Here is a 181,890-nt window from a genome sequence, read left to right as displayed (position 1 = left end):
TCGAGGAACTGGACGAGGAAGAACTCGAACTGCTGGAAGACGACGAACTGGAAGAAGAAGGCGGCGCGCTGCTGGAGGAATCCGGAGGCTCGGGAGCCGAAGAACTCGGCCGGGAGCTGGAAGACGAACTGCTCGAGGAGGAAGAGCTCGAACTGCTGGAAGAAGAACTCGAGCTGCTGCTGGGCTTGGGATCAAACTCAAACGAATCTCCTCCCCCTGCCGAACTGCTCGACGAATCTCCTTCTTCCACCTCCTGGTACAGGTTGACCAGAGTCAGGACGGTTTCTCCTTCCTTGCCGGCAGGCGTGTTTTCCGCCAGCAGGTAATAGTCCAGGTCGGGCTCTCCTTCCTTGTCGCTTACCAGGGCAATGCAGAACTCCTGTTGGTCCTCCGCGGCAGGCTGGTGTTGGTGGACGATATGGCACCAGTAGTATCCCTGTTCAAACTGGATCTGGCGGCGGAGAGGCGTGGAAGAGCCCGGCTCTGTGGAGAGTTCCATATCCTTGGCGGGAATGGAAAGGGAGATGGAAGAGTGGGCGTGGAGGTGGAGAAAACAGGTGGCGGGAGCCATGACCTTGAGGTACCCGAACCATTCGTGACGGGTGGGGGAGGAAGCAGTTCGTTTGGGGATAAGGACAGGAGCGGAGAGGCCGTTGACCAGGAAGTCGCCCTGGGGCTGCCCGTTGGGGTACATGGGAATGAAGGGATAGACGGTGTCCATGGCGCCGATGTTGAAAGTGTTGTTCATGGTAATGAAATGATGTTTGTTCAATGGTTGCGACTACCATGAATCAAAAACCAGCAACGTAAACACGCCGGGAACGTTATGATATTTGGTGAGTTTTTGAGGCGGATGGCAACGTGTGAAAAGGGAGGGGATTCTTCTCCGGTGGCACGTATTTCTTTGCCATATTTCCAAAATTTACCCATTGCCAGGGTAAAAGACAGCGTGCAGGAAGAGAAATACTAGCAAAAGGTAAAGGAGATTTTTCTCTGATGAACCAAGTTTCCCGCGTTCCACTGGAGTTATTGCATTTAAAAATTACCGGTTGGATTCATGACCGCACTACCATCCTAGTGAGCATAAGAAAGGAGTTTTTATAGAACATTATTCAAGGTACAAAAAAAACTTCATCAAGTGGTAACGACTTTTATCTCTATTTTTTGCCGCTTGCGGATTTTCTGCTTGTGTTGAAGACTCAAAAAGAGGAGAAGATGGGTACATAGAATTACCCTCCTCCCATGAAAACCTGTTCTTTTGCTATTGGCTGCTTCTTAGGAATTTGCGGTATTTTTCCATCCATTGCCGACACTACGGTGCGCTATCCGTCTTCCTTTCCGTCCCATCTGGAAAAAGGGAAGCCGTTTCAACTGGTGTTTGACAAGGCCGTGGTGCCCGCTTCCGAGGTGGGAAAACCGGCGGACCCGGAACTGATGTCCTTTTCCCCGGAGGAGAAACCGGTGGAACTGGCGCTGGGCAACGGCGCAGGGACGGCCATGCCGGAAGGCGCGAAGCTGATGTTCGTTCCTCCTTCCTTGAAGTTTTCTTCCAAATGGATTACTCCCAACGTGCTGGAGTGTGTTCCGCTGGAGGAGGTTCCCTTCCGGTCCACCTATCTATGGAAACCGGCGGAGAATGTCCGTTTTCTGGACGGTTCTCCGGTGCCGTCCGTTCCGCTGCGCCTGACGGGACGCATGACCTGGAATTTCTTCCTGTCTTCCATGGACAGGGGCTGGCAGGGCAGTGAAGTTTACCCGTGGGAGAGTTTTTTCCTGGTGGTTCCCGACGCAGTTCCGGACAGGGGCAATCCTGCGAATGGCTTGTATCGCGACGGCAAGGGGTTCCTGATGCTTCCCGGTTATTGCTCATGGAAGGAGGCATTGGAAAAGAACCTCCGTTTTGCCGGCGTTTCGGATGAAGAGCAGTTGAGGTCCGCAGATTTTATGAAGCAGCTCAAGGCGGGAGCCGCGGAGTACGATGCGGGGTTCCGGCTAAGGCCTGCCACGTTGAAGGAGGTGAGAGACGCCAAATCCTACCGTGTGAGAAATATTGCGGGGGAGGGAAGGTTCAGAGGCCGTCCGGACGGCATGGTTGTTCCCGGCGTGTATGTCATTCAGCCGGAAGGAATGTTCCGGTATGGCAGGAATTATTGCCTGGTCAGTTTGGACGCTTCCTTCCTGTCCTCCCGGGGAGGAGGGCAGAAAACCGGATGGGAAGAAATCAAACTGGGGGCCGTGCCCCGTTTTTCCGCCTCCGGTTATTACCATGCGTTTTCCGGGAACGGAGGCCGGTTTACTCTGGAATGGACTCTCCCTGTCCGGATTGAGGATTTGGAACGGTTCTGCCGGGACCATGTGGAGTTTTTCGTGGAGGGCGGCGGGAAGCCGATGGCTTACGGTGATCAGGAGGGAGGCTTTACCACATCCCTTGACGGAGAGGATGCGGAGACGGCCGGGAAAATAGCAATCCGCCTGGACAGGGAACGGCTGGCGGAGATGAAGCATGCCCGGCCCCAGTGGTATACGTCCCTGCCTTTTCTGGTGAGCGCAGACGAGGCCGTTTTTAAACTGCAATGGAGGCTGAAGGGCGTCCGGTCCGTGGATGATCAGGAATTGGCGCGAAAGAATGCGGAAGGTTCCGTGGAAGTGGAGCCGGAGGATCCGTGCCTGTATCTGGATGCGGGCAACAACGGCGTCATGTACGCCGGAGCCCGCAAGTTGAAAGCCTCCGTGAGCAATTTGAAGGATTTGACGGTGCGCGGCTACCGGATCAGGGACGGCCACCGGCACCAGACGCTGGCGGCCTACCGGAAGATTTATGAACGGGACCAGTCCGTGCCCCTTTCCCGTACCGTGACGGACCGCGACCAAAGGCATTTTCTGCCTGCGGAGCTTCTTGCGGCGGATAAGACGGGCGCGCTGATACTGGACGTGCGCGGCAAAACGGAAGCGGCCATCAGCCTGGACGGCCTGTTTGGCGGAGCCGTGGAGCCAGGCATGTATTTCATTGAGGTGGAAGGCCGTGTCAGTGATCCGGTGCTGGAGGCGTACAGGCTGTTTGGCGTGCCGTCGGAAAACGGAGGCAGAAGGAAGTTCGACGGAAAGGAGGCATCCTACGCCGCGCAGGCCGTCGTGCAGGTGACGGATTTGGGCGTTCTGCATAAAAAGACGGCGGATACTATGTTTGCTTACGTGTATTCCCTTTCCACCGGAAAAGCGGTGGAAAAAGCGCAGGTCCAATTGCTGGATGCGAACGGCTCCGTTCTGGCTTCCGTTCCCGTGGAGCACGGTTCCGTGATTTTGCCCATGGCCGGGATGAACGGAAAGGCCGCCTATGTTCGCGTCCTGTCCGGGGTGGACAGTTACCTGAGCCCCCTGGAGGATTGGCCGGGGCAGGTGAGGATGTGGTCCTTTGGCGTGAAGACGCTGCCCTACGAATGGGAAGCCCTGGGGCTGAATCCCGCCACTACCGCGGAAACGAGGGTGTTCATGTTTTCGGACAGGAACCTGTACCGCCCGGCGGAGACCATGCATTTGAAGGGAATCGTGCGCTCCCTGCTGGACAACAGGCTGGGCCTCGCTCCCGTGGAGGAGGTCAAGCTGACGGTCAGGGACGGACGGGACCGGGAAGTAGCCGTCAAGCAGGTGAAGTTGTCCGATGTGGGAACCTTTGACCTGGATTTCACGTTTCCCGGGGAAGAGACGGGAACTTACAGCGTCCTTGCCAGCCTGCGGCTGAAAGGGGATTCCGCGGAAGAGGAAAAAGAAGGGGCAGAGGATGATTCCTCCGACGAATACGATTACAAGAAGTATTACCGGAAGGAGTTTGACAAGAATAACCGGGAGTTCCGGTATGAGGTGGAAGTAGCCGAGTTCAAGCGGAACGAGTTTGAAGTGGAGGAGAAGATTCATGAATTGAAGCCCGGCGCTCATCTCCTGAAGGCGGATGTGAAGGCCACGAATTTTACCGGCACGCCTGTTTCAGGTGGCAAGGTGAACTGGTCCCTGCGCAGTACTCCCTCCAACTTTTATCCTGCCGGATACAAGGATTACCGTTTCGGGGATTACCGGGATGACGATGGGGGCTACTGGGAGGCCTATTACGGTTATTCCAGCAGCCGTTCCTCCTCCCACATGAAGCAGCAGTCCTCCGTGCTGGACGGGGAAGGCAGGAATACCGTGGAGTTCTCCCTGGACGGGCAGTCCTTCCCGCGGGTCAGGAGGCTGTCCCTCCAGGCTTCCGTGGTAAACGGGAATGAGCAGTTGGTCAAGGTTTCCCGAGGCGCCGTCTGGAATCCGGCTTCCGTGTTTGTGGGCGTGAAGAACAGTTCTTCCATCTGCCGCCAGGGAACGCCCCTGGATTTGCGCCTGATTGCCCTGGGGCTGGACGGCAAGCCCTATGCGGGTAGCGGCCTTGATCTCAACATGACCGTGACGCGCACCGCTTTCCGTCCCGCGCGCTACGAGAGCGGAGATGCTACCACCGTGCGCAATGACGAGGTAAGGAGCACGGTGCTGGAAAAGGCCCTGACGCTTGCCCCGGCGGATTCCGCGGATGTCCGTACGGGAGGAAAAGCCGTCTCCGTTCCCACCCCGCAGGACGGTATTTACGAGGTGGCTTTTTCCGGCAGGGACGCGGAAGGACGGGAATTCCGCACTGCCGTAAAGTACTGGGTTTACGGCAGCGACGTTTCCCCGTGGGAGTACCATGACGGCCTGAAGGTGAAGATCATCCCTGACAAGCAGTTGTACAAGCCGGGAGAGACGGCCCGTCTCTTGATCCAGACGCCCATTGAGGGGGAGGTGATGGTGACGGTGGAGCGGGAAAAGGTGCTCCGGAGTTTTGCCAGAAAGCTGACGCTGGACAATCCCGTGATTGAGGTGCCTCTGGAAGAGGCGGACGCGCCGAATGTCTATATTTCCGTTTTCCTGGTGAAGGGGGCGGACCTGAGCAGCCGCAAGGTCCGCAATCCCCAGTTGAAGCTGGGATATGCCGCGCTGAAGGTTCAGCCTGTCCAGCATACCCTGAATGTAAAGGTGTTTCCCCCCGCCGGGATGTCCCGGCCCGGTTCCCCCGCCGTGGTCAGCGGCGTGGTGACGGATTATTCCGGCAGGCCGGTTCGGAATGCGGAGGTATGCCTGTTTGCGGAGGATGAAGGCACCTTACAGGTCATCGGGTACCAGACTCCCCGTCCCATCCGGTACTTCTATGCGGACCGCCCCCTATCCGTGGGCACGTGGACGACGCTGGAACAAATTCTGGATGAAGACTGGGGTGGCCGCTCCACGGACAACAAAGGAGTTTTCATCGGCGGCGGAGATTCCTCCGACGGCTCCCGCAAAGCGCCGGAGAACCTGGATTTAAGGAAGAATTTCAACCCGTGCGCCGTGTGGCTGGCCTCCCTCCGTACGGACGGGGAGGGCCGTTTCAAGGCCGAGTACAGGAATCCGGATACGCTGACCCGCTACCGGGTGATGGCGGTCGCCCTGGCGGGAGCTGCCGATTTCGGAACCGGGGAAAGCGCCTATGTGGTAAACAAGCCCGTGATGCTGGAACCCGCTCCCCCCTTTACCGCAACGGAGGGTGATTCCCTGGACATTCCGGTGACGGTCAGCCAGACGGGTGACAGGAAGGGTCCGTGGGTGGTCACGCTGAAATCCGGGACCGCTGCGGCTTCCGTGCCCCAGCCCGTCCAGACGCTGACTTTGAACGGGAACCAGCCGAAAACGCTGGTGTTCAACGTAAAATTCACGCAGCCGGGGGAAGCCCGGCTGACCTGGGAAATCCGCGCCGCAGACGGCAGCGGCACGCCTTATTCCTCCGGCGTTTATTCCTTGCTGAAGGATTCCGTGGAGCACACGTTTGAGGTGGTGCCTCCCTTCCCGGAGCTGAGGGAGCTGCGCTGCTTCTCGCTTTCCTCCGGTCGGACGCTGGATCTGCCGGGGTTGCTGGCGACTCCCTTCCTGAAAGGCACCCCCATCCGGGTGACGCTGGGTACGTCCCCCCTGCTGTATGCGGACGGCAGCGTGAATTACCTGCTGCGTTATCCGTACGGATGCCTGGAACAGCTTTCCTCCTCCACGCTGCCCTGGATTTATGAACCGCTCCTGGCCAAATATCTCCCCGGTTTCAAGAGAAAATCGCCGGAGGACCGTTCCAGGGCCCTCCGGAGCGGCGTTTACAAAATCATGAAAAACCAGCTTTCTTCCGGCGGCCTGTCCTACTGGCAGGGTGGCACGGAGGTGAGCGAGTACTGCGCGTATGCCGCTCTGGCGCTGACCCTGGCGCGGGAGCAGGGGGTTTACATTCCGGAACAGGGCCTCAACAAGCTGTACGCCTATCTGGGGCATTCCCTGTCCGCCCGCCCGCGGGAGGGGCTCCTGGGGGCATGGGTGCTGGCCAGAGCGGGGCTCATGCCCGCGTCCCTGCTCAACCGCCTGCTGGACCATGCCGCTGAATTGAGGGCGGAAGACCGCCTGTACCTGGCCCTGGCGGCGGCCCTCTCTTCCCGTGCGGAGGCAAAGGAGCAGGCCCGGAGCCTGATGAATGTTTCCGGGGAGGAAATGAAACAGCCCCGCTGCCGTCTTCTGCTGGCGCTGGCGGAGATGGCGCAGGCCCCCGGTGACCGGGCTGTCCGGGAAAGGCTGGAACGCCTGATCGTGGACAGGACGTCCGGATCTTTCGGAGGAAGGGCCCCCTATTCCACCTGGACTTCCGGCTGGGATGTGATTCTGCTGGGGGAATACCTGGAAGGATTGCAGGAGGCGCCCCTTTCCGCCGCCTTCCGCGTGGACCGCGGCGGCCGGACGTTTGACGGGATATGCTCCGTGTCTTCCCCGTCCCGGTTCCTGACCGCGGTTGGGGAGAAGGCCGTGCTCAGCCTTCCGGAAGCGGGAACCCGGGTATACGGCATGGCGGAGGCCCGCGGACGCAGCAAAACGCAGCAGGACGGAGCCGCCGTCAACAGGGGCTTTGCCGTTTCCCGCGTTTATGAAAGGCTTTCTCCGGAAGGAACCTGGACGCCTGCGGCGGAGTTTGCCGTGGGGGACCTGGTGAGGATTACGCTGCACGTGGACAAGTCCGCTGACCCGCTGACGTATGTGGTGATGGAGGATTACCTGCCCTCCGCTTTTGAAGCCGTCAATCCGGCCCTGCTTTCCCAGATACCGGGAGGCCGGGAGAGCGAGACGGCGGACGCAGGAAACCGCTGGTTCTACTGGAGCGGGTGGGTTTCCCACCGTGAATTCCTGAAGGACCGGGTGCGCTTTTTCGCCGATTCCTGGTCGGGAGGCCGCTTTACGGCGCGCTACCTGGCGCGGGTGACCAAGTCCGGCTCCGTTATCGCCCCGTCCGCCAAGGCGGAGCTGATGTACAAGCCGGAAACCTACGGATTGAGCATTCCCCAGAAACTGACCGTCTCCGCGGGGAAGTAAGTGCAGTGTTTTCATGATGCGGCGCAGATCTATGAACAGGGCGGTTTTCAAAAAGCTCCTTCAACGGAAAACCCTTCTTTGGACTGCCGGAGGGCTGGCCGCCGCGTGGCTGCTTGCATGGTATGCCGTGCCCTGGCTGGTTCCCCTGCCGGAAGGGCTGCTCCATCCGGAAGAGCGGGGCGCCGTGGTCCTGGACAGGGACGGCGGCAGAATCGCCACATTGCCGGGACCGGATTATTACCACACGGAGCCTGTCCGGCTCCGGGAGGTTCCGGACATGCTTCTTAAGGCTACGCTGGCGGCGGAAGACAAACGCTTTTTCAGCCACGGAGGGGCGGATTTCCTGGCGCTGGCCCGCGCCGCGGCGGCGAATGCCGCAGGCGGGGAGGTTGTGTCCGGAGCGTCCACCATCACCCAGCAGCTCGCCAAGAATGCCAATCCTCCCGCACGCAGGAACCTGTGGACCAAGGCCCGGGAGTTTTTCCAGGCCCGGCGCATGGAGATGAGCATGAGCAAGGAGGAAATTCTGGAGTCCTATTTCAACCTCCTGGATTACGGCAATCTGCGCCGGGGGCCCGCCGCGGCGGCGCGTTTCTACTTTGGCCGGGAGATGTCCCGCCTGTCCCTGGCGGAATGCGCCCTGCTGGCGGGGTTGCCGCAGGGGCCGTCCTTCCTGAACCCCCTCCGGCATCCGGAACGTGCGCTGGAACGGCGGAACCGCGTTCTGCGGCGTCTGGAGGAGGAAGGCATGTTCCCGGCGGACATGGTGAACAGGGCCTTGCAGGAACCCCTGTTCAGCGCCGGAACGGAAGAAGGGCGGCAGCCGGCGGCTCCCCATGTAACAGCCGCCCTGATGCACGCAGGACGGACGGGGGAGGTGCGCACGACGCTGGACGCCTCCCTGCAGCGCGGCGCGCTGGAAATCGTGAGGAGGGAGCTGGAACGCTTGAAAGGCCATCATGTGACACAGGCCGCCGTAATTGTGGTGGAAAACGCCACGGGGAACATTCTTTGCCTGGTCGGTTCCGCGGACCGGAAGCATCCGGCGGGGGGGCTGATGGACGGGACTTCCCTGCCGCGCTCCCCCGGTTCCGCCCTGAAGCCTTTCGTGTACGCCCAGGCATTTGTCCTGGGGGCCTATCCGGGAACCGTTCTTCCGGACGTTCCCACCACGTACCGGAGCGCGCACGGGCTGGAAGCGCCGCAGAATTACAATAGGGCCTACATGGGTCCCGTTTCCGTCAGGCAGGCTCTGGCCTGTTCCCAGAATATCCCGGCCATGAGGGTTCTGGATACCTTCGGCGGCCCGTCACGGCTACTGAAACTGCTGGAAAACCTGGGTATCCGGGGCATCCAGGGAGACGCCGCGCATTACGGCCTGGGTCTCGCCATCGGCAATGCGGAGGTGACCTTGCGGGATTTGACCGGGGCTTATGCGTGCCTGGCGCGCGGAGGCTCCTTCCTCCCCCTGAAGCTGGAGCAGGGCGCTTCCGTTCCGGAACGGCCCGTACTGCCTGCGGAAGCCTGCTTCATGGCGGCGGACATTCTGGCGGACCGGGAAGCCCGGATGGCGGCGTTCCATGACCGGGAGCTGATGAACCTTCCCTTCCGGTATGCGTGCAAGACGGGCACTTCCTCCGATTTCCGCGACAACTGGTGCGTGGGCTTCACCCGTGAAATCACGGTTGGTGTCTGGGTGGGCAATTTTGACGCCTCCCCCATGAAGCAGGTGGGGGGCATGGATGGAGCGGCCCCCATTTTTGCCGGGGTCATGAGGCTGGCTCACCGCAATCTTGCCCCTTCCTTCCCTGGTCCCCCTCCCGGCATGGTGCGCATCCGCATTGATTCCCGCACCGGAAAGAGGGCGGAGGGGCTGGATCTGCCGCAAGCCCATGTCCGGGAGGAATGGGCTTCCCCGGAAACGATGCCGCAGCCGGCCTCCCCGGCGGATTACGATGCCGCGGGACGGGCATATCTGGACAGCCGTTATACGGAGTGGTTTACCAGTCCTTCCTGCACGGTGGGGAATACCTTCTGCCTGCTTCCGCGGGCGTGGTCCGGGGAGGCTCCCCGCATCCTGGTTCCGGCAGACGGCTCGCGCCTGGCGCTGGATCCGGAACTGCCCGGCGGGGGACGCAGGCTCAAACTGCGCTCCAACCTGCCGGCGGGGGCGGTGTGGTCATCCCCCACCCTGACCGTCGTGCAGTATGGAGAAGAGGCCTCCGTGCTGCTGGAACCGGGAGCGCACGTCATTACCGTGCGCCATCCGGAGCTGAACCTGGAGCAGCGTTCGTCAATTACCGTCAGGGAACTGTAACAAGAAGCCGGGAGTTTTCCTCCCGTGCGCACGTGGAAAAAGCGTTCCGCTCAGTCCAGCGGCAGGATGGAGGTGACCAGCATCTTGAACCGTTCCTGCGCAATGACGGAATGAGGCACTCCGGCGGGAATCAGGAGAGTCTTGCCCTGCGGAAGGTTGACCTCTTCATTGCCCACGGTGAAATACGCCGTCCCGTCCAGAATCTGCACCAGGGCGGGGCCGGGCGTCTGGTGGGTGGGGAGGAGCTGCTCGTCGTCAAAAGCCAGGATGGTCATGTTGACGCCTTTGGAACGCACAAGGGCCAGGCTGGTGATTTGCCCTTCGCGGTATTCAATCAGGTCAGCGTAATTGAAAGGCGCCCGTTCGGGGATATGCTGAATTGCTGTCATGCAGGTTGGACACACTCATTTCCCCTTCCCGTTTCCGCCATGACAGGCTTCCGGGAAAAAGGTCCGCTCCAGACCCGGGAGCGGACCTTGGCATTCAGCATTCATATGGTGCTTACTTACGGGTTCAACGTCCTGAGTTCATAGGCGTGGGGTCGGGTTCACAAGTAAACAGCAACCATTTTATACATGAAAAGTACAATTTGCTTCAAGAAAATTTTGGTGAAAAAATACAGATTTGATTCTGCTGCAAGGAGAACCGGATTTAACGCCCGCATGTGGCCGTTTCCGCCTGCGGGCGTGTGCCGTCAGCGGTTCCGCCGCCTGCGGCCGGGCGTGCGCTTCTCCTTTCTGCCTGGGGAGGCTGTCTTTTCCGGCTGCCGCCGTTCCTCCCGTGAGGCGATGGTAAAATCCGCCCACTGCTGTTCCCGGTCCACTTTCACGGGAATGACGGGAATGCGCAGCCCTGCGCACAGCACGGAGCCGTGGTCGCTCTTCCAGCGGTTGGCGAATGCCTCGTACACCCAGCGGCCGCCGGGAAGCTTGTCCGGCTTGATCAGCCCCTTGATCTGGAGGCGCGGGATTTCCAGCAGCACGCCGAAGTGGCGCGTTTCCGTAATCAGGGCCTCGTGCACTTCCGGATGGTCCGCATAGCACTGGCCTTCCAGCCATTCGAAAAGCTTCATCCGGTTGGCGTCCTTTTCCGCACTGGCGGAAGTGCGCTCCGTCTCTGAAATGTGTTCCGCGTCCTCCTCCAGCCTGCCTACGCTGCCGGCGCCTTTGGCCCCCTTGGGGGGATTGGCCAGCAGGGGATTCAGGGAGCGGTGAACCACCAGGTCCGCGTAACGGCGGATGGGGCTGGTGAAGTGGCAGTAATTGGCGGTGGCCAGGCCGTAATGGCCCAGGGGCTCCGTATCGTACCTGGCCCGCATCAGGCTTTTCAGGAGCGCCAGCTTGAGCAATTGCTCGTCCGGGGAACCCTTGATGGACTTCATCAGCTCATTAAGGTACTGGCGCTGGCCGATGTCGTGGACGGGGTGCCCGTACAGTTTGCACAACTGGCCGAATTCAAAGAGCTTGGCGGAATCCGGTTCTTCATGGACACGGTAGATGGTGGGGCGGTTCCTGTTTTTCAGCGTCAGGGCCACGGCCTCGTTGGCGGCCAGCATGCACTCCTCAATGAGCTGGTGGCTCTCATCGTACTCTTCCGTGATGATGTCCGTCACGCGGCCGTCCTTGTCCATGACGGCGCGCACTTCCGGGAAGTCCAGGTCCAGGGCTCCCTTGGCGTAGCGGTTGCGGCGCAGGATGGAGGCCAGCTTCCAGGCTTCACGGACCATGGAGGGAACTTCCCCCTTGTCATGCCCTTTCAGCATGGTGAAGGCCTCCTGGTAGGTCAGGCGCGCCTTGCTGCGGATGAAGGCGTCCGCGAAGCGGGCGTGGAGCATCTTCCCCTTTTTATCAAACTTCATTTCGCATACCTTCGTCAGGCGCACGACGTCCGGCCGCAGGCTGCACAAATCATCGGAAAGGCGGGGAGGCAGCATCGGAAGGACGCGGTCCGGCAGGTAGGTGGAGTTGCCGCGGCGCAGGGCTTCCTCATCCAGCGCGCCGCCGGGCTTCACAAAATGGGAGACGTCCGCGATGTGGACGGCCAGCGTCCAGCCGGACGGAGTGGCCGTGATGGAGATGGCGTCGTCAAAATCCCTGGCGCTTGCCGGGTCAATGGTGATGACGGTGCGGTCCGTCCAGTCCTCCCGGCGGCCCAGTTCCGCGGAAGAAGGGTTTTTCCGGAAAGATTCCACCTCCTGAAGCACGGAGGCGGGGAATTCCACGGGCAGGTCATACTTTCTGATGACGGCTTCCATGTCCACGTGGGGATCGTCCGGGTAGCCGAGCACCTCCACGATTTTCCCGCGCGGGGCCTTCTTTTCTTCCCCGCGGGACACGGGTTCCACGGAAACCAGTTGGCCGGGAAGCACCTCCATGGCGGGTTTTTCCACCAGTTCAATGTATTCCGGAGAGCCTACGCCGTCCCCGAGCACGCGGCCCAGCTTGTTCTTTCCGGCGCGGAAAACGCCCAGCCAGCGGGAGCGCGCGCGTTCCGTCACTTCCTCCACGCGGGCTTTCATGCCGGTATCCGGAGAAGAAAAGCGGTCCCTGCGGACGTTTCTCCGGCCCTTGGCCGCCTTGCGTTCCACGCGCACGGCCACGCGGTCCCCGTCCAGGGCGGTTCCCAGGTGGTTGGGCTTGAGCTCCAGCTCCGGAATGGCCTCCAGATCCCACCCCAGGTCCGCCGCGGCGGGATCCCCCTTTTTGGGGAGAAAAAGAATCTTGCCGGAGCGCAGGATGCGGATCATGCCGTGCACCAGGTTCCGGCGTTCCCGTTTCAGGGCGTATCTCCCCTTTTGCAGCCGCACGAGCCTGCCTTCCTCCTCCAGCTGGTCCACAATGGCGCGGAAGTCCTGCTTCTGCCGGGAATCCACGTTCAGGGCGCGGGCCAGTTCTGATTTGCTCTGGGGTTCGTAATGTCCGTCTTCCATGTGACGGACCAGGCGGTCTTTAAGGGAATTATTCATCTTGCGGAAGTTCCGGGAAAGGAGTCTTCCATTCCCATTGATGCCATCATAAGGCGGTTTTTGCGCCGCTTCAAGGCGCGGGCGGTGCATTCTTTGTCCGCCTTTCTCCTTGCCAGGCCCGGGCTTGCGTTATCTGGGCCGGAGCGTGCCTTCCGTGGTGCCGAGCTGTTCCGCGACGTCCAGTTCCCGGATGAGCCGGGCCGCAGTGCAGGAGCCGTCCAGCAATTCCCGGTAGCGGGATACCAGAAGGCGTGCTTTTTCCGGAGAATCGTCCAGCAGTTCCACGCGGAAGCGGGAAAGGCCCTGATGGCGGAAGCTCCGGAAAAAGCCGGCTCCCGTCTGCGCGCGGCCGTTGAACAGGGTGTTCCGGCACCCGGCGTCCGCCAGCAGGGGATGGAGCTGCCCCACGCGGTCCCGCAGCTGCACGTGGTACCGTTCACAGGGGCGGCCGCAGTTCTTATAGCTGGAGCCGTCCGACAGGAAGGTGCAGAACACGCAGTGCTCCATGTGGAACATGGGCATGTGCTGGTGCAGAGTCAGTTCAAACCATTCCGGCGGCGCGGCGCGGAGCAGGTCCTCCACCTGTCCGGCGTTCAGGTCATAGGAAATGGTGAGATAATCCAGGTTCCCCCGTTCCTTCAGGATGGCCGCGCTGTACGGATTGGCGACATTCAGGGAAAAATCCCCGATGCGGTGCAGGGGGGAATGGCGGAAGTACTGCGCCGCGCCCAGGTTGCGGATGAGGACGCCGTCCGGCTCCGCCCGTTCCATGAGCTTGAAGTAACCGGTTTCCGACGGCTTCTGGATGCGGGGCGTCGCCAGAAAGACGGGGATGCTTTTCGTGTGCCGCCGGACCGCTTCCACTCCCGCCGCATAGTCCCGGAGGTCTTCAAAATCCAGATAGACGGCGTCCGCCCCGGCATCCAGAACGGAAGGTATCTGTTCCGGCCTGCGGCACAGCACGGACAGGTGCGGCGGCGCGTCCGGAGTTGCCGCACCCGCCGGAAGCGCGGGAAGGACGAAAGGTTCCGGAAGACGGGTGGGAACGGAGGCTTCCCTCTCCTGCCGGACCGTTTGAATTTGTTCCACGAGGGCGCGCCTTGTCTGGTTGAGGATGCTGAGCGGGAGCATCAGGCCCTCCGGCAGGCGGCATTCGCAGGAAGCCAGGCGGAACCCCGTTCCTCCCAGCCTGCCGAGCTGCTGTTCCAGAACTTCAGGAGTCAGCGGGCGTTTTTCCGCCGTTTGCAGGGGCTGTGCGGACTGCACGGAACACCCGTATTCCGGGCAGGAAACCGTCAGAGGCTCCCCGGCGGATCCGGTGCATGCCAAATGGAGGGGAAGGACGGCCTCCGGCAGGTGCTCCCGCATTTTTTTCAGCTCGGCGTTCAGGGCCGGATCATCCGTTTTCCAGAGCTTCTGCCCCGGCCTGACCTTGCTCCAGTCAATGCCGGAGGCTTTTCCGTGGAAGAAAAGGCGGTTTCTCTGCACTTTCCAGATGCGGCCGCCCTGTTCTTCATTGCGGTCCTCCCCGGCGTCAATGACGAAGCCGTCGCCGGGAGCGAGCGGAACGTTCCCTTCCGGCCTGATGTCCAGCCAGCCCTGGCCGCTGTCCACAATGGCGCCTGCATAGGCGCCGCGCTTCTTGCCGTGGCGGCCGTGGGTCAGGCGCGGGTGGTCCGTGCCGTCCAGCCAGCCGGTGGAAAAGCCGCGTGAAAATACCATTTGCAGTGCATAACGGTCGCGTGCGGTCACCAATTCATCCACGGGTATTCCGGCGCAGGCTGCGTCCAGGGCCTTTCTGTAGGCCGCCGTTACCGCCGCAACGTATTCCGGGCTTTTCAGCCGCCCCTCTATCTTGTAGCTCTTCACGCCCATGCGGACCAGGTCCGGAATGCGGTCAAGGGCGCACAGATCCTGCGGGCTGAGCAGATAGCGCCTTTCTCCCAGCGGAACGGCCTTGCCGTCCACGACCAGGGTATAGGGCAGGCGGCAGGCCTGCGCGCATTCTCCGCGGTTGGCGCTGCGCTGGCCCAGGCTTTCCGACGTGAGGCACTGGCCGGAGTAAGCCACGCAGAGCGCCCCGTGCACAAACACCTCCAGGGGAATATCCGTATGGCGTATGCATTGCCCGATTTCCTCCAGGCTCAATTCCCGCGCCAGCACGGCCTGCTTCAGGTCCAGGAAACCGGCGGCGAATTCCAGGCCGTCCGGGGAGGAAAGCGTCATCTGGGTGGAGGCGTGCAGCTCCAGCTTCATGGCGGGATCCTGCCTTCCCCACTCTGTCAGGCAGCGGGCAAGCCCGATATCCTGCACGATCACGCCGTCCACGCCGGCGGCATTCAAATGGCCCAGGTAGGTGAGGGCGTCCGCCAGCTCGGAGGTGAAAAGGAGCGTGTTCATCGTCACGTATCCCCTCACGCCGTGCGCGTGGAGGAAGCGCATCAGTTCCGGCAGGGAATCCAGCGTAAAATTATTCGCGCGCAAGCGGGCGTTGAAACGGTCCAGGCCAAAATAAATGGCGTCTGCGCCATTGGCTACGGCGGCGCGGGCGCAGTCCATGTCCCCGGCGGGAGCCAGCAATTCGGGGCGCAGGTCTCCGGGCCGGAGGGAGGAAAGGGTCATGTCGTCGGAAATCACGGGGAAAAACAAAAAGGATGGAGGGGTTACTGGGCGGTGCTGCGTTTTTCCGCATGGCGGAGCAGCGCTTTCAAATCCCCCAGAAGGAACAGGGAGCCTGCCGCCAGGGCCGGAAGCGGGGAGGCCAGGGCCGCATGCAGCCCGTCAGGAAGGGTGGAATGGATAAAGACGGGGCCGGTTTCCAGTCCGGCCAGCAGGACGGCCAATTCTTCCGCCGGCATGATGCGGGGGGAAGTGCAGGGAACCAGGTGCCATTCTCCGGTGATTTCCCGCAAAACGGGGATCATCTCCCGGATGTGCTTGTCTGCGGATGCGGCAAAAACCAGAGCCGCCTTCCGCCCGGGGAATTCCTCCTTCCATGTGGCCGCGAGCACGCGCGCCGCATGTTCGTTATGGGCGCCGTCCAGCACCAGCGGTGGCGTTTCAAGGCGTTCAAACCTTCCGGGCCACTGCACCTTTGCCAGGGCAGCGGCGGCTGCGGAAGGGGAGGGGAGGGCGTGGAGCTGCCTCATGGTTTCCAGCGCCAGGGCGGCATTTTCCCGCTGATGGGCTCCGGGCAGGGATGGCCGGGGCGTTTCCCCGTCCGCCCGGGCGACCGTAAGGGGGGAACGGCGGTTCCGTGCCGTCCGTTCAATGACGGCCATGGCTTCCGGGCTCTGCACGGCGGTCACGGCCGGTTTGCCGGGGGAGATGATGGCCGCCTTTTCCGCGGCGATCTCTTCCAGGGTGTCTCCCAGGTACTGCTGGTGGTCCAGGCCGATGGGGGCCAGCACGGCGATGTCCTTGGGCACGGCGTTGGTGGCGTCCAGCCTGCCGCCCAGGCCCGTTTCCAGAATGATGAAGTTCACGCCGCTTTTGCGGAAGTGGCGCAGGGCGACGGCAAGCGCCAGCTCAAAAAAGGTGGGCGGTTGTTCCCAGCCTTCCGCCAGTTGTTTCAGGAAGAAGATTTCTTCCGCCAGCGCCTCCGGGGGAATCATATTCCCGTTCACGCGGATGCGTTCGGAAAACTCCACCAGATGGGGGGAGGTGAACAGGCCGGTCACATACCCCTGTGCCCTGGCCAGGGCCTCAATCATGGCGCAGGTGGAGCCTTTCCCGTTGGTGCCAGCCACATGGACCACTGTGGCATCCGTCCGGTCCGCATCGGCTGCCGCCAGCAGCTTCCCGGTATTGTCAAGCCCCAGCTTGATCCCGAAGAATTGGGTGGAAAAAAGCCAGTCAAGGGCGGCGGACACGTTCATGGGCGGTATTCTACCACGGGAAGGCTCCCGTTCAATCCCGGTATGGGAGGGGGCGTCAATAAAATACCGCCGGGAACGGACGCGGCAAACACGAACAAGCTACCGTTGCTACCTCTCGGTCCTGGCGGGGTTTGCCAGTCGTGCCTCCACGGGGTTCCCGGCGGCCCAGACAGTAAACTAGGTTTGCGGTGCAGTGTCAACCTTCAAAGGCATCATCTCCTTCTGGTAAAGGAGAGCAAAATGGAGATCAGCAGAACCACGCCGATGACGGCGGCGGCCGTGAAGAAAATCTCTTCCTCCTGCCTGAGCTGGCTGCGCTCCCCTTCAATTTTCCCGTCCCTGATGCGCTGCAGCCCGTGCAGGACCTTGGCCTGCTCCTCCACGTCCGCCTCCGTCCGCATGACAAGCGTTTCCTCATGGCTGACGGCCTGGTCGTAAGGGGAGATCATGGTGCGGAACTCGGGGTCTTCCGAAAGGATTTCCGTCTCATCATACTCTTCCGCCAGGGGGGAGTTCATGGCGTCCCGGAGACTGGCGATCTGTCTGTCCACCTTGTTCTGGAACAGGGCCAGCTCCCTTTTGGCCTTTTCGTAGGCCGCCGTCTGGTCACTCAGCATGGCTTCTCCCTTGCGGGTGATGCGGTCCAGCTCCTGCGGCAGGCTGGCCTGGAGCTTGAGCAGGTCCGCCCGGCTCTCCGTCACCTTGAAATCCTTGCTCTTCGTATTGGACGCCTCCGCGCGCTGGATGCGGTTGATGTCCAGCCGGGTTTCCACCTGGCGTATTTGTTCCTGGAGCCGGTTCCGGGCGTTGTCCAACTGCTGCCTGGTGGTGTCCCGCTTGCCTTTGAGCTCCTCCACGTCCGCGACGCGGCGGTCATATTGTTCCAGGAGATTGGCTATCCGGGCTTCCGCGCTCCGGGCATTGGGCCTTCCCTTCACGGCGGGCACGGACTTTTTCCCGGCGTTTGCCTGGTCGATCTTCTCCATCTGGGCATCCCAATACTTGCGGATGGCCTCTTCCTTCCTCTGGATGGCCGCCTGGAGGCGTGCCGCCTGCTGTTCGTGAAGTTCCGCCGCCTCGTCAAAACGGGCCTGGGCCGCATCCAGCTCCGGATAAGGCTCCTGCTCCATGGCTTTGATGGCTTCATGCCTGGGCACGAGGCCGGTTTGGTAATAATCCCAGCCGTAATAGCCGCCGGCGAGCAACAGGATAAGAAGAAGGTAACGCATAAATTGAAGGTGGTTAGAGGCAGAAGTTTATCTCATAGTGGAAGTTCCGCCGGATTTTGCAAACCTTAAAATCAGCCATCCGGAGCTTTTTTCCTCCGGGACGGGAATGATGATAAATCCGCGGCACGGGAGGCGTAATCTTCCTTGAAGCCATACTTTCAAATCATGTCTATTTTTTCATCACGCAGACAATTTCTCAAATCCCTGGGGCTCGCGGCCGGAGCGGCTGCCGCCGGAAACGTTCTCCCCGGGCAGGCCCTGGAAATCCCTGCCGGGGACAGCCTCTGGAAATCCGGCGCCCAGGCGTCTCCGCGGCCTTCCGGCTCCATGTACATGGGGGGCTTCAAGGCTCCCGGGCTGGACCGCATCAGGCTTGCCTTCATCGGCGTGGGCGGCCGCGGCTTTTCCCATCTGGCTCAAATGTGCGTGATGGACGGGGTGGAAATCGTGGGCGTATGTGATTTGAAGGAAGACCTGGCCAAGCGCGGCGTGGACCGCGTGCTTTCCAAGATGGGGAAAAGCCCGCTGAGTTATTCCGGCGGGGACACGGAATACCTGACCATGCTGAAGGAGCTGAAACCGGACGCTGTCATCATCAGCACGGACTGGAGTACCCATGCCGGAATCGCCTGCGACAGCATGAAGCACGGCGCGCACGCCTTTGTGGAAGTTCCGCTGGCCGTCTCCCTGGAAGAACTCTGGAATCTGGTGGACACCAGCGAGGCCACCCGGAAGCACTGCATGATGATGGAAAACGTCAACTACGGACGGGACGAGCTTATGTTCCTGAACATGGTCCGGCAGGGGGTCATCGGCGATCTGCTCCACGGGGAGGCCGCATATATCCACTGCCTGGTGACGCAGTTGGGGGACACGCGCGGGGAAGGGGCCTGGCGGCCTGAATACCATACCCGGATCAACGGCAACCTGTACCCCACCCATGGACTGGGCCCCGTGGCGCAGTACATGAACCTGGCGCGCGGAGAAGACCATTTCAGCCGGGTGGCTGCGTTCGCCTCCCCTGCGCTCGGGCGCAATGCCTACGCCAAAAAACACCTTCCCGCGGACCACCGCTGGAACAATACCCCCTTCATCTGCGGGGACATGAACACGGCCATCGTCAAGACGCAACTGGGGCGCACTATTGTCGTCCAACTGGATGAAACGTCCCCCCGGCCCTATTCCCGCGCCAACCTGATCCAGGGAACCGAAGGCACCCTGGCCGGCTTCCCGACCCGCGTGGCGGGTGAAAAGCTGGGCAACGGCAACTATCACGAATGGATTGAAGGCCGGGAGAAGCTGGCCGCCATTTACGAGAAATACGACCATCCGCTCTGGAAACGCATCGGGAATCTGGCTACGAAAATGGGCGGCCACGGCGGCATGGACTTCGTGATGCTTTCCCGCATCGTGGAATGCCTCCGGAACGGAGAGCCGATGGACCAGAATGTTTACGAAGGAGCCGCCTGGTCTTCCCTGCTGCCGTTGACGGCTCATTCCATCGCGCAGGGCGGCATGCCCGTGGAGTTCCCGGACTTTACCCGCGGAGACTGGAAAACCACCGCGCCGCTGGCCGTGGTTTCCTGAGAAGGAAAATAGCAGAAGACGCTGGAAAAGCAGATGTACAGTGTTTGACTCGCAGCCATCATGGAAATGATGCCTGCGAGTCGCATTCCTGAAAAAAACAAAACTACGGCTTATCAGAAAATACAGGCTCTATATTTAACAGGCCAGCGCGCGGAGTCATTCCAGTAAAAAATCCCTCACGATGGAAATAGAAAGGGATTAAAATGAAAACCGGGGCCAGACGGCATTTATCTTATTTTCCGGTTTTTTCCGTCGTCCCCCGTTCCAGTTTTTCCATGAGTTCCTTTTCACTCATGGGGTGGTGATTATTCTTCAATTCCTTTATTTTCTCGCGCGTCTGCCTGTCTTTTGATTTGCCTAATTTCTTATACGCATCAGTCATGTCGAAATAGACCAGCTTAAGATTGTTTACCTTGTTTTCGTCTTCATCATTCGTCAAGCTGACGGTAAGGATGTAGCGGCCTCCAATCATGGTGAATCCTTCACCCAGAACACGGTAGCCGTCGTAATGTTTTCTGAGGTATTCATCTCGCGCCGATTCCAGCATGCTGTAATCCTTGACCCCTTTAAGATCAAGCACGGCGGGATTTTTATAGGAACCGGCAGGAAACTGGACGGCCCCGGCGGCCTGTTTTTGTGATTCGTCCGCTCCAAATGATGGGTTGATGGCCAGCATGGCGCTGCATCCTATGGTCAAAATGGTTATTTTTAATAATATTTTCATCTTCATTGCCCTATGTTATTGTTAATATGTATGGTTATTGTGTTGCCGCCATTATTTGCTGCATCCGTTGTCTCTGCATAATTCCATTCTTCTGGAAAGGGCTTTTTGGTGTAAAAGAAGAATCGCCTTTTCTTTTGCTCTCTCATTCCAGGGCAGGTCTTCCGAGACATCCACGACAACAGTGGCACCCTGATCCAGATTCACGATCTCTGAAACAGTGGAGCCGTCCTTGTGAGTGTAAGTTGCCATGGCAGTCGCATGAACCTTGAATTTCATTGATTTTCCCTTAACCGGTTCAACCAGCTCTGCTGTCGGCTCTGAAATATTTATGAGCTCATAGCCGCATTTTGCTTGTTTGGCATGTGCCGCTCCAACGAGGATGCCCAAAACAAGCGAAAAACAGCACAATATTTTTGGAACCATCATCATATTATCACCTATGAAATTGAAATGATAAATTGTCAATGAAAATTGATAATCCCGGTAGATGTTTTGCCGTTATTCCATCGTAAAGGAATTGGGTGGTAAAAATATTTTTCTAATTCATAATAAATAAATTATAAGCTTTACTGTTAGATAAGGCATTCCTGGAAGCTCGCGAATCAGTTTCCCCGGTGCAACTTTGCATGGCTAATATGGGTGAGACACAATGGACGCGGAATGCACGGTGAAAGATTTCGTCATGGGATTGTTCCAAGGCTGCCGCAAACAGGTGGAATGCCGTGATGGTGTACGGTCCTGTTTTTATGATTTCCGGCAAATTCTCCAGCATGGGCGGCCGGATGCCAAAAACAGGGCTCATCAAGAAAACCGGATTTTCTGACTTTCCCTCGTCAGAGAGGAAAAAATGCGTGTTAATGCATTTTTCTGTTTCCTTTCTCATCTCCCCGTTGAATTGATTTTCATCAACCGTTCCTTCAGGAGATAAAATTGGTTCAGCTCTTGCAAAGAACGTCCTTAAGTTCTTCTGCGCTCATGTTCATGAGCCACTGTTCCGGGCCGCCGGAGAACAGGTCGTCCGCCATGCGGCGCTTTTCCGTCAGCATGGCGTCAATGCGGTCCTCAATGGTGCCGCGGCAGATCAGGCGGTGCACCAGCACGTTCCGGTGCTGGCCGATGCGGTAGGCCCGGTCCGTCGCCTGGTTCTCCACGGCGGGGTTCCACCAGCGGTCCACATGGATGACGTGGGAGGCCTGGGTCAGAGTCAGTCCGGTCCCGGCGGCCTTCAGGGACAGGATGCAGAAGGGAGGCCCGGATTCCTTCTGGAAGGCGGTGACGATGCCCTGGCGTTCCGGAATGGGCGTGCCTCCGTGCAGGGTAAGCCCGGAACGGCCGAAGACCCCGGAAAGCAAGTCGTGCAGATGGGGAATGATGGAACGGAACTGCGTGAAGAGGATGGCTTTTTCCTGCCGGGCGGCGATGGAGGCGCACAATTCCTGAAGACGCAGGAACTTTCCGGAGCGTTCCGGGGCGTAGTCGTCCGTGCCCTGGAACTGCGCCGGATGGTTGCAGATTTGCTTGAGGCGCGCCAGGACGGGCAGGATCAGCATGAGGCGGGCGGCCGGGTCCGGTTCGTCCAGCATGGCGTGCAGCGTATCTATCTGCGTCTGGTACAGGGCGGCCTGTTCCGGCGTGAGGGGGCAGTAGGCGGGTATTTCCGTCTTGTCCGGCAGGTCGGGGACCAGGGCCGGATCCGTCTTCATCCTGCGCAGGATGAAAGGGCGCACCAGGCGGCGCAGCGGGGCATAGCCTCGTTCCAGGGAGCGGGTGAAGGCTTCAAAGCTTTTTCTGCCGCCAAGCAGGCCCGGATTCAGGAATTCCATCAGGCTCCATAATTCATTCAGGTTGTTTTCCACCGGCGTGCCGGACAGGGCGGCGCGCCTCTCCCCGTGCAGGGAGCGGATGGCGCGGGAACGTGCGGAACCTGCGTTTTTAATGGCCTGGGCTTCATCCAGAATGATGGCCGGGAAATGCAGCCCGGCCAGCGCAGGCGTGCGCGCGGCCATGCCGTAGGTAGTAATGACGGCGTGGCAGCCTTCCCGGCGCGGGATTTCCTCCGGCTGCCATGAATCCGGGGCGGAGGGGTGCATGATGCGCAGGGCGAGCTCCGGCGCGAAGCGTTCCGCTTCCTCCTTCCAGTTGGACAGGAGGGACGCCGGGGCCACGATCAGGGCCGGGAGGCCTTCCAGCCGGCCTTCCCTCCGCAGCGCATCCAGCCATGCGATGGCCTGAAGGGTTTTCCCCAGCCCCATGTCGTCCGCCAGGCAGGCGCCGAAGCCCCGTTCCGTAACCCGGTACAGGAAGGAAAAGCCCTCTTTCTGGTAAGGGCGCATCAGTGCGTTCAACCGGGGCGCAAGCTCCGGCACGGAGACGGGAACCTCCCCCGCCAGGATATCCAGGGCCTGCCGGAGATCCCGGCCCGGTTCCACCACGCAGTCTTCATCCGGTTCCGGGAGCTGCGCAAGCTGGTCGGAAGGGCCGTTGACCAGCAGCCTCAGCCCCTGAACCAGGGGAATGCCCAGGGAACTCATCATGCGCGCCGCCTTGGTCCACCGGTCCATCAGGTCCCGGACTTTTTGAGCGTCCACGCGCACCCATTCCCCCTTGAAGCGTATCAGGCCGTCTCCATTGCTGAGCAGTTCCTCCAGTTCCTCCGGGGCCAGGTCCCTGCCTCCCAGCGTGGCGGCTACGGAAAACCGCAGCAGGCTGTGGACGGAAAGCCCGGAGGAGTGAGCCGTTTTTTCACTGCCGGGAGCGTCCGCCGTGACTTTTACCTGTAATTTGGGAGGGGATTTTCTCCACAGGTTCACCATGCGCACGATGATGCCTGCATGTTCATAGGCTGGCGTGTCCTGTAAAAAGTCCCGGGCTTCCGCAGCGCTCCAGGCCAGCGGGGCGTAAATCTTTCCATTGTCCAGCAGGCGCTGCAGCAGGGAGCTTTCCCGTGCCGCTTCCTTCAAGGGCTGGAGCACGGCCAGCAGGGCAGTGTAGTTCCCTTCATGAAGTTTCAGGGCGGTGGAAAGGGGAAGGTGGCGCACCTGGTTGTCCGCCGCGCTTTGATGCGCAAAGGTAGCCATGAAGGCAAAGGGCCGGGAGCCCGTGGCGTCATCCCGGTTTTCCGCAAGGTGGAAGAATACCTTCCCAATCTGGTTCCAGGGGGCGCCCAGCCCGTTCAGCCACGCGGCGGGAGTGATGCTGCGGGTGCCGACTTCCTTTTTCACCAGCCTCCGGAAATCCTCAAGCCATCCGGCGATGACGCCCGGAGTGACGTATTCCGCCCCCGGCACGGGAGGGAACTGCTCCGCCAGGGCCGCTCTTTCCGCCGTGGAGGCCAGCAGGTGGTCCAGGACGGTGTCCACCTCATCCGGCCTTTCCGCGGCGGCGTGCGCCATGCGGGTGAGCGCCTGGCGCGCCATGTTCTTGATAAAAAAGGCGCCCGGGTCAGGCGCGGTTTCCCAGTTGGAGACCGCGAGGGCATATAATCCGTTTCCGGCCCCCTCTTCAAACAGGCGGTCGAAGGGGGGCGTGTCCGTCACCGGCGCTCCGGATGGAAGGATGCGGAAACCGCTGAAGTTCCGTTCCTCTTCCGGCGCTGCGTGATGGGATTGCGGCTGCATGGCTGGAAGGAATGTAGCATGGCCGCCCAGCTTGTTCAATCCATCCCGCCGCCCTGCGGCATGCGGTTCCCGTGCCGCTTACAGGGCGAACGTCGTATCTTTGATGATGGGCAGTTTGGGCGGCGGCGGATTGAAAAGCTCCTTGATTTGTTTCAGATATTCGATCAGGGCTGAACGGACGCTTATTCCCGTCGGTTTGCCGTTTCCCTTTTGAGGGAATTTGAAATTGTTGCACAGGTAGTCGCCCATCGCGACAGTGTAAATGACGCCGTTTTTCAAGGTGCTGGTGATGCTTGGCGTAACGCCGTCCATAATCTGGTAGGAGAAGCCGGAGCAGTAAACTTCCAGAATGCCTCCTTCGTCATCGGACGGGGACATGAATTTGGACAGAATCAGTTGTTCAATGTCCGCCTTGCTCATGGAGCAGGTGACGACCTTTTCCCGGAAGGGCTCCATTTCATAAATATCCTTGATCTTGATGGGGCCCTTGCAGAGATGGCTTCTGGCCCGTACGCCGCCGCAGTTGTAAATGGCAATGTCCGAATGGGAGGCCTGCTGGATGGCTTTGCAGAAAAAGGTGCCTACGGTGACGTGCGTGATATCCTCCCCGGCGACGCCCACCTGCTGGTTGAAGAACGGGTTTCCGGTGAACTGCTGGACAATCTTCTCTACTTCCGGGTCGCTGGGAATCCTTTCGTCCAGGGAAACGGCCTTCGTGGACTTGGAAAGGATGGAGGCGGGTTTTTCCGTGGAGAAGGTGATTTCCGTAACGCCTGCATGGCTCAGTCTGTGGCCCGTGTGGCTGAGCAGCGTTCCGGTTCTGAGATGGCCGTGCGGAAGCATCACATGAGTATGGCCACCCAGAATGACGTCGATATTCGGAGAATACTTCATCATTTTCAGATCGTGGTCGTATCCCAGGTGGCTGAGGATGACATTGATGGTGTTATGGTGCAGGCGGAACCTGTCCGTGATGCCCTTGTAATCCTCTTCATCCGGCAGTTTCCATGAAATGCCGCTCATCCTGCGGACGTCCGTGGTCTGCAGGTCCACCAGGCCGATGAACCCTATGGAAATCGGCGTGCCCTTGATGGGGATGCTGGCATACGGGGAAAAACAATTTTCCAGCGTGGGGGAGGGATTGACGTTGGTAACGACAAACTTGGTGCCGGGCATCCCCTTAATGTGGTCCCGCAGGGCTTCCTGCCCGTAATCCAGGTCATGGTTCCCGATGGTCACGATGTCGTACTTAAGCTTGTTCATCAGGACAGTCAGGGGTTCGCCCCGTTTTTCCCAGTCGTCCACATAGGGGTTGCCCATGAAATAATCTCCGGAATCCACCAGCAGCACGTGCGGGTACTTGGCGCGGTACTGTTTTACCAGCGTGGCCAGTTTGGGGAATTTTTCCAGATTGCCGTGCATATCGCTGGTGGAAATGATGATCAGCGTTTTGTGGGGATCCGATTTGAGCTTCTGAGCCAGGGTGAACGGGCACAGGCATGCCAGCCGGCAAGGAGAATGCGGGGCGGAATCATGGATGGAGAAAGTAGAGATACGGGAAATGATAAAAGGGATTAACGGGCGAAAACCTCGTACGGGCCGTCACCCACTGAAATGACTTCCAGACGGACCTTGGATACGCCGCGGCTGTGCAGGCCGATGCGGCTTGCGGCGGACGCGGTCAGGTCTATCAGGCGGTTGCTGTGAAAGGGGCCTCGGTTGTTGATCCTGACGACGGCTGATTTGCCCGTTGCCAGGCAGGTGACTTTCACCTTGCACGGCATCGGCAGGGTTTTGTGGGCCGCCGTCATGGACCGCTGGGGATTGATGTACTCTCCGGAGGATGTCTTCATGCTGCGTCCTTTCCCGCCATACCAGGAGGCATAGCCGGTTTCACTGTATTGCAGGGCGTCTGCGACGCTCATGGGAGTATATCTTTTCCCCCTCACCCGGTAGGGCGCATTTTTTACATGCGCCTCTGTCGCCTGTACGGCCGGGGCCGTTTTCTGGCCGCACTTCTCCGTAGTGGAGCAGCCCGGCATCAGAAAAAGCAGCAGGACGGGGAGGGACCAATTCACGCTTTTTATCTTTAACACATGTTTATAATCTTGTATAACAAAAAAGAAACAGGAATTGAAATTTAATGGATAGGGATGCCCGGAAGGAATCTTTCCCCCTGCCGTGGTTTACCAGTTGAGCGGCGCGGGAAAATGCAGTATGCTTGCCCGCATGAATCCTTCCAAGGTAATCGGCCTGGTCGCGTTGGCGGAAAAACCGGGACTGGGGGAAGCGCTGCGCATCATGCGCCGCGAGCTTTCCCGCCACGGGCTGGGGTCCTGCGTCATTGAGACGCCGGATGCCCTGGAACAGGCCATCGTCCGGTGCAGCATGCTGGTAACCTTCGGCGGGGACGGCACCATGCTGACCGTCTCCTCTCTGGCGGCTGCGCACCACGTGCCCCTGGCGGGCGTGAACCTGGGGCGCCTGGGATTCATGACCACCTGTTCCGTACAGGAGCTGCCGCTGCTGGCGTACGCGCTCCAGGAGGGTTCTTTCCTGACGGACGAGCGCTCCATGCTGGAGGTGGTCCGGATGGGCGTGGACGGTATCGCAGTCCCTCCCCGCAAGCTGGCGCTGAATGAAGTCTCCCTCATCCGCGCCCAGTCCGGCAAGATGGTGGACCTGGATGCCGAGATAGATGGAGAACTGCTGAACCGCTACCATGCGGACGGCGTTCTGGTCTCCACCCCCACCGGCTCCACGGCGTACTCCCTTTCCGCCGGAGGGCCGCTGGTATGGCCCATGTCCCGCGTAGTGTGCGTCACCCCCATCTGCCCGCACAGCCTGACCAACCGTTCCGTGGTGCTTCCGGACACCATGACCATACGCCTGCGGCCCCGCGAGCGCCGCGGCCGCTTTGATTCCATGGTTTATTCCCTGGACGGCCGTTCCGCCTATCCCATTGAAGTGGGAGAAAGCCTCGTGATCCGGAAAGCTCCGGAAACCCTCTCCCTGGTTCATCTCCGCAAACAGAACTTCGGCGCTCTCTTGAGGGCCAAGCTGCGCTGGCAGGGAGCGGAGATTCCTACGGATGATGAATAAAACCGTTCCGGCGGTTCGGAAACCGGGCCCGGCGTCTTTTGCAGGCCGGGGCGCTTCTCCATTGATCGTTCCGCATTGGCGCAGGGGCGGTAAAACGATTTTTTTAGGATGCGGGCTTGACGAAAAGGCCTATCCTATAATACTCTTCCTGCCCTACCACCAAGGGGGTGGTAGATCTTAATCGCATAAACGCGTAAGAAATAGTCATATATGAAGACCCACGTGAAAAAAGGTGATGAAGTAGAAATCATCGCCGGACGTAACCACAAGGGCAAGCGCGGCACCGTTCTCGCCGTGAATGCTTCCAAAGGTACTGTCATCGTAGAAGGCGTCCGCACCCTGAAAAAGGCTGTGCGCCCGACGGAACAGAACCCGGAAGGCGGCATTCAGGAGATTAACGGCCCGATTCACATCTCCAACGTGAAAAAAGTAGGCTAGGCCTCCGGCCTGACCCTGCGCTTAAGCCACATAAATCATTAATAAAGAGCTGACCCGCTAAAACAATGAGTACACCAACACTGCAAACATACTACCGTGAAAAGGTCGTTCCCGGCCTTCAAGCGAAGCATGCATACAAGAACGTGCATCAGATTCCCCGCCTGGAGAAGATCGTTGTCACCTCCTGCATGGGCAAGCACCCGGACCGTAAACAGGCCGTGGAAGATGCCGTCAATGAAATCGCTAAAATTACCGGACAAAAGCCGTCCGTCACCTTCGCCCGCAAGAGCGTGGCCAACTTCAAGGTGCGTGAAGGCGAACCTCTGGGAGCCCGCGTAACGCTGCGCGGCGCCCGCATGTGGGAATTCCTGGACCGCTTCATCAACGTGACGGCTCCGAACATCCGCGACTTCCGCGGCCTTCCCTACAAGTCCTTTGACGGCAACGGGAACTATGCCATCGGTATCTCCGACCAGTCCATCTTCCCCGAAATCGAACTTGACCAGATCAAGCGTCAGATCGGCTTCGACATCATTTTCGTGACTTCCGCTCCTACGGACGATGAAGGCCGCGACCTGCTTCGCGGTCTGGGCGTTCCCATGCGTGAACCGAAGAAGGCCGAAGAAACTCAAACCGCTAACGCCTAACTATTTCTTACCATGGCCGTATTAAGTGACCCCATTTCCGACTTCCTCACCCGCCTGAAAAACGCCAGCCTGGCCGGCAATGAGGAATTTACCGCTCCCTGCTCCAACATCAAGGTGGAAATCGCCCGGATTCTGCAGGAAGAAGGCTACATCTGGAACTATGAAGTGACCGGTGAAGGAACCAAGAAGCAAATCAAGGTGAAGACCAAATTTACCCCCCAGGGCAAGCCGGTCGTCACCGACGTGAAGCGCAGCTCCAAGCCGGGCCGCCGCCAGTACGTTTCTTCCGAGGACATTCCCCGCGTTCTCAGTGGGCTTGGCATTGCCATCGTCTCCACCTCCCGTGGTGTGATGACCGGTGCGCAGGCGCGCAAGCAGAGCATCGGCGGCGAACTTCTCGCCCTTGTATGGTAACCGTTAACATTTCCTAAACATATGTCCCGAGTTGGTAAAAAATCCATCACATTGCCGGACAAGGTAACGGTAAAGGTTAACGGCTCTTCCGTTCAGGTGGAAGGCCCCAAAGGCAAGCTTTCCTGGACGCTTCCGGAAGGCATCACCGCCTCCGTTGAAGGCAATCAGCTTTCCGTTGACCGCGCTGGCGAAAGCCGCCAGCTTCGCGCCCTGCACGGCACGAACCGTTCTCTGTTGAACAACATGGTCATCGGCGTTTCCGAAGGCTTCGTCAAAAACCTTGAAATCGTCGGCGTCGGTTTCCGCGCCGCCGTGAAGGGCAACATCCTGGACCTGAACCTGGGCAAGTCCCATCCGATCAACCAGGTGATTCCCGAAGGCCTCAAGGTGACCGTGACCGAAAACACGAAAGTGACGGTCGAAGGCATCGACAAACAGGTCGTAGGCCAGTTTGCCGCTGAAGTCCGTGCGTACTATCCCCCGGAACCCTACAAGGGCAAGGGCGTGCGCTTCGCCGGTGAAGTTATCCGCCGCAAGGAAGGCAAGAGCGTCGGTAAGTAATTCAGGTAATAACTATTACAACATATTTATACACGATGAGTACTATCAATCGCAAAGCCATCCGCTCCAAGGTTCGCCGCCGCATCCGCAGAAAGCTCTCCGGAACGGCTTCCCGCCCCCGCCTGGCTGTCTATTTCTCCAACCGTCACGTCTATGCCCAGATCATCGACGATACGGTGGGCAAGACCATCTGCTCCGCTTCCACGGCCGATGCATCCATCGCCGATCCTTCCAAGCTCGCCAACCGCGCCTCTGCCACCAAGGTAGGCAACCTGATTGGTGAACGTGCGAAGGCCGCCAATGTCACTGAAGTCGTCTTCGACCGCGGTGGCTTCAAGTTCTGCGGCAAGGTGAAGGCCCTGGCCGATGCCGCCCGCGAAACTGGTTTGAAATTCTAATTGAAAGATTCCCTAAATGAATAACGAAACGGAAAACACTGCTCCTGCTACGGAAGCCGCCGCTCCCGCTCAAGCGCAGCAACCCGCACAGGGCGGCCGCGACTTCCGCGGCCCCCGCGGACCCCGCCGTGACGGCCAGAATGGCCGCGGACCCCGTGGTCCCCGCCGTGACGGACGCCGTGGCCCCCAGGCTGAAGCTCCCGTGGAAGAAGGCCCCCAGCTCGCTGAAAAGGTTGTGTTCATCAACCGTTGCGCCAAGGTCGTCAAGGGCGGCCGCCGCTTCTCCTTCTCCGCCCTCGTCGTGAGCGGCGACATGGAAGGCCGCGTAGGCTTCGGCTTCGGCAAGGCCAATGAAGTGGCAGACGCCATCCGCAAGGCTACGGAAGCCGCCAAGCGCCAGCTTCGCCCGGTCTCCATCGCCAACGGCACGATTCCGCATGAAGTCTACTCCGAATTCGGCGGCGGCAAGGTGCTCCTGAAGCCCGCCTCCCCCGGTACCGGCCTCATTGCCGGCAACACCATCCGTGCCGTGCTGGAAGCAGCCGGCGTGCGTGACATCGTTGCCAAATCCCTCGGTTCCTCCAACCATGCCAACGTGGTGAAGGCTACCCTGCAGGCTCTCGCTTCCCTGCGCACGAGCGACCAGGTCCTTGCCGACCGCGGCAAGAAGAAGGAAAAGGCCATCTAATCTGACCAGGAGGCGGCCGCCCCGTGCCGCCGCCTCCACGAAATCCAACCATTGTAAATAACATGTTACAGCTTCATACGATTAAGCCCAATCCGGGAGCCAAGCACCGCAGGAAGCGCCTCGGCAACGGGGAAAGCTCCGGTCTCGGCAAGACCTGCGGCAAAGGCAACAAGGGCCAGAAGGCCCGTTCCGGCGGCTCCATCCGCCCGGGATTTGAAGGCGGCCAGATGCCCCTTCACCGCCGTCTGCCCAAGAAGGGGTTCAACAACACCCGCTTCCAGGACAAAATCCTCATCGTCAACCTCTCCCAGCTCGAACGCGTGTTTGAAGCCGGCGCTACGGTTGATGAAAACACCCTGCGTGCAGCCAAGCTCGTTCAAGGTCCCTGTGACGCCGTGAAACTTCTCGGCAACGGCACCCTGACCAAAAGCCTGAACGTAGTCGTGGACTTCGTGAGCGCCAGCGCCCGCGAAAAGGTGACTCAGGCCGGTGGCACCGTCACCGTGCTCAGCGAAGCCTAATCACATTTGGCGAACCGGGTCATGCAGCTTGACCCGGTTCGCATCATTGTGTTTACTGTTGCGGTCCCCATGGATGCCCCGGGTACAAGCCGCCGTGACATGCAAGCCAAGCTGCGCGACAACTTCTATATTACAGGACCATGATATCCGCATTTGCAAACTCCATGAAAGTACCGGAGCTCAGGCACCGGATTTTGTTCACACTGGCGATGATCGTCGTCGTCCGCCTGGGGGTACAGATACCCCTGCCGGGCATTGACGTCATGGAGCTGCAGAAAGTGATTGAAGCCTCCGCGAATGCCAGCGGTCCCGGTGCGGGCCTGGCTACCGTGCTGACCATCTTTTCCGGCGGCGGCCTGCAGCAGTGCGGCATTTTTGCGCTGGGCATCATGCCCTACATCTCCGCTTCCATCATGACCCAGCTCCTTTCCGCGGTGGTTCCCCAGTGGGCCAAGATGGTGCGGGAAGAGGGAGGCCGCCAGAAGATGACCAAATGGACGCGCGCCATTGCCATCGTCATCGCCATTGTGCAGGGCTGGTTCCTGGTCGGTACATTGGAACATCCGGACCGTTTGAAAGCCGTGGGCCTCAACATCCCTCCGGACTGCCAGCTCGTCATTGACCCAGGCATGCAGTTTGCCCTGATGACGGTGCTCATCATGGTGGCGGGCACCATGTTCCTGATGTGGATAGGCGACCAGATTACGGAGCGCGGCGTCGGCAACGGCGTCTCCCTCATTATTTCCGTCAACATTATCCATGCCCTTCCGGGCGCGGTGACCCTGGCCTGGAAAACGCTGGTGTACAAGGACGGCGCGGTCGTCCCGATGGGCGCCATGCTGCTCGTGGCCCTGATCGCCTTCCTGATTATCGTGGTGGCGCTCGTCGTCACGGTAACGCAGGCCCAGCGGCGCATACCCGTGCAATACGCCAAACGGGTCATGGGCAATAAAATGTTCAACGGCGCCACTCAGTACCTGCCGCTCAAGCTCAACTACTCCGGCGTGATGCCCGTCATCTTCGCCACGGCCATCCTGTCCCTTCCGCAGGTGCTCTTCTCCCAGATCGCCCACTACAACACCACGCTGCAGTGGATCGCCACCAAGATGAATGACTGGATGAACCCCGCTTCCTCCGGCTACTACATCATTTCCGGCCTCATGATCTTCTTCTTCTCCTACTTCTGGGTGGCTACCATGTTCCAGCCCTCCCAGATCGCGGAAGACCTGAAGCGCAACGGCGGCTACATCCCCGGCATCCGCCCCGGACCTCCCACCGCCCTTTTCCTGGACCAGACCATGCAGAGGCTGACCTTTGCCGGTTCCGCATTCCTGACCCTCATCTACTTCCTGCCTTCCCTGCTGAACATCGGGGGCAGCATCCCCTACCTGGTCACCCAATTCTTCGGGGGCACCAGCCTTCTGATTCTGGTTGGCGTGCTGCTTGACATGATGCGCCAGGTGGAAACCACTCTTCTCTCCCGCAACTACGACGGCTTCCTGAAAAAAGGCAAGCTCAAGGGCAAATACGGTCACATCCAGGGTACCGGAGCCGCCGCAGGCAGCCGCACGGTCACTGTCATGTGGGTCGTCATCGCCCTGCTGGTGCTGGCTGGTGCCATCGCCTACAATGCCATGCAGTAAGGAACGCCATTCCCTCTTCCGAAAGTAAAGACATGAAGGATCTCAAGCATTTCATCCTGGTTGGGCCTCCCGCATCCGGCAAAGGAACCCAGGGCCGGTTTCTGGCTGATACTTTCAACCTGAACTCCCTGAGCACCGGCTCCCTGCTGCGGCGGGAAGTGGAATCCTGCACGGAGCTGGGACGGAAAGCCCTGGGCTATATGGACAAGGCCATGCTGGTTCCGGACGAGATCGTCAACGATATGGTGCGCGGCTGGCTTTCGGAAATGGACAATGACGCATGGCTGCTGGACGGCTATCCCCGCACGGTTGCGCAGGCGGAAGCCCTGGACCATTTCCTGACCCAGCGCGGAACCTCCGTGGACGTGGTCGTCTGGATGGACGTAGCCCGGGAACTCATTGAACAGCGCATCATGCACCGCCGGGAATGCTCCACGTGCGGCCATGTGGTGCAGACGTCGGAAGAGGAATGCTCCAAATGCGGAGGCAAAATGGTCTCCCGCAAGGATGACAACATGGAGGCCTTCGCCCGCCGCTGGAAAGACTTTGAAGCCATGACGCTGCCCGTAGCCAGGTACTACGAAGCCCGCGGCCTGGTGGTTAAAATGACGGTAACCGAGGAACGGGAACCTGCCGAGGTTTCCCGCGACCTGGCCCGCAAGCTGGAAGAATACCGGCAATAGAAAGACGAATTCCATGGCAGAACGAATCCACATCAAGTCTCCCGGCGAGGTTGCCAAGATGCAAAAGGCCGGAGCTGTAACGGCGGAAATCTTGATGGAGATCGGAGCCGAGGTCCAGGCGGGCCGCACCACGCGGGAAATAGACGACATCGCGCGTGAAATCTTCAAGAAGCACAAGGTAGGCAACTCCTTCTACCAGTACCGCGGGTTCCCCGGCCAGCTCTGCATTTCCATCAATGAGGAAGTGGTGCACGGCAGCGGCGGTCCGCGCCGCATCCAGAACGGGGACATCGTGAGCCTGGACGTGGGCGCCATTGTGGACGGCTGGCATGGAGACAACGCCATGACCGTGCCCGTGGGCATGGTGGACCCGGAAAAGCTGCGCCTGCTGGCCGTGACGGAGGAATCCCTGTTCCGTGCCATTGAACTGGTGAGGCCCGGCGCGCTGCTGGCGGACGTCTGCGCGGCTGTGGAGGGCTTTGTGCGTCCCCGCGGGTACACCGTGGTCAGGGACTTTGTAGGCCATGGCATAGGCCGCCATCTGCATGAAGAGCCCCAGGTTCCCAACTACCGCCCCCATTACAAGCTTCCGCGCCTGAAAAAGGGCATGGCGCTGGCTATCGAACCGATGGTGAACGCCGGCAGGTCTTCCGTCAAGATTCTGGATGACGGCTGGACGGTCGTCACGGCGGACGGCAAGCCATCCGCCCACTTTGAACACACGGTCATCGTGACGGACGGGGCTCCCCTGATTGTGACGGAGCGTCCCCGCATCGCGTTGCCGGAGCAGCTCGGCATCGCCCCTTTGTAACTCCAGCCCCGCAAGGGAATGACGCCGCCGGACGCCCAGATTCCCGCTCCCGTAATTCTGGAGAGGACGGCCACGCACCGGATGGTGTGGGTGGATGTGGCCCGTGTGATTGCCTGCATCCTGATTATTGCAAACCACATGGCCTTCTATTCGGCGGAGCTCTACCGGTGGATATGGGCGGAATTCCTGGCGGCGCGCACTCCCTTTTTCCTGCTGGCGGCGGGTTACTTTGTGGGGCGCGGTTCGTTCGGTCCGCTGGACGGGGGGCGCCTTTTCCTGTGGAAGCGGAGCTGGTTTCTTCTCCGCCCGTACCTGGTGTGGGGGCTGGCGGCGGCCGTTCTGATCGGCTGGTCCCCTCTTCATGAATACTACGCCTCCTACCAGCCCATGTATGCCTGGCTGAAGGGAGAGGCGGGCAGCGGCTTCTGGTCCGCCCTCGCGGCGTTCGGCCGCTGCCTGGGCATTGCCGGGCACCCGGTGGACGCCCCCATGTGGTTTCTGCGCGACATCATCATTTATACCGCTGTAGCGCCCCTCCTGCACCGCATGGGGAACTACATGCTCTGGGTGGGAATCATCATGCTCTCCCTGAACTACTTTGCGCTGGACCTGGCGGATCATGACTATCCTATCGCCAACAGCCTGGGCTTTTTCCTGGTGGGGATGTACGTATCCCGTTACTCCCTTCCGTTCCTGACGGAATCCGTGCGCCGGTATGCGGTGCCGTTCCTGCTTGCCACGCTCGCGCTCACCTGGTGGCTGGTGGGCCACCGGGACCAGCACAACTCCATGCTTATTGCGCTGGGAATGCTGGGGCTGATGTCCCTGGCCATCCTGTTCACGGAGTGGTTTCCGCGCGCGGCCAGATGGGTGGCGGGGCTGGCCCCGGCGTGCTTCTTCATCTTCGGCACGCACTACATCGTCATCATCCTGCTGCGTGAAAGCGGCTGGATTACGTGGAAGGGGGAGGCCTGGGACGTCCTGTGGCTCTGCCTGGTTCCGGTCATCTTCGCCGTGCTGGCGGGGCTCTTCTTCTGCATGAAAAGGTTTGCCCCGCGCCTGGTTCCCCTGCTGGGAGCCTACGGGAAATAGCCGCCCTGCAGGGCCGTTCCTCCGGACCGGAAAAGGAGCCGCGCTTATCTCTTGCCGTCAAAAGGCAAATTCCTTATTCTGCCCCTTGCTGGAACGGGCGGGGATGGCGCTTTTGTCACGCCGCCATTCTTGCTCCACGGCTGGGAAACAATACATGGTATGGCAATGATTCAAGGCGAGCAGGTTCAGGATTCGGAATTATCAACGCAGGCGGTGATCTACCTGGGGCCGAGCTCCATGAGCCTGATGGTGGCTGAGGTGGTTCAGGACAGGATTCGCCTGCTGGACTTTCTCCAGCAGCCCGTGCCCATGGCGCGGGACATCTTCCGTTTCCACCGCATTTCCCGGCATACCATGGACCGCTGCGTGCAAATCATCGGAGACTATCTGGAAATTCTCAAGGAATACGGAACCGGCAGCAGGCTTTCCGTCCGGCTCATGATCTCCAACATCATTTCCGAGGCGGACAATGTGGACGTGTTCGTCAACCGCATGCACGTGGCCCACGGCCTGCGGGGACGCCGGATTGACGACGGCAAAATGACGCGCCTCATTTACGTGAAGGTGCAGGAAACGCTGGCGCAATACCCGGGATTCAGCAAGAAAAAGGTGCTCGTGGTCCATACGGGGCCGGGCAATACCCGCGTGCTCCTGTTCCAGAAGGGGCGCATCGTGCGCTATTCCTGCTACCGGCTGGGGACGCACCGCACGGGCGAGGCCGTCGGAGAAATAGAATACGGGGACGATGTGGCGGAACTTTCCCTGCTGCGGGAGCACATGCGCGGGCAGGTAGACCAGATTTGCCTGGATTACGGCGGCGTCAAGGGCCTCGCTGGGCTCATCGTCATCGGCCAGGAGATGCAGCAGCTCCGTGACCGCCTGGACCCCACGCCGGAAGGCAAGGTGGCGTGTTCCGCCCTGGTGGCGGAAGCGGAACGGATGTCCCGCACCACCCTGGAGCAGCGCATGAACGTTTACGGGGCGGACTTTGCCGGGGTGGATTCCCTTCTGCCCGCCGTGCTGATGACGGAGATGATTGCCCGCAGCCTGAACCTGAATGACGTGATCATCCCCGGAAGCGGCTATGACGAGGAATTCTCAAGCAGCCTGATCCGGGCGGAACAGCATCCGGGGGACCTGGAGGCGGAGGTGCTCCACTTCGCCGGGATTCTGGCGGACAGGTACAAGGCGGACAAGGGGCACCGCGAGCATGTGGCTCGCCTGTGCATGGAAATGTTTGACCAGCTCCAGGACCTGCACCGCCTTTCCGAGCACGACCGGCTGCTGCTGGAGGTGGCCTCCATCCTGCATGAGGTGGGGTCTTTCATCAGCCAGCAGGACCACCAGCTCCATTCCCAGTACATCATCCTGAACAGTGAAATCTTCGGCCTTTCCCGGGACGACGTGGAAACGATCGCCCTGCTGGCCCGCTACCACCGGCATGAGGTGCCCGCCAATTCCGACCCCATGTACGGGGAGCTGGAGCTGACGGACCGCATGCGCGTAGCCAAGATGGCTGCCATCCTGCGCGTGGCGGACGCCCTGGAACGCGGCCATGCCCAGCGCGTGAACGGCGTCCGGGCGCGCATCCGGGGCCGGATGCTGGAGCTGGAGCTCCAGGGCGTGCGTGAAACCGCCGTGGAAGACCTGGCGCTGCGGCTGAAGGGCGACCTGTTTGCGGACATCTTCGGTTATGACGTCGTGCTGGTGCCCCAGCGGTAGGCCGATTCAAGAAACTTCCATCCCTTATTTTCTCCATGTCTAACGAATACATCAACAGAGAGCTCTCCTGGCTGGAATTCAACCAGCGTGTGCTGGACCAGGCCGTGAGAACGGACCTTCCCCTGCTGGAACGCCTGAAGTTCCTGGCTATTACCGCCTCCAACCTGGACGAGTTCTTCATGGTGCGCGTGGGCGGCCTCCAGATGCTGCGGCATTCCGGCTCCCGCGTGAAGGACATTTCCGGGCTGACCCCAACCCGCCAGCTCAAGGACATCCGCACCCGCGTGGGCCGCATGATTGAGGACCAGTACCGCCTGTTTCATGAAGAAATCCTGCCGTGGATGGAAATCAACGGCATCAATCCGCTGGCCATGGAGGACCTCAGCACTTCCCAGAAGCTGACGCTGGAGCAATACTTCAACAACCAGATATTCCCGCTGCTGACGCCGCTGGACATGGATGCGCCGGAGGCTCCCGCGCTGCCGTCCCTCAAGCTGCTGATGGGCGTGGAACTGCGGGACAATGAAACCGGGGAGGTCCGCGCCAGCGTGGTGGCCCTGCCGGACGGCCTGCCGCGGCGCGTGCCCGTCCCTTCTGCGGAAACGGAACGCTACGTGATGCTGGAGGACCTGGTCCGGGAATGCATCGGCACCGTTTTTCCCGGTGAAACCGTTCTCTCCGCCGCGGTATTCCGCGTCACGCGCAATGGGGACATTGCCGTGCAGGAGGAGGACGCCCTGGACCTGGCGGATGAAATGGAGGAAGTGCTTGTGGCCCGCAAATTCTCCGAATGCGTGAGGCTGGAAATAGAATCCTCCGCTCCCGTCCCCCTGCATGACAGGATCATGCAGATCGTCGGCGCGGGGAAGGAGGAAACGTATGACCTCAAGGGCCCCCTGATGCTTTCCGACTTCATGGAAATGGCCTTTGCCCCCGGCAATGACCAATTGAAAGTGGAGCAATGGTCCCCGCAGCCGTCACCCTCCGTGGACCCTGCCGTCAGCATCTTTGAAAACATCGCCAACGGAGACATCCTGCTCAACCATCCCTATGAAAGCTTTGAACCCGTCCTGCGCCTGGTGGAGGAAGCCGCGGAAGACCCGGACGTCATCGCCATCAAGCAGGTCCTGTACCGGACCGCCAAAAACTCCCGCATCGTAGCCGCCTTGAAAAAGGCGGCGGAAAGCGGCAAGCAAGTGACGGCGCTGGTGGAACTGAAAGCCCGGTTTGACGAAGCCCGCAACCTGGAAAAGGCGGAGGAACTGCAGCGTTCCGGCGTGCAGGTGGTCTACGGCGTCAAGGGCCTGAAAACCCATGCCAAGATATGCCTGGTGGTGCGCCGGGAGCAGGGCATGCTGCGGCGTTACTGCCACTTCGGCACGGGGAACTACAATGAAACAACCGCCAAGATTTACACGGACATTTCCTACCTCACCTGCGACGACCAGCTGGGGGCAGACGCCTCCCAGTTCTTCAACTCCGTAACGGGACGCACCAAGCTCATGCGCTTCCGCAAGCTGTACCCCTCCCCGGTGCTGATGAAGGCGCGCCTCATTGAACTCATTGAAGGGGAGGCGGAGCGCGCGCGGCAGGGGGAACCGGCTCGCATCTCCGCCAAGATGAACAGCCTTCAGGATGTGGAAATCATTGACGCCCTGTACAGGGCCGCGGACGCCGGGGTGGACATTGAACTGAACGTGCGCGGCATCTGCTGCCTGAAAACGGGCCCCCGGCCCAACGGCAAGGTGATCCGCGTGGTCAGCATTGTGGACCGCTATCTGGAGCACGCGCGCATCTTCTTCTTCCACCACGGCGGCAATCACCAGCTCTTCATCGCCAGCGCGGACTGGATGACCCGCAATCTGGACAAGAGGGTGGAGCTCATGGTGCCCGTCACCAACGGGAAGCTGGCGCGCCGCCTCAAATCCATCCTGGACGCCTGTTTCAGGGACAACGTGCAGGCCTGCAATATTTTGCCTGACGGCACTTCCGAGCACGTCGTTCGGAAAAAGGGCCAGAAAGCCTTCCGTTTGCAGCAGTACCTGACCAAGGAGGCCCGCCGCCTGGCCAAGGACAAGGAACGGGAACGCCAGCAGATGCTGGAGCCCCACACGCCGCATTAACCCGGTCCGGAGCATTGGGCCGCATGCGTGGCATCCTCCGGCATACCTTCAACACGTAGCAGTCCGGAACATGTCTTTTCATGAGACATGTTTGCCCGCGTATGCTGTTTTTTCCTGATCGCGCTGGCTGGGGGGTACGGCTCTGTATGGGCGGAAGGTTCGGCATGGCAGGCGTCCGGGCCTGCGGGCCCCGGAGCCTCCGTAAGGGCTCCTTCCCATCCGGCGGAGGATGGCTTGTACTCCCGTCTGAAGAAGATGCCCTATCTCTATGACAACAAGGACGCGGAGTTCCTGAACCAGTTCAAGCTGCTGCTGACGGGGCAGTACCAGGGGGCTCAGGTCTCCCCTTCCGGAGCCAACCGGTTCCGCAAGGGCTCTCATGGCAGGGAAAACGAATGGCGGAGGCTCCAGATAGGGTTTGAAGCCGTTTTCTTCAAAAACCGCCTGACGCTGCACAGTTTGACCAACATGGGGGAGCTGGACGGCATGTACAAGGTGGAGGATGGCCGCTGGAGAAGAACGAAGACGGACTGGAGCATCTTTGAACTCTACCTGAAATACAAGGTCAATCCCTCCTTCTTTGCGCGCGTCGGGAAAATCACCTCCAAGATGACGGCGGAATTCCGGGAGACGGCCAGTGAACTCAAGACCCTGGAACGGTCCGACCTGGTCAACCAGCTCGGGACCATCTCCAGTTGGGGCGTTGTGCTGGAAAACCCGCGGCAGGACGTGCCCGTGGGGTGGGAGGCTTCCGTCTTCCTGAACGACACCAGCGACAGCCTGGCGCATGAAATCAGGTTTAATACGGCGGACAATGCCTTTGCCAAGGCCTCCGTCCATCTGGACGCCCGCGGCTTTCTGCCGGGGGAGAAAAGCCGCGTCTGGCTGACGTATGCCCACAACTTCACCCATTACGCGGGGCGCTCCCTGCCGGAGGATTCCTATTACTCCGGGCTTGGCGCCCGGGATGTGGCGGCGGTGGACTGGGTCATGTCCCGGGGGAAATTTTCCATGGTGACGGAACTCATGTCCGGCTTCCGCGTGGTGGGGACCTCTCTGGGAGAGAATGTTTACGGCCTGGCGGTATTGCCTTCCTACAGGTTTTCCCCGCATCTGGAAGGCGTGTTCCGCTACCAGCTCTCCCATGGGCGGGACGCCGTGAAAATGTACGCCCGCTATGTTCCCGCGGTGACCACCTATCCCAAATGGGTCAGCACGATGAACTCCTTTTACTTCGGCCTGAATTATTATTTTTTCCCGGAAGACCCGGACATGCTGAAATTGATGGCAGGGGGGGAATATACGACGACCAGCGGAGCACCGGAAGGCGCCAGGTGCTTCAGCGGATGGACCTGGTTTGCCGCCGTCAGGTTCCACTTTTGAACGGGGAAGGGCAGATTCCTTTCCTCCCGGGGGATTGGCCCTTTTGCGGGCAATCATGCGGGAGCCGTTTACAACAAATAGTTTGCCCTGGACTGTGCCTTGTGGTAGGAAGGGAGGGAGATGGGAAAGCCCGCCTTTTTCCATCTCTCCCCACCCCCCCTAGAATGATGAAATTTACATATTCTCTCTGCCTGTGCATTCTTGCCTGCTGCGTTTCTCTGGCCCAGACGGCTTCCTTGCGTTCCGTTGTTCTCCCTCCTCCTTCCATGAAAGTGGAATGCCGCGCGGATGAGAGCCCCGTTTCCATTTCCCGGGCGGAAATCAAGTCTCGCGTGATGGATTTCCTGGCGGAAACGGAAGTGACGCTGGTTTTTCACAACCCCAACACGCGTGTGATGGAAGGGGAATTGGTGTACCCTCTCCCGGCTGGAGCCATCGTACAGGGGTATGCGCTGGACATCAACGGCCGCATGGTGGATGGCGTGCCGGTACCCAGGCAAAAGGCGCGCGTGGCGTTTGAAGAAGAGGTGCGCAAACAGGTTGATCCCGGACTGGTGGAATGGTCCGGCGGCAACATGTTCAAGACGCGCGTATATCCCATTCCTGCGGGAGGAACCCGCACTGTGCGGCTGCGCTATTCCACAGTTCTTCCCGTGGATGCCGCAGGAGCGCCGTCCCTGCAGCTTCCAATGAATTTCAAGGAGAAACTGGATTCCCTCAAGCTGAGGGTGGAAGTGTTCGCCGGCCGGAAGCCCGTTGTCGTTTCCTCCCCGCTGGACAACGTGGAATTCAAGGATTGGCGCAGCGCCTTCCTGGCGGAAAAGGAATGGAAGGATCTGTCCCTGACGGAAGACCTGTTCATCTCCCTGCCGCGTGCGCAGAGAAAAGATGCGGGGAGAGCGAAGGTATTTGTGGAGTCCTTTGACGGCAGGGACTATGCCGCCGTGATTATTCCCCGGCCTGAGCGGACGGACGGAAAGAGCGGCGTGGAAGCTGCGCCCACGATAGAGCTGCTTTGGGACGCTTCCGGTTCCATGAAAGGAGCGGATGTCCGGAAATTCCTGGATTTTCTGAAACGATATCTTGCTTGCGGCAGAACGCAGGGGCGGCAAACCCGCATCAACCTGACTGTCTTCCGGGACCGGATCATGCCTTCAAAAACGTTCGAGGTCGCTCCGGACAATCTGGACGAGCTGGCCCGCGAACTGCTGGCTCTGGACTATGACGGGGCCACGTGTGACTGGAGCGCTGTTCGGGAAAAGCTGAGCGCTTGTTCCGGGGCGTCGGACTGCCTGGTTGTCAGTGATGGATTTATCAATTTCAGCTCCGTGCCGGAAAAGCGGGGGACTAGCTCCGCTAAAACCTTCGCCCTGATGGTGACACCGCGCAAGGATGCGAATACGTTCATCCGGATGGGCATTCCTGTGATCGACCTGGCCAGTCAAACGGCGGAGCAGGCGATGGAGCGCCTCGTCAGGGGAGAAATTTCCATCCGATACATTATTGACAGGGGGAATATGCCCTGGAGGACGTTTTCAAGGTATGAAATTCCTGGAATGCCATCGGATTCCGTCCTTTTGCTGGCGGAACTGGAGCCGGGTTCCTACCGCGGGACGGTGGAGGTTGCCGGAGTGGAAATTCCCGTGGCGGCGGATGCCTCCGGGGGGACGCCCGGAACCATGCTGAGGGCCTTGTATGCCCAGGCAAGGCTCCAGGAACTTCTCTGCCGTCCACCCTCTGCCGTTAGGGATGAAGCTGTGGGGAACCTGGGAATGGAATATGGAATCGTGACGCCCGGTACCTCTCTGCTGGTGCTGGACTCCCTGGAGCAATACCTGAAATATGGTGTGCGTCCTCCCGCTTCCGCTTCAGAATTGCGGGCGGAATATGACAAGAGGATGCTGAAACGCGAACGGAAGGAGGACATGGCTGAAGAGACCGCAAGATTAAACCGCTTGAAAGCGTGCCTTGCTTCCTGGAAAGAAATGCAGAAATGGTACGCAAAGGAATTTTTCAATCCGGAAGAGATGGAAAGCGTCTTGAAAGATGACCGGTTGAAACAGGCCTTGATTCATACGTGCCGGGGCAATGACCGGGAGGCGCTGGAAATCTACCGGAAAGTATTGAAGGATGAGCGTAATAACCGGACGGCCTTGAAGGGCGTCACGGTCATGGAAAGGCGCCTCCGGGAAAAAGAAGCACAGGCTGAAAAAACCTCTGGGGAAAACGCTGCCCGTGACAGGGAGCTGGCTGAGGCAAGAGCAAACTTGAACAGGGAACTGGACAGGGAGCCTGCGGACATAGCGGGAAGCCTCCGCCTGGCCTACGGCTTTTATGACCTTGGGGATTACGATAAGGCCCTTTCCCTGTTTAACAGGATATTGGAAAAGGCTCCGGAAAATGTTTCGGCAAGAAGGGGTGCGGAGACTGTGGCCCGCAGAAAAACTGCCTATTACTCCGCCGCTTATGATGAAAGAAGAAGCGCCATGCTGGCGGAAGTGGATTCTCTCTGGGAGCGTCCGGCCGGATCCTCTCCGGAGGAAGAAAATTCGGGGGAATCCGCTCCGGCGCCTGTTATAGTTCAAGGTAACAATATATCCGGAGATTCCGGTGCTGTCATCAGGGCGTCCGGAAGTTTTAATGCAGAAGCCGGGAGTTCTCCGGACTCCGCCTCCCCGGATCTGCTGGGGAACGAGAATTCCGCTCCGGAAAATCAAAAGGTGGTAGGGTCCCTGTTCCTGGGAGGGGGAGAAACATTAAATGGACTAAAGGCGCGGGAACAGGATGCCGGTTCTTCCCCCGTCATAAACGTGAAGGCGTGGGACTCCAAGGCTCCGTATCTGGCGGCTCTGGATGCGGCTGACCGGCCTTTTGCGGTCTATATGAAACTCAAGGAAAAGTATGGGGACAGCCCCGGTTTTTACATGGACTGCTCTGACTGGTTTGCCGGGAAGGGGGACAAGGCGCTGGCTGTCCAGATTCTGTCCAACCTGGCGGAGCTGGAACTGGAAAACCGTTCCCTGCTGCGCATGCTGGGCTACAAGCTGCGTTACATGGGAGAACTCCGGCAGGCCAGGTTCATTTTTGAAACCGTAAAAACGCTGTTTCCGGAAGAACCCCAGTCCTACCGGGATCTGGCGCTGGTGCTGGATGAACTGGGGGAAGCCCAAAAGGCGTTCGACATGTACCGGGAGGTGCTGGAACGCCCGATGCCGCGCCGCTTCACCGGCGTGGAGCAGATTGTGCTGGTGGAACTGAACCGGCTTGTTTCCCGGAGCAGGGCGGCGGGAGTGAAGCTGGATACCGGGGGGCTGGACCCTGCCTTTCTCCAGCCGGTGGAGGCTGATTTGCGCGTGGTCATCAACTGGGACACGGATGCGTCTGACATGGACCTTTGGGTCACGGACATCACCGGAGAAAAATGCTATTACTCCCATCGGCTGACCACTCATGGCGGCCATTTGTCCCGTGACGTGACGCAGGGCTACGGGCCGGAAGAATACCTGGTGCGCAAGGCTCTTCCCGGTCCCTATCTGGTCCAGACGCATTATTACGGCACCCGGTCGCAGAAAATGCTGGCTCCCGTTACCCTGTACGCGGAAGTGTACACGGATTACGGCCGTCCGCAGGAAAAGCGGAAAACGCTGGTATTCCGCCTGAATGGCCGGGACCAGGTGGTGGATGTGGGGAAAGTGGCGTACGTACAGGCGTGCCCGGCAGAAGGAGCTCGGGATTACCAGGTGAAGGCCGGGGAAACCCGGGCGTCCATCGCTGAAAGCCGGTTGAAGGACGGAAAGCGCGCCGGGGAAATTATCCGCCTGAATCCGGCTCTGAAAGACCGGGAACCTAAAACGGGGGAAATCATCAAACTGCCGGAGTGATTGGAGACTGCGGCTCTTCTCGAACGCCTGTTGCCGCCGGCGGGGCTATACGCCTTCAAAGACGCGCAGCAGGCGTTTCAGCAGGTTGATTCTGGCCTTGCGTTTCCGGAAGCCGTTCCCGAAGGAGAACGGCAGGTGCCATTGATTGTGGCGCAATTGCCGTCGCGTCCATTGCGTGAATTCCTCCAGCAATTGGGACAGATGGGGCCGAAGGGAGGCCGTTTCCATGGCCGGCTTCCACCAGACGGCCGCAGACACGATGTATTCCTCTGATTTTTCCGGGAACAGCCAGGGCTTTTTGGAGCCGATCATGTGGAAAAGCTTCCAGGAGCAGGTGGCGTGGATGTTGGAAACCCCGGCGAATTCCGTGCCTGCGCAGGCCTCTTCCAGTCCGTTTTTCCCCAGTTCAAATTGGAAATGGTAGTTCCATTCAACAGGCAGCGGAAAAATCTGCCGGTGGAAGACGATATTCAGCGCGTCCTGGTCCGGATGTTCCAGGAGCTCATTGTGTTCTTCAATGACGTGGAGCAGGCGGACTTCCGCATCCTCCTCCCTCATTCGGTCCAGGTCCAGGACCAGCACGCCGGAGTTGAAATAGTGGAAGGGATCGTGCAGGCCCAAAGGTTGAAGTTTCCGGAGCTGGCGCCGCGGATACCCCGCTACCAGGCTGCTCAGCACCGCCGTATCCCGTACGGCGCCCACGGCCGCCCCGCAGAGGTCCGTATCGTAAAGCTCCGCTACGTCCGCATTCAGGACCGTATCCGCATCCAGATAGACAATCCGGGAATGCCGGGGGAACAGGCTGGGTGCCAGCAGGCGCGCGTAGGCCAGGGCGGAAAAGCGTTTCACGTCCCTCCGGCGCAGCATCTGTTCCAGCTTGCCGGGAATGGTCATGAACTGAAGGGTTGCGTTCGGATAACCGGAAACGGCCTTGTCCAGTTCCTGCATGTTTTCTTCTTCCAGCCCGTCATGGACCACCCACAGCCTGTAGTTCCGTTCCGGGTTGGAATGGCGTGCCAGGGAATGCAGGGTGACGGCCAGGCACACGGTCCAGGCGGAGGTGACGGCAAACATGACGTCTATGGCAGGAGGCGCAGCGGCAGCATGGAAGGCTGTGGGCGGTGCGGCGGAAAGGGAGGAGGGCATGATGTTAAAGGATGGGATGGAATCAGGGCCATGAGCCGTCAAACACGGCCAGTTGGCGTTAAAGGGTTTTGATTTTCTCCCGGCGTTTCCGGAAATTCCGGCCCGGAGAGACGGGGAGGCTCCATTGGTGGTGGCGCAGCCGGGAACGAAAGGCGTGCGTGAATTGCCGGTACAGGGCGCGCAGCTCCCTGCGGAAAGCCGGAGTTTGCCGGGCAAGGGGCCACCAGAGGGCGAGATACAGGCGATGGTAGATTTTTTCCATATCCGGCGGCAGCCACGGCTTGTAATCACCCACCAGGTGGAAAAGCTTCCAGGAACGGCTTTCAAACAGGGCCGGGGCTTCTTCAAACTCGGTGCCGGAGATGAGGTCCGCCATTCCCGCATGGTGCAGCTCAAACTGGAAGTGGTAATTCCAGCGGAGGGGCAGCGGAGCAATGCGGCCGTGAAAGACAATGTTGATAATGTCCTGGTCCACGTACGGAAAGGAATCCGGATGGGCCTCAAGCAGCCTCAGCAGCCTGTCTTCCGTTTCCTGCTCCCTCATCTGGACCAGGTCCATGACCATGACCCCGGTATTGCAGTACAGGCGCGGATTCGTTACCCCCATGCCGCTGATGTATTCCAGATGGTCGGGAAGGCGGCCCGTACTGATGCTTTGCAGGACGGCGCAGTCCCGGACGGCGCCTATCGGCGCGCCGTGCAGGTCCGCATCGTAAAGTTCGGCCACGTCTCCATTCAGCAGCACGTCCACGTCCAGGTAAACCACCCTGTCGTGCCGGGGGAACAGGGCGGCGGCCAGCAGGCGTCCATACGTGAGAGGGGAGAACCGTCCGCAATCCCTGTGCTGCAGAATGCGAAGCAGCCTCTCCGGAAGCCTGCAAAACCCCAGCGAGACGCGGGGATAGCCGGAAACGGCTTTTCCCAGTTCCTTCATCTGCTCTTCCTCCAATCCATGATGAACGATGTAGAGTTCATAATTCCGCCGCGGATCGGAATGCACGCAAAGGGAGCGTATCGCCACGGCCAGCGGGATGAGCCAGGAGGAAGTGACGGCGAACATGACGGAAACGGGAGGTTCCGCCATGCCGGATAAGGGAGAGATAGTCGGCATAAAAGGAATTCAACAGGTCATGAAGAAGAATGGGAAAAGCTGAAAGCGTTTCCGGTGCCTGCCGGGAATTCCGGTATAAAGATAGTTGGGAGAAAGGTCTTGTTTTTCATGGCGGAGATGAATACCGGAAGAGCTGTTGAAACAGGGAAAACGGGCATCCCTGTTCCGGCGTTCCGTTATTCTCTGCATGGGACATTCCCGGCGGTGAAAACGCTCATATTTTGTTTGGGCATCATACGAATTTCAAATCCGTCATGGATTAATATGGAATGATTCCCGTACCGTTTGGAGTGCCGTAAACGCTTGCGGCTTCCGGAAGCCAAACCGTGAGGCAGCGAACTCTCTTTCCTGAAAGCCAGTGCGTCCTGACGGAATGCATGCATTTCAACGGCTGAGAGGCTTGCCGCGGTCCAGGTTTCCGTTGCGTAATTCCGGAAGGCTTTTTCCGGGGGAAAACGGTTTCCCCTCGAGGAAGGGCCACGCAACGTAAGCTCCTTGGTATGAAAATCGGCCCTTGACCCCGGATTTGAAATCCGTTTACATAGGGTTTTCTTGGTATGAGCGCGGCTGTTTCCATCATCGTCCCCTGTTATAATGTAGCTCCTTATCTGGATAAATGCATGGAAAGCCTAACTCTCCAGACGCTGGGGGACCTTGAGATCATTTGCGTGAATGACGGTTCCGGGGACGATACCCCAGCCATCCTGCGCGCATGGGCTGAAAGGGATGGCCGCATCCGGGTGGTGGACCGGGAAAACGGCGGTCTTTCTGCGGCGCGCAATACCGGCATGGCCCTGGCTGGCGGGGAATATATCGGCTTTGTGGACCCGGATGATTACGTAGAACACTCCATGTATGGCCGCCTGCTGGAAAAAGCCCGCAGGAGTGATGCGGATGTGACGGCCTGCGGCTATACCGGTTTTTCCGACCGTGACGGTTCCATACTGGAAAAATGGAGCCTGTCACCGGAAGAAGGAGTGGAAGAGAATGTACAGGCATGCGTTTTTCAGGAAAATGCCGTATGGAGAAGGATGGCCGCCGTGGCATGGAACAAGCTTTACAAGAGGGAATTCCTGGAAAGGAACGGCCTCCGCTTTGAGCCCCGCTTCAGGCAGGGGGAGGACGATGCCTTCTGGCTGATGGTGCTGGCCCACGCCTCCCGTCTGGCGGTCATTCCGGACCGGCTCTATTGGTACCGCCGCCAGAGAGAAGGGGCTATTTCCCTGCCATGGGAGGAAGAAGGTTGTCCGCTGCCTCTTGTGGCGGACCGCCTTCTATATGCCACGGCGTACTGGAAAAAATGCGGCTGGCTGGAATCCGGCCTGGAACGCGGCTGGGTTCTGCACGCCCTGTGGTACTACCTGCTGGTGCATCTGGTGCCGGCGCACAAGCCGCTTCCGCGCCTGAATGCGGAGGAATGGACCCGGCTGCACGGAAAATTCCGGGAATGGTTCTCCCTGGTGGGAGGGGCGGACCGGTTGCGGGGCCTGGACAAATGGGAAACGTCCTTCTGCCGCCTGCTGGAACAGCCTGCGGAACGTCCCGGCTGGCTGCGCCGCCGCTGGTGGAAGCGTCTTTCCCTCCGCAGGGGGCGCCGAGGGCGCTATTCCGCTCTTCGCTTGCTCCTGGCTTCCGCCGGAGAAAAAAACCATTCCTGACGCCCCATGTCCGTTTCCATCGTCGTTCCCTGTTATAACGTAGCTCCGTATGTGGAGGAGTGCCTGGAAAGCCTGGTGAACCAGAGCTTGCAGGACCTTGAAATCATCTGTGTGAACGACGGTTCCACGGACGCTACCCCGGCGCTTCTGGATGCGTGGGCGCGGAGGGATGGCCGCATCCGCGTCATTCACCGTGAAAATGGAGGGCAGGCCTCCGCGCGCAACGTCGGGATGGATACGGCTGCGGGTGAATATGTGGGCTTTGTGGACCCGGACGACTATGTGGAGCATGCCATGTATGCCCGTCTGGTGGAGGAATCCCGCAGGCATGGCGCGGACGTCACGGCTTGCGGTTACACCAGTTTTTCCGACGGTGACGGTTCCGTGCTGGAGGAATTGAGCTGGTCCCCCGCTGCGGGCGTGGAAAAGGAAGTGCAGTCAAGTATGGCCCGCGCGGGTTCCGTTTGGGAGCGGATGGACGTGGTGACGTGCAACAAACTGTACCGGAGGGATTTTCTGAACCGGCACGGCCTGCGTTTTGAAACCTCGTTCCGGTCCATGGAGGACGACGTGTTATGGCTGATGGCGCTGGCTCATGCCTCCTGCCTGGCCGTCATTCCGGACCGTCTGTACTGGTACCGCCGCCGGAGGCGCGGTTCCGTCTCCCAGATGCTGGAAGAACAGGACCGCCCCCTTCTGCTGGTGGCGGAACGCCTGCTGCATGCCACGGCGTACTGGAAAAAATGCGGCTGGCTGGAATCCGGCCTGGAGCGCGGCTGGGTACTCCGGGCTCTGAGGCATTATCTTCTGGTCCGGCTGCTGAATCCGGGGCAGCCCCTGCCGCAGTTGAGTGAAGAGGAATGGGGGCGCCTGCGCGGCAAATGCCGGGAATGGTTTGCCCTGGCGGGGGAAGCGGAGGCGTTCCGGACTCTCGGCAAATGGGACTTTGCGCTGTGCCGGATGCTGGCTTCTCCGCCGGAACATCCCGGCTTCCTGTCCCGTGCGTGGTGGAAGCTTCTCTCCCGCTGCCGCGGACGGCGGGGACGTTACTACAGGCTTAAAGGGAAGCTTTCCTCTTGCGGCGGTGGGAAATAGCTTCCCGGCGGACTGGTTCTTAACATTCTGCGCATCGTTGGGGCTTGCGGGAACGCCCGTGTTGAAGTAAGGTAGCCGTTGCGGGAAAAGGCGCGGGCATCATGAATCATGGTTTCCGCTGGTTTTTCCCATGAAAAACTGAATGATACTCCCGATTTCTCTATGGATGGTACTGTTTCCATTATTTTGCCCTGCTACAACGTTGCTCCTTATCTGGATGAATGCCTGGAAAGCCTGGTCCGGCAGACCTGGGAAGACCTGGAAATCATCTGCGTCAACGACGGCTCCACGGACGATACGCCGGACGTGCTGCGCGGATGGGCTGAAAAGGACGCCCGCATCCGGGTGATTCACCAGGAAAACGAGGGCGCCTTTTCCGCGCGCAATGCGGGGCTGGATGCGGCGGCGGGTGAATACATCGGCTTTGTGGATCCGGATGATTACGTGGATACCTCCATGTATGCCCGGCTGGTGGAAACCGCGCAGCGGCATGGTGCGGAGGTGGCGGCCTGCGGATATACCTCCTTTTCCGAAGAAGACGGCACGGTGATGGAAGACGCCGGGCACGCGCCGGAACCCGGATTTGAACCTGATGCCAAAAAATCCTGTTTCAGCGGTGAGTCCGTGTGGCTCCGGATGGACGTGGTGGTATGGAACAAGGTGTACAGGCGTTCCTTTTTTGAAGAAAACGGCCTGCGCATGAAACCGGGGTTTCGCGGCGGGGAAGATGACATTTTCTGGCTGACGGCGCTTCCCCACGCCTCTCGTCTGGCGGTCATTCCGGATCAATTATACTTTTACCGCAGGAAAAGGGCCGGATCCCTTTCCGACGTTTGGGACCGGGACGGATGGTTTTACTCCATGAACATGGACCGTCTGGAATATGTGACGGCCTACTGGGAAAAAATCGGCTGGCTGGAATCTGCCGTCAGGCAGGGCTGGCTGGCCCATATCATGAAGCGTTATCTGCTGGCTCACGTCACCTCTGCAGAGGAAATCTTCCGGCGGCTGGATGAAGAGGAACGCAGGGAACTGGCGGCGCGTTACCGCAAATGGTTGAAAGGCGTGGAAATCGGGCCCGGCTTTGCAGGCCTGAACAAGTGGGACCGCGCGTTCTGCCGCCTGCTGGGTGCGGAACCGGTAAAGCTCGGTCCCGGCGCTCGTCTTCACAGTACCCTGATGTCGGCATGCAGCGGAAGAAAAGGGCGGTACCACCGTCTTAAGCTCCTGTTATCCGGATTATCATGAAAACCGCCGTTTCCGTCATTGTCCCCTGTTACAACGTAGCGCCCTACGTGGACGAATGCATGTCCGGCCTGGCGGAGCAGACGCTGGGTCCCATGGAAATCATCTGCGTGGATGACGGCTCCACGGACGGGACGCTGGAGCTTCTGTACAGGTGGCGGGAAAAAGACAATCGCCTCCGGGTTATCAGCCAGTCCAACGCCGGAGTGTCCGCGGCCCGGAATGCCGGGCTGGATGCCGCGGAGGGAAAATACGTGGGCTTTGTGGACCCGGATGACCGGGTGGACCGGAGGATGTTCTCGCGCCTGCTTGGCGCCGCTGAAAAGAATGATGCGGACGTCGTGGTGTGCGGTTGCCGGGAATTCGTGGAAAAAGACGGTGTGGCCGTCCATGAGGGCGGCTGGTCCCCGGATGATGAATTTTATCCGGAGGAACGGGTGGAGCAATTCCGCCGCGGTTCCGCCTGGTGCCGGTGCGTGGGTCCCGTGTACAACAAACTGGTCCGCAGAAGCCTGGTGGAAGAACATTCCCTCCGTTTTGTGGTGGGCTTGAAGGAAGGGGAGGATCTGGCCTTCCTGCTGATGCTGCTGCCCTTCGCACCCCGGCTCCGGACCCTGTCGGACCGTTTTTACCATTACCGCAGGGAACGTCCCGGCTCCGCCACGTATGGACGGGACTTGCTGCTGGGCGACTTCCGCATGGACCTGCTGGGCATGGACCGGGTGGCCCGTTTCTGGCAGCGGCACGGCCTGCTGGATTCCCCCGCCGTCTTCGGGCTGGTGGACTACTACATGGAATTCATCCGCAGGCACTTCATCATGAAAGAAGGGGCCTTCTTCAAGGCGTCGCCGGAAGACCGGGAAACCCTCCTGTCCGGGTGGAAAAAATGGCTGGAACTGGTGGGCGCGGAGAAAGCCCTCTCCCGGCTGGACCGGTGGGACCAGGCGTTCTGCCGCCTTCTGCTGGACTACCCCCTCCAGGGCAATTTCTTTTCTTCCCTGCGTGCCCGCCTGATGTCATCCCGCAAAGGACGCCGGGGGGCTTATTATACCCTGAAAAGGCACCTGGCGAGGTGAGATGGAAAACCCTTCTTCCCTCGGTTTTTTGGTATGGTATGAGACCGTGAAGGAGCCGGAATGCTTTCCGGAATCCTACAGGCCCGTGTAGCACATCTGCTCCTTGAGCTGGGCTACCTGGAGGTCTTCTCCCAGGTATTCCCCGATGCAGTAGCCGAAGAGCATGGCGGCTCCGGGGCCGTTGGCGGTGAGCATGTTGCCGTCCAGAACCACGTTTTCATCCTTGACGATGTGGGCTCCGGCTTCGTTGAGTTCCCGGTAGACGTCCTGGGCCGGGTAGGCCGTGACATTCTTGTCCTTGACCAGGCCGGCTTTCGCCAGGACGATGGGGGCGGCGCAGATGGCGGCCACCAGCTTGCCCGCGGCATGCATCTTCTTGACCAGATGGATGACTTCCGGCGTATCACGGAGCACCCAGGCGCCTGCGCCGCCGGGCAGGATCAGGGCGTCCAGCTTGTCCGCATGGAGCTTGTCCAGCATGGTGTCCGTGGTGACGGTCACGTCATGGGTGCTGACCACCTTGTCAGACTGCACGCCGGCCAGCTGCACGTCAAAGTTCAGGCGGCGCAGGATGTCCAGCGGGGCCATGAGTTCTATTTCTTCAAATCCGGGGGCGGCAAGAATGGCGACTTTTTTCATGGTTAATGAGACAAGGGGAGGGAATGGAACGTTCAAGGAAAAGGGGGCAGGATGCCGGCAGCCCTACAGGAGAAGCAGGACCGGATTTTCCAGCAGCGTCTTGAATTCGGCGGCAATTCTGGACGCCTTGCATTCCGGCAGGATGTTGGCGTTCACGTACAGGGTGACGGGCAGGATGAGCTTGGACACGGGGCGTCCCGCTTCTATGCCCGTTTTCGGCGTGGTGCCGCCGATGCTGATGATGCTGTGGGGCATTTCCGGGAGCACGGTGCGCTGGGCTTCCACGTTCACGCCGCTGTCGCACAGCAGGATGTTGGGCGTGATGCTGCCCGCGGGGGGCGGCCCTGCCGCGGGGGCGGCCAGCCGTTCCATGGCGATGTTGTAAATCGTCTTGCCGGAGGCGTTTTCAATAAAGACGTATTTTTCCCCCTTGTCCAGCACCATGAGCAGTTCTGCGGCGGAGTCTCCCGCCAGCCATTCCGGCTCGCTGATGCACGCTTTCACCGCGGCGCGCACCACGTAGTCAAAGAGGCTGTAGCGGCCGCCGATGAGTTTTTCGCACTGGACGGCGATGGGCGTGCTGATGGCGGCCAGGTAGGCCATGTTCGCCTCCAGGGAGTACAGGTAGAAATTATCCACGCGCGTGGCGTGGCGCGTGTCCCGGGGCGCCAGCGGGGTCTGCACCCGGCGGGCGGGGCCGTCTGCGGGGCGTATGGAGGCGCGCACGTCCGCGGCCATGATCTTGCCGCGTGGTCCGGTGCCGCGCAGGGTTCCGGCGTTCAGCCCGGCTTCCGCGGCCAGCCTGGCGGCCAGCGGGCTGCATTTGACGGGCGGGCAAGGAGGGCAGTCACAGGAGGCGGCGCCGAATTCCGACTGAAGCAGCGCAATGGGAGCGCCCACCGCGGCGGAACCGCCTTCCGGCACCAGGATTTCCATCAGGGTTCCGTCCTCGCATGCCTGGAGTTCCACGTGGGCCTTGTCCGTCTCGATGTCGGCCAGATGGTCGCCGACTTCTACGAAGTCTCCTATCTTTTTGACCCATCTCAGGACGATTCCTTCGTGCATGGAGTCGGACAGGCGGGGCATTTCAATGGTAATAGCCATGGAGGTGAATGTTGAACGTTGGAATACGGTAAGAGGGGGATGGCGCGCCGGAAGGGTTTCCGTCCCGTCCGGCGCGCGGGCGCGCGGTTACGCGCTGTATTTTTCCACGCCGTCGATGAACACCTTGCAGGTGTTGAAGTCATCGTCCAGCAGAACCATGTCCGCCGTGAAGCCGGGGGCGATTTTGCCCAGGTCTTCCAGGCCCAGGGACTGCGCCTGGTTCCAGGAGGTGGCCTTCACCAGGTCGCTGAGGGGCTTGCCGGTCAGGCGGTGCACGTTTTTCAGGCCGTGGGCGTATTTGAGGGTGCTGCCGGCCAGCGCGCCGGATTCCTGCAGGCGCGCCACGCCGTCCTTCACGATGATGGGCAGGCCGCCCAGGTCTCCGGGGCCGTCCGGCATCCAGGAGCAGGCCAGGGAATCCGTAATCATCATCATCTGGTCCGTTTCCTTGTTCTTGAACACGGTCTTGAGCATGTCCGCGCAGAGGTGGATGGTGTCGCAGATGATTTCAATCTTGATTTCCCTGTCCAGCAGGCCGGAGCCCACCAGGCCGATTTCACGGTGGTGCAGGGGGGACATCTGGTTGCAGTAGTGGGTCAGGTGCACCAGGCCCGCGGATTTCGCCTTGTTGAAGTCCGCATGGGTGGCCGCGCTGTGCCCGGCGGAGCAGCGGATGCCGCTGGCCGTAGCTTTTTCAATGAATTCCACGGCTCCGGGCATTTCCGGCGCCAGGGAGACCAGCAGAACCTTGGCGATGGAGTTCAGGTTGGCTACTTCATCATAGTCCGGCTGGCGGACAAAGGCGGGATTCTGCGCGCCGCAGCACTTGGGATTGATGAACGGCCCTTCCAGATGGATGCCGGGCGTCTTGGCGAATTCCTGGTTCTTCATGTATTCCGCCACGGAGGCGCACACGTCTTCCAGCACCTTGGGAGACAGGGTGAGGGTGGTCGGCAGCCAGGAGGTGACGCCTTCCTTCATCTTGCATTCCGCAATGGTGCGGAGGCTTTCCAGCTTGGCGTCGCAGGTGTCGCAGCCGCCGGCGCCGTGGCTGTGGATGTCAATGAAACCGGGAAGGAGCATGCGGCCTTCCGCATCCACCACCTTGTCTGCGGCGGGGAGTTCGCTCCCGGCGGGATAGACGGCGGTGATGGTCTTGCCTTCGATTTCCACGGCAGCCCCGGGCAGGTCAATGCCGGGGGAGATGATGCGTGCGTTTTTAATGAGTGTTTTCATAAAAATGAATGGTTGGTGGATGGATTTTTAGAGTCGCTTGATGATGAATACGGGGTTGTTTCACGCCGTTTTTCTGGAAATGACGAGCCACGACCATTTGCGGCAGCGGGGACAGCGGGCAAAGTTCCTTTTCCTGCCTGCCGATTTGTAAAGGATGCCGTATTTCCCGAAGGGTTCCTCCAGGCCGCAGCGGTTGCAGCGGATGGTCCATCCGGGCGCTTTTTTTTCCCATTTGGCGACGTTCTCCGGCGTGGCCTCCACTTTCTGCGGAGTGAAGACCTGGTTGATGAACCGCCTGAGAATATTCATGCCGTTGATTGCTCCCGGTTTATTTGGCGGCGTCCAGCGCCTTGTTCCACTGGGCCACGCGGGCGGCTTCCGCCTTCAGCACGGCGGCCGCGGCGTTCTTGTCCAGAATGCGGATGTCCTTGATCTTGTCTCCCCGGACGATGGAGTTGACGATGGCCTGGCCTTTCAGCACCTTCCCGAAGACCGTATGGCGGCCGTCCAGATGAGGCGTGGCAACGTGGGTGATGAAGAATTGGGAGCCGTTGGTGCCGGGTCCCGCGTTCGCCATGGAAAGCACGCCGGGGCCGTCATGCTTGAGGTCCGGGGAAAACTCGTCTTCAAAGCTGTAGCCGGGGCCTCCCATGCCCGTGCCGGTGGGGTCGCCGCCCTGGATCATGAAGTCCGGAATCACGCGGTGGAAGGAGATTCCCTTGTAGTAGCCCCTGTTGATGAGGTTCAGGAAATTGGCTACGGTGACGGGCGCCTTGGAGGGGTAAAGGGCCAGTTCAATGTCCCCCTTGGTGGTGGAGATGACGATATTGACGTCTTTGAGGCTGGCGGTGGATGCTGCAGAGGCGGTGAAGCCCGCCAGGGCGCACAGGGAGCACAACAGAAGGGTAAGATACTTTTTCATGGCTTCTTGTTTTCCCCCCTATGTTGCCCGAATAAAAGCGGGTTTGCAAGTAAATCGCGCGCCCTGACGGGAGAATGGCGCAGGGTGCGCGGAAGGAGGGAAAGGTTTTTCTTTAAAAGGAGGATTTTTAAAGATTACTGCCTGATTGCCAGTACATTTTATCTTGCGCCCGGCGCCACGCGGGAAAAACGGAAGATCACCCACGCCATGCCGAGGCTCAGGATTCCCATGACGACGAATTGCCAGGAGGGGGGAATCACCAGCATCATGGCGTATTGGAATCCGACGGCCATCAGTCCCAGCACGCAGTCCACCAGGTTGCCGGCGGCAATCATGTCCCCGCGCTTGTCGTTGTCCGCCCGGTCCTGGAAGAAGGCGTTCAGCGGCACCAGGAACAGTGCGGCGGAGATGCCCGCCGCCATCAGCAGGGCATAAAAGACCGTGGAAGTCATGGAGACCGTAGAGAGGGCCACGCAGCTCAGCGCCATCAGCGCGCCTCCCGCCACGGAGACGTTCATCCGGATGTGGCGGCGGCAGATCAGGGAGGCCAGGATGCCCCCCAGCACGGTTCCTCCGCTCATCCAGGCCATCAGCACGGCTCCCACGGAGCTGAAATCGTCGCTGCCGCCGGAGATTTCCTTGGCCATCTGGATGGTCATCAGCATGATCGTGCCGCCGAAGAACCAGAAGTAGCCGATGCCCATCTCGCTGACGCGCAGGTTGCGGTTTTTCCACAGCTTGCCCAGTTGGTGGAAGTGTTCGTAAAACAGGGACCAGGAGAAGGGCCGGAAACCCTCCGGAGCGTACCGGGGCAGGTAGAAGCTGGAAATCGCCACGGGAACGGCCATCAGCAGGAACACCAGGCAGGGGAAGGAGGCGGCATACCAGCCGTCGTTGAGGCCGGAGGGTTTCAGCCAGGCGTCAAACCACTGGAAGAAGCCTTCCCCCAGCCAGTGGTGCCAGACGGTATCCGTGGAAGGCTCCAGCAGGTAGCGGAACCAGACGAAAACGCCGATCTGGCCGATGAGCAGGCTGAGGATGGAAGCCATTTCCACAATGCCGCTGGCGAACCCCATGCGGGAGGTGCCCACGATGTCCTTGACGATGCCCTTCTTGGACGGGCTGAAGATGGTGGCCTGCACGGCAAAGACGCAGAACCACAGGATGGCCCCGTCCAGGTTATGGGTACGCAGGCTCCAGTACATGCCCGCCAGCACGCAGATCTGGAGCAGCGCCATGGACTGGATGATGCGCGCCTTGCAGAAACGGTCCGAGAGCCAGCCGACGAACGGGGAAAACAGGATGAAGGGCAGCACGATGATGGCCCCAAGCGGGTATTCCAGGTCTCCCTGCGTGCCGTACAGCCAGACGCCCAGGGGAATGAGCAGGAATTGCGCCCCCTTTTCATTAAAGGAATTCTGCGCCTGGATCAGCACGAGCCGCCAGAAGGCTCCCCATGGAACCTTGCGGGCGTGTCCGGGCGTATGGGGGCTGGGGTTCATGAAATTACAGGTTGGGCTCCTCCGCTTTTTCCAGTCCGGAGCCGCGGAACAGGCACAGCACGCCGATGACGGCCACGAGCAGGACGCTGCAGACCAGGGAAGCTTCATAACTGAAACCGCACATTTCCGGGCTGGAGAACAGGTACTGGAGCACCACCAGGCTCAGGAAGGCGGCGGGAACGGCGGCCGTCCAGCAGCAGCGGTTTTTGCTGCGCAGGTAAATGGAGACGGCCCAGAGGGTGGCGGCGGCCAGGAGCTGGTTGGCCCAGCCGAAGTACTGCCAGATGATGGCGTAGTCCATGCTGCTTACGGCAATGGCTGCGGCAAAGAGGGGGATGGCGATCATCAGGCGGCGGCTCAGTTGCTCCTGGTTCAGCTTGAAGCAATCCGCAATCATCAGGCGCGTGACCCGCAGGGCGCCGTCCCCCGTGCTGATGGGGAGGATGACCACGCCGACCATGACCAGGATGGAGCCGACGTGGCCCATCCAGGATTCGGAAATCATCTGGATGGCCAGCGCCGGGGCCTTTCCGTTGGCGGTAGCCGCTCCCAGGGCTTCCGGGGTGCCGTAGAAGGTCAGCGCGGCGGCAGCCCATATGAAGGCGATGATTCCTTCCGTAATCATGGCTCCGCCGAAGACGGGCAGTCCTTCCTGCTCCGTTTTCAGGCAGCGCGCCATCAGCGGGGACTGCGTGGCGTGGAAGCCGCTCACCGCTCCGCAGGCGATGGTGATGAACATCACGGGGAAGAGCGGGAAATCCGCCGGGTGGCGGTTATGGAAGAAGTCCAGGTCCGGGAGCACTTCCATAGAAGGAATGTGCATCCAGTACGGCATGAATTCCGCAAAGGGAGCCAGGAGCATCACGCCCAGAATGCCCACGACCATGATGATCAGGGCGACGGAGAAAAGGGGATACACCTTTCCCATGATGGCCTGGATGGGAAGGATGGTCGCCAGAAAGTAGTAGCCGAAGATGATCCACACCCATGCAGAAACGCTCCAGCCAGTCATGGGGGCCAGGATGGCGGCGGGGCCCACGGCGAAGACGACGCCCACCAGCACGCTGAACACGATGCAGACGGCGCGGCTGATCCACTGGGCCTGGCTGCCCAGGTAGCGGCCCAGGATTTCCGGCAGGTTTTCCCCCTTGTGGCGCAGGGAAATCATGCCGGAAAAGTAATCGTGCACCATTCCGCCGAAGATGCAGCCGATGACGATCCACAGGAGCGCGGCCGGCCCGTACAGCACGCCCATGACGGCGCCGAAGATAGGGCCCAGCCCCGCAATGTTCAGCAACTGAATCAGGAACACGCGCCAGCGCGGCATCACCACGTAATCCACGCCGTCCGTGCAGGCCACGGCGGGAGTCTGCCGCGAGGCGTCCGGCCGGAAAATCTTTTCCAGCACCCGCCCGTAGGTGAAATAACCGGCCGCCAGGATCAATATCCCCAGAATGAAGTAGCAGTAACCGTTCATGTTGGAAAAAGGTCCAGCCATCTCATGGACAGGCTGTCCGTTCGGGGAACTTAACTGTTCTCCTCTCTTCTGGCAAGCCGTTAGTGAAGGAGAAAAAAATACGGAACGGATTGCCAATCCGAAGTCAACAATAAATGATAAAAACAAGATGTTTAGGAAGATAAACGCCCAGGGGCGTTTTCTGATGAGAGTTTCTTTTTTGGGAATTTTAAATCGTTGTAAAATTCCTAATGCCAGATTTTTATGCATAAAAATGGCACATCGGATTTCTTTTTCGGATTGGCAATCCGCTAAGGGATAAAGGTTGTTTTCATCCAACCTCTCCTAGTTATGAAGAAATCATTGATATTCATTGCCTCCCTGACTTTTGGAACAGCAGTTTCCCAGGCTGCGGTGTTGTGTTCCACTACTTTTAACCGGACCGGCACTTCCCTGGATACCGTCACGGTGAACACGACATCCGATGTAGGGCTCACTTCCTCCACCTCGATCAGTTCTGACGATTTCAGCAAGAGCACCTCGGGCAATGACCTCCTGGCCTCAGGTTCCATTCCGGCCTCCGTGTTTTCCCCCAATGCCAATGTGGGAGGCGCCGGAAACAATACATGGAGCGTTTCCTTCACATTCACCAATACCGGTTCTCAGGACATGCTGATTTCTTCCATTGACCTGTCCATGGTCGGGTTCACGGGTGCGGGGGCTGCCCAGAATGGTGGCAACGGTATAGCCAATAATGGTTATGTGGGCGGATATGAAGGCAATTTCAACAAGCCTGTCGATATGACTCTCTCCATTGACGGGCAGCCGGACCAGACGCTGACCTATAACGGTTCCACCGCCGCCAATGGTTCCACCGGCGCATGGACCGGCATTCATACGGGAAGCCACACGTACGATGATTTTCTGCTGAAAGCCGGGGAATCCCTGACCATCACCATCACGGCTTCCAATAACAGCGCTTATAACAAGGGCTGCTTTGCCGGGCTTTCGGGAATTCAGATTAACGGTGATTTGGTGGTTCCCGAACCTGCCACGGCCTCCCTGGGTCTTCTGGGGCTGGCTGCGCTGATGATGCGCCGCCGCAGACTTTAAGTCCATGCTCCTGAAACATTTGATCAAGCCGTCCGTTTTTTGAAATTGGCGGCTTTTTTATTTTCAGTTAGCAGAATCTAACACTTTTTAATATTTAATATCAGTAATCAACATGATTCCTCAGGCAGTTTGTTCTTTAGCCTGATGCCTCTTGAATCACTTTTCCGCCAGCTTGCCATGTTCCTGTACCGTTTCTTATCTGTTCTTGTTCCTTCTTTATTATTTCTCGCGCCAGCCAGGTCTGCCGCCGATGAATATGTCTGGAAAGGGGCGGCGTCTCCCTGGTCGAACTTGTCAAACTGGGCTCTGAACGGAAGCGCGCCGGCGGCTGCTCCCGGCGCGTCGGCCTCCGCCTACACGCATTGGATGGTCACGAACGGGACAGACTCGGCTGGCATGACCAATATAGGCGGGTTGGGGTCCGGAGGACGGTATTTGAAAGGAATCCGGGTGGCGGGAGTTAACAATCAGCCGGGAGGAAAGGTCCAGCTCTTCGTGTTGAATACTTCTTCCGGCGTATATCTGCGCGTGGAGACGGGCGGCATTACCGTGGAAAACACGAGCACGGGCGGTTATAATGCGGATTTCGGGATTGCACAGCTGCGCGTAGCCGCCGACCAGGAGTGGAATGTGGCGGAAGGCCGCTGTTTTTATGTGGGGCAGGACGATGGAGCTCCCTCCGGAGGATTGTATTCCCTGACTTCTGAAAACGATGCTCCGCGGCGCGTGACGGTGACGGGAGGGGGAGCCGTGCGCATTGGAGAAGGAATGCTGCTGAATAATATTTCCGGCCTCATCGGCTTTGTAATGAGTGCCGGGAAGGGAATGCCCACGCTGGACCTGGCGGACCGGGGCATGAGCAATACGATTACGGTGGAAGACGCCGGGCGGCTGGAGGGCATGTCCCTGTACCAGGGCTCCCTGGTGACGCAGGAGAAGGCCTCCGTGACTTTTTCCGGAACCTCTGCCAAGGCGTCCGGCCAATGGAACATCGGCGCGAACACGGAATTTGCGCTGGAAAATTCCACGCTGGACCTGGCGGAAACTGGAGTGGACGGGAATGTGACGCTTTCCGGCTCATCCGGCATTACCGGTGACAAGGGGACGCTGAAACAGACGATTCTGGATGACGCCCGGGTGACTTATACGGACCGGCACGTCAAGGCGGGGGAAATCCGGAACGTGGGCAGGAATGTAACGATTACGCTGAACAACTCCTCCATCCATTTTGACGGGGAGATTCCGGCGGTGGACTTGGTGGTGCAGGGGAGCTGCGCGCTGGGCGGCAGCGGCACGTTTCCGGGGACGATCACTTATGCGCCCGGAGGCGCTCTTTCCGTGGAGGGGGACATTTCCCTGCCCAGCTCTTCCCTGACGCTGGGGCGCGTCCATGTATCCGTGCTGGACGGCGTGCCGCAAAAGTCAGCCGTACAGCCGGAGAGCCCCTCCCTGCAGGCGCGGGAATACGTTGTCCTGTTTGATTCCTCTTTTGAAGATCTCATTGCCGCCTGGCCGGGCAGGCATACGCTGGGCGTGCAGTTCAAGCCGGAAACGACCGCCTCCATCACTGTGAAGGAACTGCCGAAAGGGGCGGTTTCATGGAATTATGATGAGGCGGCCAAATTGCTGACGCTTCAGACGGATGTGGCGGAAAAGCCGGCCATGCCGGGGCATGTTTCCGGGGCCAGGCCCAATATCATCTTCGTGCTGGTGGATGACATGGGCTGGGGCGACCTGGAAGAAAACTGGAACCATCAGGACAAGAACGGAAGAACGGTAACGAGGCGCAACAGCTTCAAGACGCCGGAGCTGAATTCCATGGCGGTGGAAGGGATGCAATTGCGGCGCCATTACAGCGCGGCGCCCGTTTGCGCCCCGGCCCGCGCCTCCCTGCTGCTGGGGGTGCACCAGGGCCATTCCCGAGTTATCCGCAACAACAGCTTTGATTATCCCATAGAAAACTCCCACACGCTGGCCACAGTGCTGAAAGGCGCCGGGTACCATACGGCGGCTGTCGGCAAATGGGGCATCGGCGGCTACGGGCAGGGGCCGTCCGGCTTGTATGCCCGCCCCAACGAACGCGGATTCGACTACTTTTACGGGATTATGGAGCACCTGACGGGGCACTACCACTACATCACGGAATCCAAGAACATTTACGAATACAATGACGGCGCCTCTTCCCCCGCCTTCGCCAATGTGACGAACAAGGTTCCGGATACGGCCTATGACACGGACCTGTTCGGCGCGCGCGCCAAGCAGTGGATCGTGGACCACCATGCCAAATCGGCCAGCCAGCCCTTCTTCCTGTACCTGGCCTTCCCCGCTCCGCACGGTTCCCTGGCGGTGCCCGCGTGCGCCTATCCCCCCAAACCGGGCCTCAAGGGAGGCTTGCAGTGGGTGGCCGGGAATGAGGACGGGTATGAAGCCTCCAACACGGCTACGGCGCAGCGGGCGGCAGCGGCCGGGGTGGAAGGAACCTTCTCCAAGGATACCTACATCCATCCGGACAATGAGGGAATCAATGACGCCTCCCCCAACCAGACGGAGAAACGCCACGCCACCATGATCAGGCGCGTGGATGATGTGATGGGGGATTTGATTCAAACGCTCAAGGATTTGGGAATTGATGACAACACGATGATCGTCTTTACCTCCGACAACGGACCTCATAATGAAAGCGGTTCGGACGGGCAGCACCAGCGGGGGGCGCAGAATCCCGCCTTCTTCCAAAGCTACGGCATGATGGACGGCATCAAGCGCGACTGCTGGGAGGGCGGCATGCGCGTGCCCACCCTGGTGCGCTGGCCCGGCGTGATTCCTGCCAACGGCATCAGCCTGAATGCCTGCCAGTTCCATGACTGGATGGCTACCTTTGCGGATGCGGCGGGCGTGGCGGTTCCTGCGCGCTGCGACGGCGTTTCCCTGCTGCCGACGCTGGCCGGCGTGCCGGAACGCCAGAAGGAGAGCCTGATTTATTCCGAATATAACTATGGCGGCAATGGCGCCTCCTATCAGGACTTCCTGTCGCACCACAAAAGCTCTCCCCGTGGTTTGCAGCAGGTCGTGTTTGTGGATGGCCTTAAAGGCGTGCGTTTCAACATTTCCGGGACGGATCAGGACTTCCAGATTTATGATACTGAAAAAGACCCGCAGGAAGCTTCCAATCTCGCCTCCTCCCGTCCGGACTTGCAGGCGAAGATGAAGGCCCGGGCCTTGTCTGTGCGGCGCTCCCTGCCTTCCACGAATGGAACTCTGAATGCCGGTGACGTGCCCGCTGCAACGGCTCCGGCCAATCTCCGGCAAGGTCTGAAAATGCGCTGCTGGAACCGTGGTTTTGACTGGGTGCCCGACTTCCGCCAGATGGAAGAGGCGCCCTCTGTCACAGGCGCTGTGGCTTCTCTCAGCGTGAATGCCGGTTCCGCCGCTCAAAAGGGGGTGGAACTCACGGGCTACCTTACCGTTCCCGTTACAGGGGAGTACAAATTCTACCTTCAGACGGATTCCAACGCGGGATCCAAAGCCTTCGTACACCTGCACGGCATGCAGCTCATTGATGCGGACTACGCCTATACGCCGGGCACGGAAGCCAACTCCAATGCCCGGCAGGGTTCGGAAGTCACGCCCAATGCGGTACAGGCCGTCCGGCTTGCGGCGGGGGTGCATCCCATCCGCATCGGTTATGTGGGCCACGCCTCCGGCTCTGCCCTCACCATGCAATGGGAGGGGCCGGGAATAGGCAGGCAGGAGATTCCCGCCAGCGCCTTCAGCTATGAATACGTAAACCCCGTCAATATCGACAAAACGGAGGAAACCGTAGGGTTTGCCGCTGCCTCCACCACGCTGACCGTGCAGACGCAGCTTCCATGGACGGCATCCTGTGACCAGGCCTGCGTCACGGTCCGGCCGGCTTCAGGCTCCGGAACTGCCACGCTGGACATTCAAATGGAAGCCAACGCCCAGCAAACGGAACGGGTGGCCGTGGTCACCGTCCAGTGCGGCGGCGAGGAAAGAACGTTCACGCTGACCCAGTCCGCGGCTCCGGCCCCGGCAGGGTACGATAAGTGGAAAAAGGACAACTTCGGGGACGGAACGCCGGAGGACCAGATGGCTCCGGATGCCTGTCCCGCCGGAGACGGGGTCACCAACCTGATGAAGTATGCAACGGGCCTGGACCCCAACAAACCGTGCGGAAGCGTGACGGGGCTGGCGATCCGGGAGGAAGGGGGCAAAAAATACCTCGTGCTTTCCTGGCCGGTAAATCCGGAAGCGGCGGATGTGGCGTTCAGTGTGGAAAGTTCGTCCGACTTGAAGGAATGGTCCGATGAAGGAATCGTCACTCCGGCCGGTGTCCGCGGGGAATTCCGTGATACGGCGGCTCTGGAGGAAAGCGCCCCGGCACGCCGGTTCCTGAGGTTGAAGGTGACGAGGTAAGGAAGAAATAAATTCCACCCCGTTTCCCGGTAACGGTTCCTCTGTGAACAAGGGCCTCCCGGCCCTTGTATCTGTTACAGAATTTCCCCTGAAAAAATCATCCTGCCAATTCCACTTCGCCGTTTTGCCGGTCCGTAAACACGGCACGGCGATTGCCTCCGTGCTTTTGGCCGGAAAAAGAAATCCTTGTCTTGCAAAAAGACAAGGAGGATTTTTTACTGTTCAGCAGGGTTTTATTCCTCGCCGTTTTCCGGATCGGCCGGAGGGGCTTTGGGAAGGTTTTTATCAATGTCTTCCAGGAGGTTGACCAGGTCAACGCCGCGCTGGGCGGAGTCGTCCAGCCGGAACGACAGGCGCGGCGTGTTGCGCAGCACCACGCGCTTGGCTACGGCGGACTGGATGAGGCCATGCCTGGAGTTCAGTTTTTCCAGCACCTGGGCGGGGGACATTTTTCCTACGACGCCTACCCATACTTTTCCTTCTTTCAAGTCGTCCGTCACTTCCACTTCAATAACGGTGACAATCGTTCCGGGGAATTCAAAGTCCCGCTGGATGGTGGTGCCTATTTCACGGCGGAGGAGTTCATTTACCTTGTCAGTGCGTCTGCTCATATGAAGGGATAGAGTGATGGATGGACCGATTGGTTCAATCGGAGAAGGAAGAATGGGGGAAGAAAGGACAGGGATGGAGCTTCTTTGAACGCCCGGAGGGGCGTGAAAGGGGCGTCCATCCCTGTTATATGATTCCTGCTTGGGGTTACAGCGTTTGCTGGATTTTTTCCAGCGTGTAGCATTCGATGATGTCGCCTGCCTCGTATTCGTTGAAGTCGCCCAGGCGGATGCCGCATTCCAGGCCGGCCTTGACTTCTTCCACTTCATCCTGGAAGCGGCGCAGGGTGGACATTTTACCGTCAAAGACGGGAGTCTTGTCGCGGATGACGCGCGCTTCACAGCTGCGGAGGATTTTGCCGTCCTCCACCATGCAGCCCGCCGCGCGGCCCTTGTTGAGTTTGAAGACCTGGAGCACTTTGGCGTGGCCGATGATGGTTTCACGCGTTTCCGGTTCCAGAAGACCCAGCATGGCATCCCTCACCTGGTCGATGAGTTCGTAAACGATGGAGTAAAGCTTCACCTGCACGCCTTCCCGCTTGAGCAGTTTCACGGCGTTGGCTTCCACCTTGACGTTGAAGCCCAGGATGACGGCGTCCGAGGAGGAGGCCAGCAGCACGTCCGATTCCGAGATGGGGCCGGCGGAGGCGTTCAGGAAGACGCATTCCACCTTGTCCGACTGGATGTCCATAATGGCCTTCTTGATGGCTTCCACGGAGCCCTGCACGTCCCCCTTGAGAAGGATCTTGAGCTGGGCTTTCTGGGTGCCGTCGCCCATCATGGCGAGCAGTTCTTCCATGCGGGCCTTGCGGGGCTGGGCCAGGCGCTGCTTGCGCAGTTCCTCCTGGCGTTCTTCGCCCAGCTTCTTGGCGGCGCGTTCGTTTTCCATTTCCACCAGTTCGTCGCCCACGTTCGGAGTTTCGGAAAAGCCGGTAATTTCCACGGGCATGCCGGGCCCCACCTTTTTGACGCGTTCGCCGTGGTCGTTGACCAGGGCGCGCACCTTGCCGGCGTACGGGCCGCAGATGAAGGGCATGCCTACGCGAATGGTGCCGCTTTCCACGATGGCCGTGGCGGAGCTGCCCGTGCCGGGTTCCACGCGGGCCTCAATGATGGAGGCGCGGCAGTTGGCCTTGGGGTTGGCCTGGAGTTCGAGCACTTCCGACTGAAGGACGAGAAGGCCGAGAAGGTCGTCGATGCCGTCGCCGGTCAGGGCGGAGACTTCCACGCATTCCACGTTGCCGCCGAAGTCCGTGGGAACCAGTCCTTCCTCCATCAGGCCGCTCTTGGTCTTGACGGGGTCTGCGGCCGGAAGGTCGCATTTGTTGATGGCCACGATGATGGTTTTGCCGGCCGCCTTGGAGTGGGCGATGGCTTCCCTCGTCTGGGGCATGATGCCGTCATTGGCGGCCACTACCAGTACCACGATGTCCGTCACGTCCGCGCCGCGGGCGCGCATTTCCGTGAAGATGGCGTGTCCCGGGGTATCCAGGAAGGTGAGGGTGCTGCCGTTGTATTCCACCGTATAGGCGCCGATGTGCTGGGTGATGCCCCCGGCTTCCCCCTTGGCTACGCGCGCCTTGCGGATGTAGTCCAGCAGGGAGGTTTTGCCGTGGTCCACATGGCCCATGACGGTGATGATGGGCGTGCGCAGGATGAGGGTGGCCTTGGGTTCTTCCACCACCGGCACGGGTTCCGGTTCCTTGACCGGTTCCTGCTGGGCCTTGACGCCGCCGCCCTTTTCCCGTTTTTCACGGGCGAAGGTGTAGCCGTGCAGGTCACAGATGGCGCTGACGGCGTCCGCGTCCAGCGGCGTATTCGGGTTGGCGAAGATGCCCATGCCCATCAGGTCCTTGATGATCTGGAAGGGCTTGGCTTGCAGCATGCCTGCCAGCTCGGAGACGGAGACGGGCGGCTTGAGGTTGATGATTTTATCGTCTGCGGAGTCCGTTTCCTGGGGGGCAGGCGCGGCAGATTCTGCGGCGGGTGCGGCCTGGGCAGGGGCGGTAGCCGGCTCGGAGGGAGCGGAGACGGACGCTTTTTTCTTGGGGCCGGAAAGCAAGTCGAGAGCTTCTTTCTTGACCGGGGCAGGACGGGATGGCGCCGGTGCGGGTTCCGGCTGGGGTGCGCGTTTCTTTTTGGGAGATCCGCCGATCAGATCCAACACTTCCTTTTTGGGTTCGTTCTCTTCTTGTTTATTAGGCATCTTAATTTAAGTTTGTTAGATATTGAGCGCCGCGCTCAACGGTTATTGGGAGATAAGGTCCCGGGCCTTGTCCAGAATCTGGGCGGCTTCCTCTGCGGGAATGCCCATGCTTTCCGCGATGTCGGAAGCTTCAAATCCGGTGAGGGCCACCAGGTCCGTCCCACCCATGGTCACCAGGCCCATGGCGGTTTCTTCCGGGATTTCCAGTTGTTCGCTGAGGGTCTTTGCGGCGGCCTGGCATTGGCGCATCACTTCCTCGGCCGCGGCCTGGTTCTGGCGTTTTTCCGCTTCCTGGACGTCAAAGACGCGCACCTGGACGTCCCAGCCCATCAGGCGGGAGGTGAGGCGGGCGTTCTGGCCCCTGCGGCCGATGGCCTTGGAGAGGTCCTTGTCGTCCTGGACGATGACGAAGATTTTTTTGGCTTCCTCGTCCACGGTGATTTCCCGCGGTTCCACGGGGCTGAGGGCCTCCCGGACGAAGATGACGGGGTCCTCCGTCCATTCCAGGATGTCCACTTTTTCGTTGTTGAGCTCCCGGACGATGTTTTTGACGCGGGCTCCGCGCATGCCTACGCATGCGCCCACCGGGTCCACCTTGTCGTCATGGCTGATGACGGCCACCTTGGTGCGGTAGCCCGCTTCACGGGCGATGCCGTGGATTTCCACGGTCTGGTCGCCTATTTCCACCACTTCCGATTCAAAGAGGCGGCGCACCAGGTTCGGATGGCTGCGGGAGAGGATGACTTCCGGTCCGCGGGCTTCCGTGCGCACTTCCACCACGTAGAAGCGCATGCGGTCGCCGACGCTGTAGTCTTCATTCGGCACGCGTTCGCGGGAGGTCATGACGCCCTCGAATTTGCCGAGGTCCACAAAGATGTCCCCCTTTTCAAAGCGGCGGATGGTGCCCGTCACCAGATCGCCGGCGCGGTCCTTGAACTCGTCGTAAAGCATTTCCTTTTCCGCATCCAGCAGCTTCTGGAGCATGGTCTGGCGGGCAGTCTGCACCGCGATGCGGCCAAAGCCCTTCGGCGTGATGTTGGTGGGCAGCAGGTCGTGCAGGACGGCGTTCCGGTCCAGCTTGACGGCCAGGGAGAGGGGGATTTGGTTGAACTTGTCGGAGTATTCTTCATCCGGCACCACTTCCAGATCCGCAAAGATGCGCACCTTCCCCTTGTCCACGTTGATTTCAGCCCTCAGGTAGTTGATGCTGCCGGAGCCGGGAACCATCTTGCGGTAGGCGGAGAGAAAAGCGGATTCCAGAGCGAGAAGAATTTTTTCACGGGAGAGCCCTTTTTCCCTCTCGTAGTAGTCAATTAAAGCTTTGATATCGTTTGTCATGAGTGTGGAGGAGTGTGATGGATAGACAAAAAAGAGCGGGTCGACAGACCCACTCTCGAGTGTCTCTCGGGGTGTTTGCCTATCTAAGTAAGCATGAGGGGGCGGTCCTGGCAAGAAAAAACGCTTGTTCTATGCGGCATGCAAAAGACTGGGGATGATTCCGGAAGAAGGGTTTTCAGCGGTCCCCTGGAAGGGTGCGGGGCGGGGGTGTTTGAGGGCTTGACGGAGCCGGCAAAAACGGGAAGTATGCGTGCATGAAACTCGTCTCATGGAATGTGAACGGATTGCGGGCGATCCTCGGCAAGGGAATGGGGGACGCCGTGGAGGCGCTGGAGCCGGACGTCCTCTGCCTTCAGGAGATCAAGGCGCGTCCAGAACAGGTGAATGACCTGTGGATTTCCTCCTGGCCGCACCAGCTCTGGAATCCGGCGGAGAAGGCCGGTTATTCCGGCGTGCTGATCCTCAGCCGTGTGCAGCCCCTTTCCACGTCCACCGGAATCGGCTGGCCGGAGCATGACCGGGAGGGGCGCGTGTGCACGATGGAGTTTGAACAGTTTTACCTGGTCAACTGCTATACCCCCAATTCCCAGAACGAGCTGGTGCGCCTCCCGTACCGGGAACAGTGGGATGCTGCGTTCCGCAAGTATGTGGCGGCCTTGGCGGAAACCAAGCCGGTCGTCTTCTGCGGGGATTTGAATGTAGCCCATGAGGAGATCGACATCGCCCGCCCCAGGGAGAACCGTTTTTCCGCCGGGTTCAGCGACCAGGAGCGCGCCGGGTTCACGCTGCTGCTTGAGGCCGGGTTCACGGATACCTTCCGCGCCCTGCATCCGGAGGAACCGGGCTGGTACAGCTGGTGGTCCTACCGCGCAGGCGCCCGCGCCCGGAACGTCGGATGGCGCATTGACTACTTCTGCGTTTCCAATCCGCTGGCTCCCAGGGTGAAGGGCGCCGCCATCCATCCGGACGTGACGGGGTCCGACCATTGTCCCGTCAGCCTGGAAATTGACTGCTGAACGCGGTCTTCCATACGGTTTTCAACTGCAAAAAATTCATGATGATGGAACAAGAATTGCCTCTGCTGGTGGTTGCCACGCGCAACGCCCACAAGACCGGGGAAATCCGCGCCATGCTGGCCGGAGAATGGGAAGTGAAGGACCTTGCCGACTACCCCCAGGCTCCGCCCGTGGATGAAACGGGAGTCACGTTTACGGAGAACGCCACGCTCAAGGCGCTTTCCGCCTCCAGGTGCATTCCCGGCGTCCTGCTGGCGGATGATTCCGGGCTGGAGGTGGATGTGCTGGGCGGCCGTCCCGGCGTTTGGTCCTCCTCCTTCGGCGGGGAGGAAGGGAACCACGCGCGGAACAACCTCCGCATGATGGAGGAACTGCGGCGCGCCGGAGTCAAGCCGGGGGACAAGCCCTCCGCGCGGTTCCGCTGCGTGATGGTGCTTGCCAGGAATGGCAGCGTGCTGGCGGAGTTTTCCGGTTCCGTGGAAGGCCACATGCTGACGGAACCGGCCGGGGAAGGGGGGTTCGGCTATGATCCGCTGTTTGTCCCGGAAGGCCATGAACTGAGTTTTGCCCAGCTTCCCATGGAGGTGAAGAATTCCATGTCGCACCGCGCCCGGGCTCTGGCGCAGGTGGTGGAATGGATGAAGGAATGCCGGGACTGATGGTTTTTCCGGGCATTTGATGGTGAACTGGCCTTGTTCCCGTATTTTTACGGGGAAGGTCAGTCCAGCCTGAACGCGCAGATCTGGAAGGGGGCCGGAGTTCCGGTATTCAGGAGCTGGTATTTGCCGGTGCGCCAGGAATGGTGCGGCAGGCGGGAAAGGAAGTCCTCCACGGCTTCCGCTTCCGCATCCCCGCCTTCGTGGCCGGGATAGCACATGACGCTGAGAAGGCCGTTCGGGGCGATGAGGGCGGCGGCCTGTTCCAGCGCCGCCAGGGTGCAGCCCGTTTTGGTGACCGTTTTTTTATCCCCGCCCGGCAGGTAGCCCAGGTTGAAGACGACGGCCTTCACGGGACCGGTGACCAGTTCCGCCAGGCGGTCATGGCTGGCCAGATGGAGGTGGACGGCGGAGGTGAGCAGCCCTTCTTTCTCCAGACGCTCCCTGGTGGCGCGAATGGCTTCCTCCTGCACGTCAAAGGCGTGCACCTGGCCGGAAGGGCCGGCCAGACGGGCCAGGAAAACCGTGTCGTGTCCGTTGCCTGCCGTGGCGTCCACGACCGTATCCCCGGGCAGGACGACGCGGCTGATCCAGTCATGCGTGCAGGTCATGGGACGGCTGAGCAGGGAACATTTCATGACCGGGTTTTATAGGAGCCGCTCCTGTATGACAATTCGTTTGTAAAAATTCCCGTGCAGGAATGATGACAGGTTGTTTTTCAGCAACGCGTATGTTAGGAAGAGGCATAAAACCTTGTACATGCCTTTGCATGCGGGGATAAACCACTGACTTTGCAACGAAGATGACTGACAGACGCACTTTTCTAAAAGGGACTGCCGCCGTAGGGGCGCTGGCAGCCATATCGGACATGGATTCCCTGTTCGCCCAGGAGGCCGGAGCTTCGGCAGCTTCCGGCATTCCGGACCTGGTGGCCGTCCGCAACGGAACCCGTGCGGAAATGGTCAGGAAGGCCGTGGATACGCTGGGAGGCATGAAGGCATTCGTCAAGCCGGGCCAGACCGTCGTGATCAAGCCCAACATCGGCTGGAACAAGGCTCCGGAATTCGGCTCCAACACCCATCCTGAAACCGTCGCCACGCTGGTGGAGCTATGCAAGCAGGCGGGGGCGAAGGAAGTCAGGGTATTCGACCACTGCTGCCACAACGGCGCCTATGAAGGCAGCGGCGTGAAAGAGGCCGTGGAAAAAGCCGGGGGCGTGATGGTGGACGGCGGCAATGAAGGGCAGTACGTGCAGACGGAAAACCCGAAGGCCAAAAAATTCACCTCCGCCAAGGTGCACAAGGCCGTGCTGGAAGCGGACGTTTATATCACCTGCCCCCCGCTCAAGCACCACAGCGGTTCCGAGATGACCGCCTGCATGAAAAACGTGATGGGCACCGTCTGGGACCGTGGAGCCATGCATAAGAACGACCTGCACCAGTGCATCGCGGACGCCGTGTATTTCCGCAAGCCGGACCTGTGCGTGCTGGACGCCTACATGCCCATGGTGCGCAACGGCCCCGTGGGGAAGGACACGAATGACCTGGTGGAGCGCAAAACCCTTCTGGCTTCCCGTGACATCGTAGCCATTGACGCCGCAGGCGCGGCCCTGCTGAACAAGGCCGGAAAGATCCGCCACGTGCAGCTTGGGGAAGAAATGGGGCTGGGCACCGCCGACCTTTCCAAGCTCAATATCCGCCGCATCAGCATGGCCTGACGCGGCGCCCCCTCCTGCGGATGACGCGAAGGGGGCCAACTTTCCGCCTCCGGCGGGTTTAAAATAAATATGTCAGTCATCAAAGCCTTTTTCGTCAGTCCGCTGAAGTGGCTCCGCGTGACGGTGGCCGTCATCTTCTTCCTCGGGATTGCGTACGCTTTCCTGCACCATATCCCCGCGTGGAACGTACCGAACATGACGGGCGGCGGAGAGGGCATGGAAGACTCCTTTTCCCTGGCGCAGTGGCAATTCATTCCATCCGTGCTCGGGGCTCTGGACGGGGTGGCCGTTTCCGCCGTGATTCTGGCGGTTCTGCTGCTGCTTACGCTGCTGTTCGGGAGGGTGTACTGCTCCTTCCTCTGTCCGCTGGGGATTCTCCAGGACATCGTTTTCAGAATCCGCCGCTGGATTGCGCCGAAGCGCTTCTTGAAGTTTGCGCGCCCCGTGCTGTGGGTGCGGTATGTGGTTCTGGTTTTGCTGGCCGCCTGCTGCGTGACGGGACTGGCCGGACTCTCCCTGAACTGGCTGGACCCGTACAGCATTTTCGGGCGCATCATGTATGTGCTGGCGTGGCCTGCCGCCATCTGGAGCAATAACCTGCTGGCGGCTGACAGTTCTTCCGCGGACCTGGTCCGGATGAATTATTTTCCCGTGGCTCTCCCGGCTCTGCTGGCTTCTGCCGGCATGCTCGGCCTGGTGGTCGCCATGAGCGCCTGGAAAGGGCGGTTGTACTGCAATACGGTATGCCCCGTCGGTACTCTGCTGGGGCTGCTTTCCCGCGTTTCCCTCTTCCGGCTGGGCTTTGATCCCGCCTCCTGCAAGAAATGCGGCAAATGCGTCAAATCATGCAAGGCCCAGTGCCTGAACCTCAAGGAATACAAAATAGACTCCTCCCGCTGCGTAGCATGCTATGACTGCGTGCGTTCGTGCAGCGAGGGGGGGATACGCTACCGCTGGTTTGCCAAAACCCGCCGCCTGATTCCCGCCAGGAAGAAAAAAACCGCTCCGGCGCCCGCTCCCGCTTCTTCTGCCGCGGTTCCCTTCATTGCCGGGAGCTCCCGCCGCCAGTTCCTGGGGGCTACGGCGGCCGGCCTGGCTACGGCGGCTCTTTCCGGATGCCGGGGCGACGCCGCCCAGAGGCTGGACCCCACCCAGTGCGTTCTTCCTCCCGGAGCCGGTTCCCTGGAACGTTTTCTGGATGTTTGCATCGGCTGCCAGATGTGCATTGCCAACTGCCCTACCCATGTGCTCCAGCCCGCCTATTTGCAGCTTGGGCTGAAAGGGTTCATGAAGCCCCGGATGGATTTTTCCACCAAGTATTGTCTGTACGACTGCCACCGCTGCGCGGAAGTCTGCCCCACAGGAGCCATTCGCAGGCTGCCCATTACTGCGGAGAGGGATACCGCGGAAATTACGAAGGATACCACGCGCATCGCCGTAGCCCGGTTTTACGTCTGCCGCTGCCTGGTTGCCCGGGAGGACATGGACTGCGGCGCCTGTACGGAGCATTGCCCCACCAAGGCCCTTTATACGGTGCCCTACATCGGGCGGGATGGCCAGGAACACCGCCTGCCCAGGCTGGACCCCTCTCTGTGCATCGGCTGCGGCGCGTGCGAACATGCCTGCCCCGTCACCACGGAACGGCCTGAGGAACGCGCGCGCCTGAATACCTGCAACCTGTGCGAGGAAAAGTGCGAGTTCAAAAAGCGCCGGGAAATGCCGCCCCGCGCGCTCGTCGTCCGCGCCGTGAATCCCCAGCAGAAAGCCGTGAAGAAGTTTGAGGAAAAGGCCGTGGACCCGGTGGGCGATGCGGACTTCCCGTTCTGAATAGGGTCCGTGAAGGCCGGATGCCTGTTTTACGCCATGGGCGCCCCCATTCCCCTGTGTTGCCTGATGCTCGCGCCGCCGGGAACAAGGGCCTCCGGGCCCTTGAAAAACCCTTTCATCATGAAAAACTCCGACCATTCTTTTACTTGCATGTGCAGGTAAATCATTGATGGTCAAATTGCGGTAAAAAAGTTAAGTCTATGTGGGAATGGATGGAAAGTGAAATTCTTGAATTCGTGATGGACAGGGTGGCGGATGCCTTCAGCCTATCGCCCCTCTATCCGGAGGAATGGAGCCTGATGCGGTTCATCAATGCTTTTCTATTGGTGTGCGCCGTGGCGTTTCTGCTGGCTGCGGGGGTGCTGGGATGGTCTCCCTTCCTGATTGCGGCGGCTCTTCTGCTGATAGGCTCCATCACCCGGCTGGCGGTGTGGAAGCTAATGGAATGAGGGCTTCCGGCGGCCTCACGCCTTCTTTTCCAGAAACACCGTGGTCATCCCTCCGGCCTCTTTCCGGTACAGTTCCGTGTAGCCCAGTTTGAGGTACAGATACAGGGTTTCAGGAGTATCTGCCGAAGTGAACAGAAGGTAGGCGGCGGCCTGTCCGCGGAAGTGTTCTTCCAGGGCAAGCATGAGTTGCTGGCCGATTCCCCTGTTCCGGCGGGCCGGATCCACAACCAGCTTGCCGACATGGCACACGTTTTTGCCGTCCAGACAGCCCCTGACGGAGCCGACGATGCGGCTGTTTTCCGTATACTTGAAGAAGACGCTGTTCCGCGCCTCTTCCCGCAAATGTTCCAGGGTTTGTTCCAGAGGCGGGATGCTGGCGAGTCCAAGCCGCTCCGCCACTTCTCCGAAGGCGAGTAATTGAAGCTTCAGGATTGCCGGAAAATCTTCCCGGGACGCTTGCCGGATCATGCCTCCATCATGGTTCCGTAGCAGGACGGAAGCCATGAAAAAAAGCGGAATGTCATTTTTCCGGAGGGTCCGGGACGATGCCTCCCAGCCCGATGCGCATGTTCAGGGGGTGGCGTATGACGGTTGGGCGGCCGATGTATTTTACACAGCAGCTTAAAGTAGCGGGAGAGTGCGGAAAGGAATAGGTGATGAGCTGCGCGGTTTCATCCTCCGGGTCCTTGTTGGACATGATCTGCATGCCCCCTTCCACATGGAAGCCGCTGAAATGCGGATTTCCATGATGACCCTTCAACTTGAAGGTGGCCCGGAATTCCTTTGCTGAGGGCTTGATGCTGAGGAGGGTGGCCTGAACCTGGAAGGGAGGATAGTCTCCGGATGCCCCCGGAACGTCGATCGCCCATTGTTTGCCCGGTTCTGCGGGAATCGTCCGGGCCGGAGTTGTCCGGACCTCTCCGGCCGGCACGCGGAGCTCCCCGGTCAGCAGCCATCCCTTGTCGCCGGGAGGCAGTGAACGGGGAAGAGGGAAAAAGAGCATATTGTAGGTGGAAGTGCCCCATGTGGGGGGATGAACCCGGCAGTGAACGGCTGTTTTTCCGCCGGGGGTGGAAAGGTTGATGTAACTGGCGCCCTGCTGTTCCATATCATTAAGCAGGGCGTGGTTTTTATCCGTATGAATGTAAATGCCGAGGAAGACGGGTTCATGGCCTTCTTTATGGAAAACCCAATTGTATAATTTTACCTGAAGAGCCGGTGACGGTTGTGCGGAGAGGCCGGATTCATGGTTGTTCACCGCTTCCCGGGGAGTGGAAGGCGGAGAGAGGGAAGGGTTCACGGCCAGGTCAATGGGAACATCCAGTGAATGTTTGCGGGGAAGGTAAACGACGCCGAGATTCAATTCACGGGGAAGGGAAGGGGATGGTTTTCCCGCTCCTTCTTCCATTTCATGCAGGCAGGAAATGCTGGTTTTACCATCTTTATGTTCTGTGATTTCCGGCGTATGGGCGCGCCGCAGGCCCGGTATGGGGAGTCCGGAGGAATCCAGAATGGCAAAGCCTTGAATGGAAGCGGAAGAGGGGAATTCCGCCTCGCAGGAGAGGGCGGTCCGCTCTTCGTTGGTTTTCAGCTGAATGGAAGCAGTGTTGCTGGCGGAATTGGCCCGGGCGATGTCGCTGTCCTCCCGGACGTCCGGTTCCGGAAGGTCCAGATAAAAAGTCTGGGGTTCTTCCGCCGGTTTGACCGTTTGCTTCAGCATCAGCCGCTGCGGTTCCGGGCAGAACTGGACGGTCCAGGTCCCGCGGATGCGCAGCCATTCCGATTGAGGGGCCGGAAGCTCCCTGAATCCGCAGGAGAATTGCAGGGTTTTGTAGGGTGAACCGGGAGAGGATGATGAGTTGGACCCGGTGACATGGGAAGGATTGAGCTTGCCGGGCGTTCCCCATGGCTGATAGGGATTGCAGGGTATTTCTTTTCCGGTGGAATCCTGCATGACCAGGCGCGTGAGCTGCCCTTCCCCGGAAGAAGGAATGACGAAGGTTCCTTTGCCTTGCAGCATGATGGAGATTCCGAGATGGACATGGCCGGGTTCGTCCATATAGGAAATGCGCCAATCATCCAGGACGGCGGTAAAACGGGGTTGGTCCGCGGATGGAGGCCGGGCGGCGGCCGCCAGGGGGGCCAGCAAGGCGGCTAAAGCAAGAATGCGGGGGAAAACCATTTGATTTTAATTGGGGAAATGCCTTAAAGGGAAAGTTTTTGAATAACATATTCTTCGTTTACGGCAAGATAAAACACTGATGCCCGATTTTCCTTGATGATGCGGAAGTTGATACGCTAGAGTAAAAGAACCATGTTGCAGGCGGACGGCATTACATATGAAATAGAAACACCGGATGGTCCTTTGAAATTATTGGACAATGTTAGTTTTAATGTGCCTCGCGGGCATTTTATGGCTGTTGTTGGCCCTTCCGGTTGTGGAAAGACCACCTTGTTAAAGGCGATTGCGGGCATGATTGCGGAAACGGACGGACGTTTTTTCTGGAACGGCCATGATTTGGCGGAAGAGGACTTCGAGCCGTCGGAAATCGGGTTCGTTCCCCAGTTCAGCATTGCCTATGACCAGTTGAGCGTGGATGAGAACGTGGAGAGCGCCGCCAGGCTCCGCTGCCGGTTCGATTCCGTGGACGATTTGGACGACAGCATTGACAATGCCCTGGAGGTAACGGGGATGGAGGGGATTGCGGACCGGGATGTGAAGATTCTTTCCGGCGGCCAGAAGCGCCGCCTGGCGCTGGCCATGGAGCTGGTGTCCAATCCGCGCCTGCTGATTTGCGATGAGGTAACGTCCGGCCTGGACCCGCGGTCCGAGCACGATATTGTGGACCTCCTGCATGAAATCTCCCGTTCGGAAGGCCGCATCGTCATTTCCGTCACGCACAGCCTTTCCCACCTGGACATGTATGATTCCATCCTGGTCATGCACCAGGGCTGCGTGGCCTATCACGGTTCTCCGAAGACGATGCTGCATTACTTCGGCGTTTCCTCGCTGGAAGAGATTTATCCGAAGCTTCAGGACCGTGAAGGCCCCTCCTGGTGCCGTTCGTGGGGCAAGCACCGGGATTCCTATTATTCCCGCCTGGAACAGGAAAGGGAGAAGAAGATTCTTTCCGGAGAATTGCCGGACCCTGATGCCGTCCGCAGCAACGTGGAGGCGGAGAAGGCTCCCGAGGAACCCGGAACGGAAAAGGGGGACGCCGTGCGGAGCGATTCCGGGGAAACTGCGCCTGCGGAAGGGAACGGGAATTCCCCGGAGGCCGCGGCGGAAGCCATTCCGGAGGTTCCGGGATTCTTCACGCAGTTCTTCTGCCTGCTGGGTCGGCGCTGGCGCATCTTTTTCCGCGACCGTTCCCAGTTGGTTCTTCAACTGGTGATGGTGCTGCTGTTCCCGGTGCTGGTAGCCATGTTCACGGACAAGGGGACCGGGCAGATCGTGGGCCTTTCCGCCACGCAGGACGTCCAGACCATCCAGAAGGACATGGAAGCCCAGCAGTTGAACATGAAGACGGGTTCCGCCGTCTCCGGCATCATCATGTTCGAGGTGATTCTGCTGGGCCTGATGGGTTCCAACAACGCCGCCCGGGAGGTGGCCGGAGAACGGGCCATCATGGAAAAGGAGAAATACGCGGGAATGAGGCCCTCCGCGTACCTGGGGAGCAAGCTGGCCTACTTGAGCGTTCTGGTGCTGGTGCAGTCCGTCTGGATGTTCGCCTTTGTGGACTTCTTCTGGGACCGCGGCGGGGGCCTGACGCACCTGCTGTTCCTGATTCTGGCGGATGCCGCCATGACCTTTGTATGCCTGGGCATTTCCTCCCTGGCCCGGAGTGCGGACCAGGCCTCCCTCCTGAGCATTTACCTGGTGGGCTTCCAGCTTCCCCTTTCCGGAGCGGTGCTGGCCCTTCCGGAACAGGTGGAGGGCTTCATACGGCCCTTCATTTCCGCATACTGGGCGTGGTCCGGCAGCATCTCCGCCCTGAAATCTGACGTGTACAACGCCGTCAAGAATGTGCTGGATACGGACCTGACGCCCGCGCTGACCTGTTACATTGTTCTGGGCGTGCATGTTGCATGCGGCATTGCGGCTTCCTACGCGGGAATCCGCCGCTCGCGCTGGGAGCTGTAATTTAATGCGTGCACTTGCACGGAGTTCGTTATATACTTTTTCCATCAAAAGTTATGGCGAGACGACGTGCAGCAAAAAAGAAGAGTTCCTCATCATCCACGCCGATGCTGATGGCCGGCGCGGCTGTTCTTGTGCTGGCCGTCATCGTGGGGTTTGTCGTGTTCCGTGCCAGGGAGAAGCCGCAGGCGGGGTCGGATATTCCGCTGGATATCCTGGCGGCGAACGCCTCCCAGCTTTCCAATAACAACTATGCGCTGGACGGAACGGTGATCGACCGTTTTCCGCGCGGCGAGTCCGAGCTGATTTCCTTTTTGTACAGGGACGCTTCCGGTCGTGAGTACATTATTCCCGTCTGTGTTTCTGCGGAAGCCAGGAACGGACTGAACATCAACCGGGACCAACAATACAGAATAGAGTTCCGGGTGGAAGACGTCAATCCGAAGGTGCGCGGCGTATGCGTAGCCACATCCATTCAGCCTAAATGAACAACCTTCCCCGCCCCATGAAAAGCTGCTTTCTCCTGACCCTGGCCTGCGCGGTTCCCGCATTGGGGCAGATGATGTACAATCCCCCCGCTTCCGGCGGCGGTGCGCCTGCCGCGCCCCCTTCCTCCCCGCCTGCCGCGCAGCCGAATGCCTACCAGCCTTCCCGGCAGGGAGATGCCAAGTCCCTGTACGGCAATGAAATTCCTTTCCTGAATCCCCAGGACGGCACCGTGACCATCAACGGAACAACGCTGAACATGGGCAGTTTCCGGGAAATTGAGGCGCGCTTCAATAAGTACCTGAGCCAGCCGGAGGAAAGCACGGAGGATGCGAAGGAATACCAGAAGATTTTTGAAAAGCTTCATGAGACGCTTTCCATGCGCAAGGAAAAGCTGATGGCGGACAACGTGGTGCGGCAGGTGGTGGATCTGCTGACCGCCGCCTCCAGCAATCCGCTGGACGGTGGCGTTTCCGATGCCCTCTGCCAGGCTATCTACACCGCATGGCAGGCCAAGAGCAATGGAAAGAACAAAGGGAAGATGCTTGAAGCGATGGAGAGGGAAATACGCAGCAATGCCCAGAAAATGAGCCTCATGGAGAGCGGCGTGACCACCAGCTCCGGCTCTCCCTCCAACCAGAAGGGCGGGAAAAAGGGCACTTCTGCCAATAATCCGGCCAAGAACAACCCACGCTACAAGTACCTGGAAAAGCGCATGGTGGAAATGGAGGCCCGCAAGCTGAAGCTGGAGAGTGAACAGGTGCTGACGGTGACGGAAGCGAAGATCGTTTTCCAGTCCACGCTGGTTCAGTTATTCGCTCAGCGGCGCTTTGACCATGTTTCCATAGGCTGCGGCATTTACAGCCGCCTGTTCAATGACGGGGATACCAAGCTGCGGCTGGACAAGAATTCGGACGCCGCCAAGATGTTCAGCGGCACGCTCGGCACCCCGCCCACCGTCGCCATTCTGGACAACCTTTCCCGGGAGCTGGCCCGTGATTCCGACCGCCACATGAAGGCCGTGAACAACCTGGTTGATTCCCATCATTACGTGGATGCCCTGGAACGGTTGAATGAGGCGCTGCTGATCGGGGAGTTCATGCCCGCCGTGAACACGTTCCCGTATGAAAAGAAGCAGAAGCTGTACGCCTTCAAGCGGGACGTGGAAAAGCTGTTTGAGCTGATGAACGGCAAGGATTACGAGGAAGCCCTCACCCTGGTGGAAAACCTCAAGAAGACCTCCCGGGATTTCAGCACGGGCCGTGCGGAATCCGCCATCAGCGCCGCCGTGTTCGCCAGTGACGCCTATATTGCCCAGGGCCAGGAAGCCCTCGCCAGAGGTGACCGGGCCAAGCTGGAGGAATGCCTGAAGAGCGCCATTGAAATCTGGCCCAAGAACCCCCGCCTTCTTCCGCTGCGGAACGCCATGATGGCCGCCGGTCAGCAGTCCCACGCGCTGGAGGACTTCAAGCGCTTTCACAAGAATAAGAATTACCGCCGCATCTTTGACAACCAGCATGAATTCGCCGTTCTGGTGAAGGATGATCCGGAACTCCAGAAGCAGTTTGTGGAGGACCTTGGCAAGATGGCCGTTATTGAACGGGCTCTGGGCGCGGCGCGCCAGCGCGAAGCCATGCAGGACGTGTACGGCGCCTGGGAGGAACTCCAGCAGCTCCGTTCCAAGGACCAGGAGCTGTTCATCAATGACCAGGAATTGAACGCCCAGTATCTGGACCTGACGACGAAGGCGAGTACCCTGGTGAACCTGCTGAATGATGCGGAAAAGTGCAGGAACGCGGGAGAAGTGGGTTCCGCCCTGGGCAAGTACATGGAGGCCAAAAAGCTGTACCTGTATTCCCGCTTTGCCAAGGAAGGCATCGAATCCCTGTTGAACGAGGTTCTTCCGCTGAACTAGGGAAGTTTTCCGTTCAGCGGTGCGGCTGCGGAGACGGAGTATTTGCTTTTTTTCCGGAGCGGCGCCGTTATGCTACGGACCATGAAGGCAGTATACCTGTGTTTGTGCATGCTGGCGGCGTTCTGTTTTTCGGCCGCGGCTCTTCCCGCGGATTGCAGCCAGGTGATTGTGGGTTCCGCGGACGGCTGGAACAGCTCCCATGTGCAATTGAGCCTTCTGGAGAAGGGGCCGCGCGGCTGGGTGATGGTGAAAGGTCCGTTTCCGGCGCGTCTGGGAAAGTCCGGTCTGGTGTGGGGCAGGGGCGTCAGCATGCCTCCCTCCGGCGGTCCGGTGAAGAAGGAGGGGGACTTGCGCTCTCCCGCCGGCATCTTTGAGCTGGGGGGCGTGTATGGCACCGTTCCCGTTCCGCAGAAGAAGCGTTCCATGCCGTACCGCCGCATCACGCCGCGGGACATGTGGGTGGATGATCCCGCTTCTCCGCTGTACAACCAGCACTTCGTGCTGAAGCATGACCCCGTCACGCCGTGGGAGTTCAAGCAGCAGATGAAGCTGAACGATTACGCCCACAGCCTGAAACTGTTCATCCGGCATAATGCCGCATCCGGACGGGAAAAACCCGTGCCGGGAGCCGGTTCCTCCATCTTTTTCCATATCTGGCGCAGGGATGGGGGAGCTCCCACGGCGGGGTGCACCGCCATGAGCGAGGAAAATTTGAGAGCCATGATCGCATGGCTGGACCCCTCCCGGCATCCCCTTTACATCCTGTTGCCCGCCAAGGAATACCTGCGCCTGCGCGGAGCCTGGGGATTGCCGTGACGGTCATGGTCCTCTTCTCATTCCGTCGCCGGGAAGGGGGGGACACGGGGCTTCAAGTTTTTCCAGTCCGTGGCGGCATAGGCGCAAGCGTATGGGCTGCATGGTTTTGCACGTTTTTGACCGGGGCGAGGCCGAAGGTTTTCCGGAAAGAGAAGGCGGAGGGCGAAAGAGGATTTTGTGAAAGAGGGATAAAACGCGTCGTCCTGTAAACGCAAGAAGCCGGCCTTTTTCCAAAGGCCGGCTTCTGCATGATAAAACGGTTATTGTTCCTGGGCCTGGGGAGCGGAAGCTTCCGGCTGGAGCAGGGGAGTGGAGGTTTCCTTCACTTCCTCCATGGAAACCTGTTCTTCCTGGGGCTCGCGGGTTTCGCGGGGCTGCCGGGACTGTTCCTGGCGTTCATTGGCGCCGCTGACCAGCAGGTTCCTGCCCATGAAGGGCTGGTTGTGGAGGATGTCCACGGAACGGACGGCATCTTCCATCTTCTTCATTTCCACAAAGGCATAGCCCTTGGACTTGTGGGTGCGGGGGTTGTAAATGATTTCCACGGAGCTGACTTCCCCGATGCCCTTGAATACGTCTTCAAGGTCGCTTTCCGTCGCTTCATAGGAAAGGTTGCCCACGTAAAGCCTGCGGTTGGAGACGGGCTGCTTGGGAGCGGAAACGCGCTCCTGCCTGTTGCGGGCCACGCGGGTATTGGTTTTGGCGGCGGCTTTATCCCTGGCGGCGGGTTTGTTGTTCTTGGCCGGGCGGATGCCGAAGAGGCCCAGGAAACGCTGCCACAAGGAGAGTTTGGCAGGTGCTTCTTTTTTATACTTGGGACGGTAGCCGCTGGAATCCCGGCGGTCATTGCCATAGGAGCGTCCGCCCTTGTTATAGCGGCGACGGGCTCCCTGGCCCTGTCTTCCCTGTGTGTTGTGCTGTGACATACTTATATTCTAAGTTGATGATTATGTTGGTGTCATGCCGGATTTATCGCTGTACGCAGTAAGTTCCATCCGGAAAATCGCCGGGACGTTCCGCTACCATGAGAAAAGCCAGGAGTAAGGATGCCCCGTGCCCCGATCAACGGTCCATGCGTGGTCTGATAGGGGGGCGATCAGGCTAGGTGCGGTACCAGTCCGGTCGATTGACGCGTATACCAATGCACAGGGAGCCGGATTCTTGCAAGCCGGTATACCGTCATTTTGGGCTTTCCGCCCGTCCGGAGACAGGAAGACCGTCCGGAAGGGCGCATTATTCCGGGCGGAAAGCGGCAGGGTGAGCATGCAACTTGACAAAAAGACCGGGACAGCGCACTTTAAGTGCCGACTAACTTACACTCTCTCTCGATGCTGATTCAAAATGCAGACCGTACTACCTACGGGATCAATAAAATTGTCGTTTCCATCCTCGCATTCGTCATCTTCTTCGTTGTCGGGTTCGTTTCGTGGCAATGGATGGGGGTGGCTCCGGAACCGTGGCGGCTGCGCACGCTGGTGCTGACGCCGCTGACGATGTCCCTGCTGCTGTATGTCTGCTGTGACCAGCTGGGCGTTTACTACCGGTGCATGACGCTGGGCGGAAGCATCCGGCGGTTTGTCATGGCGTACGCCTGTTTTGTGGTGTTGAGCGTAGTGACGTGGAAGTACTTTGTTCCCTTTTCCGCGAACATTATTGTCCAGACCCTGGCCTATCTGCTCACGTTCCTGGGCGCCCTCTGGCTGCGCATCAGCCGGTTCCGGGCGGAAAAGAGGCTGGTGGAGGAGGCCCCCACGCTGGTGGTGGGCATTCCGGACCATGTGAAGGAGTTCCGCAAGATGCTGGAAAGCGACCATGTGGACTTCAAGGATGAACTGCTGGTGATGGCTCCGGAAGAGGTGGACCGTGCGGAAGTCAGGAATTTGCTGATCAAGGGCTGCATCAGCAAGGTGGTGTTTCTTCCGGAGGAGGTGGACTCCGCCGTGGCGCGGTGCCTGGTGGAGCTGTGCGGCAAGATGGGAGTGGATTTTTACGCGAGCATGGTAGTGAGCATGCCCGACGTGCATAAAACCTATTTTGGCGTGCTGGGAGGAACCAGAATGCTGGTGTACAAGTCCACCCCCATTCCCTACACCACCTCCTGGCAGTTGAAAAAGATACTGGACTGGGTGGGCGCGCTCCTGCTTCTGGTGGGCACGTTCCCCCTGTGGGTGCTGGCGGCCGTAGGCATCAAGCTGTCTGACCGCGGTCCCGTCTTCTACCGCCAGAAGCGTTCCGGCCTGTATGGCCGGGAATTCGGCATGTGGAAATTCCGCACCATGTACCGGGATGCGGACAAGAGGCTGGATGAAGTGAAGGCCAGTTACGGCAACGACATGAACGGCCCCATCTTCAAGCTGGAGCATGACCCTCGCATCTTCCCCTTCGGCCGCTTCCTGCGCAAATTCAGCATAGACGAACTTCCCCAGCTCATCAACGTGCTGAAAGGGGAAATGAGCCTGGTGGGGCCGCGGCCGCTCCCCGTTTATGAGACGGAGGCCTTTACCAGTGACGCCCACCGCCGCAGGCTGAGCGTTTTGCCCGGGGTGACGGGGTACTGGCAGATAGCCGGGCGCAGCAACATCCGGGAATTTGAAAAACTGGTGGAGCTGGACATGGAGTACATTGACAACTGGTCCCTGTGGCTGGATGTCAAACTGCTCCTGAAAACTGTCCCGGCGGTGCTGTTCGCCCGCGGGGCAAAGTGACGCTCCGCCTTTCCCCGCATCCCTGAAATGCAGGCCGGAGGCCGTCGTTTGCAACGGGATTTGGAGGGGGCTGGCGCCTCGTGGCCGGCCGGTGCAGGCCCGTTTTTGAAAGGAATGCGGGCGGCTGGCAACGGGTGCTTGGAATATTTGGTTGAAAATGAAGAAAATTGTTGCGGGGCGGAGACTTTAACCTTGAGGTGCGGAAAGGGATGGGGCAGAATCAGCCCACTATGGATTTAGTTCAGCGAGAAATCTCTAAAGAAACGGTGACTCCGTATTTCATCGAGTATTTCGGTCAGGAGCCGACTCACGTGGCTGCGGCGCCGGGGCGTGTGAACCTCATCGGTGAGCACACGGATTATAATAATGGCTTTGTGATGCCCATGGCGCTTGATAACCACTGTGTTGTGGCTGTGGCTCCCTCCCCCGTGGGCAAGCACCGCTTCTGCGGCTCCCTGGGCGACCAGATCCATGAAATTGCGGTGGAGGACGCCCTGGTTCCCGGCGATCCGTTCTGGTCCAACTACGTCCGCGGCGTCCTGGCCAACCTGCACAGGCGCGGCATAGAAATCGGGCCGGTGGACATGCTGATTGACAGCAACGTGCCCCGCGGCGGCGGCCTTTCCTCCAGCGCCGCTCTTGAAGTTTCCGTCTGCACGGCGCTTGCCGCCTTCGCCGGGGTTGAAATTGATCCCAAGGAAGTGGCCTTGATCGGCCAGGCCGTGGAACATGAATTCGTGAACGTTCCCTGCGGCATCATGGACCAGTTTATTTCCGCCAACGGAAAGAAGGGCATGGCCCTCAAGCTGGACTGCGCCACGCTGGAATATGAACTGGTGCCGATGAACAACGAGTCCGTCTCCGTGCTGGTGCTGGACAGCGCCGTGAAGCACTCCCTGGCGGACGGAGCCTACGGCCAGCGCCGCAAGCAGTGCGAGGAAGCCTCCGCCATCATGGGCGTGCCCTCCCTGCGGGAAGCCACGCTGGAGCTGCTGGAATCCTTCAAGGAACAGCTTGGCGACGTGCGCTACCGCCGCGCCCGCCACGTCATTGGTGAAAACGCCCGCGTAAACGCCTTTGCGAACGCCCTTGCCCGCGGCGACTGGGATGAAGCCGGCGTAGCCATGCGCGGCAGCCACGCCTCCCTGCGTGACGATTATGAAGTTTCCTGCGCGGAAGTGGATACCCTGGTTTCCCTCTGCGACCGCATTCCTTCCGCATCCTCCATTTACGGCGCGCGCATGACGGGCGGCGGCTTCGGCGGGTGCATCGTGGCCCTGGTGAAGACGGAAGACGTGGACAAGGTGGCCCGCGAGCTTCTGGACGGCTACTGCCAGGAAACGGGCATTGAAACCACTTACCTTGTGACCTGTGCCGGAGAAGGCGCCCGTGTCCTGTACCAAGCTTAATCCATACTGATTATGAGAACACTAGCAACCATATTCGGGGCTCTGGCCCTGATGACGTGGGGCGTTTCCGCCCAGGAGGGCTCCGTGCCCGCACCGGCGGCTGATGCGCAGCCCGCCCTGGCCGCTCCGGCCGTGACCCCCGCTGCGGAAGCACAGCCGGCTGCGGAACTTCAGCCGGCGGCCCCCGCCGCCGTCGCCTCCCAGGCAGCTCCGGAAGCCTCCGCTGAACCCAAGACAGCCCCCCTTTCCATAACGGAAGTCATCCTGTTCTGTGTGGTTGTGGTGGGCGTAATCGCCCTGGGCATCTGGAAAAGCCGTGATCCTGAGGAAACGGAGGAAGAAAAGAAGACCAAAGGCGCTTCAGACTACTTCCTGGCCGGCCGCGGCCTGACCTGGTGGCTGGTGGGTTTCTCCCTGATCGCCGCCAACATTTCCACGGAACAGTTTGTGGGGATGTCCGGCAAGGCCGCCAACTGGGTTGGCATGGCGATCGCGGGGTATGAATGGCTGGCCGCCATCACGCTGGTAGTCGTGGCCTTCTGCTTCCTTCCCAAGCTGCTGAAGGGCGGTGTATACACCATTCCCGAATTCCTGGAATACCGCTATAATACGCTGGCGCGTTCCCTGATGGCCATTGCTACGCTGCTGATTCTGGTGGGCGTGCCGACTGCGGGCGTGATTTACGCCGGCGCCAAGGTTATCTCCGTGTTCTTTACGGGGTACACTGCCATGGGCATTGACTTCGGCAACATCACCGTGGGCTGCATCATCATTGCCTTCTGTGCTACGGTATACGTGTTCGTGGGCGGTTTGAAAGCCTGCGCCTGGACGGACCTGTTCTGGGGCGCTGCCCTGATTGTAGGCGGCGGCGTGGTGGCATATTTTGCCCTGATGGCGCTGAGCGGTGCGGACCCGAACCATCTGGTGCAGTCCGCCGCCGCCAATTCCGGCGCAACGGTCGCTTCCCTGGGAAATCCCTCGGACAGCCTCTGGCACGGGGTGACGCGCTTCTTTGAACTCAACTCCGGCGATGCGGCCAGCGGCGTGAATACCGTGGGCGGCAAGCTCCACATGATCCGCCCTGCTGACGATGCGGAAATCCCGTGGACGGCCCTTTGCCTGGGTCTCTGGATTCCCAACTTCTTCTACTGGGGCCTCAACCAGTACATCATGCAGCGCACGCTGGCCTCCAAGTCCCTGGCGGAAGGCCAGATGGGCATCGTGTTCGCCGCGTTCCTCAAGCTCATCATTCCGTTTGTGGTGGTGGTTCCCGGCATTCTGGCCTACAACCTGTACCGCAATGACCTGAAGGAACAGGCAGAAGTGAAGTATGCGGCGGAAATCCGCAAGGCGGAAAATCCCGAGGCCGTCAAGGGCCGTCCCGTCATCTACAAGCTTACGGACAGCTTCCTTGTGGAAAACGTGGAAGAAGGCTGCGCCCACGCCCTGCATAACGCGGAGGTGATGAAGGTTGGCGGCGAGGTCATGGCCGAATTGAAACAGGCCTGCGCCGATCTGAAGGCGGATGCCGCCAATGACCAGACTACTCTGGCGGAACGCGCTCCGTTCGTGGAAAAGATCGCCTCGCTTAACAGCAAGATCATCAAGCCGGCCGTAGACAACTCGGACAACTATTATTTGACGGATACCCTGGTGGGCTTTGACTATGACTCCGCCTTCGGCACGCTGATCAGGAAGCTGCTGCCCGGCACGGGCTGGACGTGGTTTGTGCTTGCCGCACTCTTCGGCGCGGTGGTGTCTTCCCTGGCGTCCATGCTGAACTCCGCCTCCACCATCTTTACGATGGACATTTACAACAAGCTGCGCAGGAACGCGAAGCCCACGGAGCTTGTTACTGTTGGCAAGATCGGCCTGCTGGTGTGCGCCGTGATTGCGCTGTGCATTGCGCCGTTCTTGGACAGCCCGGCTTTCGGAGGAATCTTCAACTTCATCCAGGAATTCCAGGGCTTCCTGAGTCCTGGCGCCCTGTGTGTGTTCCTCTTCGGCTTCTTCGTGCCCAAGTGCCCGCGCATCTTCGGCTGGCTGGGTATTGTCATCAATGCCCTCCTGTACGGAGCCTTGAAGATATGGCAGCCGGAAATGGCCTTCCTGAACCGCATGGCCGTGTGCTTTATTACGGTGGTGATCATCGGCTTCATCTTCACGGCAGTGAACGTCGCCCGCGGCGGACAGTCCATCGTGCTGCCTGATAGAGGCGTGGTGGCCCTCCAGTCCTCTTCACGCGCCAAGATATTCGGCTGGTTCGTGATTGCCGCGACGGTTGCCCTGTACATCATCTTCTGGTAACGGGCAGGGGCGTTAAGCCTGTGTTTTTCAATCCCTCCGGTCCGGACCGGGGGGATTTTTTGTGCCCGGAAAGGAGGATGAACCTGCCCTGAAGCCCTTGGAGCGGAAAAGGATGTCAAAACGGATGACAAATGCTTTCTTGTTGTATCTAAACGAATTGCGCGTTGAATTGAAAAAATGGGACTTTTTTTTCATCTATCGTGTGAACCTGGGAGGCGGGTTCGAGTCAAATCCCTTGTTGATCGTCAATCAAAGGAAAGACGTCAACAGGATATAAGCAAACGGAAAAACTCCATCTCTGTTGATGATATGAAAATGCGTTTATGTATAATGTCGCTCCTTGCTCTCCTGTGCTCCGCACCGGGATGGGGGAAAACGACAATGGTTTCGTTCGGCGAAAGTTCGAACACCTATTCCGCTCCGTGGAATTTGGCAAGCGGTACAATGACAAGTGGCAACCGCACGACCGGCAATTCCATGAAAGCTACGGACGGTACGGCGTCCGCGATTCAGGTTACGTATAACATCTCCGGCGGTCTGCTCGGAGGAGTGCAGGCTACCAACAGCAACATGTACGGTACGCACACGATCGGGACCGGCGGCCTGAACATGTGGAAGCAGGCTTACGGCTATGACCTGGATGCCGCCAAGACCACCCGCGGGTGGAATGAGACCCTGGTTCTTGGGGTGGGAGGCCTCGTCGCCCCCGGTGACGTTAGCGTCACCGGATTTCAGGCCAATAGTTCCTATACGATGTCTTCCGTGTTCACCATAAGCGGCTTGGCAAATGTGGCCACGTGGGGAACGAACAGCCCCGTGAACCTGACCGGTACTGGTATCAACGTCAAGAATATCTATCTGGCCGGCTCCAACGGGCAGGTAGTGGATCTGCTTCACATCAGCGGCGGTAGCCTGGCTACCCTGCTTTCCAGCGGTACGTTCATGCTGACCTGGCAGTTTGAAACCAATTCTTCTTTCAATCCCAGCTCTTCGGTCACGATGGACTTCTCCGACAGCCTGCTTTCCCTGGCCGGCGACTACGGAATGTCCGCCCTGGCAGTCAGGGACGGAATGCCGAGCCTGGCTGTTCCGGAACCGGCCACGGCTTCCCTCAGCCTTTTTGGACTGGCGGCCCTGCTGATGCGCCGCCGCCGTTCCCGCTAAACCTGTCCCGGTAAAAAATAACTCATGGTTTAAAGGCAGCCGGTGAAACACCCGGCTGCCTTTTATTCATCTTCCAGAAGCATGCTGCGGAGGGAGTCGAAAAAGTTTCCGGACTCCTCTTCCGTCGCTTCCGCATTCATGAGATCCTCCCATTTGGAATAATCCATCAGGTGGGGAGGAATTTCACTCAGGAAGGAGGAACGCTGGCAGGGCATGCGGTCCCCGTAGCGCAGGCGCGTGGCGCAATAGGTCAGCATGAGCTTTTCCTGGGCGCGCGTGATGCCCACGTAAAGCAGGCGGCGTTCTTCGTCACAGTTGCCGTCTTCCAGGGAACGCTTGTGGGGCAGGATGCCTTCTTCCAGCCCCACGAGGTACACCACCGGGAATTCCAGCCCCTTGGCGGCGTGCATGGTAATCAGGCACACGCCGGGCTTGTTCTCCACGTCGTCGTCATTGTCCTCCTTGTCCAGAGTGACCTGGGCCAGATAATCCCGGAGGGTTTTTCCGGGCTGCCAGAAGTTGCGGAGGGAGGCTTTCACGTCCCCGATGGATACCAGCCGCTTCTGGATTTCTGCCTCCGTCTTGCACAGGCGCGTGACGTACTCGCTGAATCCGGTTTCTTCAATGAGCTGTTCCAGGGCGTCTCCAAAATCGGTCTCCTTATCCTGGAAAAGGTCGATGTATCTGGCAATCAGGTCGTTGAACTCCAGCACGCTGTTGCGGGCGCGGGTGGAGAGTGTGGCCAGGAATTCGTCGTCCTGCAGGGCGGCCCATACGCTGTTGCCGTGTTCCCGGCTCCAGTCGATGGCCAGGTGGCTGGTCAGCTCGCTGATGCCGCGCGGGGGCGTATTGAGGATGCGCAGCAGGTATTCGTCAGCCTGCGGGTTTTCAATGGTCGCCAGGTAGGAAATGAGGTCCTTCACCTCCTTGCGGTCAAAGAAGCTCTGCGCCCCCACCATGCGGTAGGGAATCTTGTGCTCCCGGAGCGTCTGTTCAATAATGCGGCTCTGGGTGTTGGCCCGGAACAGGATGGCGAAATCCTCCCAGGGGCGCTCCTCCTGCCTGCGGACGTTTTCAATGTCCGTGATGATGAACTCCGCTTCCTCCGCGTCTCCGGGCATGGAAATCAGCCTCACTGCTTCTCCGCCGCCCTTGTGGGCGCGCAGCGTCTTGTCCCTCCGGCCCAGGTTGTGGCGGATCAGGGCGTTGGCCGCGTCCAGGATGGGGGCGGTGCAGCGGTAATTCTCCTCCAGCTTGATGACGGCGGGGTTTGGGAAAAAGCGTTCGAACTCCAGGATGTTGCTGATCTGGGCGCCGCGCCAGCCGTAGATGGACTGGTCGTCGTCGCCCACCACGCAGACGTTGTGCGCGGGCCCCACCAAATGTCCCAGCAGGCTCATCTGGAGGCTGTTGGTATCCTGGAACTCATCCACGGTGATATAGCGGAAGCGCTGCTGCCACGCCTCCCTGACGTCCCGGTGCTCCTTCAGCAGCTTGTCCGCCAGAATCAGCAGGTCGTCAAAATCCACGGAATTCTGCGCCTGAAGCTCCCGCTGGTAGGAGGCGGCGATGTTGGCCGTCAGGTTGTCTTCAATGGAATCCAGGCCCAGGCCGCTATTCTTCATCCGGCTCATGGCGGACAGCACGTCCTTGGGGGTGATTTTTTCCGTGATGCCGCCGTGGCGTACGATCAGGCGCCGGATCAGTCCGCTCTGCTCGGAACCGCTGTAAATGGTGAAATTGGTCTTGTACCCCAGCCGGCCTATGTCCTCCCGCAGGATGCGCACGCAGAGGGAGTGGAAGGTGCTCACCATGATCTGGCGGGCCGCCTTCCGTTCCACCATCTGGCCTACGCGCTCCCTCATTTCCAGGGCGGCCTTGTTCGTGAACGTCACGGCCAGGATGCTTTTGGGGCTGATGCCGCGGTCCACCATGTGGGCGATGCGGCAGGTGACGGTGCGCGTCTTGCCCGTTCCGGCCCCGGCCAGGATCAGCACGGGCCCCTGCAGGGTCTGTACGGCCTTCCTCTGGGCCGCGTTCAGGCTCTCCATGGAAAAGGACTTGGCCATTTACACGTCAAAATGGATGTCTTTCAAATTCGGGTGGCCGGCGATGAGCTGGGAGATGTTCATGCGCGTACTTCCTTCAAGCTGGACGTTCGTCACCAGCAGGCCGCCGCTTCCGCAGGCGATCAGCAGCCCCTGTTCTCCGGCGGAAAGCACCTGGCCCGGTTTCCCTTCCGCCTCCGGAACGATGGAGAAGCCGGGGAAGATTTTCATGTTGCGGATACGCTTCTTGCGGTTCCAGTAATTGGTGAAGGTGCCGGGCCACGGGTCATACGCCCGGATCATGCGTCCGATTTCCTCTGCGGGGCGCGTCCAGTCAATCTTTCCGTCCGCACGCAGGAGCTTGGGAGCGTACGTCGCCAGGAATTCCTTCTGGGGGACGCGTGTGGCGGTTCCCTTTTCAATGGCGTGGATGGCTGGGAGCAATACGTCCGGCGTCATCTGGGCCAGCTTGTCGTGCAGGGAGCCGCCGGTTTCCGTGCCTTCCAGCGGGGTGCTGATCTGGGCGATGATGTCCCCGGCGTCCAGTTTTTTGACGATATGCATGATGGTGATTCCCGTCTCGGAATCGCCGGACTTGATGGCGGACTGGATGCAGGCCGCTCCGCGGTGGCGCGGCAGCAGGGAGGCATGGGCGTTGATGCAGCCCATGGGCGCCATGTCAATCACTTCCTGGCTCAGGATCTGCCCGTACGCCATGACCGCGATCAGGTCCGGATTCAGCCTTTTAAGGTTGATCAGCGCATCCGGAGTCCGCAGGGAGTGCGGCTGGAGCACGGGAATGCCCGCTTCTCTGGCAATGTTCTTGATAGCGGGAGCCGTAAGCACCTGGTGCCTGCCGACGGGGCGGTCAGGCTGCGTGACCAGGCCTACCAGGTCCGAGTTACGGACCAGGCTGCGGAAGGCGGGAATGGCAATGTCGCCTGTGCCCATGAAGACGATGCGCATGGCTGAAAGCTTGCCCTGACGGCCTGCGCAGGTCAATGTTAAATCCGGATTCGGGAGGGGAATAATGGTGTGCAAATGCTGTTTTGCGGTCCTTTTCCGTCCGCGGGCCGCAGGGGCCTTTCGGCCCTTGCAGACAAAACCTCTTCGATTCATTCCGGATTGGATCCAATGATGAAGGCCGGGAGGCCTTCATTCCCGGCAGGGCGTTTTCACGCAGTCCGCGGGAAGGTGTTTTTCCGTGTTTCCCGCTGGCTGCCCCGCCGGGAACAAGGCTCTTCCGGCCCCTGCCGTCAAGGCAGGCGCTGCGCCGGATCTGCCGGAAGAAGCTCTGCGGGCGTGCCCGTCTTCCTGCAAGAAGTTCTTTCCGATTGACTGGAATACTGGTATATCCTGTCCCATGGAGAAGAGAAGGCTGCCGCGAATTCTGATCGTGACTGCGGGATACGGGGAAGGGCACAATTCCGCCGCCAGGGGTGTGCGGGATGCCCTCGCAGGGCGCGCGGAAGTCCGCGTGACGGACCTGTGCGCGGAGGCGATGCCCCGGATGTTCCGCCTGACGCGCGCCGCCTACCTGTGGATTATTTCCCGCCTGCCCCGCCTCTGGAAGCTGATGTACGAGGTGAGCGACAAGCGCAACCTGGCGGAAAAACCCGTCAAGGGGCTCGCTCCCGTGGAGCGTTTTCTGGAACGGCTGCTGCGGGATTGGAAGCCGGACGCCGTGGTCTGCACGTACATGGTGTATCCCTACATGCTGGATTCCCTGGCGTCCCGCACGGGGAACGCGGTGCCGTACTTGACCGTTGTGACGGATTCCTTCGTCATCAACAAGTCCTGGCTATGTTCGGAGTCCCCCCTGTGGGCCGTGACGGACCCCTGGACGCGGGAAATCATGGTGGAGAAGGGGCTTCCTCCGGACAGGGTGCGCGTCACGGGATTCCCCGTCAATCCCGGCCTGGGGGCGCTGGCGCGGGAGCGCCCCGTTTCCTGGAAGGCGGGCGAGCCGTTCCGGGTGCTTTATTTTGCCCAGCGTTCCGCACGGCATGCGCGCGCGGAGCTGCAGGCCATGCTGGAGGCGGACCCCTCCATATGCGTCACCTGCATCCTGGGGCGCCGGTTCAGGCGCATTTACCCCCATATCCGGGATTTGCGCGCCAGATACGGGCATAGGCTGGCCGTGCGCGGCTGGACGCGCCGCGTGCCCTCCTATCTCGCCGCCAGCCATGTGGTGGTTGGGAAAGCGGGAGGGGCTACCGTGCACGAGGTGCTGGCGTCTGCACGGCCCATGCTGGTAAACTTTCTTCTTCCGGGCCAGGAGGAGGGCAACGCCCGCCTGCTGGAAAAACTGGGCGGCGGCCGCCATGTGCCGGACGCCCGCGCCCTGGCTTCCGCCTTGCGGGAGATGGTGGAGGAAGGCGGTGCGCCGTGGAGGCGCATGCATGAAAATTTGGTGAAGGCGGAGAAGACCGGGGGAAGCGGCAAAATAGCGGATTTGGTCTTGAAACTGGCGGAGGAACGTACTAACTGATTTCCGTGACTTATCTGCTGATCGACAATTCCAATACGCGCACCAAGTTCGTGCTTTCTGCGCCGGACGCCCTGCTGCCGGAACGGTACATGATTCCCACCCGGGAGGTGAGCGAGGAACGGCTGGATGAAGTGCTGGCCGGCGTCCATTACGATGCCGCCGTGGTGTGCTCCGTAGTGCCGCGCGTGGGGGAGGTGCTGAAAAACTGGATAGGCAAGCCGTGCCATTTCCTTTCCTGCGATTCCCGGCTGGGCGTGGGCATCGACTACCCCCACCCGCGCCAGATAGGAGCCGACAGGCTGGCGAACGCCGTGGGTGCCGCGGCCTATTACGGCTGCCCGTGCGTCGTGGTGGACTTCGGCACTGCGGTGACCTTTGACGTGATCGGCCCCCAATGCACCTATCTGGGCGGCGTCATTGCTCCAGGGCTTGCCAGCATGGGGGATTACCTGGAGCGCAATACCGCCCTTCTTCCCGCCATCGACCCGCAGGAGCCCGCCCATGCCATCGGAACCAGTACGGTGGAGGCCATGCAGTCCGGCGCCGTGTACGGCTACCGGGGGCTGGTGAAGGAAATCCTGGCCCGGCTGGAGGAGGAGCTGGGCACGCGCCCGGCCGTGGTGGCTACGGGCGGGGACGCCGCGCTGATCGCCAGGGGCGTGGAGCGCATCGACCATGTGGACCCGGATATTACGCTGAACGGTTTGCGGATAGCTGCCGTGCTTAATCTTTGAAGAACGGGCAACGGCCTGGCCGGGAGCTTGTTACTTCCGGCGAGGGGGCCGGATGACACGTAAAAACTCATAAATAGGTGTTGCAAATTGCGTATACCCCATGTAGTATCCATGAACCTTAACAATAAATATCATGTCTGACAACAGCATCGAAGAAAAAGTAAGAAGTATCATCGTTGAGCAACTTGGCGTTGAATCCGATAAAGTGACTGCTGATGCGAAATTCATCGAGGATCTCGGTGCTGATTCGCTGGATACCGTTGAACTCGTGATGGCTTTCGAAGAAAACTTTGACATCGAAGTACCCGACGAAGAAGCTGAAAAGCTTCAGTCCGTTGCCGATGTCGTTGCTTACATCGAAAAGGTTCAGGGTTAAGTTGAACTGCTAAAAATCCTTTATTACAAAAGCGGCTTCCCTGTCCAAGGCAAGGAAGCCGCTTTTTCATGGAAAGCTCCCGGCTTCTTCTTCCATGAGTGATCTGCCCTCCTTCTCCCGTGACGATATCCGCTATGCGGCGGAAATGACCCGGGTGGTTTATGAACCGGACCGCCGCATTGATACCTTTGGCGATACCAGGTTCAATTTCCTTCTCCTCAGCGAGCTGATGGATGAAGCGGGCGTGGTGCGCGTGCGCAGCGGCTGGGTGGAGGCGGAAAAGCCGAAGATCATACGCCCTTCCGTTTACAATGAAGTCAGTACGGAGGGCTTTTCCGGAGAGGCCAAGCGCTTCTTTGACTGGCTTTCCAAGAACGGACCGGGCTTTTTGACGCTGCTGGAATACGGCTTCAGGTTCAAGAGGTCGGAAGTGAATGAGGAAATTCTGCATGAACCCCTTGATGCCGTGCGCGGCCGTCTGCTGGACCAGGTGCGCAACGGAGAGGATACGTTCATGGCCCTCATTGAAGGGGTGGATGACGCATGGGAGGTCTCCCTCTTGAAATTCACCGTGGAAATGATACAAAAATCCCATGAGATCAATATCTTTGACTTCAAGCGCAAGGGTCTTCTTTAGCCTTCTGGCGGCGGCCTGCTGCGCCCAGGGAGTTTTTGCGGACGGGGAGAACTATTCCCTCTGGCCGCGCCGTCCGGAAGCCCTGGCGGAAGCCCGGCGCCTGATGGACCGGGGGAGCCTGCCGCAGGCTCTGGAGCTGTTGCAGCCCCTGGTGGAGCAGGGCGGCGTGGTGGGGAGGGAAGCGAAGGATCTCATCGGCAGCCTGCGCATCCGGCAATTGCTGGACCCCAACGGGCCGGATGTGAAGAAATACACCGTACGGAGAGGGGATTCCTGGATACGCATGGTCAGGAAGCTGGACTGCTCCCAGGCCATGGTGATGCACCTCAACGGCCTGATGGACATTCCCGTTCTGCATGCGGGGGATGTGCTCAAGTACCGTCCCCTGGATTTTCATGTAGTGGTGAACGTGCCGGAGAAGGAAGTCTGCCTGTACGACGGGACGAATTTTGTGAAGGGCTATCCCATTCTCTCCATGAAGGACGGAGGAAAAAAGAATTTGGAGACGTCCGTCAAGGACGAGCAGGCCCCTGTTTCCATTTACAGCAAGCAGTTTCCCTCTGCGGACAAGACGCTGGTGCTGGCGGCGGGGGGCTATGTCATTGACGTTTCCCGCGGAGCTCCCCGTTCACCGGGCTTTTATTTGAGCCGGCAGGACTGCAATGAGCTGGCCATGCTGACCCGTGCGGGCACGAAGGTGACCATTCTGAGGGAGAAGGGAGCGGCGCAGTGAGGCTGGTCATTCAGCGCGTCACGGAGGCTGCCGTGCACATCGGCGGCGTCTGTGCGGGAAGCACGGGTCCGGGACTGATGATTCTGGCGGGCATTGAAGAGGCGGATACGGAAGAGGATGTGCGCTGGCTTGCCAAAAAGGCGGCGGACATGCGTATTTTTTCCGATGCGGAGGGGAAGATGAATCTTTCCGTGAAGGAAATGGGGGGGAGTGTTCTGGTGGTGAGCCAGTTTACGTTGCACGCCTCCACCAGGAAGGGCAACAGGCCCTCCTTCATCCGCGCCGCAAGGCCGGAGCAGGCCGTTCCCCTGTATGAACTGTTCAAGAGGGAACTGGCGTCCTTGCTGGAAGGCAGGGTGGAAAGCGGCGAATTCGGCGCGGATATGCAGGTTTCCCTGGTCAACGACGGTCCGGTGACCATTTTCATGGATTCCCGTAACAGGGAGTGACGGGAGAGTGGAGAGTGGAGAGTGGAGAGTGGAGCGGCCTTGCGGAATGGGGACTGCCTCCATCCGGAAGTGACAGGGCCAATAAAGGGAAGCCGTACCGCTTTTGCGTTTGGCGCGTATAAGGCGCGCTGTGACCAGCCATGAATACTTGAAAAGGGTTGAAATTGGTTGAGGAAGCTTGAAAATACAGGCTTCCGCTCCGGAATGGAAGGGCCACGGGGCAATTGAAGAAATAAATGCCTGAAAGGGGCCGTCTTGAATAATTGAAAGGGGCATTTGTCCCATTGGGGACACTTCACCCTTTTCTTTCCCCTTCCTGATCTTTTCAACCATTTAAGGGCCTATTCTTCCGTCCATTTATGGTTGGTTGCAGCGCCGTCTTGCGGAAAGCGGGAATGCTTCACTTGCCCCGGTTTCTGTCTGTTGCGCAGGTTTGCGGCGTTTCCCGGAGCAATAAAAAACTCCCGGCGGGCACGAGCGCCGCCGGGAGTTCTGATTAACGTTTTGAAAAGGGGGCCCGCCTTAGTAGGCGAGGCCTTCCTTGGTGTTGGCCACGATGAAGTCGCGGTTGAGGCGGGCAATGTTGTCCACGCTGATGCCCTTCGGGCAGGCGGCTTCACATTCATACTGGTTCGTGCAGTTGCCGAAGCCTTCCGCTTCCATCTGCTTCATCATGGCCAGGACGCGCTTGGTGCGTTCCGGCTGGCCCTGCGGGAGCAGATTGAGGTGGGCGATCTTGGCGGACGTGAACAGCATGGCAGAGGCATTTTTGCAGGAGGCCACGCAGGCACCGCAGCCGATGCAGGCGGCGGCATCAAAGGCGGCTTCCGCCTTCACTTTTTCCACGGCGATGTTGTTGGCGTTCGGCGCGGAGCCGGTGCGCACGTCGATGTAGCCGCCGGAGGCGATGATGCGGTCCAGGGCGGAGCGGTCCACCATCAGGTCCCGCAGGATCGGGAAGGCTTTCGCGCGGAAGGGTTCGATCCAGACGGTATCGCCGTCCTTGAACTTGCGCATGTGAAGCTGGCAGGTGGTTACCTGGCGTTCCGGGCCGTGGGGAATGCCGTTGATGGTCAGGGAGCACATGCCGCAGATGCCTTCCCGGCAGTCGTGGTCAAAGTGGATGGGTTCCTTGCCTTCCTTGACCAGGCCTTCATTGACGATGTCCAGCATTTCCAGGAAGGAGGCGTCCACCGGAATGTCCTTGGCGGCATAGGTCTCAATGCGGCCCTTGGCTTCACGGTTTTCCTGGCGCCAGACCTTGAGAGTGAGATTGAGTGTTTTAGCCATGTTATAATCTTTCTTTTAAGTGTTAATGTATTGGCTATCTTTACTTGTAGCTGCGGATGGCAAGGTGCACGTTCTCGAAGGTCAGCGGTTCCTTGTGAAGAATGGGCAGGCTGTCCACGCCGGTGTATTCCCAGGCGGCCACGTAGGCGTATTCTTCGTCGTTGCGCTTGGCTTCGCCGTCCGGCAGCTGGTATTCCACGCGGAAGTGGGCGCCGCAGGATTCCTGGCGGTTCAGGGCGTCATAGCAGAGCAGCTGGGCGAATTCCAGGAAGTCCGCCACGCGGCAGGCTTTTTCCAGTTCCGCATTGATGCCGTCCGCCGTTCCGGTCACACGCACGTTTTCCCAGAATTCCTTGCGGAGCTGGGGAATGCGTTCGATGGCGTTCATGAGGCTTTCTTCCGTACGGGCCATGCCGCAGTCTTCCCACATGATGAGGCCCAGTTCCCGGTGGAAGGAGTCCACCGTCTTGGTGCCCTTCACGTTCAGGAGCTTGTTGATGCGTTCCTTCACTTCGTCTTCCGCGGCCTTGAATTCCGGGGAGGCGGTGGTGACGGAGCCGGGCTTGATGGTCGTGAGGTAGGCGGGCAGCGTGGCGGGAATGACGAAGTAGCCGTCGGACAGGCCCTGCATCAGGGCGGAAGCGCCCAGGCGGTTGGCGCCGTGGTCGGAGAAGTTGGCTTCACCGAGGACGTGCAGCCCCTTCACGTTGGACATGAGGTTATAGTCCACCCACAGGCCGCCCATCGTGTAGTGGGAGGCGGGATAGATCATCATGGGCGTTTCATGGGGATCGTCGTCCGTGATTTCCTCGTACATGTCGAACAGGTTGCCGTACTGGCCGTCAATCCATTCGCGGCCCATGCGCTTGATTTCATCCGCAAAGTCCAGGAAGACGCCCTTGCCGGTGATGGCTACGCCGCGGCCGTCGTCGCAGGCTTCCTTGGCGGCGCGGGAGGAGATGTCGCGCGGAGCCAGGTTGCCGAAGGAGGGGTACTTGCGTTCCAGGTAGTAATCGCGTTCTTCTTCGGGAACGTCGGAAGGCTTGATTTCCTTCTTGCGGATTTTTTCCGCGGTTTCACGGGACTTGGGCACCCAGATGCGGCCGCTGTTGCGGAGGGATTCCGACATCAGCGTCAGCTTGGACTGGTAGTCGCCCTTGACCGGAATGCAGGTGGGGTGAATCTGCGTGAAGCAGGGGTTGGCGAAGAAGGCGCCGCGCTTGTAGGCCTTGTAGGCGGCGGTGACGTTGCAGCCCATCGCGTTGGTGGACAGGAAGAAGACGTTGCCGTAGCCGCCCGTGCAGAGCAGGACGGTGTCCCCTGCGTAGGACTGGATTTCACCGGTGATCAGGTTGCGGGTGACGATGCCCCTGGCTTCGCCGTCCACCAGCACCAGGTCCATCATTTCATGGCGGGAGAACATTTCAATGTGTCCCTTGGCCACTTCCTTTTCCAGGGCCTGGTAGGCGCCCAGCAGGAGCTGCTGGCCCGTCTGGCCGCGTGCGTAGAAGGTTCGCTTGAGCTGGGCGCCGCCGAAGGAGCGGTTGTCCAGCAGGCCGCCGTATTCACGGCCGAAGGGAACGCCCTGGGCCACGCACTGGTCAATGATGTTGGAGGAAACTTCCGCCAGGCGGTAGACGTTGGCTTCACGGGCGCGGAAGTCGCCGCCCTTCACGGTGTCATAGAACAGGCGGTAGACGGAGTCGCCGTCGTTCTGGTAGTTCTTGGCCGCGTTGATGCCGCCCTGGGCCGCAATGGAGTGGGCGCGGCGGGGGCTGTCCTGGTAGCAGAAGCACTTGACGTTGTAGCCAAGCTCGGCAAGCGTGGCGGCGGCGGAGGCGCCGGCCAGGCCGGACCCTACCACGAGCACGGTGTACTTGCGCTTGTTGTTCGGGTTGATCAGTTTGGACTCAAGCTTGTACTTGGACCATTTGTCCTGAATCGGGCCGGAAGGAATCTTGGCATCCGGCATCCAGTCGCTTACGGGAAAATTAATCATGACTTTGAGAGGAGTTGATGGTTATTTGATGATACCCAGAAGAACCGAGACCGGCACGGAAATGAAGCCCAGGCAGATCACTGCGCCGTAGGCGATGGCGACAAAGTTGTAGAAGGGCCGGATTTTGCGGGAATCAGCGCCCACCGTCTGGAAGATGGACTGCACGCCGTGACGCAGGTGGCTGAACAGCATCAGGATGGCCAGGATGTAGAAGGCGGAGCACCATACGTTGGAGAATCCGGCCACGATCATCTTGTACACGTCAAAGGTTTCCACCTTGCCGTCGGAAATGAAGGCGGTGTACTGGGCGGGATCGTAACCCACGCGCAGGGTGTACTGGTACAGGTGGTAGATCAGGAACACCAGGATAGTCAGGCCGGTGTAGATCATGTAGCGGGAGGAGAGCGTTGCCTTGATCGTGTTCTTGAACACGTAGGGTTCGCGGGCGGCGTGGTTTTCCAGCTTCAGCTGGATGGTCAGCCAGATGTGGATGATGAAGATCACCGCAAGCCCCGCGCGGATGCCCCAGAGGGCTGCTTCCGGCATGGAGTGCAGGCCGTGGGCGTAGGTGTTGATCCATTCAGGGCCTCCGAAGATAAGAAGGTTGCCTGCCAGGTGTCCCGCGAGGAACAAGACCAAACATAACCCCGTCAGAGCCACAATGATTTTGCGGCCGATGGAGGATGTCACGAATGTACATATGGTTTTTACTAGTGCATTCATAGGCGCTCTAATGAAATAAATGCGTCTCCACAGGATGCCCGGTTCAAACCCGGATGGCAAGCCTCTTCTTGAATTCCCGGCGCTTTTTGGATTTTTGAAAAGACGTGAAAAGACGTTGCAGTTCACTAGTTTGGAATAGTTATAATTTTGTTACCTGTTCCGGCTTGACGAGGCTTTCCGCATGGGCGTATCGTCTGCGTATGAAAAGGAGTAAAAAAGAGGTATTGGACGCCGATTTTGCGGCGGCGCGCGCCGGGGTGCTGGATATAGCCGCGTTTCTGGACCGGGTGGACCGGGGGGAAGGGGAGGCGGATTTCCGCTACCGCGCCCTGATGGAAGCGCTCCCCCTCCTGTCCGCCTCCGGCGCCGGGCGCGTACGGGCCATTCTGGAAGCCCTTTCCTACCGGGATGACGCCGTGCCGGAAACCGCCGCCGCCAAGGCGGCCTGCGGAGCCCCGAACTTCAGCAAATAAGAATCATGGCTTTCATAGAACCTCATATACACATGGTGTGCCGCACCACGGACGAATACCGGGCCATGGCGCAGGCAGGCTGCCTGGCGGTAGGAGAACCGGCGTTCTGGGCCGGCTATGACCGTTCCTCCGCGGACGGTTTCCGGGATTACTTCGTGCAGCTTACGGAATGCGAACCGGCCAGGGCGGCCAAGTTCGGCATGGACCATTACACGTGGCTGTGCATCAACCCCAAGGAGGCGCAGGACGTGGCCTTTGCCCGGGAAGTGATGAAGCTCATCCCGGAATTCATTGACCGTCCGAATGTCCTCGGCATCGGGGAGATCGGGCTGAACCGGAATACCTCCCATGAAATGACTATTTTTGAAGAGCATCTGGACATGGCAATACGCCTGAACCAGCTTGTCCTGATTCACACCCCCCATCTGGAAGACAAGCTGAAAGGGACCAGAATGATTCTTTCCGCCCTGAAAAACCGTCCGGAGCTGGACCCCGGCCGGGTGCTGGTGGACCATTGCGAGGAGCACACCTTCCCGCTGGTGAAGGAGGCCGGCTACTGGGCCGGGCTGACCCTTTACCCCACCAGCAAGCTGAACCCCAAGCGGGCGGCGGATATTCTGGAGCTGTACGGAATGGATCGCGTCTGGGCCAATTCCGCGGCGGACTGGGGAGATTCCGACCCCCTGGCGCTTACGGCCCTGGCCTGCGAGCTTTACAAGCGCGGTTTTTCCCGGCAGGAGGCGGAGAAGCTTCTTTTAGGCAATCCGGAGGCGTTCATGGGACAGTCCCCGAAGTTCCGGAAGGTATCGTCCGTCTAGCCGCATCCCTGGCCGCGGGCCGCTAGTCCCCGTCCGGAAAGAAGACGGTGAAGACGGCTCCCAGGATGACTGCGGCGTCATCCAGGAGACCCAGCTTGCCGATTCCGTCAAACAGGAATTCGTCAGGAGTCAGGATGTAGGCGGCGGCAATGGCGAGCAGCCATATATTCCGCTTGTTGAAAAACCGCGGTTCTCCTTTTTTGCTTTTGAAATACCGGAAAAGGCGCAGGAGCAATTGCTGTTTCTGGAGATTCATGATCAGGATGTGGGGTATGCAGGTTAAAAACGTTTCCCCCTTTCAGGCGGAAGGAGCAGCTTGAAACAGGCGCCCTTCCCGGAACGTGGGGGTGTGCTGCTCCCGGCAGAGCCTGAATGGCCGGTCTGCGCAGGGGTAGGACGGCTGCAAGGATGAGGCGCGCCGCCCGCAGAGGGAAGACGGTTTTTTCCGTATCCGGTTCCGGCTGTTCCGGCGTGGGGGAAAAGGATTTGTGCGGAAGGTGGGGTGACGCGGACGCCCCGTGAAGCGTTTCAGCCGGAGGCTGCCTTGAACATCGTTTTTCAGGGGAGGGAAGGAAGAAGTATCTGCCTCCGGTAGAGTAGGCGCGTTGTGCGGATGCAGAAAGGGCCGCCTCACGGAGTCGCGAGGCAGCCCTGAAAGAAAAACGGAGAACCAGTGCGGTTTTATGCCCTGCGGCGGCGCATCATCAGCGCAGCCAGTCCCAGCAGGCCCAGGGTTGCCGTTGCGGGTTCCGGAACGCTGGCGATTTCACTCATCAACTGGCCGATCTGCTCCTGGGAAAGAGCGGAGTCATGAACGTAGAGCTGTTCAACGGCGTCAGCCAGTCCCGCGTCCATCAGAATCTGGGTGATATCCACGCTGCCGAATTTCAGGCCGCTGGCAGTATGGTACGTGGCACTGTCGCCCAGGTAGATGCGGGTGCCGAATTCCCCGGTGACCACGGAAATGGTCAGGGTGCCTTCCGTGCCCAGAGCGGAGGTGGTAGGGCCGCCGCTGTATGCGGCATTGTCCCATAATCCCTGGAGAGTACGGTCCGTATTCAGGCCCGCGCCCCAGCTGGTACTTCCTCCCTTGGCGTTAAACAGGGCGGTATAGGCTTCCGGAGTGTTGATTTTGGACAGATCCAGAACCATGGTCACGGTCATGTTGTTGCGCGTGCTTCCCCCGGAAACGGGCTGGCTAAAGGTCGTGCCGGACAACACCAGATTGCCGCCATCGGTCGTGATGGCAACGGAATCCTTCCGGGTGCCGAAATCCGCCAGACGGGAGGCGAAGTCGGAATACCCTACGATGGAGCTGTCCAGAAGCGTGGTCGCCGCGGTGGCGCTCAGGCTCATGCCGGCTGCAAGCATTAAGGCGTATAGTATTTTCTTCATGATCAATGTTCTGGGGTGAACGGTACGCATGCGCATGCACAAGCAGGGCTTCTGCGTAAATAACTAAATAACGGATTTGGAATCCGGATTTGGAATCCGGCAAGTATGAAAAAGAGACCAAAGCAATAGGGAAATCAATGAATAACAAAGACCGCTCCACCACGTTAATAAAAGAACCAGAGGCATCAAAAAATCATTATTTCCAACGAATTATGAATGCAATATATTAACCTTTAATATTTTTAATTGTTTGCGGATTCCAAATCCGCTACAAAGCCTAAAAGGAACAGGACAATAGACATGAAGAAAACACTAACAATTTTAGCCGCACTTGGAACCTTCGCCGTTTCCTCAGAAGCCGCGACTGTTTTTAATTATTACACTCCTGGAGCAGACAATTACAACAGCACCATTCATGGGTTCTATCTGGGGCTGGATTCTTCCGCCCTGGCCCCCGTCTCTGGTTCCGGCTCTCCCGCCTCCCTGTCCGGAGATATCCGGCTGGACAGTTTTACTCTGCGCGGGCCCAGCGGCAATACGGGCGCTAACGTCACTTACGGTTTTCTGGTGCTGAACGCTTCCGACAATTCGGTCATCGGCCTGAGCACCAATATGGGAACCTCCGGCAACGGGGTCAATCTGACGTTCAATTTCTCAGCTGTGGACGGTTCTTCCCTGATTCTTGACGCCGGCACGACGTACCGCTACCTGACCGTAAGCCAGGCCGTGATGGACATGATCAACGGAGATACGTCAAAAACGTACTTGTATGCTGCGGGAGGGACAGGCGCGCCTACTTCTTCCACGGATGGAGATACGGTAACCATCAGCAACGGATTGACTGCTCCCGGCATTCGCGGCCATCATGACAGCGCGGGAGCGCCCGATGATTCCATTGTCATTACAGGAGCCAATGGAACCAATACCTTCGCTCAATTATCCCCCATTTTTACGGAGATCCGCGGGGAAGTGGTTCCGGAACCCGCTACGGCCACGCTGAGCCTGCTGGGGCTGGCTGCCCTGATGATGCGCCGCCGCAGGGCCTGAGCCCTTGATGACAGGCTTTTGACGGATAAGGGCTGTTCTCATGGAACGGCCCTTATTTTTTACCCCTGGAAAAAAGGGCTGCGAATGTAACGTATCCGGATGCGGGATTCATGACATCCGGAGGGTGCAAGGATTTCCGGTTTCAGGTTCCCGTATCCGCTTTTCTCCGCATGGCGGCAATTTTCTCAAAGCGCTTTTGCGACGGAGTTCCGGAGACCATCTCCTTTGCCGGAAAATGCAGGTCAAATTCGGCGGCGCACTTTTCATCAAGATCATACACGGCAGCTTCCACGTAACGGCCTTTCATGCCGGATAAGGCCTCTTCCTGCAGTTCGCAGACCTGGAGGGCTGCCGCGTACATGTCATCCGCCGTTCTGATGCCCAGCGTTTCCGCGGCCACGAACCCGTGGCGTGAATAGTAGTCCGGGTCGCCGTACAGCAGAATGGCCCGGAACCCCATTTCACGGGCCTTCATTTTGGTATGTTCGATCATTTGCCGTCCAATTCCCCGGCGCTGGTATTCCGGAAGAACGGAAATGGGCCCCATGCCCAGCACCTCGCATTCCTTCCCGTCATCTGTCCTGATGACGGATTTTGCATAAACGATGTTCCCGACAATGCGGCCGCCGTGGACGGCGACCACATCCAGTTCCGGGATGAAGGAGGGGCTGCCGCGCATGATATGGAGCAGGTAATGCTCATTGCAGCCGGGGGAATAATGGTTCCAGAACGCTTCCCGCGTGACATGTTCCGTTTCGGCATAGTCTGCGGGCTGTTCCGTTCTTAATTTGATGGTCATAGAAGGTCTCTCTTCACGGCTCCCCCTTGGAGAAGTTCCAGAGGCGGTGCATGGTGATGACGTCCGGAATGTTCATGGGGCGTACCACGCGGAAGCCGATCATGCCGCCGTCCGTCAGGTACCAGATGCTTTTGGGGTTCTGGGGATCCTGCCGGTTCCAGGCGGGGGAGCTGGCGCGGCGCGCGGCGCTCCGCAGGCGGTCCGGATCGTCTTCCCAGGAGCCGCCGCGAACGACGTGGGGAGCCTTGGGCGCGATGACCAGGGGATCTTTGGCGGGCTGGCCGTCCCGCTTGCCGTAGGCATCCGGAAGGTAGGAATCCAGAACCCATTCCGCCACGTTTCCGTGCATGTCCCGGAGGCCCCACTTATTCGGCTTTTTGGAGCCTGTTTTTTGGTAGCGGTCGTTGGAATTGTCCCAGTACCAGGCGTACTGGTCCAGGGCTTCCTCCCCGTTTCCGTAAGAGTAGGCTCCGGGGTTCCCGGCACGGCAGGCGTATTCCCATTCCGCTTCCGTCGGCAGGCGGTAGTAATGCCCGGTCTGGGCGCTCAGCCATTCGCAGAATTTGCTGGCGGCGTGATGGGACATGGAGATGGCCGGCAGGCCGTGTTCATAGCCGTGGCCCATGCCCAGGTTCATGGCGGTGTAGGGGGCTGTGGGCTGCGTGACGGAGTCCCACAGTTCATCGTCCGGCTGTTCCTCCAGAAGCTGGCCGTCCTTGGCGCGCGGACGTCCATTTTCCATGAAGGCCGTATAGAGCTCCCAGGGAATTTCCGTTTCCGAGATCCAGAACGGAGAGACGTTCACTTCATGCCGCGGGCCTTCGTCCGGCTTGCGGCCCGGCTCCTCCGCAGGGCTCCCCATGAGAAAGGTTCCGCCGGGAATGGCGGCCATGCGCAGGGATGCCCCCGCTGCGGGCACCGCTTCCGTATAGGATTCAAAACGTGAGGGGATCCCGGAAGCTTCAATGAGCTGGTGGATTTGGCGTGTGGTGCCGACCAGCTCCCTGGCGGGCAGATCGTCCGGAATAGGGAGGGCGGGTCCGGCGGCGCGGTCCAGCTCCCGTTTTTGCAGTGCGGAGCGGCTCTCTCCCCACTGGCGCGCGCCGGTAATGCGCGCGGCATCCTCCGTGGCCGGGCGGGGGGAGCCGTCGTCCCGGCACCCGGCCAGCAGGGCGCTTCCTCCCAGAAAGCAGGAAACAAGGAAAATGCCGCGCATGGGATGGTGAAGACCGGGAAAGCCTTACATCGTCATGCCCCCGTCACAGGCGATGACCTGTCCGGTGATGTAACGGGCATCGTCAGAGGCGAGGAAGGCCGTCAGGGCGGCGATGTCTTCCACGGAGCCCTGTTCCTTCAGGGGAATTTTCTTGACGATTTCTTCCTTGAGGTTGTCCGGAATGGCGTTGGACATTTCCGTGGAAATGAAGCCGGGGGCAATGGCGTTGCACGTCACCTTGCGCGGGGCGAATTCCAGGGCCAGGGATTTGGTGAAACCGATGAGGCCCGCCTTGGAGGCGGCGTAGTTGGCCTGCCCGATGTTGCCCACGAGGCCGATAACGGAACTCATGTTAATGATGCGTCCGGCAGGGGACTTCATCAGCACGCGCTGCAGGGCTTTCACCGTATTGAACGCGCTTTTCAGGTTGGTATCCATGACGGCGTCCCAGTCTTCCTCCTTCATGCGAAGCATCAGGGAGTCACGGGTAATGCCGGCGTTGTTCACCAGAATGTCGATCTGCGGGAAGTCCTTCAGGATGGCGGAGACGGTTTCCTGAACGGCGGCGTAATCCGCCACGTCGCAGGGATAGGCCTTGCAGGAGTCCGGGAATTCCTTGTTAATCTCTTCTGCGGCTCCTCCACAGCTTGACGGGCTGCGGCTGATCAGGATGACTTTGGCTCCTTCTGAAGCGAAGCGGCGGGCGATGGCATTGCCGATGCCGCGGCCTGCCCCGGTAACGATGGCTGTTTTACCTGCTAACTTTTGCATGCTGCCCACAGTAAACCCGTTTTTCACGGTTCCGGCAAGCTTGAAATGGAAGCGGGAAAGGGCGGTTGTTCTCCACGGCTTTTCCTGTATGGGCGCCTTTTTCCGGTCAATTCGGCGGGAGGAGGTCTTCAGGGTTGGGAGAAAGAACGTTTCCGGCTGTGGCTGGCGTATTGTCCTCCTCCGGTTCCGCCACATCTTCATCCGGTTCGACGAGATCGCTGAATTCATCCGAGTTTTCCAGGATGTCCTTCAGGGCGGCGGAGCCGTAATAGCGGGCTTCCAGCAGCCGCTGGCCTTCCTTTTCACAGCGTTCGCTCAGCATGTCCATCCGTTCCTCCATTTTTTCTGACAGAGCGTCCATTTTTTCCTTTTCCGCATCGCTCAATTTCTCCCGGAAGCCCATGAGACGCTGAATGTCCTTCTGAATGCCTTGCAATTTCTTGACGGCCTTGTCCCCGCTTTCCTTGTCCTGTACTGCCGCCAGCGTCTGCTGGACGTCAATGGCTACGGAAAAGGCCTGGTTGAGGAGGGAATCCGCGGACGGAGTTTTTTCCGCCGGGGCTGCCGGCGCGGGTGAAGCCGCCGGGGCGGCCGTTTCACCAAAGGCGAGCGGAACTCCGGCCATCAGGGCGGAGGCCAGGACGGGGACGAGGAAAGTCTTCATCCTGTCTTTCTAAGGCAGGATGAAACCCAAGGCAAGGAGAAAAGGGAAGCTGAAAAGGGGAGGACGGTTATTCCGCCGTGATGCCGCCTTTTTCGTCGTCCAGAATGCCTGACTTTTCCAGGTAATAATCGTACCCGCCCGCATAAGTGGTGATGGTTCCCCGGTTCACGTGCAGGGTTTTTTCCGCCAGGGAGCGGATGAAGTGCACGTCGTGGGAGATGAAGACCAGGGTCCCCTCATAATGTTTCAGGGCCTGCACCAGGGCTTCCACGGACAGGAGGTCCAGGTGGGTGGTCGGTTCGTCCATCAGCAGGAGGTTGGGCGGGTCCACCAGGAACTTGACCAGGCTGAGCCGTGATTTTTCTCCGCCGGAAAGCACGCTGACGCGTTTTTCCACATCCAGCCTCCGGAACAGGAAGGAGCCCAGGATGGATCGGGCCTCCTCCTCCCGGATTTCAGCGTTGCACTTCATGATTTCCTCCAGGACGGTGTTTTCCGTATTCAGGTTTTCCGTGCGTGCCTGGGAGAAGTAGCCGATGCGCGTGGTGGTGCCGGGAGTGCGTTTTCCCGAGTCAATGGGGATGATGCCCGCCAGGATTTTCAGCAGGGTGGACTTGCCCGCGCCGTTGGGGCCCACCAGCACGGTGCGTTCTCCCCGTTCCACCAGCAGGTCCAGGTTTTCATAAACCTTGTGGTCGCCGTAGGACTGGCAGATTTTTTCCAGCTCAATGACCTTCTGGGTGCTGCGCGGAGGCTGGGGAAAGTTGAATTTGAACACCTTCCTGCGGGCCACGGGTTTTTGGATGAGCTTCATCTTTTCCAGTTGCTTGATGCGGCTCTGGACCTGCCCGGCCTTGGAGTTGATGGAGCGGAAGCGGTCGATGAATTCCTGGATGTGCGCGATTTCCTTCTGCTGGTTGCGGTAGGCGGCCTGAAGCTGTTCAAAGCGCATGTCCCTTTGTTTCAGGAAATCCGAGTAGTTGCCGCGGTATTCCACCAGTTCCTCGTTGTCGATGTCGTACACGCTTTCCACCAGTTCGTCCATGAAATCCCGGTCGTGGGAAATCATCAGGATGGCGCCGGGGTAGTTTTTCAGGTAGCGCTGGAGCCACAGCAGGGAAAGGAGGTCCAGGTGGTTGGTGGGTTCGTCCAGCATCAGGAGGTCCGGTTCCAGGACGAGCAGTTTGGCCAGGTACGCGCGCATGATCCAGCCGCCGGACATTTCCCGCGCGGGGCGGTGGAAGTCGCTTTCCCGGAAGGCCAGCCCCTTGAGGATTTTCTTGGCCTTGGGTTCCAGCTGGTAGCCGTTGGCGGCGTTAAAGGTGTCAATGGCCTCCGCATACTCCGGCGTATCCGTCTTGTTGGCGTTTTCCGCCGTCCGGATGACGTGGATGGCGCGTTCCATTTCCGGCGTGATGCCCATGGCTATTTCCAGCACGGTTTCATCCTTCGGTTCGCTGGCTTCCTGCGGAAGATAGCCCACCATGGCGTATTCATCCATGTTGATAGAGCCTTCGTCCGGCGTATCTTCTCCCAGAATCATGCGGAACAGGGTGGACTTGCCCGCGCCGTTGGGGCCTACCAGGGCAACCCGTTCCCCCCAGTTAATGGTCATTTCCGTTTCCCGGAACAGGGTGCGTCCGGCGTGGGATTTCGTGAGGTTTTTGATCGTCAGCATGGTGAAGAGGGGCGGCATTCTACCGGGGAGGGAGGGGGAAGGCAAGAGCCGTCAGGGCAGGGACGGTCATTTTTGAAAGCTTTACTGGATTTTTACGCGTAATCTGCTAGCCTTGGCGCGCCATGCCGACCATGCAGACATTCAGGCTTTTGCTTGCTGCCGCCCTCCTGTGCGGATGGAGTTCCTGCTGCACTCCTCCGGCTGAGGATTATATACAGAGACCTTACGTGCAGCAGCAGATGTCCGGATTGGCGAATGCTTTCCTGGGGCTGCTGCCGCCGGAGAAGGCCGCTCTTCCCGCCGCCAGGGCGGAAGCCAAGTGGCTGGCGGACACGGCGGTAGTCCAGTCCGCGGCGATTGCCCGGAATAACAGGATTGTGCTGTTCGGCTGGCTGAACAACATCCTGGTCAATTCCAACCTGCGCGACAGGGGGCTCTGCTGGCAGGTGCAGCAGGATTTGTACCGTGACATGCGCCGCCGCCCCGTGAAGTTTTTCCGTGTGGGGCTGACCATCCGCGACCATGGAACGGGCAGGGAGCACAGCTGCGTGTACGTGAACGCCGCCGGAGGGGGATTGCAGGGTTCCATCGTCCTGGACGCCTGGAAGAACTGCGGGCATCTGGTGGTGCTGACCCAGAAGGACCGGGAAGGGGGCAAATGGGAGGAGGACTGGCGGGAACCGTTCGTGTCCAAGGCCTTTCCTGAGGGGCATTCCTACGGAATGGACCATCACCTGGTCTGGCCCGGATGGGCCAGGAAACGCCCCCTGCTGATCCAGAGGATGTTCCAGTCCGGTCAGCAGGAGGAGGCGAAGGCAAGCGGTTCCGCTGCTGCCCATAAAGAAGCTGGCGCTTCCGGCGGCGGAGCTTCCAAGGCTGCCTGAATGTAAAAGGCCGTTTAACGAGGCCGGAGCTTGTGCGCGTCCCTGCTTGATGGCGGGTGACGCCTGCATGTGCGGGGAATGCCTGCGTTTGCTACGGCGTCCGCCGTTTTTAAGGTAAATCCCGGTGAACCGGCAAATGACGGCTGAAAACCGGGTTCCGGGCAAATAAAAACGCACTCAGTGCGTACACCGAGTGCGGATTAATTGGATGATTTGCTAATGTTGCAGGGCGAGGCCCTGCTGCAAACTTACTTGCCCTTGGCCTGCACAACCGGAGCGGGAGCAGGAGCGGTGGTTTGCTGTTGCTGCTGCTGCTGGGAGCAAGAAGCGACCAGGCAAGCGGCGCCGGCGATGGCGAGGATAGCGATGTTCTTCATAATTCGAATTAAATACAGTGTTTGTTAACTACTGGAACCTCCGCATCCACGGAGGTTTGCTGGGACCAATGTAAATGGTGGCAAGTAGAAATCAAGAGATTTTCTTGTTCCATGTCACGGCATTACAGAAAAGAGCAGGACCCCCGGTTTCAGGAGTCCTGCTCTTTTTGATGCGTTATGGAAAACGGTTTGTTTCAAAACCGTTTTTTACGGTCACAGGCTGGTGCCTAGTTCAATAATGGAGTAGTCCCCGTCCGGCCTCCGGTACACGATCTGGAGCACGTCGCGTCGCGCATTCCTGTAGAGCACGAAGGGCTTGTCGGAAAGTTCCAGTTCCATGATGGCTTCCTCCTTGTAAAGCTTCTTGAGATTGTAGCTTTCTCTGTGAATGAGGAGGGGTTCCGGGTCTTCCTTGGAATCTCCGGGGTAATCCAGTACGGAATCGTCATATACCGTTTCATCCAGCTTGCGGATGGTTTCCTGGTGATGGGGGCGGAAATTTTTCATCAGGCGCGTCTTGTGCTTGCGCATGCGGCGCATGATTTTGGTGATCGTTTCGTCGATGCAGGCGTACATGTCCGTCCCTTCCGTGGAAGCGTCAATGGTGATGTGGTCCGAGCAGAACAGAATCACCTGGGAAATCTTGCGGTCGCGTTGCACATCAAGCAATACTTTAACCTCCATAATGCGTGGGAAGTCCAGGCGGATCCCCTCAATCTTTTTCGTTACGAATTCCCGAATCGCGTCTGTGACTTCCACGTGGCGCCCCGTGATCGTAATGGGTGTGTTTACGTTTACCTTTTGCATTGTCGTACCTCTTTCTAGTTGATGTTAATGCGCGGAACCCAGTCCGCACCTTTCAAGATATACAGATTTGACAATGTTTGTCGAGGAATCCTTTCTTTTTTTCCGTGTGCGGGGAAGGGGATTTTTCCGCTCTTGTTCCCTCATGCCGGGGCCGGGCAACTCTCCTACCTGTTGTGAGCCAAGCCGCCGGAAGGGGCCTGCGTTTTTCCTTTCCCTTCCGCCGCCCCCGGAAAGCGTTTCCGGACCTCTGTCATACGGTCGCAGCCATGAAAATTTTTATTTGAAAGTACTTGACATGCTGCGGAAGTAGGTTATAACAATTCCGCACTCCTCTACGGATGCTCTTTAAATCGCGGGATGGAGCAGCCAGGTAGCTCGTCAGGCTCATAACCTGAAGGTCGCAGGTTCAAATCCTGCTCCCGTAACCATTTGAAAGCCCTGCAAGTCAAAAGCTTGCAGGGCTTTTTCGTGCCCCTGCGCCATGGGGCGGAAGTAATTCTTTTAAGAAGGTCATCCTTGAAAGGGAAGTGGCGGTGAACGGGTATTTTATGGCCGTGTGGAGCAATGGTGCGCCGTTACTGCCGTCTTTGGCCTTGTGGCGATTACGGACAAAGGGTATGGTGCAGCAAGATAATCTGCGCCACTGGACGGCATGACGAAGGAAAACGGCCCGTTGCCCGGCCGGAAACGATCGTTTGCATCCCTTCCGTGGCGCCGCTCCGGCTGAATAATATAAAACACTACAATAATGGGAAACTCAATTGACCATGGCATGTTCCGGAAGTCCGTCCTGCTGGCTTTCGGATTGTCTTTTTCCTTCTCCGGTCTCGCCGTTGCCGCATCGGGAGAACTGACCCCGGAACAACAGGTCCAGCCCGTTGAAGGCGCCAGGAAAATCAACCCTGCCGCCGTGGAAGTGCTGCTTGGCAAGAACCACCGGATGACATTCGATTTTTACGGGGACAACGTTTTCCGGATTTTCCGGGATGACAAGGGCGGCATTATCCGCGACCCCAAGGCGGAGCCGGAAGCCCGCATCCTGGCGGACAATCCCCGGAAGCCGGTTTCCCGCCTGGACGTGGACCAGCAGGGAGATGTGGTCACCATCACCACAGGGAAGATCAGGATTGAAATAGACAAAAAGACCTCTCTTCTCAAGATCATCAACCTGAAGGACAATTCCGTGGTGGTGGAACAGGCGGCCCCCGTCCTTTTTGAAAAGGGCAGGACCAGCTTTTCCCTGAAAGCGAAGCCGGATGAATATTTTTACGGCGGCGGCGTGCAGAACGGCCGTTTTTCCCACAAGGGGAAGGTGATTTCCATTGAGAACCAGAACAGCTGGACGGATGGCGGCGTGGCTTCCCCCACTCCTTTTTACTGGTCCACCGGCGGCTACGGCGTCATGTGGCATACCTTCAAGAAGGGCCAGTATGATTTCGGCTCCAGGGAGAAGAACCTGGTCAGCCTTTCGCATGATGAAAATTACCTGGACGTCTTTTTCATGGTCAACGACGGGCCCGTCAGCCTGCTGGGGGATTTCTACCAGCTTACCGGCGCCCCCGTCCTGCTGCCCAAGTTCGCCTTTTACCAGGGCCACCTGAACGCCTACAACCGGGATTACTGGAAGGAAGACGAGAAGGGCATCCTGTTTGAAGACGGAAAACGGTACAAGGAAAGCCAGAAGGATAACGGAGGCATTAAGGAATCCCTGAACGGGGAGTTGAACAATTACCAGTTTTCCGGCCGCGCCGTGGTGGACCGCTACAAGGCCCATGACATGCCGCTGGGATGGCTCCTGCCGAACGACGGCTACGGAGCCGGCTACGGCCAGACGGATACCCTGGACGGCAATATCGCGAATTTGAAGAGCCTGGCGGACTACGCCAGGAAGAACGGCGTGGAAATAGGCCTGTGGACCCAGTCCGACCTGCATCCCAAGCCGGAAATCAGCGCCCTGCTCCAGCGCGACATCGTGAAGGAGGTGAGGGACGCCGGAGTGCGCGTGCTGAAGACGGACGTGGCCTGGGTGGGCGCCGGCTATTCCTTCGGCCTGAATGGCATTACGGACGTGGCCCAGATCATGACCTATTACGGTAACAACAGCCGACCGTTCATCATTTCCCTGGACGGCTGGGCCGGAACACAGCGTTATGCCGGCATCTGGTCGGGCGACCAGACGGGCGGCGTCTGGGAGTACATCCGTTTCCATATTCCCACCTACATCGGCTCCGGCCTCTCCGGCCAGCCCAACATCTGTTCGGACATGGACGGCATTTTCGGCGGGAAGAATCCGCTGGTGAACGTCCGCGATTTCCAGTGGAAGACCTTCACTCCCATGGAGCTGAACATGGACGGCTGGGGAGCCAATGAAAAGTATCCCCACGCCTTCGGGGAACCCTATACCTCCATCAACCGGTGGTACCTCAAGCTCAAGTCGGAATTGCTTCCGTACGCCTACAGCATCGCGGAGGAATCCGTTTCCAGCCTGCCCATGATCCGGGCCATGTTCCTGGAATACCCCAATCCCTACACGCTGGGGAAGGCCACGCAGTACCAGTTCCTGTACGGCCCCTATTTCCTGGTGGCGCCCGTTTACCAGGAAACCAGGGCGGACAAGGAGGGGAATGACGTGCGCCACGGCATTTACCTGCCGGAAGGACAGTGGATCGATTATTTCACCGGGGATTTGTATGAAGGCGGCAAGATTTACAATGACGTTGACGCTCCCCTGTGGAAACTGCCCGTGTTCGTCAAGAACGGCGCGATCATTCCCATGGCCAATCCGAGCAACAATGTCTCGGAAATTAATCCGAACCTGCGCATTTACGAGCTTTATCCGCACGGCAACACTTCCTTCACCGCGTATGACGACGACGGCGTGACGGAGGAATACAGGGCCGGCAAGGGCGTCCGCACCCTGGTTGAATCCCGGGCGGACGACAAGAACAACGTGACCGTCACCGTTCATCCGGCGGTGGGGGATTTCAACGGCTTTCAGAAGAAGAAGGCCACGGAGTTCCGCATCAACGTAACGCAGAAGCCGTCCAGCGTTTCCGCCAAAGTCGGGGAAAACAGCGTCAACCTGGCGGAAGCGAATTCCATGGAGGATTTCAAGTCCCGGGAGAACGTGTATTTCTATGACCAGGCTCCCAACCTGAACAGGTTTGCGACCAAGGGAAGCGATTTTGAGAAGAAGGTGATTGCCAAAAACCCTCAATTGCTGGTGAAGCTGGGCGCGGCGGATATTACGGCAGCCCCCACGGTGCTTTCCGTGGAAGGGTTCCGGTTTGAACCCGCTGAAAAGTACCGCCTTTCTTCCGGCGCGCTGACCGCTCCCTCCAATGCCGTGGTGACGGAGGAAAACGCGGCGGCCTATACCCTGAAGCCCACGTGGGACGCCGTTCCGAATGCCGATTTTTATGAAATCGAATTCGGCGGAATGCTGTATACCACCATCAAGGGGACGGAGTTCCTGTTTGAGGATTTGGAGGCGGAAACGCCCTATTCCTTCAATGTACGCGCCGTCAACAAGGACGGCCATTCCGCCTGGACGGCCATCAGCGCGAAGACCAAGGCCAACCCGCTTGAGTTCGCCATTCCGGGAATCGAAGGTGAAACGAGCGTGGAGAACCAGGGCAATTCCCTGACGAAACTCTTTGACTTCAAGGAAAAGGACGCGTGGCACACGAAGTACAACGAGAAGGCCGTGCCGTTTGACTTGGTTCTGGACCTGAAGACCATCAACAAGCTTGAGAAGTTCCATTACGTTCCGCGTGAGGACGGCGGCAACGGAACGCTCCTGAAGGGCTCCATTTCCTACAGCATGGACCGGGAAAACTGGACGAAGGCCGGAACGTTCCAGTGGGACAAGAATGGCGACGTGAAGATCTTCAACTTCAAGGACGCCCCCACGGCGCGCTACATCAAGCTGAATGTCACGGAAGGCGTGGGCGACTACGGCTCCGGCAGGGAAATCTACGTCTTCAAGGTGCCGGGTACGGAAAGCTATCTGCCGGGCGACATCAATAATGACGGCAAGATCGACCGGAACGACCTGACCTCCTACATCAACTACACGGGCCTGCGGAAGGGCGATTCCGACTTTGAAGGCTACATCAGCAACGGAGACATCAATAAGAATGGCCTTATTGACGCTTACGATATCTCCGTGGTAGCCACCCAGCTGGAAGATGAAGCCGACCAGCCGCAGGAAGAAGCCGACAAGAAGGATGAGGAAGGGGATAAGAAGGAGGGGGACGGCGAGAAGAAGAAAGCCGCCGAGGAGGCAAAGAAGAAAGTCCACGTGGACGGAAAGCTCCTGCTCAGTGCCGATAAGAAGAGGTACGCCAAGGGAGACACCGTCAAGGTGACCGTGAAGGGCCGGAACCTCCGGCTGGTGAATGCCCTGAGCTTTGCCCTCCCGTACGATCCCAAGGATTTGGAATTCGTGGGCGTGGAGGTTAAGAACATGAAGAAGATGGAGAACCTGACGAACGACAGGCTTCATACGAACGGAACCAAGGCCCTGTATCCCACCTTCGTCAATATCGGGGACAAGGAACCTGTGGAGGGAACCTCCGAGCTGTTTGTGCTGAAGTTCAAGGCCCGTCGCGACGTGAAGTTCCAGCCGAAGCTCACGGACGGCATGGTGGTGGATAAAAAGCTGAACACCAGGAAATTGTAATTTTAACATCCTGATGCGGCTCCATGCGCGGCCGGACAGCGTCCACGCATGGAGGCCGCCGTTTCCGGCGGGGCGCCCCCACGGCTTTCACCGCCGTGGAACGGCGCCCTTCCGCATGTTCCGGAGGCTTCCGGACGGAGCGGCGGAGGGGTGACGCAATGAGGCTCCCTTCACGGGCGGATGAACCGTTTTTTTCTGGAGCGCCCGGTCTTTTCACTTATGTTGGGGGTGTCAGACAGGCGCCCACGATGCCATGACCGGCCCCGGACTCATCTCCTTGTTCTGCTTTCTGATGACGGCCGCCCATTTTTTGCGCGGCGGGATGCATGCGGGCGTCATTTTGTGCATGGGGCTGGCGGCGCTTTCGTTTTCCCGGCGCGGCTGGCTCCGCAGGAGCGTCACGTTCCTGCTGCTGGCCTCCCTGCTTTTCTGGGGGGCGGAAACCTGGCATCTGGCCAGGCTGCGGATGATGGAGGGACTGCCGTTTCTGCGGCTGGCCGCCATTCTGGCGGGCGTGCTGCTGCTTCATGCGGCGGCTATCCTGTGGCGCAGGCGCGGGGAGAAGGATTTGCCTGTTCCGGAGCTGGCGCGCAGCCGCGTGTTTTCCGCCTCCGTGCTATTTCTGTTTCTGCTGGATGCGCTGGCCCCTTTCCGCCTGCTGCTGGGAGAGCGTGTTCTGCCGTGGCAGGGCGTCAACGGACTCGTGATTCTTCTTCTGGCCTGGTGGGGAGGCTATTGTGCGGAGGGGCTGCTGAATCCGCAGGCGTCTCCCCGCAGGCGGCGGCTGATGTGGACCGTATTCGCCTCCGTGTTTTTTCTTCAGTTTCTGCTGGGCGTGACGGTGGCTTCCTCCCTGCTGATGACGGGCAGGCTGCATGTTCCCGTGCCGTTCATGATGATTTCCGGCCCGGTTTACCGGGGAGAAGGCATCTTCATGCTGGCGCTGTTCAGCGTATCCGTCCTTCTGGCCGGGAGCGCGTGGTGCAGCCATCTGTGCTACTTCGGGGTGTGGGACTGCCTGTCCGCCGCCTCCTCCCGCAGAAAGGGGCGTCCGGTGAAGGGAGGCAAGGGCCTCCGGGACTGGAGATGGGCGGCCCTCGCCGCAGCGGTGGGAACGCCGCTGCTCCTGTCCCTGTGGGGACTCCCGGTGGAATACGCCCTGGCGGTTGCGCTTGCCGCGGCTTTCCTGGCTCCCCTGGCCTGGAGAATGAGCGCCGCGGGCGGCGTGAGGGAATATTGCAGCAGGTTTTGCCCCATGGGGCTGGCCGCCGGTTTGCTGGGCAGGCTGTCCCCCTGGCGCATGCGCGTGAAGGAGACGTGCACCGGGTGCATGCAGTGCGCCGCCGCCTGCCGTGACCTCGCCATCTCGCGCGAGGGCGGGGCCTGCCGCATTTCCAGGCGCTGCACCCTTTGCCGGGACTGCATTTCCCGGTGTTCCCACGGCGCTCTGGGCCTCGGCATGGCCGGTCCCTTCTCCTCTGTGCCGTCCGCGCGGGCGGACATGTATTTTGTAACGCTGGTTTCCGTCATGCACGTGGTGTTCCTGGCGACGGCGCGAGTCTGATTTTATTCATCATGAGAAATACCTACACCATGGAATATCCGTTTTGCGGAGGATGGATGGAACCCGCCCAGTGGCAGGCCGTTCTGGACGCCGTGGACGGCGGATGCCGCCTTGTTTCCTTTTCCACCCTGTCCATTCCTCTGGACGGGGTGGATGAGCGGGAATGCGTGGAGAAGGGCATTGCCCTGGCGGAAAAGCTTTCCCGCCTGGTTCCCTATACGGAACAGGCCGTGGATGTAGGTTCCTCCCTTTGCTGGGGGGAAAACCGGGACGCATGGCTGGAGTTCGCCGGAAAGTTGAACAGGTTTTCCGCTCCCGTTTCCTTCCCCGCGTATGAAATACGCAAAAACCGCGAACGTCTTTTTTCCTCGGACCCGCAGCCTGAAGAACGTTTTTCCGCCCTGCACAAGCGCGCCCGTATTTGTCTGGAAGAGGCTCCGCACCATGAATTCGGGCTGTTTTCCTGTGACCTGGGCTTTGTGGTTCCCAAGGGAGGCCATCCGGAGGGCGGCGTGCATTTGTTTGCCGGAGGCGGGGGCGGCATTCAGGGGGGCAGTGCGGCCCTGGCGCCGCGGGCGGCATCCTGGCTGGGGCGGTATTCCCTGCCGGAGGCCGTGAAGGCGGCGGGGGTGCTGACGGCCCTGAATGAACAGTTCGGGGAACCGGACAATCCGCGCAAGAGGAGATTGAAGTCGCTGTTCGCCTCCCGCAGCCTGGACTGGGTTCTGAATGAATTGAAAAACGCCGGCTTGTACCCGGGAGAGGGGGAGCAACCTGAGTTTTCCTCTTCCGGGGAGTGGAGCCGCAATGATTTCTATAACGGGCTGCTGGTGGCGCTCCCTTCCGGCAGTCTGGAGGATACGCCGGAATATGCCGTGGCGTCGGCATGGCGGCGCGTGGTCCCTTTTTTGACTTCTCCGGTGCGCATCACGCCGCGGGGCAATTTGAGGCTTCATCCGGCGGACAGGTGCGTGGCGGAACGCATCAAGGTACTGCTACGCGGGTCCAGGCATTTTTCCCCGCTCTCCATTGAATCCTGCTCCTGCCGCGGCTTGCCGGGCTGCCGCCGCGCCCGCGCCGCTTCTTCCCTGGTCCACCGGGAGCTCAACGGATGGCTGGAAGAAATTCTGCATGAATTCGGGCTGGATGACGAACCCGTGGTGTTCCGGATTTCCGGCTGTCCCAACGGCTGTTCCCGCCCCCTGTTTGCAGAGCTGGCCATGGTTGGCCGCAGCGAGGGCGTTTACGATGTTTTTGCCGGAGGGCGCGCCCAGGGCGACAGGACGGCGTTCCTGCTGCGCCGCGCCGTTCCCCTTGGCGAAGTGAGGGAGCTGTTCCGGGAACTCTTCCGGCAGTTCGCCCTTGCCAAAGGGGAGAATGAGGAGTGGACGTTCGGGGAGTGGGTCTTTGACCGCCTGCTTTCCGGAGAGACAGAGCCGTGACGGCTGCACCGTCCGTGTATTCCACGGGAAGCTTCAGGGGGCGCGCCGGGACCTCCCTGTTTTTTCATGGGCATGCATCAGGAGGCGCGAAGATGAAAGCCGCGTTTTTCCTTTTTCCGGTATGTTGTTGTGTGGCGATTTTTTGACCTGAAAATGGTTCAGGCGGGTTCCGGAACGGATATGGTGGGGAATCATGTCCCTGGCCTCTTTTTTCTATGCCGCCTGTTTTGGCTGCGCCGCCAGCTTTGCGTGTGGCGCGGAAGGTTTTTCCTCCTGGAACGGAACGGCGGCCGGCGTGTCCTCCCTGTCCGGACTCTGGGCGCAAAGCTACGGAGACCGTCCCGGCAACGTGCATTTGTACAGGAATGACGCGAATCCGTGGCTTCAGGAGTTCAACGTGTCCCTGCGTGCCCAGTACCAGGCGGCGGCCGTGGCTCCCAACGGTTCTGAAACGTACCCCGGCTCCCACGGGCGCACGGAGGAATGGCGGCGGCTGAGGCTGGGCTGGAACGCCAGGGTGCTCCGGGACCTGAAAGTGGCTAATATCTGGAACATGGGCGGCGTGGACAGCCTGGGCTATTACAAGGGCGGACGCTGGAACGACCACAAAATGACCCGCGGCAACCTTTATGAGGCCAATCTGGAATATTCCTTGCCGGGCGCTGTTGTGGGTGCGGGGAAGGTGCTTCCCGTCATTCTGGCGGAGAACCGCATTTCCAGTTCCAAGTATAAGCTGCCGGAGATTTCCGCCGTGGAAAACATGCTGGTCAGCGACAGTTCCTTCGGCGTCTGGAGCTATAATGACGAAAAGAAGGAGCCGCTGGGGTATTACGCGGGCCTGTGGTCCAACACGGACGAGAGGAGCCGCGGAACCTGGGGCACTTGGGAGTCCGTGAACATGAGCCTGGGCCTGTCCGCGCGCGCGGACGGCCTGCTGCTGAAGGAAGGGCGGCTGTACTGCGACTGGATTTACAATTGGGGGGACATGAAGGACCGCCCCTACGACGGCAATTACACGGGCACCGGGGCGCGGAACGTGCTGGCGCTGTATTATTACGGAAAGCAGGGCGCATTTGAGCTGATGGCCCAGGTAGTCTGGGCTTCCCGGCTGCGGGAGTATTCCTCCGGTGGCGTGATAGCTCCGTCCGGCCTGGCGGGGCTGACCGTCATGCCGTCCTTCAATCTGACGGGGCATGTGCAGGCGGTCGCCCGCTACCAGCTCGCATTCGGTCCGGACGCCGTGAAACCGAACAAGCGCTATGCCTCCCTGGCGGAAAGGGGAGGGAACCGCGTGGATTGCTACCAGGCCGTGGTCGCCGGGTTGAATTTCTTTGTGTACCGGGACGATCCCGCGCGGCTGAAGATCATGACGATGGCGGAGTACGGGCATTCCCGCGGAGGCCGTTCCGCCGGGTTTACGGGGTGGACGTTTATCTGCGGCGCGTACACGAATTTCTGACCGTGTCCAGCGCCGTTTATGTGACAACATTGCAACCAGGCGGCTCTTGTCCGGCGGCGGGGAAGGTTTTAGGTTGGCTCCGTTCCCGGAGGAAAGCCGCCGCTGCTGCTCCTTCAACGACCAGACATTACAGATTATGAATAAAGTCAGTTGCATCATCATGGATTGGGCCGGTACGGCCGTGGACTTCGGCTGTTTCGCCCCTTTGAACGTTTTTTTGAGCGTGTTCAGGGAAAAGGGCCTGGATATCACCTACAGGCAGGCGCGGGAACCCATGGGGTTGCTGAAAGTGGACCACATCCGCGCCATTCTGGAAATGGAGCCGGTTCGCGAACAGTTTGAGAGGAAGTACGGTCGTTCCTGGAATGAATCCGACGTGCGGGAGCTTTACGCCGGTTTTGAAACGCACCTGTTCGCCTCCCTGAAGGATTTCACCACACCCATTCCCGGCGTGGTGGAAACGCTGGAGGGACTGAAGGCCCGGGGCATCAAAATCGGCTCCACGACGGGCTACACGGCGCGGATGATGGACATCGTGCGTCCCGGGGCCGCCGCCCGGGGTTATGTGGTGGACAACCTGGTGACGCCGGACGAAGTGCCCGCGGGGCGTCCCGCGCCGTACATGGTTTACCGGAACATGATTGACCTGGAGATCCCCTCCGTGGACCAGGTGGTGAAGGTGGGCGATACGATGGCGGATATCCGGGAAGGATTGAGTGCGAAAGTGCACACCGTGGGCATCATCACGGGCAGCAATGAACTGGGCCTGAGCGAGGAGGAATATGAGGCCATGCCCGCCGCAGAATTGAACAGAATGAAGGAGGAAGTGCGCCGCCGCATGCTGGACGCGGGAGCGCATTACGTGCTGGATTCCATTCGTGAACTGCCCGCCTGCATTGAGGAGATCAACGCCTCCATGAACCGCTAGCCTTTCAACCATCCATTAACCATGAGAAATTACCTTCTTCTTACCCCCGGCCCGCTGAGCACTTCCGAATCCGTCCGCCAGGCCATGCTTCAGGACTGGTGCACCTGGGACAAGGATTACAACGAGGGCGTGGTCACCGTCATCCGGGAACAGCTTTTGAAGCTGGCCGGGCTGGACGGCGAATACACCACCGTTCTTTTACAGGGCAGCGGCACCTATGCCGTGGAAGCCACGCTGAGCTGCGCCGTCAGGCCGCAGGACAAGCTGCTGATCGTCGCCAACGGGGCGTACGGCAAGCGCATGGGGGACATCGCCCGCCGCCATGGCCTGAATCACGTCCTCGTTTCCCTGAAGGAGACGGCGCCCGTAACGCCGGAGGCCGTGCGGCGCGCGCTGGAGGAACACCCGGACATCTCCCACCTGGCCATGGTGCACTGTGAGACCACCACGGGCATTCTGAATCCCGTGGAGGTCGTCGCCAGGGCGATCCGCGGGCGCGGGCTGACGTTCATCGTGGACGCCATGAGCAGCTTCGGCGGCATTCCCATTGACATCCGCAAGCTGGGAATCGACTTCCTGGTCAGCAGCGCGAACAAGTGCATCCAGGGCGTTCCGGGTTTCGGCTTCGTCATTGCCAGACGCTCCTCCCTGTCCCGGTGCGAGGGGGTCTCCTGCTCCCTGTCCCTGGATTTGTATGACCAGTGGGCGGAGATGGAGAAGGGCCATGGCAAGTGGCGCTTTACCTCTCCCACGCATGTGGTGCGCGCCTTCTTCCAGGCCATGAAGGAGCTGGAAGATGAGGGCGGCGTGGAAGCGCGCCATGACCGGTACCGGGAAAACCATGCGGCGCTGGTGGAGGGGATGCGCCGGAGCGGGTTCCGGACCCTGCTGCCGGACGAACTCCAGTCCCCCATCATCACGTCCTTCCTGTACCCGGAGGAGGATTTTGATTTCCAGAAGTTTTACGAGGCCTTGAAGGAACGGGGATTCGTCATTTACCCCGGCAAGATTTCGGAAGCCCCTACCTTCCGCATCGGCAATATCGGGGACGTGTTCCCGGACGATTTCCGCCGCCTGGCGGAGGCCGTGGCGGATATCCGCCGGAACAAGTAGTTCCCTTCCCATCCATCAATCCCAGCGGGCCGCTGCGGCGGCCAGGAGGTTACCATGCTACAGTTGAAAAACATCAAGAAAGTCTATAACGGAGTTCCCATTCTGAACGGCATCAGCCTGGACATCGGGAAAGGGGAGATCGTCTCCATCCTGGGGCCGTCCGGCAGCGGAAAGACTACGCTGCTGAACGTCATCCTGGGGCTGGCGGAACTGGACGGCGGCCAGATCCTTTTTGACGGGGAGGACGTGAGCGGCACGCCCATGCAGCGGCGCGGCTTCAACATCGTGTTCCAGGATTACGCCCTGTTCCCCAACCTGAACGCCTACCGGAACATCACGTACGGCCTGAAGAACAAGCCGGGGGTCAGCTCCCCCCGTGAGGTGCGGGAGCTGGTGGAGCTGCTGGGCCTGAGCGAACATCTGGACAAGCGCATCGACCAGCTTTCCGGCGGCCAGAAGCAGCGCGTGGCCCTGGCCCGCACGCTGGTGATGAAGCCCCGCATCCTGCTGCTGGACGAACCTCTGAGCGCCCTGGACGGCGTCATCAAGGAGTCCATCAAGTACCGCATCAAGACGATTGCCCGGGAGTACAACCTGACCACGATCATCGTGACGCATGACCCGGAGGAGGCCCTTACCCTGTCCGACCGGGTGCTGATCCTGAACGAAGGAGGCATTTCCCAGTATTCCACGCCGCGGGAAATCATTTCCAGCCCCAGCAACAGCTTTGTGAAGCAGTTCATCCTGAATCAGCTGGAGATCAAGAGGAATAACATTCTTTCCCTCTTTGAGGGTTCCTATGCATAAAACCCAGATAGAAATCCGGGGCGTGTTCTGGGCGGTTGCCCTGGTGTTCTCCGTCTTCCTGGTCCTGCCCATGGCGCTGCTGCTGGGCAAGTCCTTCCTGGTAGGCAGGGAATCCGGCCTGGGGAATTACACGGCCATGCTGGCCAGCCCGGCATTCCTGGAATCCTTCCGGAACAGTTTTCTGATTTCCGGGGTTTCCGCGGCGCTGACCACCGCGCTGGCCTTTTTCCTGGCGTATGCCGTGAACAATACGGGACTGCCGCCCTTGTTCCGCAAGTTCATCGCGGGAATGACGGTGGCGCCCATGTTCCTGCCCACCATCACGTACGGCTTCGTCATCATCTATTCCTTCGGCAGGGAAGGGCTGCTGACGCGGCTGCTGGGGTTCCAGGTGCTGGACATTTACGGGTTCCAGGGAATGCTGCTGGGCTACACCATTTACACGCTGCCGGTCGCCTTCCTGCTGATTAACAACACCTTCAAGTATGTAGACAAGAACTTCGCCATCGTTTCCAAGGTGATGGGGGACGGCCCCGTTCGCACTTTCCTGGGAACGGCCGTGAGGCCGCTGGTGGGTACGCTGGGGGCGGCGCTGATCCAGTCGTTCACGCTGAGTTTTACGGACTTCGGCATTCCCGCCTCCATCGGAGGCAGTTTTGACGTGGTGGCCATCCATTTGTACAATGAAATGCTAGGGGCCATCCCGAACTTCGGCGGCGGCGCGGCGGTCGCCGTCTCCATGCTGCTGCCGTCCATCATCAGCATCCTGCTGATCAATTACCTGGAAAGGTACAATTTCCGGTATAACAAGGTTTCACGCCAGGACATCGTTAAAAGCCCGCTGAGGGACGCCGTATGCGGCGCCGGGTCCCTGGCCGTCATCGGAACCATTGCGGCGGTTTTTGCGGTCATGTTCGTGGTGCCTTTCGTCAGAAACTGGCCTTATGAGGTGGAATTTTCCCTGGAACGCTTCATGCGCATCCTCTCTTCCCGCGGCCTGCTTTCCATTTACGGCAATTCCCTGTGGGTGGCGCTGCTGACCGCGCTGCTGGGCACCCTGCTTTCCTACGGCGCCGCGCTGGTATCCGCGCGCTCCGGGCTGGGGCGGGTGGCTCGCGGCGCGATTGATGGGATAGCCGTGGTGACCAACACCATTCCGGGCATGGTGCTCGGCCTGGCATTCCTGTTCGCCTTCACGGGCACCAGCCTGCAAAACACCTTCCTGATTCTGGTGCTCTGCAACGTGGTCCATTTCTTCACCACGCCCTACCTGATGGGCAAGAGCTCCCTGGAGAAAATGAACAAGGGCTGGGAGGCCACAGCCGCCCTGATGGGTGATTCCTGGCTGAAAACCCTGTGCCGGGTTGTGGTGCCCAATTCGCTGGGAACCGTGCTGGAAATGTTCAGCTATTATTTCATCAACAGCATGATCACGATCAGCGCCGTCATCTTCCTAGTGGGCGCCAGAACGGCCGTGCTGACCACCAAGATCAAGGAATTGCAGCATTACGCGCAGTTTGATTCCATCTTTGTGATGTCCCTCCTGATTCTGGCCACGAATATCCTGGCCAGGGTCATTCTGGGCGGCATTGCCGCCCGATGCACCAAAAAACAATAAGATACCGTCATGAAAAAACAGTCCACCATGATTGCCTGCGCGCTTGCCGCCGTTTCCGGAGTCCTTCTGTGCCTGGGCGGCTGCAATCAGAGCCCGGAGGTAGTGATTTACTCCAACGCGGACGAAGAATCCCGGCTAGCCATGCAGGACGCCCTGGACAGGGCCGGATTTTCCGGACAGTACATTTTTTCCTCCTTCAGCACCTCGGAGCTGGGCGGAAAGATCATGGCGGAGGGCGGCAACATTGAGGCGGACGTGATTACCGCCTCCACCTACTACCTGGAAAGCGCCCAGCAGGCCCACCGGATGTTCGCCCCCCTCTCCTTCACGTTCCATGCCCTGGAAAAGACGCCCGGTTTCTGCGCGCCCCTTACGGCGCAGGAAGGGGCCATTTTCATCAATACGAGGGCGCTTCAGGAGAACGGGCTGCCCCGGCCCGCCTCCCTGAAAGACCTTGCAAGCCCGGCGTACAAGGGATTCATCTCCATTCCCAATATCCGCAGTTCCTCCACGGCATGGCTGATGGTCCAGGCCCTGGTCAGCGCGTACGGGGAACAGGAGGCGGGGCGCCTGCTGCACGGCATGATGGAGAACGCGGGGCCCCATCTGGAAAATTCCGGTTCCGGACCGCTGAAAAAGGTGCGCGCCGGGGAGGTGGCGATTGCCTTCGGCCTGCGCCACCAGGCCGTAGCGGACAGGAAGGCCGGCCTCCCCATTGATTACGTGGACCCGGCGGAAGGCAATTTCATGCTAACGGAGTCCGTCTGCGTGACGGACAAGGGCGCGGGGGGCAATCCCCTGGCGATGAAGATGGCGGAGACGCTTGTCCGGACCGCCCGCCCCGGCATCCTCAAGGTCTACCCCGTGCCGCTGTATGAGGGGGAAAACTTTAGGGAGGATGCCAGGTCGTCCAACGTGAAGGCCTTTCCCGAACCGCTGACGGTGGAATTGCTGAAAAGGCACCAGGCGCTGATGAATTAGGTTTTTTCCCGGCAGAGACGGGTGCCATTCAGGCCGCGGAATACGGTTTCCGCGGCCTGAATGCGTTGGTAAGGCACGGTTTCCAATGGCCGTTCAGAAGAGATAAATTTGGTTTCAGAAGGTCATTTCTGCTGTTCATTGATGAATTTATTGAGTATTTAAAGTTTTTGCTATGATTTTTGAATGACCATTAAATTTATTAAAGTCACTAAAAAAGATAGGGTCTGTTATGCCCCGGCGCCGGAACCGGTGGAGCACGGAGACAAGCTGGAAATCATGGAAATGAAGGATGACTCCCTTACGCCGCTGTTGGGGAGGCCCGCCGGATTTTCCCTGTCCAGAAACCCCATGGTGTTCGTCAAAATGAACGACGGGTTCCAGCGCATCCTGATGAAGCATATCCTGTATGTGGAGGCGGGGGGAAGCTACTGCACGCTGCACGTGCACGGCATGTCGTCCATTCTGGTATCCGCCCCGCTGGCGCGGGTGGCCGAACACCTGGACGGGGAATATTTCATCCGCGTGCACCGTTCCTATCTGGTTAACAAACTGCATATAGAATCCATTGCGGGCAATTTCCTTCAAGTGGGGAATGTCTCCATCCCCGTCAGCAAGTTCATGAAAAAGAAAGTGCTGGGGAGCCTGAACATGCTGTCGTTTTCCAAATAGCCGCCAGCTATGCCCCGCCGGCGCTCCGGGAAGGCGGAACCGGCATTCCGGACAGGCGGGATGGAAACGGCTCCGGAATGGCTCCATCATTACAACGTCGCCAGAAGGCGGCACATCATATTAACCTCAACCAGAAAATAAAATAATATGGCAATTGACAAATCAGCAGCAGACGTGGCGACCGCCTCCCTCAAGTCGCTGCCTTTCGGCAACATCATCGGCGGTCCCCTGGTCGCCTGCGTGGAAGCCCAGGCCCAGGCGGCCCGGACCTCATGGGAGTTCATCCAGAACGTAGGCCTGTACACAGAGGGAGAAGAGAAGAAGACGGTGAACGTCTCCTTCCAGTTCATCAAGGACGGCCACATGGCCCAGATCACGGTTCCCCTTCTGACCATCGTCCCCATCCCCTACATCGCCATCAACTCCATTGACATCAACTTCAAGGCGAATATCAGCGCTTCCGCCGCCAGTACGGAGACGGAGAATTCCTCCAGCTCCGTAGATACCAGTGTTTCCGCCTCTGCAAGATGCTTCTGGGCGCGCGGCAGCATGAACGCCAGCTATTCCAGCAAGAAGGACTCCTCCGCCACGAAGGACTCCAAGTACAGCGTGGAGTACACGATGGACGTGGCCGTTCATGCCGGACAGGACAGCATGCCCGCCGGGATGGCCAAGGTGCTGGAAATGCTGAACAACAGCATTTCCGTGGTATCTCCCACCGGTTCCCTGGAGGTTCAGCATGCCATCCAGGACGATGGAAGCGTGAAGCTGATGACCTCCTACAAGAACAAGGAAGGCCTGTTTGAGCCGGATGCCATCACCCTCCGGATAGGGGACGCCACGGACCCGTTTGATAACGGTGCGGGGAATGAAGCCAAGATTGTGAAAACGGATTCCGGCAAGGAATACACGATTTCCAAGGAAGACGCCAGGAACTGCACGGTGAGCGCCGGAGAGCTCAAGAGGAAGGTGGCCGTGGCCGCCACGCCTGCACAATAACCGGAGCATAACGATTTCTTCTCCATCCCAGAGCCATGTCTCGTCTGAATCTGATTGTCGAATCCCTGCTTAGGGACATTATCGAAGCGCAGCACGCGGCGAACTGCCATGCGGCGGGGCTGGCGCGCCAGTACGGGAAGCACGGCGGTGTGCGTGGCTTCCAGCTTCCCAGCGCCCAGATAGGGTCCCTGGAATTCGATTTGAAGTATGCGGTGACGGGAACCTCCGGGGTGGAGGAGAGGCAGGTGCTGGATGCGGAGCAGTGCAGCCTGTTCCAGCAGGAACTGGCGGAGCGGGTGCCTGCGTATGCCATCCGTTCCATTGTGATGGCCGTGGTGCACTCCAATCTCCCGGCGGATGAGGCGAGAAGTGATTTTTCCTCCCTGCTTGCCAGGGAGGAACAGTGGAAAAGGAATTTCTGCCTCTACCTGGGGAAGAAGATCACTGCGGCTGTTTCCGGCCATGAGGGGGCCCTCCTGCGGGCGGACTCCGGACTGGACAAGGGATTGCTGGCGGAGCTTCTGGCGGATGTGGCGGAGAAGGAATTCATGGACAATCCCGATCTGGCCGACCTGTTCCAGGGTGCCCAGGGGGACGCCCTCAGGCAGGAGTGCCGCACGAACCTCCGGGAAGGCCTCTCCTCCTTCATTGACGTGCTTGCGGAAAAGTATGCGTTCACCCGGCAGGTAAGCAATGTGGTGGTGGACGTGGAGGTGGAGACGGAAAAGCTGAAAAAGATGCCGGAGAACTCCATCCAGACGCTTCACCTCAACATCGCGCCCGCCGCCGTTCCCGCCGTCCTGGCGGAGCAGAATGACGTTTCCGGACTGGCCGCACAATAGTGATATTATTATGAGTGATTCTACAAACAACAAGGTGAACGGGCACATCATGAGCCTGCAGCAGTTGATCTCGGCCCCGCTGGTCGCGACGATTGATGCGGACGCGATGTCCACGGAACGCTACATGAAGCATTTCATGTCCCTGGCTTTTGAGTCCTACAATCCTGCGGACGGTTCCACGGGGGCGCTAAGGCTCATCAGCTTTAATTTTACGGACAGCGACGCTTCCGGCGGAGCGGAGAAGAAAGTAAGCGTGCCGCTCATCAGCCTGGTGACGCTGCCTCTGCTGCAAATCAAGCAGGCGGACTTTGACTTTGACATCAACATCATTGACGCGGTCGCCTCCGCTCCGGATGAACGCTTTTCCCTGAACAAGGGCGAGGTGGATTCCTCCGCCGGAAAGGGGCAGGATGACGGCCTGAACTTCCGCGCTTCCCTGGCGCCCCAGTCCGGGAGGGGTTCCTCCTCTTCCTCCCTGCAGGCGAACATGAAAATCCATGTCACCATGCAGCAGGCGGACATGCCTTCCGGCCTGTCCCAATTCCTCCAGCTGACCTCCAGGCCGCATTATGAAGACTCTTCCTCCCGGGAAAAAAATAACTAATTGAAAGAACAAACATGGACCAGAAAACCACTTATTCCTACCAGCGCACTCCGGGGCTTGACTGCCCCAAATGCGGAGTGTATTTCCCCACAACCATTCCGGACCTGTTGTCCGGCGGCATTGAATGCCCCCACTGCGGGCTGAAGCTTTCCATTGACCGGAAGGCTTCCGACCACGCCATGCAGGCCCTGGAAAAGTTCCAGGCCACCATTAACAAGCAACTCCCCGCCGCCTCCCTGTCATGAAGAGACTATTGATCATGCTGTCCGCCGTGCTCTGCATGGCTCTGCCCCCTCTTTCCCGGGCGGAGATGCAGCAGCGGGAACCGCGCCAGCTGGCCGCCGCATGGCAGGAGGTGAAGAAGCAAATTTCAGGCGACGGCCAGACCATCCGTGTGAGGGACGGCGCCAGGGCGCTTGAACTGCTGGAAGAGCTGGGCGTTTTCTCCGTTCCGGAGGATGGCGTGAAGCTGTCCCGCGGCAGCCTGACCATTACCGTCACGCGCGGGAAGAAGGAGGACCGGGTGTTTTATGTGCTGGCCGTCACGGAAGAGGACGGGACAAGGCGGGAAGTGAAGCTCGTTCCCGCCTCCTGATGACGCGGGAAGAATGCGTTCCTTCCGGGGGGAAGGTTATTCGCTCTCAAAATCCCACACGCGGCGGCGGGCGTTTTTCTTCGTCCGTCCGCCGTTGGCCTTGCGGAAGGGGTCAAAAAGCGGGTCCAGCCCGTTACCTTTCAGCAGCAGGCACTGTTCCATCAGGCGGCCAAGTTTTCCCTTGGGAAAGCCCTTGGCCTGGAACCACGCCAGGTATTCCTGGGGCACGTCCATCAGCGGGCACCCCTTGGGCGGGTACTTGGCCGGGCCGTACATGCCGAAGGGGACGTGGGTCTGGGCGATTTCCTCCACCAGTTTTCTCAAATCTTCCGCGTCCGGTATTTTGGGATCGTTCATGGGTTTTGCAGGATGAATTGTTGAAGGCTTTCCGCCAGCCGCGCCGGAGCTTCCAGGGGGAGGCGGTGGCCGGCGCGGGGAATGATGACGGCTTGTTCCCCCGCCGCCCGGCGGGCCAGGGCAGTGAATTTGGGATCACGCTCCCCGGCTATCCATAACTGGGGAACAGGGGACTGCTTCAGGAGCGGAGCCAGGTTTTCCTGGACGCCCACGGACCAGTCGATGAAAGCGCGGGAGATGGATTTGCGCCACGGTTTCAGGGAAGAACGGTCCGGAGGCGGCGGGCCGCCTTCAAATACGCCCTGCGCGTCCCATTCCTTCAAAAAATCCTCCCATGGCGCGGAGAGGCACTTGACGGCCCATTCTGCGTCCTTCGCGCGCCGGGCCGCTTTTGCCGTTTCATCCTCCATGCCGGGATTGGCGCTGACGAATACGGCGCCTTTCCAGAGGGGGGGATGGGCCAGAACGGCCTGCATGGCCAGCCTGCCTCCCAGGGAATAACCGCAGAGCCAGGGGTGCTTGTCCTGGGCGGCTATTTCAGAGCACAGCACGCGCCCCATGTCCTTCAGGCTCTTGGGGCAGCATTCCAGGTATTTCCAGAGGTTCAGGGCGCGGGCTTCCACTTCCCCGGCGCGCAGGACTTCCATGACGGGTTTCCAGTCCGCCGGAGAGCCCAGGTTACCGTGCAGGAGCCAAAGCATGGTCGGCGCGCCTTCCTATTTCACGCCGTACCCGGCGAGTCCGTTCATAAACATCTGGACGGAAATCATGATGAGCACCATGCCCATCATACGTTCCAGGGCGATCGTCCCTTTTTCCCCCAGCAGGCGCAGGAACTTCTGCGCGATGAAAAGCACCAGTCCGGAGAGGAACCAGGCAGTCACGATGGCGCCGGCATAGGTCATCTGGGAGATGCTGTCCGGGCTCTGGGAGGCGTGCAGCATGATGATGGCCAGGGAGGAGGGGCCGGCCATCAGGGGCATGGCGATGGGAACGATGAAAGGTTCGTCCTGTCCGGTCGTGCGTCCGGCGGAAGAGAGCATGTCCTTGGCGGGAAAGACCATGCCCAGCGCCACGAGGAACAGCAGGATGCCCCCGGAAATATTCAGGGTGGACGGTTCCAGTCCCAGCAGGTCCAGCAGGAATTTCCCGGAGAAGAAGAACAGGAGCAGCAGGCTCAGGGCAAACACAAGCTCCCGCATCAGAATGGCCTTCTGCTGGGCGGGCGAATATTTCTTCAGCATTCCCTGAATCATCGGGGCCAGTCCCACGGGATCAATGACGATGAACAGGAGAATAACGGTGGAAAGGAAGTCCTGCATGGAGTAAGCCCGTTGTAAACGATACGGGCGTGCACGTCAAAGAGAACCGTCGGCAGCGGAAATTTTCCCCGTCCGGATGGCCGTTTTCTCCACCAGTTCCGGAAATGGGTTTTTATATCTGGAAAGCGATTTGAGGGACTTTGGGAGGCTTTGCGCAGGAGACCATGGGATTTTTAGGAGAGGTAATAAGTGTTCTAGAATGACGGTGTACAAGTCGAGCATGTGCCCGAAATGGATTGTATAAGCTACTTCCGGCATCAGGAGGCAGTATTTTTACCGCCTCCAAGGCGATTGATCAACCAAAGAAAAATCTGCCCTCCCTACATATTTTCTCCGAACACCCCGCTCTCCGAATCCGTCCCAGAAGTTTACTTCCAACTCGTATCTCTTGTCATTGCGGAGTAAGTCGAGATATGTCAATAATAAATAGGCATTTTGGATAGGCACTTCATGTTTCTCTCCGGGTTCCAGAGTAATGAAGTGTATGGAGTTCGCTCTACGTTCTATCAGATATGGGGCTCCATACCAAGCTATGGCTTTTTCCATCTTTTTCCCGTTTCCCAGTTTTAAGTAGATATATATGGAAATATTCGGGCCATTATCCTTGAGGGGATAGAAGTCGTCAAAAAGGCGAACCGTCTTTTCGCCCTTGTTCGTGAACACCAGCTTGAAGTCCGGGAAAGCCTCTCTCGCGTCAAACCGGTTTTTTTCCATCACAACGGAGCATTCCACTCCGTTGTCAGCCGTATCCCCCCATGCCGCTGCATGGAGGGACAGGCAAACCAAAATTCCTAAATACCGGAAGATTTTTTTCATCACAGCGAGAGTTTGGCCGTCGCCCGGAGAGTCCCCAGGAAACAATCCTTACCCTGCTGATTATAGTAGCGCGTTTCGAGTTCACAAGAACATTGTTTCCAATCTTCCAGCTCGACTTCATCGAGGAACACCGGAATCGTGACGCTGTATTCCTGGCCGGGGGAAAGCTCCCGGTAGTTCAAGGGACGGTTGAAGGTGATTTTTCCCGTTTCAGCATTCAGGATGCGGACGTTCCCTTGTTCGCTCCTCAACACCGTCAGGAAGAAATAATCAGCCGTTTCGTCGTTGATTTCATCGGGAATGCGGACAGGCTCATTTCCTTCGTTGCGGAAGCACAGCGTAATCCTGCCTTCCGCGAACCGGGAAGTATCCGCAATGGAGAGCTTCAGGGGGGACGGTTCCTCCGCAACGGCCATGCTGCGGGTTTCCCCTTCGCTGACCGGAGGCATGAAACAGGGCGGCTCAATAGCTCCCGGTTCCGTGATTTGATCGGGTACGTTGCTCCATCCATTGGCTTTCGCCTGTTGTATGACTTGGCGGGTAGCTTCATTCAGAGCTTGTTGTCCGGCACAGTAGGGACGGTCATTGGCATCGTCTGGTAATCCTCTGACATAATTATCAACTTCAAACCAGAAGCGCTCCGTCCAAGTGTTGGCATATTCTTGCGCGAATTGGATGACAGTATCCATGTCGGGGACATTCTCAATATTAAAAGTCTTTTCTTCAATTTTTTCTTGAATCTTCATGTGCTTCCAGAAAAACTTGCCTGCATCTTCGTATTGTCGGCAATGGTGATTCTCATGAGCCGAGGAAGCCTCCTTTGTATGCCATGCTCCTACCCCTGGACGAGATTGATAGCCGTTCATTGAGTTAACTGCTGTAATGGCTTCTGCTTCGGTCTTGGGAGGGTTAAGCGTAGCGTCCCTGTAACCTCCAGTGCGTATAACAACGTCAGCACCCCCAGAAACAGCGACAACACGCGTCCTCCAAAGTTTGGCCGCCTCATCCTTGCAAACCGTTACTACGGTAGAGGGTTTAGTTCCTCGTGTTGTGCAGGCGTTATCTTCATCAAGATAGGTAGTTTTCGGTTTTTTAAATTCATATTCGACTTCCTTGGATTCTTCGCATTTGATGTCGGATTCCCTTTCAATCGTCCACAGCTTGATTTTGGGAGAAGGCGAAAATTCACGCTTCATCGTGGAATCTCCTTCATATTTCCCTTCCTGAATCGGTTCCTTGTCCATCGTGACGTTGAACGCGATCGCGTTGTTGCTGGTAGGATCATAGGCGTTGTTGGTCCACGACAAGGCAACCTTGTAATAACCAGCTTTCAAATATCTGGAAGCCGTTTTGATATTCAGCTTGCCGTTGGGTTTATCTCCCTTCTTTTCGCAAAGCTTATCACCAGTTATTGTAATACTGCCGGAGTCGTCGGCCTCTACGCCGAAGTAATACAGGCCGTCTTCTTCGACCTTGATGAACATTTCCGGAGCACCGGGACAAGTGGCGTGTTCACACGCCGACCCGTCAAAGTTGAACGTCATCGCATCGACTCCGAGCTTCTGAGGGATGAGAGCCTGGTACCCGTCGCAGATGACCTTCGGGCCAACAGCCTTGTTTAGAGGAATATAGTTATTCATTTTCCTGATCGTTTCTTGTTTCTGAACCAAACGTTTAGTTCACCGGGAATCATGAAGAGTTCCTGGGCCAGCAACAACACGCCTCAGACGTGATAAGAAGACGAACTTCGACCGCCTTCACGAAAAGACTGCCAAATGAATATTCTCTGATCTATGCCAGAAACCACCCCGGTTCAATCCGAAGGTTTTTACAGAACAAAATGGATGCTTTGACAATCGATTCAAGGAAGAAAAAACAGGAAGCAATCCGAAGAGAGAATTGCAAATGCTCTACCGATTCCAGGGCGATTGATCGACCACGGAGAAATTTTCTCTCCCTACATACTTCCTCCAAATACCGGGATCTCCATACCCATCCCGAAAGATTACTTCCAACTCATAGTTCTCACCATTGCGAAGACGGCGTAAAGGCCCAAAATAGTGCATCAACAGATAAGCATCCTTAATGAGCACTTCATGCTTTTCTCCGGGCTTCAGCGTAATAAAATTCAAGAAACGTCCTCGTTCAATGCAATAATGAGGGTAATATGCTGCTACCTTTTTCCTTTTCTCTTTTCCCAGTTCCGAAAAAATCTCTATGGAAATATGCGGCCCGTCATCCTTCAGGGGATAAAAGTCGTCGAACAGGCGCACGGTCTTTTCTCCCTTGTTGGCGAACACCAGCTTGAAGTCAGGGAAAGCCTCCCTCGCGTCAAACTCGGTTTTTTCCATCACTACGGAACATTCGATCCCATTGTCGGCCATGTCCCCCATGCCGCCGCATGGAAGGACAGGATTGCCAGACATCCTAAAAACTGAAAGATTCTTTTCATCACAGCACAAGTACCTCTCATTCTAGTAACTATAGTAAATTGTTTTGTGTTCACAAGAACATTGTATCAATTTTTCAAGTATTCCCTGTTTCAGCGTTCAGGACAAGGCGGCTCAAGGGCGCCTTATTCTGTGACCTGATCGGGTACCGTGCTCCATCCGTTGGTTTTTGCTTGGGCGATAATCTGGAGAGTCACTTCATTCAGGGCTTTTTGGCCGGCACAATAAGGACGAGAATTGACCTCATCCGGTAACCGTTTTATATAGTTTTCCACTTGATTCGAAAGATCGCTCTCAAAACCCAGAGCAAATTGTTCCATCCTTCTTACAGAGTTCTTCGCCAGCAATGGAAAGGCTTCCGGTGTCGTCGGTTTCCGCTCCGAAATAATACAGACCATCTTCCTCGACCTTGATGAACATTTCGACGCGCTGGCGCAAGTGGCATGTTCGCATTCCGAACCGTCAAAGTTGAACGTCATTGCATCGACTCCGAGCTTTTGGGGAATGAGGGCCTGGTAACCGTCGCAGATGACCTTCGGGCCAACAGCCTTGTTTAGAGGAATATAATTATTTATTTTCCTGATAGTTTCTTGTTTATGAACTAAACGTTTAGTTCTTCAACGGACATGAAGAATTCCTGGGACAGCAGCAACAAGCCTCATGCGAGATAAGAGCCGATTCCTGGAAGAATCGGCCGCCTTTGGATATCTGCCGTATCATCCGGCCAGAACGCTCGAAAGAAAGGGAAAAATCTTTGCCCGTCTCATATGAAAAATTGGCGTATGCCATTCATTACCATCTAATATATGTTATTGTAGTTGGATGTATTTCTTCGCAAATAGGTTAATTGGTGCAGCAGCTACCGGGCCTGATAGCTGCGCCCTTCCTGCCGGATAAATCCCCTATTCCAGATGGCCGTTTTCTCCACCAGTTCCGGGGCCAGGTAGAAGGTTTGGAAACTCTGCCTTCCGTTCCGGATGGAGACTGGAAAGACCGGGGGAGGCACAGCCATGGCCGGAAGAGAAAAGGCTTTATAACAGTGGGGGCCGGGGCAACGCGGCGTTCCTACGGTTCCGGTGTCCGGTGTTCCCGTTTGCGGAGAAAACCGGTTTTCAGGAAGGCGGATTCGGGACGGGGAGGAAAGAAATCCGGTTTGCCCGGCGAAGAGTTTCCGCTCCCTGGGCCGGGAACGAAGAATGCTTCCGTTTCCAGAGTTACAGAAGGAGGTCCTGGATGTTGTCCGAGGAGATGACGCCCGTTTCCGTGGAGGACAGCACGCAGAGAGCGTCCACCAGGTTTTCCTGGCCCAGAGCCAGACCGGCTTCTTCCACCAGCACATCGTCAATGTTCAGGGTGGCGATGGAGAGGGGGGGCGTTTGCGGAGCAGAGGGTTCCATCAGGGCTGCAATGCCGATGACGGCAGCCACCAGGGCCGCCGCCGCGGCGCCCCAGATGCGGAAGGAGTTCCGCTTGAAGTGGTGGATGGATTCCGCCGGAACGGCGGTGGCGTGTTCTTCCCCGGCAATACGCATCATGACCCTGCGGGCAAAATCATCCCCCGGCGCAGGCTGGGAGGCATGGCCCAGAATCTGCCAGAGTTTTGTATCGTCCTGTTCGTTCATTGTGGTGTTTCTGCTGAGGTTTCCATGAATAAAAACACCGGAAAGCGGGTCCGGTTTCTTGGCGGCGTCATTTTTTCCGTTCCGCCGCCTGCCTGATGACGGGGGCCAGCACGGCGGCGATGCGCTCATAGCCGGCCGCGGAGGGATGCAGCCCGTCGCTGGAGAGTTTTTCCGGAACGTGTCCTGCGGCGTTCGCCATGACGCGTCCCGGTTCCGTGTACAGGAAGCCCTGTTCTGCGGCCAGACGGTTCAGGAGGAGATTGATGGCGGCAATGCGTTCCGCGGTATCTTTACGGGCGCTGTTGCGCGGGTAGAAGCCCTGGAGGATGATGACGGCCTTTTTCAGCCTTCCGGTAATTTCCCCGCAGACGGCGCGGATGCCCTGGAGTATTTCCCCGTCCGTGTTTTCCGCGAGGTTGTTCGTGCCGAGGAGCACCACGCAGACGGCATCGTCCGCCGCTCCGTCCAGTTCGCCGTGGCGGAGCCGCCACAGGGCGTTTTCCACCCGGTCATAGCCGAAGCCCAGATTGACCGCCCTCATTCCCTCCGTGCACAGGCTCCAGGTTTCCGGAGATTTCTGGAGGATGTCCCGGTGCGGTTCGTCCACGGGAGGCCCTCCCCAGAAATGCGTGATGGAGTCTCCGATGAAGAGGAGGTCCGGATGCGTTTTCCTCACCGCGCGGCAAGCGGCTTCGTGCCGGGCCGCCCAGTCGTAAATCATGAAGTCCCTGTTCTGGGTGCAGGGAATCAGCGTGGAAGGAACGGGCTGGGCGGGAGGAGCTCCGGGCATGATGAAGGTTTCCGGGGCCGTCAGCCCGCGCTTCCCGTGGAACAGGCGGAAGCGGATGCGCGTGCCGGGCGGGGCCTGCACCGGAGCCAGGTAGCGGCCCTGCGTGCAGAGCATGCGGGGGGAAGTCGCATTAACGTCCATCCGGATGACGGCTCCCGCAGGGGCGTTCACCATGGTGAGTTCCAGTTCTCCCGCGCCGTTCAGGGCGGCGCGGATGCCGGGGGTTGGAGATGGTTCTGTCATGAGACGTCGCGCATGTGCTGGCGCATCTGCCTGCGGCCGATGGAGTCCGGTCCACGGCCGTCCTGCATGCAGTAGTTTACGGGACGGCTCTGGGAGGCGCCGTGCGGAGCGCCCAGGCGCTTGTCCGGTTCCGACGGCAGCAGACGCACCACTCTTTTGTTTTTCCAGACCAGCCAGAGCGCCACTACGGCCACCAGTGCGGAGGCGTGCAGGATGATGCCGGCTACATTGGCCAGGGCAAAGGACATCCAGGCCTTCATCATGGCGTGCAGATGGGATTCACGCGCTTCCTCCGGCTCCTGGATGGTGATGTTGGCTTCCGGGATGCTGGCGGGGTTGTCCGGGTCCAGCGCGGGCAGGGAAGGCTTGGGGGCGGAGGCCATGTCCGCCTCTGTCCTCCGCGCCAGGGAAATCATGGCTTCAACAAGCTCGTCCTGCGGGTTGGTGAACCGGGAGGCGTCCTGCTTCACCTGGTACAGGAGGTCCCGCCGCCCCGCATCCCCGAGCTGGGCGCTCAACTCCGGATCCAGCGCGATCTGGGCGCTTTTAATGTCCCCCATGTGGAAGTGGAGGAGCAGGTTCCGTTCCTTGTTTTTGAATATCTGGCGGGCGATTGTGGGGGCGTTGACGGAAGGGGGGACTTTCTGCCCGGCCGCGAAGATGCTGACGAACAGGTTGACGTTGTAACGGGATTTGATGAGCTTGATGAGTTCAATGACGTCATTGCTCTCCACTTCCGTGAGAAGCTTCTGGGGGTCGATCAGGCCCGTGGAGGTGCGGATGTAGTCCGGAAGGAAGTATTCGTTGACGTCCGTGAAATCCTCCGGAACAGGGTCCACAGCGGGGGAGTCTGCATTGGCGGAGGGTTCCGGGACGGAGGCGGAAGGGGCCACAGCCGCATCCACAGGGGGCAGAAGGGGTGCGTTGGCTTCCCACCAGGTGCCCTTCATCAGGGATTGCTGGTCACGGGCGTTCCATTTAAGGGCGGGGAATTCCTGCGCCGGGGCCACGCACATGGCCGCCGCCAGCATGAAGGGGAACAGCAGGAATCTCATAGGCCGCCTCCTTTCCGGTTTGCGGGGGGAGGGGGCGTCAACCCGTAGCGCATGGGGTGCCTGACCTTGGAGCGCGCCTTCCGGGCCACGAGCTGGACGGCGTCTTTCATGATGGAGCCCACGGCCTGGAGCAGCATGCTTTCCCGCAGGGGGATGCGGGCCTTCATGATGGATTTGTTGATCAGGTCCGGCTCTACGTAGGGATCCAGTTCATACCCCCACATGAAGCAGGCCGTGTCCGTCCGCACGTCCAGTACCAGAATCAGGAGCCACTGGGGGTCCAGCGGGCCCTGGTGGCTGGGGAAGCCGGCTTCGTCCACCGTCAGGTGGTTCATCATCCAGAAGCTGTGGGGAATGAGGGAAAAGGGCTCCAGGATGTTGGGGAAATAGACGGAAAGGAGGACGGGGGGAATGCGGCGCTCCAGTTTTTCCAGCAGGGCGTTCAGCTTTACGCGGTCCTGCTGCCGCAGGGCGCCGGCGTTGTCGCATACGCGGCGGTAGGGGATGGAGTCCCTGCCGTATTTCTTGTCCAGGTTTTCCAGGGAAAAGCCGCAGTGAGGGCACAATGATTCCGCCCCGCGGTGGAAATTATGTAAACACTTCGGACAAGTCGGCACGGGGAAAGTTTAAGCACGAAATTCGCTACCGAAAAGGCTAATTGTCAGAAAGAAATCATGTATGTCTCAATCTTCCAGATTTTCTTTCGTCACACGGTAAATGGCGGCGCACCTGGGGCAGGTGACTTCCAGCGCCTCTTCCCCCTGGAACAGGTCTTCCTCTCTTTCCTGAAGCGCCTTGAGCGTCGGCAGGATGCGGTCCAGCGTGCAGCCGCAGTAAAAGCGGAACCGGCGCGTTTCCAGCACTCGGGTATCTTCATCCTCTTCCAGATGGGCCATTTTTTCCCGGGTTAGGGAATTCAGCCATTCTTCATCCGCGTCCGGCTGGGCCGTCACCATGGTGTAGCATTCATCCGGCAGTTCAATGCAGCGTGCGTTTCTCTGTTCGCTCTGCTTGTAGAATTCCTCCACCCACCGGGCGGGGGAGGTTCCCGGAATGGGGACGACGGAGTACCGCGGTTCAAAGCCCTTGCGGAGCAGGGTGGAGTACAGCGTGTTTTCCTCAGGCTCCTTGATGTCCTGCGTGAAGATGCGCCCCACTACGGATTCCGTCAGGGAGGAGCCCGTAACGAACAGGTTGGCTACGGCGGGCGTTCTGAGGTTGACCGTCCAGGCGTGCTGTTCCGCCCAGGGCCGCGCGACCATGTAGAGGGTGAAGTAGGCCATCAGCTCTTTCAGCAGGCTGTCGTAGGGTTCCTCGTTACGCAGGCCGTACTGCATGAGATGAAGGTAGTAGTCCGTGAACAGGGGAGAGAATTTCGCCTTCAGCGCCAGGCAGTTGCGCCCACGGACAAAGATGGATTCAACCGTAACGAATTCTTCTACCAATTCTTCGCTCATATCATTCAAATTCGGCCCTTTCCGGTAGAAAATCAACCGTTCCTCCTGTCATTAGGGCCCGTCATGACAGGTAGGCGCCGCGGGGGCGGCCTCCTTGCCCGGCATGGAAAAGGAGGAAAAGAGGCTGGCGGAGAAATGAGGGCGCAGGCCCGGCGGCAGCACGCAATACAGTCTTTACCATGCCTTTCCGCGCGTTTAACATGCACCCATGGCAACTGACAAGAATATCACCATCCACACTTCCAAGGGCGACATCAAGCTGACGGTATTCGCTTCCAAGACGCCCGTGACGGCGGCTTCCTTTCTGAACCTGGCTTCCAGGGGCTTCTATGACGGCCTCAAGTTCCATCGCGTGATTCCGAATTTCATGATCCAGGGCGGCGATCCCACCGGCACGGGCATGGGAGGCCCCGGCTACCGTTTTGAGGACGAGTGCCGCCCGGACCTCAAGCATGACGGCCCCGGCGTGCTTTCCATGGCGAACGCGGGACCCGGCACCAACGGTTCCCAGTTCTTCATCACGCATGTACCTACCGACTGGCTGAACGGCAAGCACACCGTCTTCGGCAAGGTGACGGAAGGCCAGGACGTGGTGGATTCCATCGGGCAGGGGGATACCATTTCCGGTATCACGATTGAAGATGGCGCGGACGATCTGTTCACGGAGCAGGCCGACCGCATCGCCGCGTGGAACAAGGTTCTGGACAAATAAGCTTATCCGGCTTTTCCTGGCGGCGGAACAGGCGATGCAACGCCGCGTTCCGCCGCCTTCCTCTCTCTACTCATTCGGTACATGGTTCTGGCCGTTCAAAATCTGCGCGTGCAGTACGGCGCGCGCGTCCTGTTCAATGATCTTTCCTTCACGGTGGAGGATGGGGAAAGAATTGCCCTGGCGGGGCATAACGGCGCGGGCAAGTCCACGCTGATGAAGTGCATGGCCGGCCTGAATGAGCCGGATTCCGGCTCCATCATCAAGTCCAGGCACTCCCAGGTGGGCTATCTGCCCCAGGAGGGCATCCATGTCCGCGGGCGCAGGCTGATTGACGAGGCCATGTCCGCCTTTGCGGACCTGATGGACCTCCAGGAGCGCATTGACGCCCTGACGCAGGAGATGGAGAAACTGGACCCCCGTTCCGCCGCCTATTCCGAAGTGCTCAACGAGATCGGGGAACTGGAGCTGGTGCTGCACGCCCATGATTCCGCCCGGCTGCGCCCCCGCACGGAGTCCATCCTGCGCGGCCTGGGGTTCAAGGACCGGGACTTTGACCGGGACTGCGGGGAATTTTCCGGCGGCTGGCAGATGCGCATTGCGCTGGCCAAGCTGCTGCTCCGGGAACCGGAAGTGCTGCTGCTGGACGAACCCACGAACCACCTGGACATTCAGTCCCAGCGGTGGATGGAACAGTACCTGCGCACCTACCGGGGGGCCATCATCCTCATTTCCCACGACGTCGCGCTGCTGGATTCCCTGGTTTCCCGAACGATTGCCTTTTACCACGGGCGCGCGGAGGAGTACGCGGGCAATTTTTCCTATTTCCTGAAGGAAAGCGTGCTGCGGAAGGAGATTCTGCTGCGCCAGAAAAAGGCCCAGGAACGGGAAATCGCCAAGACGAAGGAGTTCATCGACCGGTTCCGCTACAAGGCTACCAAGGCCTCCCTGGTGCAGTCCCGCATCAAGCAGTTGGAGAAGGTGGAGCTGATTGAGGTGGAGGAGGATGACGCCGTGATGAATTTTCATTTTCCCACCCCGCCTGCCGGCGCGCATTCCGTGGTCAGGCTGGAAAAGGTTTCCAAGCGGTACGGCTCCATTTCCGTCTTTGAGGATGTGGATTTTGAAATCGTGAAGGGGGACCGCATCGCCATTGTGGGGGTGAACGGAGCGGGAAAGTCCACGTTTTCCCGCCTCATTTCCGGCGGGGAGGAGCCCAGCTCCGGGAGCGTGACGATGGGGCGCCATACGCAGATCGCTTTTTTCTCCCAGACGCATGCCGATGACCTGGACCCGGAAAAGACCGTCCTGGAATGCGTGGAGGGGGCCGCTACGCGGGAATCCGCGCCCATGGTGCGGAACCTGCTGGGCTGCTTCCTGTTCCGGGGGGACGACGTGCACAAGCGCGTGGGCGTGCTCTCCGGGGGGGAACGCTCCCGCGTGGCGCTGGTGTGCATGCTGCTGCATCCGGCCAATTTCCTGATTCTGGACGAGCCGACGAACCACCTGGACATCCAGTCCCAGCAGGTGCTTCAGCAGGCGCTGTCCGAATATCCGGGTTCCTACTGCATCGTTTCCCACAACCGCAGCTTCCTGGACCCCATTGTGACGAAGGTGCTGGAATTCGTGCCGGGAGAGAAACCGCGCGTTTACATAGGCAACGTTTCCGATTATCTGGAGAAGGTGGAGCGGGACCAGGCCCTGGCTTCCTCCGCTGCGTCTGCCGTCTCCGGAGCGGCTGACCCGGGAGCCGGGGCGGACCGCAAGGCGCGCAGACGCATGGAGGCGGAAATCCGCCAGAAAAAGGCGCGCCTGCTCCGTCCCCTCCAGGAAAAACTGGAACAGTTGGAAGCGGAGATAGCGCGTCTGGAAACGGAAAAGACGGAGATCACCTCCCAGTTGGAACGTCCGGAGGTGGCGGCTGATACGGAGGCCGTCATGGAGCTCACCACCCGGTTCCAGCAGGCGGACCGCCAGTTGGAAACCTGTTTTACGCAGTGGGCCGATCTTTCAGAAAAGATTGAAGAGACGGAAGCCCGTATTGAAGAAGAGGCGGAAAGAAACGTTTCCGGAAATTGAGCGGATTTTTATTTAAAAAAACAGGACCGTTTCCCGGTGGGGGACGGTCCTGTTTTAGTAAAGGAATAAAGCAGAGATTAAATGATGCTCCCGCTTATACGCGGCGGCGCAGGAGCAGGGCGGCCAGTCCGAGCAGTCCGAGGGAGGCTGTGGCCGGTTCCGGCACTGCGTCCCCGTGGAGGGCCAGTTGGGAAAGCCCCAGGAAGGTGCCCCCGGTGTTGGGTGCCTTGGCGTTCACGGTGAGGGTAAAGGTTTCTCCCGCCTTGACCGTGACCGGGGTATTGAAGGAGGCTTGCTGGATGTCCGCTGTCGGCGTGCCGTTCTTGTCGGCCTGGACGCGTTCGAAGCTCAGATCAGCCGTGGCGGAGGAATCTCCGGCGGCCAGCGTGACGGTAGCGGTTCCCGTTTTGGAATCCGTGTTTCCGTGCCGTGTTCCGGTACCGGTGACGAATTGGAAGCCCAGGTTCAGGGAAGAGATGATGATGTCCTGCGTAGCCGTGAAGGAAAAGGTGACGGTCCATCCGGCGTTGTTATTCTGCATTTGGACATTGGGGACAAGGAGGTCCGCGGCCAAATTGCCGGAAAGGGATGTGGAAGGATTGGTGAGCGAGACGGAAGCGCCGTCCAGAAAGTCACTGTCCACATTGATGGCGGTCTGGCGGAACTGGGTTTCATACAATGTCGTTGCCGCTTGTACGCCGGAAATGCACAGTAAAAAAGCTGGGATGGAAAGAAGCTTTTTCATGCGCGCCATACTAGCGGATTAGATATCCGGTAACGGAGAAGGGAAAATGGAAGTGAATGATGGAACACATCCTCAATGATTCATGAATACGGAACTTCATTGCATCTTGAACGTATTTCTGATTATTCCCCTTTTCCCGCGGTGAAACTCGTTTTTTTTCAAAAAATTTTGTTGTCTGCGGATATCTAATCCGCTAACAGACATCCTGCCACGGTATAATAGAATGAATGTTTGCCTGAAACGGAAGATAACAGGCGCATGGCATGCCTGTTATCCTGGCGAATGAATCAGAAGCATGAAAAAGAACAACCATGCTCTGGGGGCGGAAAGCGTTGCAACGCCGGAGGCATTCCGTCCGGGAATATTCGCCAGCCGTTTTTCTTCCTGGAAAAAACAGCATGATTCCGGAAAGCAGGGGGAATCAGCCTTTTTGCAGAACGGGCTTTTCTCCCTTTTCTCTGACGCTCTTCCGCGTTTTTTTCCTGTACTCGGAAATCGTGACGCCGCAGAGGGTCAGGAGAATCCCCGTCAGGGATATCCAGGTCAGGCGTTCCCCCAGGATGATGGCGGAGGCCACTACGGCCACGACCGGAACCATGTAAATGTACACGCTGGATTTGACGGCTCCCAGGATTTCCACCACGCGGTTCCAGGAGAGGAAGCACAGGGCGGAGGCAAACAGGCCCAGGTACAGCAGATTGAGGGCGTTGACGGGCTTCACCATCAGATGCCAGTCCATGTTCACCGGAAGGACGAACAGGGCCGGAATCATCAGCACGATGCCGTAAAAGAAGATGCGGCGCGTGCAGATGATCATGTTGGACGTGTTGACGCCGATTTTTTTCATCAGGATGGAATAGACCGCCCAGACGAAGGCCGCGCCCAGAGCCAGCACGTCCCCCGCCGGGTTCAGTTCCAGCACGAAGGCGCCGTTCGCCATGATGAGGAAGATGCCTGTGAAGGCGGCGGCGAAGCCCAGGAAGAAGCGGCGGGAGAAGCCCTCCCCTTTCAGCAGGAAGTGGGCCAGAAGAGCCGTGAAGAAAGGCACCACGGCCACGATGATGCCCACATTGGAGGCGAAGGTGTACGTCAGGGCGATGTTTTCCAGCAGGAAGTACAGGGTGACGCCGGTGAGGCCCGCTCCCGCGAACAGGAGTTCCTTTTTCCAGCCGGAGAGCGGAAGCAGGCGCGGCTTCAGGCACCAGAGGAAAGCGTACCCGATCACGAAGCGGGTGAAGAGCACCGTGACGGGGGTAAAGTCCCGGAGAAGCACCTTGGTGGACACGAAGGTGGTCCCCCAGATCAGGATGGTCATCAGGGCGGCGGCATGGCCCAGCGTGCGTTGGCGGGAGTTCATCGGGTTGTAGGTAGTTGGGGGGCGCGGGCGGCTTCCAGCGTAAGGCCTACGATTTCCGCCGGTTCCGCGCTCCTGTTCCAGACGGCATGACGGCCGCCGCCGGGCACGAGCAGGGATTCATGCTCACGGACCGTTTTTTCCTCTTCGTCAAGCAGGATAACGACCGTTCCGCGGGTGACAATGAATAAATGGGCGTGGGCGTGGCGGTGCGGGGAAAGAGGGCCGCCGCCTCCGGGTTCCATGTTGGCGAAGGCTCCGTCCTTCAGGGTTCCCTGCGCATCCGTGAACAGGCTCCTGGCCGTGAAGCCCGTGTGGTTGGGGATAGGGGAGAAAGCGTCCATGCCGTTCAGTTGCGCGCCAGGTCGTATCCGTCCTTGCGGTCCTTGATGGTCCAGCCCAGCGCCGTTACTTCCGCCCGCAGGCGGTCGGCTTCCGCCCAGTCCCGGTTCTGCCTGGCCTGCCAGCGCTGTTCCGCCAGGGTGCGCACGTTCTCCGGCGCTTCCGCCTGTTCCTCTTCCGGCAGAAGAATGCCGAAAGCGGCCAGAATGAAGTGGAAGGCGTTCCGCATGCGGCGCGCTTCCTCCGGAGTCAGGGAGGGAACATCCGCCTTCCTGATGGCGCTGAAGACGTGGCCCAGGGCTTCCGGAGTGTTCAGGTCATCATTCAGGCTGTCCCAGGCCGGCTGGAAGATGCCCGGTTCCGGGGGGGCGGCGCAGAATTCCTCATAGGACGGAACGGAGTCCGTTCCGGAGGCGTTCCGGAGCTGCGCGTCGAATTTGGACAGGCGGTTCAGCGCGGCTTTGGCGTCCTCCAGGGAGGAAAGGGTGAAGTTCAGCGGGCGGCGGTAATAGCCCCCTGCCAGCACGTACCGGACGGCTGACGGCTTGTGGCCCAATTTATCCAGGTCCGCCAGGGTGTACATGTTGCCCAGGGATTTGGACATCTTGCCGCCGTCCACCAGCAGGTGCGTGATATGGAACCACAGGCGCGCAAAACCGCCGCCGCAGGCGCAGCGGGACTGGGCAACCTCGTTTTCATGGTGCGGGAACACCAGGTCCACGCCGCCGGAGTGGAGATCGAAGTCATTGCCGAAGTATTTGTGGATCATGGCGGAGCATTCCAGGTGCCAGCCGGGGCGGCCTTCCCCCCAGGGGGAGGGCCAGAAATTGTCCCCGTCTTCAGGGCGGCGGCTTTTCCACAGGACGAAGTCCGCCACGGAGTCCTTTTCATATTCATCCGCGTTGGACCGGGCATTGGCGGTTTTGCCCAGATCCAGTTCCCGTTCATCCAGGTGGGAAAGCTTTCCGTATTCCGGGAAGGAGGAGATCCTGAAGTACACGGAACCGTCTTCAGAGACATAGGCATGGCCTTTTTCCACCAGAGCCTGGACCATCCGTATCTGTTCGGGAATGTGGCCTACGGCGGAGGGTTCCACGTGGGGTGGAAGGCAGTTGAGGGCGGTGCAGTCCCGGTGGAACAGGTCCGCCCAGCCGGCGGTGAATTCCGCCAGGGATACTCCGGCTTTTTGGGAATCCCGGATGGTCTTGTCATCCACGTCCGTCAGGTTGCGGACGTGCATGGTGGGGGTTCCGCCCAGCTCCAGAACGCGGCGGAAAATATCCTGCATCACGAAGGTCCGGAAGTTGCCGATGTGGGCGGGGCCGTACACCGTGGGTCCGCAGCAGTAGAAACGCAGCGTTTTTCCGTCCATGGGGGAAATGTCCTGTGCCGTTCTGGTGCGGGTATCGTAAAGGTGTAACATGGCGGAACGATTAGAAGGGAAGAGGGCCCTCCGGTCAAGCGGGAAAAGAAGGCCGGGGACCTGCGGCTGCGCGCGTCCCCGGCCTTGAAGGAATCAGATGGTGGCGAGAGGCTGGAAAAGGTTATTTGCCCGCGTCCTGCTGGCCCTTCTTATAGTTCGCGTTGATGCGGTCTATTTCTTCCTGGGTGATGGAGGATTCCCGGTAGGGCTTGTTTTCCACCGTGCGTTCCAGGGTGTAGCCGAAGCGCTTCTGGAAGCGCTTCTTATGGGTTTCCATCTTCTTTTCAAAGTCTTCCAGGCTGGGGCGGTCCTTATGGCTGCCCCAAGCGGTTTCAGAGACCGCCATGGCGCGCGGATAGGTCATGTACATCAGCAGTTCCCCGGAGGGAATCCATTCCGCCCACATGCAGAGGTTGATGCCCTTGATGTGCTTGACGTCGTTCTTGTCACGCCCGTTGCGGGGGTCGAAGTTGTAGCAGTCTTTCAGCAGGATGGGGCCGCCGCCGGGCCGGGCGCGCACGTCGTCCGCCGGGAATTTCATCTGGGTGCGGGCCAGGTAGTACTTGTACTGGGGAGTGACGATGAGGTCGATGCCCTGTTCCTTCGTCTTGTCAATGCAGCGGGGGAATTCTCCCGGCAGCCAGGACATGACGGTTTCCCCCTTGTGGTAGTAGCCTTTGTTGATGTCGTACCACAGGATGGGCTTTTTCTTGTTCTTGGCAAGCATGGCTCCAAGGCTCTTCGTGAAGTCGCTCATCTGGGCTTCCACGTCGTCCCCCTGGCCCTTCTTGGCGCGCGCGGCCTGGCAGTCCGGGCACTTCTTCCAGTCGCCCATGGGGCATTCGTCCCCGCCGATGTGGACGTACGAGAAGGGGAATATCTGGTTGACGGTGTCAAAGGTGTCCTTGAGGAATTTCTTGGTGCCCGGTTTCTGCGGGCAGATCAGCTTGGAGGAAACGCCGCCGTGCGTCCATACCTGGGCCCGCTTGGTGTTGCAGCAGAATTCGGGGTAGGATGCGGCCAGGGCCATGTTGTGGCCCGGCATTTCCACTTCCGGCAGCACCTGGATGCCGCGCGCCTTGCAGTAGGCCACCAGGTCCTGGAGTTCCTTCTTGGAGTACATGCCTTCATTGGCCAGCAGGGAGTTGTTCTGGCCTTCCGGAGCGGAAGGGCGGACCGCTCCAATCGTGCGGAGCTTGTCGTAGCCCGGCACGGGGAGGCGCCAGCCCTGGTCTTCCGTCAGGTGGAGGTGCAGGACGTTGTACTTGTAGTAGTGCATGGCGTCCACGAAGTTGTAGAGCTCCTTCATCGGGTAGTGGTAGCGGCCCACGTCCACCATCATGCCGCGCCAGCCAAAGTCCGGGGAGTCCTGGATGCTGCCGCAGGGGAGGCCCTCCGGCGTGTCCGAGAGCTGGTCCTGAAGCTGGAGAAGGGTAGCCATGGCCATGGCTTTCCCGTTGGGCGTGCTGTAGCGGAGCTCCACGCCGCCGGGCGTCAGCTTCATGGTGTAGCCCTCGTTTCCCAGCCCGGCGACCTTCTGTTCGTTCAGGATTTTGAGGTTTTTGGTGGTGCCGGAGGCCGCCGTCACTTTGACGGGTTCCGGAATGATGTTGTAGGGATTGGTTCCGGCCCAGCAGAGGGAGCCCAGGAACGCGGCCGCTAGCATTAATGCTTTCATGTGATGATGTTTGGTGATGGTTGTTGTTTGGGAGGATGTACGGATTCCGTTCCGCCGCCGTCCGGGTTGGACCCGGAAAGCGTTCTTTCAAAAGGAACCGGGGCGTGGAAGTTCTCAGTCTTTGGCGGGTGCGCAGTCCCACTGCGGCTTGACGGCCAGCTTGCCCGTGGCTCCCGGGAAGCCTTCCGGCACCTGGCAGTCCTTGCGGAGCTTGCCGTACAGTTCCTTCAGCTCCTTCACGGTTTCCGCATATTCCGGCTTGTTGATGACGTTGTGCATTTGGGCCGGGTCCTTCTGGTTGTCAAAAAGCATCCATTCGTCGCTGGTCCAGATATAGGACAGCGTGTAGCGGTCCGTGCGCAGGCCGTCATGGCGCGGAGCGTTGTGTTCACCCGGATTTTCGTAAAAAGCGTAGTAAAGAGAACGGTTTTTGAAATCCTGATGTTCTCCGGTCTTGAACAGGGGAGTGAGGCTGCGGCCCTGGAAGGTATTCATATTTTCCTTGGTATTTACCCCGGCTACGTCGCAGAAAGTGGGAGCATAATCCAGTTCCTGCACCATGGCGGAGGAGCGCACGCCCGGCCTGATGTGGCCCGGCCATCTCATGATGAGGGGCATGCGGAAGGATTCTTCAAAAATCCAGCGCTTGTCGTACAGGCCGTGTTCGCCCATGTAGAATCCCTGGTCTCCGCAGTAGAGCACCAGCGTATTCCTGTCCAGGCCGTTCTGTTTCAGATAGTCCATGATCTGGCCGACGCTTTCGTCCACGGAAAGAACGGTGCCCAGATAGTCTTCCATATAATGGCGCCAGCGGCGCAGCAAAATGTCGCGCTGCGTTTTGATTTTCCCGTTTTTAATATCTTTGACAAGCTGTACAGTACGGGCCTTGTGATAGTTGTACCAGGCTTCCTTCTGCTGCGGGTCCATGCGCACCCATTCCGGCATTTCCCAGTCATACTGAGTATGCAGGGTCTTGGATTCCGGGCAGGAAAGCATTTTCTGGATGTCTTCCGGGACCACCTCCTTGATCAGGTGCTCGTCAGACCATACGTTGAAATGGTTGAGCAGGGTTTGTTCCGTCATTTTCAGGAATTCCGGGCGGTCTGCAAAATCGTCTTCCAGATTGGCGGGCGGGTCAATGGCGTCCGCATACTGTTTGGCGCGGCCCAGATTCTGAATGGAGGGGCACCAGCAACGGTGGGGTGCCTTGTGGCCCACGACGAGCATGAAGGGTTTGTCCTTGTCCCTCTGGTCCAGCCATTTGAGGCTTTTTTGCGTGACCAGTTCCGTGGCATAGCCGGGTTCCGTTTTCACCACGCGTTTGCCGTCCTTGCCGGGAGTGATGAAATCCGGATTGAAATAGTTGCCCTGGCCGGGGAAAATTTCCCAGTAATCGAATCCGGTGGGGTCGGATTCATATTTGGACGTATCTCCCTTGGCGCCCGGCGGAATGGCTTCCAGGTGCCACTTGCCGACAATGGCTGTCTGGTAACCGGCCTTTTGGAGCATTTTCGGGAAAGTGGGCTGGGAACCGTCAAAGGGAGCCGCATGTTCGTTGAAGAGGTACCCGTTCATATGGGAGTGGCGGCCAGTGTAAATACAAGCCCGCGAAGGTCCGCACAGGGAGTTGGCGCAGTAGCTCCGGTCAAAGACCATGCCTTCGTCCGCCAGTTTGCGGAAGTTTGGATAAGGCATGGGAGAATCCTTTTCACAGGTGCCCAGGGTCTGGTAGGAATGGTCGTCGGTGACAATGACCACGATGTTGGGGCGCTGGTCCGGCGTCTGCTTTTGAGGCTGGTCCGCGGAAGCGGACAGGGGACAGGCCGCAAGCATCAGGGCGATGGCGGCATGACGGTTCATTGTTAAAATCATGAATTAAACAGGCAATGGTTGGAGAGGGGGAAGCGGCGGAATTTGTCCGCAAGGGCATTCCTGCCGGTACGGAAAAGACCACATCCCCGAAAGAAAAAATGCTGGAAGAGAGTTTTAGGAAAAATAAAACATCAGTTTCATATTTCAATACAAAAATGGGGATGGAGCGGAAGCCCATGAATAAACCGTTCCGCAGCCGGACGGCAGGGGAAAAGCCGTTCAGGTGCCACGTGGGCCGGAGCGCTTGTTCCGACCGTTGTTTTCATGGGATTCTTTCTGTTCCAGGAGCCATGTTCTGTCTTCAAGGCTGAGCCTTTTCAGGGATGTTCTGCTCTGGTGTCCGTCCAGCTCCTGAAGCCAGAGGGTCTGGGTCTTTTCCGAATAACGGGAAAGCTTGGCGAAGACGGTATTTCCGTTGACTCCTGTCCAGACCCGGTAGCCTTTGGGAATCAGCGTTTTTTTAAACTCTTCATATTGTTGCTTCGCCAGTTTGACGCTGTTCTTGATCTGGTCAAAGTAAAGGGCGTTTTGTCCGGTGTAGTAACCGCGCAGCGTATCCACTTTGGAGCCGTCCGGAGACATGACCAGAAGCACGGGCGTTCCTCTCACGCCAAACAGGGAGGGAGCCTTTTTCACATACTCCAGCATCTTCTGGCGCTTCCTGTAAACAGGTTCGCTTTCAAATTTTTCCGCCTGGTCGTAACAGACGCGGACGACATTCTTTTTTGCCCAGTCTTCAAATTCCTTCGTATGGAGAAGTTCGGTTCCAAGTTTTTTGCTGGGAGGGCTGCCCACGGAATGGTGGAACCAGATGAGAATGGGTTTTCCGGAACTCTGGGCTTCCCGGAGGGCGGTGGGATAGCTTTGAATCCAGCGTTCGTTTTCCTTACGCTGGGCGAAAGCCTCTTCCAGCCCGGGGATGGGGGCGTCCGGGTCATGAGCGTCCGTGTAATAGATGGCCCCACTGTCTGCCTTGGTCATTTCCTCCTGTGTGGTGGCGGTAAGATGGGTGGCCTGTTGCTGATTCGGAGTAGTGCTCAACAGCCCCGTCGGAACATTGGCGATGGAATTGGCCTTATTGTCCTGCATGTATTCCGAAAGGCTTTTTTTTACCTTCGGTTCTTCCTGTTCCGGAGAGGTCCCTACGCAGGAGCAGAGGGCGGCGGAAGCAAGAAAGAGCATGGACAGCCTTGGCAGACTCATGACTGACCTGATAGCATAACAGGAAAAAATGCGCAACCGGGAATTGTTCAACGACTGCGGCGGTTTCAGTGTTTCTTGGCGTCCTGTTCCTTCTGCTTCCGGTTCCGTATGGCGATAATTTGCTGACGGCGTGTTACCACGCGCGTGACGTCTCCGGTTGTTTTGCCGTCAAAAAGAAAGATCTGCTCGTAAATACCCATCCTGACCTCATCCTCCCCGCTGGCAGGGGCATGAATGCTCGCCAAAACACAGGCCGAGAGAACCCCGGGAAAACAGTCTCTCCATGTTCAAACGGAGAACTGATATAAAACCGGGAGGAAGAGGGAAAGCACCCGTTTAGCGGCCCTGTGGAAAGAAAATGGGTTAATCCCCCGTTTTCAGCACCTTGATGAACGCTTCCTGCGGAATGTTGATTTTTCCGATGGCCTTCATGCGCTTTTTGCCTTCCTTCTGCTTTTCCAGAAGTTTGCGCTTGCGGGTGACGTCCCCGCCGTAGCATTTGGCCGTCACGTCCTTGCGCATGGGGGAGATGCTTTCCCGGGCAATGATTTTTCCGCCAATGCAGGCCTGAATGGCGACGGTGAAGAGCTGGCGGGGAATGACGTTTTTCAGGCGTTCCGCCAGTTCCCTGCCGCGGGAGGCTGCCTTGTCCTGGTGAACAATCATGGAGAAGGCATCCACCGGTTCCCCGGCGATGAGCATGTCCATTTTAATGAGCTTGGCGGCCTGATAGCCGGCGTATTCATAATCCATGGAGCCGTAGCCTCGCGTCATGGATTTGAGCTTGTCGTTGAAATCCACCAGAATTTCCGCCAGAGGAACGGTGCAGGTGAGCATTACGCGCATATCGTCAATGGTCTCCGTATTGTCCACGCTGCCGCGTTTTTCCAGGACAAGCTGCATGATATCCCCGATGTATTCCCCAGGAAGCATAATGAACACCTTGACGATAGGTTCCCGGATTTCCTGAATTTCCTGCGGTTCCGGGAGCAGGCTGGGATTGTCCACATTGATTTCCTCTCCATTGGTCTTGGTGACCTCATAAATCACGGAGGGGTAGGTGGAGATGATATCCATGTTGAATTCCCGGCGCAGACGCTCCTGGATGATTTCCATATGGAGCAGGCCAAGGAAGCCGCAACGGAACCCGAAGCCCAGAGCTACGGAAGATTCCGCCTGGAAGGAGAAAGCGGCGTCATTAATCTGAAGCTTCGCCATGGCCGCTTTCAGGGCTTCAAAATCGGAGGAATCCACCGGATAAATGCCGGAAAAGACCATGGGGCGGATTTCCTTGAAACCGGGCAGGGGGGATGGGCAGGGGCGCATGTAATCCGTATACGTGTCCCCGATCTTGACATCCGCCGCGGATTTCATGTTGGCGATGATGTAGCCTACGTCGCCGGCTTCCAGGGAATCCGTTCGGGTCATTTTGGGGGTGAAGATACCCACTTCCTTCACTTCATACACTTCGTCCGTTGCGAAAAGTTTGACTTTCATGCCGCGGTGCACGCTGCCGGAAATGACGCGCACATAGGAGACTACGCCGCGGTAGGCGTCGTAAACGGAATCGAACACCAGGGCGCGCAGAAGGCCGTCCTGCTCCGTTTTAGGCGGAGGGATGCGCTGAACAACGGCTTCCAGAATATCGTCAATGCCGATGCCCATCTTGGCGGAGGCATGGATGGCTTCCTCATGGGGGATGCAGACGATGTCCTCCAGCTGGCGGTACACTTTGGGCAGGTTGGCGCTGGGAAGGTCAATCTTATTGATGACGGGGATAATGGCCAGGTTCAGATCCATGGCCAGGTGCATGTTGGCAAGTGTCTGGGCTTCCACTCCCTGGGCTGCGTCCACAATAAGAAGGGCTCCCTCGCATGCCGCCAGGGAACGGGACACTTCATAGGAGAAATCCACATGGCCCGGCGTATCCAGCAGATTGAGCTTGTAAGTCTTTCCGTCCCCGGCCTTGTAGAAAATGGTAACGGGGTGGGACTTGATGGTGATGCCCTTTTCCCGCTCCAGGTCCATGGCGTCCAGAAGCTGATCCTGCTTCTCCCGTTCGGAAATGGTATTCGTCTTTTCCAGCAGCCGGTCGGAAAGGGTGGTCTTTCCGTGGTCGATGTGAGCGATAATGGAGAAATTGCGAGTCAGTTCAATGGACATGGTGGTCTCTACCCTTCTAACATGAGTGCCCTGTGCGCGGGGAGGGTAACATAGCCCATGCGGCGGTCAAGACTTGAACATGACTGCCTCCCGTTCCCTGCCGCGTCGGCTTCATTCGCTCCGGGAAAACCGTCATTCATGACAGGGGCTGCGCCGGGAGATTGAACGTGAGGGAAGAAGGAAGGCTCTCAACTGGTACAGGCACGCGAACCTTTTCCCGTGCGGCCATTTCTTACCCAGCCAGCATATGAAATCTTTTTTAGCAGCCATTTTAAGCCTATTTATTCCCGGCCTCGGCCAGTTGTACAAGGGCCACTTTGTCCAGGCCATTCTCTGGTTCCTGGTGGTAGGTGCGGCTTACGGCCTCCTGTATTGGTTCATCTTTGCACTCGTTCCTATTGTCCTGCATATCATTTGTATTTTGCAGGCCTATTTCATGGACAATGAATGATGCCTGCCGTTTCGGCTTCACGGCCAGGATGGCCGAAAGAGCAGAGCATCCTGCGGACCGGCAGCGGCATTCATTCCCTGAGGTTGCGGAAGGAATGCGCCGTTCATAGCGGCGTCATTCTTCTTGATACCGGTATTTGCAATGTTAACGGGTTTGTTGGTGCCAGTGGAATCCGCGGATTCTTTTTTAACGGACTTCGATTTGTTTACAGGGGAAACGTCAGCACAACTGTTTTGAATTTGTTAATGACCCCGTCTGTCTTGAAAAATCGGATCGGATGGGAGACGTTGATTCTTCAACAAATAGGATTTTGAATCCGGTATCAATAAAAAAAATTGGTGGTAAGAAAATTATAGAAATCAGTATTTTGTTCTTACCGATATTCTATCTATAATTTTTGATATATTATTTATTGTAATTTTTTAACAATAAATATTTTATCGATAAATTCGGATTCAAAATCCGCTATCTCCGTTTTATAGTTACTAACATTAGTAAACGATGAAAAAAATACTGGGAACCACAATTGTATTGCTGGGGGCTGCCGCTCTTTCCGCAACGGCCGCAACCGTCCAGATTGATCTGTCAGGGTATGATTCAGGAAGCGATGTTAATTCTTCCTTCCAAGCCTACCGTGGCGATCCTTCCGCCATGGCGAATCACTTGAATGAGTGGTTGGCGAATTCTTCCGGATGGTGCGGATCTAAAGCCAATACATCTTCTGAAACCTCAAGTTATTTTAAAAGCGCTGTTGGGAACGAAGACGGTTCTGTAACGGTGACCTATACCAATAGGCAGGGATATGGCGGTTCCGGCGTAGGCCTCAAAGTTTCCCTGGATGCTGCGGGGTATTCTGCTGATGCTTTTTCTTCTCTGACATTCACAGTGGATTTGGCTACCTCCACCGGCGGCACTTATCGGGTTTATCTGGCCTACCAGACGGAAAATGGCTGGCAGGCGGTAGAGTCGCAGGCGACGTCCGGCACGATTACTGTGACGGCAGATCTTTCCGGAAACAAACTGACTTCTGAAAACGTTTATGTATTCGTTGAGTCAAATCAGGGAAGGGGTAATGATTCTATATTCACGGCTTCCATGACGGGAGAATTGGCTTCAGTGCCGGAACCTGCCACGGCTTCTCTGGGACTGCTGGGACTGGCCGCCCTGATGGTGCGCCGTCGCCGGTCTTAAGGCATCCTGCCGGCAGACAAATTAATCATAGGATGGTCTCCGCATGGAGGCCGTCTTTTTTATTTTTACTGGAGGGGGATAACAGAATGCAATGTACCGGGAATCGAGTATTCCCGGCTATGGAAAGAAAAACTGCCCGGAAAATTGTTTTTCGCCATGCTTCAGATTTATTCTTCCAAATAGAGAGGCCGGGATGTTTTTGTTCTTCATTCGGATGTTATCTTTGTTTTTGGAATTTTTTTACAGAGCAGGTTTCCTCTGGAAATGAATGAGAAATTGTTTCCTAATTGATCATCTGCCGGATACAATGGTTTCCGCAACAGAAATGTTGATATCTTGGCCGTTTGTTCTTGTAAAACGTCATTTGAATTAATCGTCCTTTTTGGAAACAGGTCAAAGGAATAATCTTCCGATAAACAAAAACTCAGAGCCGTTCCGGAGTTGTTCCGGAGCGGCTCTGGAGGGCCAGGAGGAAGGCTTTTCGGGGGTAGGTGGGGTGCCTTCTCCTTGGGTTTTCTTTCTTTTAGAAGTCGTAGCGGTAGCCGACGCTTCCGTTGACCGAGCTGGACCCGTCACGGATGTCCGCGTTCCCGTTCACGTAGATGGTTCCCTTCGTTCCTACAGGCACGCTCAGTCCGGCTCCCAGCTGCAGCGCCGTCGTTCCCGTTTTCGCCCCTCTCACGCTTTGCGCGAAGCCGGGGTTGCCCAGCAGGGAGACGTTCGTTTCCCCTCTCCGGTCTCCCAGGTCCTGCGCCGCGTTGACCCGGATTTCCGCCAGCGATTCCCGGCCGAAGATGTTGCTGCCTATCAGACCCATCCAACGGCCGCCCAGCGCCAGCGTCCCCGTCGTCCAGTCCTGCCGGCCGACGTTCAGGCCCGCGTTGCCCGCTCCCGTTTCCTCATAGCCGTCCATCCGCGTCGTCACCACCGAGGCGTTGAACAGCGGCTGCAGCACGCTGCTGCGGTTTTCGTCGAGGTACACGTCGCAGGTGAGTTCGTACATCGCTCCAAAGCCCCACCCGCTGGTGCTTCCCTGCGTCCCGTAGCTTCCTTCCCCGTAGTTGACCGTACGGTTGAGTTTCGCGTCGTTCCATCCTCCCGTCAGGATGAGCGTGTGCGCCCAGCGTTTGTTCTGATAGCGCCCGAAGAGGCTGGCGTAGTAGCTGTCCAGGTGCCCGTCGGCGCTGTCCGCCGCGCTGGCCGTCAGGTCGCCGTAGCCGGCCGTGAAGGCCGCTCCCACCGTGAGGCGGTCGCTGAGGTCCGCGTCCATGCCCACGGTGCCTCCCCAGGTGGTGAGCTGGTAGCCGCTTTCATCGCCACGGGTGTCGAGTTTGGCGTAGGAGCCCGTGCCTTCCATCCACATGTGGAAGCGGGGGAGGTCGTCGTTGACGTAGGCCGGGTTGACGCCCATGAGGGTGGTCCGGTTCCTGATCCAGCCCATCTGGTCGCGCAGGGCGTCCCTCTGTGCCGTCCCCAGCGCGTTGACCGTGCTCCCAGCCACTGCTGCCAAAGCCCTGGATGCCCCCGCCAAGTCGGGATTATCTCCCGTAATCATGGTGCTGACGCCGTTCATGAATTGGGCCAGCTGGGAGTCGGGGTCCAGGTTTTTGCGGGCTTCCCAGAGCAGGCCGGCTCCGGCGGCGGAGTTCCACGTGTCGGCCGCGGAGGCGAAGAGGTTTTCCTGCCGGAGTGTGGCATTGAGCAGGATGTCGTTTCCGTCGCGGCTCAGTGTGGCGTCCTGGTAGTAGACGGCGAAGAGGCCGGATATCCGGGCGGCGAGGCTCTGCCCGTCTTCCAGGCCGCTGATGCTGCCGGTAGCGCTCATCAGGACGACGTCATGGAGGTCGCTCCCCGCGTTCATGGCGGCGTTTCCTTCCATGTTGGAGAGGAGGAAGCCGGCTCCGTCCTGCACGGTGATGGTGCCCGCCGTCAGCATGGGGGCGCCAAAGGGGGCGTCCTGGTTGAAGTTGTAGATCAGTTCCGTCGTGGAGCCGTTCTGGAAGGTGATGTTTTCCACGTTGAGCGTGGTGTTGGCGCTGCCCTGGGCGTCCCCGGTGGCTTCAATACGCAGGGTGCCGTTGTTTCCGGCGGTGATGCTGTTGTAGTTCAGCGTGGGGGCGTCCGCGGCGCCTTTCAGGACCAGGACGCCTCCGTCACGGACGGCGAGGTCGTAGTCCTTATTGCCGGTTTGCAGGTATTGGGTGGCTTGCCCGGAGATGTCCAGGGTGCCGCTGCCTGCCAGCGTGCCGGAGAAGGTTCCGGAGGAGGTTGTTGCCGAGGAGATGGAGAGGCGGCCTCCGTTCATGGACAGGGTGCCGCTGCCGGAGAGGCTGCTGATGGTGCCGGATTCCGTTCCGGTGAGGGTCAGCGTGCCGTCGGCGGTGACTGAGGTTCCGTCCAGCCGGGCTTCTCCGCCCAGGGCCAGTTCCGCTCCTTCCTGGATGCGGAGGGTGCCGGTTCCGGTGATGGAGCCGTCGTTTATTTCGCCTGTTCCAGTCAGGTTGAGAGTTCCCTGGATGGTCAGGGAGCCTCCGGCTTCCGTGCCGGTGATGGTTCCGACTTCGGCGTTGCCGTTGATGGTCAGGCCGCCTCCTTCCAGAGTGAGGGTGTCCAGGGTGTTTGACGCGCCGTTGAGGACGATGTTTCCTTCACGCAGGGCGAGGGTTTCCACGTCCATCGTTCCTCCGACCGTCAGCGTCCCGGTTCCTTCCTTGATGAAGGCGACGTTGTTGCCTCCCGTGATGCTGCCGCCCATGACGGTGTCCTGGCCGGCCGGGTCGATATCGTCTTCTCCCGTCGTCATTTGTTTGTTGTTGAGGATGACGACGGCCGTGCCGTCTCCGGTGTTGTTGACGACTAGGCTGCTGCCCGTGGCTCCCATCAGGTTGTTGATTTTAGCTCCCTGTCCGTCGGATTCGCCCGGGGCTCCGGCCAGGTTGACCGTCAGGGTCTGGCCGCCGCCGATGACGACGCCGGCGTAGCCGGAGAGCGTTTGATAGGAGTTGACTTCATGGGCGTTTCCTCCTTCCTCCTGCACGCGGTAGAGGCCGGTGGCCGCTCCGCTGAGCACCAGGCTTCCTCCGTCCGTTCCGGTGACCCGGATGCCGTAGTTGGACAGAAGGTCGGTCGTGAAGGCGATGTCGCCCAGGTCGCCGACGGTCAGCGTTCCGCTGGTCAGGGTCAGGTAGCTGGAGGAGTCGTCGGTTTTGTGGTCCAGCAGAAGGTTGACGACGGCGTCGTTGCTCAGGTCCAGCGTCAGCCCTTCCCCCTTTATGGACAGGTTCGGGTCGCTTCCCGTTCCGCTGCCGTTGCTGATGACGGCGCCAGACGCCTGCGTGTCCTGGCCGATGTTTTCCGTTCCCAGGGCGATGGTCAGTCCGTCCAGGCCTCCTTCTCCTACGGTTACGGTTCCGCTGACTCCGGTGAGACGGGAGCCGGAGGCGATGTTCCACGTTCCTTTCATATGGCTGCCGCCGGCGCCGGAGAGGTTCAGGCTGCCTTCCGAGATGGTGATTCCTTCCGTGGTTCCGTCAAGGATGGTTTCCGCTCCTGCCGCGTCCGCCCCGAGTGTCAGGGTTCCCGCTCCCGTTTTGGTCAGGGCCGGGCTGTCGGTCAGCGCGTAGATGGTGGCCGAGGCTCCTTCCTGCGCGATATTGATTTCATCAAACCGGGTGAAGGTGACGTTTTGGAAGTCCCCGGTTCCAAAGGTTCCCTTGAGTTCCAGCGTCCTGTTTCCTTCGACCGCCGCTCCGGCGCTTCCGCCGATGGTGATGCCGCTTTGTTCCCCTTCCGCCCCAAAGACGCTTCCTCCCGTCAGCGAGACGAGGACGTCGCCTCCTGCCGTGCCACAGTTGCCCGCCCCGTAGATGTCTCCCAGGTAGGCGCCTGTTCCGAGTTCTACCGTGATATTGCCTGCAGTGGTCATGGTGCTGCCTGTGTTTCCTGGCACTTTGGAGTAGGAGCCACCGTAGATGTTGCCGGTGAAGGTGGAGCCTCCGCTAATGGAGATGGAGGAATTTCCTCCAATCGTGTATTGGGCCTGGCCTGAATTTTCAAAGGAACCCCCAATGATGTCCCCCGTGAAGGTGATTCCTTCCCTGCCGATGATGGAAACGGAGGTGTCTCCGTTGATGTTGTTGACCGTTCCGGCGTTGTTTACATTGCCATAACTGCCGCCAATGATTGTTTTGACGAAGCTGTTGTGTTCCTCTGTTCCGGAAAGCGTGATTCCGTTCAGGTTGATTGTAGCCGACGTGCTGCCTTGAATCGTTGTTCCGGAAGTGGTATTGCTTGACCAGGAGCTTCCTCCGATGATGTATGAGTTGGAGAGTCCCCCATCCAGTTTCTGGGCCGTGTTGGAATATTGGACATTGGTTACCAGCACGCTCGTGTTGCCCGTGATGGTGGTGACGGCGTTGTGGGCGGAGGTGCTCCCGCCGATGATGGCTCCCGCCACGATGGCGTTATCCTTGACGGTAACGTTGGTGTTTCCCGTTAATGTTGTAGACGCTCCCTTGTTGTTCCCGCCGATGACGTGTTCCGCCGTGGCGTTTCCGGAAAGCTGCACATGGGTGTCTCCCGTCAGCGTGCTGGTCTGGAGGTTGGTGCTCCATTCATTGGTGACACCTCCGGCGATGATGCCGAATGCTCCTCCGTTGATGTCCATCCAGATGTCCCCCTGGTAGTTGAGGTTGCCGGACGGCAGCGTCGCCCCGCTGTTGTATACCCCGGACAGGTTGATTTTGGTTCCGCCGGTGTTGGTGATTTGATAGACTTTGTCCCCGCTCGTCGTCAGCGTACCGTTCAGATAGCCCAGGCTGACGTTGGCCGCACTTCCCTCCCCAAGAGCCAGCGTAAAGGCATTCTTGACCGTTTTTTCCAATGTCCCTCCCGCTCCCGCAGATACCCACGTCACACGGGATATCGCCTCGTCTTCTATCGTCAGCACGTTGCCTTCTATTCTATATTGCCCTGTCTCTAAGCCCAATACGGTAAAATTCGTACCAAGGTTGTTCCCTAAATCAAACGTGTATCCCTGCTCTCCCTCTACCAGGCTGTCAAGCGCGCCGCCGATGTCAATGGTGCCTGAAGTGAAAGTTACATTTTCCTTGGTAAAGGAGGAACCGGATTCCGTATAGGTTAGCTTGGCTCTGTCAATTGCTGCGTTTTTCAATATGCCGGTGCCGTTCATGTTCAGAACGGAATTTGCCCCCAGAGTGGCGGAGGTGAAATCCAGCGTTCCTCCCGCCATGATGATTATTCCGGAATAGGCCAGGGAAGAATTGTTGATTTTCAAGGTGCCACCTTGGGCCGTAATATTCGCGTTGATGACGGTTCCCGTCAGGTTTTGCGTGCCTGTTCCGGCCATAATCAGATTTATTCCTCCCGTGGGAGTAGTGTTGCCGTTTACTCCGGAATGCTGCGTGGTTGCCCCGATACTTCCCCCATACGTGTAATTTCCGTTGCCCGTCAGGGTAAGATTCGCTCTGGAGGAATTAGCCGACTGGACGCGTCCTTTATGTGTTCCGCCGAAGCCGTCAGCATCATTTAAACCGGCCAGAGAGGCGGCATTGGAAATTTGCAACGTCAGGGCGCTGGAACTTTGATTGATTGAGCCTGACAAATCTACCGTTGCGTTGGCGAGAGCCGTTCCCGTAATCTGGAGAATGGCCCCGCCGGGCTGCGTCCCCTTCTGGGAAAGGATAATGTTCCCGGAAAAACTGCTTTCCTGGGAACCAAGCACAAACTTGGAGGCATAGCCGGCATTGCCGTTAGCCGCTACCAGCGTCAAATTTCCTTCTCCGGCAAATGCCCCGTTCAAATTGATGGTACAGGCGCCGTTCGTATTCTGATTAATGGTAAACGAGGAGCCTGCTCCGATATAAAGTCCTGTGGAATAATTGTTGTTTCCTGAATTTACATCAAGGTTGACGGATTGGCTCCCAGTAACTGAATACTCATTGGCGGGCTCATTGTTATTAAAGGTGGAGTTCGCTCCCCATGCGGGGGATTCAGATGTTGGGACGGCCAGGGAAACACTGGTGTAACAAGCCAGAACAGCCGCCAGCAGGGTAATAGGCAGATGGAGACGCATTATAAAAATATTAGATGTTAATTTTTTATGTATATAACGGATTGAAAATTCGATGTCAAGTTGAAAATACCAGTTCCCGGATTCTCATACTTTTACTGTAAGTGCATTATGATTTTTTAAATTTCTAAAATGGGATTTTCACCTTTTCATTTACCTCCCCCCTTGAAGCAAGGGAGGTATACTATAAGACTTTCATTTTGAATATAAAATATCAAATTTTATATTGCATGGGCCAATATTGGAATCATCGCCGAATTTTCAATCCGCTTTTCCTCTTTTCGTGAAATAACGCGGAGAAGACATAAAAAAGACCGCCCCCCGGAAACGGGGAGCGGCCCTTGAAGTGTGGGTGGAGAGAACAGGTTAGCGTTCGTTGTCGAAGTTGATGGTATCGTTCAACATGTCTTCGGCAAGTTCCGCCGCTTCCTCTTCTTCGCTGGCCGACGCGATTTCTTCTGCGCCCTCTGCGGGTTCCACTTCAATCTTGCTGTAACGGGAGAATCCGGTGCCGGCGGGAATGAGGTGGCCCATGATGACGTTTTCCTTGAAGCCTTCCAGCGTATCGGTCTTGCCGAGGGTGGATGCTTCCGTCAGAACGCGCGTGGTATCCTGGAAGGATGCCGCGGAAATGAAGGATTCCGTTTCCAGGGAGGCCTTCGTGATGCCGAGCAGAACGGGCTTGGCTGCGGCCGGCTGGCCGCCCTGGGCTACGGTTTGTTCATTGATGCGGTCGAACGTAGTCTTGTCCACCTGGTCTCCCCACAGGAATTCGGTATTGCCGGGTTCCGTGATGACTACCTTGCGAAGCATCTGGCGCACGATGATTTCCACATGCTTGTCGTTGATTTCCACACCCTGGAGGCGGTACACTTCCTGAACTTCGTTGACGAGGTGTTCCTGAAGGCGTTCCTTGCCGCAGACATCCAGAATTTCTTCCGGAGAGACGGGGCCTTCCGTAAGCTGGTCGCCCAGATGCACATGGTCGTCTTCATGAACGATAACGTGCTTGTTCATCGGAACCAGATGGTCCACCAGTTCGCCCGTGGGTGTTTCAATGGTAATGACCTTCTTGCCGCGGGAGGTATTCTTGCTACTGAGGCGCACAATGCCTTCCACGCGTGCAATGGTGCAGGCGTCCTTGGGCTTGCGGGCTTCGAACAATTCCGCCACGCGGGGCAGACCGCCGGTGATGTCCTTCGTCTTGGCTACCTTGCGGGGCGTCTTGGCCACCATTGTGCCGGCGGAGATGGTTTCTCCGTCCTTCACGGTGAGGTTGGCGCCTGCGGGAATGGCATGATGAGCCAGAACTTCGCGGGTCTTGGCATCGCGGATGACCACCTGCGGGTGAAGTTCCTGCTTGTGTTCCATCACGACAAGGGAGGAGGCACCGGTTTCCCGGTCCGTTTCCTTGGAAACGGTGATGCCGACGATCATATCCTTGAATTCGACGATGCCGCCCTTTTCTGCAATCACGGGCACATTGTACGGATCCCAGGTGGCGAGGGTTTCATCCTTCTTGATAGTGCCGCCGTTGGGCACGTACAGGATGGTGCCGATGACGGGCTGGTAGGATTCCAGTTCGCGGCCCTGTTCGTTTTCGATGCGGACGGAGCAGTTTTTATTCAGGACGACGAAGTTACCGTCTGCGTTTTCCACCGTGCGGAGATCTTCCGTGTAGATAACGCGGCCGTCGTTCTTGGCTTTCACGATGGGCTGCTTGAACGCCGTGGTAGCCGTTCCGCCCACGTGGAACGTACGCATGGTGAGCTGCGTGCCGGGTTCGCCGATGGACTGGGCGGCAATAATGCCGACCGCTTCCCCGATCTTCACTTCCTGTCCGGTGGCCAGGTTCAGGCCGTAGCACTTGGCACAGCAGCCCTTTTTGAGTTCGCAGGTGAGTACGGAGCGGATTTTCAGCCGTTCAATGCCGATTTTTTCCAGTTGTTCCGCCTGCTTTTCGTTAATGAGGTCGTTGATGTCTACGATAACCTCGCCGCTGACGGGGTCAACGATGCGTTCGCAGGAAGTCCGGCCGTAGATACGGGAGGCAAGGGACGCCACTTCTTCGTCGCCGTCATAGATGGCGTGAACGGTGATGCCGTTGCTGGTGCCGCAATCTTCCGCATGGACGATGACATCCTGGGCCACGTCCACGAGTTTGCGGGTCATGTAGCCGGAGTCCGCCGTTTTCAGCGCGGTGTCTGCCAGACCCTTGCGGGCGCCGTGGGTGGAGATGAAGTATTCCAGCACGGAAAGGCCTTCACGGAAGTTGGCCGTGATGGGGCGTTCGATAATTTCGCCGCTGGGTTTCGCCATCAAACCGCGCATGCCGGAGAGCTGCTTGATCTGCGCCTTGTTGCCTCGGGCTCCGGAGTCCACCATCATGAAGAGCGGGCTGGCCATCTTGGAGCCTTCGTTGTGTTCCAGCTTGCGGTACAGAGCCGCCTGGATGACATCCGTAGTCTGGGTCCAGATGTCCACCACCTTCTGGTAGCGTTCCCCATCCGTGATAATACCGTTCTTATACTGGCGGGTCACCTTGTCCAGCTCCGCATAGGCTTTTTCAATTTCCGTCTTTTTCTGGGAGGGAACCACCATGTCCACGATGCCGATGGAGCAGCCGGAACGGGTTGCTTCCTTGAAGCCCAGGTTTTTCAGGGCGTCCAGAGTCTGCACGGTACGTTCCTTGCCGACGGTCTGGTAGCAGCGCCAGATGATGTCGCCCATCTGCTTCTTGCCTACGTTGCGGTTAATATAACCGAGTTCCCGGGGCCAGATTTCATTGAAACGCACGCGTCCGGCAGTAGTGATGATAACCTTCTTGGTGACATCCCCATACACTACTTCGGAAGGCTTTTTGCCGTAGTCCGGGTTGTGCAGGCGGATCCAGTCATGGTAGCCGATTTTGCGGGCGGCAATGGCGTATTCCACCTCGTCAATGGATTCGAAGAGGGGAAGATGGTGATGATTATCCTGATTGTTCTGTACTTCCGCAGCACGGGTGTGCGTCAGGAAGTACGCGCCCAGAATAATGTCCTGCGTGGGTGTGGCAATGGGTTTGCCGGAAGCAGGGGAGAAAATATTATTGGGCGCCAGCATGAGCTGCCGGGCTTCCATCTGCGCTTCCACGGACAGAGGCACGTGCACAGCCATCTGGTCGCCGTCGAAGTCCGCGTTGTACGCATTACAGACGAGCGGGTGCAGACGGATGGCGGAACCTTCAATCAGAACCGGTTCAAAAGCCTGGATGGAGAGGCGGTGCAGGGTGGGCGCGCGGTTGAGCATGACCGGGTGGCCCTTGGTCACTTCTTCCAGAATATCCCACACTTCCGGCGTCTTGCGGTCAATGAGCTTCTTGGCGGAGCGCACCGTGTGCACGTAACCCAGCTCTTTCAGACGGTGGATGATGAAGGGTTCAAACAGAATGAGCGCCATCTTCTTGGGAAGACCGCACTGGTTGAGTTTCAATTCCGGGCCGATGACGATAACGGAGCGGCCGGAGTAGTCCACGCGCTTGCCGAGCAGGTTCTGGCGGAAACGGCCTCCCTTGCCCTTCAGCATGTCGGAGAGGGATTTGAGGGGGCGGTTGCCGGCGCCGGTGACGGCACGGCCGTGGCGGCCGTTGTCAAACAGGGCATCCACGGCTTCCTGAAGCATGCGTTTTTCATTACGGATGATGACTTCCGGAGTTTTGAGGCTCAGGAGGGTTTTCAGGCGGTTGTTGCGGTTGATGACGCGGCGGTACAGGTCATTCAGGTCGGACGTTGCGAAACGGCCGCCTTCCAGAGGAACCAGCGGGCGCAGGTCCGGAGGAATGACGGGCAGAACGTTCAAAATCATCCATTCCGGGCGTGTGTTGGACTGAAGGAACCCCTGGGCCAGTTTCAGACGCTTGGCAATCTTGCGTTTGTTCTGTTTGGAGTTGGTATTGTCCAGCTGTTCCTGAAGATCCGCGACGAGGGTGGGCAGATCAATGGCCGCCAGCATTTTCTGGATGGCTTCCGCGCCCATGCCGGCTTCAAAGCTGTCATAGCCGTATTCGTCTTCCGCATTGCGGAATTCTTCTTCCGTCAGGATGGCCCCCTTTTCCAGAGGGGTACTGCCGGGATCTACCACGATGTAGTCTTCATAGTAAATCACGCGTTCCAAATGGCGGGCTGTCATGTCCAGCATAAGGCCAATGCGGCTGGGCATGCATTTGTAAAACCAGATATGGGAAACCGGAACGGCCAGTTCAATATGGCCCATTCGTTCGCGGCGCACGCGCGCGTTGGTTACTTCCACGCCGCAGCGGTCGCAGGTGATGCCCTTATGCTTGATGCGCTTGTACTTGCCGCAGGCGCATTCCATGTCGCGGGTGGGCCCGAAGATGCGTTCGCAGAACAGGCCGCCTTTTTCCGGCTTGAACGTGCGGTAGTTGATGGTTTCCGGGTTGACGACTTCACCGAAGGACCAGCTGCGGATGGTATCCGGGTCCGCCACGGTGATGGCAACCTGGTCAAAGGTCCGGGGCTTGTCGCTCAGACCGTGCATTTCCCTGATGGTGGGGGTATCAGACATATATTAAAAGTTTTGAAGAATGTTTGATGCCCACTCCCGCGTCTTGCGGCACGGGAGTGGAATACGGTGGATATTAGAATTTGAGGTCGGAGAAGTCGACGTCCGCCAGGCCGGCCATGTCGTCGCTGTCAAAGCCTTCCGTCATGCCGTCCACGGGAGTGAGGTCCGTATCGCCGAGCTGCAGGGAGGGTTGTTCATCCTTGCTGCCGGGGCGCACGTTCAGGCCCAGGGACTGCATTTCCTTCATCAGAACGTTGAAGGATTCCGGAGTTCCGGCTTCCAGCGTATTGTCACCCTTCACGATGGATTCGTAAATGCGGGTGCGGCCCTGCACGTCGTCGGACTTGACGGTGAGAAGCTCCTGGAGGGTGTAGGCGGCGCCATAGGCTTCCAGCGCCCACACTTCCATTTCCCCGAAACGCTGGCCGCCGTACTGGGCCTTGCCGCCCAGGGGCTGCTGCGTGACCAGGCTGTACGGACCCACGGCGCGGGCGTGGATCTTGTCCGCCACCAGGTGGTTCAGCTTGAGCATGTAGGTCTGGCCTACCACCACCGGGTTGTGGAAGGGTTCGCCGGTCAGGCCGTCATAGAGGGTGCTCTTGCCGCCCACGGTGCCGTCCTTGCCGTCACCGATCCAGGTGAATCCGTCCACCTTCTTGGCTTCGGACATGTAGTTCCAGATGGTTTCTTCACTGATGCCGTCGAACACCGGGGTAGCCACCTTGAAGCCGAGGGCCCTGGCAGCAATGCCAAGGTGGGCTTCAAGCACCTGGCCCACGTTCATTCGGGAAGGCACGCCCAACGGGTTCAGCACGATGTCCACCGGAGTGCCGTCCGCGAGGAAGGGCATGTCCTGTTCCGGGACGATCTTGGCGACGACGCCCTTGTTGCCGTGGCGGCCGGCCATCTTGTCGCCCACGCCGAGCTTGCGCTTGGCGGCGATGTACACCTTGACTTCCTTCAGTCCGCCGGGTTCGGATTCGTCCCCGGATTCCATCTGGTCCAGCCTGTGTTCGCGTTCGTCGTCCAGCTCCGTGAAGCGGCCTTCGAAGGAGGTGATGATTTCCAGGATCTTGTTGCGGATCGGGCTGGGTTCGATTTCGATGTGGTCGTGCACCAGGGCCAGCTTGCGCAGCAGGGTCTTGGTGATCTTGCGGTTGGCCGGGATGATGATTTCACCGGTCTGCTCGTTGACCACGTCCAGCGGGATCTTTTCACCCAGAAGAATGTCGGAGAGCTTCTTGGTCAGCTGGTCAATGAGCTGTTCCTTCTTCTTCTTGTGCTCGTCATTGATCTTCTTGAACTGCTTTTTCTTTTCCGCGCTGTCCACGACGAGGTCGCCGCGGTGGTGGCCGGAGCCCGTGGAAGAGATGCGAACGTCCATCACGATGCCGGTGCAGCCGGAGGGGACGCGGAGGGAGGTGTCTTTCACTTCCGCAGCCTTTTCACCGAAGATGGCGCGCAGCAGGCGTTCTTCCGGAGCCAGTTCCGTTTCAGACTTGGGAGTGATTTTACCGACGAGGATGTCGCCGGGCTTCACTTCCGCGCCGATGCGGATGACGCCGTCATGGTCCAGGTTTTTCAGGGCTTCATCACCGGCGTTCGGAATGTCGCGGGTGATTTCTTCCGGGCCCAGCTTGGTGTCGCGGGCCTGCACTTCAAACTCGGAGATATGGATGGAGGTGAAGGTGTCTTCCTTCACGGTTTTTTCGGAGATGACGATGGCGTCTTCGAAGTTGTAACCGTTCCACGGCATATATGCCACCAGCACGTTGCGGCCGAGGGCCAGTTCGCCCTGGTCCGTGTTCGGGCCGTCCGCCAGCACGTCGCCGGTCTTGATCTTGTCGCCGCGGCGCACGATCGGACGCTGGTTGATGCAGGTTCCGGCATTGGAACGCATGAACTTGCGCAGGGGATAGACGTATACGCCGTTGTCGCGGTCCGTGCGCACGCTGTCCGGATCGGACAGGAAGACTTCCGGACGCACGGGCAATTCCCCGTCCTTCGTGGTGATAATGACTTCAGCCGTGGCGGAAGCCACGATGCCGTCCGCTTCCGCCAGAACGACGGAACGGGAGTCCCTGGCGCACTTGCCTTCAATGCCGGTTCCCACGTACGGGGATTCCGCCACCATGAGAGGCACGCCCTGGCGCTGCATGTTGGAGCCCATCAGGGCGCGGTTGGCGTCATCGTGTTCCAGGAAGGGAATGAGGCCTGCGGCGATGGAGACGAGCTGCTTGGGAGACACGTCCATGTAGTGCACGTCCGCCGGGTCCACTTCAATGAACTCGCCCTTTTCGCGGGCGGTCACGCGGGAGGTGGTGAAGTTGCCCTGTTCGTCCAGCGGGTTGTTGGCCTGGGCGATGAGGTAGCCTTCCTCCTGGTCGGCGGTGACGTATTCGATGGTGTTGGTGACCCGGCCGTTTTCCACCTTGCGGTAGGGCGTTTCAATGAATCCGAATTCATTGATGCGGGCGTAGGTGCACATGGAGTTGATCAGACCGATGTTGGGGCCTTCCGGCGTTTCAATCGGGCAGATACGGCCGTAGTGGGAGGGATGCACGTCTCGCACTTCGAATCCGGCGCGGTCGCGGTTCAGGCCGCCGGGCCCCAGGGCGGAGAGGCGGCGCTTGTGCGTCAGTTCCGCAAGGGGGTTGATCTGGTCCATGAACTGGGAGAGCTGGGAACGTCCGAAGAAGTCGCGCACGACGGCGCTGAGGGCCTTCGGGTTGATGAGCTTGCTGGGCGTCACGCCTTCAATGTTCTGGTCAATGAGGGTCATGCGTTCCTTCACCAGGCGTTCCGTGCGGGCGAGGCCCACGCGGCACTGGTTGGCCATGAGTTCGCCCACGGCGCGCACGCGGCGGCTGCCCAGGTGGTCGATGTCGTCCACCATGCCTTCGCCCTTCTTGAGGCGCAGGAGGTACTTGAGGGCGGCCAGGAAGTCTTCTGCCGTCATCAGGCGCTGGTCCAGGCTGGTGTCCAGACCGAGCTTCTGGTTGATCTTGTAGCGGCCCACGCGGGTGAGGTCGTATTTCTTGGGATCGTCAAAGAGCCTCTTGAGCAGGGTGCGGGCCTGGGCGGCCGTGGCGGGATCGCCGGGACGGAGGCGCTTGTAGATTTCCTTGAGGGCGGATTCCTCGTCATGGGCGGGATCCTTCTTCAGGGTCTTGATCAGCACGTCGTCCTCGCTCTGGTCGATGACGTCGATTTCCTTGATGCCGAACTGGAGGAGCTGGCGAACCACGCCCATGTTGAGCTGTTCGAAAGCCTTGGCAAGAACGAGGTCCTTGTCCTTGATCGTGTCCACGGCCACGAGGTTGTGCAGGTCTTCCTCCGTCATGTCTTCGCTCAGGGGAAGCGTGCGGATGTCGTAGAACTGGCTGACGATATCGCGGTCCGTCTTGAAGCCCAGATAACGCATGAACGTCGTCGCAAGGAACTTGCGGCGGCGGCGGCGGCGGTCAAGGTAGACGTAGAGCAGGTCGTTGGTGTCAAACTGGACTTCCAGCCAGGAGCCGCGGTCCGGAATGATGCGGAAGGAGTGGAGCAGTTTGCCGTTCAGGTGCTGGGCGCTTTCAAAGCAGATGCCCGGAGAACGGTGGAGCTGGGACACGATGACGCGTTCGGCGCCGTTGATTACAAAGGTGCCGCGGTTGGTCATCATGGGGAGTTCACCCATGTAGACCGTTTCTTCCTTGGATTCGTTGTCGGACTTGAGCTTGAAGGTGACCTGGAGGGCGGCGCTGTAGGTTTCCCCGGCGCGGATAGCCTCGTAATCGCTCATCTTCGGCTGTTCGATGTCGTAGGAGACGAAGTCGAGCTCAATGTTTTCGTCATAGCTCTTGATAGGAAAGATTTCCTTCAGAACGCCGTGTAACCCGATGTTTTTCCTGGCCGCGGCCGGGGTGTCCTGTTGTAGAAAATCGAAGTATGATTGAAGTTGAATCTCAATAAGGTTCGGAGGTTCGATGACTTCCTTGATATTCCCGAAGTAGAGTCGCTTTGACATGGGCTGCTGTGGCGGAGATGTTATGGGTTTGCATCCTGAAAACCCGGATGCTGGGTTGATTGGTTCCTTCCTTGGGAGACGGAACCGACTGGAAGCGTTTTGACGGGTAAAAAGCCTCTAGTCGGTCACGCGGGATGTGAAGACGAGGAAGCGCAACAGGAGAAAAACGGGTCTTCTCCTGTTGCGCGGGAAGTAAAAAGCTTACTTGACGTCCACCTTGGCGCCAGCTTCTTCCAGCTTGGCTTTGGCGGCGTTAGCTTCGTCCTTGGAGACGGCTTCCAGGATGACGGCGGGGGTGCCTTCAACCAGTTTCTTGGCGTCCACCAGGCCGAGACCGGTCTTCACTTCGCGGACGGCCTTAATCACGGCGATCTTGTTGGCGCCGGCTTCCGTCAGGACGACGTTGAATTCGGTCTTTTCTTCTTCAGCTTCGGCAGGAGCGGCAGCGGCAGCGGCGGCTACGGGAGCAGCGGCGGAAACGCCCCACTTTTCTTCCAGAAGCTTGACGAGGTCGGCAGCTTCCAGGATGGTGAGGGTACCGAGTTCTTCAGCGATTTTGTTAATATCAGCCATTGTATTGTTTTCTAGTTTGGTTTCGAGTCGCGCCAAGAGCCAACTTGGCATTTCAGTTCTCCGGCTGGAGTTCCGACAAGGAACCTGTAGGAGAGTCGGGCCCGGTTTTCACACATTTGGCTAGAGTGCAACCGGGCCGTCCGGTCAAGGGGTTAGTATTAGGCGGCGGGTTCTTCGCTGCCGCCGTTTTCTTTGTCCACATATGCCTGAAGAACTCGGGCAAGAGCGGAGCCGGCCGCGTTGATGGTGCCAAGGAGCTTGGCAAGCAGCTGGTCGCGGGGAGGCAGTTCACCGATGGCGCGGATGTCGTCCGCGGAGAGGATGGCTCCGTCCAGGATCGCCACCTTGTATTCGGCCTTCTTGGAGGCCTTCGCAAAGGTATTGATGGCCTTGGCGGCGGCGGCCACGTCGGACGCGCCGGTCACGAAGGCGGTCTGGCCGACGAGGTGTTCCCCGATGTCGGGAAGGCCTGCATCCGTCAGGGCCGTACGCATGAAGTTGTTCTTGGCTACGTGGCACTGGGCGCCGCAGGCGGCCAGGGCGGAACGCAGGTTGGTGAACTCAGGCACGGTGATCGAGGTGTAGTCCACGACGATCAGGAACGGGGAGGCGTTGACGCGGGCGGTCAGGTCGTCAATGATGATACGCTTGTCAGGATTCATGGTGTGCTAAATCGGTTCGGGTTACAGTTTGGCGATGGAAGCGGTGTCAACCGGCAGACCGGGGCACATGGCGCATGAAACGGTGACGGATTCGATGTAGGCGCCCTTGGCGGAAGCCGGGCGGGCCTTGACGACGGAATCAATCAGAGCAACGATGTTTTCAGTGATGCCTTCGTTGGAGAAGGACAGCTTGCCTACAGCGGCGGAGATGTTGGCGTTCTTGTCAACCTTGTAGTCAACGCGGCCGGCCTTCACTTCCTTCACGGCCTTGGCCGTATCATCCGTAACGGTGCCGGTTTTCGGGTTGGGCATCAGGCCGCGCGGACCCAGCACACGGGCAACCTTGCGAACCTCCGTCATGGCGTCGGGGGTGGCAATGGCCGTGTCAAAGTCGACGAATCCTTCCTGGACCTTCTTGATGAGGTCTTCAAAACCCACGAATTCGGCTCCGGCTTCCTGGGCGGCCTTGGCGGCATCACCCTGGGCGAAGACGAGGACGCGGACGTTCTTACCCGTGCCGTTGGGCAGGGAGACGCTGCCGCGGACCATCTGGTCGGATTTGCGGGGGTCCACGGTCAGGTGGAAGGAAACGGTGACAGTCGGGTCAAATTTCGGGGCCGGGAAAGATTTCATGGTTTCCACGGCTTCCGTGATGCTGTAGTTCTTGTTAGGGGTAACAAGCTTGGCTGCTTCTTGATATCGCTTGCTGCGTTTGGTAGACATGTGTGTATTTGGCAGTGCGTTCGGATTGGTTAATCCTCCTGCGGTGAGTGTTACATACCTTCAACTTCAATGCCCATCTGGCGGGCCTGGCCGGCAAGGATGCGGGCGGCGCGTTCGGGGTCTTTCGTGTTGAGGTCCGGGAGTTTGGTGTTGACGACTTCCATCAGCTTGGCCTTGGAAAGAGTGGCGACCTTCTTTTTGTTCGGTTCGCCGGAGCCGGAGGCGATGCCGGCGGCCTTCTTGAGAAGCAGGCTGCCCGGGGGCTGCTTGGTGATGAAAGAGAATGATTTGTCCTTGTAAACGGTGATGACGGTCGGCAGGAGGTCGCCGGCCTGCTTTTGCGTGGCGGCGTTGAACTCCTTGCAGAATGCCATGATGTTTACACCGGCCTGACCAAGTGCCGGACCCACGGGCGGGGAGGGGTTAGCGGCTCCGGCATTGATCTGGAGCTTGATGATTTTGGTTATTTCTTTTGCCATGGTTTTGCTTTGTTAGCGGAGAAAATGAACGGGAGAAGCTTGCTGCCTGCCGGCGAATGGGGCTCAGGCTTTTTCCACCTGCCAGTATTCCAGGTCCACCGGAGTGGCGCGGCCAAAGATGGAGACGCTGACGCGCAGTTTGCCTTTTTCGGGGTCGATTTCTTCGATGGTGCCTTCCTGGCTCTGGAACGGGCCTTCGCAGACGCGCACGGGATCGCCGACGGCGAATTCCACCTTGGGACGGGCGGCGACGGCTTCCGCATCCAGCAGGGGCAGAAGATCCTCCACCTCGCGCTTGCGCATGGGCAGGGGAGCGTTGCGGGAACCGGCGATGCTGATGACGCCGTCAATCTGCTGGATGAAGTACCAGAGGTCCTTGTTCAGGGTGCCGTCCGCTTCCAGCAGGTACATGTTGGCATAGACGTACCCGGGAAAAAGCTTGCTGTGGCGTTCCGTCTTTTTGCCGTTGCGCACTTCGGAGATGAGTTCCGTGGGGACTTCCACCCGGTAGATGAAGTCGGAAAGTTCGGCGTCCTTCGCCTTGCGGATAATGCGGTCACGAACGCTGTTTTCCTGTCCGGAGAGGACGTGAAGAACATACCATTGTTCGTGAGGCTCTGGGGTACTGGGCATGATCGGAGAAAGAAAGTGGGAGTAAAACTAGATTGCCAACTGGATGAGGTAGTTGACCACGCTGTGAAGGAAGATGTCGAACGATGCAACAAACGCGCCAAGGAAGACCATGGCAATCAGTACGACGAGAGTGGAACCCCAGAGTTCGCGGAATTTTTTAAAACCTTTCACCTTGGGATCGCTTTCCCAGGGCCAGGTGGTCTTCTTAAGTTCGCCCTTAACTTCGGCGATGAATTGAGAAATCTTGCGAAACATGCTTCAAGGTGGGGTGATGTATTTGGAAAGAAGTGGCAGGTCAGGAGGGACTCGAACCCCCAACTTTTGGTTTTGGAGACCAACGCTCTACCAATTGAACTACTGACCTGTTGGTGTCTCTTCTTTCGTGGGAAATGAGGGGGCCTGCGGGGAGGCCCCCTCATTAAACCTATGTAGATTCCTCTACAAGTTCCAGGGGAACTTAGTCAAGGATTTCGCTGATACGACCGGCACCCACGGTGCGGCCGCCTTCGCGGATAGCGAATCGCATGGCTTTTTCCATGGCGATCGGAGTGATGAGCTGGACTTCCAGGTTGACGTTGTCGCCGGGCATCACCATTTCCACGCCTTCGGGAAGGGTGCAGCAGCCGGTCACGTCCGTCGTGCGGAAGTAGAACTGCGGGCGGTAGTTGTTGAAGAACGGGGTGTGACGGCCGCCTTCTTCCTTGGTCAGGACGTAAACTTCAGCCTTGAAGTTCTTGTGGGGCTTCACGGTGCCGGGCTTGATGATCACCTGGCCGCGTTCGATGTCTTCCTTCTTCAGGCCGCGGAGGAGCAGGCCAACGTTGTCACCGGCCTGGCCTTCGTCAAGCAGCTTGCGGAACATTTCGATGTCCGTAACGGCGGTCTTCTGGGTGTCCTTGATGCCGATGATTTCGACTTCTTCCATCTTCTTGACGATGCCGCGTTCGATACGGCCGGTAGCCACGGTGCCGCGGCCGGAGATGGAGAACACGTCTTCCACGGGCATGAGGAAGGGCTGGTCCACGGGGCGTTCGGGCTGCGGGATGTAGGAGTCAACGGCAGCCATGAGTTCCATGATGGAGTCTTCAGCGGCGGCGTCGCCTTCCAGAGCCTTAACGGCGGAACCCTTGATGATGGGGGTGTCGTCGCCCGGGAATTCGTATTCGTTGAGAAGTTCGCGGATTTCCATTTCCACGAGTTCGATCAGGTCGGGGTCGTCAACCAGGTCGCACTTGTTCATGTAAACGACGATGGCGGGGACGCCCACCTGGCGGGCAAGGAGGATGTGTTCGCGGGTCTGCGGCATCGGGCCGTCGGAAGCGGCAACCACGAGGATGGCGCCGTCCATCTGGGCAGCTCCGGTGATCATGTTCTTCACATAGTCGGCGTGTCCGGGGCAGTCAACGTGGGCATAGTGACGGTTTTCCGTTTCGTATTCAACGTGGGCCGTGGAGATGGTAATGCCGCGTTCGCGTTCTTCGGGAGCGGCGTCGATCTGGTCATAGCCGCGTGCTTCGGCGAAACCCTTCTTAGCGAGCACTGAAGTAATGGCGGCGGTAAGGGAGGTTTTGCCGTGGTCAACGTGACCGATGGTGCCCACGTTCACGTGGGGCTTGTTGCGCTGGAATTGCTCTTTAGCCATAATGTTTTGTTTAGGTTTGGGCTGCTATGGGTCTAGCTTGAAGATGGAGCTTCTGGCGGGAATTGAACCCGCGACCTCATCCTTACCAAGGATGCGCTCTACCCCTGAGCTACAGAAGCATAGACTTCTTCCGCCTTTCGCTGCTCTTAGAGAGTTGTAAATCCGCCCAAACCTGCGGTTCTAGCGGATAAATAGCATCCTCCCGTGTTGCCTGACGAAAAGCGGACGCTATGTTACGTTTTTAAATACGGGATGTCAATGAAAACATGAACATTTTTTTATCATTATGCCGCAAATACGGGGTGTTCATGTGTAATATCTTTATCAGGAATGCGTTGAATATTTGGATCTGTTCAGATCCTCCGTCAATTTGAGATTGGGGTCAACGTCTTCATCCAGAGAGTGGAACAGTCCCCTGCGGGCTTTAAGGCAGGTGACATAGGCGATCATGGCGGCATTGTCCGTCGTCAGGTCAAAGTCCGGCAGGACCAGTTCCACGTTTTCACGGTCGCAGGCGGCTTTCAGGCGGGAGCGCAGTTCCCCGTTGCAGGAGACGCCGCCGGAAACGGAAAGGGTGCGGTGGCCGGAAACGCGCAGGGCATGCAGCGCCTTGTGAATCAGTACGTCCGTCACGGCACGCTGGAAGGAGGCGCAGAGATCGCGCAGGGTCTGTTCCGGCAGGTCGTGAGGGGCGCCGCTTGCCGTCAGCCTGGGGAGGGTGTAGAGAACGGCCGTTTTCAGGCCGGAGAAGGAGACATTGGCCGTGTGCTCCTTCATCAGGGCGCGGGGGAAGGAGAAGGCCTGCGGGTCGCCGTGCGCCGCCATGCGGTCGATTTCCGGGCCGCCGGGGTAGGGGAGGCCGAGCATTTTTCCCACCTTGTCAAAGGCTTCCCCTGCGGCGTCGTCCAGGGAACGGCCCAGGAGGCGGTAGTCCCCCACGCCGCGCACATCCACAAAGAGGGTATGGCCGCCGGAGACGACCATGCCCAGATGGGGAACGGGGCCTCCGGGACGTTTAAGGAAGGGGGAGAGCAAATGGCCTTCCAGATGGTTGACGGAGACGAAGGGCTTTCCCGTCGCCAGCGCCAGCGCCTTGGCCGTGCTGTTGCCTACCAGCAGGGCGGCTACCAGGCCGGGGCCGCCCGTGGCGCCGAAGACATCGATGTCCGCCGGGGTCACGCCGGCTTCACGGCACGCGGCCCGGATGACTCCGGGAAGGTCCGCCGAGTGGTTGCGGGAGGCCAGCTCCGGCACCACGCCGCCGTGCCGGCGGTGGATGGCGATCTGGGAGGAGATGATGGAGGAGAGTATTTCCGGCGCTTTTCCCTCCCCGGCGGAACGCAGGATGGCGACCGCCGTTTCATCACAGGAGGATTCTATTCCCAGAACGGTGAGGGATTCCGGCATGGCGGAGAAGCGGGGGAGTTAGGAGGCCTGGCGGATTTGCGCCGGTTTTTTGTCGGTAACCGTTTCCCTGGTGATGGTGACGGAGTCCGCGTCTTCCATGCTGGGCACCTTGTACATGACGTCCAGCATGAGGGTTTCAAAGATGGAACGCAGGGCGCGGGCTCCCGTGCCGCGTTCCATGGCTTCCGCGGCCATGGCTTTCAGGGCGTCCGGCTGCACATCCAGCCTGGCGCCGTACATGGCGAGCAGTTTGGAGTATTGCTTGACCAGGGCATTTTTAGGTTCCGTGAGCAGGCGGACGAGCTGGCCTTCATCCAGCTTGGAGAGCGGGCAGAAGATGGGCAGGCGTCCTACGAGCTCCGGAATCATGCCGAAGGAGAAGAGGTCTTCCGGCATCGCCTGGGCCAGGACTTCCTCTTCCGAGTATTCCTTGCGGTCGCGCTGTTCCGTGATGGCTCCGAACCCCATCTGGGTGGCGCCGAGGCGTTTGCGGATGATGTCTTCCAGTCCGACGAAGGCCCCGCCCACGATGAAGAGGATTTTTTCCGTGTTGACGCGGATGTATTCCTGCTGCGGGTGTTTGCGGCCCCCGGTGGGCGGAACGTTGCAGATGGTGCCTTCAATGATTTTCAGCAGGGCCTGCTGCACGCCTTCCCCGGAGACGTCCCGCGTGACGGAGACGTTCTGGGTCTTGCGGCCGATCTTGTCGATTTCATCCACATAGATGATGCCCTGTTCCGCCTTGGCTACGTCAAAGTTCGCGGCCTGGAGAAGGCGCAGGATGATGTTTTCCACGTCTTCCCCCACGTAGCCGGCTTCCGTCAGCGTGGTGGCGTCCACAATGCAGAAGGGGACGTTGAGCATTTTCGCCAGCGTTTTCGCCAGCAGGGTTTTTCCGGAGCCGGTAGGGCCGGCCAGCAGGATGTTGGATTTTTCAATTTCCACGTCGTCCAGGGATTCGTCCTCCAGCATCACGGCGCTCTGGCGCAGGCGCATGTAGTGGTTGTACACGGCTACAGAGAGCACTTTTTTGGCGTAATCCTGGCCAATGACGTACTGGTTGAGCGTAGCGCACATTTCTTCCGGCGTGGGCAGCGGTCCTTCGTAGGAGGCCGGGGCGCCCGGCGTTTCCTTGAGCATATCCGCGGCAGCGGCCTTGCGGGCCTCCGCCTGGCACATGGCATAGGCGGAGGGCTCCATGCTCAGAATGCCGCGGATGAAGCGGGTCGCCAGCGGAAGGCCGGTATCCTTCACAATCATGTTGACGCAAATTTCAACGCAATTGTTGCAGATATAGAAGTCTTCCGCTATCTGGATGAGCTTGTCCACCTTGTTCCCGGGCTTGCCGCAGCAGGAACAGGCAGGAATATGAGGGTTGGAACCGGACATGGTTTTTCAGGGAGAGAGAAATGGGGGAGGCAGGGGTCAGGCCTTGGCCTTTTTCTTGTCGTCCCGTCCGTCGGAATGATGCGTCAGCACCTTGTCCACCAGGCCGTAGGCCGCGGCTTCCTCAGCGGTCATGTAGTTGTCGCGGTCGGCGTCCTTTTCAATCTGCTTTTCCGTTTTGCCGGTGTGCTTGGCCAGAATGCCGTTGAGGCGCTTCTTGAGGTTGAACATGAAGCCGATGGTGCGTTCCACGTCGGAGGCGGTGCCCTGGGCGCCGCCGGAAACCTGGTGGATCATCACATGGGAGTTCGGCAGGCAGAAGCGCTTGCCGGGCGTGCCCGCCGCCAGAAGGACGGACCCCATGGAGGCGGCGATGCCCAGGCAGTACGTGTTCACGTCACAGGAGACGAACTGCATCGTGTCGTAAATCGCCAGGCCCGCGGTGACGGAGCCGCCGGGGGAGTTGATGTACACGTGGATGTCTTTTTTCGGGTCGGCCATCTGGAGGAACAGAAGCTGGGCAATCACGGAGTTCGCCACATCGTCGTCAATGGCGGAACCGATGAAGATGACGCGGTCCTTCAGGAGGCGGGAGTAAATGTCAAAGGCTCGTTCGCCGCGGCCGTCCTGCTCCACCACCATGGGGACGTAGTAGGCGTTCATGGGGCCTGATTTGGAAGATTGGTCTTGAAACATGTTTGTTGAAGATGGGATGTTGTTTTATTTAATGTATGCTACCCGTCTGCAGGATGCAAAACGGGGGAGTCGGGCATGTGCGCGCCAACTCCCCCTGGTAAGGTGTCTTGTGCAGAGGAGGGTTATTGCTCGTCTACCGTTACTTTGGCCTCTTTTGTCAGGAAGTCCAGAACCTTGGCTGTCAGCAGGCTCATTCTGATGCCATGCACGCGGCCTTCGCGCTGAAGTTCGCGGATGTAGGACTTGAGGTTCTTTTTCTGCTGGCGGGCCTGGCGGGCCACTTCATTGTAGAGTTCCATTTCCGTGACGGCGATTTTTTCCACCTGGGCCACTTCCTGGAGCATGAAGAAGACCTTGAGATTGCGCTTGGCTTCCTTTCTGGCTTCTTCGCGGGCTTCCTCCACAAACTTGTCCATGTCCGCCGGGGCGTTCCCGCTGTACATGGCCTGCTGCATCTTCTGCTGGAGGATGCCGTACACTTCGCGTTCCACGACGGCTTCCGGCAGGTTGAAGTCAAGCATGTCCGCCAGCTTTTCCGTGATCTGGTCGGCCTTGGCTTCGTCAATCTGCATGGTCTTGCGCTGGGCCAGGTTTTCCTTCAGGGCGGTTTTCAGTTCTTCCAGGTTCTTGCCGGGAAGCACCTTTTCCGCAAAGGCGTCATCCATGGCCGGGAGCTGCTTTTCACGCACTTCCTTCACGGTGGTGTGGAACACGAGTTCCTTGCCGCGCAGTTCCGCCATCGGGAAGGTATCCGGAATGGTGACGGTGATATCCTTGCTGTCGCCGGCCTTCAAGCCTTCCAAGGCGGAGGCGAAGCCGGGCAGGAACTGGTCTTCCTCCACTTTCATCCACTGGCCGTCGCGGCCTTCCAGGAAGCCTACGGGCTTGCCCGCGGCTTCCGCTACGGGCTTGCCGTCCAGGGTGGTCTTGAAATCAATGATCGCCACGTCATCCTTCTTCGCGGCGCGGTCCACGGGGGTAAATTCCGCAATCTGTTCGGCCAGGGAGTTCAGGGCTTCCTCCACGTCCGCTTCCGTCACTTCGGAGGAGGGGACCTTGACTTCGATGCCCTTGTATTCCGGCAGTTCGAATTCGGGAACCACGGTCATCGCGCTGGTGGCGGTGTAATTTCCCTGGTCGTCGAGGGATTGTTCCGGCTTGCCGAAGTTGAGCACTTTCAATTTGGGATTTTCTTCCAGAGCGGCGGAGCAGGCCGTTTCAAAAAGAGTGTCCAGCAGTTCTTCTTCAATTTCCTTCTTGAAACGTTTTTCAATGATGGACTTGGGCGTTTTGCCGGGGCGGAAGCCGGGCAGCTTGGCTTTGCCGGCGTAGGAATCCACAATAGAGGCGCGGCGCGCGGCCGTGGTTTCTGCGGGGATGGAAGCTTTCAGCGTGGCTGTGCAGTCCGGTTGAATATCAACGTTGATTTCCATAAATAATACGGTCAGTGTTAATTGAAAGTGGTTCTGTCTCGGCTCCGGTATGGCGGCAGCGGTCAAAACACGAGCGGCAATAAATGTAATGAGCGGGTATCTGGAGTGCAAGCTATTGCACGGGAATGACACAATTGCCTTTCTCAGGCGCACATGCGCGCGCAACGTAAGAAATGCAGGGCAACTGCGTTCTACGCGGAATCACGTCTTGACTATGCGGACGGAAAAGTCCTTTATATCCCAAGCATTAAGTTCAGCTCTCATGATTCGTCCCGTTTTTTTGTGTGTTTCCTTTCCCCTGATAGCATGTTCGGCTGCTTTGGCCCAGGATAAGACTTCCCTTAACAGAGGCGGCTACGGTTCCGTAATGACCCCGGAACAGGTGGTGCGGGAACTCGGTCCGGAAACGGGGCTTCTGCCCGGTGACCAGGCGTATGAGGGGCGTCCCGTGAAAAGCGTCTCCGTGCGTTATAGAAGCACCGGCAAGACCGTGTCCGAAGACCGCCTGAAAAACCTGCTGGCTACCCAGCCGGGCACCAATTATTCCCCGGAAGTGGTGAACAAGGACTTGGAACGGCTGCTGGAAAGCGGCCTGGTAGGCGGCAATACGACGGTGGCTGTGGAACCTTCCGGCGACGGCGTGACCGTGGTGTTTGAAATGGCGGCCCAGAACCTGCTGGGCGGCGTGGGCTTCCGCGGCAACACCGCGTTCGACAACCGGGACCTTTCCGAGGAATGCGGCTTGAAGGGAGGGGAAGCCCTCAGCGACAAGGCCCTCAGCAGCGCCATCTCCAAGCTGCGCACCTATTATCAGGAAGCCCGGTATCCGGATGTGCGCGTTTCCTATTTTTACCAGAAGACGGAGCGCCCCGGCTTTGTGGACGTGGTCTTTGACATCAATGAAGGCAAGAAGGCCAATATCATCAACATCGATTTTGTAGGCAACGACCACATCAGCGCCAAGGACCTCCGCCAGGTGATGAAGACCAAGGAGAAGGGCTGGCTGACCTGGATTACCAAGTCCGGCCGCATTGACCGCGAGCAATTGGAGGACGATCTGGCGGAACTGGTGACTTATTACCGCAACAAGGGCTACCTGCGCGTCAAGCTGGACAAGGTGGAATACTTTGACGCCGGCAAGGGCAACGAGCAGAAGCTGACGATGAGGATCACGCTTACCGAAGGGCGGCGCTACAAGGTCAATCAGGTCGCCTTCGGCCCCACCAAGGTGTTTACGGCCCAGGAGCTGATTCCCGGCTTGAGCATGTACAACGGGGATACCTATTCCGCCCAGAAGGTGGCCGACGACGTGACGATGATTCGCCGTTATTACGGCTCCCGCGGGTATGCGGACGCCGCCGTGCGCCCGGACATCCAGGAAGTGGGCATTGATCCCAGGACCGGCTATGGGCAGATCAACATTGTTTACCATGTGACGGAAGGCAGCCCCTACCGCGTAGGCAACATCCGCCTGACCGGGAACAACCGCACCAAGGATTACGTCATCCGCCAGGAACTTCCCCTCCAGTCCAACGACCCCATGAACTCCGTGGACCTGGATACCGCCCAGAAGCGTCTCCAGAACCTGAACTATTTTGACATGGTGGACGTGGCCCAGGTGGGTTCCACGCGGCCCGGCTACCGTGACATCAACATTGAAGTGGCGGAAAAACGCACCGGTTCCCTGAACATTGGCGTGGCGTTCTCCTCCATTGAAAGCGTGTACCTCTTCGCGGGCATCACCCAGTCCAACTTCGACATGTATGACTGGTCCTCCTTCGTGGGCGGCGGCCAGCGCTTCGCCATCAATACCCGCGTGGGTTTTGAAACGCAGGATGCCAGCATCTCCTGGGTGGACCCGTGGTTCCTGCACCGCAAGCTGGCCTTCGGCACGGAAATCTTCTACAGCAATTCCACGTACTTCTCCGACTATTACGACCAGCAGAACTACGGCTTTGCCGTTTCCCTGCGCAAGCCGATCGGGGAACTGGATTACGTGAAGCTGGAATACCGCCTGGAACAGTACCAGATTGACGCCAAGGGTAACGCCCCCATCTTCTTCTGGCTGCAGGACGGCGATTACCTGCGCAGCCACGTGGAACTTTCCTACACCATTGATACCCGTGACGCGCAAATCTTCCCCCGCAAGGGCGGCAAGTTTGAAGTGCTGGCCGGTTATTCCGGCCTGGGCGGCGATGTGAAGACTTACAACTTCGGCATCAACGGCTCTTATTACTGGAACTTGCGCGGAGACACCATTTTCAGCATCAATGCCGGTGCGGCCACCGTGGATTCCTACGGCGACCATGACGTACCCATTTTTGAACGCCTCTACCTCGGCGGCCCGTACAACATGCGCGGCTTCCGCTTCCGGGACGTGGCTCCATACAATCCGGCTTTGAGCGGTGATGAAACGATGGGCGGCCGTTCCTCCTTCTTCTGCCAGTTTGAATATTCCATTCCGGTGATTGAAGAAGTGCGCGTCGCCGTGTTCTACGACATCGGCTTCGTCAACGGGGACGCCTTTGACTTCAGCGCATCCAAGATCGTTTCCGACTACGGGATCGGCCTGCGCCTGAACCTGCCCATCGGTCCTCTGGCGGTGGACTATGCCATTCCGATTCAGAAGAACAACGCCATCGACCGCGGAGGACAATTCCAGTTCTATCTCAACTATTCCTACTAATTTTATTCAATAATCCCTCTACCATTTGACGACATGAGCAATTTCCGCATCCTTATTCTGGTGTTCCTGGTGGTGGTGCTGGCCGTTCTGGGAATGATCTATGTGAACATTTCCTCAAGGATGGATGTGATTCAACAGCAGCAGATAGCCCCCGTGCCCGCTCCGGCAGCCGTCAATCCCTCTCCTTACCTTCCCATGCCCACGCAGACGCCCGGCACCGCCGTTCAGCCGGTAGTCGTGGCGGACCCGGTGGTGAGCGAGGAGCTGGCCCATGCCACGGCCGAGCTGGAACGGATGAAGAAGGAGAATGAAGATTTGAAGAAGCGCCACGCCATGGCGGAGGAGGAACGCGCCCTGCTGGAACGCCGGAGCATTGAAAAGGGAGACCCCCGCCTGCAATGGCTCAATGAGATCAAGGACGCCGAACAGGTGGGACGCGTGACGGAATACTACCGTGACGCCAACCTTGTCCTGTTCCAGTCCATCGGCCAGCCTGACCTGAAAGTGGGGCAG

At 58.9% G+C, this 181,890-nt stretch carries 148 protein-coding genes, 3 tRNA genes and 1 other RNA gene (1 of these 152 cut by a window edge); 71 read left to right on the top strand and 81 right to left on the bottom strand.

Annotated features, from left to right (window positions below; all coding sequences use genetic code 11):
- The coding region (locus tag HJW02_RS04915) for a hypothetical protein (RefSeq protein WP_208050608.1) at positions 1-748 on the bottom strand (748 nt) is incomplete at its 3' end.
- Between the two features lie 494 nt (positions 749-1,242).
- Between HJW02_RS04915 and HJW02_RS04910 the strand changes: the two genes are divergently transcribed.
- Positions 1,243-7,434 carry an MG2 domain-containing protein gene (locus HJW02_RS04910; protein ID WP_102721092.1) on the top strand — a complete coding sequence of 2,064 codons (6,192 nt, stop codon included), beginning with the start codon at positions 1,243-1,245 and terminating at the stop codon, positions 7,432-7,434.
- A 31-nt stretch (positions 7,435-7,465) separates the two neighbouring features.
- Positions 7,466-9,751, top strand: a complete 2,286-nt coding sequence (pbpC, locus tag HJW02_RS04905) for a penicillin-binding protein 1C (RefSeq protein ID WP_180971110.1) — start codon at positions 7,466-7,468, stop codon at positions 9,749-9,751.
- A 50-nt stretch (positions 9,752-9,801) separates the two neighbouring features.
- On the opposite strand, the gene HJW02_RS04900 is transcribed toward pbpC, so the two are convergent.
- From HJW02_RS04900 to HJW02_RS04875, 6 genes are all read right to left on the bottom strand, one after another.
- Complete coding sequence (locus HJW02_RS04900) at positions 9,802-10,140, bottom strand: cupin domain-containing protein (protein WP_022396859.1); 339 nt, start codon at positions 10,138-10,140, stop codon at positions 9,802-9,804.
- A 305-nt stretch (positions 10,141-10,445) separates the two neighbouring features.
- Positions 10,446-12,716: a VacB/RNase II family 3'-5' exoribonuclease gene (locus HJW02_RS04895; RefSeq protein WP_180971111.1), complete on the bottom strand. Its 2,271-nt coding sequence runs from the start codon at positions 12,714-12,716 to the stop codon at positions 10,446-10,448.
- A gap of 129 nt (positions 12,717-12,845) precedes the next feature.
- Complete coding sequence (locus HJW02_RS04890) at positions 12,846-15,353, bottom strand: U32 family peptidase (RefSeq protein WP_102721315.1); 2,508 nt, start codon at positions 15,351-15,353, stop codon at positions 12,846-12,848.
- Between the two features lie 26 nt (positions 15,354-15,379).
- Positions 15,380-16,594, bottom strand: a complete 1,215-nt coding sequence (locus HJW02_RS04885) for a folylpolyglutamate synthase/dihydrofolate synthase family protein (RefSeq protein ID WP_102721095.1) — start codon at positions 16,592-16,594, stop codon at positions 15,380-15,382.
- A gap of 66 nt (positions 16,595-16,660) precedes the next feature.
- An RNA gene (gene ffs, locus HJW02_RS04880) (signal recognition particle sRNA small type) lies at positions 16,661-16,755 on the bottom strand.
- 51 nt (positions 16,756-16,806) lie between these two features.
- A complete protein-coding gene (locus HJW02_RS04875; protein WP_102721096.1) occupies positions 16,807-17,823 on the bottom strand; it encodes a hypothetical protein in 1,017 nt (338 codons plus the stop codon).
- 165 nt (positions 17,824-17,988) lie between these two features.
- Between HJW02_RS04875 and HJW02_RS04870 the strand changes: the two genes are divergently transcribed.
- Positions 17,989-19,410 (top strand): Gfo/Idh/MocA family oxidoreductase, encoded by a 1,422-nt coding sequence (locus tag HJW02_RS04870; RefSeq protein ID WP_102721097.1) that lies wholly within the window; start codon positions 17,989-17,991, stop codon positions 19,408-19,410.
- Positions 19,411-19,642: 232 nt separating this feature from the next.
- On the opposite strand, the gene HJW02_RS04865 is transcribed toward HJW02_RS04870, so the two are convergent.
- The 6 genes from HJW02_RS04865 to HJW02_RS13865 form a co-directional block, all read right to left on the bottom strand.
- On the bottom strand, positions 19,643-20,086 hold the full coding sequence (locus HJW02_RS04865; protein WP_102733224.1) for a hypothetical protein: 444 nt from the start codon (positions 20,084-20,086) through the stop codon (positions 19,643-19,645).
- Between the two features lie 99 nt (positions 20,087-20,185).
- Complete coding sequence (locus HJW02_RS04860; protein WP_102733225.1) at positions 20,186-20,563, bottom strand: hypothetical protein; 378 nt, start codon at positions 20,561-20,563, stop codon at positions 20,186-20,188.
- A 109-nt stretch (positions 20,564-20,672) separates the two neighbouring features.
- On the bottom strand, positions 20,673-21,017 hold the full coding sequence (locus tag HJW02_RS04855; protein ID WP_146019598.1) for a hypothetical protein: 345 nt from the start codon (positions 21,015-21,017) through the stop codon (positions 20,673-20,675).
- A gap of 52 nt (positions 21,018-21,069) precedes the next feature.
- Positions 21,070-23,751, bottom strand: coding sequence for a DEAD/DEAH box helicase (locus tag HJW02_RS04850; protein WP_102752994.1), 2,682 nt, complete (start codon positions 23,749-23,751; stop codon positions 21,070-21,072).
- A gap of 78 nt (positions 23,752-23,829) precedes the next feature.
- The gene (locus tag HJW02_RS04845) at positions 23,830-25,188 is read right to left on the bottom strand and encodes a bifunctional UDP-sugar hydrolase/5'-nucleotidase (RefSeq protein ID WP_345778210.1); all 1,359 of its coding nucleotides are present in this window, start codon (positions 25,186-25,188) and stop codon (positions 23,830-23,832) included.
- A gap of 137 nt (positions 25,189-25,325) precedes the next feature.
- Positions 25,326-25,829, bottom strand: a complete 504-nt coding sequence (locus HJW02_RS13865) for a septal ring lytic transglycosylase RlpA family protein (RefSeq protein WP_102721102.1) — start codon at positions 25,827-25,829, stop codon at positions 25,326-25,328.
- Positions 25,830-25,980: 151 nt separating this feature from the next.
- On the opposite strand from HJW02_RS13865, the gene HJW02_RS04835 reads away from it, so the two are divergent.
- The 16 genes from HJW02_RS04835 to HJW02_RS04760 all read left to right on the top strand — a co-directional run bounded on the left by HJW02_RS04835 (position 25,981) and on the right by HJW02_RS04760 (position 43,858).
- On the top strand, positions 25,981-26,853 hold the full coding sequence (locus tag HJW02_RS04835; protein WP_180971112.1) for an NAD(+)/NADH kinase: 873 nt from the start codon (positions 25,981-25,983) through the stop codon (positions 26,851-26,853).
- Positions 26,854-27,063: 210 nt separating this feature from the next.
- Positions 27,064-27,291: a 50S ribosomal protein L24 gene (rplX, locus tag HJW02_RS04830; protein WP_022396872.1), complete on the top strand. Its 228-nt coding sequence runs from the start codon at positions 27,064-27,066 to the stop codon at positions 27,289-27,291.
- A 65-nt stretch (positions 27,292-27,356) separates the two neighbouring features.
- Complete coding sequence (gene rplE, locus HJW02_RS04825; RefSeq protein ID WP_022396873.1) at positions 27,357-27,938, top strand: 50S ribosomal protein L5; 582 nt, start codon at positions 27,357-27,359, stop codon at positions 27,936-27,938.
- Positions 27,939-27,950: 12 nt separating this feature from the next.
- Entirely contained in the window at positions 27,951-28,352 is a 402-nt protein-coding gene (gene rpsH / locus HJW02_RS04820) for a 30S ribosomal protein S8 (RefSeq protein ID WP_022396874.1), read from the top strand.
- Positions 28,353-28,373: 21 nt separating this feature from the next.
- Positions 28,374-28,913, top strand: coding sequence for a 50S ribosomal protein L6 (gene rplF, locus HJW02_RS04815; protein WP_102721103.1), 540 nt, complete (start codon positions 28,374-28,376; stop codon positions 28,911-28,913).
- 35 nt (positions 28,914-28,948) lie between these two features.
- The gene (gene rplR / locus HJW02_RS04810) at positions 28,949-29,311 is read left to right on the top strand and encodes a 50S ribosomal protein L18 (RefSeq protein ID WP_022396876.1); all 363 of its coding nucleotides are present in this window, start codon (positions 28,949-28,951) and stop codon (positions 29,309-29,311) included.
- 16 nt (positions 29,312-29,327) lie between these two features.
- The gene (rpsE, locus tag HJW02_RS04805; protein WP_102721104.1) at positions 29,328-29,999 is read left to right on the top strand and encodes a 30S ribosomal protein S5; all 672 of its coding nucleotides are present in this window, start codon (positions 29,328-29,330) and stop codon (positions 29,997-29,999) included.
- A 62-nt stretch (positions 30,000-30,061) separates the two neighbouring features.
- Complete coding sequence (gene rplO, locus HJW02_RS04800) at positions 30,062-30,520, top strand: 50S ribosomal protein L15 (RefSeq protein WP_022396878.1); 459 nt, start codon at positions 30,062-30,064, stop codon at positions 30,518-30,520.
- 164 nt (positions 30,521-30,684) lie between these two features.
- Positions 30,685-32,163: a preprotein translocase subunit SecY gene (gene secY, locus HJW02_RS04795; RefSeq protein ID WP_022396880.1), complete on the top strand. Its 1,479-nt coding sequence runs from the start codon at positions 30,685-30,687 to the stop codon at positions 32,161-32,163.
- A gap of 32 nt (positions 32,164-32,195) precedes the next feature.
- Entirely contained in the window at positions 32,196-32,846 is a 651-nt protein-coding gene (locus tag HJW02_RS04790; protein ID WP_022396881.1) for a nucleoside monophosphate kinase, read from the top strand.
- A 13-nt stretch (positions 32,847-32,859) separates the two neighbouring features.
- Positions 32,860-33,657: a type I methionyl aminopeptidase gene (gene map / locus HJW02_RS04785; RefSeq protein WP_102721106.1), complete on the top strand. Its 798-nt coding sequence runs from the start codon at positions 32,860-32,862 to the stop codon at positions 33,655-33,657.
- Positions 33,658-33,675: 18 nt separating this feature from the next.
- Complete coding sequence (locus HJW02_RS04780; protein WP_022396883.1) at positions 33,676-34,749, top strand: acyltransferase; 1,074 nt, start codon at positions 33,676-33,678, stop codon at positions 34,747-34,749.
- A gap of 159 nt (positions 34,750-34,908) precedes the next feature.
- Entirely contained in the window at positions 34,909-36,471 is a 1,563-nt protein-coding gene (locus HJW02_RS04775) for an HD domain-containing protein (RefSeq protein ID WP_102721107.1), read from the top strand.
- 35 nt (positions 36,472-36,506) lie between these two features.
- Entirely contained in the window at positions 36,507-38,594 is a 2,088-nt protein-coding gene (gene ppk1 / locus HJW02_RS04770; RefSeq protein WP_046434442.1) for a polyphosphate kinase 1, read from the top strand.
- A gap of 87 nt (positions 38,595-38,681) precedes the next feature.
- A complete protein-coding gene (locus HJW02_RS04765; protein WP_022396886.1) occupies positions 38,682-39,977 on the top strand; it encodes a hypothetical protein in 1,296 nt (431 codons plus the stop codon).
- 164 nt (positions 39,978-40,141) lie between these two features.
- Positions 40,142-43,858: a VIT domain-containing protein gene (locus HJW02_RS04760; RefSeq protein WP_180971113.1), complete on the top strand. Its 3,717-nt coding sequence runs from the start codon at positions 40,142-40,144 to the stop codon at positions 43,856-43,858.
- Between the two features lie 45 nt (positions 43,859-43,903).
- Here HJW02_RS04760 and HJW02_RS04755 read toward each other — a convergent pair whose 3' ends face one another.
- The gene (locus HJW02_RS04755) at positions 43,904-45,004 is read right to left on the bottom strand and encodes a glycosyltransferase family 8 protein (RefSeq protein WP_208050606.1); all 1,101 of its coding nucleotides are present in this window, start codon (positions 45,002-45,004) and stop codon (positions 43,904-43,906) included.
- A 58-nt stretch (positions 45,005-45,062) separates the two neighbouring features.
- Positions 45,063-46,115, bottom strand: a complete 1,053-nt coding sequence (locus HJW02_RS04750; RefSeq protein ID WP_208050605.1) for a glycosyltransferase family 8 protein — start codon at positions 46,113-46,115, stop codon at positions 45,063-45,065.
- 557 nt (positions 46,116-46,672) lie between these two features.
- Between HJW02_RS04750 and HJW02_RS04745 the strand changes: the two genes are divergently transcribed.
- The 4 genes from HJW02_RS04745 to HJW02_RS04730 all read left to right on the top strand — a co-directional run bounded on the left by HJW02_RS04745 (position 46,673) and on the right by HJW02_RS04730 (position 51,189).
- A complete protein-coding gene (locus HJW02_RS04745; protein ID WP_102721111.1) occupies positions 46,673-47,773 on the top strand; it encodes a glycosyltransferase in 1,101 nt (366 codons plus the stop codon).
- 6 nt (positions 47,774-47,779) lie between these two features.
- On the top strand, positions 47,780-48,868 hold the full coding sequence (locus tag HJW02_RS04740) for a glycosyltransferase family 2 protein (RefSeq protein ID WP_102721112.1): 1,089 nt from the start codon (positions 47,780-47,782) through the stop codon (positions 48,866-48,868).
- Positions 48,869-48,976: 108 nt separating this feature from the next.
- Positions 48,977-50,116, top strand: coding sequence for a glycosyltransferase (locus HJW02_RS04735; protein WP_102721113.1), 1,140 nt, complete (start codon positions 48,977-48,979; stop codon positions 50,114-50,116).
- Entirely contained in the window at positions 50,113-51,189 is a 1,077-nt protein-coding gene (locus HJW02_RS04730) for a glycosyltransferase (protein WP_102721114.1), read from the top strand. Before HJW02_RS04735 ends, HJW02_RS04730 begins: the two co-directional genes overlap by 4 nt.
- Before the next feature lie 75 nt (positions 51,190-51,264).
- Here the strand turns inward: HJW02_RS04730 and HJW02_RS04725 are convergent, their stop codons facing one another.
- The 7 genes from HJW02_RS04725 to HJW02_RS04695 all read right to left on the bottom strand — a co-directional run bounded on the left by HJW02_RS04725 (position 51,265) and on the right by HJW02_RS04695 (position 58,069).
- Positions 51,265-51,828: a DJ-1 family glyoxalase III gene (locus HJW02_RS04725; RefSeq protein ID WP_102721115.1), complete on the bottom strand. Its 564-nt coding sequence runs from the start codon at positions 51,826-51,828 to the stop codon at positions 51,265-51,267.
- A 63-nt stretch (positions 51,829-51,891) separates the two neighbouring features.
- The gene (locus HJW02_RS04720) at positions 51,892-52,932 is read right to left on the bottom strand and encodes a biotin/lipoyl-containing protein (protein ID WP_102721116.1); all 1,041 of its coding nucleotides are present in this window, start codon (positions 52,930-52,932) and stop codon (positions 51,892-51,894) included.
- A gap of 87 nt (positions 52,933-53,019) precedes the next feature.
- Positions 53,020-54,168 carry an N-acetylglucosamine-6-phosphate deacetylase gene (gene nagA / locus HJW02_RS04715; RefSeq protein ID WP_102721117.1) on the bottom strand — a complete coding sequence of 383 codons (1,149 nt, stop codon included), beginning with the start codon at positions 54,166-54,168 and terminating at the stop codon, positions 53,020-53,022.
- A 60-nt stretch (positions 54,169-54,228) separates the two neighbouring features.
- A complete protein-coding gene (locus HJW02_RS04710; protein ID WP_102721118.1) occupies positions 54,229-54,477 on the bottom strand; it encodes a hypothetical protein in 249 nt (82 codons plus the stop codon).
- Between the two features lie 19 nt (positions 54,478-54,496).
- Positions 54,497-55,090 carry a peptidylprolyl isomerase gene (locus HJW02_RS04705; protein WP_022396922.1) on the bottom strand — a complete coding sequence of 198 codons (594 nt, stop codon included), beginning with the start codon at positions 55,088-55,090 and terminating at the stop codon, positions 54,497-54,499.
- A 158-nt stretch (positions 55,091-55,248) separates the two neighbouring features.
- The gene (locus HJW02_RS04700) at positions 55,249-56,592 is read right to left on the bottom strand and encodes an MFS transporter (protein WP_022396921.1); all 1,344 of its coding nucleotides are present in this window, start codon (positions 56,590-56,592) and stop codon (positions 55,249-55,251) included.
- Between the two features lie 4 nt (positions 56,593-56,596).
- Positions 56,597-58,069 carry a carbon starvation CstA family protein gene (locus HJW02_RS04695; protein ID WP_022396920.1) on the bottom strand — a complete coding sequence of 491 codons (1,473 nt, stop codon included), beginning with the start codon at positions 58,067-58,069 and terminating at the stop codon, positions 56,597-56,599.
- Between HJW02_RS04695 and HJW02_RS04690 the strand changes: the two genes are divergently transcribed.
- The 3 genes from HJW02_RS04690 (at position 58,068) to HJW02_RS04680 (ending at position 63,595) form a co-directional block, all read left to right on the top strand.
- Positions 58,068-58,370 carry a hypothetical protein gene (locus HJW02_RS04690; protein ID WP_208050604.1) on the top strand — a complete coding sequence of 101 codons (303 nt, stop codon included), beginning with the start codon at positions 58,068-58,070 and terminating at the stop codon, positions 58,368-58,370. The two genes, HJW02_RS04695 and HJW02_RS04690, sit on opposite strands and share 2 nt — an antisense overlap.
- A 29-nt stretch (positions 58,371-58,399) precedes the next feature.
- Positions 58,400-59,161 (top strand): PEP-CTERM sorting domain-containing protein, encoded by a 762-nt coding sequence (locus HJW02_RS04685; RefSeq protein ID WP_102733228.1) that lies wholly within the window; start codon positions 58,400-58,402, stop codon positions 59,159-59,161.
- A 396-nt stretch (positions 59,162-59,557) separates the two neighbouring features.
- Positions 59,558-63,595, top strand: a complete 4,038-nt coding sequence (locus tag HJW02_RS04680) for a sulfatase-like hydrolase/transferase (protein WP_180971767.1) — start codon at positions 59,558-59,560, stop codon at positions 63,593-63,595.
- A gap of 233 nt (positions 63,596-63,828) precedes the next feature.
- Here the strand turns inward: HJW02_RS04680 and rbfA are convergent, their stop codons facing one another.
- The 3 genes from rbfA to nusA form a co-directional block, all read right to left on the bottom strand.
- Positions 63,829-64,206 (bottom strand): 30S ribosome-binding factor RbfA, encoded by a 378-nt coding sequence (gene rbfA / locus HJW02_RS04675; protein WP_102721122.1) that lies wholly within the window; start codon positions 64,204-64,206, stop codon positions 63,829-63,831.
- A gap of 145 nt (positions 64,207-64,351) precedes the next feature.
- Positions 64,352-66,409 (bottom strand): translation initiation factor IF-2, encoded by a 2,058-nt coding sequence (infB, locus tag HJW02_RS04670; RefSeq protein ID WP_022396917.1) that lies wholly within the window; start codon positions 66,407-66,409, stop codon positions 64,352-64,354.
- Positions 66,410-66,451: 42 nt separating this feature from the next.
- A complete protein-coding gene (gene nusA, locus HJW02_RS04665) occupies positions 66,452-67,747 on the bottom strand; it encodes a transcription termination factor NusA (RefSeq protein WP_022396916.1) in 1,296 nt (431 codons plus the stop codon).
- 254 nt (positions 67,748-68,001) lie between these two features.
- On the opposite strand from nusA, the gene HJW02_RS04660 reads away from it, so the two are divergent.
- Together HJW02_RS04660 and HJW02_RS04655 are read left to right on the top strand one after the other, a co-directional pair.
- Entirely contained in the window at positions 68,002-68,763 is a 762-nt protein-coding gene (locus HJW02_RS04660) for an exodeoxyribonuclease III (protein ID WP_022396915.1), read from the top strand.
- Between the two features lie 38 nt (positions 68,764-68,801).
- On the top strand, positions 68,802-69,422 hold the full coding sequence (locus tag HJW02_RS04655; RefSeq protein ID WP_102721123.1) for a non-canonical purine NTP pyrophosphatase: 621 nt from the start codon (positions 68,802-68,804) through the stop codon (positions 69,420-69,422).
- 59 nt (positions 69,423-69,481) lie between these two features.
- Here the strand turns inward: HJW02_RS04655 and HJW02_RS04650 are convergent, their stop codons facing one another.
- Positions 69,482-70,057, bottom strand: coding sequence for a class I SAM-dependent methyltransferase (locus HJW02_RS04650; protein ID WP_102721124.1), 576 nt, complete (start codon positions 70,055-70,057; stop codon positions 69,482-69,484).
- 164 nt (positions 70,058-70,221) lie between these two features.
- Between HJW02_RS04650 and HJW02_RS04645 the strand changes: the two genes are divergently transcribed.
- The 3 genes from HJW02_RS04645 (at position 70,222) to HJW02_RS04635 (ending at position 73,412) form a co-directional block, all read left to right on the top strand.
- Positions 70,222-71,136, top strand: a complete 915-nt coding sequence (locus HJW02_RS04645; RefSeq protein ID WP_022396912.1) for a DUF362 domain-containing protein — start codon at positions 70,222-70,224, stop codon at positions 71,134-71,136.
- 69 nt (positions 71,137-71,205) lie between these two features.
- Positions 71,206-72,963: a 4Fe-4S binding protein gene (locus HJW02_RS04640; protein WP_102721125.1), complete on the top strand. Its 1,758-nt coding sequence runs from the start codon at positions 71,206-71,208 to the stop codon at positions 72,961-72,963.
- A gap of 212 nt (positions 72,964-73,175) precedes the next feature.
- Positions 73,176-73,412 (top strand): hypothetical protein, encoded by a 237-nt coding sequence (locus tag HJW02_RS04635; protein ID WP_146018273.1) that lies wholly within the window; start codon positions 73,176-73,178, stop codon positions 73,410-73,412.
- Between the two features lie 15 nt (positions 73,413-73,427).
- Here the strand turns inward: HJW02_RS04635 and HJW02_RS04630 are convergent, their stop codons facing one another.
- Positions 73,428-73,880: a GNAT family N-acetyltransferase gene (locus tag HJW02_RS04630; RefSeq protein ID WP_180971116.1), complete on the bottom strand. Its 453-nt coding sequence runs from the start codon at positions 73,878-73,880 to the stop codon at positions 73,428-73,430.
- 52 nt (positions 73,881-73,932) lie between these two features.
- The gene (locus HJW02_RS04625; RefSeq protein ID WP_102721127.1) at positions 73,933-75,594 is read right to left on the bottom strand and encodes a hypothetical protein; all 1,662 of its coding nucleotides are present in this window, start codon (positions 75,592-75,594) and stop codon (positions 73,933-73,935) included.
- A 132-nt stretch (positions 75,595-75,726) separates the two neighbouring features.
- Between HJW02_RS04625 and HJW02_RS04620 the strand changes: the two genes are divergently transcribed.
- From HJW02_RS04620 to HJW02_RS04605, 4 genes are all read left to right on the top strand, one after another.
- Complete coding sequence (locus tag HJW02_RS04620; RefSeq protein WP_022396907.1) at positions 75,727-77,556, top strand: ATP-binding cassette domain-containing protein; 1,830 nt, start codon at positions 75,727-75,729, stop codon at positions 77,554-77,556.
- Positions 77,557-77,609: 53 nt separating this feature from the next.
- Positions 77,610-78,041 (top strand): hypothetical protein, encoded by a 432-nt coding sequence (locus tag HJW02_RS04615; protein ID WP_146018274.1) that lies wholly within the window; start codon positions 77,610-77,612, stop codon positions 78,039-78,041.
- A 17-nt stretch (positions 78,042-78,058) separates the two neighbouring features.
- A complete protein-coding gene (locus HJW02_RS04610; protein ID WP_146019374.1) occupies positions 78,059-79,954 on the top strand; it encodes a hypothetical protein in 1,896 nt (631 codons plus the stop codon).
- An 81-nt stretch (positions 79,955-80,035) separates the two neighbouring features.
- On the top strand, positions 80,036-80,770 hold the full coding sequence (locus HJW02_RS04605; protein ID WP_022396904.1) for a L,D-transpeptidase family protein: 735 nt from the start codon (positions 80,036-80,038) through the stop codon (positions 80,768-80,770).
- A 260-nt stretch (positions 80,771-81,030) separates the two neighbouring features.
- Here the strand turns inward: HJW02_RS04605 and HJW02_RS04600 are convergent, their stop codons facing one another.
- The gene (locus HJW02_RS04600) at positions 81,031-81,696 is read right to left on the bottom strand and encodes an RNA-binding protein (protein ID WP_022396903.1); all 666 of its coding nucleotides are present in this window, start codon (positions 81,694-81,696) and stop codon (positions 81,031-81,033) included.
- 402 nt (positions 81,697-82,098) lie between these two features.
- Between HJW02_RS04600 and HJW02_RS04595 the strand changes: the two genes are divergently transcribed.
- The 4 genes from HJW02_RS04595 to HJW02_RS04580 all read left to right on the top strand — a co-directional run bounded on the left by HJW02_RS04595 (position 82,099) and on the right by HJW02_RS04580 (position 88,355).
- Entirely contained in the window at positions 82,099-83,475 is a 1,377-nt protein-coding gene (locus HJW02_RS04595; protein WP_102721131.1) for a sugar transferase, read from the top strand.
- 266 nt (positions 83,476-83,741) lie between these two features.
- Entirely contained in the window at positions 83,742-84,884 is a 1,143-nt protein-coding gene (galK, locus tag HJW02_RS04590) for a galactokinase (protein WP_180971117.1), read from the top strand.
- Positions 84,885-84,896: 12 nt separating this feature from the next.
- Positions 84,897-87,191, top strand: a complete 2,295-nt coding sequence (locus tag HJW02_RS04585) for a sodium/solute symporter (RefSeq protein ID WP_240454376.1) — start codon at positions 84,897-84,899, stop codon at positions 87,189-87,191.
- A gap of 477 nt (positions 87,192-87,668) precedes the next feature.
- On the top strand, positions 87,669-88,355 hold the full coding sequence (locus HJW02_RS04580) for a PEP-CTERM sorting domain-containing protein (protein ID WP_180973005.1): 687 nt from the start codon (positions 87,669-87,671) through the stop codon (positions 88,353-88,355).
- 62 nt (positions 88,356-88,417) lie between these two features.
- Here HJW02_RS04580 and HJW02_RS04575 read toward each other — a convergent pair whose 3' ends face one another.
- Positions 88,418-90,424 carry a UvrD-helicase domain-containing protein gene (locus HJW02_RS04575; protein WP_022396897.1) on the bottom strand — a complete coding sequence of 669 codons (2,007 nt, stop codon included), beginning with the start codon at positions 90,422-90,424 and terminating at the stop codon, positions 88,418-88,420.
- Entirely contained in the window at positions 90,425-91,444 is a 1,020-nt protein-coding gene (fmt, locus tag HJW02_RS04570) for a methionyl-tRNA formyltransferase (RefSeq protein WP_240454377.1), read from the bottom strand.
- A 322-nt stretch (positions 91,445-91,766) separates the two neighbouring features.
- Here fmt and HJW02_RS04565 point away from each other — a divergent pair, with 322 nt between their 5' ends.
- The 6 genes from HJW02_RS04565 to dtd all read left to right on the top strand — a co-directional run bounded on the left by HJW02_RS04565 (position 91,767) and on the right by dtd (position 95,823).
- Positions 91,767-92,894, top strand: coding sequence for a glycosyltransferase (locus HJW02_RS04565; RefSeq protein WP_102721135.1), 1,128 nt, complete (start codon positions 91,767-91,769; stop codon positions 92,892-92,894).
- A 5-nt stretch (positions 92,895-92,899) separates the two neighbouring features.
- Complete coding sequence (locus tag HJW02_RS04560; protein WP_102721136.1) at positions 92,900-93,628, top strand: type III pantothenate kinase; 729 nt, start codon at positions 92,900-92,902, stop codon at positions 93,626-93,628.
- Positions 93,629-93,761: 133 nt separating this feature from the next.
- Complete coding sequence (locus HJW02_RS04555) at positions 93,762-94,004, top strand: acyl carrier protein (protein ID WP_022396893.1); 243 nt, start codon at positions 93,762-93,764, stop codon at positions 94,002-94,004.
- Positions 94,005-94,098: 94 nt separating this feature from the next.
- The gene (locus HJW02_RS04550; protein ID WP_022396892.1) at positions 94,099-94,641 is read left to right on the top strand and encodes a hypothetical protein; all 543 of its coding nucleotides are present in this window, start codon (positions 94,099-94,101) and stop codon (positions 94,639-94,641) included.
- Positions 94,598-95,374, top strand: a complete 777-nt coding sequence (locus HJW02_RS04545) for a LysM domain-containing protein (RefSeq protein ID WP_022396891.1) — start codon at positions 94,598-94,600, stop codon at positions 95,372-95,374. Before HJW02_RS04550 ends, HJW02_RS04545 begins: the two co-directional genes overlap by 44 nt.
- Entirely contained in the window at positions 95,371-95,823 is a 453-nt protein-coding gene (gene dtd, locus HJW02_RS04540; protein ID WP_022396890.1) for a D-aminoacyl-tRNA deacylase, read from the top strand. Before HJW02_RS04545 ends, dtd begins: the two co-directional genes overlap by 4 nt.
- Positions 95,824-96,345: 522 nt before the next feature.
- On the opposite strand, the gene HJW02_RS04535 is transcribed toward dtd, so the two are convergent.
- Genes HJW02_RS04535 through HJW02_RS04525 form a run of 3 tightly spaced genes read right to left on the bottom strand, consistent with a single transcriptional unit; the run spans position 96,346 to position 99,802 of the window.
- Complete coding sequence (locus tag HJW02_RS04535; RefSeq protein ID WP_102721138.1) at positions 96,346-97,113, bottom strand: succinate dehydrogenase/fumarate reductase iron-sulfur subunit; 768 nt, start codon at positions 97,111-97,113, stop codon at positions 96,346-96,348.
- Between the two features lie 40 nt (positions 97,114-97,153).
- Positions 97,154-99,112, bottom strand: a complete 1,959-nt coding sequence (locus HJW02_RS04530; protein ID WP_102721139.1) for a fumarate reductase/succinate dehydrogenase flavoprotein subunit — start codon at positions 99,110-99,112, stop codon at positions 97,154-97,156.
- Between the two features lie 21 nt (positions 99,113-99,133).
- Positions 99,134-99,802 (bottom strand): succinate dehydrogenase cytochrome b subunit, encoded by a 669-nt coding sequence (locus tag HJW02_RS04525; protein WP_180973006.1) that lies wholly within the window; start codon positions 99,800-99,802, stop codon positions 99,134-99,136.
- Positions 99,803-100,035: 233 nt separating this feature from the next.
- On the opposite strand from HJW02_RS04525, the gene HJW02_RS04520 reads away from it, so the two are divergent.
- Positions 100,036-100,308, top strand: coding sequence for a hypothetical protein (locus tag HJW02_RS04520; RefSeq protein ID WP_022395924.1), 273 nt, complete (start codon positions 100,036-100,038; stop codon positions 100,306-100,308).
- Positions 100,309-100,313: 5 nt separating this feature from the next.
- Positions 100,314-101,126, top strand: coding sequence for a TatD family hydrolase (locus HJW02_RS04515; RefSeq protein ID WP_180971107.1), 813 nt, complete (start codon positions 100,314-100,316; stop codon positions 101,124-101,126).
- Between the two features lie 22 nt (positions 101,127-101,148).
- Here HJW02_RS04515 and HJW02_RS04510 read toward each other — a convergent pair whose 3' ends face one another.
- Positions 101,149-101,382, bottom strand: a complete 234-nt coding sequence (locus HJW02_RS04510) for a DUF1232 domain-containing protein (RefSeq protein ID WP_022395926.1) — start codon at positions 101,380-101,382, stop codon at positions 101,149-101,151.
- A gap of 425 nt (positions 101,383-101,807) precedes the next feature.
- On the bottom strand, positions 101,808-102,521 hold the full coding sequence (locus HJW02_RS04505) for a PEP-CTERM sorting domain-containing protein (RefSeq protein ID WP_180971106.1): 714 nt from the start codon (positions 102,519-102,521) through the stop codon (positions 101,808-101,810).
- 300 nt (positions 102,522-102,821) lie between these two features.
- Here HJW02_RS04505 and HJW02_RS04500 point away from each other — a divergent pair, with 300 nt between their 5' ends.
- Positions 102,822-103,568, top strand: a complete 747-nt coding sequence (locus tag HJW02_RS04500; RefSeq protein WP_022397868.1) for a PEP-CTERM sorting domain-containing protein — start codon at positions 102,822-102,824, stop codon at positions 103,566-103,568.
- A 142-nt stretch (positions 103,569-103,710) separates the two neighbouring features.
- On the opposite strand, the gene HJW02_RS04495 is transcribed toward HJW02_RS04500, so the two are convergent.
- The 5 genes from HJW02_RS04495 to HJW02_RS04475 form a co-directional block, all read right to left on the bottom strand.
- Positions 103,711-104,367, bottom strand: coding sequence for an N-acetyltransferase (locus HJW02_RS04495; RefSeq protein WP_102721144.1), 657 nt, complete (start codon positions 104,365-104,367; stop codon positions 103,711-103,713).
- Between the two features lie 13 nt (positions 104,368-104,380).
- A complete protein-coding gene (locus tag HJW02_RS04490; RefSeq protein WP_022397870.1) occupies positions 104,381-105,583 on the bottom strand; it encodes an SUMF1/EgtB/PvdO family nonheme iron enzyme in 1,203 nt (400 codons plus the stop codon).
- 24 nt (positions 105,584-105,607) lie between these two features.
- Positions 105,608-106,354 (bottom strand): 3-oxoacyl-[acyl-carrier-protein] reductase, encoded by a 747-nt coding sequence (gene fabG / locus HJW02_RS04485; RefSeq protein WP_102721145.1) that lies wholly within the window; start codon positions 106,352-106,354, stop codon positions 105,608-105,610.
- Between the two features lie 106 nt (positions 106,355-106,460).
- Positions 106,461-107,018, bottom strand: coding sequence for a hypothetical protein (locus HJW02_RS04480; protein ID WP_102721146.1), 558 nt, complete (start codon positions 107,016-107,018; stop codon positions 106,461-106,463).
- Positions 107,019-107,085: 67 nt separating this feature from the next.
- On the bottom strand, positions 107,086-108,696 hold the full coding sequence (locus HJW02_RS04475; RefSeq protein ID WP_102721317.1) for an ABC-F family ATP-binding cassette domain-containing protein: 1,611 nt from the start codon (positions 108,694-108,696) through the stop codon (positions 107,086-107,088).
- Between the two features lie 131 nt (positions 108,697-108,827).
- Between HJW02_RS04475 and HJW02_RS04470 the strand changes: the two genes are divergently transcribed.
- Positions 108,828-109,580: a hypothetical protein gene (locus HJW02_RS04470; protein WP_146017931.1), complete on the top strand. Its 753-nt coding sequence runs from the start codon at positions 108,828-108,830 to the stop codon at positions 109,578-109,580.
- A 248-nt stretch (positions 109,581-109,828) separates the two neighbouring features.
- On the opposite strand, the gene HJW02_RS14000 is transcribed toward HJW02_RS04470, so the two are convergent.
- Together HJW02_RS14000 and raiA are read right to left on the bottom strand one after the other, a co-directional pair.
- The gene (locus HJW02_RS14000; RefSeq protein ID WP_012420041.1) at positions 109,829-109,957 is read right to left on the bottom strand and encodes a hypothetical protein; all 129 of its coding nucleotides are present in this window, start codon (positions 109,955-109,957) and stop codon (positions 109,829-109,831) included.
- 213 nt (positions 109,958-110,170) lie between these two features.
- Positions 110,171-110,764, bottom strand: coding sequence for a ribosome-associated translation inhibitor RaiA (gene raiA, locus HJW02_RS04465; protein WP_022397875.1), 594 nt, complete (start codon positions 110,762-110,764; stop codon positions 110,171-110,173).
- 351 nt (positions 110,765-111,115) lie between these two features.
- On the opposite strand from raiA, the gene HJW02_RS04460 reads away from it, so the two are divergent.
- The 16 genes from HJW02_RS04460 to HJW02_RS04385 all read left to right on the top strand — a co-directional run bounded on the left by HJW02_RS04460 (position 111,116) and on the right by HJW02_RS04385 (position 129,069).
- Positions 111,116-111,192: transfer RNA gene (locus tag HJW02_RS04460), tRNA-Met, on the top strand.
- Between the two features lie 320 nt (positions 111,193-111,512).
- Complete coding sequence (locus HJW02_RS04455) at positions 111,513-115,448, top strand: TIM-barrel domain-containing protein (RefSeq protein ID WP_102721148.1); 3,936 nt, start codon at positions 111,513-111,515, stop codon at positions 115,446-115,448.
- Positions 115,449-115,701: 253 nt separating this feature from the next.
- A complete protein-coding gene (locus HJW02_RS04450) occupies positions 115,702-117,012 on the top strand; it encodes a 4Fe-4S binding protein (protein WP_102721149.1) in 1,311 nt (436 codons plus the stop codon).
- An 11-nt stretch (positions 117,013-117,023) separates the two neighbouring features.
- A complete protein-coding gene (locus HJW02_RS04445; RefSeq protein WP_102721150.1) occupies positions 117,024-118,454 on the top strand; it encodes a hypothetical protein in 1,431 nt (476 codons plus the stop codon).
- Positions 118,455-118,647: 193 nt separating this feature from the next.
- A complete protein-coding gene (locus tag HJW02_RS04440) occupies positions 118,648-119,913 on the top strand; it encodes a hypothetical protein (protein WP_102721151.1) in 1,266 nt (421 codons plus the stop codon).
- Positions 119,914-120,049: 136 nt separating this feature from the next.
- Entirely contained in the window at positions 120,050-120,841 is a 792-nt protein-coding gene (gene phnX, locus HJW02_RS04435; RefSeq protein ID WP_102721318.1) for a phosphonoacetaldehyde hydrolase, read from the top strand.
- A gap of 21 nt (positions 120,842-120,862) precedes the next feature.
- Positions 120,863-121,954, top strand: coding sequence for a 2-aminoethylphosphonate--pyruvate transaminase (gene phnW, locus HJW02_RS04430; RefSeq protein WP_102721152.1), 1,092 nt, complete (start codon positions 120,863-120,865; stop codon positions 121,952-121,954).
- Positions 121,955-122,008: 54 nt separating this feature from the next.
- The gene (locus tag HJW02_RS04425) at positions 122,009-122,761 is read left to right on the top strand and encodes an ABC transporter ATP-binding protein (RefSeq protein ID WP_102721153.1); all 753 of its coding nucleotides are present in this window, start codon (positions 122,009-122,011) and stop codon (positions 122,759-122,761) included.
- Positions 122,754-124,379, top strand: a complete 1,626-nt coding sequence (locus HJW02_RS04420; RefSeq protein ID WP_102721154.1) for an ABC transporter permease subunit — start codon at positions 122,754-122,756, stop codon at positions 124,377-124,379. Before HJW02_RS04425 ends, HJW02_RS04420 begins: the two co-directional genes overlap by 8 nt.
- Before the next feature lie 9 nt (positions 124,380-124,388).
- On the top strand, positions 124,389-125,360 hold the full coding sequence (locus tag HJW02_RS04415; protein ID WP_102721155.1) for an extracellular solute-binding protein: 972 nt from the start codon (positions 124,389-124,391) through the stop codon (positions 125,358-125,360).
- 183 nt (positions 125,361-125,543) lie between these two features.
- On the top strand, positions 125,544-126,029 hold the full coding sequence (locus HJW02_RS04410; protein WP_102721156.1) for a LytTR family DNA-binding domain-containing protein: 486 nt from the start codon (positions 125,544-125,546) through the stop codon (positions 126,027-126,029).
- Positions 126,030-126,176: 147 nt separating this feature from the next.
- Positions 126,177-127,028 (top strand): DUF2589 domain-containing protein, encoded by an 852-nt coding sequence (locus tag HJW02_RS04405; RefSeq protein WP_102721157.1) that lies wholly within the window; start codon positions 126,177-126,179, stop codon positions 127,026-127,028.
- 35 nt (positions 127,029-127,063) lie between these two features.
- On the top strand, positions 127,064-127,870 hold the full coding sequence (locus HJW02_RS04400; protein ID WP_022397890.1) for a hypothetical protein: 807 nt from the start codon (positions 127,064-127,066) through the stop codon (positions 127,868-127,870).
- Between the two features lie 10 nt (positions 127,871-127,880).
- Positions 127,881-128,474, top strand: coding sequence for a DUF2589 domain-containing protein (locus HJW02_RS04395; protein ID WP_180971105.1), 594 nt, complete (start codon positions 127,881-127,883; stop codon positions 128,472-128,474).
- A 14-nt stretch (positions 128,475-128,488) separates the two neighbouring features.
- A complete protein-coding gene (locus tag HJW02_RS04390) occupies positions 128,489-128,719 on the top strand; it encodes a hypothetical protein (protein WP_022397892.1) in 231 nt (76 codons plus the stop codon).
- Complete coding sequence (locus HJW02_RS04385) at positions 128,716-129,069, top strand: hypothetical protein (RefSeq protein ID WP_146018268.1); 354 nt, start codon at positions 128,716-128,718, stop codon at positions 129,067-129,069. The genes HJW02_RS04390 and HJW02_RS04385 overlap by 4 nt, the downstream gene beginning before the upstream one ends.
- Before the next feature lie 36 nt (positions 129,070-129,105).
- Here the strand turns inward: HJW02_RS04385 and HJW02_RS04380 are convergent, their stop codons facing one another.
- From HJW02_RS04380 to HJW02_RS04320, 13 genes are all read right to left on the bottom strand, one after another.
- On the bottom strand, positions 129,106-129,426 hold the full coding sequence (locus tag HJW02_RS04380; protein WP_102721160.1) for a DUF3820 family protein: 321 nt from the start codon (positions 129,424-129,426) through the stop codon (positions 129,106-129,108).
- On the bottom strand, positions 129,423-130,127 hold the full coding sequence (locus HJW02_RS04375) for an alpha/beta fold hydrolase (protein ID WP_102721161.1): 705 nt from the start codon (positions 130,125-130,127) through the stop codon (positions 129,423-129,425). Before HJW02_RS04375 ends, HJW02_RS04380 begins: the two co-directional genes overlap by 4 nt.
- Positions 130,128-130,142: 15 nt before the next feature.
- Positions 130,143-130,748 carry a MarC family protein gene (locus tag HJW02_RS04370; protein ID WP_022397896.1) on the bottom strand — a complete coding sequence of 202 codons (606 nt, stop codon included), beginning with the start codon at positions 130,746-130,748 and terminating at the stop codon, positions 130,143-130,145.
- Positions 130,749-131,021: 273 nt separating this feature from the next.
- Positions 131,022-131,564, bottom strand: coding sequence for a hypothetical protein (locus HJW02_RS04365; protein WP_102721162.1), 543 nt, complete (start codon positions 131,562-131,564; stop codon positions 131,022-131,024).
- Entirely contained in the window at positions 131,564-133,204 is a 1,641-nt protein-coding gene (locus HJW02_RS04360; RefSeq protein WP_102721319.1) for a hypothetical protein, read from the bottom strand. Before HJW02_RS04360 ends, HJW02_RS04365 begins: the two co-directional genes overlap by 1 nt.
- 270 nt (positions 133,205-133,474) lie before the next feature.
- The gene (locus tag HJW02_RS04355) at positions 133,475-133,990 is read right to left on the bottom strand and encodes a hypothetical protein (RefSeq protein WP_240454378.1); all 516 of its coding nucleotides are present in this window, start codon (positions 133,988-133,990) and stop codon (positions 133,475-133,477) included.
- 149 nt (positions 133,991-134,139) lie between these two features.
- On the bottom strand, positions 134,140-134,412 hold the full coding sequence (locus tag HJW02_RS04350) for a hypothetical protein (RefSeq protein ID WP_146019599.1): 273 nt from the start codon (positions 134,410-134,412) through the stop codon (positions 134,140-134,142).
- Positions 134,413-134,873: 461 nt separating this feature from the next.
- Complete coding sequence (locus tag HJW02_RS04345) at positions 134,874-135,026, bottom strand: hypothetical protein (RefSeq protein WP_156340831.1); 153 nt, start codon at positions 135,024-135,026, stop codon at positions 134,874-134,876.
- Between the two features lie 202 nt (positions 135,027-135,228).
- The gene (locus HJW02_RS04340; protein WP_102721163.1) at positions 135,229-135,636 is read right to left on the bottom strand and encodes a hypothetical protein; all 408 of its coding nucleotides are present in this window, start codon (positions 135,634-135,636) and stop codon (positions 135,229-135,231) included.
- A gap of 67 nt (positions 135,637-135,703) precedes the next feature.
- Positions 135,704-136,669, bottom strand: a complete 966-nt coding sequence (locus HJW02_RS04335) for a GDSL-type esterase/lipase family protein (protein WP_102721164.1) — start codon at positions 136,667-136,669, stop codon at positions 135,704-135,706.
- Positions 136,666-137,724 (bottom strand): hypothetical protein, encoded by a 1,059-nt coding sequence (locus HJW02_RS04330; protein ID WP_102721165.1) that lies wholly within the window; start codon positions 137,722-137,724, stop codon positions 136,666-136,668. The genes HJW02_RS04335 and HJW02_RS04330 overlap by 4 nt, the downstream gene beginning before the upstream one ends.
- Positions 137,721-138,290 (bottom strand): hypothetical protein, encoded by a 570-nt coding sequence (locus tag HJW02_RS04325; RefSeq protein ID WP_102721166.1) that lies wholly within the window; start codon positions 138,288-138,290, stop codon positions 137,721-137,723. The genes HJW02_RS04330 and HJW02_RS04325 overlap by 4 nt, the downstream gene beginning before the upstream one ends.
- Before the next feature lie 117 nt (positions 138,291-138,407).
- Positions 138,408-139,181 (bottom strand): Hsp33 family molecular chaperone HslO, encoded by a 774-nt coding sequence (locus tag HJW02_RS04320; RefSeq protein ID WP_102721167.1) that lies wholly within the window; start codon positions 139,179-139,181, stop codon positions 138,408-138,410.
- Between the two features lie 208 nt (positions 139,182-139,389).
- Here HJW02_RS04320 and HJW02_RS04315 point away from each other — a divergent pair, with 208 nt between their 5' ends.
- Entirely contained in the window at positions 139,390-139,893 is a 504-nt protein-coding gene (locus HJW02_RS04315) for a peptidylprolyl isomerase (protein ID WP_022397903.1), read from the top strand.
- Between the two features lie 81 nt (positions 139,894-139,974).
- Positions 139,975-141,969, top strand: coding sequence for an ABC-F family ATP-binding cassette domain-containing protein (locus HJW02_RS04310; RefSeq protein ID WP_102721168.1), 1,995 nt, complete (start codon positions 139,975-139,977; stop codon positions 141,967-141,969).
- Between the two features lie 94 nt (positions 141,970-142,063).
- Here the strand turns inward: HJW02_RS04310 and HJW02_RS04305 are convergent, their stop codons facing one another.
- The 9 genes from HJW02_RS04305 to lepA all read right to left on the bottom strand — a co-directional run bounded on the left by HJW02_RS04305 (position 142,064) and on the right by lepA (position 152,749).
- Entirely contained in the window at positions 142,064-142,714 is a 651-nt protein-coding gene (locus tag HJW02_RS04305) for a PEP-CTERM sorting domain-containing protein (protein WP_180971104.1), read from the bottom strand.
- Positions 142,715-143,135: 421 nt separating this feature from the next.
- The gene (locus HJW02_RS04300) at positions 143,136-144,071 is read right to left on the bottom strand and encodes a DMT family transporter (RefSeq protein ID WP_102728627.1); all 936 of its coding nucleotides are present in this window, start codon (positions 144,069-144,071) and stop codon (positions 143,136-143,138) included.
- Entirely contained in the window at positions 144,068-144,412 is a 345-nt protein-coding gene (locus HJW02_RS04295; RefSeq protein ID WP_102728628.1) for a cupin domain-containing protein, read from the bottom strand. Before HJW02_RS04295 ends, HJW02_RS04300 begins: the two co-directional genes overlap by 4 nt.
- A gap of 5 nt (positions 144,413-144,417) precedes the next feature.
- Entirely contained in the window at positions 144,418-145,833 is a 1,416-nt protein-coding gene (gene cysS / locus HJW02_RS04290) for a cysteine--tRNA ligase (RefSeq protein ID WP_102721172.1), read from the bottom strand.
- A 121-nt stretch (positions 145,834-145,954) separates the two neighbouring features.
- Complete coding sequence (locus HJW02_RS04285; RefSeq protein WP_102727658.1) at positions 145,955-147,511, bottom strand: beta-N-acetylhexosaminidase; 1,557 nt, start codon at positions 147,509-147,511, stop codon at positions 145,955-145,957.
- A gap of 114 nt (positions 147,512-147,625) precedes the next feature.
- Complete coding sequence (locus HJW02_RS04280) at positions 147,626-149,371, bottom strand: sulfatase (RefSeq protein WP_102749284.1); 1,746 nt, start codon at positions 149,369-149,371, stop codon at positions 147,626-147,628.
- A 231-nt stretch (positions 149,372-149,602) separates the two neighbouring features.
- On the bottom strand, positions 149,603-150,586 hold the full coding sequence (locus HJW02_RS04275; RefSeq protein ID WP_022197460.1) for a thioredoxin family protein: 984 nt from the start codon (positions 150,584-150,586) through the stop codon (positions 149,603-149,605).
- A 65-nt stretch (positions 150,587-150,651) separates the two neighbouring features.
- Positions 150,652-150,831: a hypothetical protein gene (locus tag HJW02_RS04270; protein ID WP_102747550.1), complete on the bottom strand. Its 180-nt coding sequence runs from the start codon at positions 150,829-150,831 to the stop codon at positions 150,652-150,654.
- A 118-nt stretch (positions 150,832-150,949) separates the two neighbouring features.
- Positions 150,950-152,749, bottom strand: coding sequence for a translation elongation factor 4 (lepA, locus tag HJW02_RS04265; RefSeq protein ID WP_102744340.1), 1,800 nt, complete (start codon positions 152,747-152,749; stop codon positions 150,950-150,952).
- A 247-nt stretch (positions 152,750-152,996) separates the two neighbouring features.
- Between lepA and HJW02_RS04260 the strand changes: the two genes are divergently transcribed.
- The gene (locus HJW02_RS04260) at positions 152,997-153,200 is read left to right on the top strand and encodes a hypothetical protein (protein WP_022197112.1); all 204 of its coding nucleotides are present in this window, start codon (positions 152,997-152,999) and stop codon (positions 153,198-153,200) included.
- 501 nt (positions 153,201-153,701) lie between these two features.
- Entirely contained in the window at positions 153,702-154,391 is a 690-nt protein-coding gene (locus tag HJW02_RS04255; RefSeq protein ID WP_123051842.1) for a PEP-CTERM sorting domain-containing protein, read from the top strand.
- Between the two features lie 523 nt (positions 154,392-154,914).
- On the opposite strand, the gene HJW02_RS04250 is transcribed toward HJW02_RS04255, so the two are convergent.
- From HJW02_RS04250 to tig, 16 genes are all read right to left on the bottom strand, one after another.
- Positions 154,915-160,485 carry an autotransporter outer membrane beta-barrel domain-containing protein gene (locus HJW02_RS04250; protein ID WP_208050603.1) on the bottom strand — a complete coding sequence of 1,857 codons (5,571 nt, stop codon included), beginning with the start codon at positions 160,483-160,485 and terminating at the stop codon, positions 154,915-154,917.
- A gap of 363 nt (positions 160,486-160,848) precedes the next feature.
- Entirely contained in the window at positions 160,849-165,045 is a 4,197-nt protein-coding gene (gene rpoC, locus HJW02_RS04245; protein WP_102739820.1) for a DNA-directed RNA polymerase subunit beta', read from the bottom strand.
- 73 nt (positions 165,046-165,118) lie between these two features.
- Positions 165,119-169,057 (bottom strand): DNA-directed RNA polymerase subunit beta, encoded by a 3,939-nt coding sequence (gene rpoB / locus HJW02_RS04240; RefSeq protein ID WP_102727664.1) that lies wholly within the window; start codon positions 169,055-169,057, stop codon positions 165,119-165,121.
- A gap of 201 nt (positions 169,058-169,258) precedes the next feature.
- The gene (rplL, locus tag HJW02_RS04235) at positions 169,259-169,630 is read right to left on the bottom strand and encodes a 50S ribosomal protein L7/L12 (RefSeq protein WP_022396951.1); all 372 of its coding nucleotides are present in this window, start codon (positions 169,628-169,630) and stop codon (positions 169,259-169,261) included.
- A 158-nt stretch (positions 169,631-169,788) separates the two neighbouring features.
- Positions 169,789-170,292, bottom strand: coding sequence for a 50S ribosomal protein L10 (gene rplJ, locus HJW02_RS04230; RefSeq protein ID WP_022396950.1), 504 nt, complete (start codon positions 170,290-170,292; stop codon positions 169,789-169,791).
- A gap of 21 nt (positions 170,293-170,313) precedes the next feature.
- Positions 170,314-171,015 (bottom strand): 50S ribosomal protein L1, encoded by a 702-nt coding sequence (gene rplA, locus HJW02_RS04225; RefSeq protein WP_022396949.1) that lies wholly within the window; start codon positions 171,013-171,015, stop codon positions 170,314-170,316.
- A 50-nt stretch (positions 171,016-171,065) separates the two neighbouring features.
- Positions 171,066-171,494: a 50S ribosomal protein L11 gene (gene rplK / locus HJW02_RS04220; RefSeq protein WP_022396948.1), complete on the bottom strand. Its 429-nt coding sequence runs from the start codon at positions 171,492-171,494 to the stop codon at positions 171,066-171,068.
- Positions 171,495-171,557: 63 nt separating this feature from the next.
- On the bottom strand, positions 171,558-172,127 hold the full coding sequence (gene nusG, locus HJW02_RS04215; protein ID WP_012420087.1) for a transcription termination/antitermination protein NusG: 570 nt from the start codon (positions 172,125-172,127) through the stop codon (positions 171,558-171,560).
- A gap of 27 nt (positions 172,128-172,154) precedes the next feature.
- Positions 172,155-172,382 (bottom strand): preprotein translocase subunit SecE, encoded by a 228-nt coding sequence (locus HJW02_RS04210; protein WP_012420088.1) that lies wholly within the window; start codon positions 172,380-172,382, stop codon positions 172,155-172,157.
- Between the two features lie 33 nt (positions 172,383-172,415).
- Positions 172,416-172,491: transfer RNA gene (locus tag HJW02_RS04205), tRNA-Trp, on the bottom strand.
- Between the two features lie 93 nt (positions 172,492-172,584).
- Positions 172,585-173,769, bottom strand: a complete 1,185-nt coding sequence (gene tuf, locus HJW02_RS04200) for an elongation factor Tu (RefSeq protein ID WP_022396947.1) — start codon at positions 173,767-173,769, stop codon at positions 172,585-172,587.
- A gap of 44 nt (positions 173,770-173,813) precedes the next feature.
- Positions 173,814-173,888: transfer RNA gene (locus HJW02_RS04195), tRNA-Thr, on the bottom strand.
- A 205-nt stretch (positions 173,889-174,093) separates the two neighbouring features.
- Positions 174,094-175,176: a tRNA (adenosine(37)-N6)-threonylcarbamoyltransferase complex transferase subunit TsaD gene (gene tsaD, locus HJW02_RS04190; protein WP_102721183.1), complete on the bottom strand. Its 1,083-nt coding sequence runs from the start codon at positions 175,174-175,176 to the stop codon at positions 174,094-174,096.
- Positions 175,177-175,194: 18 nt separating this feature from the next.
- Positions 175,195-176,565, bottom strand: coding sequence for an ATP-dependent Clp protease ATP-binding subunit ClpX (gene clpX / locus HJW02_RS04185; protein ID WP_102721184.1), 1,371 nt, complete (start codon positions 176,563-176,565; stop codon positions 175,195-175,197).
- Between the two features lie 36 nt (positions 176,566-176,601).
- Positions 176,602-177,258 carry an ATP-dependent Clp protease proteolytic subunit gene (locus HJW02_RS04180; RefSeq protein WP_102721185.1) on the bottom strand — a complete coding sequence of 219 codons (657 nt, stop codon included), beginning with the start codon at positions 177,256-177,258 and terminating at the stop codon, positions 176,602-176,604.
- A gap of 122 nt (positions 177,259-177,380) precedes the next feature.
- Positions 177,381-178,691 carry a trigger factor gene (gene tig / locus HJW02_RS04175; RefSeq protein WP_102721186.1) on the bottom strand — a complete coding sequence of 437 codons (1,311 nt, stop codon included), beginning with the start codon at positions 178,689-178,691 and terminating at the stop codon, positions 177,381-177,383.
- 367 nt (positions 178,692-179,058) lie between these two features.
- Here tig and bamA point away from each other — a divergent pair, with 367 nt between their 5' ends.
- Positions 179,059-181,377 carry an outer membrane protein assembly factor BamA gene (gene bamA / locus HJW02_RS04170; protein ID WP_180971103.1) on the top strand — a complete coding sequence of 773 codons (2,319 nt, stop codon included), beginning with the start codon at positions 179,059-179,061 and terminating at the stop codon, positions 181,375-181,377.
- 33 nt (positions 181,378-181,410) lie between these two features.
- Positions 181,411-181,890, top strand: partial view of a hypothetical protein gene (locus HJW02_RS04165; RefSeq protein ID WP_102721188.1) — the 5' portion only. 273 nt of this gene lie beyond the right edge of the window; 480 of the gene's 753 nt are visible here — the first part of the coding sequence; its start codon is at positions 181,411-181,413; its stop codon lies off the right edge, out of view.

Origin of the sequence: Akkermansia sp. GGCC_0220 (assembly GCF_017566105.1) — a bacterium.
Classification (GTDB): domain Bacteria; phylum Verrucomicrobiota; class Verrucomicrobiia; order Verrucomicrobiales; family Akkermansiaceae; genus Akkermansia; species Akkermansia massiliensis.
Note: the sequence above shows the minus strand (reverse complement) of the source record. Positions and strands in the feature narration are given on the sequence as shown.

Excerpts from the sequence above, each read along its gene's own strand:
- HJW02_RS04910 (WP_102721092.1), top strand. The coding sequence starts at position 1,243 with ATGAAAACCTGTTCTTTTGCTATTGGCTGCTTCTTAGGAATTTGCGGT.
- pbpC (WP_180971110.1), top strand. The coding sequence starts at position 7,466 with ATGAACAGGGCGGTTTTCAAAAAGCTCCTTCAACGGAAAACCCTTCTT.
- HJW02_RS04900 (WP_022396859.1), bottom strand. The coding sequence starts at position 10,140 with ATGACAGCAATTCAGCATATCCCCGAACGGGCGCCTTTCAATTACGCT.
- HJW02_RS04895 (WP_180971111.1), bottom strand. The coding sequence starts at position 12,716 with ATGAATAATTCCCTTAAAGACCGCCTGGTCCGTCACATGGAAGACGGA.
- HJW02_RS04885 (WP_102721095.1), bottom strand. The coding sequence starts at position 16,594 with ATGAACGTGTCCGCCGCCCTTGACTGGCTTTTTTCCACCCAATTCTTC.
- HJW02_RS04875 (WP_102721096.1), bottom strand. The coding sequence starts at position 17,823 with ATGCGTTACCTTCTTCTTATCCTGTTGCTCGCCGGCGGCTATTACGGC.
- HJW02_RS04870 (WP_102721097.1), top strand. The coding sequence starts at position 17,989 with ATGTCTATTTTTTCATCACGCAGACAATTTCTCAAATCCCTGGGGCTC.
- HJW02_RS04865 (WP_102733224.1), bottom strand. The coding sequence starts at position 20,086 with ATGCTGGCCATCAACCCATCATTTGGAGCGGACGAATCACAAAAACAG.
- HJW02_RS04860 (WP_102733225.1), bottom strand. The coding sequence starts at position 20,563 with ATGATGATGGTTCCAAAAATATTGTGCTGTTTTTCGCTTGTTTTGGGC.
- HJW02_RS04855 (WP_146019598.1), bottom strand. The coding sequence starts at position 21,017 with ATGAGAAAGGAAACAGAAAAATGCATTAACACGCATTTTTTCCTCTCT.
- HJW02_RS04850 (WP_102752994.1), bottom strand. The coding sequence starts at position 23,751 with ATGCAGCCGCAATCCCATCACGCAGCGCCGGAAGAGGAACGGAACTTC.
- HJW02_RS04835 (WP_180971112.1), top strand. The coding sequence starts at position 25,981 with ATGAATCCTTCCAAGGTAATCGGCCTGGTCGCGTTGGCGGAAAAACCG.
- rplX (WP_022396872.1), top strand. The coding sequence starts at position 27,064 with ATGAAGACCCACGTGAAAAAAGGTGATGAAGTAGAAATCATCGCCGGA.
- rplE (WP_022396873.1), top strand. The coding sequence starts at position 27,357 with ATGAGTACACCAACACTGCAAACATACTACCGTGAAAAGGTCGTTCCC.
- rpsH (WP_022396874.1), top strand. The coding sequence starts at position 27,951 with ATGGCCGTATTAAGTGACCCCATTTCCGACTTCCTCACCCGCCTGAAA.
- rplF (WP_102721103.1), top strand. The coding sequence starts at position 28,374 with ATGTCCCGAGTTGGTAAAAAATCCATCACATTGCCGGACAAGGTAACG.
- rplR (WP_022396876.1), top strand. The coding sequence starts at position 28,949 with ATGAGTACTATCAATCGCAAAGCCATCCGCTCCAAGGTTCGCCGCCGC.
- rpsE (WP_102721104.1), top strand. The coding sequence starts at position 29,328 with ATGAATAACGAAACGGAAAACACTGCTCCTGCTACGGAAGCCGCCGCT.
- rplO (WP_022396878.1), top strand. The coding sequence starts at position 30,062 with ATGTTACAGCTTCATACGATTAAGCCCAATCCGGGAGCCAAGCACCGC.
- secY (WP_022396880.1), top strand. The coding sequence starts at position 30,685 with ATGAAAGTACCGGAGCTCAGGCACCGGATTTTGTTCACACTGGCGATG.
- HJW02_RS04790 (WP_022396881.1), top strand. The coding sequence starts at position 32,196 with ATGAAGGATCTCAAGCATTTCATCCTGGTTGGGCCTCCCGCATCCGGC.
- map (WP_102721106.1), top strand. The coding sequence starts at position 32,860 with ATGGCAGAACGAATCCACATCAAGTCTCCCGGCGAGGTTGCCAAGATG.
- HJW02_RS04780 (WP_022396883.1), top strand. The coding sequence starts at position 33,676 with ATGACGCCGCCGGACGCCCAGATTCCCGCTCCCGTAATTCTGGAGAGG.
- HJW02_RS04775 (WP_102721107.1), top strand. The coding sequence starts at position 34,909 with ATGGCAATGATTCAAGGCGAGCAGGTTCAGGATTCGGAATTATCAACG.
- ppk1 (WP_046434442.1), top strand. The coding sequence starts at position 36,507 with ATGTCTAACGAATACATCAACAGAGAGCTCTCCTGGCTGGAATTCAAC.
- HJW02_RS04765 (WP_022396886.1), top strand. The coding sequence starts at position 38,682 with ATGTTTGCCCGCGTATGCTGTTTTTTCCTGATCGCGCTGGCTGGGGGG.
- HJW02_RS04760 (WP_180971113.1), top strand. The coding sequence starts at position 40,142 with ATGATGAAATTTACATATTCTCTCTGCCTGTGCATTCTTGCCTGCTGC.
- HJW02_RS04755 (WP_208050606.1), bottom strand. The coding sequence starts at position 45,004 with ATGCCCTCCTCCCTTTCCGCCGCACCGCCCACAGCCTTCCATGCTGCC.
- HJW02_RS04750 (WP_208050605.1), bottom strand. The coding sequence starts at position 46,115 with ATGCCGACTATCTCTCCCTTATCCGGCATGGCGGAACCTCCCGTTTCC.
- HJW02_RS04745 (WP_102721111.1), top strand. The coding sequence starts at position 46,673 with ATGAGCGCGGCTGTTTCCATCATCGTCCCCTGTTATAATGTAGCTCCT.
- HJW02_RS04740 (WP_102721112.1), top strand. The coding sequence starts at position 47,780 with ATGTCCGTTTCCATCGTCGTTCCCTGTTATAACGTAGCTCCGTATGTG.
- HJW02_RS04735 (WP_102721113.1), top strand. The coding sequence starts at position 48,977 with ATGGTTTCCGCTGGTTTTTCCCATGAAAAACTGAATGATACTCCCGAT.
- HJW02_RS04730 (WP_102721114.1), top strand. The coding sequence starts at position 50,113 with ATGAAAACCGCCGTTTCCGTCATTGTCCCCTGTTACAACGTAGCGCCC.
- HJW02_RS04725 (WP_102721115.1), bottom strand. The coding sequence starts at position 51,828 with ATGAAAAAAGTCGCCATTCTTGCCGCCCCCGGATTTGAAGAAATAGAA.
- HJW02_RS04720 (WP_102721116.1), bottom strand. The coding sequence starts at position 52,932 with ATGGCTATTACCATTGAAATGCCCCGCCTGTCCGACTCCATGCACGAA.
- nagA (WP_102721117.1), bottom strand. The coding sequence starts at position 54,168 with ATGAAAACACTCATTAAAAACGCACGCATCATCTCCCCCGGCATTGAC.
- HJW02_RS04710 (WP_102721118.1), bottom strand. The coding sequence starts at position 54,477 with ATGAATATTCTCAGGCGGTTCATCAACCAGGTCTTCACTCCGCAGAAA.
- HJW02_RS04705 (WP_022396922.1), bottom strand. The coding sequence starts at position 55,090 with ATGAAAAAGTATCTTACCCTTCTGTTGTGCTCCCTGTGCGCCCTGGCG.
- HJW02_RS04700 (WP_022396921.1), bottom strand. The coding sequence starts at position 56,592 with ATGAACCCCAGCCCCCATACGCCCGGACACGCCCGCAAGGTTCCATGG.
- HJW02_RS04690 (WP_208050604.1), top strand. The coding sequence starts at position 58,068 with ATGTTGGAAAAAGGTCCAGCCATCTCATGGACAGGCTGTCCGTTCGGG.
- HJW02_RS04695 (WP_022396920.1), bottom strand. The coding sequence starts at position 58,069 with ATGAACGGTTACTGCTACTTCATTCTGGGGATATTGATCCTGGCGGCC.
- HJW02_RS04685 (WP_102733228.1), top strand. The coding sequence starts at position 58,400 with ATGAAGAAATCATTGATATTCATTGCCTCCCTGACTTTTGGAACAGCA.
- HJW02_RS04680 (WP_180971767.1), top strand. The coding sequence starts at position 59,558 with ATGACCAATATAGGCGGGTTGGGGTCCGGAGGACGGTATTTGAAAGGA.
- rbfA (WP_102721122.1), bottom strand. The coding sequence starts at position 64,206 with ATGAGCAGACGCACTGACAAGGTAAATGAACTCCTCCGCCGTGAAATA.
- infB (WP_022396917.1), bottom strand. The coding sequence starts at position 66,409 with ATGCCTAATAAACAAGAAGAGAACGAACCCAAAAAGGAAGTGTTGGAT.
- nusA (WP_022396916.1), bottom strand. The coding sequence starts at position 67,747 with ATGACAAACGATATCAAAGCTTTAATTGACTACTACGAGAGGGAAAAA.
- HJW02_RS04660 (WP_022396915.1), top strand. The coding sequence starts at position 68,002 with ATGAAACTCGTCTCATGGAATGTGAACGGATTGCGGGCGATCCTCGGC.
- HJW02_RS04655 (WP_102721123.1), top strand. The coding sequence starts at position 68,802 with ATGATGATGGAACAAGAATTGCCTCTGCTGGTGGTTGCCACGCGCAAC.
- HJW02_RS04650 (WP_102721124.1), bottom strand. The coding sequence starts at position 70,057 with ATGAAATGTTCCCTGCTCAGCCGTCCCATGACCTGCACGCATGACTGG.
- HJW02_RS04645 (WP_022396912.1), top strand. The coding sequence starts at position 70,222 with ATGACTGACAGACGCACTTTTCTAAAAGGGACTGCCGCCGTAGGGGCG.
- HJW02_RS04640 (WP_102721125.1), top strand. The coding sequence starts at position 71,206 with ATGTCAGTCATCAAAGCCTTTTTCGTCAGTCCGCTGAAGTGGCTCCGC.
- HJW02_RS04635 (WP_146018273.1), top strand. The coding sequence starts at position 73,176 with ATGGAAAGTGAAATTCTTGAATTCGTGATGGACAGGGTGGCGGATGCC.
- HJW02_RS04630 (WP_180971116.1), bottom strand. The coding sequence starts at position 73,880 with ATGATCCGGCAAGCGTCCCGGGAAGATTTTCCGGCAATCCTGAAGCTT.
- HJW02_RS04625 (WP_102721127.1), bottom strand. The coding sequence starts at position 75,594 with ATGGTTTTCCCCCGCATTCTTGCTTTAGCCGCCTTGCTGGCCCCCCTG.
- HJW02_RS04620 (WP_022396907.1), top strand. The coding sequence starts at position 75,727 with ATGTTGCAGGCGGACGGCATTACATATGAAATAGAAACACCGGATGGT.
- HJW02_RS04615 (WP_146018274.1), top strand. The coding sequence starts at position 77,610 with ATGGCGAGACGACGTGCAGCAAAAAAGAAGAGTTCCTCATCATCCACG.
- HJW02_RS04610 (WP_146019374.1), top strand. The coding sequence starts at position 78,059 with ATGAAAAGCTGCTTTCTCCTGACCCTGGCCTGCGCGGTTCCCGCATTG.
- HJW02_RS04605 (WP_022396904.1), top strand. The coding sequence starts at position 80,036 with ATGAAGGCAGTATACCTGTGTTTGTGCATGCTGGCGGCGTTCTGTTTT.
- HJW02_RS04600 (WP_022396903.1), bottom strand. The coding sequence starts at position 81,696 with ATGTCACAGCACAACACACAGGGAAGACAGGGCCAGGGAGCCCGTCGC.
- HJW02_RS04595 (WP_102721131.1), top strand. The coding sequence starts at position 82,099 with ATGCTGATTCAAAATGCAGACCGTACTACCTACGGGATCAATAAAATT.
- HJW02_RS04585 (WP_240454376.1), top strand. The coding sequence starts at position 84,897 with ATGAGAACACTAGCAACCATATTCGGGGCTCTGGCCCTGATGACGTGG.
- HJW02_RS04580 (WP_180973005.1), top strand. The coding sequence starts at position 87,669 with ATGAAAGCTACGGACGGTACGGCGTCCGCGATTCAGGTTACGTATAAC.
- HJW02_RS04575 (WP_022396897.1), bottom strand. The coding sequence starts at position 90,424 with ATGGCCAAGTCCTTTTCCATGGAGAGCCTGAACGCGGCCCAGAGGAAG.
- HJW02_RS04565 (WP_102721135.1), top strand. The coding sequence starts at position 91,767 with ATGGAGAAGAGAAGGCTGCCGCGAATTCTGATCGTGACTGCGGGATAC.
- HJW02_RS04555 (WP_022396893.1), top strand. The coding sequence starts at position 93,762 with ATGTCTGACAACAGCATCGAAGAAAAAGTAAGAAGTATCATCGTTGAG.
- HJW02_RS04550 (WP_022396892.1), top strand. The coding sequence starts at position 94,099 with ATGAGTGATCTGCCCTCCTTCTCCCGTGACGATATCCGCTATGCGGCG.
- HJW02_RS04545 (WP_022396891.1), top strand. The coding sequence starts at position 94,598 with ATGAGATCAATATCTTTGACTTCAAGCGCAAGGGTCTTCTTTAGCCTT.
- HJW02_RS04535 (WP_102721138.1), bottom strand. The coding sequence starts at position 97,113 with ATGGCTAAAACACTCAATCTCACTCTCAAGGTCTGGCGCCAGGAAAAC.
- HJW02_RS04530 (WP_102721139.1), bottom strand. The coding sequence starts at position 99,112 with ATGATTAATTTTCCCGTAAGCGACTGGATGCCGGATGCCAAGATTCCT.
- HJW02_RS04520 (WP_022395924.1), top strand. The coding sequence starts at position 100,036 with ATGAAAAGGAGTAAAAAAGAGGTATTGGACGCCGATTTTGCGGCGGCG.
- HJW02_RS04515 (WP_180971107.1), top strand. The coding sequence starts at position 100,314 with ATGGCTTTCATAGAACCTCATATACACATGGTGTGCCGCACCACGGAC.
- HJW02_RS04510 (WP_022395926.1), bottom strand. The coding sequence starts at position 101,382 with ATGAATCTCCAGAAACAGCAATTGCTCCTGCGCCTTTTCCGGTATTTC.
- HJW02_RS04505 (WP_180971106.1), bottom strand. The coding sequence starts at position 102,521 with ATGAAGAAAATACTATACGCCTTAATGCTTGCAGCCGGCATGAGCCTG.
- HJW02_RS04500 (WP_022397868.1), top strand. The coding sequence starts at position 102,822 with ATGAAGAAAACACTAACAATTTTAGCCGCACTTGGAACCTTCGCCGTT.
- HJW02_RS04495 (WP_102721144.1), bottom strand. The coding sequence starts at position 104,367 with ATGACCATCAAATTAAGAACGGAACAGCCCGCAGACTATGCCGAAACG.
- HJW02_RS04490 (WP_022397870.1), bottom strand. The coding sequence starts at position 105,583 with ATGCGCGGCATTTTCCTTGTTTCCTGCTTTCTGGGAGGAAGCGCCCTG.
- fabG (WP_102721145.1), bottom strand. The coding sequence starts at position 106,354 with ATGCAAAAGTTAGCAGGTAAAACAGCCATCGTTACCGGGGCAGGCCGC.
- HJW02_RS04480 (WP_102721146.1), bottom strand. The coding sequence starts at position 107,018 with ATGAAGACTTTCCTCGTCCCCGTCCTGGCCTCCGCCCTGATGGCCGGA.
- HJW02_RS04475 (WP_102721317.1), bottom strand. The coding sequence starts at position 108,696 with ATGCTGACGATCAAAAACCTCACGAAATCCCACGCCGGACGCACCCTG.
- HJW02_RS04470 (WP_146017931.1), top strand. The coding sequence starts at position 108,828 with ATGCAGACATTCAGGCTTTTGCTTGCTGCCGCCCTCCTGTGCGGATGG.
- HJW02_RS14000 (WP_012420041.1), bottom strand. The coding sequence starts at position 109,957 with ATGAAGAACATCGCTATCCTCGCCATCGCCGGCGCCGCTTGCCTGGTC.
- raiA (WP_022397875.1), bottom strand. The coding sequence starts at position 110,764 with ATGCAAAAGGTAAACGTAAACACACCCATTACGATCACGGGGCGCCAC.
- HJW02_RS04455 (WP_102721148.1), top strand. The coding sequence starts at position 111,513 with ATGGGAAACTCAATTGACCATGGCATGTTCCGGAAGTCCGTCCTGCTG.
- HJW02_RS04450 (WP_102721149.1), top strand. The coding sequence starts at position 115,702 with ATGACCGGCCCCGGACTCATCTCCTTGTTCTGCTTTCTGATGACGGCC.
- HJW02_RS04445 (WP_102721150.1), top strand. The coding sequence starts at position 117,024 with ATGAGAAATACCTACACCATGGAATATCCGTTTTGCGGAGGATGGATG.
- HJW02_RS04440 (WP_102721151.1), top strand. The coding sequence starts at position 118,648 with ATGTCCCTGGCCTCTTTTTTCTATGCCGCCTGTTTTGGCTGCGCCGCC.
- phnX (WP_102721318.1), top strand. The coding sequence starts at position 120,050 with ATGAATAAAGTCAGTTGCATCATCATGGATTGGGCCGGTACGGCCGTG.
- phnW (WP_102721152.1), top strand. The coding sequence starts at position 120,863 with ATGAGAAATTACCTTCTTCTTACCCCCGGCCCGCTGAGCACTTCCGAA.
- HJW02_RS04425 (WP_102721153.1), top strand. The coding sequence starts at position 122,009 with ATGCTACAGTTGAAAAACATCAAGAAAGTCTATAACGGAGTTCCCATT.
- HJW02_RS04420 (WP_102721154.1), top strand. The coding sequence starts at position 122,754 with ATGCATAAAACCCAGATAGAAATCCGGGGCGTGTTCTGGGCGGTTGCC.
- HJW02_RS04415 (WP_102721155.1), top strand. The coding sequence starts at position 124,389 with ATGAAAAAACAGTCCACCATGATTGCCTGCGCGCTTGCCGCCGTTTCC.
- HJW02_RS04410 (WP_102721156.1), top strand. The coding sequence starts at position 125,544 with ATGACCATTAAATTTATTAAAGTCACTAAAAAAGATAGGGTCTGTTAT.
- HJW02_RS04405 (WP_102721157.1), top strand. The coding sequence starts at position 126,177 with ATGGCAATTGACAAATCAGCAGCAGACGTGGCGACCGCCTCCCTCAAG.
- HJW02_RS04400 (WP_022397890.1), top strand. The coding sequence starts at position 127,064 with ATGTCTCGTCTGAATCTGATTGTCGAATCCCTGCTTAGGGACATTATC.
- HJW02_RS04395 (WP_180971105.1), top strand. The coding sequence starts at position 127,881 with ATGAGTGATTCTACAAACAACAAGGTGAACGGGCACATCATGAGCCTG.
- HJW02_RS04390 (WP_022397892.1), top strand. The coding sequence starts at position 128,489 with ATGGACCAGAAAACCACTTATTCCTACCAGCGCACTCCGGGGCTTGAC.
- HJW02_RS04385 (WP_146018268.1), top strand. The coding sequence starts at position 128,716 with ATGAAGAGACTATTGATCATGCTGTCCGCCGTGCTCTGCATGGCTCTG.
- HJW02_RS04380 (WP_102721160.1), bottom strand. The coding sequence starts at position 129,426 with ATGAACGATCCCAAAATACCGGACGCGGAAGATTTGAGAAAACTGGTG.
- HJW02_RS04375 (WP_102721161.1), bottom strand. The coding sequence starts at position 130,127 with ATGCTTTGGCTCCTGCACGGTAACCTGGGCTCTCCGGCGGACTGGAAA.
- HJW02_RS04370 (WP_022397896.1), bottom strand. The coding sequence starts at position 130,748 with ATGCAGGACTTCCTTTCCACCGTTATTCTCCTGTTCATCGTCATTGAT.
- HJW02_RS04365 (WP_102721162.1), bottom strand. The coding sequence starts at position 131,564 with ATGAAAAAAATCTTCCGGTATTTAGGAATTTTGGTTTGCCTGTCCCTC.
- HJW02_RS04360 (WP_102721319.1), bottom strand. The coding sequence starts at position 133,204 with ATGAATAACTATATTCCTCTAAACAAGGCTGTTGGCCCGAAGGTCATC.
- HJW02_RS04355 (WP_240454378.1), bottom strand. The coding sequence starts at position 133,990 with ATGTCTGGCAATCCTGTCCTTCCATGCGGCGGCATGGGGGACATGGCC.
- HJW02_RS04350 (WP_146019599.1), bottom strand. The coding sequence starts at position 134,412 with ATGGTCTGTATTATTTCGGAGCGGAAACCGACGACACCGGAAGCCTTT.
- HJW02_RS04345 (WP_156340831.1), bottom strand. The coding sequence starts at position 135,026 with ATGGCTGTGCCTCCCCCGGTCTTTCCAGTCTCCATCCGGAACGGAAGG.
- HJW02_RS04340 (WP_102721163.1), bottom strand. The coding sequence starts at position 135,636 with ATGAACGAACAGGACGATACAAAACTCTGGCAGATTCTGGGCCATGCC.
- HJW02_RS04335 (WP_102721164.1), bottom strand. The coding sequence starts at position 136,669 with ATGACAGAACCATCTCCAACCCCCGGCATCCGCGCCGCCCTGAACGGC.
- HJW02_RS04330 (WP_102721165.1), bottom strand. The coding sequence starts at position 137,724 with ATGAGATTCCTGCTGTTCCCCTTCATGCTGGCGGCGGCCATGTGCGTG.
- HJW02_RS04320 (WP_102721167.1), bottom strand. The coding sequence starts at position 139,181 with ATGAGCGAAGAATTGGTAGAAGAATTCGTTACGGTTGAATCCATCTTT.
- HJW02_RS04315 (WP_022397903.1), top strand. The coding sequence starts at position 139,390 with ATGGCAACTGACAAGAATATCACCATCCACACTTCCAAGGGCGACATC.
- HJW02_RS04310 (WP_102721168.1), top strand. The coding sequence starts at position 139,975 with ATGGTTCTGGCCGTTCAAAATCTGCGCGTGCAGTACGGCGCGCGCGTC.
- HJW02_RS04305 (WP_180971104.1), bottom strand. The coding sequence starts at position 142,714 with ATGAAAAAGCTTCTTTCCATCCCAGCTTTTTTACTGTGCATTTCCGGC.
- HJW02_RS04300 (WP_102728627.1), bottom strand. The coding sequence starts at position 144,071 with ATGAACTCCCGCCAACGCACGCTGGGCCATGCCGCCGCCCTGATGACC.
- HJW02_RS04295 (WP_102728628.1), bottom strand. The coding sequence starts at position 144,412 with ATGGACGCTTTCTCCCCTATCCCCAACCACACGGGCTTCACGGCCAGG.
- cysS (WP_102721172.1), bottom strand. The coding sequence starts at position 145,833 with ATGTTACACCTTTACGATACCCGCACCAGAACGGCACAGGACATTTCC.
- HJW02_RS04285 (WP_102727658.1), bottom strand. The coding sequence starts at position 147,511 with ATGAAAGCATTAATGCTAGCGGCCGCGTTCCTGGGCTCCCTCTGCTGG.
- HJW02_RS04280 (WP_102749284.1), bottom strand. The coding sequence starts at position 149,371 with ATGAACCGTCATGCCGCCATCGCCCTGATGCTTGCGGCCTGTCCCCTG.
- HJW02_RS04275 (WP_022197460.1), bottom strand. The coding sequence starts at position 150,586 with ATGAGTCTGCCAAGGCTGTCCATGCTCTTTCTTGCTTCCGCCGCCCTC.
- lepA (WP_102744340.1), bottom strand. The coding sequence starts at position 152,749 with ATGTCCATTGAACTGACTCGCAATTTCTCCATTATCGCTCACATCGAC.
- HJW02_RS04260 (WP_022197112.1), top strand. The coding sequence starts at position 152,997 with ATGAAATCTTTTTTAGCAGCCATTTTAAGCCTATTTATTCCCGGCCTC.
- HJW02_RS04255 (WP_123051842.1), top strand. The coding sequence starts at position 153,702 with ATGAAAAAAATACTGGGAACCACAATTGTATTGCTGGGGGCTGCCGCT.
- HJW02_RS04250 (WP_208050603.1), bottom strand. The coding sequence starts at position 160,485 with ATGCGTCTCCATCTGCCTATTACCCTGCTGGCGGCTGTTCTGGCTTGT.
- rpoC (WP_102739820.1), bottom strand. The coding sequence starts at position 165,045 with ATGTCTGATACCCCCACCATCAGGGAAATGCACGGTCTGAGCGACAAG.
- rpoB (WP_102727664.1), bottom strand. The coding sequence starts at position 169,057 with ATGTCAAAGCGACTCTACTTCGGGAATATCAAGGAAGTCATCGAACCT.
- rplL (WP_022396951.1), bottom strand. The coding sequence starts at position 169,630 with ATGGCTGATATTAACAAAATCGCTGAAGAACTCGGTACCCTCACCATC.
- rplJ (WP_022396950.1), bottom strand. The coding sequence starts at position 170,292 with ATGAATCCTGACAAGCGTATCATCATTGACGACCTGACCGCCCGCGTC.
- rplA (WP_022396949.1), bottom strand. The coding sequence starts at position 171,015 with ATGTCTACCAAACGCAGCAAGCGATATCAAGAAGCAGCCAAGCTTGTT.
- rplK (WP_022396948.1), bottom strand. The coding sequence starts at position 171,494 with ATGGCAAAAGAAATAACCAAAATCATCAAGCTCCAGATCAATGCCGGA.
- nusG (WP_012420087.1), bottom strand. The coding sequence starts at position 172,127 with ATGCCCAGTACCCCAGAGCCTCACGAACAATGGTATGTTCTTCACGTC.
- HJW02_RS04210 (WP_012420088.1), bottom strand. The coding sequence starts at position 172,382 with ATGTTTCGCAAGATTTCTCAATTCATCGCCGAAGTTAAGGGCGAACTT.
- tuf (WP_022396947.1), bottom strand. The coding sequence starts at position 173,769 with ATGGCTAAAGAGCAATTCCAGCGCAACAAGCCCCACGTGAACGTGGGC.
- tsaD (WP_102721183.1), bottom strand. The coding sequence starts at position 175,176 with ATGCCGGAATCCCTCACCGTTCTGGGAATAGAATCCTCCTGTGATGAA.
- clpX (WP_102721184.1), bottom strand. The coding sequence starts at position 176,565 with ATGTCCGGTTCCAACCCTCATATTCCTGCCTGTTCCTGCTGCGGCAAG.
- HJW02_RS04180 (WP_102721185.1), bottom strand. The coding sequence starts at position 177,258 with ATGTTTCAAGACCAATCTTCCAAATCAGGCCCCATGAACGCCTACTAC.
- tig (WP_102721186.1), bottom strand. The coding sequence starts at position 178,691 with ATGGAAATCAACGTTGATATTCAACCGGACTGCACAGCCACGCTGAAA.
- bamA (WP_180971103.1), top strand. The coding sequence starts at position 179,059 with ATGACCCCGGAACAGGTGGTGCGGGAACTCGGTCCGGAAACGGGGCTT.